The organism is Aidingimonas halophila (genome assembly GCF_900106955.1).
In the GTDB taxonomy this organism is placed as follows: Bacteria; Pseudomonadota; Gammaproteobacteria; order Pseudomonadales; family Halomonadaceae; genus Aidingimonas; species Aidingimonas halophila.
Window position 1 is genome coordinate 56,176 of sequence record NZ_FNNI01000004.1, and the last position, 230,686, is coordinate 286,861.

210 protein-coding genes, 1 tRNA gene and 2 pseudogenes (2 of these 213 running past the window's edge) are annotated in these 230,686 nt (G+C 58.9%); 115 read left to right on the forward strand and 98 right to left on the reverse strand.

Annotated elements, in window-relative coordinates; genetic code table 11:
* The 7 genes from BLW01_RS08490 to pqqA all read right to left on the reverse strand — a co-directional run.
* On the reverse strand, positions 1-461 hold the beginning of the coding sequence (locus BLW01_RS08490; protein WP_092569087.1) for an insulinase family protein. It extends 1,975 nt beyond the left edge of the window; only the first 461 of its 2,436 coding nucleotides appear in the window; it begins with the start codon at positions 459-461; its stop codon lies off the left edge, out of view.
* A complete protein-coding gene (locus tag BLW01_RS08495; protein ID WP_092569088.1) occupies positions 461-2,299 on the reverse strand; it encodes a S9 family peptidase in 1,839 nt (612 codons plus the stop codon). Before BLW01_RS08495 ends, BLW01_RS08490 begins: the two co-directional genes overlap by 1 nt.
* Positions 2,296-3,447, reverse strand: a complete 1,152-nt coding sequence (gene pqqE / locus BLW01_RS08500) for a pyrroloquinoline quinone biosynthesis protein PqqE (RefSeq protein ID WP_092569089.1) — start codon at positions 3,445-3,447, stop codon at positions 2,296-2,298. Before pqqE ends, BLW01_RS08495 begins: the two co-directional genes overlap by 4 nt.
* Positions 3,440-3,715 carry a pyrroloquinoline quinone biosynthesis peptide chaperone PqqD gene (pqqD, locus tag BLW01_RS08505; RefSeq protein WP_092569090.1) on the reverse strand — a complete coding sequence of 92 codons (276 nt, stop codon included), beginning with the start codon at positions 3,713-3,715 and terminating at the stop codon, positions 3,440-3,442. Before pqqD ends, pqqE begins: the two co-directional genes overlap by 8 nt.
* Complete coding sequence (gene pqqC / locus BLW01_RS08510) at positions 3,712-4,491, reverse strand: pyrroloquinoline-quinone synthase PqqC (RefSeq protein ID WP_092569091.1); 780 nt, start codon at positions 4,489-4,491, stop codon at positions 3,712-3,714. Before pqqC ends, pqqD begins: the two co-directional genes overlap by 4 nt.
* 55 nt (positions 4,492-4,546) lie before the next feature.
* Positions 4,547-5,476 (reverse strand): pyrroloquinoline quinone biosynthesis protein PqqB, encoded by a 930-nt coding sequence (gene pqqB, locus BLW01_RS08515; protein WP_092569092.1) that lies wholly within the window; start codon positions 5,474-5,476, stop codon positions 4,547-4,549.
* 85 nt (positions 5,477-5,561) lie between these two features.
* Positions 5,562-5,633, reverse strand: a complete 72-nt coding sequence (gene pqqA / locus BLW01_RS08520) for a pyrroloquinoline quinone precursor peptide PqqA (protein WP_092569372.1) — start codon at positions 5,631-5,633, stop codon at positions 5,562-5,564.
* A gap of 389 nt (positions 5,634-6,022) precedes the next feature.
* Here pqqA and BLW01_RS08525 point away from each other — a divergent pair, with 389 nt between their 5' ends.
* The 8 genes from BLW01_RS08525 to BLW01_RS08560 all read left to right on the forward strand — a co-directional run bounded on the left by BLW01_RS08525 (position 6,023) and on the right by BLW01_RS08560 (position 13,876).
* Positions 6,023-7,852 carry a methanol/ethanol family PQQ-dependent dehydrogenase gene (locus BLW01_RS08525; protein WP_092569093.1) on the forward strand — a complete coding sequence of 610 codons (1,830 nt, stop codon included), beginning with the start codon at positions 6,023-6,025 and terminating at the stop codon, positions 7,850-7,852.
* Between the two features lie 174 nt (positions 7,853-8,026).
* Positions 8,027-8,551 carry a c-type cytochrome gene (locus BLW01_RS08530; protein ID WP_217635501.1) on the forward strand — a complete coding sequence of 175 codons (525 nt, stop codon included), beginning with the start codon at positions 8,027-8,029 and terminating at the stop codon, positions 8,549-8,551.
* 5 nt (positions 8,552-8,556) lie between these two features.
* A complete protein-coding gene (locus tag BLW01_RS08535; RefSeq protein WP_092569094.1) occupies positions 8,557-9,426 on the forward strand; it encodes a quinoprotein dehydrogenase-associated putative ABC transporter substrate-binding protein in 870 nt (289 codons plus the stop codon).
* Positions 9,426-10,061: a hypothetical protein gene (locus BLW01_RS08540; RefSeq protein ID WP_092569095.1), complete on the forward strand. Its 636-nt coding sequence runs from the start codon at positions 9,426-9,428 to the stop codon at positions 10,059-10,061. The genes BLW01_RS08535 and BLW01_RS08540 overlap by 1 nt, the downstream gene beginning before the upstream one ends.
* A 23-nt stretch (positions 10,062-10,084) precedes the next feature.
* On the forward strand, positions 10,085-11,350 hold the full coding sequence (locus BLW01_RS08545; protein ID WP_229806312.1) for an ABC transporter substrate-binding protein: 1,266 nt from the start codon (positions 10,085-10,087) through the stop codon (positions 11,348-11,350).
* Positions 11,338-12,315 carry a PQQ-dependent catabolism-associated beta-propeller protein gene (locus BLW01_RS08550; RefSeq protein WP_092569096.1) on the forward strand — a complete coding sequence of 326 codons (978 nt, stop codon included), beginning with the start codon at positions 11,338-11,340 and terminating at the stop codon, positions 12,313-12,315. The genes BLW01_RS08545 and BLW01_RS08550 overlap by 13 nt, the downstream gene beginning before the upstream one ends.
* Positions 12,315-13,076, forward strand: coding sequence for an ATP-binding cassette domain-containing protein (locus BLW01_RS08555; RefSeq protein WP_092569097.1), 762 nt, complete (start codon positions 12,315-12,317; stop codon positions 13,074-13,076). The genes BLW01_RS08550 and BLW01_RS08555 overlap by 1 nt, the downstream gene beginning before the upstream one ends.
* Positions 13,073-13,876: an ABC transporter permease gene (locus BLW01_RS08560; RefSeq protein ID WP_092569098.1), complete on the forward strand. Its 804-nt coding sequence runs from the start codon at positions 13,073-13,075 to the stop codon at positions 13,874-13,876. Before BLW01_RS08555 ends, BLW01_RS08560 begins: the two co-directional genes overlap by 4 nt.
* 10 nt (positions 13,877-13,886) lie before the next feature.
* Here BLW01_RS08560 and BLW01_RS08565 read toward each other — a convergent pair whose 3' ends face one another.
* From BLW01_RS08565 to BLW01_RS08590, 6 genes are all read right to left on the reverse strand, one after another.
* A complete protein-coding gene (locus tag BLW01_RS08565) occupies positions 13,887-14,273 on the reverse strand; it encodes a c-type cytochrome (RefSeq protein WP_092569099.1) in 387 nt (128 codons plus the stop codon).
* Complete coding sequence (locus BLW01_RS08570; protein WP_092569100.1) at positions 14,264-14,644, reverse strand: hypothetical protein; 381 nt, start codon at positions 14,642-14,644, stop codon at positions 14,264-14,266. The genes BLW01_RS08565 and BLW01_RS08570 overlap by 10 nt, the downstream gene beginning before the upstream one ends.
* 83 nt (positions 14,645-14,727) lie before the next feature.
* Positions 14,728-15,477, reverse strand: a complete 750-nt coding sequence (locus tag BLW01_RS08575) for an ABC transporter ATP-binding protein (RefSeq protein WP_092569101.1) — start codon at positions 15,475-15,477, stop codon at positions 14,728-14,730.
* Positions 15,474-16,220, reverse strand: coding sequence for an ABC transporter permease (locus tag BLW01_RS08580; RefSeq protein WP_092569102.1), 747 nt, complete (start codon positions 16,218-16,220; stop codon positions 15,474-15,476). The genes BLW01_RS08575 and BLW01_RS08580 overlap by 4 nt, the downstream gene beginning before the upstream one ends.
* Entirely contained in the window at positions 16,217-17,233 is a 1,017-nt protein-coding gene (locus BLW01_RS08585; RefSeq protein WP_139243924.1) for an ABC transporter substrate-binding protein, read from the reverse strand. Before BLW01_RS08585 ends, BLW01_RS08580 begins: the two co-directional genes overlap by 4 nt.
* A gap of 128 nt (positions 17,234-17,361) precedes the next feature.
* On the reverse strand, positions 17,362-17,727 hold the full coding sequence (locus tag BLW01_RS08590) for a hypothetical protein (RefSeq protein ID WP_092569376.1): 366 nt from the start codon (positions 17,725-17,727) through the stop codon (positions 17,362-17,364).
* Positions 17,728-17,872: 145 nt separating this feature from the next.
* Here BLW01_RS08590 and BLW01_RS08595 point away from each other — a divergent pair, with 145 nt between their 5' ends.
* From BLW01_RS08595 to tal, 14 genes are all read left to right on the forward strand, one after another.
* Complete coding sequence (locus tag BLW01_RS08595) at positions 17,873-18,835, forward strand: sugar-binding transcriptional regulator (protein WP_092569377.1); 963 nt, start codon at positions 17,873-17,875, stop codon at positions 18,833-18,835.
* 191 nt (positions 18,836-19,026) lie between these two features.
* The gene (locus BLW01_RS08600) at positions 19,027-20,337 is read left to right on the forward strand and encodes an ABC transporter substrate-binding protein (RefSeq protein ID WP_092569103.1); all 1,311 of its coding nucleotides are present in this window, start codon (positions 19,027-19,029) and stop codon (positions 20,335-20,337) included.
* A gap of 74 nt (positions 20,338-20,411) precedes the next feature.
* Positions 20,412-21,299 (forward strand): carbohydrate ABC transporter permease, encoded by an 888-nt coding sequence (locus tag BLW01_RS08605; RefSeq protein WP_092569104.1) that lies wholly within the window; start codon positions 20,412-20,414, stop codon positions 21,297-21,299.
* Between the two features lie 15 nt (positions 21,300-21,314).
* Complete coding sequence (locus BLW01_RS08610; RefSeq protein WP_092569105.1) at positions 21,315-22,133, forward strand: carbohydrate ABC transporter permease; 819 nt, start codon at positions 21,315-21,317, stop codon at positions 22,131-22,133.
* Between the two features lie 10 nt (positions 22,134-22,143).
* Positions 22,144-23,295 carry an ABC transporter ATP-binding protein gene (locus tag BLW01_RS08615; RefSeq protein ID WP_092569106.1) on the forward strand — a complete coding sequence of 384 codons (1,152 nt, stop codon included), beginning with the start codon at positions 22,144-22,146 and terminating at the stop codon, positions 23,293-23,295.
* Positions 23,296-23,309: 14 nt separating this feature from the next.
* On the forward strand, positions 23,310-24,011 hold the full coding sequence (locus BLW01_RS08620) for an HAD family hydrolase (RefSeq protein ID WP_092569378.1): 702 nt from the start codon (positions 23,310-23,312) through the stop codon (positions 24,009-24,011).
* Positions 24,008-24,796 (forward strand): L-iditol 2-dehydrogenase, encoded by a 789-nt coding sequence (locus BLW01_RS08625; RefSeq protein WP_092569107.1) that lies wholly within the window; start codon positions 24,008-24,010, stop codon positions 24,794-24,796. Before BLW01_RS08620 ends, BLW01_RS08625 begins: the two co-directional genes overlap by 4 nt.
* A 2-nt stretch (positions 24,797-24,798) precedes the next feature.
* On the forward strand, positions 24,799-25,752 hold the full coding sequence (locus BLW01_RS08630) for a sugar kinase (RefSeq protein WP_092569108.1): 954 nt from the start codon (positions 24,799-24,801) through the stop codon (positions 25,750-25,752).
* Positions 25,749-27,056 carry a D-tagatose-bisphosphate aldolase, class II, non-catalytic subunit gene (locus BLW01_RS08635; RefSeq protein WP_092569109.1) on the forward strand — a complete coding sequence of 436 codons (1,308 nt, stop codon included), beginning with the start codon at positions 25,749-25,751 and terminating at the stop codon, positions 27,054-27,056. Before BLW01_RS08630 ends, BLW01_RS08635 begins: the two co-directional genes overlap by 4 nt.
* A complete protein-coding gene (locus BLW01_RS08640) occupies positions 27,053-27,802 on the forward strand; it encodes a GolD/DthD family dehydrogenase (RefSeq protein WP_092569110.1) in 750 nt (249 codons plus the stop codon). Before BLW01_RS08635 ends, BLW01_RS08640 begins: the two co-directional genes overlap by 4 nt.
* A 28-nt stretch (positions 27,803-27,830) precedes the next feature.
* Positions 27,831-28,454 (forward strand): nucleoside triphosphate hydrolase, encoded by a 624-nt coding sequence (locus BLW01_RS08645; RefSeq protein ID WP_092569111.1) that lies wholly within the window; start codon positions 27,831-27,833, stop codon positions 28,452-28,454.
* A gap of 19 nt (positions 28,455-28,473) precedes the next feature.
* On the forward strand, positions 28,474-29,949 hold the full coding sequence (locus tag BLW01_RS08650) for a mannitol dehydrogenase family protein (protein ID WP_092569112.1): 1,476 nt from the start codon (positions 28,474-28,476) through the stop codon (positions 29,947-29,949).
* Positions 29,950-29,963: 14 nt separating this feature from the next.
* Complete coding sequence (gene xylB, locus BLW01_RS08655) at positions 29,964-31,454, forward strand: xylulokinase (RefSeq protein WP_092569113.1); 1,491 nt, start codon at positions 29,964-29,966, stop codon at positions 31,452-31,454.
* A 45-nt stretch (positions 31,455-31,499) separates the two neighbouring features.
* Complete coding sequence (tal, locus tag BLW01_RS08660) at positions 31,500-32,453, forward strand: transaldolase (RefSeq protein ID WP_092569114.1); 954 nt, start codon at positions 31,500-31,502, stop codon at positions 32,451-32,453.
* A 59-nt stretch (positions 32,454-32,512) separates the two neighbouring features.
* Here tal and BLW01_RS08665 read toward each other — a convergent pair whose 3' ends face one another.
* A complete protein-coding gene (locus tag BLW01_RS08665; RefSeq protein WP_092569115.1) occupies positions 32,513-33,508 on the reverse strand; it encodes an LLM class flavin-dependent oxidoreductase in 996 nt (331 codons plus the stop codon).
* A 199-nt stretch (positions 33,509-33,707) separates the two neighbouring features.
* Here BLW01_RS08665 and BLW01_RS08670 point away from each other — a divergent pair, with 199 nt between their 5' ends.
* The 3 genes from BLW01_RS08670 (at position 33,708) to BLW01_RS08675 (ending at position 36,526) form a co-directional block, all read left to right on the forward strand.
* Positions 33,708-35,330, forward strand: a complete 1,623-nt coding sequence (locus BLW01_RS08670) for a BCCT family transporter (protein WP_092569116.1) — start codon at positions 33,708-33,710, stop codon at positions 35,328-35,330.
* Positions 35,331-35,397: 67 nt separating this feature from the next.
* Positions 35,398-35,565: a hypothetical protein gene (locus tag BLW01_RS18470; RefSeq protein WP_175529800.1), complete on the forward strand. Its 168-nt coding sequence runs from the start codon at positions 35,398-35,400 to the stop codon at positions 35,563-35,565.
* Between the two features lie 13 nt (positions 35,566-35,578).
* Positions 35,579-36,526, forward strand: a complete 948-nt coding sequence (locus BLW01_RS08675) for a D-2-hydroxyacid dehydrogenase family protein (RefSeq protein ID WP_092569117.1) — start codon at positions 35,579-35,581, stop codon at positions 36,524-36,526.
* A gap of 7 nt (positions 36,527-36,533) precedes the next feature.
* On the opposite strand, the gene BLW01_RS08680 is transcribed toward BLW01_RS08675, so the two are convergent.
* Positions 36,534-37,406: a PhzF family phenazine biosynthesis protein gene (locus BLW01_RS08680; protein ID WP_092569118.1), complete on the reverse strand. Its 873-nt coding sequence runs from the start codon at positions 37,404-37,406 to the stop codon at positions 36,534-36,536.
* Between the two features lie 120 nt (positions 37,407-37,526).
* Here BLW01_RS08680 and BLW01_RS08685 point away from each other — a divergent pair, with 120 nt between their 5' ends.
* Complete coding sequence (locus BLW01_RS08685) at positions 37,527-38,222, forward strand: extensin-like domain-containing protein (RefSeq protein ID WP_092569119.1); 696 nt, start codon at positions 37,527-37,529, stop codon at positions 38,220-38,222.
* 40 nt (positions 38,223-38,262) lie between these two features.
* Here the strand turns inward: BLW01_RS08685 and BLW01_RS08690 are convergent, their stop codons facing one another.
* On the reverse strand, positions 38,263-38,514 hold the full coding sequence (locus BLW01_RS08690) for a YjiS-like domain-containing protein (protein WP_092569120.1): 252 nt from the start codon (positions 38,512-38,514) through the stop codon (positions 38,263-38,265).
* Positions 38,515-39,059: 545 nt separating this feature from the next.
* Between BLW01_RS08690 and BLW01_RS08695 the strand changes: the two genes are divergently transcribed.
* Both BLW01_RS08695 and nspC read left to right on the forward strand, forming a co-directional pair.
* On the forward strand, positions 39,060-40,259 hold the full coding sequence (locus BLW01_RS08695) for a saccharopine dehydrogenase family protein (protein ID WP_092569121.1): 1,200 nt from the start codon (positions 39,060-39,062) through the stop codon (positions 40,257-40,259).
* Positions 40,256-41,407: a carboxynorspermidine decarboxylase gene (gene nspC / locus BLW01_RS08700; RefSeq protein WP_092569122.1), complete on the forward strand. Its 1,152-nt coding sequence runs from the start codon at positions 40,256-40,258 to the stop codon at positions 41,405-41,407. Before BLW01_RS08695 ends, nspC begins: the two co-directional genes overlap by 4 nt.
* Before the next feature lie 79 nt (positions 41,408-41,486).
* Here nspC and BLW01_RS08705 read toward each other — a convergent pair whose 3' ends face one another.
* From BLW01_RS08705 to BLW01_RS08720, 4 genes are read right to left on the reverse strand one after another with little or no spacing between them, the layout of a single operon-like run.
* Positions 41,487-42,572: a fatty acid desaturase family protein gene (locus tag BLW01_RS08705; protein WP_092569123.1), complete on the reverse strand. Its 1,086-nt coding sequence runs from the start codon at positions 42,570-42,572 to the stop codon at positions 41,487-41,489.
* 20 nt (positions 42,573-42,592) lie between these two features.
* A complete protein-coding gene (locus BLW01_RS08710; RefSeq protein WP_092569124.1) occupies positions 42,593-43,837 on the reverse strand; it encodes an NAD(P)/FAD-dependent oxidoreductase in 1,245 nt (414 codons plus the stop codon).
* A 19-nt stretch (positions 43,838-43,856) separates the two neighbouring features.
* Positions 43,857-44,174, reverse strand: a complete 318-nt coding sequence (locus BLW01_RS08715; RefSeq protein ID WP_092569125.1) for a MocE family 2Fe-2S type ferredoxin — start codon at positions 44,172-44,174, stop codon at positions 43,857-43,859.
* Positions 44,175-44,217: 43 nt separating this feature from the next.
* On the reverse strand, positions 44,218-45,294 hold the full coding sequence (locus BLW01_RS08720) for a fatty acid desaturase (RefSeq protein ID WP_092569126.1): 1,077 nt from the start codon (positions 45,292-45,294) through the stop codon (positions 44,218-44,220).
* A 141-nt stretch (positions 45,295-45,435) separates the two neighbouring features.
* Between BLW01_RS08720 and BLW01_RS18870 the strand changes: the two are divergent.
* Together BLW01_RS18870 and BLW01_RS08725 are read left to right on the forward strand one after the other, a co-directional pair.
* Positions 45,436-45,552 (forward strand): annotated as a pseudogene (locus BLW01_RS18870) (LacI family DNA-binding transcriptional regulator); the annotation flags it as partial.
* A 153-nt stretch (positions 45,553-45,705) separates the two neighbouring features.
* A complete protein-coding gene (locus tag BLW01_RS08725; protein ID WP_229806360.1) occupies positions 45,706-46,440 on the forward strand; it encodes a substrate-binding domain-containing protein in 735 nt (244 codons plus the stop codon).
* Between the two features lie 71 nt (positions 46,441-46,511).
* Here BLW01_RS08725 and BLW01_RS08730 read toward each other — a convergent pair whose 3' ends face one another.
* From BLW01_RS08730 to BLW01_RS08785, 12 genes are all read right to left on the reverse strand, one after another.
* Entirely contained in the window at positions 46,512-47,468 is a 957-nt protein-coding gene (locus tag BLW01_RS08730; protein WP_092569128.1) for a sugar ABC transporter substrate-binding protein, read from the reverse strand.
* A 40-nt stretch (positions 47,469-47,508) separates the two neighbouring features.
* Positions 47,509-48,498 carry an inositol 2-dehydrogenase gene (gene iolG / locus BLW01_RS08735; RefSeq protein ID WP_092569129.1) on the reverse strand — a complete coding sequence of 330 codons (990 nt, stop codon included), beginning with the start codon at positions 48,496-48,498 and terminating at the stop codon, positions 47,509-47,511.
* A gap of 42 nt (positions 48,499-48,540) precedes the next feature.
* On the reverse strand, positions 48,541-50,043 hold the full coding sequence (locus BLW01_RS08740) for a CoA-acylating methylmalonate-semialdehyde dehydrogenase (protein WP_092569130.1): 1,503 nt from the start codon (positions 50,041-50,043) through the stop codon (positions 48,541-48,543).
* Positions 50,044-50,098: 55 nt separating this feature from the next.
* Positions 50,099-50,998 carry a myo-inosose-2 dehydratase gene (iolE, locus tag BLW01_RS08745; RefSeq protein WP_092569131.1) on the reverse strand — a complete coding sequence of 300 codons (900 nt, stop codon included), beginning with the start codon at positions 50,996-50,998 and terminating at the stop codon, positions 50,099-50,101.
* 66 nt (positions 50,999-51,064) lie between these two features.
* The gene (iolD, locus tag BLW01_RS08750) at positions 51,065-52,912 is read right to left on the reverse strand and encodes a 3D-(3,5/4)-trihydroxycyclohexane-1,2-dione acylhydrolase (decyclizing) (protein WP_092569132.1); all 1,848 of its coding nucleotides are present in this window, start codon (positions 52,910-52,912) and stop codon (positions 51,065-51,067) included.
* A complete protein-coding gene (locus tag BLW01_RS08755; RefSeq protein ID WP_092569133.1) occupies positions 52,909-54,861 on the reverse strand; it encodes a bifunctional 5-dehydro-2-deoxygluconokinase/5-dehydro-2-deoxyphosphogluconate aldolase in 1,953 nt (650 codons plus the stop codon). The genes iolD and BLW01_RS08755 overlap by 4 nt, the downstream gene beginning before the upstream one ends.
* Positions 54,862-54,934: 73 nt before the next feature.
* On the reverse strand, positions 54,935-56,110 hold the full coding sequence (locus BLW01_RS08760) for a phytanoyl-CoA dioxygenase family protein (protein ID WP_092569134.1): 1,176 nt from the start codon (positions 56,108-56,110) through the stop codon (positions 54,935-54,937).
* 41 nt (positions 56,111-56,151) lie between these two features.
* Positions 56,152-56,985 (reverse strand): SDR family oxidoreductase, encoded by an 834-nt coding sequence (locus BLW01_RS08765; RefSeq protein ID WP_092569135.1) that lies wholly within the window; start codon positions 56,983-56,985, stop codon positions 56,152-56,154.
* A 36-nt stretch (positions 56,986-57,021) separates the two neighbouring features.
* Positions 57,022-58,146, reverse strand: coding sequence for a Gfo/Idh/MocA family protein (locus tag BLW01_RS08770; RefSeq protein ID WP_092569136.1), 1,125 nt, complete (start codon positions 58,144-58,146; stop codon positions 57,022-57,024).
* 9 nt (positions 58,147-58,155) lie between these two features.
* Positions 58,156-59,040: an ATP-binding cassette domain-containing protein gene (locus BLW01_RS08775; RefSeq protein ID WP_092569137.1), complete on the reverse strand. Its 885-nt coding sequence runs from the start codon at positions 59,038-59,040 to the stop codon at positions 58,156-58,158.
* A complete protein-coding gene (locus BLW01_RS08780; protein WP_092569138.1) occupies positions 59,040-60,152 on the reverse strand; it encodes an ABC transporter permease in 1,113 nt (370 codons plus the stop codon). Before BLW01_RS08780 ends, BLW01_RS08775 begins: the two co-directional genes overlap by 1 nt.
* 50 nt (positions 60,153-60,202) lie before the next feature.
* Positions 60,203-61,144 carry a sugar ABC transporter substrate-binding protein gene (locus BLW01_RS08785; protein ID WP_092569139.1) on the reverse strand — a complete coding sequence of 314 codons (942 nt, stop codon included), beginning with the start codon at positions 61,142-61,144 and terminating at the stop codon, positions 60,203-60,205.
* Between the two features lie 207 nt (positions 61,145-61,351).
* Here BLW01_RS08785 and BLW01_RS08790 point away from each other — a divergent pair, with 207 nt between their 5' ends.
* Genes BLW01_RS08790 through iolB form a run of 3 tightly spaced genes read left to right on the forward strand, consistent with a single transcriptional unit; the run spans position 61,352 to position 64,082 of the window.
* Positions 61,352-62,212, forward strand: coding sequence for a MurR/RpiR family transcriptional regulator (locus BLW01_RS08790; protein ID WP_092569140.1), 861 nt, complete (start codon positions 61,352-61,354; stop codon positions 62,210-62,212).
* A 41-nt stretch (positions 62,213-62,253) separates the two neighbouring features.
* Positions 62,254-63,249 carry an inositol 2-dehydrogenase gene (iolG, locus tag BLW01_RS08795; protein ID WP_092569141.1) on the forward strand — a complete coding sequence of 332 codons (996 nt, stop codon included), beginning with the start codon at positions 62,254-62,256 and terminating at the stop codon, positions 63,247-63,249.
* 29 nt (positions 63,250-63,278) lie between these two features.
* On the forward strand, positions 63,279-64,082 hold the full coding sequence (gene iolB, locus BLW01_RS08800; RefSeq protein ID WP_092569142.1) for a 5-deoxy-glucuronate isomerase: 804 nt from the start codon (positions 63,279-63,281) through the stop codon (positions 64,080-64,082).
* Between the two features lie 114 nt (positions 64,083-64,196).
* On the opposite strand, the gene BLW01_RS08805 is transcribed toward iolB, so the two are convergent.
* From BLW01_RS08805 to BLW01_RS08820, 4 genes are all read right to left on the reverse strand, one after another.
* Positions 64,197-65,264, reverse strand: coding sequence for a CobW family GTP-binding protein (locus tag BLW01_RS08805; RefSeq protein ID WP_092569143.1), 1,068 nt, complete (start codon positions 65,262-65,264; stop codon positions 64,197-64,199).
* 78 nt (positions 65,265-65,342) lie between these two features.
* Entirely contained in the window at positions 65,343-66,464 is a 1,122-nt protein-coding gene (gene aguA / locus BLW01_RS08810) for an agmatine deiminase (RefSeq protein ID WP_092569144.1), read from the reverse strand.
* An 8-nt stretch (positions 66,465-66,472) separates the two neighbouring features.
* Complete coding sequence (locus BLW01_RS08815; protein WP_092569145.1) at positions 66,473-67,819, reverse strand: Na+/H+ antiporter NhaC family protein; 1,347 nt, start codon at positions 67,817-67,819, stop codon at positions 66,473-66,475.
* Positions 67,820-67,872: 53 nt separating this feature from the next.
* Entirely contained in the window at positions 67,873-69,288 is a 1,416-nt protein-coding gene (locus BLW01_RS08820) for an aminotransferase (protein WP_092569146.1), read from the reverse strand.
* A gap of 152 nt (positions 69,289-69,440) precedes the next feature.
* Here BLW01_RS08820 and BLW01_RS08825 point away from each other — a divergent pair, with 152 nt between their 5' ends.
* Positions 69,441-70,673, forward strand: coding sequence for a Zn-dependent hydrolase (locus BLW01_RS08825; RefSeq protein ID WP_092569147.1), 1,233 nt, complete (start codon positions 69,441-69,443; stop codon positions 70,671-70,673).
* Between the two features lie 160 nt (positions 70,674-70,833).
* Here BLW01_RS08825 and BLW01_RS08830 read toward each other — a convergent pair whose 3' ends face one another.
* A complete protein-coding gene (locus tag BLW01_RS08830; protein ID WP_092569148.1) occupies positions 70,834-71,664 on the reverse strand; it encodes a helix-turn-helix transcriptional regulator in 831 nt (276 codons plus the stop codon).
* Positions 71,665-71,903: 239 nt separating this feature from the next.
* On the opposite strand from BLW01_RS08830, the gene BLW01_RS08835 reads away from it, so the two are divergent.
* The 5 genes from BLW01_RS08835 to BLW01_RS08855 all read left to right on the forward strand — a co-directional run bounded on the left by BLW01_RS08835 (position 71,904) and on the right by BLW01_RS08855 (position 78,974).
* A complete protein-coding gene (locus BLW01_RS08835; protein ID WP_092569149.1) occupies positions 71,904-73,208 on the forward strand; it encodes an ATP-grasp domain-containing protein in 1,305 nt (434 codons plus the stop codon).
* 16 nt (positions 73,209-73,224) lie between these two features.
* Positions 73,225-75,258 carry a CocE/NonD family hydrolase gene (locus BLW01_RS08840; protein WP_092569150.1) on the forward strand — a complete coding sequence of 678 codons (2,034 nt, stop codon included), beginning with the start codon at positions 73,225-73,227 and terminating at the stop codon, positions 75,256-75,258.
* 113 nt (positions 75,259-75,371) lie between these two features.
* The gene (locus BLW01_RS08845) at positions 75,372-76,319 is read left to right on the forward strand and encodes a cobyrinic acid a,c-diamide synthase (RefSeq protein ID WP_092569151.1); all 948 of its coding nucleotides are present in this window, start codon (positions 75,372-75,374) and stop codon (positions 76,317-76,319) included.
* A 94-nt stretch (positions 76,320-76,413) separates the two neighbouring features.
* Entirely contained in the window at positions 76,414-77,598 is a 1,185-nt protein-coding gene (locus BLW01_RS08850) for a toxic anion resistance protein (RefSeq protein WP_092569152.1), read from the forward strand.
* Positions 77,595-78,974 carry an MFS transporter gene (locus tag BLW01_RS08855; RefSeq protein WP_229806313.1) on the forward strand — a complete coding sequence of 460 codons (1,380 nt, stop codon included), beginning with the start codon at positions 77,595-77,597 and terminating at the stop codon, positions 78,972-78,974. Before BLW01_RS08850 ends, BLW01_RS08855 begins: the two co-directional genes overlap by 4 nt.
* Here the strand turns inward: BLW01_RS08855 and BLW01_RS08860 are convergent.
* On the reverse strand, positions 78,944-80,059 hold the full coding sequence (locus BLW01_RS08860; protein ID WP_092569154.1) for an alkene reductase: 1,116 nt from the start codon (positions 80,057-80,059) through the stop codon (positions 78,944-78,946). The genes BLW01_RS08855 and BLW01_RS08860 overlap by 31 nt on opposite strands.
* A gap of 110 nt (positions 80,060-80,169) precedes the next feature.
* Between BLW01_RS08860 and BLW01_RS08865 the strand changes: the two genes are divergently transcribed.
* The 3 genes from BLW01_RS08865 to BLW01_RS08875 all read left to right on the forward strand — a co-directional run bounded on the left by BLW01_RS08865 (position 80,170) and on the right by BLW01_RS08875 (position 85,333).
* Positions 80,170-81,186 carry a YihY/virulence factor BrkB family protein gene (locus BLW01_RS08865; protein ID WP_229806314.1) on the forward strand — a complete coding sequence of 339 codons (1,017 nt, stop codon included), beginning with the start codon at positions 80,170-80,172 and terminating at the stop codon, positions 81,184-81,186.
* A gap of 63 nt (positions 81,187-81,249) precedes the next feature.
* The gene (locus BLW01_RS08870; protein WP_092569155.1) at positions 81,250-82,941 is read left to right on the forward strand and encodes a VRR-NUC domain-containing protein; all 1,692 of its coding nucleotides are present in this window, start codon (positions 81,250-81,252) and stop codon (positions 82,939-82,941) included.
* Positions 82,934-85,333 (forward strand): ATP-dependent DNA helicase, encoded by a 2,400-nt coding sequence (locus tag BLW01_RS08875; RefSeq protein WP_092569156.1) that lies wholly within the window; start codon positions 82,934-82,936, stop codon positions 85,331-85,333. Before BLW01_RS08870 ends, BLW01_RS08875 begins: the two co-directional genes overlap by 8 nt.
* Here BLW01_RS08875 and BLW01_RS08880 read toward each other — a convergent pair.
* Entirely contained in the window at positions 85,321-87,153 is a 1,833-nt protein-coding gene (locus BLW01_RS08880; RefSeq protein WP_092569157.1) for a monovalent cation:proton antiporter-2 (CPA2) family protein, read from the reverse strand. The two genes, BLW01_RS08875 and BLW01_RS08880, sit on opposite strands and share 13 nt — an antisense overlap.
* Positions 87,154-87,330: 177 nt before the next feature.
* On the opposite strand from BLW01_RS08880, the gene BLW01_RS08885 reads away from it, so the two are divergent.
* The 3 genes from BLW01_RS08885 (at position 87,331) to BLW01_RS08895 (ending at position 90,509) form a co-directional block, all read left to right on the forward strand.
* Positions 87,331-87,510, forward strand: coding sequence for a PLDc N-terminal domain-containing protein (locus BLW01_RS08885; RefSeq protein WP_092569158.1), 180 nt, complete (start codon positions 87,331-87,333; stop codon positions 87,508-87,510).
* A gap of 645 nt (positions 87,511-88,155) precedes the next feature.
* Positions 88,156-88,869 carry a winged helix-turn-helix domain-containing protein gene (locus BLW01_RS08890; RefSeq protein ID WP_092569159.1) on the forward strand — a complete coding sequence of 238 codons (714 nt, stop codon included), beginning with the start codon at positions 88,156-88,158 and terminating at the stop codon, positions 88,867-88,869.
* Positions 88,869-90,509, forward strand: coding sequence for an ATP-binding protein (locus tag BLW01_RS08895; RefSeq protein ID WP_092569160.1), 1,641 nt, complete (start codon positions 88,869-88,871; stop codon positions 90,507-90,509). Before BLW01_RS08890 ends, BLW01_RS08895 begins: the two co-directional genes overlap by 1 nt.
* 7 nt (positions 90,510-90,516) lie before the next feature.
* Here the strand turns inward: BLW01_RS08895 and BLW01_RS08900 are convergent, their stop codons facing one another.
* Positions 90,517-91,431 carry a LysR family transcriptional regulator gene (locus BLW01_RS08900; RefSeq protein ID WP_092569161.1) on the reverse strand — a complete coding sequence of 305 codons (915 nt, stop codon included), beginning with the start codon at positions 91,429-91,431 and terminating at the stop codon, positions 90,517-90,519.
* A 134-nt stretch (positions 91,432-91,565) separates the two neighbouring features.
* Between BLW01_RS08900 and metE the strand changes: the two genes are divergently transcribed.
* Together metE and BLW01_RS08910 are read left to right on the forward strand one after the other, a co-directional pair.
* A complete protein-coding gene (gene metE, locus BLW01_RS08905; RefSeq protein WP_092569162.1) occupies positions 91,566-93,851 on the forward strand; it encodes a 5-methyltetrahydropteroyltriglutamate--homocysteine S-methyltransferase in 2,286 nt (761 codons plus the stop codon).
* A gap of 114 nt (positions 93,852-93,965) precedes the next feature.
* The gene (locus BLW01_RS08910) at positions 93,966-94,739 is read left to right on the forward strand and encodes an MliC family protein (RefSeq protein WP_092569163.1); all 774 of its coding nucleotides are present in this window, start codon (positions 93,966-93,968) and stop codon (positions 94,737-94,739) included.
* A 5-nt stretch (positions 94,740-94,744) separates the two neighbouring features.
* Here BLW01_RS08910 and BLW01_RS08915 read toward each other — a convergent pair whose 3' ends face one another.
* Both BLW01_RS08915 and BLW01_RS08920 read right to left on the reverse strand, forming a co-directional pair.
* Positions 94,745-95,809 (reverse strand): metal-dependent hydrolase, encoded by a 1,065-nt coding sequence (locus BLW01_RS08915; RefSeq protein WP_092569164.1) that lies wholly within the window; start codon positions 95,807-95,809, stop codon positions 94,745-94,747.
* Positions 95,810-95,892: 83 nt separating this feature from the next.
* On the reverse strand, positions 95,893-96,426 hold the full coding sequence (locus BLW01_RS08920) for a DNA-3-methyladenine glycosylase I (protein WP_092569165.1): 534 nt from the start codon (positions 96,424-96,426) through the stop codon (positions 95,893-95,895).
* Between the two features lie 111 nt (positions 96,427-96,537).
* Between BLW01_RS08920 and BLW01_RS08925 the strand changes: the two genes are divergently transcribed.
* Positions 96,538-96,978, forward strand: a complete 441-nt coding sequence (locus tag BLW01_RS08925; RefSeq protein ID WP_092569166.1) for a VOC family protein — start codon at positions 96,538-96,540, stop codon at positions 96,976-96,978.
* Here the strand turns inward: BLW01_RS08925 and BLW01_RS08930 are convergent, their stop codons facing one another.
* On the reverse strand, positions 96,979-97,383 hold the full coding sequence (locus BLW01_RS08930) for a DoxX family protein (RefSeq protein WP_092569167.1): 405 nt from the start codon (positions 97,381-97,383) through the stop codon (positions 96,979-96,981).
* 141 nt (positions 97,384-97,524) lie between these two features.
* Between BLW01_RS08930 and BLW01_RS08935 the strand changes: the two genes are divergently transcribed.
* Positions 97,525-97,980, forward strand: coding sequence for an META domain-containing protein (locus BLW01_RS08935; protein ID WP_092569168.1), 456 nt, complete (start codon positions 97,525-97,527; stop codon positions 97,978-97,980).
* Between the two features lie 63 nt (positions 97,981-98,043).
* Here BLW01_RS08935 and BLW01_RS08940 read toward each other — a convergent pair whose 3' ends face one another.
* From BLW01_RS08940 to BLW01_RS08955, 4 genes are all read right to left on the reverse strand, one after another.
* Complete coding sequence (locus BLW01_RS08940) at positions 98,044-100,893, reverse strand: valine--tRNA ligase (protein WP_092569380.1); 2,850 nt, start codon at positions 100,891-100,893, stop codon at positions 98,044-98,046.
* A gap of 116 nt (positions 100,894-101,009) precedes the next feature.
* Positions 101,010-101,447, reverse strand: a complete 438-nt coding sequence (locus tag BLW01_RS08945; RefSeq protein WP_092569169.1) for a DNA polymerase III subunit chi — start codon at positions 101,445-101,447, stop codon at positions 101,010-101,012.
* A gap of 17 nt (positions 101,448-101,464) precedes the next feature.
* Positions 101,465-102,562: a branched-chain amino acid aminotransferase gene (locus BLW01_RS08950; RefSeq protein ID WP_092569170.1), complete on the reverse strand. Its 1,098-nt coding sequence runs from the start codon at positions 102,560-102,562 to the stop codon at positions 101,465-101,467.
* A 138-nt stretch (positions 102,563-102,700) separates the two neighbouring features.
* Positions 102,701-104,218 (reverse strand): leucyl aminopeptidase, encoded by a 1,518-nt coding sequence (locus tag BLW01_RS08955; RefSeq protein WP_092569171.1) that lies wholly within the window; start codon positions 104,216-104,218, stop codon positions 102,701-102,703.
* A 149-nt stretch (positions 104,219-104,367) separates the two neighbouring features.
* Here BLW01_RS08955 and lptF point away from each other — a divergent pair, with 149 nt between their 5' ends.
* The 5 genes from lptF (at position 104,368) to bfr (ending at position 107,966) form a co-directional block, all read left to right on the forward strand.
* On the forward strand, positions 104,368-105,450 hold the full coding sequence (gene lptF, locus BLW01_RS08960; RefSeq protein WP_175529815.1) for an LPS export ABC transporter permease LptF: 1,083 nt from the start codon (positions 104,368-104,370) through the stop codon (positions 105,448-105,450).
* Positions 105,447-106,511: an LPS export ABC transporter permease LptG gene (gene lptG / locus BLW01_RS08965; protein ID WP_092569173.1), complete on the forward strand. Its 1,065-nt coding sequence runs from the start codon at positions 105,447-105,449 to the stop codon at positions 106,509-106,511. Before lptF ends, lptG begins: the two co-directional genes overlap by 4 nt.
* Before the next feature lie 25 nt (positions 106,512-106,536).
* Positions 106,537-107,013 carry an RDD family protein gene (locus BLW01_RS08970; RefSeq protein WP_092569174.1) on the forward strand — a complete coding sequence of 159 codons (477 nt, stop codon included), beginning with the start codon at positions 106,537-106,539 and terminating at the stop codon, positions 107,011-107,013.
* Positions 107,014-107,075: 62 nt separating this feature from the next.
* Positions 107,076-107,279 carry a (2Fe-2S)-binding protein gene (locus BLW01_RS08975; RefSeq protein ID WP_092569175.1) on the forward strand — a complete coding sequence of 68 codons (204 nt, stop codon included), beginning with the start codon at positions 107,076-107,078 and terminating at the stop codon, positions 107,277-107,279.
* A gap of 204 nt (positions 107,280-107,483) precedes the next feature.
* Positions 107,484-107,966, forward strand: a complete 483-nt coding sequence (bfr, locus tag BLW01_RS08980; RefSeq protein WP_092569176.1) for a bacterioferritin — start codon at positions 107,484-107,486, stop codon at positions 107,964-107,966.
* A 10-nt stretch (positions 107,967-107,976) separates the two neighbouring features.
* On the opposite strand, the gene BLW01_RS08985 is transcribed toward bfr, so the two are convergent.
* Positions 107,977-108,210: a DUF1653 domain-containing protein gene (locus BLW01_RS08985; protein WP_092569177.1), complete on the reverse strand. Its 234-nt coding sequence runs from the start codon at positions 108,208-108,210 to the stop codon at positions 107,977-107,979.
* Positions 108,203-109,078 (reverse strand): tRNA cyclic N6-threonylcarbamoyladenosine(37) synthase TcdA, encoded by an 876-nt coding sequence (gene tcdA, locus BLW01_RS08990; RefSeq protein WP_229806315.1) that lies wholly within the window; start codon positions 109,076-109,078, stop codon positions 108,203-108,205. Before tcdA ends, BLW01_RS08985 begins: the two co-directional genes overlap by 8 nt.
* 168 nt (positions 109,079-109,246) lie before the next feature.
* On the opposite strand from tcdA, the gene BLW01_RS08995 reads away from it, so the two are divergent.
* From BLW01_RS08995 to BLW01_RS09075, 17 genes are all read left to right on the forward strand, one after another.
* Positions 109,247-110,194, forward strand: coding sequence for a bile acid:sodium symporter family protein (locus BLW01_RS08995; protein WP_092569179.1), 948 nt, complete (start codon positions 109,247-109,249; stop codon positions 110,192-110,194).
* 6 nt (positions 110,195-110,200) lie between these two features.
* Positions 110,201-110,947, forward strand: coding sequence for a tRNA-uridine aminocarboxypropyltransferase (locus BLW01_RS09000; protein WP_092569180.1), 747 nt, complete (start codon positions 110,201-110,203; stop codon positions 110,945-110,947).
* A gap of 340 nt (positions 110,948-111,287) precedes the next feature.
* Positions 111,288-111,797 carry a type VI secretion system contractile sheath small subunit gene (tssB, locus tag BLW01_RS09005; RefSeq protein WP_092569181.1) on the forward strand — a complete coding sequence of 170 codons (510 nt, stop codon included), beginning with the start codon at positions 111,288-111,290 and terminating at the stop codon, positions 111,795-111,797.
* 33 nt (positions 111,798-111,830) lie between these two features.
* Positions 111,831-113,312 (forward strand): type VI secretion system contractile sheath large subunit, encoded by a 1,482-nt coding sequence (gene tssC / locus BLW01_RS09010; protein WP_092569182.1) that lies wholly within the window; start codon positions 111,831-111,833, stop codon positions 113,310-113,312.
* A 3-nt stretch (positions 113,313-113,315) separates the two neighbouring features.
* Complete coding sequence (tssE, locus tag BLW01_RS09015; protein ID WP_092569183.1) at positions 113,316-113,747, forward strand: type VI secretion system baseplate subunit TssE; 432 nt, start codon at positions 113,316-113,318, stop codon at positions 113,745-113,747.
* A gap of 7 nt (positions 113,748-113,754) precedes the next feature.
* Positions 113,755-115,515: a type VI secretion system baseplate subunit TssF gene (gene tssF / locus BLW01_RS09020; protein ID WP_092569184.1), complete on the forward strand. Its 1,761-nt coding sequence runs from the start codon at positions 113,755-113,757 to the stop codon at positions 115,513-115,515.
* Positions 115,479-116,498, forward strand: a complete 1,020-nt coding sequence (tssG, locus tag BLW01_RS09025; RefSeq protein ID WP_092569381.1) for a type VI secretion system baseplate subunit TssG — start codon at positions 115,479-115,481, stop codon at positions 116,496-116,498. Before tssF ends, tssG begins: the two co-directional genes overlap by 37 nt.
* Before the next feature lie 4 nt (positions 116,499-116,502).
* A complete protein-coding gene (gene tagH, locus BLW01_RS09030; RefSeq protein ID WP_092569185.1) occupies positions 116,503-117,861 on the forward strand; it encodes a type VI secretion system-associated FHA domain protein TagH in 1,359 nt (452 codons plus the stop codon).
* The gene (gene tssJ, locus BLW01_RS09035) at positions 117,858-118,394 is read left to right on the forward strand and encodes a type VI secretion system lipoprotein TssJ (RefSeq protein ID WP_092569186.1); all 537 of its coding nucleotides are present in this window, start codon (positions 117,858-117,860) and stop codon (positions 118,392-118,394) included. Before tagH ends, tssJ begins: the two co-directional genes overlap by 4 nt.
* Positions 118,394-119,728: a type VI secretion system baseplate subunit TssK gene (gene tssK / locus BLW01_RS09040; RefSeq protein WP_092569187.1), complete on the forward strand. Its 1,335-nt coding sequence runs from the start codon at positions 118,394-118,396 to the stop codon at positions 119,726-119,728. The genes tssJ and tssK overlap by 1 nt, the downstream gene beginning before the upstream one ends.
* Positions 119,729-119,731: 3 nt before the next feature.
* Positions 119,732-120,547, forward strand: a complete 816-nt coding sequence (gene icmH, locus BLW01_RS09045) for a type IVB secretion system protein IcmH/DotU (RefSeq protein ID WP_092569188.1) — start codon at positions 119,732-119,734, stop codon at positions 120,545-120,547.
* An 8-nt stretch (positions 120,548-120,555) separates the two neighbouring features.
* Positions 120,556-123,159, forward strand: a complete 2,604-nt coding sequence (tssH, locus tag BLW01_RS09050) for a type VI secretion system ATPase TssH (RefSeq protein ID WP_092569189.1) — start codon at positions 120,556-120,558, stop codon at positions 123,157-123,159.
* A gap of 19 nt (positions 123,160-123,178) precedes the next feature.
* Positions 123,179-124,753 (forward strand): sigma-54 interaction domain-containing protein, encoded by a 1,575-nt coding sequence (locus BLW01_RS09055; protein WP_092569190.1) that lies wholly within the window; start codon positions 123,179-123,181, stop codon positions 124,751-124,753.
* Complete coding sequence (gene vasI, locus BLW01_RS09060) at positions 124,750-125,385, forward strand: type VI secretion system-associated protein VasI (RefSeq protein WP_175529801.1); 636 nt, start codon at positions 124,750-124,752, stop codon at positions 125,383-125,385. Before BLW01_RS09055 ends, vasI begins: the two co-directional genes overlap by 4 nt.
* A 9-nt stretch (positions 125,386-125,394) precedes the next feature.
* Entirely contained in the window at positions 125,395-126,846 is a 1,452-nt protein-coding gene (tssA, locus tag BLW01_RS09065; protein WP_092569192.1) for a type VI secretion system protein TssA, read from the forward strand.
* A 110-nt stretch (positions 126,847-126,956) separates the two neighbouring features.
* A complete protein-coding gene (tssM, locus tag BLW01_RS09070) occupies positions 126,957-130,532 on the forward strand; it encodes a type VI secretion system membrane subunit TssM (protein ID WP_229806316.1) in 3,576 nt (1,191 codons plus the stop codon).
* Positions 130,516-131,103: a GNAT family N-acetyltransferase gene (locus tag BLW01_RS09075; protein WP_092569194.1), complete on the forward strand. Its 588-nt coding sequence runs from the start codon at positions 130,516-130,518 to the stop codon at positions 131,101-131,103. Before tssM ends, BLW01_RS09075 begins: the two co-directional genes overlap by 17 nt.
* Positions 131,104-131,153: 50 nt before the next feature.
* Here the strand turns inward: BLW01_RS09075 and BLW01_RS09080 are convergent, their stop codons facing one another.
* Positions 131,154-132,395: a TraB/GumN family protein gene (locus BLW01_RS09080; protein ID WP_092569195.1), complete on the reverse strand. Its 1,242-nt coding sequence runs from the start codon at positions 132,393-132,395 to the stop codon at positions 131,154-131,156.
* A gap of 175 nt (positions 132,396-132,570) precedes the next feature.
* Between BLW01_RS09080 and BLW01_RS09085 the strand changes: the two genes are divergently transcribed.
* Positions 132,571-132,933, forward strand: a complete 363-nt coding sequence (locus BLW01_RS09085; protein ID WP_092569196.1) for a DUF2784 domain-containing protein — start codon at positions 132,571-132,573, stop codon at positions 132,931-132,933.
* Here the strand turns inward: BLW01_RS09085 and BLW01_RS09090 are convergent.
* From BLW01_RS09090 to def, 5 genes are all read right to left on the reverse strand, one after another.
* Positions 132,930-134,378 (reverse strand): TrkH family potassium uptake protein, encoded by a 1,449-nt coding sequence (locus BLW01_RS09090; protein ID WP_092569197.1) that lies wholly within the window; start codon positions 134,376-134,378, stop codon positions 132,930-132,932. The genes BLW01_RS09085 and BLW01_RS09090 overlap by 4 nt on opposite strands.
* A gap of 28 nt (positions 134,379-134,406) precedes the next feature.
* On the reverse strand, positions 134,407-135,801 hold the full coding sequence (trkA, locus tag BLW01_RS09095) for a Trk system potassium transporter TrkA (protein WP_268244651.1): 1,395 nt from the start codon (positions 135,799-135,801) through the stop codon (positions 134,407-134,409).
* Positions 135,802-135,949: 148 nt separating this feature from the next.
* Entirely contained in the window at positions 135,950-137,281 is a 1,332-nt protein-coding gene (gene rsmB, locus BLW01_RS09100) for a 16S rRNA (cytosine(967)-C(5))-methyltransferase RsmB (RefSeq protein ID WP_092569199.1), read from the reverse strand.
* Positions 137,278-138,264, reverse strand: coding sequence for a methionyl-tRNA formyltransferase (gene fmt / locus BLW01_RS09105; RefSeq protein ID WP_092569200.1), 987 nt, complete (start codon positions 138,262-138,264; stop codon positions 137,278-137,280). The genes rsmB and fmt overlap by 4 nt, the downstream gene beginning before the upstream one ends.
* A gap of 98 nt (positions 138,265-138,362) precedes the next feature.
* Positions 138,363-138,875: a peptide deformylase gene (gene def / locus BLW01_RS09110; RefSeq protein WP_092569201.1), complete on the reverse strand. Its 513-nt coding sequence runs from the start codon at positions 138,873-138,875 to the stop codon at positions 138,363-138,365.
* Positions 138,876-139,008: 133 nt separating this feature from the next.
* On the opposite strand from def, the gene dprA reads away from it, so the two are divergent.
* From dprA to aroE, 4 genes are read left to right on the forward strand one after another with little or no spacing between them, the layout of a single operon-like run.
* Positions 139,009-140,109: a DNA-processing protein DprA gene (gene dprA / locus BLW01_RS09115; protein ID WP_092569202.1), complete on the forward strand. Its 1,101-nt coding sequence runs from the start codon at positions 139,009-139,011 to the stop codon at positions 140,107-140,109.
* Between the two features lie 56 nt (positions 140,110-140,165).
* A complete protein-coding gene (gene tsaC, locus BLW01_RS09120; RefSeq protein ID WP_092569203.1) occupies positions 140,166-140,723 on the forward strand; it encodes an L-threonylcarbamoyladenylate synthase type 1 TsaC in 558 nt (185 codons plus the stop codon).
* Positions 140,724-140,759: 36 nt separating this feature from the next.
* Positions 140,760-141,680 (forward strand): oxygen-dependent coproporphyrinogen oxidase, encoded by a 921-nt coding sequence (gene hemF / locus BLW01_RS09125; protein ID WP_092569204.1) that lies wholly within the window; start codon positions 140,760-140,762, stop codon positions 141,678-141,680.
* A gap of 9 nt (positions 141,681-141,689) precedes the next feature.
* Positions 141,690-142,514 carry a shikimate dehydrogenase gene (gene aroE, locus BLW01_RS09130; protein WP_092569205.1) on the forward strand — a complete coding sequence of 275 codons (825 nt, stop codon included), beginning with the start codon at positions 141,690-141,692 and terminating at the stop codon, positions 142,512-142,514.
* 35 nt (positions 142,515-142,549) lie between these two features.
* Here the strand turns inward: aroE and BLW01_RS09135 are convergent, their stop codons facing one another.
* A complete protein-coding gene (locus BLW01_RS09135) occupies positions 142,550-142,807 on the reverse strand; it encodes a hypothetical protein (RefSeq protein ID WP_092569206.1) in 258 nt (85 codons plus the stop codon).
* A gap of 7 nt (positions 142,808-142,814) precedes the next feature.
* Positions 142,815-143,615 carry a M48 family metallopeptidase gene (locus BLW01_RS09140; RefSeq protein WP_092569207.1) on the reverse strand — a complete coding sequence of 267 codons (801 nt, stop codon included), beginning with the start codon at positions 143,613-143,615 and terminating at the stop codon, positions 142,815-142,817.
* A gap of 114 nt (positions 143,616-143,729) precedes the next feature.
* Here BLW01_RS09140 and BLW01_RS09145 point away from each other — a divergent pair, with 114 nt between their 5' ends.
* A complete protein-coding gene (locus BLW01_RS09145; RefSeq protein WP_092569208.1) occupies positions 143,730-144,596 on the forward strand; it encodes an ATP-binding protein in 867 nt (288 codons plus the stop codon).
* Positions 144,597-144,645: 49 nt separating this feature from the next.
* Here the strand turns inward: BLW01_RS09145 and der are convergent, their stop codons facing one another.
* From der to BLW01_RS09215, 14 genes are all read right to left on the reverse strand, one after another.
* Positions 144,646-146,049: a ribosome biogenesis GTPase Der gene (gene der / locus BLW01_RS09150; RefSeq protein WP_092569209.1), complete on the reverse strand. Its 1,404-nt coding sequence runs from the start codon at positions 146,047-146,049 to the stop codon at positions 144,646-144,648.
* Positions 146,050-146,051: 2 nt separating this feature from the next.
* Positions 146,052-147,197, reverse strand: a complete 1,146-nt coding sequence (gene bamB, locus BLW01_RS09155) for an outer membrane protein assembly factor BamB (protein ID WP_092569210.1) — start codon at positions 147,195-147,197, stop codon at positions 146,052-146,054.
* The gene (locus BLW01_RS09160) at positions 147,194-147,853 is read right to left on the reverse strand and encodes a YfgM family protein (protein WP_092569211.1); all 660 of its coding nucleotides are present in this window, start codon (positions 147,851-147,853) and stop codon (positions 147,194-147,196) included. The genes bamB and BLW01_RS09160 overlap by 4 nt, the downstream gene beginning before the upstream one ends.
* A gap of 68 nt (positions 147,854-147,921) precedes the next feature.
* Entirely contained in the window at positions 147,922-149,211 is a 1,290-nt protein-coding gene (gene hisS / locus BLW01_RS09165; protein WP_092569212.1) for a histidine--tRNA ligase, read from the reverse strand.
* Between the two features lie 31 nt (positions 149,212-149,242).
* Entirely contained in the window at positions 149,243-150,358 is a 1,116-nt protein-coding gene (gene ispG / locus BLW01_RS09170; RefSeq protein WP_092569213.1) for a flavodoxin-dependent (E)-4-hydroxy-3-methylbut-2-enyl-diphosphate synthase, read from the reverse strand.
* Positions 150,359-150,383: 25 nt separating this feature from the next.
* Positions 150,384-151,523, reverse strand: coding sequence for a RodZ domain-containing protein (locus BLW01_RS09175; RefSeq protein WP_092569214.1), 1,140 nt, complete (start codon positions 151,521-151,523; stop codon positions 150,384-150,386).
* Between the two features lie 29 nt (positions 151,524-151,552).
* Positions 151,553-152,344 carry a tetratricopeptide repeat protein gene (locus BLW01_RS09180; RefSeq protein WP_229806317.1) on the reverse strand — a complete coding sequence of 264 codons (792 nt, stop codon included), beginning with the start codon at positions 152,342-152,344 and terminating at the stop codon, positions 151,553-151,555.
* A 130-nt stretch (positions 152,345-152,474) separates the two neighbouring features.
* Positions 152,475-153,602 carry a dual-specificity RNA methyltransferase RlmN gene (gene rlmN / locus BLW01_RS09185; protein WP_175529802.1) on the reverse strand — a complete coding sequence of 376 codons (1,128 nt, stop codon included), beginning with the start codon at positions 153,600-153,602 and terminating at the stop codon, positions 152,475-152,477.
* Between the two features lie 55 nt (positions 153,603-153,657).
* Positions 153,658-154,086 (reverse strand): nucleoside-diphosphate kinase, encoded by a 429-nt coding sequence (ndk, locus tag BLW01_RS09190; RefSeq protein WP_092569217.1) that lies wholly within the window; start codon positions 154,084-154,086, stop codon positions 153,658-153,660.
* 207 nt (positions 154,087-154,293) lie between these two features.
* On the reverse strand, positions 154,294-154,620 hold the full coding sequence (locus tag BLW01_RS09195; protein ID WP_092569218.1) for a HesB/IscA family protein: 327 nt from the start codon (positions 154,618-154,620) through the stop codon (positions 154,294-154,296).
* Positions 154,621-154,659: 39 nt separating this feature from the next.
* Complete coding sequence (locus BLW01_RS09200; protein ID WP_092569219.1) at positions 154,660-155,808, reverse strand: aminotransferase class V-fold PLP-dependent enzyme; 1,149 nt, start codon at positions 155,806-155,808, stop codon at positions 154,660-154,662.
* Positions 155,809-155,867: 59 nt separating this feature from the next.
* Positions 155,868-156,338 carry a Fe-S cluster assembly transcriptional regulator IscR gene (gene iscR, locus BLW01_RS09205; RefSeq protein ID WP_092569220.1) on the reverse strand — a complete coding sequence of 157 codons (471 nt, stop codon included), beginning with the start codon at positions 156,336-156,338 and terminating at the stop codon, positions 155,868-155,870.
* A 116-nt stretch (positions 156,339-156,454) separates the two neighbouring features.
* A complete protein-coding gene (gene cysE, locus BLW01_RS09210; protein WP_092569221.1) occupies positions 156,455-157,330 on the reverse strand; it encodes a serine O-acetyltransferase in 876 nt (291 codons plus the stop codon).
* A gap of 131 nt (positions 157,331-157,461) precedes the next feature.
* Positions 157,462-158,256 (reverse strand): RNA methyltransferase, encoded by a 795-nt coding sequence (locus BLW01_RS09215; RefSeq protein ID WP_092569222.1) that lies wholly within the window; start codon positions 158,254-158,256, stop codon positions 157,462-157,464.
* 146 nt (positions 158,257-158,402) lie between these two features.
* Between BLW01_RS09215 and BLW01_RS09220 the strand changes: the two genes are divergently transcribed.
* The gene (locus tag BLW01_RS09220; protein ID WP_092569223.1) at positions 158,403-159,200 is read left to right on the forward strand and encodes an inositol monophosphatase family protein; all 798 of its coding nucleotides are present in this window, start codon (positions 158,403-158,405) and stop codon (positions 159,198-159,200) included.
* A 79-nt stretch (positions 159,201-159,279) separates the two neighbouring features.
* On the opposite strand, the gene BLW01_RS09225 is transcribed toward BLW01_RS09220, so the two are convergent.
* The 6 genes from BLW01_RS09225 to queA all read right to left on the reverse strand — a co-directional run bounded on the left by BLW01_RS09225 (position 159,280) and on the right by queA (position 166,030).
* Positions 159,280-160,299 (reverse strand): CNNM domain-containing protein, encoded by a 1,020-nt coding sequence (locus tag BLW01_RS09225; protein ID WP_092569224.1) that lies wholly within the window; start codon positions 160,297-160,299, stop codon positions 159,280-159,282.
* 216 nt (positions 160,300-160,515) lie between these two features.
* Positions 160,516-161,427: a protein translocase subunit SecF gene (secF, locus tag BLW01_RS09230; protein WP_373293996.1), complete on the reverse strand. Its 912-nt coding sequence runs from the start codon at positions 161,425-161,427 to the stop codon at positions 160,516-160,518.
* A gap of 11 nt (positions 161,428-161,438) precedes the next feature.
* Positions 161,439-163,289 carry a protein translocase subunit SecD gene (secD, locus tag BLW01_RS09235; RefSeq protein ID WP_092569226.1) on the reverse strand — a complete coding sequence of 617 codons (1,851 nt, stop codon included), beginning with the start codon at positions 163,287-163,289 and terminating at the stop codon, positions 161,439-161,441.
* Positions 163,290-163,417: 128 nt separating this feature from the next.
* Positions 163,418-163,753, reverse strand: a complete 336-nt coding sequence (gene yajC, locus BLW01_RS09240; RefSeq protein WP_092569227.1) for a preprotein translocase subunit YajC — start codon at positions 163,751-163,753, stop codon at positions 163,418-163,420.
* Positions 163,754-163,807: 54 nt separating this feature from the next.
* Positions 163,808-164,929 carry a tRNA guanosine(34) transglycosylase Tgt gene (gene tgt / locus BLW01_RS09245; protein WP_189462067.1) on the reverse strand — a complete coding sequence of 374 codons (1,122 nt, stop codon included), beginning with the start codon at positions 164,927-164,929 and terminating at the stop codon, positions 163,808-163,810.
* A 60-nt stretch (positions 164,930-164,989) separates the two neighbouring features.
* Positions 164,990-166,030: a tRNA preQ1(34) S-adenosylmethionine ribosyltransferase-isomerase QueA gene (gene queA / locus BLW01_RS09250; protein ID WP_092569229.1), complete on the reverse strand. Its 1,041-nt coding sequence runs from the start codon at positions 166,028-166,030 to the stop codon at positions 164,990-164,992.
* Positions 166,031-166,201: 171 nt separating this feature from the next.
* On the opposite strand from queA, the gene BLW01_RS09255 reads away from it, so the two are divergent.
* Positions 166,202-166,288 (forward strand) — tRNA-Leu (locus BLW01_RS09255).
* 283 nt (positions 166,289-166,571) lie between these two features.
* Here the strand turns inward: BLW01_RS09255 and BLW01_RS09260 are convergent.
* Positions 166,572-167,058: pseudogene (locus tag BLW01_RS09260) on the reverse strand (IS3 family transposase); the annotation flags it as partial.
* A gap of 810 nt (positions 167,059-167,868) precedes the next feature.
* Here BLW01_RS09260 and ltrA point away from each other — a divergent pair.
* On the forward strand, positions 167,869-169,140 hold the full coding sequence (ltrA, locus tag BLW01_RS09265; protein ID WP_217635502.1) for a group II intron reverse transcriptase/maturase: 1,272 nt from the start codon (positions 167,869-167,871) through the stop codon (positions 169,138-169,140).
* Positions 169,141-169,349: 209 nt separating this feature from the next.
* Complete coding sequence (locus BLW01_RS09270; RefSeq protein ID WP_092569231.1) at positions 169,350-171,662, forward strand: DUF262 domain-containing protein; 2,313 nt, start codon at positions 169,350-169,352, stop codon at positions 171,660-171,662.
* Positions 171,663-171,689: 27 nt separating this feature from the next.
* Here the strand turns inward: BLW01_RS09270 and BLW01_RS09275 are convergent, their stop codons facing one another.
* The 3 genes from BLW01_RS09275 to BLW01_RS09285 are packed head-to-tail and all read right to left on the reverse strand — an operon-like array spanning position 171,690 to position 176,867.
* On the reverse strand, positions 171,690-172,526 hold the full coding sequence (locus BLW01_RS09275; protein ID WP_092569232.1) for a phosphoadenosine phosphosulfate reductase family protein: 837 nt from the start codon (positions 172,524-172,526) through the stop codon (positions 171,690-171,692).
* A complete protein-coding gene (locus BLW01_RS09280; RefSeq protein ID WP_175529803.1) occupies positions 172,513-175,911 on the reverse strand; it encodes a DUF6079 family protein in 3,399 nt (1,132 codons plus the stop codon). The genes BLW01_RS09275 and BLW01_RS09280 overlap by 14 nt, the downstream gene beginning before the upstream one ends.
* Positions 175,911-176,867, reverse strand: coding sequence for a DUF4007 family protein (locus tag BLW01_RS09285; protein WP_092569233.1), 957 nt, complete (start codon positions 176,865-176,867; stop codon positions 175,911-175,913). The genes BLW01_RS09280 and BLW01_RS09285 overlap by 1 nt, the downstream gene beginning before the upstream one ends.
* Before the next feature lie 70 nt (positions 176,868-176,937).
* On the opposite strand from BLW01_RS09285, the gene BLW01_RS09290 reads away from it, so the two are divergent.
* A complete protein-coding gene (locus BLW01_RS09290) occupies positions 176,938-178,179 on the forward strand; it encodes a cysteine desulfurase family protein (protein ID WP_217635503.1) in 1,242 nt (413 codons plus the stop codon).
* A 212-nt stretch (positions 178,180-178,391) separates the two neighbouring features.
* Here the strand turns inward: BLW01_RS09290 and BLW01_RS18550 are convergent, their stop codons facing one another.
* The 3 genes from BLW01_RS18550 to BLW01_RS09300 all read right to left on the reverse strand — a co-directional run bounded on the left by BLW01_RS18550 (position 178,392) and on the right by BLW01_RS09300 (position 180,090).
* On the reverse strand, positions 178,392-179,030 hold the full coding sequence (locus tag BLW01_RS18550; protein WP_217635504.1) for a transposase: 639 nt from the start codon (positions 179,028-179,030) through the stop codon (positions 178,392-178,394).
* Between the two features lie 186 nt (positions 179,031-179,216).
* A complete protein-coding gene (locus BLW01_RS18555) occupies positions 179,217-179,399 on the reverse strand; it encodes a hypothetical protein (protein ID WP_217635505.1) in 183 nt (60 codons plus the stop codon).
* Positions 179,400-179,895: 496 nt separating this feature from the next.
* Positions 179,896-180,090, reverse strand: a complete 195-nt coding sequence (locus tag BLW01_RS09300) for a hypothetical protein (RefSeq protein WP_092569234.1) — start codon at positions 180,088-180,090, stop codon at positions 179,896-179,898.
* Between the two features lie 70 nt (positions 180,091-180,160).
* On the opposite strand from BLW01_RS09300, the gene BLW01_RS09305 reads away from it, so the two are divergent.
* Complete coding sequence (locus BLW01_RS09305) at positions 180,161-180,769, forward strand: LysE family translocator (RefSeq protein ID WP_092569235.1); 609 nt, start codon at positions 180,161-180,163, stop codon at positions 180,767-180,769.
* Between the two features lie 68 nt (positions 180,770-180,837).
* On the opposite strand, the gene BLW01_RS09310 is transcribed toward BLW01_RS09305, so the two are convergent.
* The gene (locus BLW01_RS09310; protein WP_092569236.1) at positions 180,838-182,487 is read right to left on the reverse strand and encodes an acyl-CoA dehydrogenase family protein; all 1,650 of its coding nucleotides are present in this window, start codon (positions 182,485-182,487) and stop codon (positions 180,838-180,840) included.
* 161 nt (positions 182,488-182,648) lie between these two features.
* Here BLW01_RS09310 and BLW01_RS09315 point away from each other — a divergent pair, with 161 nt between their 5' ends.
* Positions 182,649-183,143 carry a glutathione peroxidase gene (locus tag BLW01_RS09315; RefSeq protein ID WP_092569237.1) on the forward strand — a complete coding sequence of 165 codons (495 nt, stop codon included), beginning with the start codon at positions 182,649-182,651 and terminating at the stop codon, positions 183,141-183,143.
* Between the two features lie 14 nt (positions 183,144-183,157).
* Here BLW01_RS09315 and BLW01_RS09320 read toward each other — a convergent pair whose 3' ends face one another.
* Positions 183,158-183,547, reverse strand: a complete 390-nt coding sequence (locus BLW01_RS09320; protein WP_092569238.1) for a DUF7079 family protein — start codon at positions 183,545-183,547, stop codon at positions 183,158-183,160.
* Between the two features lie 141 nt (positions 183,548-183,688).
* On the opposite strand from BLW01_RS09320, the gene fabV reads away from it, so the two are divergent.
* Together fabV and BLW01_RS09330 are read left to right on the forward strand one after the other, a co-directional pair.
* Complete coding sequence (gene fabV, locus BLW01_RS09325; protein WP_092569239.1) at positions 183,689-184,885, forward strand: enoyl-ACP reductase FabV; 1,197 nt, start codon at positions 183,689-183,691, stop codon at positions 184,883-184,885.
* A 131-nt stretch (positions 184,886-185,016) separates the two neighbouring features.
* Positions 185,017-186,009: a GlxA family transcriptional regulator gene (locus BLW01_RS09330; RefSeq protein ID WP_175529804.1), complete on the forward strand. Its 993-nt coding sequence runs from the start codon at positions 185,017-185,019 to the stop codon at positions 186,007-186,009.
* Between the two features lie 18 nt (positions 186,010-186,027).
* On the opposite strand, the gene BLW01_RS09335 is transcribed toward BLW01_RS09330, so the two are convergent.
* Entirely contained in the window at positions 186,028-186,657 is a 630-nt protein-coding gene (locus BLW01_RS09335; RefSeq protein WP_092569240.1) for a class I SAM-dependent methyltransferase, read from the reverse strand.
* A 139-nt stretch (positions 186,658-186,796) separates the two neighbouring features.
* On the opposite strand from BLW01_RS09335, the gene BLW01_RS09340 reads away from it, so the two are divergent.
* The 6 genes from BLW01_RS09340 to BLW01_RS09365 all read left to right on the forward strand — a co-directional run bounded on the left by BLW01_RS09340 (position 186,797) and on the right by BLW01_RS09365 (position 195,073).
* A complete protein-coding gene (locus BLW01_RS09340; RefSeq protein WP_092569241.1) occupies positions 186,797-188,011 on the forward strand; it encodes an aspartate aminotransferase family protein in 1,215 nt (404 codons plus the stop codon).
* 50 nt (positions 188,012-188,061) lie between these two features.
* Positions 188,062-189,126 (forward strand): arginine N-succinyltransferase, encoded by a 1,065-nt coding sequence (locus tag BLW01_RS09345; RefSeq protein ID WP_092569242.1) that lies wholly within the window; start codon positions 188,062-188,064, stop codon positions 189,124-189,126.
* Positions 189,126-190,142, forward strand: a complete 1,017-nt coding sequence (astA, locus tag BLW01_RS09350) for an arginine N-succinyltransferase (RefSeq protein WP_092569243.1) — start codon at positions 189,126-189,128, stop codon at positions 190,140-190,142. Before BLW01_RS09345 ends, astA begins: the two co-directional genes overlap by 1 nt.
* A gap of 9 nt (positions 190,143-190,151) precedes the next feature.
* Positions 190,152-191,621 carry a succinylglutamate-semialdehyde dehydrogenase gene (gene astD / locus BLW01_RS09355; protein ID WP_092569244.1) on the forward strand — a complete coding sequence of 490 codons (1,470 nt, stop codon included), beginning with the start codon at positions 190,152-190,154 and terminating at the stop codon, positions 191,619-191,621.
* Positions 191,618-192,967 carry an N-succinylarginine dihydrolase gene (astB, locus tag BLW01_RS09360; protein WP_092569245.1) on the forward strand — a complete coding sequence of 450 codons (1,350 nt, stop codon included), beginning with the start codon at positions 191,618-191,620 and terminating at the stop codon, positions 192,965-192,967. The genes astD and astB overlap by 4 nt, the downstream gene beginning before the upstream one ends.
* A 135-nt stretch (positions 192,968-193,102) precedes the next feature.
* Positions 193,103-195,073 carry a PhoX family protein gene (locus tag BLW01_RS09365; protein ID WP_092569246.1) on the forward strand — a complete coding sequence of 657 codons (1,971 nt, stop codon included), beginning with the start codon at positions 193,103-193,105 and terminating at the stop codon, positions 195,071-195,073.
* 15 nt (positions 195,074-195,088) lie between these two features.
* Here BLW01_RS09365 and BLW01_RS09370 read toward each other — a convergent pair whose 3' ends face one another.
* Entirely contained in the window at positions 195,089-196,126 is a 1,038-nt protein-coding gene (locus BLW01_RS09370; RefSeq protein ID WP_092569247.1) for a LacI family DNA-binding transcriptional regulator, read from the reverse strand.
* Between the two features lie 166 nt (positions 196,127-196,292).
* On the opposite strand from BLW01_RS09370, the gene ltnD reads away from it, so the two are divergent.
* The 10 genes from ltnD (at position 196,293) to BLW01_RS09420 (ending at position 206,751) form a co-directional block, all read left to right on the forward strand.
* Entirely contained in the window at positions 196,293-197,291 is a 999-nt protein-coding gene (gene ltnD, locus BLW01_RS09375) for an L-threonate dehydrogenase (protein ID WP_092569248.1), read from the forward strand.
* Positions 197,288-198,580: a 3-oxo-tetronate kinase gene (otnK, locus tag BLW01_RS09380; protein ID WP_092569249.1), complete on the forward strand. Its 1,293-nt coding sequence runs from the start codon at positions 197,288-197,290 to the stop codon at positions 198,578-198,580. The genes ltnD and otnK overlap by 4 nt, the downstream gene beginning before the upstream one ends.
* Complete coding sequence (gene otnC, locus BLW01_RS09385; RefSeq protein WP_092569250.1) at positions 198,577-199,224, forward strand: 3-oxo-tetronate 4-phosphate decarboxylase; 648 nt, start codon at positions 198,577-198,579, stop codon at positions 199,222-199,224. The genes otnK and otnC overlap by 4 nt, the downstream gene beginning before the upstream one ends.
* 48 nt (positions 199,225-199,272) lie before the next feature.
* Positions 199,273-200,241 carry a D-erythronate dehydrogenase gene (gene denD / locus BLW01_RS09390; RefSeq protein ID WP_092569251.1) on the forward strand — a complete coding sequence of 323 codons (969 nt, stop codon included), beginning with the start codon at positions 199,273-199,275 and terminating at the stop codon, positions 200,239-200,241.
* A gap of 110 nt (positions 200,242-200,351) precedes the next feature.
* Entirely contained in the window at positions 200,352-201,356 is a 1,005-nt protein-coding gene (locus BLW01_RS09395) for a TRAP transporter substrate-binding protein (protein ID WP_092569252.1), read from the forward strand.
* A gap of 61 nt (positions 201,357-201,417) precedes the next feature.
* Positions 201,418-201,984: a TRAP transporter small permease gene (locus BLW01_RS09400; RefSeq protein ID WP_092569253.1), complete on the forward strand. Its 567-nt coding sequence runs from the start codon at positions 201,418-201,420 to the stop codon at positions 201,982-201,984.
* Positions 201,981-203,255, forward strand: a complete 1,275-nt coding sequence (locus BLW01_RS09405; RefSeq protein WP_092569254.1) for a TRAP transporter large permease — start codon at positions 201,981-201,983, stop codon at positions 203,253-203,255. Before BLW01_RS09400 ends, BLW01_RS09405 begins: the two co-directional genes overlap by 4 nt.
* Positions 203,256-203,289: 34 nt before the next feature.
* On the forward strand, positions 203,290-204,750 hold the full coding sequence (locus tag BLW01_RS09410) for an aldehyde dehydrogenase family protein (protein ID WP_092569255.1): 1,461 nt from the start codon (positions 203,290-203,292) through the stop codon (positions 204,748-204,750).
* A gap of 9 nt (positions 204,751-204,759) precedes the next feature.
* On the forward strand, positions 204,760-205,836 hold the full coding sequence (locus BLW01_RS09415) for a tartrate dehydrogenase (RefSeq protein WP_092569256.1): 1,077 nt from the start codon (positions 204,760-204,762) through the stop codon (positions 205,834-205,836).
* Positions 205,837-205,869: 33 nt separating this feature from the next.
* The gene (locus BLW01_RS09420; protein ID WP_092569384.1) at positions 205,870-206,751 is read left to right on the forward strand and encodes an NAD(P)-dependent oxidoreductase; all 882 of its coding nucleotides are present in this window, start codon (positions 205,870-205,872) and stop codon (positions 206,749-206,751) included.
* 8 nt (positions 206,752-206,759) lie between these two features.
* Here the strand turns inward: BLW01_RS09420 and BLW01_RS09425 are convergent, their stop codons facing one another.
* From BLW01_RS09425 to BLW01_RS09435, 3 genes are read right to left on the reverse strand one after another with little or no spacing between them, the layout of a single operon-like run.
* Positions 206,760-208,097 carry a four-carbon acid sugar kinase family protein gene (locus tag BLW01_RS09425; RefSeq protein ID WP_092569257.1) on the reverse strand — a complete coding sequence of 446 codons (1,338 nt, stop codon included), beginning with the start codon at positions 208,095-208,097 and terminating at the stop codon, positions 206,760-206,762.
* Positions 208,097-209,362, reverse strand: coding sequence for a ribulose-bisphosphate carboxylase large subunit family protein (locus tag BLW01_RS09430; protein WP_092569258.1), 1,266 nt, complete (start codon positions 209,360-209,362; stop codon positions 208,097-208,099). The genes BLW01_RS09425 and BLW01_RS09430 overlap by 1 nt, the downstream gene beginning before the upstream one ends.
* 12 nt (positions 209,363-209,374) lie before the next feature.
* Positions 209,375-210,202, reverse strand: a complete 828-nt coding sequence (locus BLW01_RS09435; RefSeq protein WP_092569259.1) for a phosphogluconate dehydrogenase C-terminal domain-containing protein — start codon at positions 210,200-210,202, stop codon at positions 209,375-209,377.
* Positions 210,203-210,361: 159 nt separating this feature from the next.
* Here BLW01_RS09435 and nanR point away from each other — a divergent pair, with 159 nt between their 5' ends.
* Together nanR and BLW01_RS09445 are read left to right on the forward strand one after the other, a co-directional pair.
* Positions 210,362-211,069, forward strand: a complete 708-nt coding sequence (gene nanR / locus BLW01_RS09440) for a transcriptional regulator NanR (RefSeq protein WP_092569260.1) — start codon at positions 210,362-210,364, stop codon at positions 211,067-211,069.
* A gap of 63 nt (positions 211,070-211,132) precedes the next feature.
* The gene (locus BLW01_RS09445) at positions 211,133-212,254 is read left to right on the forward strand and encodes a DUF3541 domain-containing protein (RefSeq protein WP_092569261.1); all 1,122 of its coding nucleotides are present in this window, start codon (positions 211,133-211,135) and stop codon (positions 212,252-212,254) included.
* On the opposite strand, the gene nhaD is transcribed toward BLW01_RS09445, so the two are convergent.
* Positions 212,247-213,689, reverse strand: coding sequence for a sodium:proton antiporter NhaD (gene nhaD / locus BLW01_RS09450; protein WP_092569262.1), 1,443 nt, complete (start codon positions 213,687-213,689; stop codon positions 212,247-212,249). The genes BLW01_RS09445 and nhaD overlap by 8 nt on opposite strands.
* A gap of 137 nt (positions 213,690-213,826) precedes the next feature.
* Between nhaD and BLW01_RS09455 the strand changes: the two genes are divergently transcribed.
* On the forward strand, positions 213,827-214,540 hold the full coding sequence (locus tag BLW01_RS09455) for a DUF3581 domain-containing protein (RefSeq protein ID WP_092569263.1): 714 nt from the start codon (positions 213,827-213,829) through the stop codon (positions 214,538-214,540).
* On the opposite strand, the gene BLW01_RS09460 is transcribed toward BLW01_RS09455, so the two are convergent.
* A complete protein-coding gene (locus BLW01_RS09460) occupies positions 214,522-215,571 on the reverse strand; it encodes an acyltransferase family protein (RefSeq protein WP_175529805.1) in 1,050 nt (349 codons plus the stop codon). The genes BLW01_RS09455 and BLW01_RS09460 overlap by 19 nt on opposite strands.
* 207 nt (positions 215,572-215,778) lie before the next feature.
* On the opposite strand from BLW01_RS09460, the gene BLW01_RS09465 reads away from it, so the two are divergent.
* Complete coding sequence (locus tag BLW01_RS09465; RefSeq protein WP_092569265.1) at positions 215,779-216,753, forward strand: alpha/beta hydrolase; 975 nt, start codon at positions 215,779-215,781, stop codon at positions 216,751-216,753.
* On the opposite strand, the gene BLW01_RS09470 is transcribed toward BLW01_RS09465, so the two are convergent.
* The gene (locus BLW01_RS09470) at positions 216,645-217,571 is read right to left on the reverse strand and encodes a LysR substrate-binding domain-containing protein (protein ID WP_092569266.1); all 927 of its coding nucleotides are present in this window, start codon (positions 217,569-217,571) and stop codon (positions 216,645-216,647) included. The two genes, BLW01_RS09465 and BLW01_RS09470, sit on opposite strands and share 109 nt — an antisense overlap.
* A 100-nt stretch (positions 217,572-217,671) precedes the next feature.
* Here BLW01_RS09470 and BLW01_RS09475 point away from each other — a divergent pair, with 100 nt between their 5' ends.
* Entirely contained in the window at positions 217,672-218,907 is a 1,236-nt protein-coding gene (locus BLW01_RS09475; RefSeq protein WP_217635506.1) for an alpha-hydroxy acid oxidase, read from the forward strand.
* A gap of 9 nt (positions 218,908-218,916) precedes the next feature.
* Here BLW01_RS09475 and BLW01_RS09480 read toward each other — a convergent pair whose 3' ends face one another.
* Both BLW01_RS09480 and BLW01_RS09485 read right to left on the reverse strand, forming a co-directional pair.
* Positions 218,917-220,161 carry an RNA polymerase sigma factor gene (locus BLW01_RS09480; protein ID WP_092569268.1) on the reverse strand — a complete coding sequence of 415 codons (1,245 nt, stop codon included), beginning with the start codon at positions 220,159-220,161 and terminating at the stop codon, positions 218,917-218,919.
* A gap of 14 nt (positions 220,162-220,175) precedes the next feature.
* Positions 220,176-220,556, reverse strand: coding sequence for a YciI family protein (locus tag BLW01_RS09485; RefSeq protein WP_092569269.1), 381 nt, complete (start codon positions 220,554-220,556; stop codon positions 220,176-220,178).
* A gap of 196 nt (positions 220,557-220,752) precedes the next feature.
* Between BLW01_RS09485 and dkgB the strand changes: the two genes are divergently transcribed.
* The 6 genes from dkgB (at position 220,753) to BLW01_RS09510 (ending at position 228,115) form a co-directional block, all read left to right on the forward strand.
* Positions 220,753-221,565: a 2,5-didehydrogluconate reductase DkgB gene (gene dkgB, locus BLW01_RS09490; protein ID WP_092569270.1), complete on the forward strand. Its 813-nt coding sequence runs from the start codon at positions 220,753-220,755 to the stop codon at positions 221,563-221,565.
* 168 nt (positions 221,566-221,733) lie between these two features.
* Positions 221,734-221,880 (forward strand): hypothetical protein, encoded by a 147-nt coding sequence (locus tag BLW01_RS18475; RefSeq protein WP_175529806.1) that lies wholly within the window; start codon positions 221,734-221,736, stop codon positions 221,878-221,880.
* 154 nt (positions 221,881-222,034) lie between these two features.
* A complete protein-coding gene (locus tag BLW01_RS09495) occupies positions 222,035-223,189 on the forward strand; it encodes an ABC transporter substrate-binding protein (protein ID WP_217635507.1) in 1,155 nt (384 codons plus the stop codon).
* Between the two features lie 23 nt (positions 223,190-223,212).
* Positions 223,213-225,336, forward strand: coding sequence for a methyl-accepting chemotaxis protein (locus BLW01_RS09500; protein ID WP_092569271.1), 2,124 nt, complete (start codon positions 223,213-223,215; stop codon positions 225,334-225,336).
* A 93-nt stretch (positions 225,337-225,429) separates the two neighbouring features.
* Complete coding sequence (locus BLW01_RS09505) at positions 225,430-226,398, forward strand: magnesium transporter CorA family protein (RefSeq protein ID WP_092569272.1); 969 nt, start codon at positions 225,430-225,432, stop codon at positions 226,396-226,398.
* Positions 226,399-226,657: 259 nt separating this feature from the next.
* Complete coding sequence (locus BLW01_RS09510) at positions 226,658-228,115, forward strand: catalase (protein WP_229806319.1); 1,458 nt, start codon at positions 226,658-226,660, stop codon at positions 228,113-228,115.
* A gap of 47 nt (positions 228,116-228,162) precedes the next feature.
* Here BLW01_RS09510 and BLW01_RS09515 read toward each other — a convergent pair whose 3' ends face one another.
* Positions 228,163-228,915, reverse strand: a complete 753-nt coding sequence (locus tag BLW01_RS09515; protein WP_092569274.1) for a DUF1499 domain-containing protein — start codon at positions 228,913-228,915, stop codon at positions 228,163-228,165.
* A 135-nt stretch (positions 228,916-229,050) separates the two neighbouring features.
* Here BLW01_RS09515 and BLW01_RS09520 point away from each other — a divergent pair, with 135 nt between their 5' ends.
* Together BLW01_RS09520 and BLW01_RS09525 are read left to right on the forward strand one after the other, a co-directional pair.
* Entirely contained in the window at positions 229,051-229,488 is a 438-nt protein-coding gene (locus BLW01_RS09520; protein WP_092569275.1) for a nucleoside deaminase, read from the forward strand.
* Positions 229,489-229,507: 19 nt separating this feature from the next.
* A complete protein-coding gene (locus BLW01_RS09525) occupies positions 229,508-229,873 on the forward strand; it encodes a DUF427 domain-containing protein (RefSeq protein WP_092569276.1) in 366 nt (121 codons plus the stop codon).
* A 198-nt stretch (positions 229,874-230,071) separates the two neighbouring features.
* On the opposite strand, the gene BLW01_RS09530 is transcribed toward BLW01_RS09525, so the two are convergent.
* A protein-coding gene (locus BLW01_RS09530) for an MFS transporter (RefSeq protein WP_268244644.1) crosses the window boundary here: on the reverse strand, positions 230,072-230,686 show its 3' portion. The gene runs 432 nt beyond the window's last position; 615 of the gene's 1,047 nt are visible here — the last part of the coding sequence; the start codon falls outside the window, past its right edge — the gene reads right to left on this strand; it ends in the stop codon at positions 230,072-230,074.

A 230,686-nucleotide genomic window follows, 5' to 3' on the forward strand; every position in this document is an offset into this window, starting at 1 on the left:
AATGCAGCTTGTCGATGCAGGAGAGGATCGGCGAGCCGGGCTCGGAACTCGGCATCGAGAATACCGACTTCATGAAGAATGGACTCCTTATCCAGCGCAGGGTGAAGCAGCCTGTCAGCCAGCCACTCTGCCCCCGTTTCGGCGGCCGCTGAGGGCAGACGCAGATGAATGTCTGTAACGGTTTCGTCGGTATGAGCGTTGTAGCGACCGCCTTGAGTCGTGACCCAGGCCGTGTCGTAACGCTCCGGGGCACTTTCCAGGAACAGCAGGTGTTCCAATAGATGGGCCAGGCCGGGCCAGGTGTCAGGTTCATCGAGATAGCCGGCGCCGACGGTACCGACCAGCCGGGCCCAGCGAGCCTCGGGGACCTGGATTGCCAGCAGGCGCAATCCATTATCGAGCCGTTGTTCCTGATGACGCATTCCGGGCGGGAGACCGAAGGTAACGTCAGCCTGTTGCATCAGCGATTCCCATGCCTGTCGAAGAATGCCAGTTCCCGAGCGATCATGCGACGCCGGTTGGCGGGATGTCGGATGCCGTGACCCTCTCCGGCGAACAACACCACCTCGGCCTGGTGGCCGGCCTGCCGCAGTGAGGATGCCATGCGTAGTGTCTGGTCGGGAACCACGACACGATCCTGGGTGCCCTGAAAGAAGAGGGCGGGAGCCTGGAAGGCGTCGAGACGATTGACCGGGCTGCGTTGGAACTTGACGCTATCTTCCCCCAATAACCAGTCGAGATAGCCGGATTCGAAACGGTGAGTCTGGCCGGCCAGCCGCAACGCATCCGTCACTCCGTACAGGCTGGCGCCGGCACAATAGCGTGTCCCCGAGGCCAAGGTGTTGAGCACGGTGAAGCCGCCGGCACTTTGACCACGGATGAATAGACGCCGGGGATCGACACGCCCACTTTCGATCAATGCCTCGGCCAGGGCGTTGGCATCCTCGACATCCAATTGTCCCCAGCCTCCGGCCAGGCGTTCGCGATAGTCGCGTCCGAAATTGCCACTGCCCCGCGGATTGAGGTCGGCGACCGCATAGCCATGCTGTATCCAGTAATGGATCAGTGGATCGAAAACCGGGTAGCAGGCAGCCGTCGGTCCTCCATGAATGCGCACGATGAGCGGAGGAGGGCAGGCCGATGTCGTCTTTGTCGGTGTGTAGAGGAAAGCGTTGACTGTTTCCCGGTCGTTGATGCAGATGGACAGCGTTTCGGGGAGTGTCGGTGAATGGGTGGCCGGACTCGCCTGAAGGATCTGATGTCGCTGTTCGGTCAGATGCCAGCGCTCCAGTCTCGCGCTATGCGTCATGCCTTGGGTCAGTGCATAGAGCCAAGGTCCATGCAACCCCAGGCCGATGATCCGGGTGACGTCGGGAAGCAGAGTCTTGAGGCGGCGGCCGCGGGTATCCACTTGAGACAGTCGTGTGCGGCCCTGTTCAAAATGCATCACGATGCCACCATGTTGATGCCAGACATGATGACAGTCGCCCAGCGTCCAGGGGGTGGGGACATGGTCCGCAGCGACATCGCCCAACGGCTGCAGGTTGTCACCGAGCCAGCGATAGGGTTGCCACCAGCCATGATGGTCGCTGATGACGATCAGCTCCCCCTCGTCACTGAAGCGGGGTTGCGTCACCGCCGCACCGCCATCCCATGACAGGCGTCGTTCGATGTGGCCATCTGAACTTAACGTGGCGATGCGCAACCAGGAGCGTTGCCAGGGCATATCGGGCAGCGACCACTCCACCCAGGCGAGCGTGCGTCCATCCGGGGAGAGTGCCGGAGCCCCATAAAAATCGGCTCCCTCGGCAAGTATCTCGCGTCGATGGTGCGTCAATGCGACCAGCCTTTGGCTGGCGTCTCGATGGCTGTCGGTCTCTTCGACAACGATCAGGCGCTGGCGTCGATCATCGGCCAGTAGTCCTCCATAACGTGTCTGTGAGCGGGACCACCAGAATGCCGGCGTTCCGCCTTCAACGGGATGACTCCAGAGCGCTTGGGTAGCGGCATCCACCGTGATGATGCGATCGCCAAGCAAGGCATGGGCACCACCGCCATAGCCATTGACCCGGCTCCCGATGTCGTGACCGGCATGGCTGATGGCATGACAATGCTCGTCATGCCAGCGCCATAGGCGACGGTGTCCACTGTCAGAATCGGTAGCCAGCCAGAAGATACCCGCTGTGGTGACACGCAGGTCGCTGAGTCCATCGGCGGGTAGCGAGGCGGCTGCCAGGTCGGCTTCTTGTGTGCTGTTTGGTCGGATCCTGGCAAATTCGGGGTGGGCCGGCAGTGTCATGCGCGACAGAACACCCGGGATTCATGGACATTGCGTGGCGTCAACTGTGCCGCCTTCCGCTTATCCTCACTGGCTTCGCGGCGCGCCGATTCGATCAGGTGGTGGTGCGGAGAGAATTCGCATACAGGATCCGTCGCCGTCGGGTCGCCGGTCAGCAGATAGGCCTGGCAACGGCAGCCACCGAAATCCTGGTGGCGTTCATCGCAGTCGCGGCAGGGGGACGGCATCCAGTCCTCGCCGCGGTAACGATTGAACGCGTCACTGTCGTACCAGATCCATTCCAGTGAATCATCTCGGGCGTTGGGGAAGGACATCGGCAGCATGCGTGCACTATGGCAGGGGAGTACCGCTCCATCGGGTGCCACGCTCATGAAGATCGACCCCCAGCCGCCCATGCAGGCCTTGGGTCTGTCGGCGTAGTAGTCCGGTACGACGAACAGCAACTGCATGTCACGACCCTCGCGGGAAAGACGCTCACGCCAGCGGACGGTCGTGGCTTCGGCAGTCTCGAGTTGCTCTCGGCTGGGGAGCAGGCCGTTACGATTGAGATGTGCCCAGCCGTAGAGCTGGCAGTTGGCCAGTTCGACGGCATCGGCGTCGAGTTCGGCACAGAGCGCAATGATGGCGTCGAGTTGATCGATGTTGTGCCGATGAAGGACGACGTTGAGCACCATCGGATAGCCGGCTGCCTTGACGGCACGGGCCATCGCCAGCTTCTTGTCATAAGCCTTGCGGGAGCCGGCAACCGCCTCGGCGACATCCGGGTCCGATGCCTGCAGGCTGATTTGGATATGATCGAGCCCCGCCGCATGCAAGGTGTCGATTCTGGCCTCATCGAGACCTAACCCGGAGGTGATCAGGTTGGAGTAGAATCCCAACTGCCTGGCTTCGCCAACGAGGGTTTCCAGGTCGCGTCGCACCAAGGGCTCGCCGCCGGAAAAGCCCAGTTGGACAGCCCCCATTGCCCGTGCCTGACGCAATACATCAACCCACTCTTCCGTCGTCAACTCGTTATTGGTAGTGGCGGCGAAATCCAAAGGATTGGAACAGTAGCTGCATTGCAGCGGGCAACGGTACGTCAGTTCGGCAAGCAGCCATAAAGGCGCTTCCGGTGTCGGCTTCTGTGTGGATGTGGCATGTTCATTCATGATGAATCCACCCCTGCTGAACGGCCTCGTCGAGAAACTCGTGCACGTCCGTTTGCAGTTCATCGGCGGGGGCTTGTGGATAGCGGCTTCGCAATTCGGTGATGACATCGCCGACATTGCGCTCGCCATCAATCAGAGACAATATCGCTCCGGCACTGTCATTCAGCTTTACCATTCCCTCTGGATAGAGCAGTACATGGCGTCCCTGGGCTTCTTCCCACTGTAGACGCCAGCCAGGACGTAAGCGATAGATACGATCATCCTTCATGATAGTCCCCGGTGATAGACACGTTGCTCGGTTACAGTGTGATAGGGTGGCCGCCCGAGCTGATAGGCCATCGTCATGGCATCGAGCATGCTCCAGAGAACGTCGAGCTTGAACTGGAGGATCTCGAGGGCACGCGCCTGGGCCTGGGCCGTCGTACAGAGTGACAGCGCCAATTCCAGACCGTGCTCCACATCGCGTCGGGCTTCACCGAGCCGTTTGCGGAAATAGTCGTAGCCATGGCTATCGATCCAGGGGTAGTGCGTCGGCCAGGTATCGAGGCGGCTTTTGTGGGCCTGGGGGGCGAACAGTTCAGTGAGCGATGAAATGGCGGCCTCGCGCCAGTCCGCACGGCGCACGAAGTTCACATAGGCATCCACCGCGAACCGTACTCCCGGTAGAACGTGTTCCTGAGACCACAATTCGTCACGACTCAGGCCGACCGCTTCCCCCAGCCGTAGCCAGGCCTCGATGCCTCCCGTGTCGTCATCGTGACCATCGTGATCGAGCAGTCGCTGAACCCAGCGTCGCCGCGTGGCGGCATCGGGGCAATTGGCCAGCAGCGCGGCATCCTTCTGCGGGATCATGACCTGATAATAGAAACGGTTGGCCACCCAACCACGTATCTGCTCGGCCGTGGCTCGACCCTCGGCCATGTCGAACTGATAGGGGTGATGAATATGATAGTAGTCTCCCTTTGCCATCAGGGCGGCACGAAAACTGTCGCGGTCGAGTGGCTGACCGTCCGCAGCGGCAAAAGGGGACGCAATCGTTGCCATGCTGGCCTCCCGTGTTCACGATGGTCCTGCTCTCATTATGACGGTAACGACGGGATTATAGTTTCCAGTACATACCATCGTAGGCAACTTCCACCCCTCGCGTGTCTAGCATGGCACGCTCTTCGGAGTGCTCGTCGAGGATCGGATTGGTGTTGTTGATATGAATCAGAATGCGCCGTGTCGACTCTGGCAGGGCATCCAGTTCCGTCAGCAGGCCTGATTCCCCCGACAGGGCCAGGTGTCCCATGTCGGCCCCGGTGGACTGTCCGGCACCAAGACGCTGCATCTCATCATCCCGCCAGAGCGTGCCGTCGACCAGCACGCAGTCGGCGCGTCGCATCCATTCCCGCAGCTCCGCATCGGGTCGCCCCAGGCCCGGGGCATAGAATAGCGAGCCGCCACTGTCGGAATCCTCGATGAACAGACCAATATTGTCACCAGGTGAAGGAGCGCCTCGGCGGGGAGAGTAAGGGGGCGCATTGCTATGGATTGCCACAGCGGTGAAGGTCAGCTCGGGGCAACAGTCGATGTCGAAAGATACATGACGCTTTTCGTCATTGATATCGATGGGGCGCCAATGCAGCCCTCCCTGCCAATGGTCGAGCATCGGGAACAGGGGAAAACCGGTACTCAAGTCCTGATGCACATTGGGGGTACACCAGACATCCAGTGGACACCCCTCGCGCAGCGACAACAACCCTGTGACATGATCGATCTGGGCATCGACCAGCAGCACGGCCACAATACCCGTATCGCGGATGCCGCGGCGTGGATGGAGGGGCGGATTGGCGTTGATCTGGGCACGCACATCGGGAGAGGCATTGCATAGCAACCAGCGGCTGCCGTCAGTGCTCACGGCAATGGAGGATTGTGTCCTTTCGCAGGCGGTGACGCTGCCGGTTCTAACGCCCTGGCAATATTGGCAATGGCAGTTCCATTGTGGGAAACCGCCGCCAGCTGCCGACCCCAGTACCAGTACATGCATATCGACTCTCTCGCTATATCGGCCGGGATAGCGGCCAAAAAACGGGGCGCCCCTGAAATGGAGCGCCCCTATGGGTATATCTCGATCAACGGTTGGCGATATAGAGAGTCACTTCGAAGCCCAAACGCAGATCGGTATAAGCCGGCTTGGTCCACATATACGATCTCCTGTCATGACGTGGTTGCTTTGATACCCGTTTCAGTAAAGCAGTCCTCTGCAGATCTACCTTACTACCTAAGTCTTAGTATAAGTTCGGCGGCGTTGCAATAGGTTGTTTGCCGTCCAGTGGGTCATGATTCAAGTTCAATAAAATCAGTGAATTGAGATTTTTTGTTGAGTCATGTGTGGTAGCTGATGGTGATTATGTACCACACAGCAAAAGTCTTTTGACCTTGTTACTTCGGCAGAATTGGCCGGTTCCCCCCTGTCAATGTTTCAACTTGTGCTAGACCTTCTAATGTGCAGTCAAAACGACACAAAAACTGATTGCTGGAAAGGTCGCCTCCAGCGGCCAACACCAGCACAAGTGCATTGGAGATAAACGCCATGCTTCGGGAATTCAGCTATGCCATAGCGGCTATCGGGTTGGCCGTATCCGCTCAGGCTCATGCCAATGAAAATTTGCTCGAGCTACAAGAAAACCCGGAATACTGGTCGACTCAGCTGGGTAACTATCAGGGCAATCGTTTCAGCAAGCTCGACCAGATCAACCGTGACAACGTCGATGAATTGAGTGCGCAGTGGCAATTTTCCACTGGGGTGCTGCGCGGTCATGAGGGCGGTCCGCTGTATGTCGGTGACGGTAAGCTCTATATCCACACCCCGTTCCCCAACAAGGTGTTTGCCTTGGACCTTGAGGACAATGGGCGCGTGGTCTGGAGCTATGAACCGGACCAGGATTCACGCGTGATCCCGGTCATGTGCTGTGACACCGTCAACCGGGGGCTGGCCTACGCCGATGGACGGCTGTTCATCGGTCAGGCTGACAACACGCTGGTGGCGCTCGACTCCGAGGATGGGGAGGTCCTCTGGGAAGCCGAGAACGGTGATCACACCAAGGGGGAATCCAACACCATGTCGCCGCTGGTCGTGGGTGACAAGGTCATCATGGGCATCAGTGGCGGCGAATTCGGTGTTCGAGGGCACCTGACGGCCTATAACGTCGAAACCGGTGAACGGGAGTGGCGTGCCTACTCCAACGGACCGGATGAAGACGTGAAGCTCGATCCGGAAGAAACTCTGATGATGGGGGAACCTGTCGGCGAGGAGGATCTGGGCGAAACCACTTGGCCCGATGAGGAATGGGAACGCGGTGGTGGTGCACCCTGGGGTTGGGTGACTTACGATCCGGAACTCGACCTGATCTACTACGGCACGGGTAACCCCGGTACCTGGAATCCGGATCAGCGCACAGTCGACGGCGAGCCCGCCGATAACAAGTGGGCGATCACCGTCTTCGCCCGGGATCCGGATACGGGGGAAGCCAAGTGGGTCTATCAGAAAGTACCCTTTGATGAGTGGGACTATGACGGTGTCAACGAGAACCAGTTGATCGATGTCGAGATCGATGGCGAGCAGCGCAAAGGGCTGGCCATCATCGATCGTACCGGCTTCGGTTTCCTGCTCGACCGCGAGAATGGGGAGCTGCTGGTGGCAGAGAAGTTCGCCGAGGAGACCAACTGGGCGGATAGCTACGACATGGAGACCGGTCGTCCCAACGTCAATGAAGAGTACAGCACCTGGCGGCAGGGTGTGGATGTCAACACGACCGACATCTGCCCGACAGCCATGGGCGCGAAGAACATGCAGCCCAGTGCCTATTCACCTGAAACTGGCCTGATCTATGCCGGGATCAACCGGATCTGCATGGACTATGAGCCCTATGAGGTCGATTATACCGCCGGTCAGCCTTATGTCGGTGCCACACTGAACATGAAGCCGGCCCCGCTGCAGGATGAGAACGGCATGGAAGGCCGCATGGGCAGCTTCATCGCCTGGGACCCCGTCAAGGGTGAAAAGGTCTGGGAGGTCGACGAGCGCTTCGCGGTCTGGAGCGGCGCACTGGCCACGGCCGGAGATCTCGCCTTCTATGGCACGCTCGAGGGACACCTGAAGGCCGTCGACATCGAGACCGGTGAAGAGCTGTGGAGCTTCAAGACACCGTCCGGGATCATCGGCAACGTCAATACCTTCCAGCATGAAGGCAAGCAGTATATCGCTGTCCTCTCCGGGGTCGGTGGCTGGGCCGGTATCGGTCTCGCTGCGGGTCTGGAAGATCCCGAGGAAGGCCTGGGGGCTGTCGGTGCCTTCTCGGCGCTCGAGGATTACACGGAGTTGGGTGGTGTGCTGACAGTATTCACACTCCCCGATGCCTGATCACTCGACATATCGATGGATCGCTATCATGTCGCGACAGTAACGTCGGTTTTCGCCAGGGATGGCGTCATGAGTGGCATCCACTGCTTGTTCCGATTTCCAATCAATGGGCTCGCCGGCATCCGCTGTCGGCGAGTCGCGTGAATCCCACGAGTCAATATAAGGGCACGCCGCATGTTCTCGACCAAGGCAAGTTTGACCAAGATGAGGGGCGCCGGGTATTCAGGTGTTCGGTGGCTGGTATGGAGCTTCGTGTTCACCGGGCTGATGTTCGCTGCGTCATCGGTTGTGGCGGGGGAGGACGACGACGACATAACCGACTATACCGTAGAGGACGGCAAGGTCGATCAAGCCACCTTCGATGGTTATGAAGCGTATACGCGAGTCTGCCAGTCCTGTCATGGCCCGGATGGGCTTGGTTCGTCCTTTGCGCCCAGTCTGATGGATATATCCCAAAGCCGTACCTTGGGCGAGTTTGCCGCGACCGTCGCCAATGGCCAGGAAATCCAGCCAGGCCAGGTCATGCCCTCTTTTGCCGATGACGAATATGTCATGAATAACGTCAACAACATTTATCGTTATCTGACGGCACGGGCGGAAGGCGACCTGGGGCGCGGACGGCCCGATGTCATTGGTGAAGAACAAGGCGACGACAAGAACAAGGAGGAGGAAGAGAGCGACAACGGGTCAGAGGAGTAATCCCCATGAGGCAGGTAATCGATACGGATAGCCGCCTTCGTTGGGCCATGGGGGTGGGGGTGGCACTGGTGTTGTCACTGTCCTCCGCCACGGCGCCAGCGCAGACCCCCGAACTGCAGAACCGCCAGCACTTGCGGGTCTGTGCCGATGGTAACAACCTTCCGTTCTCCAACGAGGATGGAGAGGGATTCGAGAATCGCATCGCCAAGATGATCGCCGATGAGATGGATGTACCACTCAGTTATGTGTATGCCCCTCAGGTCATGGGCTTCGTGCGCAATACGCTGGATGCCAGGATCTGCGATGTCATGATCGGTGCGCCGGCCGGTTATGAATTCGTCCAGAACACGATCGACTACTACCGTTCCGTCTATTCGCTGGTCGTTCCCGAGGATTCCGACATTGATGTGTCCAGTCTGGATGACCCGGCGTTGGAAGGCCGTCGTATTGGCGTGATTTCGGAAACGCCGCCGATGACTGTATTGCGACGCGTCGACGCGGATATCGAGGACTATCCATTGCAGGTCGATACGCGCGTGCGGACCCCGGTCCAGGATGCCATCAATGATGTCGCCGACGGAGTGACCGAGGGAGCCGTCATCTGGGGCCCGTTGGCTGGTTATTACGCTGCGCGTCAGGATCCGCCGCTCAAGGTGATCCCGCTTGTCGATGACGACTCGGGGACACAACTGGACTATCGCATCACCATGGGCGTACGACGTGGCGAACCGCAATGGCGAGACTGGCTGAACGACTTCATTGAAGAACACCAGGCAGACATCAATGCCATCCTGTTCGAGTACGATGTACCGTTGGTTGACGGGAATGGCCGTCTCATCCAGCCGCGGGAAACCTCGAGCGAGGAGGAGTCGTGATGAACTGGCGCGATAGCGGCCTGGTCCTGGTGCTCGCGGGTGCTCTGTCACTTACCGGTATTTCCCAGGCCCAGGCACAAAGTGCAGCCAAAGGGCCGCCGGATTGGCCATGTGTCCAGCGCCTGGTGCCCGAACTCTCCTGGGGCTCTCTCTGGACCGGTCCCTCGCTGGATGACCTGGAGCAGGATTGGTGGGACGACGACGACGTCGGCCAGGTTGTCCGTTTTGCCACGGATCGTAAAACGGATAGCGACGAGGCACTGGCTCGCGTGCAGGAGTTCGTCGACTCCGTGGCTGATGATGAGGATCGCGATGAGCGACTGACGCTGCTGTTTGCAGGGCTGTTCGATCGCATCGACAGTGAACGCAGTCGCGTCATCGAGCGGATTCGCGGTGCCGCCCGGGGGCAGGTGGAGCGACTGGAACGGGTTTCGGACGTCGTCGATCGTCTGGAAGAGGCCCGGTCGTCGGAGGAGAGCAATCAGGCGGAAATCCAGCGCCTGGAAAAGGAGTTGCAAATGGAGCAACGGATATTCCAGAAGCGCCAGCAGGCGTTGCCCTCCATGTGCGAAAAGCCGTATCTGTTGGAGGAGGATCTCGGACGCATGGTCCGAATCATTCGCAACGCCATGTAAGCCAGGTGACGCAGGAGTCAAACATGACAAGAACGATGCTGACGCTTTGCAATGCACGGCAGTGCCGGTGGATATCGACCATGACCCGGTGGCTGAGTGCCACGATCGCGGCCGGGGTGTTCGTTACCGGGCCGGTATTCGCGCAGGACGACGCCACTGATGATGATACCGAAACCATCACGATCGGGTACCTGGGCCTGGAGCGTGATCCGGACCGAGAGCCGGTGTCGGTCATCGAGCCGATTCCCGAGAATGAAGGCCTGGAAGGCGCCAGGCTGGCCATTGAGGACAACAATGCGTCAGGCCAGTTCATCGGGCAGGAGTTCCAGCTTGTCGAGTCGATCGTGGCCCGTGACGGGGATGTCGAAGCAGGACTCGAAGATCTCGCCGAAGCCGGCGCGGAGTGGGTCGTGAGTGGCTTGCCTCGGGAGCAACTGGAAACCGTCATGGAGAGTGAGGCGCTGGGCGAGCGCATCGTCTTCAACGCTGCCGCCCCGGATGATGCACTGCGTGGAGACGCCTGCCGGCCCAACCTGTTTCACACCACCCCCAGCCGCCGCATGCTTGCCGATGCGCTGGCGCAATACCTGGGATACAAGGAGTGGACCGACTGGGCGTTGGTCTACGGCAATACTGAAGAGGATGAGCATCTCTTGCAGGCATTCCGGGAGTCCGCGGAGCGTTTCGGTCATGATGTCGTGGATGAAAAGATGTGGCCCCATGAGCCCATGGCGCGTCGCGCCGAAGGCGGTTTCCATGCCATCCAGCGTGAGGTGCCCGACTTCCTGCAGGACCTGGAGACGCATGATGTGCTGGTGGTGGCCGACGAGACGGATTACTTCGGTGAATATTTCCCGTATCAGACTGCGCTCCCCCGCCCTGTGGCCGGAACCCAGGGACTGACCGTTACGGCCTGGCATCGCGCGCATGAATCCTGGGGTGCGGTTCAACTGCAGCGGCGTTTCGAAGATCAGGCCGGGCGCTGGATGACGCCGCGTGACTTCGGCGCCTGGTTGGCGGTGCGCTCACTCGGTGAATCAACGGCACGCATTGGCTCCGTCGAACGCGATGAGGTGCTGGAGTACATGCTCGGTGAGGAGTTCGAGTTGGCAGGGTATCTGGGCTATCCGGTGAGTTACCGTACCTGGAATCAGCAGTTGCGCCAGCCGATTCTGGTGACCGGGCCGCGCGCGGTGGCATCAGTGTCGCCGCAGGAAGGATATCTGCATCCGCGCACGATGCTTGATTCGCTGGGTGCTGACGAGGGGGAAAGCCAATGCGATTTCTGACAACTGGCCTGATGGCAGTGCTGGGAGCCTTGCTGCTCCTGCCGATGACGGCGCATGCCGAACGCATCTTCGTATCCAATGAAAAGGACAATACCGTCTCGGTCATCGACGGGGAATCGCTGGAGGTCGTGGAAACCATCGATGTCGGGCGGCGTCCCCGAGCCATGGTCTTCAACAACGACGGCACGGAACTGTTCGTGGCCGTCGGGGATGACGAGGCCATCGACATGGTCGACCTGGAGACGCTGGAGGTGGTGCGAACCCAATCGTCCGGGGAGGATCCGGAAGTGATTCGTGTCGATCCCAAGCGTCCTTATATCTATGTCTCGAACGAGGACGACAATATCGTGTCGATTCTCGATTACGAGGAGCGGCGCCGCGTCGGGGAGATTCCCGTCGGTATCGAACCCGAGGGTATCGGGGTGAGTTCGGATGGCAAATGGCTGGTGGCGACGACCGAAACGTCCAACATGGCGCATATCGTCGATCTGGACGAGCAGGAAGCCGTCTATCACCGACTGGTCGGGGCCCGTCCGCGTCATGCCGAGTTCAATCACGATGACAGCGAAGTCTGGGTGTCCGGGGAAATCGCCGGGACGGTGTCAGTGCTCGACAGGGACGACAACTTCAATATCAAGCACACTATCCGCTTCGATGTTCAAGGCGTTCCCCGGGAAACGGTACAGGCCGTGGGTGTCGAGATGACCTCCGACGGTCGCTATGCGTTCGTTGCCTTGGGCCCTTCCAACCGGGTTGCCGTGGTCGATCAGGAAACGTATGAAGTACTCGACTATATCCTGGTCGGGCAGCGTGTCTGGCATCTGGCGCTCAACGGAGACGAGAGCCGGTTGTTTACCACCAATGGCGTCAGCGGCGATGTCACCGTGATCGAGGTCGACGGTTTCGAGGCGATCAAGTCGATCCCGGTGGGGCGTTTCCCCTGGGGGGTCGTGGTCGAGCCGTGATGGCGGTGAGTGATGAGACACCACGAACGCCGGCACTCGACGTTCGTGATCTGAGTTTTTCCTATGGCGGCGCTCCTGCCTTGCAGGAGGTCGATCTGCGTATTGCTGTCGGTGAGTTCGTTGTCTTGCTTGGCCTCAATGGCGCCGGCAAGACGACACTTTTCTCACTGGTCACCCGGCTCTATGATACCCGCCACGGCCATATTGCCGTGGAAGGTCATGATCTGCATCGCCAAGCCACACACGCCCATGCCTGCATGGGCGTGGTATTCCAACAGCCCACTCTTGATCTTGATCTGACGGTCAAGCAGAACCTGTTGTATCACGGGGCGCTGCATGGCATGACGCGACGCATGGCGTACGAGCGTGCCATGGAACAGCTAGGGCGGATGGGCATGCAGGATAGCCTGCAACGTCGGGTCAGGCAGCTATCCGGTGGTCAGCGACGTCGTGTGGAAATTGCACGCGGGCTGTTGCATCACCCAAGGTTGTTATTGCTGGACGAACCTACGGTGGGCCTGGATATGGCATCGCGCCGTGCGCTGGTATCCCACGTTCACGAGTTATGCGCCTCCCAGGGGGTGGCCGTGCTCTGGGCCACTCATCTGATCGATGAAGTCTATGCGGATGATCGTGTCGTGGTGCTGGATCAAGGCAGAGTGAAGGCGGATGGTCATGTCGCCGATATCGTCGCCGCCCAAGGGAGCGAAACCATCGGTGCCGCATTCGATCGGCTGGTCGGCAAGGAGACGACACCATGAGAGGAGGTGCCTACTGGCACTGTCTGCGCGGGGTGGTCACTCGTGAGTTGTTGCGGTTCGTGCATCAACGCAGCCGGTTCATTGCCGCACTGGTCAGGCCGTTGGTGTGGCTGTTCGTCTTTGCGGCGGGCTTTCGCATGGCGCTCGGTGTCGCCATGATCGAGCCCTACGAGACCTACATTCGCTACGAAGTGTATATCGTGCCCGGTCTGGTGGGCATGATTCAGCTCTTCAATGGGATGCAGAGTTCGCTGTCGATGGTCTACGATCGGGAAATGGGCAGCATGCGCGTGTTGCTGGTGAGTCCTTTTCCGCGCTGGTACTTGCTGATCTGCAAACTGCTGGCCAGCACACTGGTATCCATGGTCCAGGTCTATGTCTTTTTGCTGATCGCCTACGTTTATGGTGTCCAGGCGCCACTGACGGGGTATGTATATATCCTGCCGGCCTTGCTGGTGACCGGCTTCATGGTGGGAGCTCTGGGATTGCTCTTGTCGACCTTCGTGCGACAGCTGGAGAATTTCGCCGGCATCATGAATTTCGTGATCTTCCCGATGTTCTTCCTGTCGTCGGCACTCTATCCATTGTGGCGCATTCGGGAGGGAAGCTATCTGGTGTATCAGATCGCTTCGTTCAATCCGTTCACTTATGCGGTGGAAACGATCCGTTTCGCCCTTTATGAGCAATTCAACATGACTGCCTCGACGATCGCCATCGTCACGACCCTTGTCCTGCTGACCATGGCGATCTGGGGGTATGATCCATCGCGTGGGATGCTGGCGCGCAAAGGCGGCGAATGACGACACGACATTACTCTGCGGTTGCGGATTCCAGGTAGTGAATCACCTGGTCACGCTGCGTCTCGTCGAGTCCCCAGAACACCATGGCAGTCCCGGGAACGAAAGTGTCCGGATCGGCCAGGAAAGCGTCCAGCGTCTCGGTTGTCCAGGTATGTTCCGCATCTTGCATGGCCTGGGAGTAATCGAAGTCGTCCAGGTCGCCAGCCGGCCGGCCGATCAAGCCATCGAGACTGGGACCGGCCCGATGCACACCTGGATCCAGGGAGTGGCAGCCGCTGCACTGGTCACGAAACAGGCGCTCTCCCTGACGATGATCCCTCGAGTCGGCCATGGACGGTGTGGATACCGTAACCCATAACAGTCCAGTCATGATCCAGGTGAAAGACCTCAGAAGCATTGCAGGTCGGCTTCCGTCTGGGCGTTGCGGAATTCGTCCAGCTGTTCTTCCATTCCGTGCTCGCTGCGAAACAGTACGCCGAGTTCGCCGCGTTTGTCGTGCATGCTCATGATCGTTTCGACTTCTTCGTACTCGCTATAGGGGACCATCTCGGCAATCGTGTCGATGCTGCACGAGCATTTCTGCATGGTCAGGTAGTCTTCGCCATTGGCTGCCATGCAACCGATCACATAGTCGACTCTCGCCTCGGTGGGATAGTCATGCGCATCTTCATGTGCCTGTACCGGAGACGTGACGATACCCAAAAGGCCGATGCAAAGTAGCGCTTTGATCAGGGTCTGGCGTGTTGTCGTTGTTGGTTTCGGGTCCATGTTTCCCCCTTGTTATGAGTGGCGTTTCATGACTTCAACGTATGGCACTTCCCCTGGTTTTGCCATCCCCTTCTGGTATGACATCACTCGTGCTGGAGGCGACCGGAAAGCAGCGATGGGTAGCGCTTGTCCAATTGCTCCTGCAAGGCAGTGACAGCGGGATCCTCACGCCGACGTGGTCGTGCCAGTGACACCTTGAAATCGAGGATGATATGGCCGGGCGAGGCCGACAGGAACAGGATGCGGTCAGCCAGTGAAAGGGCTTCGCGCAGGTCATGGGTCACGAACAGCACCAGCGGCTTGTGGCGTTGCCAGAGTGACTGCAACGAGTCACGCAGGCGATCGCCCGTCGGCATGTCCAGTGAGACAAAAGGCTCATCCATGAGCAACAGCTGGGGAGCGACCACGAAGGCTCTGGCCAACGCCAGGCGACGCTGCATGCCGCCGGAAAGTTGATTGGGCCAGGCATTGAGGAAGTCGCCGAGCCCGACGTCCCGCAGCAGGGTAACGGCCTTGTCGGTGTCCCGGTTCGGCTGAACCAGACGAATGTTGTCCAGACAGCTCAGCCACGGCATCAGGCGCGGCTCCTGGAACATCATGCCTAGACGTTCCACTCCTTGGTTGCCCTGATAGAGTGGCTGCCCATTCCAGTGAATGCTACCGGTGAATTGGTTGTCCAGGCCGGCAATCAAGTGAAGCAAGGTGCTCTTGCCGGCGCCGGACGGGCCGACCAGGGCTATGAATTCACCCGGGGCCGCGCTGAAACGTAGCTCGCGGAGCACGGTATGATCACCGAACCGCTTCGCGTGGATATCGACGTCCAGCTGCTTCATTCCCGCCACCTCGTCAGCCGACGTTCCATGGGCCGCATGAGCAGCGATTCGATCAATAGAATGACGCCGGCAAAGGCGAGCGTGTAGGCCAGGATGCTGGTGATGTCGAAAAACTGGTAATACGAATGCAGCTGAAAGCCGATACCGTTGCTGCGACCCAGCAGCTCCACCACCAGTACGATCTTCCAGATCAGAGCCAGCCCACCGCGGGCGGCTGCCATCAAATAGGGATAGAGCTGAGGCAGATAAACCTTGAGCAGTGTCGTCATGGGAGATAACCGATAGGCGTGCGCGACGGCCAGCAGCTTGGTGTCGACGGCCCGTGCGCCCTCGCGCACCGTAACCACGACCGTGGGTATCTTATTGATCGCGACCGCGGTGATAGCCGCAACATCCGTGAGACCGAACCAGATGTAGCACAGAATGATCGTGACCAGGGCCGGAATGTTGAGCCCCAGGATCAAGGCACCATCCAGTGCGATATCGAGGCGCCGATAGCGGCCCATGGCGATGCCGATGGCCGTCCCCAATGCCATGGCCACCAGAAAGCTGATCAGGACGCGTCCCAATGTGATCGACAGATGGTAGGGCAATTCGCCACTGATGCTGTGCTGCCAGGCACTGGCCAGAACCAGTTGTGGCGGTGGCAGGCGTGTGGAATCGACCCACATCGCGATCAAGGCCCAAAGACATATGAGCCCCAGCAATGAGAGGGTACGTACCAACCAGGATGGCATCGTCATGGCAGGCGAAAGCCATCCCAGAAGAGGCTTGTATCGAGGCGGTCCGCCTCACCGGTGACGTCGCTTCCCCCCTCCCGCGCCAGAATCTCGAACAACTGCGCCGCCGCTTCGATCTCGTCTTCACCATAGCGTCGGGGGATGCCGGCGCGATAACCCGCCTTGATGGCGTCGAACATGGCATCGTCGTCGGGCTTGACCCGTGGACGCAGCGGCTCCCAGGCGTCATCCGATTCCGCTAGCAACTGTTTGGCCTCATAGGTAGCTGCCAGGAAGGTTTGGAGGGTCTCTCGATTCTGCTCGGCCCACTCGCCGTCGAACACCCAGCCCAGCAACGGGGGAATGGTGTCGATGCCCAGTTCGTCCAGCATGGCGCCGAGTGTCAGCAGTGGCTGCATACCCTGCGCCTGGAGACGGGCATTGTAGTGCCAGAAATTGATCGCTGCCGGGAGGTCGCCATCCAGCATCAAGGCATTGATCATGGGCGGTGCGGCGTAGGTCGGTTCGACCTCTTCCTCGAGAATCATGCCAGCGGCTTCCCGGGCGTAAGCGCGCAGTACCAGCCAGGTCTTGTCATTGGCACCGCCGGCAATGCCGAGGGAATGGCCGCGCAGGTCTGCCAGCGAGTCGATATCAGTGTCGGGGTCGACCATGACGGCACCGACCGATAGCGAGAAGGGCGCAAACTGATAGGGATGACCGGATTGACGCTGACGAGCCACCCATAGCCAGTCAGAGACGATCAGGTCGACACGATCACCTTGCAGAGCGACGGCTAGTGCGTTCTCGGACGCGAGAGGGACGATCTCGAGATTGACCGTTTCATCGAGTAGCCCATGGTGTTCGACCGCCTCCAATTCCCAACTCACTGTGCCGAATTGCAGAACGCCAACGCGCAGAGTTTCGGCATGCGCCAAGGGAGAGGACAAGCCGATCACAGTCCAGAACCAAACCACAATGGATAAGCGACGGCACGGCCGACGTGCGTGACGTCTCCGTGCAAGCGGATAGGACATGAACTGGCCTCCCTTTGCCCTTTCGAACAGGAGATTCTTATGATTCTCCCTGGAGTATAGGAGGGCATGCAGGGGGTGCCATTGGACCGTCACACCCCTCGTCAACGCCTGGCGGTCGTCGGCAACAGTCAGCGCTTCTCGCTATCCTTCACTTCATATTGTCCATCCAGCACATCATGCTGGGTCGAGGACGCGTCATGTGACTCAGGGCCTGAGGCGTTACCATCGATATTGCTTGCCTGATCGGCGCGCATCCGTTCCATGCGCTTTTTCATTCGATAGCGGAGGAACGGCAGCATGGCCCAGCCGATCAGCAGAAAAACCAGGCCCAGCAGCGTGCCGATGATCATCACGACACCGAACAGAAGCCAAGTGAGGATCAGGCGCACACCGCTGATTTCGCCTTGCGGACGTGATTGCCTGGCCCGTTCCCGCCACCGTTGGGCAGCCTGCCAGGCTGGATTGTTACGAGAATCGCGTTGGTGATCGTTCATGACAGCTCGCATAGTGATATGTGTTTGGCCTTGGATGGCAGAAGTCGTCCTGCGTTCAGTATCGGGATCGAAACGGGCCGTTGTCGATCGCTGCCTGTCTTGCGATGATCAGTCGTATGTCCGTTCCAACAGCAAGGTAGCCGACATGGACAAGTTCGACCTTAAACTCGATCAAGCGGCTCGTGCGGCCTGGCTTTCCTATGTGGGAGGGCGCACGCAGGACGAGATTGCCAGTCAGCTCGGGGTGTCGCGCCCCGGTGTCCAGCGTTTGCTGGCGCTGGCGCGTCAGGAGGGACTGGTCAAGGTGCATATCGACCACCCACTGTCGAATTGCATGGTGATGTCGGATGCCATCACCAAAGCATTCGGTCTGGAATTCTGCGATGTCGTGCCGGCCGATGCCCAGGCGGCGGACAGTGCGTCTCATTATCTGGCGGTCGCGGGAGCCGAGCGTCTGTCGCGTTATATCGACCGAAACGATCCCTTGACGATGTCACTGGGCACCGGGCGATCGGTCCGTGCCACTGTCGAAGCATTAAGCCGCGTTGAACGACCTCAACATCGCTTCGTGTCGCTGGTTGGCAATATGGCACGTGATGGCTCATCCAACCGTTTCGATGGGGTGATGGTACTCGCCGACAAGACCGGGGGCGATCGTTTTCTGCTGCCGGCGCCGGTGGTCGCGGGGTCCGTGGATGAAAAACATGCACTGCTCAGTCAACGGCTGATTCAGGCTGTCGCCGACGTGGCCAAACAGGCGGAAGCAGGATTCATCGGGATCGGCCGGGTCGATCGTCATGCCACCCTTTTCCAGGATCACTTCATCAGCGAAGCGGAACTCGAGGAACTGCTGGAACTCGAGGCCGTCGGGGAACTGCTGGGGTGGCCGATGAATCAGGCCGGCGAACTGATCGACTGCTCGACCTCCCGGCGGGTCACGAGCCTGCCGCTGGACATGCTCAAGGGCCAGACGCTGATCGGGCTGGCCGGCGGTCGTGACAAAGGCCCGGCGATCCTGGCCTCGTTGCGAGGAGGCTGGCTCAAAGGGTTGGTGACCGATGAGCATGCTGCGCGCTATATCGTCGAAACGGGGATCGATGGTCCCTGAACCGATGGCAATCGGCGAACCACCTGATCCACCTAAAGTATAAGTCAGCAGGCTTTGCTTTTTTTGTGGGTCTGTCCGATCATTTGATCGATCGATGAGTAAATTGATCAGGTTTGAGTGACGAATTCACGACAACAATTCACACGATTATGGCGACAACAACACGGCTAAACGCCCGAAAGGAGCACGTCATGAAGCTAGCCTACGCTATTCCCGCCGCGGGGATCGCCGCCTTGACCTCCGCTTATGCCAGTGCCGAGACAATCACCATTGCGACCGTCAACAATAACGACATGGTGATCATGCAGGAATTGTCCGATCGCTTCGAAGAAGAGCACCCGGATATCGAATTGGACTGGGTCGTGCTGGAAGAGAATGTGCTTCGCCAGCGCGTCACCAATGACATCGCCACCGAGGGCGGTCAGTTCGACGTCATGACCATCGGTACCTATGAAGCGCCGATGTGGGGGGAACGGGGATGGCTCGAACCCCTGGACGATCTACCTGAAGACTATCAGGTCGATGATCTGATCAAGCCGGTACGCGATGGGTTGAGTCATGACGGTGTGCTACAGGCACTGCCCTTCTATGCCGAAAGTTCGATGATGTATTACCGAACCGACCTGTTCGAGGAGCACGGCATCGAGATGCCCGATCAGCCGACCTGGAGCGAGGTTCGCGATTGGGCGGAACAACTGCATGATCCGGACAACGACCTGGCTGGTATCTGCCTGCGCGGTAAACCGGGCTGGGGCGAGAACATGGCGTTCGTCTCCACGCTGGTCAATACGTTCGGTGGACGCTGGTTCGATGAAGACTGGAATCCCGAGCTGAATTCCGAAGAGTGGCAGACCGCCATCGAGTTCTATGTCGAACTACTGGGTGAGTACGGTCCGCCGGGAGCCAGTTCCAATGGCTTCAATGAGAACCAGGCATTGTTCTCCAGCGGCAAGTGCGCCATGTGGGTGGATGCCACCTCGGCGGCAGGTCGCATCTACAACCCCGACGAATCCAGTGTCGCTGATGACCTTGGTTTCGCGCCGGCGCCGGTTGCCGAGACGCCGAAAGGCTCGCATTGGCTCTGGTCCTGGGCATTGGCCATCCCGGCAACCTCCGAATCCAAGGAAGCCGCCAAGACCTTCATTACTTGGGCCACGTCTCAGGAGTACGTCGAACTGGTCGGCGAAGAGGAGGGCTGGACCAGCGTGCCGCCGGGGACGCGCGAATCAACCTACGCGAACGAGAAGTATCAGGAAGCCGCGCCGTTCGCCGACTTCGTGCTGAATGCCATCCGGGAAGCGGATCCCACCGACTCCACGCTCGAGCCCAATCCCTATCTGGGTGTGCAGTTCGTGGGGATTCCCGAGTTCCAGTCCATCGGCACGCAGGTGGGGCAGCAGATCGCCGCCGCGTTGACCGGTGACCGTTCGGTCGAGGATGCCCTGAACGCTGTTCAGCGGTCGGTCGAGCGTGACATGGAACGTGCCGGCTATCTGGATTGAGTTGACGTCCCGTCAGAGGTCGGGCCAGTCCGGCCTCTGACCCTTCCCGATTCCGACACTCCAATAGGTGACCTATGCCTAAACGAGCTTCCGGGCGAACGGTCGGAGGGCTGCGTAGCTTATCGCTTCAAGCACCTGCCGTAACGCTACTATTGCTGTGGATGCTGATCCCCCTGGGTATGACCCTGTGGTTCTCGTTTCAGCATTACAACTTGTTGATGCCGGGCGAGCCGAGTTTCGTCGGGTTGGAAAACTACGAGTACTTGTTCACCGATCCCTCACTGTGGCGTGCGATGGGCAATACGCTGTTGATGGTCGGTTGGATCCTCGTGATCTCCGTGGGGGGCGGGACTCTGTTGGCGGTTCTCTTCCAGCAGGAGTTCAAGGGGCGAGGTATCGCCCGGGTGCTGGCGATTTCGCCCTTCTTCGTCATGCCGACCGTCAGTGCCTTGATCTGGAAGAACCTGATGATGCATCCCGATAATGGCGTTCTGGCCTGGTTGACGGAATCCGTCGGGTTACCCGCCATTGACTGGTTCTCCTGGGTGCCGATGACCTCGGTCGTGATCATCGTGTCCTGGCAGTGGTTGCCATTCGCCCTGTTGATTCTGTTGACGGCGATCCAGTCGCTGGATGAAGACCAGGTGGAAGCCGCCCGCATGGATGGTGCCGGACCGGTGGACATCTTCCGTTTCATCACCCTGCCGCACCTGAAACGAGCGATCAGTGTCGTGATCATGATCGAGATGATCTTCCTGTTGACGCTGTTTGCCGAGATCTACGTGACGACCTCCGGCGGTCCGGGGCTGGCGACCACCAACCTGGCGTTCTTGATCTACATTCAGGCCTTGCTGGATTTCGATGTCGGCATGGCGTCGGCGGGTGGCGTCGTTGCCATCATCCTCGCCAATATCGTGGCCATCTTCCTGGTGCGCCTTGTCGCCCGAAATCTGGAAGAGTAACCGGGGAGAATCATCATGAGTGCCGTTCAAACCAAACGACCCTGGGTGGGAGTGCTGGCTTGGGTGATTGCGCTGATCATCTTCTTCCCGATCCTGTGGATGGTGTTGACAGGCTTCAAGACCGAGGCCGATGCCATTGCTTCGCCAAGCCTGTTCTTTACCCCGACCCTGGAGAGCTATGTCGAGGTACAAGGGCGCGCCGATTATCCCAAGCACGCCTTCAATAGCATCACCATCTCCCTGGCGTCGACACTGCTGGCATTGCTGATCGCCATCCCTTCCGCCTATGCCATGGCATTCCTGCCGACCAAGCGGACCAAGGCAACGCTGTTGTGGATGCTTTCGACCAAGATGCTGCCGCCGGTTGGCGTGTTGATGCCCATCTACCTGCTGTCGCGTGACCTGGGGCTGCTGGATACCCGCACCGGGCTGACCATCGTCTATACCATGATGAACCTGCCGATCGTGGTGTGGATGCTCTATACCTTTTTCAAGGACCTGCCGCGCGACATTCTCGAAGCGGGACGCATGGATGGTGCCAACACCTTCCAGGAAGTGACGCTATTACTGTTGCCACTGAGCATGCCAGGCATTGCCTCGACAGGACTGCTCTCGATCATCTTGAGCTGGAACGAAGCTTTCTGGAGTCTCAACCTCACCGCCTCCAAGGCCGCTCCATTGACTGCCTACATCGCCTCGTTCTCGAGCCCCGAAGGGCTGTTCTGGGCCAAGCTGTCGGCCGCCTCGACCATGGCCATCGCGCCGATCCTGATCTTCGGTTGGATGACCCAGAAACAGATGGTTCGTGGTCTCACCTTCGGTGCCGTCAAATAAGGATTCCCCCATGGCAACACTAGAACTCAAGAATGTCATCAAGGAGTTCGACGATACCCGCGTGATCCAGGGCGTCGATCTCGAAGTGAACGACCGTGAATTCGTCGTTTTCGTCGGTCCCTCCGGCTGCGGCAAGTCGACGCTGCTGCGCATGATTGCCGGGCTGGAAAGTGCGTCGTCCGGCGATATCCTGATCGATGGCAAGCGGGTCAACGACGTCGGGCCGGCCGATCGCGATCTGGCCATGGTCTTCCAGAGCTACGCGCTGTATCCGCACATGACCGTCGAGGACAACATGGGCTTCAGCTTGCGCTTGGCCAAGGTGCCCAAGGAGGAACGGCGCAAGAAGGTCGAGGAAGCTGCACGCATCCTGCAGTTGGAACCCTTGCTGGATCGCAAGCCCAAGGCATTATCGGGTGGACAACGTCAACGCGTGGCAATCGGACGTGCGATCGTGCGCAATCCCGGTATCTTCCTGTTCGACGAGCCGCTGTCCAATCTGGATGCCGCCCTGCGCGTCAAGATGCGCGTCGAGTTGGCGCGTCTGCACGACGAACTCGATGCCACCATGATCTATGTGACCCACGATCAGATCGAGGCCATGACGATGGCCGACAAGATCGTCGTGCTGCAGGACGGCATCGTCGAGCAGATCGGCTCGCCCATGGAGCTCTATCACCATCCCCGGAACCGCTTCGTGGCCGGCTTCATCGGATCACCGAAGATGAATTTCCTGTCTGTCGAGGCTGTCGCCAGTGATGCGTCGGGGGTCAGGGTTCGGCTGCCTGCCGGCGGCGAATGCAGCGTGCCGGTGGATGGAGCGACTCAACAACCGGGCCATACCCTGACCCTGGGGGTGCGTCCCGAGCACCTGGTGCTCGACGACAACGGCGTTCTCGAAGGCGAGATACAGGTCATCGAACGCTTGGGAGGAATGACGTCACTACATATCCAGACGCAAGACGACTTGCTGACGCTGGTGGCTGACGGTGAAGTGACTCACCGGGTACATGAAAGGGTGCGTTTCGGCTTCGAATCGCACCGGGCCCATCTCTTCGGTCAGGAGGGGACGGCGCTGACCAGTCTGCATCGCCATCCGCTGACCGAGATACAGCGACTGGACAACAAGGCATCTTCCAATGGCGAGTCGCGTCACTCATGATCTCGGAGCCTGCCATGGAAACCTTGATTTTCGACTGTGACGGTGTCCTGGTCGACAGCGAGTGCCTCGCCGAGGGGGTGCTCATGGAACGCCTGGGGCAGTGGCTCCCGGACCTTCATCCAGAGCAGGAATTGCGACAGGCGCTGGGCATGACGACGTCGGCGATCCTGGCACACCTCGAGCAACGCAGTCGCTACACACTACCGAGTGACGCCCTGGACCGGATCGATGCGGCCATCGAGGTTCGGCTGGCGCGTGAACTCTGCGCCATTCCCGGTGTGGCCGATCATCTGGCGCGTCTTTCTCTGCCGGTGGCGATCGTCTCGAACAGTAGCCGACGCCGGGTTCGAGCCTCATTGGAGACCACCGGGCTCGCCGAGTGGCTTGATGATGTCCCGCTGTTCACCGCTGAGGAGGTCGAATTCCCGAAGCCCGATCCAGGCGTCTATATGTTGGCGGCACAGCGTCTGACGTGCGAGCCGTCGGATTGCCTGGTGATCGAGGATAGCGTCTCGGGAGTGACCGCTGCCCGTGCGGCCGGCATGACGGTGATCGGTTTCCTTGGGGCGAGTCATATCGAACCGGGCCATGATCGGTCTCTGCTCGATGCCGGCGCCTGGCGGCTAATGACTCGCATGAATGAACTGGATGACCTGCTGGCTCTGTGGCGACAGAGCGCCGTATCCGACAATGCCAATACGAGGACGACAGAATGAGATTACAGGACAAGGTGGCCGTTATCACCGGTGGTGCCAGAGGTATCGGGTTGGCAATCGCCCAACGCTATCTACATGAAGGGGCGTGTGTGGTCGTTGCCGATATCGATACGTCATCCATCGATTCGGCAGTCGCGCAACTCAATAGTGAAGCGAATGCGAGTGGCCGCGTGCTGGGTGTCACACTCGATGTCTGTGACCGGGATTCCGTCGCTACCATGATCAGGACGGTCACGGATCAGTGCGGCGGTATCGATATCCTGGTCAACAATGCCGCCGTCTTCGATATGGCGCCAGTGCTGGAAGTTACCGAGGCGAGCTACGACAAGCAGTTCAATGTCAACGTCAAAGGGTTGTTCTTTACCTTGCAGGCGGTGGCTCAGTCCATGGTCGACCGTGGCAAGGGCGGCAAGATCATCAATATGGCATCACAGGCGGGTCGACGCGGTGAGCCGCTGGTCAGCATGTATTGCGCGACCAAAGCGGCAGTCATCAGCCTGACGCAATCCTGCGGTCTGGCACTCATCAAGCACGGTATCAACGTCAATGGTATTTCGCCTGGCGTGGTCGATACACCGATGTGGGAAGACGTCGATGCGCTGTTCGCACGTTACGAGGGACGTCCCCTCGGCGAGAAGAAACGTCTGGTGGGTGAAGCCGTCCCTTACGGTCGTATGGGATTGCCGGAAGATCACGCCGGTGCAGCGGTATTCCTGGCATCCAGTGACAGCGACTATGTCGTCGCGCAAACGCTGAATGTCGATGGTGGCAACTGGATGAATTGATCATGTTCGATATTGCAACGAGTGGCGAGTTGCTCGCTGAATTCATTGCTGTGAAGCGCAACCAGCGTTTCGACGAGACCGGCGATTTTCGCGGTCCTTTCCCGAGTGGTGCGCCGGCGATTTTTGCGTCGCAAGCGGCACGCATGGGAGCGAATGTGGCCTATGCCGGTTGCGTCGGCCATGACGGATTCGGTGACATGATCCTCGATCGGCTACGCGGCGACGGTATCGATGTCGAGGCCGTGCAGCGTGATGCGCAGCGTCCGACGGGCACGGCCTTCGTGACCTATCATGATGATGGCAGTCGCCATTTCATTTACAACATTGCGCATAGTGCCGTGGGCCAGCAGGCCTTGTCGCCGGAGCGGCTGAAGCATCTGGCCGCTAGCCGCTTCTTCCATGTCATGGGGTCGTCCCTCTCCTCGCCGGAAGCCATCGATATCGTCCGACGCCTGGTGGGTGCCGTGAAGGCCAATGGCGGGCGGATCAGTTTCGATCCCAATATCCGTCCGGAGCTCGTCGCCAGCGAACCTGTAAAAGCGGCGATTCTGAATATGCTCGCTGAATGCGACATTTTCCTGCCCAGCGATGCGGATATCGATTGGCTGCGTGAGCAGGGCGAAACCATGGAGATGACGATCCAGCGCCTGATGGCTGCCCATCCCATGTCGCTGGTCGTGCTCAAGCAGGCGGCACAGGGGTGTCGCGCTTTCAGTGACAACCAGACATTGACGGTAGCGGGGTTGACCGTCGAAGAGGTCGACCCGACCGGTGCCGGGGACTGTTTCGGCGGGGCGCTCGTCGCTTCGCTGGCGCAGGGCAAGTCGCTGGAACGGTCACTCGCATTGGCCAATGCCGCTGGTGCCCATGCCGTGACGTGCGTCGGACCGATGGAAGGCTGCAGCGACTTGTCGCAGCTTGAACCTCGGTTGGCTTCTGCAGGAGGCGGCCAATGAGCGATTCCATTCTCGATACCATTGTCGACGCCAATCGGCAGGGCGCTCTGCGCGGTATTTACTCGGTGTGTTCGGCGCACCCGCTGGTGCTGGAAGCGGCCTTCGATCGGGCCGTGAGGGATGACTCGCCACTGCTGGTCGAGGCGACCTGTAACCAGGTGAACCAGGACGGGGGGTACACCGGCCAGACACCGGAAGACTTTCGTCAGGCGGTCCTGGCGATAGCCCAGCAGCGCGGGTTCGAGATAGCCCGGCTCGTTTTGGGAGGCGATCATCTGGGGCCTTCTCCCTGGCAGCATCTGCCCGCCGATCAGGCGATGGCCAACGCGGAAGCCATGGTGGCCGCCTATGCGCAAGCCGGCTTCGAGAAACTCCACCTGGATGCCAGCATGGCCTGCGCCGATGACCCGGTGGCGCTGGATGACCGCGTCGTTGCCGAGCGGGCCGCCCTGCTCTGTCAGGCGGCGGAAACGGCGGCCGGTGATCGGCGGTCACGATTGCGTTACGTGATCGGTACGGAAGTGCCGACGCCGGGAGGGGCCCAGGAGCATCTCGACACAGTGGAAGTGACATCGACCGCGGATCTGCGCACCACGCTGGAGACGCACCATCGGATCTTCGCCGCTAGCGGCCTCTCGGCGGCCTGGTCGCGGGTTCGTGCCGTGGTGGTGCAGCCGGGCGTGGAGTTCGGACACACCGAGGTGGTCGATTTCGTGCCGGAGGCAGCGGCCGAACTGAGTGACGCCATCACGGGCTGGCCGAACCTGGTATTCGAGGCCCATTCGACCGATTATCAGACCCCAGCCGCCTATCGTGCGCTGGTCGCAGGCCACTTCGCTATCCTCAAGGTCGGCCCGGCCTTGACCTTCGCCATGCGCGAGGCGTTGTACGCACTCGACGCCATTGCCCGAGAAGCGCCCGGCATCGAGACGGTCGATCTGCGTACGACGCTGGAGCGGACCATGACCGCCGATCCGCGATACTGGCAGGCCTATTATCATGGCAGTGACGCCGAGCAGCAGTTTGCCCGTCATTTCAGCCTGAGTGATCGAATCCGTTACTACTGGACCCGCTCCGAGATAGCCGAGGAATTGGAACGGCTGTTCCAGGGGCTGGAAACGCGACCGATTCCCCCGACGCTGATCAGTCAGTATCTGCCCAATCAGTATGCGGCCATCCGCGCCGGCGAACTGGCCGACGCCCCCCGGTCGCTGGTACGCCATCGTATCGGCGAAACGCTGGCCACCTACGCCCAGGCCTGTTTTCCCCAGTCAGCCTCGGATACCAGGAGAGTCGAGTCATGAGCAATATCCGTTTCGATTTCAGCCATCGGGTAGTGTTGATCACCGGGGCGGCGAACGGTATCGGCAAAGCGATGGCAACGCGCTTTGCCGAGTGCGGCGCCTCCCTGGTGCTGGTCGACCGCAGTGATGCCGTCGTCGAGCTGGCGAGGTCGCTGGGTCAAGCACACATGGGGGCTGTGGCGGATGTCACCGATGAGGCCGCCTGCGAGTCGTTGTTCGAGGAGATCGACCAGCGCTTCGGACGCCTCGACATCCTGGTCAATAATGCCGGGATCGGGCCACTGGAAGCCGCCGAGTCGATGTCCAGCGATCTCTGGGATGCGACTCAGGCGGTCAATCTGCGCGGGGTGTTTCTCTACAGTCGCGCAGCCGGCCGGCGCATGCTGGATCAAGGCAGCGGCCGGATCATCAACCTTGCCTCCCAGGCGGCCAGTGTCGGTCTCGAGGGACATCTGGCTTACTGCACCAGCAAGTCCGGTGTGCTGGGCCTGACGCGAACCCTGGCCCTGGAGTGGGGGCCGCGAGGTATTACCGTCAATGCCGTGTCACCGACCGTCGTCGACACCGAACTGGGACGCTATGGCTGGGCAGGCGAGAAGGGCGAGCGCATGCGCGGCCTGATTCCCACCCGCCGCTTCGCCGATCCCGATGAGATCGTGGCCGCCATTCAGTACCTGGCCGCCGATGAGGCGGCCATGATCAATGGCGCCGATCTTCGCATCGACGGCGGTTATACCGCCTGGTGACGACAACTTATCACGGGGAGGTACCACTGTGACGCCGGATATTTCCACCATGGCGACCCGCCTGCGGCAAGCGGCCGGTGAACGACAACGATTCATCGTCGCACTGGCCGGTCCGCCGGGAGCTGGCAAGTCGTTCCTGTCGACAGCGCTGTGCCAGGCGTTGAACGAGCAGGTGCCCGGCATTGCCGAGATCGTGCCGATGGATGGCTACCACTTCGACAATGCCGTCATCGAGCCGGCGGGGCTGTTGCCTGTCAAAGGGGCGCCGGAAACCTTCGATGTCGATGGTCTGGTTCGCGATCTGGAGCGTATACGTGCGTCGGACCGGGACGTCGCCGTGCCTGTATTCGATCGACCACTCGATCTGGCGCGAGCCGGTGGTCGCATCATCCAGACCCGCCATCGCATCGTGCTGGTCGAAGGTAATTATCTGCTGCTCGACAAGCCCCCCTGGACGGCACTGGCACCACTGTTCGACAGGACAATCTTCATCGACGTGCCGGAAGACGTCATCGAAGAGCGACTGATCCAGCGCTGGCTGGACATGGGACAGGACAGAGAGGGCGCGGAAGAGCGCGCCCGCTTCAAGGACATGATCAACATGCAACTGGTCAACGCCCATTCGGTAACACCGGATGTGATCTGGCGTTGATGGCCAACAGGAGCCGAACATGATCTCACTGAACAACAACAACGTGTCGCGTCTCGATGCGGCGGTCGAGGCGCCCGTCTATGACCGTGGTGCAGTGACGCCCGGCATCGTGCATATTGGCGTGGGTGGTTTTCACCGGGCTCACCAGGCGATGTATCTCGATACGCTGATGAACCGGGGGCAAGCGCTGGACTGGGGTATTGTCGGCGTGGGTGTGATGCCGGGTGACAAGCGCATGCAGGAGGCGCTGTCGAGTCAGGATCACCTCTATACCCTGGTGGTCAAGCATCCCGACGGCCACTACGCTCCCCGGGTGATAGGCTCGATGATCGACTACCTGTTTGCGCCTGATGATCCCGAGGCCGTGATCGAAACCATGGCCGATCCCGCGATCCGTATCGTCTCCCTCACCGTGACCGAAGGCGGTTACAACTTTCACCATGTCACCGGCGAGTTCGATGTCGATAATCCGGATGTACAGCACGATCTGGCCCACCCCGAGACGCCACGGACCACTTTCGGGCTGGTGATCGAAGCACTGAAACGCCGTCGAGAGCGTGGTATCGCCCCATTCACGGTGATGTCGTGCGACAACATCCAGGGCAACGGCCATGTCGCCGGTCGGATGTTCACGGCCTTTGCTCGTCATCGTGACCCCGAGCTCGGTGACTGGGTGGCGGCAGAAGTGCCATTTCCCAATTCGATGGTCGATCGAATCACGCCGGTGACCTCCGCACAGGATATCGAGGAGGTCGCCAACCGGTTCTCGATTCAGGATGCTTGGCCGGTGGTCTGTGAACCGTTCACCCAATGGGTGCTCGAGGATCGTTTCATTGCGGGACGGCCGGGATTCGATGAAGTCGGCGTGCAGGTGGTAGATGACGTCGAACCCTACGAATTGATGAAGCTTCGTTTGCTCAATGCCAGCCATCAGGCGCTATGCTATTTCGGTTATCTCGCCGGTTACCGCTATGCACATCAAGTCTGTCAGGATGAGTTGTTCGTCACCTTCCTGCTGGACTACATGCGCCACGAGGGCTCGCCGACACTGGCGCCGGTTCCGGGCGTGGATCTGGAAACCTATCGCCGGACCCTGATCGAGCGGTTCGCCAATCCGGAAATCAAGGATACGCTGGCCAGGCTGTGTGCCGAGAGTTCCGATCGTATTCCCAAGTGGTTGGTGCCGGTGATTCGTGAACAACTGGACAGCGGTGGCGAAATGCATCGGGCAGCGGCGGTGGTTGCCAGCTGGGCACGCTATGCTGAAGGGAAGGACGAACAGGGCGAGCCGATCGAGGTGGTCGACCGCCTCAAGGAGTCATTGATGGCACTGGCTGCCGACAATCGTAGCCGACCGACTGCGTTCATCGAGAACCGGGAACTGTTCGGCGATCTGGCCAATCAACCGAGATTTCGCGACGCGTATCTCGCTGCGCTGGACAGCCTGTACCAGCAGGGTGCCAGGGCGACCGTGGCATCGCTGGTCAATCCGTGAAGGAGCCGAGGCGAATGTATCTGGGAGTGGATTGTGGTACGCAGAGTACCAAAGTCGTGGTGGTCGATGTCGATCATGGGGTGATTCGTGGCGAAGCCAGCCAGGGACATTCACTGATCGAAGGCGACAATGGACGTCGTGAACAGCATGTCGAGGACTGGATCGCCGCACTTCGCGGCGCCTTTCATGCGGCCCTTGAGGCTGCCGGGGTTTCGGCCAGGGCCATTCGCGGCATTGGCGTATCCGGCCAGCAGCATGGGATGGTGGCGCTGGATCGGGAGGGGCAGCCACTCTATCCGGCCAAGTTATGGTGCGATACCGAAACGGCTGAGCAAAATGCCGACCTGGTCGAGCGGTTAGGGGGGGAGAGAGGTTGTATCGAGAAGCTGGGCTTGGTACTGCAAACCGGCTACACCGCCTCCAAGCTGGCCTGGTTGCGTGAAAAGCACCCCGAGACCTATCAGCGTATCGATACGCTGCTGTTGCCTCATGACTATCTCAATTTCTGGTTGACCGGCGAGATAGTGGCCGAAGCCGGGGATGCCTCCGGTACCGGCTATTTCGATACCTGTCAACGTCGTTGGCGCGAGGATGTCTTTGCCGTTATCGCGCCCGAGCTCGATCCGCAGCGGGTGCTGCCCCGGTTGATCGATTCCCATGAGCCAGCGGGGTACGTTCGCCCCGCCATCGCCCGTGAACTGGGATTGTCCGAGGACGTGGTGGTCGCCAGTGGCGGCGGCGACAACATGATGGGGGCGATCGGGACCGGTAATATCACGCCGGGGCTGGTGACGCTCAGCCTGGGAACATCGGGCACGGTGTGTGCCTATTCGCCGGAGCCGGTCCGTGCCGAGAACGCCATGGTGGCGGATTTCTGTTCCAGTAGCGGGGGCTGGCTGCCGCTGATCTGTACCATGAACGTGACGTCGGCAACCACCCGGGTCAGGGAGATGTTCGGTTTCGATCTGACGGCCTTCGGCGAGCACGTAGCCAGTGCGCCGATCGGGGCCGAGGGTGTGACGGTACTGCCGTTCTTCAATGGCGAGCGGGTACCGGCGTTGCCTCAGGCGTCCGCCAGCTTCCTGGGGCTGACCAGTCGCAACACCACACCGAGCAACCTATGCCGCGCCGTGGTCGAAAGCACGACCTTTGGTATGCGTTACGGTCTCGAGATGCTGGGTGGACTCGCCGATGGCGTCAGTCAGATCCGACTGATTGGCGGTGGTGCCAATAGTGCCATCTGGCGGCAGATGGTGGCCGATATCACCGGTACGGAAGTGGTGTGTCCGCAGATCACCGATGCCGCGGCACTGGGCGCAGCACTTCAGGCCGCCTGGTGCGAGCGTTATCATGACGGAGTGACGTTGAACGATCTGTGTGAACGGTTGGTTCACCTGGACCAGAGTTCGCTGGCAAGTCCCGACCCGACACACGTCGAGGCCTACCAGGAGGTCTATGCCCGTTACCGTAGCGTGCTCGCAACCCATTATGGCATCGCCTGGTGACAAGGCGCGTGCCGTCATCCCATTTTTCCCATGACAGGAGGGGCCATGTCATCCCAACTCGATGCCTTGAAAACACTATCCCTGGTGGTCGCCGATACGGGTGACCCCGATGCCATTCGTCGCTATCAACCGGCAGATGCGACCACTAACCCGTCGTTGCTGCTCAAGGCGTTCGAATTGCCTGGTTACCAGGCGCTGATCGATGACGAGTTGGCGACCGTGCGATCAGAACGATCGGATCGGCAGGCGCAGGTGGATCATGCCGTTGATCGGCTGGCCGTCGCAATGGGAACCGAAATCACGAAGCTCGTGCCTGGACGCGTTTCCACAGAAGTGGCCGCCAAGCTTTCGTTCGATACCCAGGCGAGCATCGACAAGGCGCGAGAACTGGTAGCGCTGTACGATGAGAACGGCGTGTCGCGCGAACGTATCCTGATCAAGCTGGCCTCGACCTGGGAAGGGATTCGGGCGGCCGAAGTGTTGGAAAAGGAGGGAATCAACTGCAACCTGACACTGCTGTTCAGTGAAGCCCAGGCCCAGGCGTGCTTCGATGCCGGTGTGTTCCTGGTTTCTCCCTTCGTTGGCCGGGTCACCGATTGGTACAAGAAAGAGACCGGCAAGGACTATGCCCCGGGAGACGATCCGGGAGTGAATTTCGTGCGCAATGTGTGTTCACTGGCCGGCCGCGGTGGCTATGACACCGTGGTGATGGGGGCGAGCTTCCGTAATACCGGGCAGGTGCTGGCCCTGGCCGGTTGTCACCGACTGACGATTTCCCCTGCACTGCTCGAGGAGTTGGCCGGTCGTGAAGGCGAGGTGGAGTGCAAGGTATCCTTCCCGCCGGTCGATGAGCGACCCGCGCCGCTGGATGAGCCGACGTTCCGCTGGGGCCACAATCAGGATGCCATGGCCAATGACAAACTGGCGGAAGGCATCCGTCGTTTCGCCGACGATCAGCGCAAGCTGGAGACACTGATCGACCAGCGATTGTCAGGGTAATTCCCTCCCGCTAGCTGCTGGCAACGCATGCCAGCGGCTAGGCCGGTGCCGTATCGTCTTCATGACTGCCAGACGTCGGCAACGATGTCGTAGCTGCGTAGCCGGTCCGTCTGGGCATAGACATCGGTATTGAGCATCAACTCGTCGGCACCGGTTTGTGCCAGGAAGTCTTCAAGCCCCTGGCGGACCGTATTCGGCCCACCGATGACGGCTGCGCCCAGGAATTGCTCCACCGATGCTTTCTCCCGGGCATTCCAATCGAGGGATTCCGTCGGGGGCAGTGCCCGTGTGCTGCGCCCACGAATCAAGTTGAGGAACTTCTGCTGCGCGGTGGTGGCCAGGTAGTGGGCGTGTTCGTCACTATCGGCGGCGATCACCGGTAGGCCGACCATGGCGTAGGGCGTGTCGAGTACCTCGGAAGGGCGGAACTGGTCGCGGTACAAGCGCAGGGCGTCGAGCATGTAGCCGGGAGCGAATTGGGCCGCAAACGCGAACGGTAGGCCCATACGTGCGGCCAACTGCGCACTGTAGCCGCTTGAACCCAATAGCCAGAGTGGGACATGCGTGCCCTGGCCCGGTACCGCTTTGACTTGCTGGCCGGGTGTCGCGTCATCCAGATAGTGAGCGAGCTCGTCCACCATCTCGGGAAAATCATTGACCCCTGCATGCGGGTGGCGACGCATGGCAGCCATGGTGGTGCCATCGGAGCCCGGTGCCCGGCCCAATCCCAAGTCGATCCGATCCGGATAGAGCGTTGCCAGCGTACCAAACTGCTCGGCAACGACCAGCGGGGGATGATTGGGCAACATGATGCCGCCGCTGCCGATCCGGATGCGGGAGGTCTGTCCTGCGACATGGCCAATCAGTACGGCGGTGGCGGCGCTGGCGATGCCATCGATGTTGTGATGCTCGGCGAGCCAATAACGGTGGAAACCCAGCGTTTCGGTATGCTGGGCGAGCGAGACGGTATCGGAGAAGGTCTCGGCGATACTGCCGTTCTGGCGAATGGGAGCCAGGTCCAGAACGGATAGCGGTGTGGTGGCGAGTCGGCTCATAGTGTCCCCGAGGATAAACAGGAATGTCGTGAGTATTGCTTAGCTTGCTTGCTATTTGTCTGTTATGGGGATGACGAGGTCAAATTGCAATTTTCCCGTGCGACATGCCGATCGTGATTGGTAGTCCGTGGGATGGTGCATTACCCTGCCTGGCATCGGAGTCAGCGTATCACGCAGATCCCTTATCAAGGAGCGAGACATGGCCAATTCTGGAGGGCAGCGGGTCTTTGCCGTTTCGGCAGTGATCATTCTGGCGCTGGTCGCTGTCGGAGCGGCATTTCCCGAGCGTTTCGGTAACGGTGCGTCTGCTGCCTTGACGGTAGTGACCGAGTGGTTCAGCTGGTTCTATCTCTTTTCCGTGTTCGGGTTCGTCGTTTTCCTGCTGGGGCTGGCACTCAGCAAATACGGCAAGATCCGTCTCGGCCCCCAGGATAGCTCGCCAAGCTATAGCTTCTTTTCCTGGGTCAGCATGCTGCTGGCAGCCGGTTTCGGCGTCGGCCTGGTGTTCTACGGCATGGCCGAACCGATGTCCCACTTCATGGAGCCGCCGTACGGCGATCGCGAGGCAGAGACTGCGGCAGCGGCACGTTATGCCATTCAATACAGCTTCTTCAACTGGGGCGTGCATCAGTGGGCGGCGTTCTCTCTGGTCGGCTTGATCATTGCCTATTTCCAGTTCCGCAAGGGGCAGGCGGGGCTGGTATCGTCGGTGCTTTCCTCGGTCACCGCCAAGCACCCCAGAGCGCATCGCTATGGCTCGGCGCTGGATGTCTTTGCTGTCGTGGCGACCGTCATGGGCGTGGCGACATCGTTGGGGCTGGGCGTGTTGCAGATGAATGGCGGGCTCAATGCGGTGTTCGGCCTGCCCGAGAATGTACTGTGGCAGTTCATCATTCTCATGGTCATGTTCCTGGCCTATATGGCGTCGACATGGTCGGGGCTGGACAAGGGCATCAAGCGGCTCTCCAATCTCAACATGGTGATGTGCATTGCCCTGATGCTTTACGTGCTGGTGACGGGGCCGACCCTGGCGATTCTCGAGACCATCACCCGTGGCCTGGGCGATTACCTGCAAAATTTCGTGGGGATGAGTTTGCGCACGGCGCCCTACAGTGATGATAACTGGGCCAGTACCTGGACGATCTTCTACTGGGCCTGGGTGATCGCCTGGTCACCGTTCGTAGGGACATTCATTGCGCGGGTCTCACGCGGGCGTACCATCAGGGAATACGTGTTCGGTGTGCTGATCGTGCCGCCACTGCTGGCCTGTCTCTGGATCGGTGTCTTCGGTGGCATCGCGCTGGAGATGGAGCTTTCCAATGACGTGGGGCTGGCTGCCGCGACTCAGGACAACATCACCGTGGCACTGTTCGAACTATTCGAATTGATGCCTTTTACGCCCGTGCTGTCCATGGTCGCCATCATGCTGATCTTCATCTTTCTGGTGACGTCAGCCGACTCGGCTTCCTATATCGTGGCGCAGATGACCGATCAAGGTTCGATCAATCCGCCGCTCTACAAGCGTATCGCCTGGGGTGTGCTCATTGCATCAATCTGTCTGACACTGATCGCCTCAGGCGGACTGACAGGACTGCAATCGGCATCGGTACTGTCGGCGTTACCGTTTGCTTTCATTCTGTATGGCATGGTGTTCGTGCTGATCAAGGAGCTGCGGGCGGATCGCAAGTCGATGTTGACCCAACTCTATCGGCGCCATGGCGACACGCCCGTCGGTGCCGATCTCTTCGAGGCCGATATCATGGATGAGGCGGATCGCTATCGTCGTGCCCCCGACGTAATCAACCGAAGAATCAACCGCTGACGGCAAGACTGGCGATTTTCCGGGGAGACGCTTAAGGTATTGGGATTCGAGTCCGGAATGTGAGGCCATGGCCCGATACGACAAGTCCTCGCGCCGTTTACATGGTGCCACCCCCAGACATCGAATGTCTCCTTTTGATCGGTGGCTGGACCGCTTGGTGAGTATGGCGGTCCTGGTTGCCATCGTTGTTGGTGCCGCGGCTCTGGTCATCACTATCTGGCCGGGACTGCATTGATGTGAGCCCCTACATGAAAATCGTGATTCCCGATGATTACCAGGATGCGGTTCGTCACTTGTCATGCTTCGACACATTGGCAGGCCATGAGGTCGTCATTCTCAATGACACCGCCAGTGATCTGAATGCCCAGGCCGAACGCTTCGCCGACGCCGAAGCTCTGGTCCTGATACGTGAGCGTACCCGGATTACCGCCGAACTGCTGGAGCTCCTGCCACAATTACGGGTGATCAGCCAGACAGGCCGTGGTACGTCGCATATCGATCTAGACGCTTGTCGTCAGCATGGCGTAGAGGTGCTTGCCGGCAAGGGCTCCCCCCATGCACCGGCGGAACTGACCTGGGCGCTGATGATGGCCGCCATGCGCAACCTGCCGCAGGAAGTGGAAAACCTCAAGGCCGGGCGATGGCAATGTACTCTGGGACAAGGGGTGCGAGGCCGGACATTAGGGATCTTCGGTTACGGCAAGATCGGTACCCTGATGGCGCGTTATGCCCAGGCATTCGAGATGCCGGTACTGGTCTGGGGCCGAGAAGGCAGTCGGACACGCGCACGAGACGCGGGGCTCGAGGTGGCTGCCAGCCGGGAGGATCTGTTCGAACGGGCCGATGTGGTCAGCCTGCATCTCCGACTCAACGATGAGACCCGTGGCATCATTGGCCGCGAAGACCTGGCGCGAATGAAGTCATCGGCGTTGCTGGTCAATACCAGCCGAGCCGAGTTGATCGTCGAGGGCGCGCTTGAAGAAGCATTACGCTTGGGACGTCCCGGCAAGGCTGCCGTCGATGTCTTCGAGCAGGAACCCCTGACGACACATCCCCTGCTGCACGACCCCAGAGTTGTCGCCACGCCACATCTGGGCTATGTCGAGAAGGACAGCTACGAGCTGTATTTCAGCACGGCATTCAGCAACCTGATGGCGTTCGCCAACGGAGAGCCCGTGACCACGGTCGAATCCTGAACCAGACTCAGAGATAGACCATGCCTTCACCAACGATGACTGCCTGCCCCCCGATGTGGATGGTCATGGCATCGTTGGTGTCGCGCTCGACACTGGCATGAATCCGGCTCGGCCGCCCCATTTCCACGCCTTGGTCGAACCACCAATGCCACTGGCCCACGCCTGATTGCCGGGTGGCCAGGAAACCGACCAGGGCGGATGCGGCGCTTCCCGTGGCCGGGTCTTCACGCAGGTTGCCGATTTCCGTGGAAAACATGCGGGAGCGACGTGTTGCATCGCCGGTACGGACATGCAGATAGATCTGCTCGATGCCGCTCGGTGATACTGTCCGGTGCCATGAAGCCGCCGAGGGTAGCGCCTTGCCCAGGGCCTCCAGACTGTCCAGCTCGATCAGGTGGAATGCCAGGCCGCAGGAGGCGATCACGGGCTCATCCACGATCTGGGAGAGTGACAGTCCGAGCAGGTCGGCAGCCGTGACACGATCCAACGAACTTGGCTGCAGGTCGACCGGCCGGGCAGTGGTGAAACGGGCCATGTCACCGTCGAATCGTACGTCCAGATCGCCGACACCGGCTTGCAACACCAGCGGAGATTGGCGATCGGCCAGTGCGAGTGACGCCAGCAGGTGAGCCGTACCGATGGTCGGATGACCGGCGAAGGGCAGTTCCGTGCCCGGGGTGAAGATGCGTATCGGGAAGCGGTTCCTGGCTTCCGGCGTGCCGACGAAAACCGTCTCCGAGAGATTCAGTTCGGTCGCGATGGCCTGCATCCGCTCGGTGGACATTCCCGCCGCCTCCGTGAAGACTGCTAGCGGATTGCCCGCAAACGGCGTATCCGTGAAGACATCAAGTAGATAGTAACGGTCACCGGTTCTGTTCATCGGCTCATCTCCCTTGATCGACGAGTGGCATTCAGTACGACGTCCAGACAGATCTTAACCGGCCGCTGATCGTGAAGCGAATCGGTGCAGGGCGCACAAGCAGACATAGGTAGACATTTCATGCGAGTTACCCTCATCGCCATGGCCCTGATCATCATTGCCTTGGGGTTCGACAAAGGCTGGTGGGTCATCCCTGATCATTGGGCTCCCTGGACACCGCTAGCGGTGGATGATCCCTTGACGCCGGTGACCCGATGGAAGTTGTCGCAACTCGAAGGGGATCGAGAAGGATGCCGCCAGGTATTGGCCGGGGTGACCGATAAGACGCCTTCCTATACGGTGCTGGAGGATCACACCCCCGTTGATGAGTGTCCTCTGCGTAACGTGGTTCGCCTGAGAAGTACGGGGGTCGACTTCAACGAGGCGTTCGTGGCGTCCTGCCCGATGGCGCTGGCTTGGATGATTTACGAACGCCAGCGTCTGCAGCCGGCCGCCGAGACGATACTGGGCAGCCGTGTCACCGCGGTCGAGCACTATGGCAGCTTCGCCTGTCGCAACGTTTATGGCCGGGACCAAGGGCGCCGCAGTGAGCATGCCACGGCCGAGGCGCTGGATGTCGCGGCGTTTCGATTAGCGGATGGGCGCCGCATCGATCTGGCCGGTGACTGGGATGATGAAAACGAGGAAGGACAATTCTTACGCGCAGCCGAACGTGGTGCCTGCGACGTATTCGGCACGGTACTGGGGCCGGATGACAATGCCGCTCACGCGGATCACTTCCACTTCGGGATGCGGGGTGCGTCGTTCGGTTGTTAGGTAAGTAGGCCCCGGCCACTCCCTGTGGCCGGGGCCTTCGCTAAGTCAGTCTGGTGCCACAGCGGGGACAGACATCGGGTGTTTCAGCCGATTCCTCTGTCTTGCGATAGGCGATATCCGGACGCTGACTTTCCGGGTTGAGTGGGACCAGCTTGCCACGCTCCCAGCGCAGGCCGATGTCCTTGAGGGTATGCGGGTCGCATGATTCCAGTTCGGCGTACATCCGACGCTTGGCGGCATGGTTGCCGAGGGCGGTTCGCAGCCGGCGTAGCGTGTTGCGCAGAATAGGCATGGTTTCGGTCTCCTTGTGGTCGGAGGCCGGGCCTTGTGCGCGAACAGGTCATCGATGGTGCGAGGATAGCTTGGCCGCGACAAGTGCCGCGGCCAGCGTCTTCAAGATGATGTCATTCTTCTGGCAAACGGCAACGGGCAGGTGCGCATTGCATCATTAGCGATGGAATGCACATGGGCTGCAGTGTTGGTTCGTAGTTGCCAGAACATCAGAGACGCATCTTCGGTTGGTATGGGTACATGCCGTCATCTTGGTGACGACACTCTATTTATAAACAATCGCTGTTTAAGCGTCAAACGATCGAGTCCCGTCACGGCATCGTTTTATGCAATGGGACCGCCCGGTCAGTGGCGCCTTGCGGATACTTGACGTAAAAACCCCTTGCGGCCAGCCTCATGGAGAGCCATTATCTGCGCCTTCTCGCCGGCCCACTGGGCTTGGGGCGAGGCCAAGACCGGGGTGGCATCGGGTCCGGGTTCGCGTTGGCGACCCATTACCGATAAGACCCTACCACTGTTGAACGTTCCCGATCTGGATTCGTACCTATGAGCAAAGTCCTGATTATCGGCGCCGGTGGCGTCGGTGGCGTCGTCACCCACAAGTGCGCCCAGCATCCTGAGGTCTTCGCCGAGATCATGCTGGCCAGTCGTAACGAGGCGAAGTGCAATGCCATCGCGGCGCAACTGGATCGTCCGATCCAGACCGCTCAGGTGGATGCGGATGATGTGGAGGCCCTGGTCGCATTGATCGACTCTTTCAGGCCCGATGTGTTGATCCACGTGGCCCTGCCGTATCAGGACCTGACCATCATGGAGGCGTGCCTGCGCACCGGCGTACCTTACCTGGACACCGCCAACTATGAGCATCCCGATGAGGCCAAGTTCGAGTACAAGGAGCAGTGGGCCTTCCAGGAGCGTTATGCCAAAGCGGGCAACATGGCGACCCTGGGCTGCGGGTTCGACCCGGGCATGACCAATATCTATTGCGCCTATGCCCAGAAGAACCTGTTCGACGAGATCCATTGCATCGACATCCTGGATGCCAACGGCGGCGACCACGGCTATCCCTTTGCCACCAACTTCAATCCCGAGATCAATATCCGTGAGATCTCCGCGAATGGCCGCTACTGGGAAAAGGGGGAATGGAAGGAGACGGCGCCGCTGGCCGAGACGCGCAAGTTCGACTTCGACGGCATCGGCGAGAAGGATATCTATCTTCTCTATCACGAGGAACTCGAGTCTCTGTCGCAGAACATCAAGGGGCTGGAGCGTATCCGCTTCTGGATGACCTTCTCCGAGCAGTACCTCACCCATCTCAAGGTGCTGGAGAATGTCGGCATGACGCGTATCGAGCCAATCGAGGTCGAGGGATGCAAGATATCCCCGCTTCAATTCCTCAAGTCGGTGCTGCCCGATCCGGCCACACTGGGTCCACGCACCACGGGCAAGACCAACATTGGCGTGATCATTGACGGCATCAAGGATGGCAAGCGGCGCAAGGTACGGCTATACAACATCTGCGACCACCAAAAGTGCTATGAAGAGGTCCAGTCTCAGGCGGTGTCCTTCACTACCGGTGTACCGGCGGTGACCGGTGCCATGCTTATGCTCCAGGGCATCTGGAAGGGCAAGGGTGTGTTCAACGTCGAGCAGCTCGATCCGGATCCCTTCATGGAGCGCGTCGGTGACATGGGCCTGCCCTGGCAGATGGTCGAACTGGACCCTGACCACGACCCGCTGGCATGACGGAACTCGACTTCGACATCCACGCCTGCCCGTCGCCGGCCTACGTGGTGGACGACGCCCTGCTGCGCCGCAACCTGGAATGCCTCGGCGAGGTTCAGGAACGTAGCGGGGCGCGGATCCTGCTGGCGCTCAAGGGCTTCGCCATGTGGGACTGCTTTCCCATGATCCGCGAGTATCTGGTGGGGACCACCGCCAGCGGTCAGGACGAGGCACGCCTCGGCGCCGAGGTCTTCGGTGGCGAGACACACGTCTACTCGCCTGCCTTCGGAGATGCGGAAATGGACGTCGTGCTGCGCTACGCCGACCATCTCAGCTTCAATTCGCCGGGGCAATGGCGACGTTTCCGCGAGCGCGTCGCGGCGGCGCCGCGTCGGATTTCCTGCGGGCTGCGGGTCAACCCGGAGCACTCCACTGGCGAGGTGGCTCTCTATGATCCCTGCGCCCCGGGCTCGCGGCTCGGCACCCGGGCCGCAGACCTCAGGCCGGAGGATCTGGTAGGGCTCGAGGGCTTGCATTTCCACACCCTGTGCGAGCAGAACAGCGACGCCTTCGAGGAAACCCTGGTGGCCTTCGAGGAGCGATTCGGCCACTACCTGGCAAACATGACGTGGATGAACTTCGGCGGCGGCCACCACATCACACGCGACGACTACGACGTCGAGCGGTTGGTGCGGGTGGTCCACGACTTCAAGGCTCGCCACCCGCGCCTCACCGTCTACCTGGAACCGGGCGAGGCGATCGCACTCGACACCGGCTACCTGGTCTGCTCGGTACTGGACATCGTCGATAACGATGGCCCCATCGCCATCCTCGATACCTCCGCCACGGCACACATGCCGGACGTACTGGAGATGCCCTATCGGCCCGAGATCATCGGCGCCGGTCATCCCCGCGAGAAGGCCCACACCTACCGCTTGGGTGGCCTGACGTGTCTCGCCGGCGACGTGATCGGCGAGTACAGCTTCGACCAACCACTCGCAATTGGCGACCGCCTGGTATTCACCGACATGGCCCACTACACCATGGTCAAGACCACCACCTTCAACGGCATTCGCCTGCCATCGATCTGTCGGGTCGATGAGACAAGCCGGCACGTGCGTACGGTGAAGACCTTCGGCTATGAGGACTATATGCAGCGGCTGAGTTGAGGCACCTCGCTGCTGCGGTGGTCCGAGATCCCGCATCAAGCTGGCATGTCGTTCAGTTAGTGTTGAAGGGTCGCCGCATTCAGCGTGAATTCGGGCGCAGTGTCGATGTCGCTGCAGCAGTTTCATTCGTAGAGACGTCGCCCACTGGTCGCTTGGCGCAGTAATCCGGATCCTTGCATTGATGTAGAAGCGTCGGAATGATCTCCCTGTATGCTGCCCATGTGCTCGGATAGGCGGGCGGTGTATAGGGTTTCAATTCTTCATGCAAGGTCGGCAGGGCATGAAAAGGCACCATCGGATACATGTGATGCTCCAGGTGGTAATTCATGTTCGAGTAGATGAAACGTAATACCGGATTCATGTAGATGGTTCGGCTGTTGGCGCGGTGGTCGAGTGTATCTTCCTCCAGACCGACATGTTGGGTGATACCAAGAAGATACGAAAGCCATCCCCCATACATCGTGGGAAGTATTCCGACATACAGTAGCGGTACGATCGAGGAAAGATGAATGGCGTAGCCAACCATACAAGCATGGATCAAGAGCCAGATACGAGCCGTTAGGAAGATTCTGCCTCTTTCCATCTCGGGGATGAAGGTGGCCTCTTCCGCTGTCAGTCGGCCGCAGGCGTGATAAAGAAGCCCGTGAATCGCCTTCAGTGTTTGTGGAACCGTCAGCAGTCCCAGCAGCATTTCCCCGAGTTTGGGAGGGCGCTCGGCGAGTATCTCCGGATCGTGGCCGACGATGATGGTGTCGGTATGGTGTCGGGCATGGCTCCAGCGCCATACTTGCGGTTCTCGCATCATCATGAAGCTGGCTAACTGATAGACAACATCGTTTAGCCAGCGGGTCTTGAACATGGTGCCGTGACCGCATTCATGCCATCGCGAGTCCGCTGCCGAGCCATACATCACACCATATAGAACAAAGAAGAGCACACTCCAGGCGGTACCCAATGCCAGATAGGCGGCAAGCCCGAGTCCTGCGAGACATGCCAGCCAAAGCAGGTTGAGACGTATGCCAGGTCCGTCCTTGCGTCGTATGAGTTGTTTCAGGCGTTTGCGAGGAATGGGGGCTTGATACCATTCTGCGGATATCAATCCTTTTTGAGCTGCTTTCTCGGCTTCCGGGCCGGTCAAACGATAGTCTCGTGATTGAGGTGACATGATTTGACCTCCAGGATACGTCAGGCTTTTAGCATCGGTTTGAGTTTGACAGTCGGGTCGGCTAGGCCAGCAGGGTCCAGTGGACCGCCATTATTGATGAGTTGCGCACTGATCTTGATGTCTTTGCTGATTCGGTTTCCGGGGCCGAAGCCACTGACGCCAACCAGGCGTGCAGAGGCATCGAGATGGAACAGGAGTATGTGATCATCATCATGTGGACGAACGATGGTGTGTGCTGCCGCCGATGGATTGCCGATGAGTTGCAGGCTGGCATCGTACTGGTCCGACCAGAAGGCAGGAAGTGACTGAAAGGGCGTAGGGTCGCCGAGGAGATGATGGGCAACATGACGTGCTTGATCCTCGGCGTTGCGCCAGGTTTCTTGACGGCACCAGCTAGCCGTCATGGGGCTGCGATGTTCACATACATCGCCGATGGCGTAGATAGCCGGGTCGTTGGTCTGTAAATGCGCATTGACCCGAATGCCATTGCCGGTGTCGAGTCCCGATGTCTCGGCCAAGGCGGTATTGGGTATGATACCAATGCCCACGACTACTCGATCGCAGGACAGGATTTCCCCACTTTCCAGTACCACTGCTTCTACCTTGTCTGTCCCCTCGAGTCGCTGGATACGACATTCCAGGCGGATATCGACACCGTTATGGCGATGAAGGTCATGCAGGTAGTGCGAGATCGGAGTCGGCAGAACCCGGGCGGCCAGTCGATCTGTCGCCTCGAGAACGCTGACCTCACATCCCATCTGGCGGGCGCTCGAAGCGACTTCCAGACCGATGAAACCACCGCCGATCACAACACAGTGCCGAGCATCGAGCAGTGACGCACGAAGTGCAGTGGCATCTTTCAGCGTGCGCAGATAATGAACCCCTTCGAGGTCGTTACCGGGAATTGTCAGTTGCCGTACCTGACCGCCGGTTGCAAGGATCAATGCCTGATAGTCGACGATACTGCCGTCGGAAAGCTTCAATGTTCGTTTGTCGCGGTCTAGACGGACGGCACTGCACTCCAAGTGCAAGTCAATATCCAGTCCGGTGTAATCGGCGCGCTTGTCCAGATAGCAATCCGGCGCCTCGGCAGCGCCGAGCAAGAGCTGTTTGGAGAGCGGTGGTCGCTCGTAGGGAACATAAGACTCTTCGCCGATCAGCACCAGGGGACCTCGATAGCCCTGCTCTCGTAGTGCCAGCGCGGTCCGCCCACCGCTATGGCCCGCCCCAACGATCGCGACGGGTCCAGTGATCTGTCCACTCATGACTGTTATCTCCCGGCGGTTAGCCCAGCTTGAGATAGACCTTGTCGTCCTCAAGCTTGATCGGATAGGTATTGAGGTTGACGCATACCGGTGCCCCTTTGGCATCACCGGTTCGGTAGTCGAATCGACCGTTGTGCTTGGGGCACTCGATGATGTTGTCCATTACCAGGCCGTCCGCCAGGTGGACTTGCTCATGGGTACAGAGACCATCGGTGGCGAAGTACTCGTCATCGGCAGAACGATAGATCGCGAAGGTGCGGTCGCCATGATCGAAGCGAATGACATCTTCCTCCTCGATATCATCGGCATCACAGACTTCTACCCATTGTTCACTCATGATTTATGCTCCATTGGCGTTTGTTGTGGTTGACTGGGAATGCTCATGCCGTTGCTGTCGACCGAGAGCCGTTTGGATACCGTGGCGTGTCTTTCGCCTTCTCGGGCAAGTGTCGTTCGACGAAATAACCGGGATCCTTGCGTTGTCGCAGAACGCCGGGAATGATTTCCCGATAAGCTGCCCACAGGCTAGGGTAAGGCGATGGACACTGATTCTTGATATGGTCATGCAGACGCGGTAAGTGGTAGAAGGGAACCATCGGAAACATGTGATGTTCGACGTGATAGTTCATGTTCATGTACAGGAAGTTGAAGATCGGGTTCATCTTCACCGTGCGGGTATTGAGGCGGTGATCCAGTACGTTCTCGGCGAGCGCCGTATGCTGGGTCAGATTGAAAAGCTGGCTGAGTGGGCCGCCATAAAAACGTGGTAGAACAATGAACAGCGCTGGCAGGATGCTGCCGATCGCAAGGCACCAGCCAACGGTCCCCAGAATGATGGTGACATAGATTCGACAAGTCCAAATTACCTTGGGCCGCTCCGATTCGGGAACGAACGTCATGTCCTCCTTGGTTAGATGACCGGCGGCGTGACGGAAGATGCGCTTGAGCTCAACCCAGCCGGAGGCGATGTAGCAAAGATCCAGGAGCATCTTCGCCAGGTTGGGGGGACGTGGCACGGCGATTTCCCTGTCGCTTCCCAGAATCAACGTGTCGGTGTGGTGCCGTGCGTGGCTCCATCGCCAGAAATTGGCTTCATGCAGGGTCATGAATGCAGTGAGATGGTACAACGCGGTATTGAGCCAACCCGTACGGAAAGGTGTGCCATGCGACAGTTCGTGAGCACGGTGGTCCGAGGCAGCATAAAGCATGCCATAGATGGTGAAAGCGGGAATGCACCATAGCGTGCCCCAGGCCAGGAATGCGACGCTGCCGGATATAATGAGCAGCAGTAACCACAGACCGAAATGGGCAAGTGGTGCTTGATTTTCGCGCTTCATTAATCGCTTCAGGGTCTTACGGTCGATTTTGCAGGCATGCCAATCGGCTGAGGCCAGACCGACTTGCTGTGCCTGTTGCAGGGTCGATGCATCAATGCGGTAATCGCGTTGTTGGGCCATAACTGACGACTCCCGTTGCCTGAGTTGTTATGTTGGGATATTAAGAAGATGATGTTTTGATAGATTTATGATAAGATTTTATCTTGTAGCTATCATTGTAGGCGAGGTTCTATGATGCCGACAGCGCTGTCATCTCCAACTATGGTCGATGTTGCCAAGGCAGCAGGGGTCGGTGTGGCAACGGTGGATCGTGTCTTTAGTGGTCGGGCAAAAGTGCGCCCACAAACGTCGGAAAGAGTGCTAAAAGCGGCGAGAGAACTTGGTTATGAGCGTTTTGAGGCTCATCCTGAAAAGCGATATACAGGACAGGCGAAACGTTTGGGTTTTGTGTTGTTGAAGCGATCAACACCGTTTTACCGCTTTCTCGCCGAAGTCTTGATAGATTCATCAAGAAATTATCATGAAAAAGTTGTGCCGGTTGTCGAATATCTCGATCATCTGGAACCCGACCATGTGGCATCGACACTACGTCGCCTGGGAGAGACCGTTGATGCTGTCGGCGTCGTCTCCACGGACCATCCGATTGTCGCTCAAGTCATCGAAAAACTTCATGGCAAGGGGGTTCCTACTTTTGCCTTGGTGTCTGACCTTTCGGCCAGCGGCTATTGTGCCGGGTATGTCGGGGTCGATTGTCGCAAGGCGGGACGAACGGCGGCTTGGGCGATTGCTCGAATGGCCAGGCCGGGTCCCGTGGGGATCGTGACCGGCAGCCACCGTTACGTGTGCCAGGAGCTCTTCGAGATCAGTTTTCGCTCCTATTTCCGTGAAAAGGCGTCCGATTTTCAGGTCGTTGAGCCTCTGTTCAGTCAGGAGGAACCGAGCATTGCGGCACAAGCGGTCAGACGGTTACTGGAAGACCAACCCAATCTAGCAGGGCTGTATGTTGCCGGTGGTGGCATCGAGGGGATCCTGGAGGTACTGCGAGAGCATCGACCCTCTGGGATGGTCACGGTCTGTCATGACCTGACCTCCACGACCCGTGCTGCCTTGATCGATGGCACGGTGGATCTGGTGCTGTCGCTTCCCCGGCAGGAGTTTGCTCAGCATGTCGTACATGCCATGATGCAGCGGCTGGCGCATGGCGATGCCAGTGGGCCCTTTCAGGTCCACTTGCCTAGTGAGATTCACACGCCAGAGAGTGTCTGATGAAGTCGTTCGTCGCTAACCAGCCCGGTCGAGGTTGGAAACCGGGGCGACCGGGCTCGGATGGTCAGGCGTTAACGGTAGCCCTTTTCCGTCAGTTCGATGACTCTCTCAGCGTTTTTTTCCGTGACGAAGTTAGGACCGGTCTGAATATCCGTGGTCGGCATCAGGCCGTAACGGTCATAAAGCGATAGCATGACGATTGGCAGGAAGCCTTGTAGGTACTGTTGCTGGTCGATCGCAAACAGCATTTCACCGTCGCGAACGGCCTCAAGGGTTTCTGGTGCCAGGTCGAAGGTCGCGAAAGTGATCTGATCCAGCGCGCCCTCTTCACGAAATGCCTTGAGAAGAGGAACGGTCGACAGTGACCCCAGACTCAGCACGCCATCGGTATCCGAATTGCTGTTCAGGTAAGCGAATACGGCGTTGCGGATCTCGATGGGATCTTGAGTGGTGGAAAGTTGCTCGCTTTCGCCATCAAACGCATCGTCGAAGCCGCTACAGCGTTGGTCAAGTTGGATCTGCCCCGGCGCGAAGTTGACGCAGACCGGGTTCTCGACACCTGCTTCGCGCATCCGTTCACCTGCCTGGTAACCGGATTCATATTCGCTCTGGCCGACATAGGCTTCTGTACCGAGTTCGCCGCTGACTTCTCCGCCGGAGTTCAGCGCAACCACTGGAATGCCCGAGTCGATGGCATCCTGTATGGGCTCTTCGAAGGCACTCGGGTCGGGAATTGTCAGAGCAATGCCGTCTGGTTTGGAGGCCACTGCCTGCTCGATCATCTGCTGCATCTTGGCGGTGTCGTATTGTGCCGGTGAACGATAGCGGACATCGACATCCATTGCCTCGCCGGCATTCTCGAAACCACGCTTGAGGACATTACCGAAGGGGTCGGCGGCAACGATATGCGTGATAGCGATGATCTCCATCTGATTGTCTTCGTCGTCCTGAGCGAAAGTGGTGTTGTTGATTGCCAGGGCGAGAGAGCCGACCAGCAGACCGGTCGTGAGCTTGAGCGTCTTGTTCATGATGAATCCTCTACTTGTTGTTGGTGTCGGGGTCTGAAAATCAACTGACGTTGATCATCTTGCCGGTAGCCAGGGACTCATAGGCGGCTTCCGCCAGTGCCAGTGCGCGTTCTCCATCCCAGCCATGCACTGCCGGTGGTTCCTGGCCTTCACATGCGTTCAGGAATCGGTCCCATTCGATCCGGTACGATTCGGGATAGCGGTCCATGTAGAAGTCTTTGGGTTTTTGCTTGATCACCCCCTCTTGAGTTGATTTCACCAGTGTCGACTTGGGCACGTTCTCCACGGCCAGCATGCCGTCACTGCCGTGAGCTTCGACGCGTTGATCGTAGCCATAAACGGCACGCCGGCTGTTGGTGATGACGGCGAGACGGCCACTGGCGCATCGCAATGTCACGACCGCTGTGTCGATATCGCCGATATCACGGATGGCATCACTGGTCAGTGCGCTGGCCACACCATGGACGGTCACGGGCTCCTCACCGAGTATCCAGCGCGCTAGATCGAAGTCGTGGATAGTCATGTCGCGCCACATACCGCCCGAAATCTTGAGATATTCGATAGGCAGGGCACCCGGATCCCGGGAGCAGATGGTGAGTAACTCCAGATTGCCGATCTCACCGGAATCCAGGCTCGATTTTAGATGCGCCATGTTGGGATCGAAGCGTCGATTGAAACCGATGAACAACAGGGCCTCGTACCGCTTCACGGTTTCCAGGCAGGACAGCACGCGTTCATAGGCTAGATCGATCGGTTTCTCGCAAAAGATTCGCTTGCCGGCGTGGGCAGCCCGTTCAATCAAGTCGGCGTGCGTGCTGGTGGCTGAAGTGATGACCACAGCATCGATATCCGGATCGCCAAGTGCTGATTCCAGAGAGCTGGACCGGGCGCCATATGCGGCTGCGAGCGACTCACCATTGGCCGGGTCGATGTCGACTACGTTGACCAGCCTGCTTCGCGGGTGTGCGGCAATATTGGCGGCATGCAGCTTGCCGATGTTGCCGGCACCTATCAGAGTGATGTTTTGCATATCAATTTTTCCCTGCTCAATAGGCCGAAGTGACCCGTTCGCTCAGTGAGTCGGCATCGTGAAGTGATTGGTCTCTTCACGGATGCCACTCGGCCAGCGTTGGGTGATGGTCTTCATGCGGGTGTAGAAGCGCACGCCATCGGGACCGTGCATGTGCAACGGGCCGAACAGCGAGCGCTTCCAGCCACCAAAGCTGTGGAAGGCCATGGGTACCGGAATCGGTACGTTGACGCCGACCATGCCCACCTGGATCTGCTCGCAGAACTGGCGTGCGGCGTCGCCGTCGCGAGTAAAAATGGCTGTGCCGTTGCCGAACTCATGGTCGTTGATCATCTTGACCGCGTCGTCGTAGCTGTCGGCTCGGGCGATGACCAGCACCGGGCCGAAGATCTCCTCGCTGTGAATGCGCATGCCCGGCTTGACGTGGTCGAACAGTGAGCCGCCGAGGAAGAAACCGCTAGCGACGTCCTCTATCACGGTCTCGCGACCGTCCACCACCAGTTCGGCCCCCTCGTCCACGCCGGTCTGGATATAGCTTCTGACTTTTTCCAGGTGCTCCCTGGTGACCAGCGGGCCCATATCGTTGTCGGGACCGTCGACGATCCCCGGGCCGACGCGCAGCTTGGCAAGCTCGGCGACGAGCTTCTCGCGCAGGCGCTCGGCGGTTTCCTGGCCAACCGGCACCGCCACCGAGATGGCCATGCAGCGTTCGCCGGCCGAACCGTAAGCGGCCCCCATCAGGGCATCCACCGCCTGGTCGAGGTCGGCGTCGGGCATGATCACCATGTGATTCTTGGCGCCGCCCAGGGCCTGAACCCGTTTGCCGTGAGCGGATGCGGTGGCATAGATGGTCTCGGCGATCGGCGTCGAGCCGACGAAGCTCACCGCCTGGACGCGCTCGTCGGTAAGCAGCACATCCACCGCTTCCTTGTCGCCGTTGACCACATTGAACACACCGTCGGGCAGACCAGCTTCGGTGAGCAGTTCGGCCAGGCGAAGTGGCGTGGACGGGTCCTTCTCGGAGGGCTTCATGACGAAAGTGTTGCCACAGGCCAGCGCGATGGGGAACATCCACATCGGCACCATGGCTGGGAAGTTGAATGGCGAGATACCGGCACACACACCGAGTGGCTGCATCATGGAGTAGCTGTCGACGCCTGTACCGACGTTCATGGAGTGCTCGCCCTTCTGCAGGTGCGGGATACCGCAAGCGAATTCGACGACTTCCAGACCGCGGGTGACTTCGCCCTTGGCGTCGGAGAACACCTTGCCGTGCTCGCGGGAGATCAGTTGCGCCAGCTCGTCGGCGCGCTCCTCGACCAGCGCTTTGAACTTGAACAGGATGCGCGAGCGCTTGAGCGGCGTGACTTTGGACCACGAGGCGAAAGTCTCATCGGCGATGCGCACGGCTTCACGGGTTTCGTCGGCGGTGGCCAGGGCGACCTGGGCGCTCTGTTCGCCGGTAGCGGGGTTGTAGACCGGAGCGAAGCGTTCGCTACGGCCCTCGATGCTGTTGCCGTTGAGATAATGATGGATCTGGTTCATGGGATAACCTTCGATGCTTCCGGTTGAAGATTGGGGACTCGGTTCCCAGGGCGCGTCATTCGTCGACGCTGAACCCAGCCTGTTCGGCCAGCGACTTGAGGTTGCGATACCCCAGGCGGGCATAGGTCAACGGATGTGCGACTTTCGGGTCCTGCTCGGCTTCCACCACCAGCCAGCCCTGGTAGCCCTGTTCGCACAGGTGTTTCAGGCCGGGCAGGAAGTCGATATTGCCGTCGCCGGGCACGGTGAATACCCCATCGAGCACGCCATTGAGGAAGCTCTTGTCGCGATTGCGGAGCTCGTCCAGCACCGGGAAACGAATGTCCTTGCAGTGCACGTGCTTGATGCGTGAGGAATAGCGCTTAGCGATCACCAGCGGGTCGCCACCGGCGCCCACCAGGTGGCCGAAGTCGAGTAGCAGGCCCACCGAGTCGCGGGTGTTATCCATCAGCCGCTCGACGTCGGCCTGGCTCTCCACCACAGTACCCAGGTGGTGGTGGTAAGCCATGTGCACGCCCCGCTCCTTGAGGTAGTCGCCGACAGTGTTGAGGCCCTCGGTGAGGTGCTGCCACTCGGCATCGCTCAGGTGGGGGCGCTGGGACAGCGGGTGCGACTGGTCGCCGTGTACGCAGTGGGTGACCTCGCAGAACACCATGGCCTTGGCACCACACTGCTTGAGCAGATGCAGGTGATCCTTGACCGCCTCGATCTCCTCCTCGGGGCTACGTTCCAGCAGATTGCTGGAATACCAGCCGGAAACCAGCGACAGGTCGTGATGACCAAGAACATCCGACAGGACATCAGCTGTTCTGGGAAATTTGTTACCTAACTCGAAGCCCGAGAACCCCGCCTCGCGTCCTTCCGCGAGGCAGACTTCCAGTGGTGTGTCAGCCCCCAGGCTAGGCATGTCGTCGTTTGTCCAGGTCAGGGGATTGATGCCCAAGCGAACGGTCATGGTGATACTCCTGTGCGATGCAGGCCTGTCGGCCTGCGTCTAGATATCCGTTGTCGTTGACTGATGTCAGTGGTATTGGCGTGTCTTGGCGTCGCGATAGCGCGTGTAGGCTTTTTGCACCTGGTCTCGTGTCGATACTTCAGGCACCGCGACATCCCACCAGGCACCACCCTCGTCGGTTGCCGGCAATGGATCGGTATCGATTGCGATCACATAGGTCGTTTCGGCAGAGCGTGCCCGTTGCAGTGCTTGTTCGAGTTCGGCGATGCCGGTGACCGACTCCGCCTGGCAACCGAGAGCTCGGGCATGACCGGCAAAGTCAATCTTGGGGGCTCCTTCGGGGACGGAGCGGCAATCCGCGAGTAGGTTGTTGAAGCCGGCACCACCGGTGGCCTGTTGCAAGCGGTTGATGCAGCCGAAGCCACGGTTGTCGAGAACGACGACCACCAGCTTGTGGCCGAGCATCACCGAGGTGGCGAGTTCGGAGTTGTGCATCAGGTAGGAGCCGTCGCCGACCATCACGAACACCTCGCGCTCGGGACGGGCCATCTTGACCCCCAGGCCACCGGCTATCTCATAGCCCATGCAGGAGTAGCCATACTCCACGTGATAGCTGCCTGGACCGGCGCATTGCCACAGCTTGTGAAGCTCGCCGGGCAAGCCTCCTGCAGCACAAACGACGGTGCCATCGTCACCGGCTTGCCGGTTGACGGCACCAATCACCTGAGCATCGGTGGGCAGGTCGCTGCCATCATTGTGGGTGGCGTGTTGCACGATGGCCGTCCATTCCCGCTTCATAGCGCTTGCCCGTTCACGCCATTCCTCCGTGGCATGCCACTCCCCCAACCGTTCGGCGAATAGTTGCAATCCGACGCCGGCATCGCAGGTCAAGGGCACGGCGCGGTGTTTGAGGCTGTCGATGCGTCCGACATTGAGAGACACCAGCGCCAGGTCGTCCCGTTCGAACAGGGCACGAGAGCCGGTGGTGAAATCCTGTAACCGGGTGCCGATCGCGAGGATGACATCGGCCTGTTCTGCAAGCTGATTGGCAGCAGCGCTTCCGGTCACTCCAATCGCCCCGACGTTGCTAGGATGATGATCCGGTAGTGCTCCCTTGCCGGCCTGGGTTTCAGCAACCGGAATGCCGCGTTCGCGAGCGAACTCACCGAGACGTTCACAGGTATTGGCGTAATGCGCGCCTCCTCCTGCGATGATCAACGGTTGCTTGGCCTTGGTCAGCGTTGCTATGGCATCGTCCAGCTCTCGATCGTCCGGACGAGGTTGGCGGATGCAATGCACCTGCGGGGCAAAGAAACGCTCGGGATAATCATGGGCGAATGTCTGCACATCCTGTGGCAGGGCTAGAGTGACAGGGCCACAATGTTCAGGATCGAGCAGCGTGGCGATCGCCTGCGGCAGGCTTGTCAACAATTGTTCGGGACGGGTGATGCGATCGAAATAGCGTGACACCGGCCGGAAGCAGTCATTGACCGTTATCGTCGGGTCACCGAAATGCTCCACCTGTTGCAGCACCGGGTCGGGTTCACGAGTGGCGAAGGTATCACCGGGAAGCAGCAGTACCGGCAGCCGGTTTGCATGTGCCAGAGCCGCTGCCGTTACCATGTTGGTCGCGCCGGGGCCAATGGAACTGGTCGTTGCCATCAAGCGGCGCCGGCCATTGGCCTTGGCGAAGGCGATCGCGGCATGCGCCATGCTCTGCTCGTTATGGGCGCGCAATGTCGGCAGGTCTGTTCGTGCGTGATACAGCGCCTCGCCCATACCGGCGACATTGCCGTGGCCGAAAATGGCAAAGACACCTTCGAATAAGGGATAAGTTTGTCCATCGATAACAATGCGCTGGGCCGCCAGGTACTTGACCAGCGCCTGGGCCATGGTCAGTCGAATCGTGCTCATGATAAAGCCTCCTCGGCTTGCAGATGCATCGTGCGCAAGCGTTGCCATTCCAGGATCAACTCGGCGTAATTGGATGCCACCTGATCGATGAGGGTGTCGTCATCGGTATAGCCCGATAGCCAGTCCCGACTCGGGCCGGCGAACAGGGTGCGGCCCACGGTGAATCCTTTGCATTGTGAGTGACGAGTTGCGGCGACGAATCCTTTCTTCATGTCTTCCATTGGAGCATCCAGGCCGAGCAGGACCACTCCGCGGCAGTGACTGTCCTGTTCGTTGATTACCTGACTGACGGCCTGCCAGGCCCCGTCCGACATCGTCGGCAGCTTCCACCAGTCAGGCCGTAATCCGAGGTTGTAGAAGCGTTGTAGAGCCCGAGCGAGTGTCTTGTCGTCGATTGTCAGATGATGAGGGGGGATCACCTCGATCAGCAGTTCGAGCCCCAGGTCGCAGGCTGTCCGGTAGAGCTGTCGAAGTCGGGTTTCCTGATCCAGGCGCAGCGCCACTGGATCGTCGGGATGATAGAACACCAGGCACTTGATGATGTGTTCGCGTGGCCAGTGCTTCAATTGGCTACCCAGGTCGTCACCATGCTGGAATCGCAGCGGCCGGGAGCCGGGTAGTTCCACTGGACGACCGATCCACCACCCCTTGCCGGTGGCATCGTTGAGTGCGTCCTGACCGAATACGTCATCGACGAGAATCGCGGGAGCAGTCAGCCCACTGCGCCGTGCTCCCTCCTCGGAGGCCTTGGCTAACAGTCGCTTGAGCATCGGAATGCGAGCGGGGTCAGCCTTGACTTCTCTCGCCATGTCGGTGAGCTGACGCCGGTGATCGAATGCCAGACCGCAGACTTCGGGCCATTGCGCCGGGTGGCGGGTGGTGACCCGGTGCAGGTGGTTGAGCTGGATATCCTTGTCGGGGCGCTTCACCGACTCGCGGCGGCCCAGATAGTCGAACAGCTCTTCTTCGGTGGGCATGGCCGGGGCACAACCGTGACGCGATACGACCAATGCGCCACAGGCATTGGCATAAGAGCCACTGGTCTGCCAATCTTCGTCCCGCAGCCAGCCACGCAATAACCCGCTCATGAAAGCATCGCCCGCGCCCAGCACGTTGAGGACGTCGACCGTGACGCCCTCGACCAGAATGCCGTCGTCAATACGTGCGGGAATCTCACCTTCGAAGATGACACAGCCCTGTGGTCCGAGCTTACACACCAAGGTCGCGTCACTGATCTGTCGGACTGCTCGGAGTGCCTCCAGCGTATCGGTGTTGCCGCCGGCGATGTGGAACTCCTCCTCGGTACCGACGATGAGATCGAATTCCGGCAGCCATCGCTGCAGATGCTGGCTTACCGACTCGTTGGCGATGAAGCGAGTTTCGCCGTCGCCGGTGGAAGTCAGGCCCCATAGTACCGGCCGGTAGTCGATGTCCAGGACGCGTTTTACATCGTGTCTGGCGGCGGCGTCCAGAGCACGCCGGCAGGCACGCTGCGTCATGTCGGTGGAGAGGTGTGTACCGGTTATCGCCAGAGCGCGGGCTCGACCGATGAAGTCGGGATCGATGGCATCGGCCTCGATGGCCATGTCGGCACAGTCGCGGCGATAGAACAGCAGCGGAAAGCTGTCACGATCCTTCAGTGCCAGCAGTACCAGGCCGGTATGCCGCTCGGGGTCGGTCTGCAGAGCGGTGGTGTCAACGCCGGCACGTTCGAGCTCTTCGCGGACGAAATGTCCCATCTGTTCATTGCCGACCCGTGACAGCATGGCTGACCGCAGTCCCAGGCGCGCGGTGCCATAGGCCATGTTGCCGGAGCTGCCGCCCAGATATTTGGCGAAGCTGGTCACATCTTCGAGGCGACTACCGAGCTGCTCCGAGTAGAGGTCCACCGCGACGCGGCCGAGGCAGATCAGATCGAGCGATCTGTTGTCCTTGTTCGGTTTATGCATAGTGTATCTCCACGTCGCTTCCTTTGTTTTGAAAGCATTCCGGGTTCCCTTGAAATCGGTGATCGGTATTCTGTCAGGCACGCCTGGCGGCTTCCTTGTATTGCAGGGCATCCTGCAACCGCATCAATGACCAGTCTTCCTGCAGGGCGCGTCTCAGCAGTTGTTGTTGGGACTCGGGGGCCATGCCACCTTCCGGCGGCGTCTTGTCGAGATTGGCGGGAAAGGAATAACCTTCGGCAACAGCGGCGATGAACGCCTGGATCGCCGGGCTGTTCCCTTCCCGAGCGACTCGCCGTTTGAGGCTGTCGTAACTGACTTCCACCAAATGGCGTGTGTCGACTGTCTCCATGGTTCTGCCGAATGCCGACGATACCTGCAGGAGATTGGCCATACGGCGCTGGTCCCGACTATCGTTTTCTCCAGCGGCATGAAACAGGGCTGGACTGAAAAACAGGCCATCACCTTTGCCCAGCGGCAGCTGGACATGGTATTCGGCGAAATGATCCTGAAACGATGGATCCCGGTAACTCATGTAGCCTTGGGGATACTGCTGTGAATAAGGCAGTAACTGTGTAGGGCCGGTCTCGATCGGCATGTCGCCATGCGCGATGGCCCCCTGCAGGGTCAGCAATTGCGAGGCATGCTGCATTGATATCGGAAAGCGTCGTACCGTCTCGTCGGTCTGGAATCCCAGGTGATAGTCACGGTGCGGTTGCTGCGCTCGGCCGCCTGGATTGACCACATTGACTTGTGAGGTGATCTGATAGAACGGACCCAGCCAGGCCTCACAAATCCAGTCGAGCAAGGGATTCGAGTAGTAGTCCAGGAATCCTTCGGGGTCGGTTTCAGCATGTTTCTGGAAGGCGTTCCATATTCGGTCGTTGCTGCCTGACGGTGCAAAGTGATCGCCTCTTCCACCTTCGGTTTTTTCGGTTTCGATGATGGAGAGGAAGCACTGTGTCGCGGCGTCGATGACGGACGTATCGGCATACAGGTTCTCGATGACCATGACGCCAGGGCCCTCCAGCAGGCACCGATGCCATTCGGTCAGCAGTCCTTGCCGGAGAGTGATATCACCCTCCCGTTGACGCAATTGGTCGCCGGCATAGATTGGGATGCGTGCCTCGATACGATCAGCCGTCGGGTAATCGTGCTGCGATGGCCATTGTTCACAGAGTGTGGCAAATGCAGCGATATCTCCCTTCGGTGGTGTGCTGGCAGCTACGAGTTTTGGCTGAAGCTGAGTCATCAGACATTCTCCATAAGCGCTGGGGACCGGGGTGGCCTGAGTCAAGACGGGTCGGGCAATGTCATGGCCGAGGCCGGTTGAGGCGGCGCTTCATAGCAGCCCAGTACACTCTGGTCGAAGTCAATGATCGACCCAGTCATCATTCCCGAGGTCTCGGTTGCCAGAAAGGCAACGCCGCGCGCGACTTCGCCGGGTTCCAGAAGTCTGCCCATGGGTTGAGAAGCCACGGCCTCGTCGAGCCATCCTTCGCTGGCGCCATGGAAGTCTTTCTGGATCCTGTCCTCGCCAGGAGTATTCATCCAGCCGATGTTGAGACCATTGACACGAATACGGTTGCGCATCAGCGAGAAGGCCGCATTGCGGGTCAGAGTGGCGAGTGCTCCTTTACTTCCGCTATAAGGGGAGATGAAAGGTTGGCCGCCATGACCGGACATGCTCAGTACATTGACGATGCGGCCTTCGATACCTTCACGGATCATGATCTTGGCGGCGTCCTGCATCAGGAAGAACGGTCCCTTGGTATTGACATTGAAGAGTCGGTCGTAGGTGGCCTCATCGGTATCCAGCAGGGTTCCACGCTCGGTATTGCCTGCACAGTTGACCAGAATATCTACTCGGCCGAAGGTGTCGTCGGCGGTTCGCATGATTCGGCGGCAGTCATCGATATTCCCGAGATCGGCTGTGACGAATACGGCCCTGCAACCACCGCCGGTAAGCGAGTCGGCCAACGCTTCCCCCTTGTCTTGGCTGCGTCCGCACAACACGAGCCCAGACAGGCCGAGATCGGCCAAGTGACGAGCGACGGCTTCTCCCAGACCTTGGGTCGAACCGGTAACAACAGCCACTTGGCCGGTTAGAGTATTCGTATGAGTCATCGCTATGGCTCCCTTGAGATAATGTAAATAAGCTGATCAATCGAGACCGATCCAACGGGCTTCGGCATGGGATCGTTCGATTGCGTCGATTAGGCGATTGATGCGCCAGGCGTCACGAAAATCGGGGTAGAGAGGGCGGCTAGCTGCAATACCTTCGATCAGGTCTCGAACCTCGACGATTTTCTGGTCGTTGTAGCCCAGGCCGTGGCCGGGAGCGGGACTGAAGGCGGCATAATCGGGATGGTCGGGCCCTGAGAGCAGGGTCGTGAATCCGCGTCTTCCCTTGGGGCCTTCGTGTTTGTAAAGCTGCAACTCGCTCATGCGCTCCTGATCGAAAACGATGGCGCCTTTGGTACCGGTCAGGGTGTAGGCGAGTCCCATCTTGCGGCCGGCAGCGATACGCGAGGCTTCGATGTTGCCGATCAGGCCGTTGTCGAAACGCAGTAATGCCTGGGTCTGGTCATCGTTCTCCACTGGGACCATCCTCGAGCCATCGGCAAGTGGACGCTGGCAGGTCACGGTCTGCAATTGGCCGAATACCTCGGAGATGTATCGACCGGTCAGATACTCGGCCATGTTGAGGATATGTGAACCCAGATCCCCCAACGCACCGGCTCCGGCGGTGTCGCGGCGTGTGTGCCAGTCGTGGGGCACTTCGGGGTCGGCCATGTAGTCCTCGTTGTGGCGACCACGAAAATGCACCAGTTCACCGATCTCTCCGCTGGAAACGATGTCGCGGGCGAGCTGAGTTGCCGAGTTACGAATGTAGTTGAAGCCGACCAGGGTTTTGATACCGGCGTTCTCAGCCGCATCAGCCATGATCTCGGCATCGGCTGCATTCAGTGCCAGTGGTTTTTCTGAGTACACATGCTTGCCGTGGGCAACGGCGGCCAGAGCCATTTCCTTGTGAAGAAAGTTGGGGGCGCAAATATCCACCACGTCCACGTCGGGATCGGCCACCAGGGTCTGCCAGTCGCCGGTAGAACGGGCAAACCCCAGCTCTCTGGCTTTGCGAGCGGCCAATATCTCGTCCACTTCTGCCAGATAGTCGCAGACGGGGAGCGCGGAAAGAGGGAACACAGAGGGTGCCGCTCGCAGCGCGATGGCGTGCGCCTTGCCCATGTAGCCGGTACCGATCAGGCCGATGCGCAATGTTTTCATGACGGCTCCTCAATAACCGGTTGCCAGCCTGGCGCCGGATGATTGGGGGCCATGAGCAGCAGATGCAGGCAAGGAACCTTCCGTTATCTCATCGTCATGTTGTTCATTACGCTGAAATTCCGACAGTTCCGCGTCGAGGCTTTCAAGCTCCGCGCCGCCGGCCATCATGTTGAGGACTTCTTCACGGCTGACTTCATCCTTGCGGAAAGTGCCCAGACTTGAGCCCCGCTTGAGCAGAGTGAAAGCGTCAGCGACTGGATAGGCGTGATGCACATTATGCGTGATGAAAATCACGGCCAGGCCATCGGCTCTGGCCTTGGCAATATAGCGCAGGACAACGGAGGCTTGCTTGACACCAAGTGCTGACGTCGGCTCATCGAGGATCAGCACCTTGGCGCCGAAATACACGGCACGAGCAATGGCGACACACTGGCGTTCTCCGCCTGACAACGTGCCAACGGGTTGACTAGGATCCCGAACATCAATGCCGATTTTGCCCATCTCTTCCATGGCAACACGGTCGGCATACTTCCAATCGACCCGTTTGAACGGCCCCCAGCCGACTGTCGGTTCGCGTCCCATGAAGAAATTCCGCGTAATCGACATTAGTGGGATCATGGCAAGATCCTGGAATACTGTCGCAATGCCTGCATCCAGGGCATCGCTGGGCGATTGATAGTCAGCGGGCTTGCCATCGACCAGCAACTCCCCGTTAGAGGGTTTATGGACGCCCGAGAGCGTCTTGATCAGGGTCGATTTGCCTGCACCGTTGTCACCCAACAGGCACATGACTTCGCCGCGGTGAACTTTCATGGAAATATCACTGATGGCGATCACGCTGCCGAAGCGCTTGTCGACATTGCGCATCTCGATCATGGGAGCTTGTGAACTCATCACTTGGCCTCCAGCGCCTTCTTGCGCACATAGTTGTTGAACAGCACGGCGATCAGCAGCATGGCGCCCAGGAAAACCTGGAACCAATCCGTATTGATGCCGGTATAGAAAATGCCCATCTGGACAACACCAAAGATCAATGCACCGAAAGACGCGCCGATAGCGGAGCCATAGCCGCCAGTGAGCAGGGCGCCTCCAATGACCACGGCGATGATGGCCTCGAGTTCCTTGAGCATGCCGCGCATGCTATCGGCCGAGCCGGTATCCATGACCTGAAGAGCGGCATAGATCGCGGCACTGAAGGCGGTGAACATGAACAAGGAAACCTTGACGGTATTGACCGGTACGCCCACGTTACGAGCGGCGTTCTTGTCACCGCCGCAGGCGAATATCCAGTTACCGAAACGGGTCCCGAGCAGTACCCAGGTAGCCATGGCGGTCAAGGCCACCCACCAGGCTACTGACGCGGGGATCCCCTCTACAGCGGGATTGCCGGCAAAGTTGGTGGCAAGCAAACCGATGTCGGCTAACCATTGGAACAACCCGGTACCGACATATCCGGAGAAGAGCGGTGCCAGCCAATCACCCGCCATGGTGTCGTGGACCCCACCGATCTGAGTGCGGTTGGCGAATAGCCGCGGTAGACCTATGGCCAGCCCACGCAGGATGAAAAGAAAGCCCAGCGTGACGATAAAGGAAGGGAGACCGGTCTTGACGACCAGCATGCCGTTCACGAATCCAACGGCCATGGCAAAACTGAAAGCAAACAGTAATGCGGCCCATAATGGCCAGCCGAACTGGACGGCAGGGATGGCTATCAGGATGCCGGCAAAGCCGATCATCGAGCCGATCGACAGATCAAACTCGCCCCCGATCATCAGCAGAGCGGCCGCGACGGCAATGATCCCGAGTTGTGCGGACACCTCCAGGAAGTTGACAATACCTGAGCCCGAGAACATGCCGGTGCCTGAGGCTGCCACCGCAAAGAAAGCCAGAACCAGTATGGCACCGGAAACTGCACCGAATTCGGGACGGCTGAGTGTCTTCTTTACGGGGCTGACGCGCTGCAGGCGCTCATCACCAGTATCCTTGTTGAGAGTTGCTTCACTCATGATCGTGTCTCCCGGCCGCCTTGAAGACGACCTCTGATGTCTCGGTGTGCTTATCGAACGCCTTTTTCGGTAAGCTCCTGAACCTCTTCCGCCGTCTCGGGGGTAACGAAAGCCGGTCCCGTGAGAAGGTCTGTGGCTGGCATCAGAAGATGCTTGGCACTCTGGTTGGCCGTGACCACGCCTTGGTATCCCTGTAGGTAGGGTTGCTGGTCGATGGCGAAATCAATTTCCTCGGCAACCAAGGCCTCGAGGATGGTTGGCGAAAGGTCGAACGTCCCAAAGTGAAACTGTTCAAGAGCTCCTTGTTCCCGCATTTCATCAATGATCGGATCGGTGGCCAGTGGTCCCAGCGACAGTAGTGCATCGACGTCGGAATTCTGATTCAGGTAAGCCACCAGTGAGTTACGGATTTCGGTGGGGTCGGAGCCGGTTGCCAATTGCTCTGCATTGCCGTCGAAGCCTTCCTCGAAACCTTCGCAACGCAGGTCGAGTGCAACATTGCCCTGTTCCTGATTGATGCAGAGACCTTTCTCGGCGCCATCTTCGATCATGCGTTCAGCGGCTCTTTTCCCTGCCAGCTTTGGATCGGAACCGATGAAGATATCCGCGCCGTATTCGTCGGCGACGTGCCCGCCCGTATTGATGACGATGACGGGAAGCCCGCTGTCTGCAGCCTCCTGGGCCAAGTCCCCAAGAGCATCAGGGTCCACCAGGGAGAGAATCAGGGCGTCGGGTTCGGAAGCGATGGCGGCTTCCACCAGCTGTTGCATGCGGGCGACATCAAAGTTGGTCGGCGCTCGGTACTCGAGATCGGCACCGACTTCATCAGCAGCGTCTTCTGCGCCCTTCTTGACGACTGACCAGAAAGGGTCGGCCGCCTGACCATGCGTCACCATGACAATACGTCTTTCATCATCGTCTTGAGCCTGTGCGGCTCCCACTAAGGATGTGGCGGCAACGGCGTAAGCCAGAACGCGAGGTAATAGAGCCATGGGTCAATCCTCTTGTCGTTGTCGTGCTCATGGATGGAGTGGCGTTGCAAAATGAAATGTAGGTTCCATTTATGCCTTTTTGCAAATCAATTGTTCTATACTTTGGTATATTTGGAATTTCCATTCCATAGACCTAGACTGGCGTCCAATGCATCAATATTCATGCTCCTCCAGAAGAGGGACACCGATCAGGTAGGAAATCGATCCATGACTCAGACGCCCGAGGATTTCACCGCGCTTGAACAACGCATCACCGAGGAATACGCCTCCTTGAGCCGTCGTCTGCAGCAAACGGCACGGTTTCTGCTCGATCATCCTCAAGAAGTGGCCTTTGCGACGGTGGCGAGATTGGCCGAGCAGGCCGGCGTGACGCCTTCGACCCTGATCCGATTTGCCAATAATTTCGGTTTCAAGGGGTTCTCCGACATGCAGCAACTGTTTCGTTCACGTCTGGTGGACGAGTTGCCCAACTATGCCGAGCGTATTCGTGCGGTACGCAGTGCGACCGGCGAAACGCCCGATAGTACACAGCTGTTATGGGAATTCGCCGATGCCAATCGGCAAGTACTGGAGGCGCTGCCGAGTCGAATCGATCCTCATGCCCTCGAAGCGGCACTGGACATTCTGGAAAACGCTGATGCCGTGCATGTGATGGGGGCGCGTCGGAGTTTCGTGGTGGCGAGTTACTTCACCTATGCCTTGCACCACATTGATAAACGGGCTTTTTTGGTCAATGGGTTGGGCGCCATGCAGGCGGAGCAGGTCAAGGCGGTTGCCGACCGTGACGCCATGCTGGTGGTGAGCTTCTCCCCTTATGCCGAGGAAGCCCGTGAAGCTGCTGCCGAGGCACAGTCGCGCGGGATCCCGTTGGTAGTCATCACGGATTCGAATCTCAGCCCACTGGCACGCTTGGCGGATGTTGCGTTGGTGGTGCATGAGGCCGAAGTGAAAAGTTTCAGGGGACTGACGGCATCGCTGTGTCTTTCGCAGACGTTGGCTATTGCATTGGGGGTGCGTCAGGACAAGGCCCACGAACGTAGTGACGATAGTGACCTGAGCTCGGCCTGACACATGGCGCATTTTCGCTGACAACCACTTGAGGAGCCTTCATGAAACTTGCACTGATAGGGGCGGGGCGCATCGGCAAGGTACATGCTGCCACCATTGCCGACCATCCAGAGGTGGCGCTTGCCGCCATCGCCGACTTCCACCATCCTGCAGCGGAAGCGTTGGCTGCGCAGTATGGAAGCCGGGCCATGGATGTCGAAGCGATCATGGACGATGAAACAATCGATGCGGTATTGATCGCTTCCAGCACTCCCACTCATGCTGATTACCTTGAACAAGCGGCCAGGGCCGGCAAAGCCATTCTGTGTGAAAAACCGATTGCCCTGGATTTGACCCGCACACGTGAAGCATTGCAGGTACTGGAAGCCAATCCCGTGATCTGTGCGCTGGGCTTCAACCGTCGGCATGATCCTCAATTCAGCGCCTTGAAAGCATCGCTCGATGCCGGCCGTATCGGAGCATTGGAAACCCTTACCATTATCAGTCGTGATCCCGCCCCGCCGCCTTCCGACTATGTCGCGGCGTCCGGGGGGCTGTTTCGTGACATGACGATTCATGACTTCGATACGGCTCGCTGGCTGCTGGATGAAGCCGTCACTCATGTATATGCCTCGGGGAGCTGCCTGATCGACCCAGGCATAGGTGATGCCGGTGATATCGATACAGCGATGATCACTCTGACGACAGCTAGTGGCCGGCTCTGCCATATCAACAACTCGCGCCGGGCTTGCTATGGCTACGATCAGCGCATTGAAGCTTTTGGCAGTGCAGGCATGCTGCAGGCCCAGAACGAAAGCGAGACGCGGCTGCGTTTCACGGGGGAGCCCGGTCAGGTCGAAGAGACGCCCAAATGGTTCTTCCTGGAGCGCTATGCCACGGCCTTTCGCCATGAAATCGATGATTTCTTCCGTGCCTGGCGAGATGACGATACACCGCTGGCAGGCGCTCAGGATGGCCTGGCGGCACTCATGCTGGCCGAAGCGGCAGAACGCTCGCTGCGAGAGGGGCGCTGTGTGGCGCTGACCGAGATCCATTAATTGACATGACGATATAGATGGAGGGAAAAATGTCATCACTTCTCGTCCGCCCCCATGCCCCGGATGATCAGGGAATCGTACTCGACATCACGCCGGAGTCCGCAGGCTGGGAACATGTCGGTTTTCGACTCCATAAGTTGTCTCCCGGTCAGACGATCGAGGCACATACCGGTGGTCGTGAACACTGTTTGGTGCTGGTATCCGGTCGAGCGACAGTGTCATGCGGTGATCACCAGTGGGAGAACATCGGTGAACGCATGGACGTGTTCGAGAAAGTACCGCCCTATGCTGTCTATCTGCCCGATGGTGTCAGCTACCACGTCGAGGCGACTACGGAGCTGGAGTTGGCGGTCTGCAGCGCACCAGGGCAGGGAAATCATGAACCCCGTCTGATCTCGCCCGAGCAGATCAAGCGCAGTACGCGAGGAGTCGGCAGCAATACCCGGCATATCCAGGATGTGCTGCCGGAAACCGAACCTGCTGACAGTCTGCTGGTGGTGGAGGTGTATACACCGGCCGGCAACTGGTCGAGCTATCCGCCGCACAAGCACGATCAGGACAATCTGCCACACGAATCCCGGCTCGAGGAGACCTATTATCACCGAGTGAGCCCCTCACAAGGGTTTGCCTTCCAGCGTGTCTATACCGATGACCGCAGCCTCGACGAGAGCATGGCTGTGGATGATGGCAATGTCGTATTGGTGCCGTATGGCTATCACCCGGCCGGGGTACCGCATGGCTACGAGTTGTATTACCTGAACGTCATGGCAGGACCCAAGCGCGTCTGGAAATTCAACAACGATCCGGATCACCAGTGGCTGCTGGAAACCTAGTTCGTAGGCGTGTGCTCTCCGCACCGGCGTCATTTGGGCGCTACTTTACCCCGTCGTCAGTCAGGCGGGGTTTTCTTGGCTTATAGCGTCGGCGACTTGTGTGGGCATCGTTAATCATGGCCCATCGCGCCTATCCGGCATCGGATGATGGAGGGAACGTAGAGTCTCTTCAACGACCTCCCGATCGATGTCCCGGGTGATGAACACCAGTCGCGAGCGATGATCGTCGCTCGGCCAGGCCGGCAGTGGTGTCGGGGGATGGAAGACGTGTTGTACGCCGTGGATGGCGAGTGGGTGTTCGCGGCCTTCGACATTCAGGAGTCCCTTGACGCGCAGGATGTTGCTGCCGATGAACGCCGTCAGTTCGTCGATCCAGGCCGTCAGCCGGTCCTCCGGGATCGGCGTATCGATGGCAAAGCAGAAAGCCTTGATGTGGTCGTCATGACGATTGATATCGTGGTCGTGATGATGTTCCTCATGGTGGTGTGTCTCGTGCTCGGCATAGGCTTCTTCATTCAGCCACTGTTCCACATCCGGTACTTTGCCTGAGGTCGAAAACGGGCCCAGATCCAATAGTTTGGCTGCGTCGATATGGCTATGGTCGATTTCCCAGCGGGGCGCGGCGGGGTTGATCCCATCGAGACGTCGGTATAGGTCGGTACGCTGTTCGGCGGTGGTCAGGTCGGGTTTAGCCAACAAAAGGCAGTCGGCCATCGCCGCCTGTTTAACGGCTTCGCTGTGGTGATCGAGGCTGTGTTGTCCCGTTGCCATGTCGAGAACCGTCACGATGCCATCCAGTCGGTAACGATCGGCGACCTGGGAATGTGTCATCAGCGTGTGCACGATCGATGCGGGATCGGCGAGCCCCGTGGTTTCGATCAGGACCCGGCGGAACTGGCGTTGCCCCTGGCGGGAAAAACGCCAGGTGATGTCGCGCAAGGTCTTGACCAGATCGCCCCGGATGTTGCAACACAAGCAGCCGCTGCTCATCTCCATGACCATGTTCTCGGTGCTATGGGCAACCAGCATATGATCGAGCGGTATCTCGCCGAATTCGTTGATGATCACCAGGGCATCGGCCAGGTCGGGCTGGCTGACGAGTTGGTTGAGCAGAGTCGTCTTGCCGGCACCGAGAAACCCGGAAAGGATGGTCACCGGGATCGGTGGGTGAGTCGGGCGCATCGGTTCGCTCCTCGTACCTGACAGCGGATCTCCCTCGTAGTGTACGGCATCGAGCAAGCGCCTTGTTCCACGACGACATCACACGCTCGGCTGCTGTTGGGTGATGCAGTGAATGTTGCCGCCTCCAAGCAAAATCTCGCGGGCCGGCACGCCAATGACGCGGCGATCGGGAAACAGGGCTTGAAGACGTTTGCGGGCGTCATCGTCGTGGGCCGGGTCGAGCAGCGGCATGACAACCACCGAGTTGCCGATATAGAAATTGACGTAGGAGGCCGCCATGCGATCACCGGGCTGACGTGGGTAGGAGCTGTTGAGCCGGTCGATGCCACTGGCTTCTTCCTCGGCGATATGCAACGGGCCGGGCTGGGTGAACTTATGCACCTTGAGTGAACGACCGCGGGCATCAGTGCTGTTTTCCAGTAACTCCAACGCTTGGCGGGAAATGGCGTGTTGCGGGTCGTTTTCGTCGTCACACCACGTCAGGGCGACTTCGCCGGGTGCCACGAAACAGCACAGGTTATCGACGTGACCATCGGTCTCGTCACGATAACATCCACGCGGCAGCCAGATGACTTTCGTGACGCCGAGGTACTCCCGTAACACCTGTTCCATTCCGGCTTGGTCGAGTCCCGGATTGCGATTGGGGTTGAGCAAACATTCCCGAGTGGTGATCAAGGTCCCTTCGCCATCGACATGAATGGCGCCGCCTTCCAGCACCACCGGTACCTCGAAACGGGGAATGCCCAGTATCTCGGCGATCTTGCTCCGGATGCGCCGGTCCTTGTCCCAGGGGAAATAGAGCCCGCCCTCGAGGCCACCCCAGGCATTGAACTGCCAGTCGACCATGGCCAGATGCCCATCGGGGGAGGTCAGAAAGGTCGGCCCGACATCGCGCATCCAGGCATCGTTATTGGAAAGTTCCACCACACGGACCGATTCGGGAAGTTGGTTACGGGCATTTTCGTACTGCTCGTCGTTGACACCCACGAAGACGGTTTCGCTGTCTGCGATGGCACTGGCCACGTCGACGAACGCCTGCTGAGCCGGTTTGGCACCATAACGCCAGGTGTCCGGTCGTTGCGGCCACAGCATCCAGCAGGCCTTGTGCGGGGCGAACTCTGCCGGCATGGAAAAGCCTTGTGATGCCGGCGTTTCAGCCGGCAACGAGAAAGCAGTGGAGGATAGAGAGTTGGTTGTCATGGTGTGTCTCACATGTGGCCCGCAATCAGGAATACAACAATGGCCAGGACGGCCGCAATCAAGGCATAGGGTAATTGCGTCAGCGCGTGGGCCATGGGGGTACATCCACTACCTTGGGCAGATAGTACCGTGGAATCGCCATAGAAGCAGGTATGGCTGCCGAAGGCGCTGGCGGAAATCAGCGAACCGATCACCAGAGGCATGTTGGCGTCCACGCTCGCGGCCAGAGGCAACACGATCGGCATCGCCACGGCGAACAGGCCCCAGAAAGAGCCGGTGGCGAAGGCCAGAAAGGCCATGGTGACGAAAACCACGGCAGGCAGCATGCCGGCCGTCATCATCGGCTTCATGGTGGCGATCACGTATTCGGTGAGGCCCAGCAGGTCGTTGACTTCCTTGAGGGTAAAACCGGCCACGAGCGTGCCCAGTGGCATGATCATCGACTTGAAACCTTCCAGCGCGGTATCGAAGGTGTCGTGGAAGCTCAACAGGCGCTGGCTGAAAATAAGCACCAGCATGACTGCGAGGGCCACGATCACGCCACGCAGGATATCGATCTCGAAATACCAGGTGAAGCCGATGAGTGCAGCGATCGGCAGCAGGAAATTGAGCAGGTGAGGGCGACGCTTGCCGTCGTCCTCGGCTTCCAGCGCGGCATCGTCGACGCCGTCCGGCATGATCTGCCCACCGGCGGCACGTTGTTCTGCGGCTCGCATGGGGCCCAGGGCCGGAATGGCACCGACGGCAACCAGCGGGACCAGAATCGCGGCAATCCAGGCGTAGAACATGTAGGGAATCGCTTGCAGATATACTCCCATGCCGTTGTCGGCAACGCCGTTCTCTTCCAGCAGGCCGGCGAAGAACACCGCCCAGGTGGAAATCGGCACCAGGATGCAGATGGGGGCTGCCGTGGAATCCACGACATACGCCAGCATTTCACGCGAGACCCGGAAGCGGTCGGTGATCTTCTTCATCGAGGCGCTGATCGCGAGGGCGTTGAGGTAGTCGTCGATGAAGATCACCAGACCAAGTAACCAGGTGGTCAGCAGACTGCGACTGCGAGTATGGATACGGCGGGTGATGACGTCGCCGAAGGCCAGTACGCCGCCGGTCTTGACCAGTAGCGCGATCAGGCTACCGAACAAGCCGCAGACCAGGATGATCCAGGTGACGGTGTCATCGCCAAGCACGGCCAGCAGGATATCGGATCCCTGGGAAACGACGGCAGTCGGGTCGACCATCAACAGGCCGACCAGGGCACCGGTGAACAGCGATTCGATGGTGCGGCGCGTGACGATCGCCATGCCCAGCACCACCAGCGTGGGAAACAGGCTCCATAGCCCATAGTTGTCCATGGTTGTCTCTCTTGTCGTTGTGTCGGGAGCGAGGGTCGGATTGTGTCAGGTGGCTATAGGTAACCGTCGTCCTTGAGCGTTTGCGATGTGGCGGCCAGGGACTCGTCGAGGATGTCGACCACGCGATCGACGACGTCACGGTCCCAGATCAGCGGTGGCGAGACGATGTTGAGATGGCCGACCGGGCGGATGATCAGCCCACGCTGCTGCGCTTCAAAGGCCACCCGATCGCCGACGCGTGCCTCCACCGGGAGAAGCGCCTTGCTGGTCTTGTCGGCGACGTTCTCGATACACAGCATGAAATGGCTGCCGCGGATATCGCCGACCGTTTCATGATGAGCGAGAGTCTTCAGCCGTCGTTCCAGGTAGGGACCGGTCTCGCGCACGTTGTCGCAGATGCCTTCGCGCTCGATGATCTCGATGTTCTTCAGCGCGGCGGCGCAACTGACGGGATGACCGGAATAGGTGAAGCCGGTACTGAGCACGCCGCCGGGCCCCTGGGGCGTGGAAAGCACCTCGTAGAGCTCATCGGAGATCAGCGTGGCGCCTAGCGGTGCATAGCCAGAGGAGAGCCCCTTGGCGACGTTGATGATGTCGGGTTGGGTGTCGAAGACCGCTTCCGAGGCAAAGAAATGACCCAGGCGGCCGAAGCCGGTGACCACTTCGTCGGCGATGTAGAGGATATCGTTGGCTCGGCACACCGCCTGCATGCGCGCATGGTAGCCATCGGGGGCGACCAGCACGCCGCCGGCACCCATGATCGGTTCGGCAATGAAAGCGGCAATATTGTCGGCGCCGATTCGCTCGATCGTTTCTTCGAGTTCGCTGACCAGCGAATCGCAGTAGTCGGCCTCGCTCATATCCTCTGGACGGCGATACAGGTTGGCTTCGCTGAGGTGGGTCACCAGATGGTCGAGGGTGTCGAAGTCCCAGTTATTGCTCTTGATACCGGTCAGGCTGGCAGCCAGGTAGGTCGTGCCATGGTAGGCATTGTTACGCGAAAGAATGCGTTTCTTGTGCGGCTTGCCGACTCGGTTGAAATAGTAATGCACCAGCCGGATGGTGGCGTCGTTGGCGGCTGAACCGCCACAGCTATAGAACACATGGTTGAGATGCGCAGGAGCCAGTTCGGCGAGCTTGGCGGCAAGCTCCGCTGCCGGGGCGTTGGACAGGTTGTTGAACGTCGAGAAATAGGCCATGCGAGTGGCCTGATCTGCCATTGCCTGACCTATCTCGCCCCGCCCGTGGCCGACATTGACGCACCATAGACCGGCAATACCATCGATATAGCGATGGCCATACGCGTCTTCGACATAGATACCATCGCTATCGGTAATCAGGTCACACCCCTGTTCGTGGAACAGGCTGAAATCGGTGAACGGGTGGATGAAGTGGTCACGATCTTTTTGCCAGAGTGACTGGACATCCTCTGATTGCGACGGATGCGATCTTGATATGGGAGCATTCATGGTCTCGGCCCTCGTGTTGTCGGAATGGAGTCAGGGTCGAGTGCACCCTAGCGGGTATTCCATGAGCGGCCATATATCCCGATTGGGGTATATCGCCATTGCTGGGTGTCTATCTAGAGTCGTTGTCGAGCTGACAATGGGAGACCATGACAATGACGATCACGATTGATCCCCAGCGACTTTGGGAGAGTTTGATGGCCATGGCGGAGATCGGCCCCACCGAAAATGGTGGCAGTTGTCGCCTGGCCTTGACCGATGAGGATGCTGCCGGGCGTCGCCTGTTCATGGAGTGGTGTGAAGCGCTGGGATGCACGGTGCGCATCGACCGAATCGGCAATATGTTCGTTCGTCGGCTCGGACGTCAGAACGATCTGGACCCGGTGGGTATCGGAAGTCATCTTGATACCCAGCCCAAGGGCGGGCGCTTCGACGGTGTATTGGGCGTGCTGGCCGGACTGGAAATCTTTCGCACCCTGCAGGACCAGCGCATCGTCACTGAGCGACCCCTTGAGTTGGTGGTCTGGACCAATGAGGAGGGCAGCCGCTTTGCACCGGCGATGGTTGCTTCCGGTACCTATGCGGGGCGTTTCAGTGTCGAGTCGACCCTGGCGCGACGCGATCGCGACGGCGTGACCCTGGGGGACGCGCTGGACAATATCGGGTTTGCAGGCGAGCTGCCGGTCGGGGAGCCCCGCTTTGCCAGTTTCTTTGAGCTGCACATCGAACAGGGACCGGTGCTCGAAGCGGCTGGTGAGTCGATCGGTGTGGTCACCGGCGTGCAGGGCATGCGCTGGTTCGATGTCACCTTGAGCGGGCAAGCGGCTCATGCCGGACCGACACCGATGCACTCACGCCGGGATGCGTTGGTAGCCGCAGCACGGCTGATCGATCGGCTTCAGGCGCATGCGTGCCATGATCCCGATGGCGACAGCCGGGTCACGGTGGGTTGCCTGGAGATCGACGCACCGTCACGCAACGTGATCCCGGGCAAGGTCTCACTGACCGTGGATCTGCGTCATACCGTGGAGAGCGAGCTTAATGCCCTTGAGACGACCTTCGAAAAAGAGCTGGCAGCCGTTGGAGAGACCTTCGACGTGGCAGTTCATAGCGACAGGATCTGGCAGTCGCCGGTGGTCCATTTCCACTCTGGCTGTATTGATGCCATTGAGCAGGCAGCGAAGCGTCACAGCATTCCGTACCAGCGCATGATGAGTGGTGCCGGGCATGATGCCGTCAATGTATCGCGAGTTGCCCCCACCGCGATGATCTTTGTGCCCTGTCGCGACGGCATCAGCCACAATGAAGCCGAGTATACCTCGCCTGAGCACTGTGCAGCCGGGACGCAAGTATTATTGGAGGCTATGCTCGAGCGGGCCGGCACATGAGAAGCGTGTATGCCCACGAGAGCCGATAGGCTTCGCTATCGCTTGAAACACTGAGGAAAATCATGCTGTGAAAGAGGCTGGCTTTCGACACTGTCGATCGCTTGCCGATGTCATGCTGACGCATTGCCGTGAGGAGTGCCTCCCTGTGGGCGGCACTTGCCTAACGTTGCTGTCGCGATACCAGTGCCACATGGTCGAGGAACAGGCGGAACAGTTGCGACTGGCTGGTGACCGCTAGCCGCTGATAGATGTGTTTGCGATGGACTTTCACTGTGCCGTCACTGATGTCGAGCTCCCGAGCTGCCGATTTGGTGGAATGGCCGGCCAATAGCAATCTGACGATATCCCTCTCCCGATCCGTGAGCGCTTCACGGCCGAAACTCTCGAAGGCGGTTTCTACCGGCGCCTGAGCATTCAGCTGGGCCTGAAAAGTACTGCGCTGCCACTTCCAGAATTCTCCCAGCAAGCTTTCGATTACCGGTGCGATGTGACGCAGCGCCTGAAGGTCGCGATGCTTCAACGAGGGAGCATCCTGTCGAAACCCGAGCGAGACCACGATGATGGTGTCGTCGGCGACGCGGGCGAAGATACCGACCTCATCCGCCAATCCCAGTGCCCGGTAGTAACGATGATAATAGTCACTGGCTTCGAAGCGATCCGGAGCCAGTTCTCTCAGGCGATGCGCGCCTTTCTCCAGCCCTTCACGTACCGCACTGAAAAAGGGATCGAGCAAATAGGCTTCGCTGAGATAGCGCTCGATACCCTGTTCTCGGCGGTGCGCCGGGTAATCGTCGTGAATCAGTAGCGGACGCTGACGCCCCTGATACGTGTTGATGAGTATGGAATCAAACCCGACCAGATCACGAAGGACCCGCTCCAGCATGGCGGGAAAACTGAGCGACCCGGCCGCCTGGATCAGTCGAGCCAGAGACTGATGCCAGGTCAGGCTGGCAGGACTGGCGAGGAGGTCGGTTGGTGCGGCGATCGGCATGAGGGGCAGGGCATGTTGTTGAACACTATGGGAACCGTTTCAGTCTATCACGGCCGATGATGGGAACTGTCCATTCGTATTTGGACTTTACACAAACGCAGTTCTCATCTCGACACGCCGTATTGTCAGGGTGGTTCGTATGACTGGACTATGCTAAGTCAGTAACGGGCCGGTGCTCGGTGGCAGGGGTATCAGCCCATGTCATATCCCTGATGACATATTCCAGCGAGGAGACGGTCATGAGCGTGAAAAAGCATATCTTCGTCGTCGGCCTGAACGAGTTCAATCTCCATCGGTTGAAGCAACTGCGTGGTGTCGAGACATGTGAATTTCATGGCGTCATCGACCCCGCGGCCGTCTATGAGACCGAGGTGTTCGATATCGACAGTATGCTCAAAGAGGCAACGGCTCATCTCGAGGCCCATGAAGGGAATATCGATGCCATCGTCGGATACATGGATTTCCCGGTCTCGACCATGCTGCCGATTCTTTGCGAGCGTTTCGGTACGCGAACGACATCGCTGGAAAGTCTGCTCAAGTGTGAACACAAATACTGGAGCCGAACCGTTCAGCGTGAGGTGATACCCGATTTCATCCCCGCATTCACCGCTTTCGATCCATTTGACGATGATGCCCTGGTGAAAATCAGTGATGCCGGGCTGTATTTTCCCTTCTTCATCAAGCCGATCAAGTCCTCGGGCTCACGTCTGGGGTTTCGCATCGACAGTCCCGAGGATTTCTATCAGGCGATCGAGCGGCTGCGAGCCGAGATAGGGCTGATTGCCGACCCTTTCAATACCGTACTCGAACAAGCCAGGTTGCCGCCGGATATCGCCGCCGTCGACGGGCATTTCTGCATGGCTGAAGAAATCATCGGTGGCTGGCAATGCACCGTCGAGGGCTATGTGTTCGACGGTGAGGTCGTCAGCTACGGGATCGTCGATTCGTTGCGCTATCCCCATGTACTGAGTTTCTTCCACTACCGCTATCCGTCGGGGCTACCCGATCCCATTCAACGCAAGATGACCGAATTGACGGCGACGGTCATGCAACACATCGGCTACGACAACGCCGCTTTTAATGTCGAGTACTTCTGGGACGAAGTCCAGGATCGTATCTGGCTGCTGGAAATCAACACTCGCATTTCGCAGTCCCATTGTGACCTGTTTGCCAAGGTGGACGGCGCCAGCCACCAGCAGGTCACCGTCGATCTGGCCCTGGGCAAGCGGCCGGATATGCCACATCGCCAGGGACGGTATCCGATGGCGGCCAAGTTCTTCTATCGGGTATTCTTTACCGATGCCGTAGTGGCACGTGTACCGGACGCCGATGAGATCGCCGCACTGGAAAATGAATTTCCCGGCACGGTGATTGATCTGCAGGTCACCGAGGGACAACGGCTGTCGGAACTGCCCGAGCAGGACAGTTACAGCTATGCCTTGGCGTATATCTGGATGGGCGCGCAGGATGAAACGGCCCTGTTGGCGAATTACGAACGGTTGGCCGAGCAACTCTCCTTCGCGTTCGATGACATTATCAGTTAGCCGTGGAGAGCCGTGAATGCATATTGTGGATACCTTCCCCCGACAAGTGGTCGAGGAGGAAACCTGGATTCCGCTCCGGGATGGCACGCAACTGGCAGCGCGTATCTGGCGGCCGTCCGACGCGGAAGCCGACCCTGTACCGGCGATCCTCGAGTACTTGCCGTACCGCAAACGCGATTTGACCGCCGAACGTGATTCGCTGACTCATCCGTACTGGGCAGGGTATGGCTATGCCGGTGTGCGCGTCGACATTCGCGGAACCGGTGAGTCCGATGGCGTATTGACCGACGAGTATCTGCAGCAGGAACTCGATGACGGTGTGGCCGTTCTGGAATGGCTTGAAAAGCAACCCTGGTGTACCGGTGACGTCGGGATGGTGGGTATTTCCTGGGGGGGATTCAATGGACTACAGATTGCTGCCATGGCTCCTCCTCAACTCAAGGCGGTGATCACACTGTGTTCCACCGATGATCGTTATGCGGACGATATTCACCATATGGGAGGGTGTCTGCTGGCCGATAATCTCTCCTGGGCGTCGACGATGTTCGATGGCAATGCGTGCCCCCCGGATCCCGCGTTGGTCGGTGAGCGCTGGCGTGATATGTGGCTGGAGCGGCTTGAAGGTAGTGGCCTGTGGCTCGCCAAGTGGCTTGAACATCAGCGACGCGATGCCTACTGGAAGCATGGTTCGGTATGCGAGGACTTCTCGCGTATCCGCTGTCCCGTCTATGCCATCAGTGGTTGGGCCGATGGTTACTGCAATGCCGTGTTCCGTCTACTCGAAGGATTGGAGGTACCGCGAAAAGGTCTGGTGGGGCCGTGGGCGCACAAGTATCCCCATCTTGGTGTCCCCGGTCCGGCCATCGGGTTTCTACAGGAGTCATTGCGCTGGTGGGATCATTGGCTCAAGGGAAAAGAGACCGGGATCATGGACGAACCGATGCTGCGTGTATGGATGCAGGAGTCGGTTCCTCCCTCGGCGCGCTACGAACAAAGACCGGGGCGTTGGGTCGCCGAGCCGGTTTGGCCGTCGCCGAATAGTCAGCCCGTGACCTATCGGCTGACCGTCGGACACGATCTGGTCGATGAGTCCACGCAGCCGGTTGTCGATGACGAATCGACCCTGACGATTCGCTCTCCACTTTCGGTCGGCCTCTATGCGGGGAAATGGTGCTCTTACAATGCACCGCCGGATCTGCCGCATGACCAGCGTGATGAAGACGGTGGTGCTCTGATCTTTCAGACTCATCGTCTGGAGGAACCGCTCGAGATCTGCGGCCAGCCGGAAGTGGAACTGGAGTTGGCCGCAGATCAACCGGTCGCGATGGTGGCCGTGCGCTTGATCGATGTCGCCGAAGACGACAAGGCCACGCGAGTCTCGTATGGTCTGCTCAACCTCACTCATCGCGTCAGTGACGAGCATCCTGCGCCGCTGCAAGTCGGGAAGCGCTATCGTGTTCGGGTGGCGCTCAAGCATATCGCTCAGCAGTTCCCTGCCGGGCATGCCATTCGCCTGTCGATTTCCACCAGTTATTGGCCGTTGGCATGGCCGTCGCCGCGACCTGTGACGTTGACCGTAACGCCTGGACAAAGCCGGCTAATTCTACCGGGTCGCGCTCCCAGGCCCGAGGAGGATGACTCGCTTCGCCCCTTCGAGGCACCGGAAGGTGCGCCGCCCCTGGCGAAGACGCTGATCCAGCCGACCCAGGAAACCTGGCGGGTGGTTCGTGACCTGGCCAATGACCAGACCATGCTGGAGGTCATCAATGACGAGGGGGCTTATCGGCTGGACGACATTGGCATGGAGATCGCCGTGCGTGTCACCGAGCGGTACAGCTATGTGCACGGCCATTACGACAGCGTCACCGGATGGACGGAATGGAAACGCAGCTTCCGTCGCGGTGATTGGTGTGTCAAAACCTTGACACGGACCCGTATGACCAGTGATGCCGAATCGTTTCGTTTACGTGCGACGCTGGATGCTTACGAAGGGGAAACCCGGGTCTTCTCCAAAACCTGGGATGAAACGCTGCCGCGCGATCTGGTATGAAGGCCTGCCGATCATTTTCATCGTGGTAGTGACGATGACGGTAGTCTTCGGCGCTCATTTCGTGTAGTTCTACACACAGGATGTCACTTTCAGGGGCGCGAATCGCACTGATTATGCTGGAGTTTCTGCAAGGATTTGCCTACGGGCTGTTTCTGACCTGCATTCCCTGGTTTCTGGTGGGCATGGTGAGTCCCTCGCTGGCCTTGCCCACCGAGCGTCCGAACCGGGTGCAGGTCGGGGTGCGTTATTGGCTGTTGTTGCCCTTCATCGCTTTCTTGTTGTGGCTGACCTCGTTGTGGGGCGGTTTCGGCCCCAGTCTCTGGGGTTGGTTATGTGGCTTGATTGCCGTGGCCGTGGAGATTCCGCTGGAACGACGTTGGCGTCGTGGGTGGAAGCGATTCCGACATTGGCGTCGGGAAATACGCCAGAGAGACGAGCGTGCCCGTGAGCAAGCCCAGCGCGACAGTGAAGCCCGGGAGACCGGTTCGGCGGTGCTCGATCCTGATCATCCGCCGACGGATGCCGATGACGTCGTCATGGCGCTATGCCACGCCAAACAGGCACTGCTCGAAGCGGGCCGTCAGGATCTGGCGGCTCAAGCGGATCGTCTGTTCAGCCGATACCGACATGTACTGACGTTGATCGAGAGCCGTTTCGATGTCAGTGAACTGGCTTATGAGCGCTCATGTCATCTCATTACCGAAGTGTGTCTGGGAGCGGTGGATACACTGCATGACATGGCGTCGCAGGCCAGTAGTGTGTCAGGGGTGGACAGTGAGTTCGTGCAGCGTCGCCTCGACCAGGAAAGCCACCGCTTGACGGTCGCTGAACGCGTTGCCCTCAAGCGCAGGTTGCAATTGGTGGAAGAGACCGAGCGCCACCTGCGTGACCTGTCGGCGCGCAATGAATCGGCCTTGACCGCCCTCGATGATACGGCGGTGGCGATGGCCAGGCTCGATACCGGCCGTACCAAGGCCAAAGTCGGCGCGGACCAGGCGCTTGCCGAACTGCGTCGCTTCATTGATCGGGCGCCACGATACGGACGTCGTCATAGAGGGTAACACCGTTGCACGGCGACAGATGCATGACCGCCCTGCCATGCGCTAATGTTCACGATAGGTAACAGGTAACTACCGAGTGCCGGGAAACGATGCCATGCGAGACGAGGCCGGGGTGCCCCCCGACAAGCAGTTGGCGCTACCGCCTGTAGAGCGGATCGCCGAGGATCTGGAGCAGCATGAGGCGCACGATCAACCGCCCGATGAAGAGGCACGACTGGAGGCCGAGGCCGATGCGTACGTGGAACGGCTGATCGGCGAGGAACAGTCTTCGAGTGCCGAACACCGCCGCCGGACGGTCGATGAAATGGGGTTGGAAACCCAGCGCCGTGCCGCCCACCAGAGTGCCATGTTGCAGACACCGCTGCGCAAACTGGCCCAGCAGAGCGACGACGGTGGACCAGTGGCCAAGGCACTGGTCGACCTGCGGGGGCGGATGCATAATCTGGATCCCAACCGTCATGATCTTACCCAGCGGGGTCTGGACAAGGTCATTGCCTGGATGCCCGGTGTCGGGAACCGTTTGCAGCGCTATTTCCGCAAGTTCGAAAATGCCCAGGATGCCCTGGATGCGATCATCGCCGATCTGGAAGGTGGGCGCGATATGCTCGATCGCGACAACCTGACTTTGGCCGATGACCAGGAGGCATTGCAGGAGGTCATCCAGGAGCTGCGACATCAGATTGCGCTCGGCCAACGCATCGATGAGCGCCTGACGAAGGCCGCTGAATCCCTGGAGGCCGAGGATGGCCGGCGCACCTTCATCGAGGAGGAACTGCTGTTTCCCCTGCGTCAGCGCATCGTCGATCTTCAGCAGCAACTGGCGGTCAGCCAGCAAGGCGTTCTGGCCCTGGAAGTGGTGATTCGCAACAATCGTGAACTGATGCGTGGCGTGGACCGAGCCATCAATGTGACTGTCTCGGCGCTGAGCGTCGCCGTCACGGTTGCCTTGGGCCTGGCCAACCAGCGCCTGGTGCTGGAACGTGTCGAGTCGATCAATCGCACGACCTCCGACATGATTACCGGTACGGCCAAGGCACTGCGCAATCAGGGGGTGGATATTCAGACGCGAGCGTCTTCGTCGATGCTCGACATGCAGTCTCTGGAGCAGGCCTTTTCGGATGTCATGGCTGCGCTGGACGATCTGGCCACCTATCGCCGTGATGCCTTGCCCAAGCTCAAGGCGCAGATCGATCGTCTCGATACGCTGGCCGGGCAGGGAGAGGAGGCCATCGACAAATTACGCCAGGGCAACCGGGCCGATCCGGGGGATGACGTGTGACGGCACCGAGCGCTTCACCGGTAACGCGCGCGTCACGCAAGGAGATCCTGGGATGGGCAATGTTCGACTTTGCCAACCAGGCTTACACCCTGCTGATCATAACGGTCGTCTTCGGTGAACTCTTCACCACGGTGATCGTTGGCGATCGTGGTGGCAACTATCGTCTGGCCAATTTCCTCTGGAGCCTGGCACTGGCCGTCAGCTATCTGATGGTCGTGCTCACGGCACCCGTGTGCGGGGCAGCCATGGACGCCCATGCTGCCAAAAAGCACTATCTCTTCATCAGTTATCTGATCACGGTAGCGACGACGGCCATGCTGTATTTCGTCGCCCCCGGTTATGTGGTGCTGGGTTTCCTGTTGATCGTCGTATCGAATTATGCCTACTCCATGGGGGAGTCCTTCATCGCCGCATTCCTCCCTGAGCTGGGACCGCCGAGTGACCTGGGCAAGATCTCCGGCTTCGGGTGGTCGCTGGGATATATCGGTGGGTTGTTTGCCGCCGGCTTCACGCTGATGGTCCTTGGTGAAGCAACCGCGGAGAATTTCGATCGGATCCGTTGGGTCGGGCCGTTTGCTGCCGCGTTTTTCCTGGTGGCCGCCCTTCCCACGTTCCTGTGGCTGAAGGAGCGGGGAGTCCCGCGGCCTCATCTTGCAAATGCCAGTTACTTGACGGTAGCCCGTCGGCGTATCGCGTCTACGCTCAGGGAGCTACGTGAATTCCGTGATCTGGCCGTATTCCTGGTGTCGTTGCTGTTCTCCATGGCGGGGATTTACATCATCATCGCCTTCGCCTTCATCTATGGTGCCCAGGTGATCGGTTGGGACGAGTCGGTCCGCAATATCATGTTCATCATCGTGCAGATCACGGCCGCGGCGGGGGCACTGGGGTTCGGATTCATTCAGGACCGTATCGGGGCGAAACCGACCTATATCGGCACCTTGCTGCTTTGGATAGCGGCGATCATCGCTATCTGGGGGACACCGACCGTGACGGCATTCCTCAATGCGGCACTGGGGATGGATATGGAGGCCCAGCACTTGTTCCTGGCGGTGGGGACCCTGGCGGGACTGAGTCTGGGATCGAGTCAATCCGCTAGCCGTGTGCTGGTCGGGTTGTTTTCCCCGAACGGCAAGTCAGCGGAGTTTTTTGGCTTCTGGGGGTTGGCCAACAAGCTTGCCGGCGTGTTCGGCATTATCGGGTTGGGGGTCTTGCAGTCCCTGGTGGGCTTGCAGACGTCGATTCTCCTTTGTGCCGCCCTGTTCATCGTGGCGGTATTGATCTGTCTGGTCGTGGATCAGCGGCGGGGTGAGAACGCCGCCCGCACATGGCGGGCGGCAACCGATCAAACGGCATCGTCTTCCAGGAACGGGTAATCCGTGTATCCCTTGGCATCGCCGCCGTAGAAGGTGCTCTCATCCCACTCGTTGAGGGGGGCACCGCGCCGGAAGCGCTCCGGCAGATCGGGGTTGGCAATGAATGGACGTCCGAATGACACCAGGTCAGCCAGGCCTCTGCCGATACGCTCGCGGGCTTCTTCCGCGCTGTAGCGACCATTGCCGATGTAGGCGCGACGGAAGGACGAACGCAGGGCATCGATGATCTCTTCGTGTCGCCCATTGGCGTGGTTGCCCTGGAAGGAGTCTTCGATCACTTCCAGAAACGCGATACCGCGTTCGTTCAAGGCCTTGGCGAAGGCGGAGAAGGTCTCCTTGGGATTGGCATCATCCATGTCGTTGAAACTACCGGTCGGGCCGATGCGCACGCCGACACGTTCGGTACCCCAGACGTTGATCACGGCGTCGATCACTTCCAGCGGCAAGCGCATGCGATTCTCCACCGAACCGCCGTACTCGTCGGTGCGCCGGTTGCTGTGGGTACGCAGGAATTGGTCGAGGAGATAGCCATTGGCACAGTGCACCTCGACACCATCGAAGCCGGCACGCTTGGCATTTTCGGCTCCATGGCGGTACTGGGCGACGATATCGGGCATCTCGTCGATTTCAAGTGCGCGCGGCTGCAGCACGTCGACCATGCCGGATTCTGCGCTGATGAACGTCTTGGCCCCTTCCGGCTTGATGGCCGAGGGTGCAACGGGAATCTCGCCATTGGGTTGCAACTCCGGGCGCGAGATCCGCCCGACATGCCAGAGTTGAAGATAGATACGTCCTCCGGCGGCGTGTACGGCCTCGGTGACTTGTTTCCAGCCTTCGACTTGTGCCTCGGAATGAATGCCGGGAGTGAACGCGTACCCCTTACCCTGAGGCGAGACCTGGGTGGCCTCGGCAATGATCAGGCCGGCACCGGCGCGCTGGCGATAATATTCGGCATTCATGGCATTGGGGACATCACCCGGCTGACTGGCGCGGGAGCGGGTCAGTGGTGACATGATCACCCGGTTGGGAAGCGTCAGATCACCCAGGTCGAAGGGAGTGAACAGAATATCGTCGGATTGTGTCATGAGGGAAACCTCCTGGAGACATCAGTCGAAATGAAATATTCGCTGACTAACGGTTAATGGCGGAAATATTAGACCGGTCGTCTAGTCCTGTCAAAATCGAAGGATGGGCAGTGCTGCTGATTCGGTGTCATGATACGGGCAAGAAACGGATACAGGGCGCCTACATGAAGGACAACGAACGGCGACAACACGGCCGTGAGGCAGCCCAGCCGACCAAGATTCCACGGGCCGGTTGGAGAGATATTCTGTGGCGTATGCGTCGGGAACTGGCCAGCGACGATATCACCATGTTGGCGGCCGGTGTCGCCTTTTATGCGCTGTTGGCACTCTTTCCCGCCATCGCGGCGCTCATCGCGCTGTGGGCACTGGCGTTCGATCCTGAACAGATGGCCGGGCATATCGGTGATCTGGTGCGTTTCACCCCGCCGGGTGCGGCTTCGATCATTCGCCAGCAGGCCAATGACGTCGGTAGCAATACCGATGCCGGCCTGAGTGTCACCGCCATACTGAGCCTGTTGATCGCCATTTTTATCGCCTCCAAGGGGATTCGGGGGCTCATCAAGGGATTGAATGTCGTTTACGGTGAAGCCGAGAGGCGCGGCTTTCTGCGGCGCTCCATTACGGTGGCGACCCTGACGGTAGGCTTGCTGATCATGACACTGGTCACCATCGCTTTCATCACGCTGTTTCCTCTGGTGATCCAGCATCTGGGGCTTGCCCGGCCCTGGGTCACTGTGATCGGGCTCATCCGTTGGCCGGTATTATTGCTGGTCATGATCTGTACGACTGCCGTTTTATATCGGTTCGGGCCTTATCGTCGGTCACCACGCTGGGAATGGGTCAGTCCCGGTACGCTCCTGGCGACGGTCCTTTGGGTACTGGGCTCACTGGGCCTGTCGGCCTATATGCGGCACTTCCCGGTCTTCAACCAGGTGTATGGTTCATTGGGGGCGGTCGTCGGCCTGTTGCTATGGTTCTGGTTGTCCGCGTTTTTTGTGCTGCTGGGTGGTAAGCTCAACGCGACGGTGGAACACCAGACGCGCCATGACACGACTGTCGGGTCCTCTCGACCGATGGGCAAACGCGGCGCGTATGTGGCAGATACGCTGGGTGAAGAACACCCGTGAGAATACGATGCTGGGGCACGCCGGACATTGTCGAGAGTGCCGTCGTGTTGCTATCATGGATAAATGAACAGTACATTGCGTAGCATTCCGGTCACGGCGTCGCTGGACGACCCCTTCTACTACCTGCGCAATTTCCATTTCGTGCTCGATTGGGTCGCCGAGCGCTACGATGACTTGCTGACCGACAGCGAGCACGAATTCATCGGGATATTCACGTCCCTGCCGCGTACGTCTCAGGCCTTGATGGCTCGCATGGTCATGCGCAAGGGCGTGCATTTCCGCACTTCCCGGCTACGCTACGCGGAAATCGGTGACCCGGCGCCCTGTGTCACGTCGTTGGCTGAGGCCGGTCTGGTAACCCTGGATCCCGAGCTGGATACGGCAACGCTGCTGCCTCTGGTAACGGTGGGCGAATTGCGTCAAGCGCTGGGCGACACTCTGGCGGCTGCGGGTGTGCCGGGGACAGCCTCGAAAAAAGCGATGTCGGAGACGTTGCTGGCCTCAGATCTCGAGGCACGATGCTGGTCCGCCTGGTGGCCACAGGCACCCGATGGCCTCGTGAAACTGGAGCATGAGGCATGGTTCGAGCGTTTGCGCCTGATGTTCTTCGGCAATTTTCGTCAGGACTGGTCGGAATTCGTCCTGGCCGAGCTGGGGATCCAGCGCTTCGAATCGGTTCCGTTGTCACGAGAGTCGCGAGCCTTCGCTTATCGCGAGGAAGTGGAGCGTTACTGTCAACTGCAGCATTTGCGCGAACGTCTCGATGCTGGAGAAGCACCCGAGCGACTTCACGAGAGTCTGCCTGCCGAGCCATATGCCAATACCTGGCTGGATTCGCGCCGTGAACGAGTGGCTTTCCGCCTTGCCCGCGAAGCCGAGCGCCAGGGCGATACGGGAACGGCGATGGCCATCTACCCTGATTGTCGGCACCCCGAAGCACGTGTCCGTCAATTGCGCGTGATGGAGCGTCAAGGCAATTACGAGCTCGCCTATCAGCTAGCGAGTGATGCACTGGTTTCTCCACGCAACGAGGCAGAGGTGCAACATCTCGAGCGACTGATGCCTCGATTGTGTCGACGTCTTGGCAGGCCCCTTCCTGCCCGCATGAACGCTGGCCGGTCCGACGCGGTGGATCGGTTGGCATTGACGCTTCCGGTGACACCCAGCGTGGAGTGGGGCGTGGCCACCGCACTGCATCATGACGAGGCGCCAGTCTACTATGTCGAGAATACCCTCTTTGGCGCATTGTTCGGTTTGCTTTGCTGGGACGCCATCTTCGCTCCCCTGCCGGGCGCGTTTTTCCACCCTTTTCATACCGGGCCGTCGGATCTTTATCGCGGCGATTTCGTCGCCCGCCGTGAGTCGCTCTTTGCCGAGTGCCTCGGCACTCTCGACGTTGGGACCTATCGCCAACGCATCCTCGATACCTATCAGGCCAAGAAGGGCATCGCATCGCCATTCGTGCACTGGGATGCGATTGATGAAACGCTACTGGAGCATGCCTTGCATTGTATGCCCGCCGACCATCTCAGGCGCTGTTTCGAACGTATGCTCGTCGACCTCAAGGCCAATCGTGCCGGATTCCCGGATCTCATCCAGTTCTGGCCCTGCCAGCAGCGGTATCGTCTGATCGAGGTCAAGGGGCCGGGGGATCGGCTGCAGGACAATCAACGCCGTTGGCTGGCATTCTTCCAGCAGCATGACATGCCGGCAGTGGTCTGCCATGTCACATGGCAGGAAAGCGACCATGCGTGACGGTGCTCGTGACGATGTCGGCTCGGTGGAGCCGGATGACGCGCCCCTTGTGTATCGGGTGGCTGTGCGGTCGTTGTGTGAGTTCACGGCCAAGACCGGTGATCTGGATCATCGTTTCACACCGACGCCTTCTGCCCAGGAGGGTGTCGCCGGCCACGCTCGGGTAGTGGCCCGTCGTGACCATGATTACATGGCGGAACTGCCTCTCTCGGGGGATTACGTGCCTGCCGGTGAAGCGGATAGTGAACTGCATCGCCTGATCGTGACCGGGCGCGCGGATGGCTACGATCCGGATTCCAATCGTCTTGAGGAGATCAAGACCTACCGTGGCCGTCTGGATCGTCTGCCCGATAACCAGCGAGCCCTGCATTGGGCCCAGGTTCGCACCTATGGAGCGTTATTGTGCCGACGCCATGGCCTGTCATCGGTCACGCTGGCGTTGGTCTACCTGGATCTGGGGACCGATCGTGAGACGGTATTGACCGATACCGTCGACGCCGTATCGCTCGAGGGTGAATTTCAGCAGCGGTGCGATACTTTCCTGGCATGGGCATGCCAGGAAGCGAGGCATCGGCAACAGCGTGACCAGGCACTGACAAGACTGACGTTTCCCCACACGTCGTTTCGTACCGGTCAACGCTCACTGGCGGAGTCGACCTTCAAAGCGGCGGGTACCGGTCGGTGTCTACTGGCGCAAGCGCCGACCGGCATCGGCAAGACATTGGGAACACTCTTTCCCATGCTTATGGCCATGCCGCGCCAAGCAGTCGACCGCCTCTTTTTCCTGAGCATGAAGACATCCGGGCGCGCATTGGCGCTGGATGCGCTGGCGCAACTGGCGGGTGGGAGTGACTCCAGCGTATCGACACCATGGCGCACGCTGGAGCTGATCGCCCGCGACAAAGCCTGCGAACATCCTGACAAGGCCTGCCACGGTGAGGCCTGCCCGCTGGCGGCCGGCTTCTATGACCGTTTGCCCCAGGCACGTCAGGCCGCCCTGGATGGGGCTGGCATCCTGGACCGCAATGCGGTGCGCGAGGTAGCGCTGGCCCACGATATTTGCCCCTACTATCTCGGTCAGGAACTGGCTCGCTGGTGTGATGTGATCGTGGGGGACGTCAACTACTACTTCGACACCAGTGCCATGCTGTATGCACTGACACTGGCGAACGATTGGCGGGTTACCGTGCTGGTGGATGAGGCGCACAACTTGGTGTCCCGAGGCCAGGGGATGTACAGCGCCACGCTCGATCAGAAGCGTCTCAATAGGTTGCGCCGCACCACGCCTGCCGGTGTGTCCCGGCCATTGGCGCGAGTGGCACGACAGTGGGCGGCCTTGGTCAAGCAAGTGAAAGCGGAGGCAGGGACATCGGCCACGGCGGAGGCGACCTACCGGGTACTATCAGCGTCGCCTGATACCTTGTTACGAGGACTGTCACATGTCGTTGCGGCTATCAGCGACTACCTGGGGGAACATCCTGAGGCGGCCGATCCCGAGCTCCAGACCTTCCTGTTCGATACCATGCATTTCACGCGTCTGGCCGAATCGTACGATGAAAGACACTCCTTGTTCGATCTGACCTGGCAGGGACGGGGAAGCTCACAATTGTGTCTACGCAACCTGGTGCCGGCCGATTTCCTGGCGCCGCGATTGGCCAGGAGCCATAGTACGGTGCTGTTTTCGGCAACGTTGAGTCCGCAGCGATACTATCGCGATCTGTTGGGACTGCCGACGAACACGGTCTGGGTGGAGGTGGAGTCACCTTTCGAGGCTTCCCAGCTTGATGTGAGAATCCGGCGGGATATTTCGACTCGTTATGCTCATCGAGAGGCGTCGGTCGATCCTATCGTAGCGACCCTAGCCGAGCAGTATCATCGCATGCCGGGCAATTATCTGGCGTTCTTCAGTAGCTTCGCGTACCTGGAGAGTGTCGCATCGCGTTTCACTGCCCTGCATGCCGACATTCCGCAATGGCGACAGTCGCCGTGCATGGATGAGAGGGCGCGGGAAGCGTTCCTCGCACGTTTCACTCCCGGCGGCAAGGGCGTCGGTTTTGCCGTATTGGGCGGTGCGTTTGCTGAGGGCGTGGACCTCACCGGTGACCGTCTCTCCGGTGCCTTCATTGCGACGCTGGGGCTGCCTCCCTGTGATCCCATCAACGAGCGGTTGAAGCATTGCCTGCAGGCGCGTTTCGGCCAAGGGGCTGATTATGCCTATCAGGTGCCGGGGCTCACCAAGGTCGTGCAGGCCGCAGGACGCGTGATACGTGGCCCCGAGGAACAGGGTGTAGTGATTCTAATGGACGATCGTTTTGCCCGAACCGATGTCATGGCCATGATGCCGCAGTGGTGGCGATTGAGTGAGCGCCTGTCCTCGCGTCACGTTTCATGACGTGCCCCCGAAGACATTGAATGATCGGGTGCTCTGGTGGTGACCTCTTCATCGGCTTCGTATAGCGTTTCCAATTCCCGAGCTGCTTCCTGAACGGTCTGGATCTGTTTCTTCTCGTTGCCGAACACTTCTAGCTGACGCAACAGGGCCTGTTCATCGTGGGGGCGGAAGGTATCGATGGTGTGTTGCGCCTTGTCGGGTGCAATTCCCAGCTCGATCAACACATCCCGAGTCAGTTCCAGGCTGGCCGGCAACAGCTCCCGGATCAGGTGGGATACACCCGCCCGCATGAGCAACTGGGCATGGTAGCGATTGCGTGCCCGGGCATAGATCTTCAAGTGTGGAAACTGCCGCTGAACGCGTTCGACGATGCGCATGGAAGGTTCGATATCGCCCACGGCGATGACCAGCACTCGCGCCTTGTCGGCGCCGGCGGCACGCAACAGGTCGATACGCGAGGCATCACCGAAATAGACCTTGTTGCCGTATCGACGGACGAATTCGACGTGGTCGGCATTGATATCGAGTACGGTATAGGGAATCTTCAGGCCCTGTAGTGCACGGCCCATGATCTGGCCGAAGCGACCGAATCCGGCGATGATGATTTGCGGCGACTCATCCTCGGGCCGGTCATAGTTTGGTTGAGAATGCGGCTTGCGGAACAGCGGGCGAATCCAGCGAGCGTGGATCATGAACAGTACCGGCGTTGTCGCCATGGAGAGCGATACGACCAACACCAGCAAGTTGACCAGGTCGTCAGCCAACAAGGCCGCTGCACCGGCTGCCGTGAGTAGTACGAAGGCGAACTCGCCGCCTTGTGACAGCAACATGCCGAGATTCAGTGCATCACGCCAGCTGCTGCCGAATAGACGTGCTGCCAGCACCATGCTGAGGCCTTTGGTGAGCAGCAGGACAAGCGTCAGGCCGCCAATCATGAGCGGTGCACTGCCGAGAAGATCGATTTGCGCCGTCATCCCTACCGCCATGAAGAACAGTCCGAGCAGCAAACCGCGAAACGGTTCGATATCAGCTTCGATGTTATGACGGTATTCGGAGTCCGCCAGCAGCACCCCGGCAATGAAGGCACCAAGCGCCATGGAGAGTCCGGCGAGCTCCATCAGGAGTGCCGCACCGATAACCACCAGCAGTGCTGTGCCGGCGAAGACTTCGCGACTCTGGGTGCCGGCTGCCAGCCGGAACAACGGGCGCAACAGGTAACGTCCGCCGATGATCAGGCCGGCAAACGCGCCAGTGGAGATGACCATCTCATGGATCAATGGCATGAGGCCGTTGGCCATCAGCGAATCGGTAGCCAGAATCGGAATGGCGGCCAGTACCGGAATCGCCGCCAGGTCCTGGAACAGCAACAGGGCGAACGCGTTGCGGCCATGACGGGTCTGTAATTCCTTACGCTCCCCCAGGAGGTGCAGTACCAGAGGGGTCGAGCACAACCCCAGACTGAAGCCGACCACAAGTGATGCGACGGGTGGCAAGCCTAGCGACCAGGCGCCGAGGGACAGCAACAGGGTGGTGATGGCGACCTGGAGGGTGCCAAAACCGAAGACGGTTTTGCGCATGACCTTCAGCCGCGCAGGTTTGAGCTCCAGACCGATCACGAACAACAGGAAGACGATACCGACCTGGGAAAATTGCAGGACGCCTTCAGCATCGGGTACCAGACCCAGGAGGGATGGGCCGATGACGACACCCGCCACCAGATAGCCGAGCACCTCACCCAGGCCGAGCCATTTGAATATCGGGACGATAAGTATCGCCGCTGCCAGGAAAATCAGGATATTGAGTAGCAGATCGATAGCCACTGAGACTCTCCTTCAGTCAACGGGATCCCCTGAGGCGATTAGTGAGGACGGGGGAGAATTCTACCTCAGGTTGTCGCCTCCGTACCTAGCAAAAGATGGGCCAGGTATCGTCGGCAGAGTTAACTGCTATGCTGAACAAGCGCGGGATAACCTCTCTACGGCATAAGGAGTATGCTCATGGGAATCGAAGTGAGTGGTCTGCTGGGCCTGGTCTGGTTGATCATCATCATCTGGGCGATAGTCAAGACCGCCAAGAGTGCAGCGGGTACGCTCGCCAAAGTGATCTGGATCGTGGTGCTGCTGGTCTTCCCCCTGGTCGGTCTGATCATCTGGCTGCTTTTTGGACCCAAAGGCTAGCGTCGCTCGAAATAGCGACACGACGACAAGAGCGAGGCACCGACCTCGCCCTTGTCATGGGTCGGGATGTCGTAGATCAGGGAAGTGCGGTAATTATCGCGAGGGATCCCTGTAGTGCCCGGGGATCTTGAGCTTTTCTCCGTTAGGCAGATCACGAACCTGCGTCGGTACATAAATGCGTTTGATGACGCTCTTCGGTTTGTTCATGTCCTGCTCTTCTCTTGAGTCTCCTTGATGGCTCATGGCATTTCATCCTGATCCTGTGCGACACACCGGTGTCCCGGTCGGTGGCGCTGGTGGTGACAGCGTCGAGCATCGCAGAAGGGGGCTCGACACGTTTACGTACCGATGGCAGAAATTCTGCGCTCATGATGTGGGGACATGCAAGTACCCGCCTGGTCTTGATCCATGGCGAGTATCAATAGATGAGAGTGCTGGTGCTTATACGGTCTGATCCGGGATCTCTCCTCGGTGAGGTTCTGTGATTTTCGGTATCTTCGGTTATCATTCGCTAACATGGTGAAAGGTTTGGACGTGTCGTGACAAACATGGTCCATTAAGATGACGCCAGGCACTGGCCGGATACATTGTCACTTTCTGTGTCGGTGTCAACCACTGATGTGCAATAGGGATGGACACAAAAGGATGGATGATAGCTTGGGTAGCAATGACCGGGATCATGTGCTCATCATCGAAGATGACGAGCGTTTGGCGAGCCTGACCAAGGATTACCTGGAATCGAACGATTTTCAGGTGACGGTGGAAGCGGATGGGGCGCGTGGTGTCGAGCGTATCATTGAACTGCAGCCCAGTCTGGTGATCCTCGACTTGATGCTGCCTGGTGAGGATGGTTTGTCGATATGTCGCCGTGCCCGCCACGAATACGCCGGGCCGATTCTGATGCTGACAGCGCGAACCGATGACATGGACCAGGTTCTCGGTCTCGAGATGGGGGCCGATGATTATGTGCCGAAGCCGGTGCAGCCACGTGTGCTTCTGGCGCGTATGCGGGCACTGATGCGGCGCAGCGAGCCCGGTGATGGCAGCGGGGATGTCCGGTTGACGTTTGGTAACCTGGTGATCGACAGCGCGACCCGCGAGGCGTGGCTGGAAAACGAACGTATCGATCTTACCAGCGCGGAATTCGACCTGTTGTGGCTCCTCGCCAGTCATGCCGGCCATGTCTTGACGCGGGAAGACATCTTCTCGCAATTGCGCGGTATCAAATATGATGGCCAGGATCGTTCCATCGACGTGCGCGTTTCCCGTATTCGTCCCAAGATCGGTGACGATCCCAATCAGCCACATCGTATCAAGACGGTGCGTAGCAAGGGCTATCTGTTCGTCAAGGATGCTTGATGGACGCCATCAGCGGCCTGTTTCGTCGTCTCTTTGCCGAGAGCACCTTCCTGCGTGTTTATGTGCTGATGGCGCTGGCTCTGGTCGTGACGTTACTGCTGATGCTGGCGGGGTTCACACTGGTCGATCAGGTGCGGCGCGAGCACTATCGCCAGCAACTGGCGACGGCTCCCATGATGATGCTGGCACAACGACTGTCGGCGTTGCCCGCTGAAGAGCGACGGTCGTGGCTGACCGAACAGGCGGAGCAATTGGACATTCATTTGGCATTGGTGTCCGCTGAAACATTGTCACTTGGCTATTTCGGGCGTGAACGGTTGCGCGAGGGCCAGGTGCTGGTCGACACCAGCCCGTCGGATGGCTGGCAACTCCGCAAACGACTGCCTGATGACGATACGGTCCTGGTTGCCGAATTGGGTGGATTGAATGAACGCCATCTCCGGGGGCTGACAGCCATTTTCGTCGAATGGTTGAGCGGCGCCGATGAAAAGAAGCGTCTGCAACGCGTGGAATCCCTGTCACAATACGACCTCGAGATACAACTCGATGACAGTCCGCCCGAGGATATCGACGAACGGCAGCTATCTCGTCTTGATGACGGTGACATCATCATCCGTCTGCTTCCGGAACGTCGTGGTATGTCGCTGTATTCCCGGTTACCCGGTGAATCCGCAGAACATCAATGGTTGCAGATCGGGCCGGTTGATGCTTTTGAACCCATGCCGCTCTCGCTACTGCTGGTGCTGTTGCTGGTTATGCTGGTGGTGTTGACCGGGACGATCTATTTGATCATCCGCAGTGTCGAGGATCGTATGGCCCGTCTGGAGCAGGCGGCGTCACGTATCGCCGGGGGGCATTTGGATACCCGTGTCAAAGTGGAGAGCGGCGATTTCCTCGGGCGGCTGGGCATGGCTTTCAACGGCATGGCATCGCAAGTCCAGTCGCTATTGCGCGCTCAGCAGGAAATGATTCGCGCGGTTTCGCATGAGTTGCGCACCCCGGTAGCGCGCATCCGTTTTGCCGTGCAGATGGTCGAAGACATGAGCGATGATTCTGCCGTGCAACGCCAACTCAAAGGCATCGATAATGATATCGATGAACTCGATAATCTCATCGATGAAATTCTGACCTATGCGCGTCTGGGCAGTGATCAAGCGCATGGTATCGTACTGCATACCGAATTGCTGGACTGCCGGGCCATGGCCGAGCGGGTCGTCGAGGCGCTGGCAGGGTTGCATGGTCATCTCACCCTCAGTATTGCCGGTGATCAAGAAGCAGAAGCCGTGGCCGAGCCACGCTATCTGCAACGGGCGTTACAGAATCTGGTGGCCAATGCCTGTCGCCATGCCAGCTCACGTGTCGTGATCCGTCTTCAGGTCGATCAGCGTGCGGTACGCATTGATGTGGAGGATGACGGCCCCGGTGTGCCGGAAGCCGATCGTGCAGAGGTGTTCAAACCTTTCGCCCGTCTCGATGACAGCCGGACCCGACGCTCCGGTGGCTATGGCCTGGGCCTGTCGATCGTACAGAAAATCATGGCCTGGCATGGTGGTAGCGTGCTGGTCGACGACAGTCCGGAACTGGGAGGAGCACGTTTCAGTCTTCTGCTACCGGTTCAGGGGCAGGTGTCGCGTGGCTGAACAGCGGTCATGCGGGCTTGATCCCCTCGAGCACGGCGAAAGAGGTTTCCCTGGCTGTACGCAGGAAATCATCCATCCAGGGCAGTTCCCGGCTTTCCTCCCTGACGGCGGCGAATAATGTGCTCCACATGCCGTCTTCGCCCAGTGCCACGGCGCGAACGTAATCCCGCTCCAGATATTCCGTCAGTGCCCAGTTGGGCAGGGCGCAGACTCCACGGCCGCTGGCCACCAGTTGCATCATCATTAGCGTGAGTTCCGCCGTGCGGACCTCCTTGGGTCGAATGCCTGCCGGGTCGAGAAACTGGCTGAATACATCCAGTCGGGAATGTTCGACCGGATAGGTGATCAAGGTTTCATTGGTCAACTCGTCGGGAGTGACATACGAGGCGCCGGCTAGTCGGTGCCGTTTGGCCACGGCCAGCAGCCCCTCATAACGGAACAATGGCTCATAGTGAATGCCGGCAATGGGTTGGGGGTCGGCAGTGATCACCAGGTCGAGTTGCTCCCGACTCAAGGCGGGCAACGGATCGAAGTTATGGCCGCTGGGAATATCGACCTCGACTTCCGGCCAATGGTTGCGGAAGTCGTCGATGGTCGGCATTAACCACTGGAAGCAGCTATGACATTCGATGGCCATGTGCAGCCGACCTTGTTCGTTGCCGGCGAGTCTTGCCAGGTCGCGTTCGGCCAGGCGTACCTGGGGCAGGATCTGCTCCGCCAGTGCCAGTAACCGTTGCCCGGCGCGAGTGAACTCAACCGGCCTCGTTTTACGCAGGAACAAGGGGTTGCCGAGACGATCCTCCAGATCCTTGAGCTGGTGAGACAGCGCCGACTGAGTCAAATGGACTCGTTCGGCGGCCTCGACCAGGGAGCCGGCGTCCCGGAGAGCGACCAGGGTGCGTAGATGGCGTAACTCGAGCATATTTTATGAGTGGTTCTCAAGTTGATGATTAGTTAATTTAGTTTGATTCACTTGGTCAGGCCAGCGAGACTCTGCCCATGATTCGACGCGAACTGTCGCCTCATTGTATCTGTTCCTCACGCAAAGGAATAATCATGACGTTGTCCCATACTCTCGGCTATCCGCGCATTGGCGCGAATCGCGAACTCAAGAAGGCGACCGAAGCCTATTGGAAAGGCGAGATCGATCGTGACGCGCTGGAAAAAGCGGGGGCGGATTTGCGTGCCCGACACTGGAAAGCGCAACGTGACGCGGGTCTTGACTGGGTAACGGTCGGTGATTTCGCATTCTACGATCAAGTATTGAATATGTCCGTACTGCTGGGTGCGGTACCTGCCAGATTCGGCCACCATGACGGAGAGGTCGATCTCGACACCGCTTTCCGCATGGCTCGTGGCCGTGCGCCCACCGGGACACCGGCTGCGGCCTGTGAAATGACCAAGTATTTCGATACCAATTATCACTACCTGGTGCCTGAGCTACATGCGGATCAATCGTTTGGATTGTCATCCGAGCGTCTATTCGATGAGGTCGATGAAGCGATGGCTGCCGGTCACCCAGTCAAGGTCTCCCTGTTAGGGCCGCTGACCTGGCTCTGGTTGGGCAAGGCCAAGAACGAAGGGCTCGATCGCTTGTCCTTGCTCGATGCCATACTGCCCGTCTATGGCGAAATTCTGACCCGGCTCTCGGAACAAGGCGTAGAGTGGGTCCAGCTCGATGAACCGGCGCTGGTCCAGGATCTGCCGCAGGACTGGAAGCAAGCGTTCGAAGCGGCTTATAACCAGTTACAGTCAGCGCCGGTCAAACGTCTGGTGGCCACCTATTTCGGGGGGCTGGGCGATAACCTGCAATTGGCTGTGGGATTGCCGGTCGATGGGCTGCACATCGATGCCGCGCGCGACCCGGAACAGTTGCCGAAGGTGATCGATAACTTGCCGGCCTACAAGGTGCTGTCGGTAGGCGCCATCGATGGTCGCAATATCTGGCGTGCGGATCTGGCGACGCTACGGGACATCCTCGCCGATGCCCGGTCTCGGCTGGGCGAGCGCCTTTGGCTGGCACCAAGTTGTTCGTTGCTGCATGTGCCCGTCGACCTCGACGCCGAGGCCAGGCTTGACGGGGAGCTCAAGAGTTGGCTGGCGTTCGCTCGCCAGAAGCTGGACGAGGTCGTCACACTGTCGCATCTGCTCGATGAGGCGCCCACCAGTGAGGACGAGGCACGCCTGGAAGCGGCCAACCAGGCATGGGAATCGCGTCGTTCGTCAACTCGTATCCACAAGGTGGCGGTTGCCGAGCGGCTCAAGGCGGTCAGGGAAGCCGATGCTCAGCGTCCGGCGCCCTATGCCGAGCGCGCCAAGGCACAACACCGTGTTCTGGATCTCCCGCTGTTTCCGACCACCACCATCGGATCCTTCCCGCAGACCAACGAGATTCGTACCGCCAGACGCGATTTCAAGGTCGGCAAGCTCGGTCGTGAGGATTATGAAGCCCGCATGCGCGAGGAGATCGCTGATGCTGTGGCCCGTCAGGAGGCGCTCGGGTTGGATCTGCTGGTTCATGGCGAAGCCGAGCGCAATGACATGGTCGAGTATTTCGGTGAACTGCTCGAAGGATTCGCCTTCACACAGTATGGCTGGGTGCAGAGTTACGGCTCACGCTGTGTCAAACCGCCGATCATTTTTGGTGATGTGAGCCGTCCGGCATCGATGACGGTGCGTTGGAGTGAGTTCGCCCAGGCCCAGACCGACAAGCCGATGAAAGGGATGCTGACGGGGCCGGTCACCATTCTGCAATGGTCATTCGTGCGTGACGATCAACCGCGTGAAACCACCTGCCGGCAAATCGCTCTGGCATTGCGGGATGAAGTCGCCGACCTGGAGGCGGCCGGCATTCCGGCGGTTCAGATCGATGAACCCGCGTTGCGTGAAGGCCTGCCACTTCGTCAGGCACAGTGGCAGTCGTATCTGGACTGGGCAGTGACCTGTTTCCGGTTATCGGCTTCGGTAGCCCGCAGCGAGACACAGGTCCACACCCATATGTGTTACTCCGAATTCAACGACATCATCGATTCGATTGCCGCGCTGGATGCTGATGTCATTACCATCGAGACGTCACGTTCCGACATGGAGCTGCTCGATGCATTCCAGGACTTCCAGTATCCGAATGAAATCGGTCCGGGGGTCTATGACATCCATTCACCGAATATTCCCGAGGTGTCATGGATGGTGCAACTCATGGAAAAGGCGGCAGAACGGATTCCCGCCGAACGCTTATGGGTCAATCCTGACTGTGGCTTGAAAACTCGTGCTTGGGACGAAGTCGAGCCGGCCTTGGCCAACATGGTTGAAGCCGCCAGAGAGCTGCGTCGGCGACATGGTTGATTGGGCATGGCCGAAAAACCACCTGCTGCGTCCGTAGGTGCCGGGCATGTCACTCGGTACCTGTTATTATAGGGGCTCAAGGAGAGCCCTTTTTTTTGGTCGCAAGGAGCCCGTATGCCGTCAACAACTGTTGTCAATGTCGTTCCATGGTTTCTGGTAGCCAGTCTGGTGCTGGGTGGATGCGCTACCTCGAGTGATGAAAGGTCATCGACGCCGGAGGTCGGTGTCCGGGATCTTACCCCCCAGAATCCGGAAGCGCGGGAGGAGCCCACTGTCACCGAGCAAGCCCCCTTGCTGCCGTCTGCTTTCTTCCCTGGTGATGCGGAGGAGTTCGTGGCCTGGAACTGTTCCCCGGCCCAGGACCTGGTGTCGGCATTCCCGACGGACGAGATGCGGCTCTGGTCGGGGCAAGGATTCCAGCGTCTCGAGCCCGCCGTGGTTGCCAGCGGGGCGCGTTATGCCAAGGATGATCTCAGTTTCTGGAACAAGGGAGATGAGGCGGTCGTGGAAAGTGACAATGGTCGGCTCGACTGCGAAGCGGCCATGTCTCGTGATGTCCTGACTCGCGCTGAACGTCCCGGGGTGATGTTTCATGGCCGAGGCAATGAGCCGGGCTGGACGGTGCGGCTGGCACATGATGTACCCGAACTCACGTTGGTGCTCGACTATGGTGAACGCGAGTTGACCCTGCCTTATCGTATCGAATCCCTGGATAACGAAGCGGGTCGTGTCGAGCTGTCCAGTGGCCGGAGTGATGAGCCATTCGAGTTATCGCTTCAGGCACGTGCCTGTCGGGACGACATGAGTGGTCAGCCTTTTCCGGTGCGGGTGATCCTGGAGATGGATGATCGGACCTACCGGGGCTGCGGGCAGGGCATCGCACCTTGACGAAGTCAGCACCGTTCGGGGCGCTCGACAAGCCACTGGGAATCGACCAGATCACTGGTGCATAACGGGGGCTCCGGACTGAGGATACGTTGCCACAAGCGTGTCAGTGCCTGGCGGTCACGGCGTGAAGGGGTGTCCAGCTGCCGGGTATCGATGGCCTGCCAGTTACCATCATGGTTTTCTGCCAGTGCGAAACTGAACGGGTGATAACCTGGAAAGCCCAGTCTCAGGTCGGTCGCGATGAGGGTCTCGTGGCCATCGATTTCACGCTGTTCGTAGCGCAGAAAGGGGCCGGCGAACCACACCAGTCGCGCGCCGGCGTCGAGGGACAGTGCATCATCTTCGAGCTCGGCGCCGCGGGAGTAGGTTTCCAGTAAAGGCGAGGTATCGCCATCGAGCAACCCGATCAAGACCTCGTGGTGCTGATCATCGTCGATGATCGTGGCTCGCCACAGCAACGTATTGAAAGGGGTTGGCTGTACCAGGCGTGGAGACTGATCGAGCTCATGCTCGGTCAGTATGGGGGCGAGTCGTGACTCGACCACGCCCTTGGCAATCAGTGTAAAGGCGAGGTAGCCACAGGACAGCGCGACGCCCCAGGTCATGATGCGCTGGGGGTGGCCACGGAGCAGGGCGATGATGATCGTTGCCAGCAGCGGTAAGCTGAACATGGGATCGATGATGAAGATCGTTGCCCAACTCGTGGGGGGTGTATCGAGTGGCCACCAGATCTGAGTGCCATAGGTCGTGAATGCGTCGAGCAGCGGATGGGTCAGTAGGCAGAGGCCGAAAAACAGCCACCACTGACGGAAACTGATGTCACGTATCGGGGCATAACGGGCCGATATCGCGGCCAGCAGGGTGGCCAGTCCTCCCAGCACGAACAGCGAATGGCTGAAGCCACGGTGATAGGTGTAATCGGCAATTGCGTCGCCGTAGTCGATGATGACATCGAGATCAGGCAGGGTGCCGAGCACGGCGCCGATCAACACTGATGAACGTCCCAATCGACGACCGAGTACCATACCGCCGAATCCAGCACCTAATGCGGCCTGGGTAAGCGAGTCCACGTGGAGACCTCCTTGTTATCTATCGATTCCCACTCGTTGTCGGCGCTTTCCCGGAGAGACGGCAAAACGGCAGGCGCCTCGACTTAACGAGCCCAAGGGGGATTGTGTGCCAGTATACGCGCCTGTACCGGACAGTCATCGCGGTGGGCGCCGGGTAGATAGCCGGTGCTCATCAGAAACTCATTGACGATTTCCGGACCGGTGAAGCGAAATGTGCGTTTGAATACCTTGGTCCAGTCGGCCAGCGGCAATGGGTGGTAATGCTCCAGCCACTGCTGGAAACTGCCATGCTCCTGCTGCAGGGCCAGTACGACATTGGCATTATGGATAACCGCCTCCACCTTGCGTCGGTTGCGGATGATACTCGCGTCGGCTAACAGTCGCTGTTTTTCGTCATCGCCATAGTTGGCGATTCGGGCCACATCGAAGTCTTCAAAGGCTTGCTGGAAGGCAATACGTTTTTTCAAGACGGTCAACCAGGACAGCCCGGCTTGATTGATTTCCAGAACAAGGCGCTCGAAAAGCGTATCGTCGTCCTCGACCGGAAATCCGTACTCCTGATCGTGATAGGGTCCATGAAAGGGGTGCCCGGGCGCCAAATCGCAGTAATCGGCCATTGTTGTCTCTCCTGGGGTGGCGACAGTCAGCAGGAACATTCGAAACACGCCACGATGACAGGCATCATGCCGTAGGAGTCGGTAGACGGAAACCTTGTTTAGGAGGGAATCATGCAATATCTGCACACGATGGTTCGAGTGAGTGATCTGGATGCTTCGTTGCATTTCTACTGTGATTTGTTGGGGCTCGAGGAGGTCCGGCGCAAGGAGAGCGAGAAGGGACGCTTTACACTGGTGTTCCTCGCCGCTCCCGATGACCTCGAGCGTTCGCAAGCGCATAAATCACCGGAACTCGAGCTTACCTGGAACTGGGATCCCGAGGAGTACAACGGTGGGCGTAACTTCGGCCACTTGGCCTATCGTGTCGAAGACATTTATGCCCTCTGCGAGCATCTTCAAGCGAACGGCGTCACCATCAATCGTCCGCCCCGCGATGGTCATATGGCATTCGTGAGAAGCCCCGACGGGATTTCCGTCGAACTGCTCCAGGCCGGTGAACCCCAGCCCCCGAAAGAGCCGTGGGCGTCCATGGAAAACACCGGCACCTGGTGATCAGTCCGGACGATAGGCCATGCGGCCGCTGCCAAGGAACATGATGGCAATGGCACCGAACAGGAACAGGCCCTGGAGTTCCAGGGCCCAGCCGCCAGTGGCTGAGCGCAGGAACAGTTCATCGCTGTGCGCCAGGAACAGAGCCACGACCATATTGCCGGCCATCAGCAGGCCGGCAATCCGGGTCTGCCAACCGATGATGGCCATCAGCGGGGCCAATACCTCGCCGATCAGCACACCGTAGGCCAGTACCGTCGGCAGGCCATGGGCAGCGAGCATCTGACTGATGCCGTTGAGACTGTCGGGGTTCATCAGTTTGGCGATGCCATGTAGTAGCATCAGACCGCCAACTGACAGACGCAGTATCAGTTTGCCGAGAGCTTCGTTGTGGAGAGCCTTGAGCATGCCTCGCTCCTTGAGTCATTGATGAAACGCCCGCTGGTGAGCAAGGCACGTTATATTACCATGCACGGGCGGGCAAGGCGTCTGGTCAAATGAGAACGGGTCGCTTACGCTAGGCCGCATCATAGGATGGGAGGTAATGGAATGAGTCCGCGTGGGATGATCCTTGCTATTGTGCTGGCAACACTGGTGACGGGGTGTGCCAGCGCACCCGCTCCCGAGCGTGAACCATCGCCGTCGACAAGCGAGTCACGGGATGACCCTGTCGTGGGGCCACGTTGGCAATTGATATTGCTGGGTACCGATGAGCACTGGAGCAGTGACGAGACGGCCTATATCGAGATCGTCGACGAAGGGGGGCAAACTCGGCTGACGGGCAGCAACGGATGCAATCGCTTGCGGGGCGAGGTCGAGCTGGATGACGGCAATCGCTTTCGCGTCGAGGATCTCACATCGACACGCCGGGCCTGCCCCAATACCGATCAGGCCGAACGAGTCGACGAGTTGCTGGACAACGCTTATCGTTATCTGATCGATGGGGATCGCTTGGTATTGTTCGGCCGTGATAGCCGCGTGTTAGGTGGGTTCGAGCGACGTTGACCTCACGACATGAGACGACCGGGAGCGGATGCACCCGGTCGTCTTGTCAGCGTCCCGTGACGCTTATAGCACGGCGATCTTGTCGCGTTGCTCGGCGAGCACCTGACGGGATGCCTGAATGTCGGCGAGTTTGTCCCTCTCCTTCTGTACGACGGCCTCGGGCGCCTTGGCCACAAAGTTATCGTTGGCCAATTTTTTCTCGATGCCCTGAATCACTTTGTCCTGCTTTTCGATTTCCTTGCCAAGGCGCGCCAGTTCACTGTCCTTGTCGATGAGCCCAGCCATCGGTACCAACACCTCCAGGTCTCCGACAACCTGCGTTGCTGACAGCGGTGCCTGCTCAGGGGAATCGAGCCAGTCGATGCGCTCGAGTTTCGCGAGCTTGGCAAGGAATAATCGATTGTCTTCCAGGCGTTGGCGATCTTCCCCATCACCTTTGCTGAGCAGGACATCCAGAGGTTTGCCCGGTGCCAGGTTCATTTCGGCCCGGATGTTGCGTATGGCGACAATAACGCCTTGCAGCCATTCGATATCCCGTTCTGCCGTTTCATCGATCCGGTCATTGTCGGCAACCGGCCATGGCTGGGTCATGATCGAATCACTCTCATCGCCACGGCTTCTTCCGGCCAGGGGGGCGACCCGTTGCCAGATTTCTTCGCTGATGAACGGCATCATGGGATGCGCGAGCCGCAGGGTGGTCTCGAGCACTCGAACCAGTGTCCGTCGGGTGCCTCGTTTGGCGGCGTCACTGGCGTTGTCATCCCAGAGTACCGGCTTGGACAGCTCCAGATACCAGTCGCAATACTCGTTCCAGACGAAGTCGTACAGTGACTGGGAGGCATGGTCGAAACGATACTCCTCCAGTGCCTTGGTGACCTGATTCTCGGTCCGCTGCAGGCGTGAGATGATCCAGCGGTCGGCAAGCGACAGCTCGACATCGCCCCCTTCGGTACCGCAGTCTTGCCCTTCGGCGTTCATCAGCACGTAGCGCGAGGCATTCCACAGCTTGTTGCAGAAGTTGCGGTAACCATCGAGGCGGCCCATATCGAATTTTATGTCGCGGCCGGTGGTTGCCAGGGACAGGAAGGTATATCGCAAGGCGTCGGTGCCGTGGGGCTCGATGCCCTCGGGAAACTCGTCCCGGGTGGCCTTCTCGATCTGTCTGGCCTTTTGCGGCTGCATCATGTTGCCCGTGCGCTTGGCGACGAGGCTGTCGATGTCGATGCCATCGATCAAGTCGATGGGGTCGAGAACATTACCCTTCGACTTGGACATCTTCTGGCCCTGGGCATCACGTACCAGGCCATGCACATAGACCTTTTTGAATGGCACCTCGCCCATGAACTTGCCGGTCAGCATGATCATTCGCGCGACCCAGAAGAAGATGATGTCGAAACCGGTGACCAGCACGCTGGTCGGATGGAAGGTATCCAACTCCGACGTGCGTTCCGGCCAGCCGAGCGTAGCGAAGGTCCACAGCCCGGAACTGAACCAGGTATCGAGGACGTCATCGTCCTGGGTGAGGGCCACGTCGGTGGCGAGACCGTACTTGTCGCGGGCTTCCTCGGCGCTGCTAGCAACATAGACATTGCCTTCTGCGTCGTACCAGGCGGGAATACGGTGCCCCCACCACAACTGACGAGAGATACACCAGTCCTGCAGGTCGCGCATCCAGGCGAAGTACATGTTTTCGTAGTTCTTGGGCACGAACTGGATGTCGCCCTTCTCGACGGCTTCGATCGATGGTTTTGCCAGTGTTTCAACGGCGACGAACCATTGATCGGTCAACAGGGGTTCGATGACGTCGCCACTGCGATCGCCGTAAGGCAGGGTGTTGCTGATCGTCTCTACCTGATCCAGCAGGCCCGCTGCTTCCATGTCGGCAACCAGTGTCTCGCGCGCTGCAAAACGGTCGAGACCGGCATATTTCCGGGGCAGGTCGCGGTCGATGTCGGTCAGCGGGCGTCCCTGGTAGTCGAACGCTTCGGCTTGCGACAGGATACTGGCATCCTGGGAGAACACATTGAGTAGCGGCAGATTGCAGCGCTTGCCGACCTCATAGTCGTTGAAGTCATGCGCCGGTGTGACCTTCACACAGCCCGACCCCTTTTCCATATCGGCGTGTTCATCGGCAACGATGGGAATACGGCGACCGACTAACGGCAGTTCGACGAATTTTCCGACCAGGGACGCATAACGTGGGTCCTCGGGATTGACGGCGACGCCGGTATCACCGAGGAGTGTTTCGGGACGCGTCGTGGCAACGACCAGGTAAGACTTGCCATCGTCCGTGGTCACGCCGTCGGCCAGTGGGTAACGGAAGTGCCAGAATTGACCCTGCTGGTCGCGATTTTCGACCTCCAGGTCGGAAATCGCGGTGTGCAGTGTCGGGTCCCAGTTGACCAGTCGCTTGCCGCGATAGATGAGTCCTTCGTCATGGAGGCGAATGAAGACTTCCTGAACCGCTTTGTAGAAGCCGTCATCCATTGTGAAGCGTTCACGCGTCCAGTCGACGCTGGCGCCCATACGACGTAGTTGTCGGGTGATATGGTCGCCCGATTCGTTTTTCCACTCCCAGACCTTGTCGATGAAGGCTTCGCGACCGAGATCATGGCGCGTCATTCCCTCTTCGGCCGCCACCTTGCGCTCGACCAGCATCTGGGTGGCGATACCGGCATGATCGGTCCCGACCTGCCAGAGGGTGTTGTAACCTTGCATGCGTTTCCAGCGGATCAAGGTGTCCATGATGGTGTCCTGGAACGCATGGCCCATGTGCAGGCTACCGGTGACATTGGGTGGTGGAATCATGATCGAGAAAGGCGCGCCCTCACCGGAGGGCGCAAACCGATTGTCGGCTTCCCAGCGCTCATACCAGCGCGTTTCGATATGTTCGGGTTGATACGTTTTTTCCATGGACATGGCGGCTCTGCAAGCAGGATGACTACATTCGGCCCGAGGTTCGGGTCACGAAAAATGGAGTCGATTATAGCGCGGATTCGCCCGGGGCGTCATGGTGGTGCGAACAGGCCCTAGGATTGGGCGTCGAGGTGATGCGGCGTCACCGGGTAGCCACGCTTCTTGTAGGTCTGCCAGCATTCACGTTTGGCCGTCAGGACTGACTGGTGTTGGTTGATGATTTCGGCGACCCGCTCGAAACGCGAGAACCATTCGGGAATCGAGGGGTGCAGGTTGAGCATGGCATCGATGCCCGGCTCCGGTGGAGAGTGCCAACCGATCGTGACGGGGACATCGCTGCCCAGTTCGTCATCCACCAGTGCATGTGGCAGGAAGCTGTCCGGCCGGTAGGTCCACAAGCGCTCGTCCAACTCGCGGGCCATGGCCTCGTCTTCGGCATGCAGGTGCAGACGGTAACCTTTGCGATGGATGGTTTCCGTCAAACGACAGGCGAAGGCGAGCCGTGCATCGAGTGTGGTGTCGGGCAGAATATAGAAGTCGATTCTTGTCATGGACGCGATTTAGCACCTTAAACGAGTCGAGTCAGCCAGCCGTGCTTGTCTTCACTACGCCCATACTGCAAATCGAGCAGTTTACTGCGCAGTTGCCTGGCGACAGGGTTATCCCCTTCGGTGCAGCGGATGCGTTCATCTTCACCAACCAACTCGCCCACCGGCGTGATGACAGCGGCGGTACCACAGGCAAAGACTTCGGTGATATCGCCAGAGGCGGCCCCTTCCCGCCACTCATCGATGCTGATGTGGCGCTCTTCGGGCTGCAGGCCCTCATCGCGTGCCAGTTCCAGCACCGAGTCACGTGTCACGCCTTCGAGAATGGTGCCGGTGAGCTTGGGGGTCACCAGGCGCCCGTCGTGGTAAACGAAGAACAGGTTCATGCCGCCGAGTTCTTCGATCCACTTGTTTTCGGCCGCATCGAGGAAGGCAACCTGACCGCATCCTTGAGCCTCGGCTTCCTTCTGGGCTGCAAGCGACGCGGCATAATTGCCGCCACACTTGGCGTAGCCGGTACCGCCTGGCGCTGCGCGCTTGTAGTTCGATGACAGCCAGATCGAAACGGGAGCGACACCGCCCTTGAAATAGGCGGCAGCGGGAGAGGCGATGACATAGTAGTCGACCTCATGGGACGGGCGAACGCCGAGGAACGCTTCGCTTGCGACCATGAATGGGCGCAGATAAAGGCTGCATTCGTCGGCCTCGCCGGACGGCGTTGGCACCCAGTCGTGATCCTGGGCGAGAAGGGCGCGCAGTGACTCGACAAAGGTCTCGTCATCGAGTTCAGGCAGCGCCAGTCGCCGGGCGCTGCGGCGGAAGCGCTCGGCATTCTTCTCGGGCCGGAAGGTCCAGACGGAGCCGTCGGCGTGACGGTATGCCTTGATCCCCTCGAATATCTCCTGACCGTAGTGCAGCACGGCGGAGGCCGGATCCAGCGTCAAGGGGCCGTAGGGACGTACCTCATGGCCGTGCCACCCTGCGTCTACGGTCCATCGCACGTGGACCATATGATCGCTGAAGTAGCGACCAAAGCCGGGATTGCTGAGGATGTCGTTACGGATGGCATCTGCCGTGGGATTGGCAGAGGGCAACAAATCGAACTTGGCAGTGGGCACGGCAATCAGTCTCCGCTAGAACCTGGAACACGGCTTGTCTATGTCGCTACGCAAACGCCGGGCCACTGAATGGCCCGGCCCGGCTAGCTGACAGCTTGTCTGTCATGATGCCGAGTGTAACGATAACAGCGTTTGGGGTCAGCCCTCATTCTCGGCTCTGACATCGGTTTCACGATCCAGCAGGTATTGGGTCAGCAGGCCGACAGGGCGGCCGGTAGCGCCTTTCTGCTTGCCGGAATGCCAGGCGGTACCGGCAATATCCAGATGCGCCCAGGGGAACTTGTCGGCGAAGCGTGACAGGAAACAGCCCGCCGTGATGGTGCCGGCCGGACGGCCGCCGATATTGGCCAGGTCGGCGAAGTTCGAGTCGAGCTGCTCCTGGTATTCCTCCCAGAGCGGCAGATGCCAGGCGCGATCCCAGGCCGTCTCGCCGGCATCGAGAATGTCGAGTGCCAGGTCGTCATCATTGGACAGCAGTCCCGTGGCGTGATGCCCCAACGCGATGATCGCGGCACCGGTCAGTGTAGCGATGTCGATCACGCTGGCGGGTTCGAAGCGTTCGGCATAGGTGAGCGCGTCACTGAGTACCAGCCGTCCTTCGGCATCGGTATTGAGAACCTCGACCGAGAGCCCCTTGAGTGTCTTGATGATATCGCCCGGTTTGGTGGCGCGGCCGTCCGGCATGTTTTCCGCAGCGGCAACGATCGCTACCAGGTTGATCCTGGGCTTGATCTCGAGCACGGCCTTGACGGTACCGAAGACGCTGGCGGCACCGCACATGTCGAATTTCATTTCGTCCATGGCGTCACCGGGCTTGAGGGAAATGCCGCCGGTATCGAAAGTGATGCCTTTGCCAACCAGAATATGTGGTGCTTCATCGGGATCGTCTGCTCCCTGATATTGCATGACGATCAGCCGCGAGGGCTCCTCGCTGCCCCGCCCCACCGAGAGTAGTGTGTTGGCGCCGAGCGCTTCCAGGGCTTCCTCATCCAGAACCTCGACCGACAGGGAGCCCTTTGACGATTTGCCGAGCTGCTCTGCCTGCTCGGCCAGATAACGAGGCGTGCAGACATTGCCGGGCAAATTGCCGAGCGTGCGGGTGAAGTTGATGCCGTTGCCGATAGCTTCGCCGATACGAACCCCCTCCTTGGCAGCGTTGGCATCCTCGTTTTCGCTGACCAGCAGTGTCACGCGCTCGAGTTTGGGCAGGGGGGCAGGCGTAGATTTGAATTCATTGAAGCGATAGATGCCACGTTGGGTGGCTTCTGCGATCATGCGGGCTTTCCATAGGCTGTCTCGCTCGGGAACAGGGACATCGGTCAAGGTCACTGCCGCATCATCGACGGAAAGCTCGGCCAGTTTACCTAAGGCGGCATCCAGCGCCTTGCGATAACCGCCCTCGTTGCACTTGTCCCGATCACCGAGGCCGACCAGCAACAAACGATCAGCATTCAGTCCGGGAGCGAAGGGAATCAACTGGACGTTGGCGAGTGTCGCAGTGAAGTCCTCGCGTTCGAGCAACTGGCCGATCAGGCGTTCGCTGGCGTCATCGAGCTTGGAGGCGGCAGGCAGCAAGTCGCCATCCTTGAACACGGGGATCACCAAACAGGCCGTCTCGACCTTGGCCGGATTGGCCGTCTGCACAGAGAATTCCATGACGTCTCCACAAGACAAGCGTTAGGGGATTCTGGATAATGCCGACAGCTGACTGTCGCTGTCGAATGGCTCCAGTGTACGACAAAGCCGGATGCCATTGCATGGTCATCGGCGATAACGACATTGGAATCGTCAACCGGGAGACTGCCTTGATCATATTTCGCTACCTGACCCGCGAGATACTGTTGACCATGGCTGCCGTGGCCGGAGTATTGCTGCTGGTCATCATGGGTAGTCGTTTCATCCGTTATTTCAGCAATGCCGCCGAGGGCGAAATCCCCGCCAGCATTCTCGGTACCCTGATGCTCTATCACCTCCCGGGGTTCCTCGAGCTCATCCTGCCTCTGGCATTTTTCCTGGGCATCCTGTTGGCATACGGGCAACTCTATCTCAATAGCGAGATCACCGTATTGGTGGCGTGCGGCACCAGTCCCAATCGACTGTTGCAGGTCAGCCTGCTGCCGGCGGTACTGGTAGCGATCCTGGTCGGTATTTGCAGTCTCTGGCTGACACCTGCCGGCGCACTGCATAACGAGAACCTGATACAGGAACAGCAGAGTCGGCTGGATTTCACGGCCCTGACACCAGGACGGTTCCAGGATTTCGGAGATGGGCGAACCGCGTATACCGAGGATTTCAATGACGATCAGACGCGCATGCAGCAAGTGTTCATCAGCGAGCGTCAATCGCGAGATGATGGGACGCCGGAGAGTGTCGTGACCCGTGCCACGGAAGGGTATCAGACGGTGGACGATGACACGGGCAGTCGCTTTCTGGTGCTGACCGATGGTGAACGCTACAGCGTCGACCCTGGCCGCTTTGAAGCAGAACGCATGGAATTCGATACTTATGCAGTGCGATTGTCGCGCGCCGACGCGGATACCGACCTGGACTCTCCAGAGTATGTCTCCACGCCGATGCTGTGGCGTATCGGGACCAATGAGGCGCATGCGCAACTGCAATGGCGTCTGTCGATGCCGCTGATGGTGTTGATCCTGACTTTGATCGCGCAGCCGCTTTCCAGGGTCAATCCACGTCAGGGACGCTTCGCCAAATTGTTGCCGGCGATCTTTCTGCATGTCAGCTATTTGAGCCTGTTGTTGACGATGATGGATGCCATCGCTCGCGGAGCGATGCCGAGCGCGATAGGCATGTGGCCGATTCATGTCGTCTTCCTGCTGATCGGTATCGTGCTGGTACGTCGTTCCCAGGCCAGGGGGATCAGCGGATGATCATCGACCGCATAGACCGGTATATTGCACGCAATGTTCTGGGGGCCATCATCGTCGTGCAGGTGGTATTGCTCGGCCTCGACCTGGTGATCACCTACATCAATGATCTCAGTGACGTGGAGGGGGGGTACAGTGCGTTCGACGTCCTTCTCTACCTGCTGATGCGCCTGCCTTGGCGACTGTATCAGTATGCGCCGGTTGGCGTGTTGATCGGCTCGCTGATCGGACTTGGCAGCATGGCATCCAGTAATGAGTTGACGGTCATTCGTGCTGCCGGCCGTTCCTTGTTGCGTATCTTGTGGGGTGTCATGAAGCCGGTGATACTGGTGGTGATTGTTTTACTGCTGATCGCCGAGTACGTGAGTCCTCGCACCGAACAGTTCGCGACCGCCTGGCGTGTGGAGCAAATGCAGGGCGAGGGGGCCGTCGTTACCGAGCGTGGCGGCTGGCAGCGCGAGGGGAATAGCTTTTATCGCTTTGGCGCCATCCGCGCCGATGATACGGTTCTGGATCTGACTCGGTATCGCTTCGATGGCCAGCAGCTGAAAGAGGCCACTTCGGCGGCACGTGCCGTTTGGCGGGAAGACCATTGGCAACTCGAGAATGTCGCCGTCACTCGCTTCGAGGAGGGACGTACCGAAGCCGACCGGTATGATACTCGAGCGTGGGATACCGAACTGACACCCGAGCAACTGTCCCGTCTGCTTCAGGATATCGAAAGCCAGGCCCCCAGCGAATTGTGGGCCTATGCTCATTATCTCGAAGCCCAGGATCAGCAGGCGACACAACCGCTGCTCTATTTCTGGCAACGCATGTTGTTGCCGTTGACCATGGCATCGCTGGTCTTGGTCGCCGCATCGTTCGTGTTCGGTCCGTTGCGCACCGTGGCGGCTGGTACACGGGTCTTCTACGGCGTGGTTACCGGCTTGTGCTTCAAGTATCTACAGGACTTGCTGGCACCAGCGTCGACTGTCTTCGGCTTTTCTCCGGCCTGGGCCGTTCTCGGTCCGACGCTGCTGTGTTTCATGCTGGGGATCTATCTGCTGAGACGTTCCGGCTAGCTCGTCGAACCAACGGGAATTCACCATGTCTCGACGCTTTACTGATCTTGATAATACCTGGCCCGCAGGGTTGGGACGCCGCCTGGGAGCAATGATCTACGATGCGCTGCTGTTATTGGCCATCTGGATGCTGGTGGGCTTCATCGGAGTGGCGCTCAATGGAGGGGAAGCCAACGAAAGCTCGTGGTTCCGCGGCGGGCTGTTCCTGGTGACGTTCGGTTTTTTCGCTTATTTCTGGATGCATGGCGGCATGACACTGGGCATGCAGGCCTGGCGGCTTCGGGTACAGACCGTGGATGGGCAGCCCATCGGGATCGGGCAAAGCGTAGCGCGGTTTCTCGTGGCGGGCCTCTCCTTTATGGCTTGCGGCTTGGGCTACTGGTGGATTCTTTTCGATGGAGAGAAGCGAAGCTGGCCGGACCTGGCATCAGGCACTCGGGTGGTCGTATTGCCCAAGCGACGTAAGCGAAGAGCAGCGACAGGCAAAAATGTATGCGATTAGGGGTTGCAACAGTCTCTGCGAATCATTTACATTTGTCCTTGCGATGCTAAGCGAGGTCACTCATGTTCATATGTCTGTGCAAAGGGGTTACTGATCGGGAAATTCGTGAGGCCGTCAGCGATGGTGCGCGGAGCTGGCGTGAAGTTCGCGAAGTGACCGGCTGTTCCAGTCAATGCGGCAAGTGTGCCTGCGTAGGCAAGGCGATTGCCCGAGATGCCATTGCACGTGAAGTCGTTCCGGAGGCTGATCTCGCCTATGCGGTGTGAGCGGAGTGCGATCAACCGCTGATAGCGTTGCTCTTCGTTAGCATTTATCAATCCTTTTCAATTGCGACCATTGCCATGTAAGATGCTGTCGCAATTAGACTTTTCTTATTTCTTGGGCAATACTGGCCGGACAGACTCACGAGATAACACCGTGTTAGCTCGTGATTTCCTGTTGGTTCCTCTCTTTAGCCCAGGAGACGTTTCATGAAAGGTGACGCCAAAGTCATTGAACACCTCAATATCGCGCTCGGTAACGAACTGGTGGCCATCAATCAATATTTTCTGCATGCCAAGATGTACAAGGATTGGGGCCTCAAGGCGCTAGCCAAGTGGGAGTACGATGAATCCATCGAGGAAATGCAGCACGCCGACAAGTTGATCGATCGGATCCTGTTCCTGGAAGGTATGCCCAACCTGCAGGACCTCGGCAAGTTGCATATTGGCGAGAATGTGCGTGAAATGCTCGAATGCGATCTCCAGATCGAGCATGATGGCCGTAAAGATTACATTGAGGCAATCGCCTATTGCGAGCAGGTTCAGGACTATGTCAGCCGCGATCTGTTACGCGATCTCTTAGCCGATGAAGAGGAGCACATCGATCACATCGAGACCGAACTCGGCTTGATCGACAAGGTGGGAATCGAAAACTATCTGCAGCGTCAGATGCAGGAAGCCGGCAACGAGTAATGTCGCGGCATTACTTGCGTGACTCTTCCGGGGCGAAGCGGGCGACCGGTTCGCCCTGCACCTCTACGGTTTCGCAGAACATGGCCAGGGGCCGTACCCATAGACCGTATTCGCCGTAAAGTGCTCGGTAGACCACTAATGGGTCTTCGGTTTCACTGTGCGTGGCGACACCAATGACCTCATAACGTCCTCCCTTGTAGTGCCGGTAGATACCTGGTGCAGGATGGGGAGTGTCGTTATCCATGTGACCTTTCCTCTGTATGGCTGGTCTCGGCCGGTGCACTGCGGCGTACGCCATGGCGTGCCAATCGTTCCATGGCCCGGGCGGCCGCGGTGAACCCGAAACTGCCGGTGACGAATGTGGCGGCTCCGACTCCCGAAGCGCAGTCGAGTCTCGTGGGTTCGCCATCACCGGGCTTCTGGCGGCAGACGTCCCCGCTGCTGTCCGGATAGATCAACTGTTCCTCGGAATAGACGCAGGCGACATCAAAGCGACGCTTGGGATTGCGTGAAAACCCATGGTCTCGACGCAGTCGGGCACGCACCTTGGCCAGTAAAGGATCTTGTTGCGTGCGGGCCAGGTCGGCAACCTTGATGCGTGTCGGATCGGTCTGACCACCGGCGGCGCCGGTGACCGTGATCGGTAATTTGCGTCGCCGGCACCAGGCGATCAATGCGGCCTTTGCAGCGACATTGTCGATAGCGTCGATGACATGATCGGCATCGATGGGGAGCCGTTCGGCGAGGTTGCCCGGGGTCAAGAATGCCAGGTCGGTCACCACCTGCATGTGTGGTGCAATGGCCCGACAGCGTTCGGCCAGGACGGCCACTTTGGGGCGACCGATAGTCCCGTCCAGGGCGTGGAGCTGGCGGTTGACATTGGATACGCACACGTCATCCAGGTCGATGAGCGTCAATTTGCCGATGCCGCTACGGGCCAGCGCTTCTGCCGCCCAGCTTCCCACGCCACCGACACCCGCCACGACCACATGGGCATGACGAAAGGTGTCCGCGGCTCGCTGACCGTACAGGCGTCGGATACCACCGAAACGATAATCGTAGTCGTCGTGATCGAGAGAGTCGTCCATAAGCGTTGCATTGTCGCCGCTCATGGCGGGAATGTCACCTATATATCGTCGTGTCCATCACCTTCGAGAATCGTATCGTCGTGGTCATGGGTGCCCGAAATGGGGGCGGTTCAGGCATAATATGCCTTCGCCGATAATGTATGCCTCCGCAGGGCATCACCGATCATAGTTGAATTCCAGCAAGGACACGCCATGCTACTCTTCGAGCGTCTCAACCGACTGTTTCCCCTGTGGGCGATTCTGTTCGCCATCATTGCCGTCATGCAGCCTGCCTGGTTTACCGGTCTGGCCGGAGAGATTCAGACGCTACTGGCTCTGATCATGTTTGCCATGGGGCTGACGTTGTCGAAGGACGATTTTCTGGGAGTCTTGCGAGCGCCGCTACCAGTAGGCGTGGGCGTGCTTCTACAGTTCGTCGTGATGCCCTTGGCGGCGTTGGGGGTCTCGGTCGCCATGGGACTGTCCACGGAGTTGACGACAGGCATGGTGCTGGTCGGTGCCACGGCTGGCGGCACGGCCTCCAATGTCATGACCTGGTTGGCCGGTGGGAGAGTGGCGCTGTCGGTCTCCATGACACTGGTATCCACACTGGCCTCGGTGGCCGCCACGCCGTTGATTGCCTGGTTACTGGTAGGACAGGTCGTCAATGTGCCTGTCTGGGGGATGCTGTTGAGTATCGCCAAACTCGTGATTGCCCCCATTGCCATCGGCGTCGTCGTCCATCATTTTCTGGCCAGTCGGATTCGTCGTGTCGAGCCGGCGTTAGCGACCCTGGCCATGGCGGCTATCGTTCTGATCATTGCCATCGTGGTCGGTCTCAATGTCGATAATCTGGCAAGCCTGGGGCCGGTGGTCGCGCTGGCCGTCATTGCCCACAATCTCATCGGGCTAGGGGGCGGTTATGGTATTTCCCGTTTATGCGGTTTTGATCGGCGTACCGCACGCACCGTGGCCATTGAAGTCGGCATGCAGAATTCCGGTCTGGCGGTCGCTCTGGCAAATCAGTTCTTTACGGCAACCGCTGCGCTTCCCGGTGCGTTGTTCTCTGTATGGCACAATGTGTCAGGCTCGTTGCTGGCCGGGTACTGGAAGCGACGTCCCGTCGATGAATCCGATGTGGAGGCTGTCGCGGCCCGTTGAATCGTCATGTCCGATGAGATGCAGCCCGGAGCGGAGAAGGGGGCGTCGATATCCCAGCCGCCACGCCGGGAATTCAAGGCGCGGGGCAGTTTCGTCGAACGCTGTACTGACTGTCGGCTTCCGCAGCTCAATTGCCTATGTTCCTATCGAACGAGTGCCGACAGCCAGGCTCGCATCTGGCTGTTGACGCATCCGCTCGAGCATTACAAGCCGACCAATACCGGTCGGCTTATCGGTGACGTGCTGGCCGAAACACGCGTTTTTACCTGGTATCGAACGTTTCCGGATGAGCAACTGCTTGCACTGCTGGATCAGCCCGGTTTTGCGCCGTTCATCATCTTTCCGGATGACCATTCGGATTACGCCGATCGTATCGTTGGCCAAGACGCTGTCGAGGATGCCAAGTCGGCGGGCTTGATTCCCGTTTTCATCATTCTGGATGGAACGTGGCGACAGGCACGGCGCATCTTCCGGCGAAGCTCCTATCTCGACCGGTTGCCGATATTGCCGCTGGAGACGCAGAAACAGACACGGTATCGCCTGCGAAAGCCGGCATCGCCATCACATCTCTGTACGGCGGAAGTCGCGGCGGAGTTACTGCGCCAGAATGGAGATGTGGATGCGGCCGATACCCTGGATGACTATTTCGATACATTCAATGCCAGTTATGCCGCCAGCCGAGCCCACCACAAGCTGGAACAGCCGACGGCAGCAATGGCACGTTTGCTGGCCAGAAAAGCAGGCCGTCGCTAGTCGTGGCGAAAGAAATCTCTTCGATGTGGGTGAGATATCTTATTTTGTTAATGTAGGAAATTGCCTACAAATAATGTAATCCTGCGTTTCCCTCGCGTAGTCATTGGTTTTGATATTCGACATAGAACCTGGGTAATTATCGCTTTTTCGGCGAAATTACTGCTCTTTTGCGGCAATGTTCCTGTTCCGGACAGTGGCTGCCATCCCGCCAAACGTGCTTGACCCCCCCCCTTTTGCTGATAACAGAAATTGCTATTCTCCCGCCGCGCTGACGTAAGTAGAGCGCTTCGTTGGCTCATACGACTCAATTCGCGTTCGCTATTCTGCAGGGGATTTAGGCATGGCAAAGGACGGCACCGTAGCGCCCAGAGAGCGCATCAATATCAAGTATGTTCCGGCGACAGGGGATCAACAGGCCGAAACGGAGCTCCCACTCAAGTTGCTGGTCGTCGGGGATTTCAAGGGAGGTGAAGAAGAAACGCCTCTTGAGGATCGCCAGGCGGTGTCTGTAGACAAGAACAATTTCCAGTCCGTGATTCGAGAGGCCGGCCTGGAGTTGCAGGCTTCTGTTCCCAACAGGCTCGATGAGGCCGACGAGGCAACGGATCTCGCCGTCGATCTGAAATTCTCTTCCCTGGACGATTTCTCACCGGACAGTGTCGCCAGGCAGGTTCCCGAATTGCGCAAACTGGTCGAGTTACGGGAGGCTTTGGTCGCGCTCAAGGGGCCGTTGGGCAATGTGCCGGCCTTTCGTGACCGCTTGCAGAAGTTGCTCGAAAACAGTGAGGAGCGTCAGCAGTTGCTGGCCGAGCTGGAAATGCTCGACAGCCGCGATGGAAACGATGCTTGATCAATTGCCTAGAACGGAATTCGAGGCCCCCTCATGACCGATACATCTCAACAGCAGCAACAGTCAGCGAACACTGAAGTCGAAGACTCCCTCCTTGATCAGGTAATGGCGCAGACGCGCATGGCGCCCGCCGATGATGGCTATGATGTGGCCAAGCATGGCGTCGCGGCGTTCATTGCGGAACTGCTGAATGACGACCAGGCCGCTCCCAGGGTGGATAAAGGGTTGGTAGATCAGATGATCGTCGAACTCGATCGGAAGATTGGCACGCAGGTCGATGAGATACTTCATGATGAATCATTTCAGCAACTGGAGTCTGCTTGGCGCGGCTTGAAGCTCTTGGTGGATCGCACCGATTTCCGGGAAAACATCAAGCTTGATGTGCTGCACGCCACGAAAACCGAGTTGCTCGAAGACTTCGAGTTTGCGCCGGAACTTGGGCAGAGCGGTCTTTTCCAGCATGTCTATGCGTCGGGGTATGGGCAGTTCGGAGGGGAGCCGGTTGCCGGCATCATCGGCCATTACGACTTCTCGCCGTCTACACCGGATATCAAGCTGCTGCAGTATACGGCATCCATCGGCGCCATGGCGCATGCGCCTTTCATCTCGTCGGTGGCGCCCAGCTTCTTTGGCATCGACAGTTTCGAGGAATTGCCCAACATCAAGGACTTCAAGGCGATTTTCGAAGGGCCCAAGTACGCCCGTTGGCGTAGTCTCCGCGAATCCGAGGATGCCCGCTATCTGGGGCTGACGGCGCCGCGGTTTTTGCTCCGGACGCCTTATGACCCCGTCGAGAATCCGGTCAAGAGCTTCAATTATCGTGAAAGCGTCAATGAGAGCCACGAAGACTATTTGTGGGGGAATACCGCCTACCTCTTGGCTGAACGTCTGACCGACAGCTTCGCCAAGTATCGCTGGTGTCCCAATATCATCGGGCCACAAAGCGGCGGAGCCGTCGAAAACCTGCCCGTGCACACCTATGAAGCCCTGGGCCAGTTACAGGCAAAGATTCCCACCGAAGTCCTGATTACGGATCGCCGCGAATACGAGATGGCGGATGAAGGGTTTATTGCCCTGACGATGCGGAAGGGGAGCGACAACGCTGCATTTTTCTCTGCCAATTCGGTGCAGAAGCCGAAGGTTTTTCCAAACACGCCGGAAGGCAAGGAAGCCGAAACCAACTTCAAACTCGGCACGCAATTGCCTTACATGTTCATCATTAATCGCCTGGCTCACTACATCAAGGTGTTGCAGCGAGAGCAGATCGGCTCCTGGAAGGAGCGTCAGGACCTGGAGCGGGAGCTCAATAACTGGATACGTCAGTACGTAGCCGACCAGGAGAATCCGCCTGCCGACGTGCGCAGCCGTCGACCCCTGCGTGCGGCTTCGATCCAGGTAGCTGACGTTGAAGGGGATCCGGGCTGGTATCAGGTATCGATGGCGGTGCGTCCGCATTTCAAGTACATGGGCGCCAATTTCGAATTATCACTGGTAGGTCGTCTCGACAAGGAATAAGAGATGCGCCATCACCGTGATGGAGTGCCTGGTGGCCGTTTGTTCGAGCGTCTGGCGACCCCGACAGCATTCAGAAACGATGGAAACCGACACGATCTGGCAGTGATGGTGGATTCCATCAAGCGGCATCTCGTCGAACTGCTCAATAGTCGTCCCGGCCATAGTGAGAGCGCACCGTCTCTGGGGCTCGTGGATTTCAACGATGCCACGATTGGCGTGCTCGATCTCGAGCGTCGTATCCAGAGGGATATCCGTGAATGTATCGAGCGCTTCGAGCCGCGTGTCGAGTACGTTCGGGTCGAAACGATGCCGCATGGGGGCGAACCCCTGGAATTGCATTTCCAGGTTCACGCCGTTCTGGACCTTGGGCAGGGACAGGCGCGTACCACTATCGACCTGTTGCTCAACAACAAGCGCTATCACTGCTTGAACTGAGGCGTGCATGTATAACCGCTATTACCGCGACGAGCTCAATTACCTGACTCGACAGGGCCGGGAATTCGCCGAGAGCAATCCAGGGCTGAGCCGGTTCCTGTCAGAGCGCAGTAATGATCCGGATGTGGAGCGGTTACTGGAGGGGTTCGCCTTCCTGACCGGTCGCATGCGTGAAAAGGTCGAGGATGAATTCCCGGAATTGACCCATTCGCTGGTTGCCATGTTGTGGCCCAACTATCTGCGTCCCGTGCCCAGCATGACTATCGTTCAGTTCAGTCCGAAGTGGCATGCACTCAGTAGTGCGCAACGGGTCATTCGAGGCACATCGTTGGCCAGTGAACCCGTTGACGGGTGTGTTTGCCATTTTCGTACCTGCCATGACGTCACGCTTTATCCGCTGGCGCATGCCGGGATAGCCACCGAGCACTCCCGTGACAATTCCGTGGTGGAACTCGGGCTCGATGTGGCCAGTGAGCAACCCCTCGATACGCTCGGGATCGATAACCTGCGATTATATCTCGGCGGCGATACTTATACGTCACGGACGCTCTATCTGTGGCTGAGCCACTATCTGGACCGCATTGAACTCGATGTCGATGACCAGACGCGACCACTACCCCTGGATTGTCTCCGGCCGGTAGGTTTCGAGCGCCACCATGCCTTGCTGCCCTATCCACGCAATGCCTATCAGGGATACCGGATCCTGCAGGAATACCTTTGCTTTCCGGCCGCGTTCCACTTTTTCGATCTCACGGCATTGGGTGAGCATCTGCCAGCGATATCGGCCGAGCGGATGACGATTCGTTTCGTGTTTTCCCGTACCCTGCCGACCGATGCCCGGGTGCACAATGAGCACTTGGCGCTATATTGCACACCAGCCATCAATCTGTTCGAACATGATGCCGACCCGATCGACGTGAATGGGGAACGTAGTGAGTACCGTATCCACCCCAGTAGCCGACATCCGGAACATTTCGAAGTGTTCAGCGTGGATAGCGTTCAGGGTTGGCTCGAGAACGATGGCGGTACATCCAGAACGTCCCGATCCTATGTCCCCTTCGAGAGTTTTCAGCATCAGATCGAGCGCGACAGAAACCAGCGTTCGCTGTATTACCGGGTACGAGCGCGTGAGAGCCTGCGCGGTGACGGCTTCGATCATGATATCGCTTTCGTCAGGAGCGATGAGCGTGACTGTCTGGGGGTTAACGAGACCGTATCGCTGCATTTGACCTGCAGCAACCGTGAAATGCCGGAACGTCTCAGTGTCGGTGACATCCACGTGGCTACCGAAGCGAGTCCCGCTTATGCCGACTTCCGCAACATCACCCGTCCGACCTCGACCTTGCGGCCAACCCTGGATGGCAGCCTGTTGTGGACGTTGATATCCAATCTGTCACTTAACTACCTGTCATTGCTAGAAAAGGACGCATTGCGTTCTGTGCTTCGTGCCTATGACTTCCGTGCCCAGGTGGATCGACAGGCCGAACGGGTGTCGCAACGACGCCTGGATGGCATTACAGCCATTGAGACCCAGCCCATTGATCGACTGAAGCAAGGAATGCCGGTCAGAGGGTTGCGATCTGTCCTGACGCTGGATCAGGAGGCGTTTGGGGATGAAGGAAGTCTTTACCTCTTTGGTGCGGTGCTGGCGAGGTTTTTCTCACTCTATGCCAGCATCAATTCGTTTCACGAGCTACATGTCATTAACCGCCAGAATCTTGAGCGCTACTCATGGACCTTGCAGTCGGGCCAGCAGCCCCTGATGTAGCGCTCGCTCCCCTGCTGCAAGGGGCAAAGCGCTACGATTTTCATCAGTTGGTGGAGTTGCTTCACCGTCATCACGATGACGATCTCGAACATCATGCCGGAAGCCATGGCATCGATGGACGAGTCCGATTCCGGGCATCGGCATCGCTGGGCTTCCCCGGCAGTGATGTGGTGTCACTGAAACCTCATCCTGCCGGACGTTATGCGCTGGAGGTCAGTTTCCTGGGGCTGCATGGCTCACAGTCTCCGTTACCTGGCCATTACCTGGAGCATCTGGCACACGAGGCAGCGCACCAGGAAGGTGTCAGTGAGGAGTTTCTCAATTTCTTCAACCATCGCTTGTTGGCGTTGGTGCATCAGTCATGGCGCAAGTATCGCCACTATGTGCGTTATCGCGATGGCGCCAGCGATGGCTTCTCCGCGGCGGTCTTTGCCCTGGTCGGATTGGCCGATCAGGAGCTGCGGGGGGAGACCCCTATCAACTGGAGCAAGATGCTGGCTTATGCCGGTTTACTGGCCGGCCGGTCACGGTCACCGGAAATCGTCGCAGGCATCGTTGGTCATTGCTTCGATCTCGCAGAAGTTCATGTCGAGCAGTGGGTTGCGCGCTGGGTGGAGGTTCCCGAGGACCAGAGAAGCCGCTGCGGACAGACGGCCATGCAGCTAGGCAACGATGTCGTCGTGGGTGACCGAGTGGCCGATATCAGCGGCAAGTTTGCATTGTGTCTGCAGGGCTTGAGTCTGTCCCGTTTCCGGGACTTCCTGCCCGACGGCTGTGATCACGCGCCGCTCAGGACACTGATCGAATTCGTGTTACGTGAGCCTCTCGCCTATGACCTGGAACTGGAGTTGTTGCCGAGTGAGGTGCGTCCACTGTGCCTTGGTGAACATGCCAGCAGCCAACTCGGTTGGACGACATTCATTGACCCCCGCTCTGGTGACGCATCGCAACGTCGCCGGGTTCGCATTCAAATGACGGAATAAAGACATGACACAGCAGGAAGTGCCGTCAGCAGTCACGCTGGTAGTGATCAATGGAGAGTGTCTTGAAGGGCGCTCCACGAGTAGTCATGTCTTCTCCGAAGACGGTGGCCGCTTAGGGAGCGGACAGGCGGATGACTGGCTGTTGCAGGATCCGGAAGGAAAAGTGCAGACGAGGCACGCGGAAATCCTGCTTATCGATGGTCGGTTCTGCCTCATCGACCGGAGTGGTCGGACATTCATCAACCATGCCACCTTACCGATCGGTCGTGACCGCCGTGTCGCGCTCCGGGAAGGAGACGAACTGGCCGTGGGCGACTATCGACTGCGTGTGCATCTCGGTGATCGCCATTCGTGGGAAACAGGGACGCGACCATTGAATTCTCTGGTCAGTGGGGAGACGGAGTTGCTCGAGGCCGATAGTCGCTTGTTGGCCCATGCGCCCAAGTGGACAGAACAGGACCCTATGACGGCATTACATGAGACCTCTCCAGGGGGCGGTGAATACGATCCGTTGAAGGCGTTGTCAGCTGTCGATGAAGAGGACAGGACGGCTTCGCCATCTCTGCTCGATGATGTCGAGCGGCCCCGAAAAACGACATTTGGCACCGATGCGACCGGTCGTGGTGCCACAGCCATGCATATGCCTGCGATTCAACGATACGAGGGAGACAAGGCCATGGATGAACAGCAGCTGGATGATCTGGAACGATCGGTAGGTGAGCAACTGGAGGATCGCTGGCAGGAGCCGACAATGACGTCTTCCCCGGGTCATGTGGGAGCCGAATCATTGCAGCGTGCCATGGGTGCCGAACTCGCATTTCGGGACAGCGCTGAACAGGAGGCGTTCATTGGTGAAGCGGGTCGCACTCTGCGAGCGGCCATTGAGGGATTGCAGGCGCTCCATCGTTTTCAGGACGAGAGTCGTTATCCGCTGCGTGACCGTAGACTGCAACCGATCGAGGACAACCCCCTGCGTCTGGACCAGACATACCAGGACACTGTCGAGACCCTGTTTTCGTCTCGGCGTAGCCCGGTTCACCTGTCCGGACCCGCAGCAGTCACCGAGTGTCTCGAACAACAGCGCCAGCATCAGGATGCTGTCGAAGCGGCGATCAGTGAAGGACTTCGTGCCATTCTGGCAGCGTTCTCTCCCGATGCGCTGCTCAAGCGTTTCCATGCCTATCGTGGGTCGCGAGAAGGAGAAGGCATGCATGACGCACAGGGGTGGGCCTGGGATATGTACCGTCACTATTACCAGGAGTTGAGTTCGGGCCGTCAGCAAGGGTTCGAGAAACTGTTCTGGGAAGTCTTCGAACAAGCCTACGATCAGTCAGTGAGGCAGCAACAACAGGAGGGCGCATGATGCGGGCCGTCATACGCATCATCAGTTTACTGATGGTGATCGTGACACTCTCCGGTTGTGCCTCGACGTTCGAGGCGGCCAACAAGACGGCGAAGATCATCAACGATCCCTCGATACCGGTAGGCCCTCCGGAAGATCGGCCTTCGCGTGTCGACCTGAGCATGCTGGCCGAGCCCGACGTCAATCCCAATCAGGATGGGGAGGGAGCACCGTTGATGTTCCAGGTCCTGCAACTCAAGGACGACTCCATGCTGATGGCAGCCGATCAGGCGCAATTGCGCGACGATCTGGAAGAGGCTCTGGGCACTAACTACCTGTCGCATGACGATTTCACGCTACTGCCTGGACAGTTCAAGTTCTACGAGGCGTTCGAGGTCGAGAAGGACACCCGCTATATCGGTTTGATCGCTTTTTATGGAACGCCGGATGACGCCGAGTGGAAGAAGGTCGTCAAGGTCGATGATCGGGGGCGCGATTATCATTTGCTGACCCACTTTCGCGCACATGAAGCCGAGTTGAGGAAGGAAAACTGATGGCCAGTCGCAATCGAGTGGTCTGGAGCGAAGGACTGTTCATCAAGCCCCAGCATTTCCAACAGCAGGTCCGGTATGTCGAGGGATTGCTCGATACCCGGCTACGCGGTATCGGCCAGTATCTTTATGGTTTTCTCTCGCTGGAACTGAACCAGGAGTTCTTGAGCTTTGGACGCGTAGCACTCACACGGGCTAGCGGTGTCATGCCGGATGGCACGCCATTCAATCTGCCGGAAGATGATATCGATCCGACACCTCTGGAAATCGAGGATGCCGGTATCACCAATCAGGTGGTGTATTTGGGGATACCGTTGTCGACGGACGCCGTGAGCGAGGTCAGCAATCCGGACGAGGCATTGCCGGGACGTTATCGACGCACCTCACGAAGCGTTCGTGATTTGCACTCCCGCAACGGCGACATCGTGGATCTGGAACTCGCACCGGTGACACCCCGGCTGATGCTGGAACAGCAGGACCGTAGCTCCTATGCCTGCCTGGCCGTGACACGTATTGTCGAACGGCGGCCCGATGGCAGTCTGGTTCTCGATGAGGGGTTCATACCGACCCTGCTCAATGTCCAGGCAGCGCCGGTGCTTTTACGTTTCGTCGGCGAAATGGCCGGTCTGATGCGTGAACGTGCGAAAAATATCGCGCAACGCTTGTCGACACCGCAGCAAACCGGTGTCGCCGATGTCTCCGATTTCATGCTCCTGCAGATGTTGAATCGCACCCAGCCCCGTTTTCAGCATCTGGCCCGGTTGGGACAGCTGCATCCCGAACGTCTCTACGACGCCATGCTGGAAGCGGCCAGCGAACTCGTGACGTTCACTGATGAGTCGCGCATGCCACCAGAATATCCGATATACGATCACGATCATCCGGAGGGGGCCTTCCGTCCCTTGATGCAGAGTCTCCGTCAAGCGTTGTCGACGGTGCTAGAGCCCCGAGCAATGGCAATTCAACTCCAATCACGCCGGTATGGTCTGCTGGTCGCGCCGTTGTCGGATCCCGAGTTGCTGGATAGTGCCGAGTTCATTCTTGCCGTGCGTGCCGATATGCCACACGAGCGACTACGCAAGCAGTTCCTGCAACAGACCAAGATAGCCAGTGTCGAGCGCATTCGCGATCTCATCAGCCTGCAACTCCCCGGTGTCCCCCTGGAACCCTTACCGGTGGCACCGCGTGAACTGCCTTATCACGCCGGGTACAGCTATTTCCAGCTGGATCGGCAGAGTCAGGCATGGCGAATGCTTGAAGGAGCCAGCGGTTTCGCCTTCCACGTGGCAGGCGAATTTCCCGGATTGGAAATGCAGTTCTGGGCAATCAGGAGTTGATCCATGGATGACCTTTCCATCACATCATCCGGCGCCATGCGCCATGAAGACCGTATCGACGATCAAGGGGTCAACCAACTGATCCATAGTCATGCCGATCAACTGGATGCCGATGAACACTACTGGTTCCGGTTGCGGGGACATAACCTCAACCCACTCGTGGATGCTGCCAGTTCGTTGCTCGGCATGGTGGTACGGATCCGTCAACTCGACAGTCTCGATGATATCGATCGGCTGTATCGTCAAGTGGTCGATGAAATTTCTTCCATCGACATCGAGTTGACCGAGCAAGGCTATGATCGTCCGACCCTGTTGGCTTACCGCTATGTGTTGTGCTCCTTCATCGACGAAGCAGTGATGGGCACCCCATGGGGGCAGCAAAGCCGATGGTCGGAGCATTCCTTGCTGACACGGTTCCATAGCGAGACCTGGGGAGGGGAAAAGGTCTTCTCGATTCTCGCTCGTTTACAGCAGGAACCACGACGTTACCGTGACATGCTGGCGTTTATTTATTTGTGTCTTTGTCTGGGCTTTGAAGGTCGCTATCGGGTCATGCCGCAAGGACGTGAAGAGTATGAACAGGTGGTACGAACACTCGGCGATCAGTTAGCGGCCATGGAAGAGCCGGTGGATGAGGCGTTGACGCGTCCGTTGGACAACGTGATGCGACGCCAGCGGCGCCAAGGACGAGGCATGCCGATATGGGGTGTGTTTCTGGTCTTCGGTGTCGCCCTGGTCGGTATCTATGCCGGATTCGCATGGTCATTGGAACAACAAGCGAGTGAGGTGAGTGCCTTGCTCGATCAGCTGTTCGATTAGGAGAGAACATGCTCAGGGTAGAGCTGTCGGCCCTTGTCGGTCGACTCAATCATGTAGCCCGGGAGGGCTTGGAGCAGGCAGCGGTGCTCTGTGCCGAACGGCAGGGCCCCGAAGTGACGTGCAGCCATCTGATGCTGGCATTGCTGGATCAGCCATTATGCGATCTGCGTTGTCTGCTCGGTACGCTGGCGATCGATGATCATGATTGGCGGGCCATCCTTACTGAGGAGTGCCGACCCGCCAGGGAGCCAGCGGTTACGACTCCCAGCTTTTCTCCCTTGCTGGTCGAACTCCTGCAGGATGCCTGGCTGCTCGCCAGTGCCGAGTACGGTCATCGGGAATTGCGCACGGGGGTGATCTTTACCGCACTGCTCCACAATGCGTCGCGTTATCTGAGTGACCGAAGCGCCACTCTATTGGCCGAGGTCAACCGCGAGAATCTGCGTCGCCATCTCGATGCCATGACCGCCGATTCCGCAGAGACGCCATCCCTCAAGGAAACGGACAATACCACCGTTGCGCTTCCTGATGATGACAGTGCCTTGGGCCGCTTCACGGTATCGCTGACCGAACAGGCCAGACAAGGAACGCTCGATCCGGTCTTGTGCCGTGATGCCGAGATCGACCAGATGCTCGATATCCTGGGGCGCCGGCGCAAGAACAACCCCATTGTCGTCGGTGATGCCGGGGTCGGGAAAAGCGCTGTCGTCGAGGGATTGGCAGCGAGGATCGTGGCCGGCGAGGTGCCGGAGTCACTGGCTGATGTCGAGCTGTTGTCTCTGGACTTGGGGGGGCTGCAGGCCGGGGCCGCTGTCAAGGGAGAATTCGAGAAGCGTCTTAAAGGGGTGGTCGATGAAGTCAAGGCGTCGCCCCGTCCCATCATGCTTTTCATCGATGAAGCCCATACCTTGATCGGGGCCGGAAATCAGGAAGGAGGCAGCGACGCCGCGAACCTTCTCAAACCGGCGCTGGCCAGGGGGGAACTACGAACCGTGGCGGCGACGACATGGCGAGAATACAAGCGATATATCGAGAAGGATCCGGCCTTGTCGCGTCGTTTTCAACCGGTGGCGCTGGATGAACCGAATATCGAACAGGCACTGGTGATCCTGCGCGGGCTGCGTGATACCTACGAGCATGATCATGGTGTCTTGATCGGCGATAGCGGGCTTCGGGCCGCAGCGGAATTGTCAGCGCGCTATCTGTCAGGGCGGCAGTTGCCCGACAAGGCGATCGATGTGCTGGATACGGCTTGTGCTCGCCTGTCCCAGACGCTTCAGGTGCCGCCGCGACAGCTCAGCCATCTATACAGTGAGCGACAGGCTCTGCGTCGTGAACGCGAGCAGCTGGAACGTGAAATGCTGCTGGGACGGAATCGTGATACCGATCGGGAGGATGCGGTGGCACGGCGCCTGACGGCGCTGGATGCCGAGGCGACGACACTCGAAGAGGCCTGGCAGGCACAGCATGATTGCGTCAGTGCCATTCTCAGCCTGCATGCGCAATTGCTCGAGAGTGACGACGACGCGTCCCGGTCCTCGATTTATGCCGCCTTGGCCGATCATGAGGCGCGACTCGACGAGTGGCAACAAACGCATGCGCTGGTCAATGCCAGTGTCGAAGAGGCGCAGATCGCTCAGGTAATCGGTGACTGGACCGGTATTCCCGTTGAACGCATGACAGGAGACCAGCTGGCCAGACTGACGGAATTACCCGCACACCTGCGTCAAGAGGTCAAAGGGCAGGATGGGGCGATCGAACGTCTCCATCGCCATCTCCTGACAGCTCGAGCCGACCTTCGGCGCAGTGGTCGCCCCTTGGGGGCCTTCCTGCTGGTCGGTCCGAGTGGCGTCGGTAAAACCGAGACGGTATTGCAGATCGCCGATCAACTCTACGGCAGTCGCCAACTGCTCACCACAATCAACATGTCCGAATATCAGGAGAAACATACGGTGTCTCGCCTGATCGGTTCCCCGCCGGGCTATGTCGGTTTCGGTGAAGGAGGATTGCTGACCGAGGCAATCCGACAACGGCCTTACTCGGTCGTGCTGCTTGACGAGGTTGAGAAAGCACATCCCGATGTACTCAACCTCTTCTATCAGGCCTTCGACAAGGGGGAGTTGGCTGATGGTGAAGGCCGTACGGTGGATTGCCGGAACGTCGTTTTCTTTCTGACCTCGAATCTCGGTTACGAGACAGTGGTTGCCCATGCCGACGACCGTCAGGCACTGGATGAGGCGCTTCATCCGGTATTGGCCGACTTCTTCAAACCCGCGTTGCTGGCCCGCATGGAAGTCATGCCCTATCTGCCGCTCGATGAGCGGACGCTGCATGACATTGTCGAGGCCAAATTGCAGTCATTGGTCAAGCGTATTCAGTCTCGCCATCCCTCAGCAGAGGTGACATTGGGAGAGGGGCTGACCGAGGCGATCTGTACACGGGCTACGCGTAACGAAAACGGTGCGCGCATGCTCGAATCGATCATCGATGGCGAGCTTCTGCCGCCTCTGTCCAGACGGCTGCTGGAGCAGATGGTACAACGCGAACCGGTCCAGCGTGTCGTGCTGCAAGTCAGAGCCGAGGACGGTGAATTCATGGCGGAGGTCGACTGACGTCATGGAAGTCGGGGGAATGGATTCTCGGCAGGCAAACAGGCATGAGTCCCAGCAGTGGCGCCTGAACGGGATGCATCAGGCGCTTTCGCTGGTGGAGTGTGAAACGCCTCGCGAGCTGCGACTATGCTGTTGCGATATCCTGCGTCGGGACTGGGGGTTCGAGTGGGTCCAGTGCCTCTATATCGATGGTGATGGGCGCTGGCTGGCGATCGATGACGCCGATGCGCGTCTGGATTGTGACGATTTTCGTCATCCCTTTGCACACGCCATCCGTCAGGAAACCGGGATGACGCTGGCATTGGGCGAGGCGCGGTCGCGTCTCGATCATCCTGATTTTCAACGTGACGTGGCCGAACTGCCGGTACATTGGCGATTGAGAATCTTGCCTTTGCGTGCCAGGGATGAGCACCGCGAGTGGTTGGGGGTGCTGGCGATCGCCGGCAATGCGGTATTCTTGGACGAAAGACTCGACAGCCCTGATTTTCATGCGTTCGAAACGCTCGTCTGCCGGTTATGGGCAGCCCTGTCTCGCCGATGCGGTGAGCGCTCGCAGCGTGTTCATCTTCAGAACTCCCTGGCGCAGCTGAATACGCGTGATCGGCGCCGGTCGATGTGCGAGCAGATGGCCGTCGATATCCTCGGACAGTCCGATGCGATCCAGCGGCTTCGCCATCAAGTCGTGCGTGCCGCGGAAACCAATCTGGCGGTATTGTTACAGGGAGAGACCGGGACAGGGAAGGATCGTGTGGCGCGTGCCATTCACCGTTTTTCAGCGCGTGGAAACGGGCCTTTCATGGCGATCAACTGTGCGGCGATCCCCGAGACATTGCTCGAATCCGAGTTGTTCGGCCACATCCGTGGCGCCTTTTCCGGTGCCGACGAATCTCGTGAAGGACTGATCGCCCAGGCGGATGGTGGCACGTTGTTTCTCGATGAGATCGGGGATATGCCCCTGGCTCTGCAAGCCAAGTTGCTCCGCGTGTTGGAGAGTGGGCGCTATCGACCGTTGGGTGCCGGTGAGGAACGTCGTGCCGATATGCGATTGATTGCTGCGACGCATCAGCCCTTACGGGAGCGCATACAGGACAAGCGTTTCCGAGCGGACCTTTTCTATCGACTCGGGCAATTTCCGGTGACTCTGCCGCCTCTGCGTGAGCGACGCGGAGATATTCCCGAACTGGCCAATGCATTTGTGCGGGATTTTTGCCACCGCGAGGGGCGAGAGGAACTGACCATAACATCGGCGGCTTTGCGTCAACTCCGTGATCGTGACTATCCGGGTAATGTCCGTGAACTCAAGAACCTGATCGATTATGCCTGCGCCATGTCACCCCCGGGTGAGGATATCGGACCCATGGCGCTACCGGGAGAGGGCGTATCGTCAGAGTCCCCCCTCGACGCAGTGACGGCGGAAACGGATACAGCATCCGTCCGGGATTTACGGCGAGCCGTTCGTGAATATGAAGCCAGCGTGATCCGACAACGCCTGTTGTACTACGACGGTAATCGCACCCTGGCTGCTGCGAGTCTTGGTGTGCCCAAGCGGACGCTGGCACATAAATGCCAACAGATGGAACTGGATGCCAAATGACTGCCATTTTTCTGAGGTGGATACTCCCTTTGCTGATCCTGGTGGCAGTGAGTCATATCGCATTGGCGAATGACACCGATCGACTGGAACAGGCCAATGCCTGTGCAGAGATGGACTCTCGACTGGATCGACTCAAATGTTACGACGGAATATTCAAGACCTCGACGCCACAAGCCGCAGCATCGCGCTCCTCGCTATGGCATGCCGTCGAGCCCCTGGAGGAGGCGCGGTCCTCCGATGACTTCGGCTTCCTCGTTCGTGAAAACGACGACGAGGTGTTCATGAGCGTGCCCGCGAAAGGCACCTCTCCGCCCAGGCCGTTACTGGTGCTGAGTTGTCAGGACACGATCACCCGCTTCCAGCTATTGATGCGTGAGCCCATCGACGGAGCGCGAAAGTCGCTGGGACTGGATACTGGACAGCAGCAGATCGAGCAGACCTGGCAGGTGCGTGACGATGGGCATGTCCTCAGTGGCGGTCGCGGCTTGCCGGCGATCGATACATTGCGGGGACTGCTCGATATCGATCGCCTGACACTCAATAGCCAAATGCCGTTGTTGGATGGATTGCGCTTCGATTTCTCGGGGTTGCGTGAAGCCATCAAACCATTGCGTGAAGCGTGCCACTGGTGAGGGAAAAGCATGCGGATAACCACGGAGACACAGCTTTCTCCGATACTGGAATCATTATCCTTCGGCAGCGATGGCATCGGCCATGCTCTGGACGACCATGAGGAGTATGCCTGGCTGGATCAGGAAATGCTCAAGGTCGGGTCGCTCCAGCATGGCACGATTGACTGGCAGGGGGCCGAAAACTGTGCCGCGACCCTGCTTGCAGAGCAGGGCAAACATCTCAAGGTCCTGGGGCACTTGCTGCATTGCTTGCAACGGGAGGGCGATGGTATGCGCTTTGCCCTCTCTCTACGCTTGTTAAGCGGTGTGCTCGAACGCTGGTGGCATCTGGCGTATCCCTTTGCCGGGCCACGCGGTGCGAAAGGCCGAGCCCGTTTGTTTCAGCAGCTCACCCAGCGTGCCTCGGTCCTGGCTCAACATATCGATTTCACCGCTGCCGGTGATGAGTACAAGGCGTGTTGTGATGCTGTCGATGCGTTGGTCGATCAGGCGGATGGCAATGGCCTGCCGGTATCATCACTGCATGAATTGCGACGTTTATTGGCAACGGCCGAACCTCGCGACATGGAGGTCACGCAAGACACGTCCCCATCGTCTCCGCCCCGGCAGGGGGCGGCGTCATCCACCCATACACCTGCCGCGGCTGCCGCCGACATGTCGAAGCTGGCGCTCGAATCGGGTAACGACCGAGCCAATCGACAGACCCTATTGAAGCTTGCGGATCATCTCAATGAGCAGGCTCAGGGCGAGCCCCTGGGGTATCGGCTCCGCCGCTATGCGATCTGGCATGGTATCCACGCCCCGCCGCCGTCTCGTGATGGCGGGGCGACCGAATTGATGCCCCCTTCCGCTGATCGTGTTGCCGACTACCGTGATGCTGTCGCCAGTGGCATTACACCCGAGGGAGGTGGCTACCAATGGTGGCAGCGTATCGAGCACAGTCTGGCTGTAAGTCCTTACTGGTTGGAGGGGCATCGGCTCAGTGCCGAGGTCGCCATTATGTTGGGTCACGAACGTTGTGCCGAGAGCATACGAGATGAACTGCACCGTTTTGTGCGTCGCCTTGAAGGTATCGATGCCTTGATGTTCAACGATGGCACTCCCTTCATGGACGAGGCGACGCGTCAGTGGCTGGCGTCGTCCCCTGATGAACGCATGCAGAGTGTCAGCCATGCGGGTGGCGATCCATGGCAGGAGGCTTTCGAGGAAGCTCGTCGACGCATGAATAACGACGGATTGGCGATGGGGCTGGCCGTGCTCGAGGAGGGGCTGGATGGGGCGCGATCGCCCCGCGACGATGCCTATTGGCGGCTGGCCAGTGCCGACTTGCTACATGAGGCGGGTCTTCACGCATTGGCAAAACGGCACTATCAAGCGCTTTACCAGACGTTGAGCGACATCGACCTTTCCCGGTGGGAGCCGGGCCTGCTGTCACGACTCGAGATGTCGCTCAAGGGATGAAGGAATTTTTGCATAACGACCCATAGGGACAAGGGAACAGGCGCATGTGGAGACAGTTGAAGTCAGGACTTGGACGTTGGATCCCCGGAGCATCCAGCGCGCAACGCGATATGAATCAGGCCAAAGGAATGACCAATCGCGCCAAGGGGTGGCGACGTTGGGGGATGTTGCTGGGTGGTCTGCTCGTCATCGTCGCTGTCGTGGCCGTCTGGTGGTGGGGACCGACATGGGAAGTGGCGGGCGTTCGGCCGTTGGCACCATGGTCTCACCGGCTGCTGGTCACCCTGACGCTGGTGGCTGTAGTCGCGGTGACTTGGGGAATGAGGCTGGCGCGCCATCTGCGCGACCTAAAGGCTGAGCAACAGCACGCTGAGCAACTGCAACAGGATCCTTCCCAGGCCGAGGTCGAGCAACAGGAAGCCAATCTCGATGCCATGCTGAATGAGCTGGAGGCCAATCTGGGCGGAGGGCCCAGAGCGCGTTATCGGCTTCCCTGGTATCTGGTCATGGGGGTCGAGAATGCCGGGAAAACCAGTCTGATCAACCGGTCAGGACAGAATTTCGCGCTGACCCGCGTCATGAAAGCGTCGGGCCGTGGGCAGCGTGGCCGACTGGGATTCGACTGGTGGATCGGCGACAAGGCGGTCTTGATCGATCCGGATGGGGAGTTATTGACCCAGGGGGCCCTGGAAAACGGCTCGGTCGTCGAAACACAACGACGGTTATGGGAAAACTTCGTGGACTGGCTGGGGCGTCACCGTCCACGCCGACCGCTGGATGGCGTCGTGCTGGTATTGGATCTGGCGCGTTTGAGCGATGCCCAGGTCGCCGTGCGCAAAGCGTATGCTTCCCTGTTACGGGCAAGACTGCGTGAGTTGATGGAGCAACACGGGGCCCGGCTGCCGGTTTACATTACGTTCAGCAAGATGGACCTGCTGCACGGATTCGATGAATTCTTCCGCCACTATTCGCGCACTGCCCGGCGTACCCCGATGGGCTTCACATTCAGTCCGGCCTCGATCGACGAGCCCGCCGCCTGGGAACAGGAGTTCTTGGCCGGCTATGATGCCATGCTGGAACGTTTGAACCGCAGTTTGCCGGCCCTGCTTGCCGAATGCCGCGACCATCATGAACGTGAAGCGGTGTTCCGGTTCACACGACAGTTGGCCGGGCTGCGTGAGGTCATGGCCGAGTTCCTGAGTGAAGCGCTTTCCAGTGATCGCTTTTCGACAGCGGCCATGGTGCGGGGGGCCTATTTCACTTCGGTCTATCAGCAAGGTGTGCCTGAAGATCCTTTCGTCGATGCCGCATCCCGGCGCTATGGCATGTCCGGCAGCGTCCACGCAGCGCATCGCGCAGCCCGCAGTGCGCTCTATTTCACCGAAGAGCTGTTCGACAAGGTCATCTATCCCGAGGCGGGACTGGCTGAAAACAATGCGCGAGTGCTTCAACGTCGACGCCGTCTTCGACGCGCCAGTGTCCTGGCATGCCTATTCGTCGGCGCGGCGGTCGTAGGAGGCTGGAGTCACTACTATCAAAAGAATTCACAGGCCTTGGCCGCGGTTCGCGAAGACGCCGAGTCACTGGATGTGCTGGCTGTCGATGAGCTGTCGCGTGATGATCCCACCGGTGCCGGTTTACTGGAACCGTTGGATCGCCTGCGTCAGGCGATGCAGACATTCGGAGATTCGCATGATCATGTGTCCTGGCTGAAGGACATGGGGCTGTATCAAGGCGCTGGTGTCGGTCGTCAGATCGACGATGCCTATATGGCCATGCTGGAGCACCAGTTCTTGCCGGCAGTGATGATCGGCATCATGGATGATATGAATCGTGCCGAGTCGGGGAGTAACGAAAAGCTCGCATTGTTACGCCTGCTACGCATGATCTCGGATGCCAGCGGGCGGCAATCGGAACGTGTTCACGACGTCATGGCCAATCGTTGGCAGCAAGCGTTTCCCCAGCGCGGTGACACACAGCGCCGGCTTTTGAAACACCTCGATTACGCCATGGCGCATACGAATCTGGTGGGCCATGCGGCTGCCGGAGACCAGCGTGCCGAGCTGGCCATGGCCCCCTTCCAGGGCAGTATCACGTCCGCCCAGGAGGAGTTGGGGCGTCAGCCCATGGCGGAACGTGTCTATACCACGCTCAAGGAGAGAAGCGATCGCCGTAGTGGAGCCATTCTCGACTTGAGTTATGAAGTTGGACCCGTATTCACCGCGGTTTTCCAGTCCGACGAGAAATCGGCACTTCGTATTCCGAGTCTACTGACCCAGGCCGGTTTCGAGAGAGTGTTTCTCCAGCAGCTCGATCAGGCCGTCGACTTGGCATTGATCGACCTTTGGGTATTGGGCAACCGGGAAGATATCGATTTCAGTGAAACCGATAAGGATCGTCTGACCTCTGCGCTGAGAGAGCGTTATGCCAGTGACTATCATGCCACTTGGCGCCAGGCGCTGGCGTCGATCGAGCTTGATGACATGAATAGTCTGTCCCGAACGGTTGAGCTGATGGACACCTTGCTGGGAGCGAGCCGGCCGATGGACCGACTGGTCGATGAAGTCGCGCAACAGACAAGACTTTATCCGGACTTGCCAGAGGACGATGAAGCGGCTCGTCGGGCCTTGGAACGTTCGCCTCGCTACCAATTGGCTCGAGAGGTGGAGAAACCCTTCCGCGCCCTGAATGCGCTACCGGAAGACGATGACGACAGGTCGTCCCTGGAGGACATCAAGTCCGCCATGGCGGACTTGCGCGATTATCTCGAGGCGATACAGGAAGACAATGACACCGGCAGGGCGGCTTTTGTCGCGGCACGCGACAGGTTGGCATTGCAGGGCGGAGCACCGATCGATGATCTGGAACGCCTCGCTGACGACATGCCGGCCCCGGTTGACCGTTTACTGGGTCAGCTTGCCGATCGTAGCTGGCAACTGTTGATGAAGCGGGCCATCAGCCATCTCGAAACTCAGTGGATCGACGATGTCGTGGTGCCTTATGAGGAGACTCTGGCGGGCCGATATCCGCTGGTCGCGTCCTCGGATCGGGATGTCGCGCTGGAGGACTTCGAGACATTCTTTGCACAGGACGGAGTGCTCGATGGGTTTTACCAGGACCAATTGCAGCCTTTTGTTGAGGCCGCACCGGAAGAACTCCGGGACGACGATGGTGAGTCGTTGCTCGACGATGACGTTTTCGTCGCGATTGAGCAGGCGGAACGCATTCGAGAGGCCTATTTCGATCGTGATGGTGCGTTGGATGTCGAATTCCGGCTTGAACCTGTCAATCTGAGTTCCGACAAGCGTCGCAGCGTGATCAGCGTCGACGGCCAGTTGATCGAGTACACTCATGGCACCCGACGCAGTGTTTCCATGGTATGGCCCAATGGGGTGCGGGGAGCCAACGAGAGTCGACTCACGTTGGTTCCCAGTGAAGTCAACCGTTCGCCGCGCAGTGTACGTCGCGATGGTGCCTGGGCTTGGTTCCGGTTGATGGATGAGGCGGAGATCGTCGGTGCCAGCGAGCGCGAGCTCGACCTGCGCTTCAATGTGGATGGTGGCAGCATGCGCTACCGATTACGGGCTGATGGCTCCAGAAACCCCTTCACTCGGCAACTCGTCGGCGATTTTCATCTGCCCACCGCATTGTATGCTGAAGGAGACAGCGATGCTGACGACGCTTAAACAGTGGTTCTCATCGGTATCAGGAGACCGGCCGGAAGCGAGTATGGAAGGGCAGGAGGCCATATCCCCTTCGCTGGTCTCTCCCGACCCGGAAGATATCGAGCGCTTTCTGGAGGCGGCGGAACGTGCCGAAAGGCACGGCCACTCACCGTGGGTCATGAATGACAGTCACCGGATCGATACCTTACGGCGGGCCCTGGAGTTCACCCTGCATCGAGGCGTGTGGCTACAGCCTGATGGTGAACGCGTGGCGTATTGGCAGGGACAACTGCTGCGGTTGCGGCACGGTCAAGGACCCACACTGGGGATGGCGTTGGTCTGTCGGCCCGATGAGGAATCTGCATGGCAGTTGCGGTTTTTCTTCATCGAGCCGGAGTGGCAGGGGCATGGTCACGGTGCGCGGCTATTGCAGGCCCTGCGAGGCACTCTGGAAGGCGCCCCGTTACAGGTTCGCCTGCCGCTATCCTGTCATGCCGCCGTTCGTAGTCTCGAGCAAGCGGGATTCGACCGCATGCACGTCGATGCCGGCGAGGTGGTGCGCTTCGAGGCATCGGCGATATGGCGACGGTGAATCATCGGCAACCGCCGCCGCATACCTCTATCACGATATCGCTCGTTGCATCAGCCGCCAAATAGTGCACCGGCAATACGGAATCCAGCGACCCAGGTACCGGCAGCGGAACCCAGGGTCGCCATCAGGAACACTAACAACGTGCGCGATACACGATTGCGCCACCACCCCTTCGGAGACGTCACATCGTGCCGCAATACGGCAAAGTCGTGCACTTTGGGTTTGCGCATGAAGAGTTCCACGCCGGCAGCGACGAAGCCGGCACCAATGGTCGGGTTCAACGAGGTGAGTGGTGCGGCGAAAAAGGTGGCAATGATCGTGACCGGGTGAGCTAACGCGATGGCCGTCCCCAGTGCCGATAACACACCATTGATCAAGAACCAGTCACCGACGAGTTGCCACCCCAATTCCGTGTTGCGCGAGAAGCCTATGCCGAAGCCGGCCAGTACCAGGCCGGTGATCAGCCAGGGTGCCAGTTTCCACAAGCGTGAGCGAGGTGGGGTACGCTCCAGAGCTTCCCGTTCGCTGGAAGGATCGCCGGGACGTTGACCGGACAGGTATTCACCCAGCCCCTTCATATGGCCGGCACCTATGACCACAAGAACCTCTCGATAACGTGCGGGAGGGTTCTCCTCGGCAATGCGCAGGGACATGTAGTGGTCCCGCTCGCGGATCAGTGGCGTGTAGAGCGACTCGGATTGCTCGGCGAACTCATTGAAGGTGGATTCCAGAACATCCCCTTCCTTGAGTTTTTCGATATCCTCGGAAGAGATTTTCTGACGCGACATGACACTGCCGAGCAGCCCGGATATCAGGGAAAAGCGTTGCCACCAGGGAACATTACTGTACACGCGCTTGAGCGTGGTACCGACATCGCGGTCGATCAGCAGCAAGGGAAGGTCTGCTGCCTTCGATTCCTCGACAGCAGTACGCATTTCGGCGCCAGGTTGAATGCCGGACTGCTCGGCCACCCGCTGTTGGAACGCCCCCAGTGCCAGGCTGGCGGCGACCATGCCAGCCTTCCCGCGCCGCAGGATCTCGAAGAGGTCCATGTTGGCCATGGCATCCGGATCAATGAGGCTCTGGTAGCGTGATGGGCATAATTCGATAGCGACAGCATCGTAGCGTCCGCTACGGATCTGTTGGCGCACGTCATCAGCGCTTTCTGCCGACACGTGGGCCGTACCCAGTAAGGTGTATCGGGTTCCATCCTGTTCGACCACCCGGCACGGGCCTGAGGTCGTGGCCCGGTCGTCGGTTTCCGGCGTGGTGATATCCTGAGGATCGCTCATTGCAGGCTCGCTGATCACTGGTGAACGCATGATTATCCACGATGGTGCCAAACAGTCCAAACCTCAATGGTCATTCCCCTTCTGGGGCCCCAGGGCTCGATAGGGTCGGGCTAACGATGTCCCGAACTAACAGACTATCCTGAAAGGGCGCTCGCCGATCATGGAGTCGGGTTGGATGCTCTATCGTATTGCTGCTGACGCTCTGCTGATCATTCACATGGCTTTCATCGTGTTTGTCGTCATCGGGGGCGTCATCACGCTGTTTCGGCCCAGGGTGGCGTGGGTGCATGTACCGGCAGCCGTCTGGGGCGCGACGGTCGAACTTGGCAGGTTCTATTGCCCATTGACACCCTGGGAGATTCGGCTGCGTCAGTTGGGGGGCGAGGCCGGTTACAGCGGTAGCTTTATCGAGCACTACTTGCTCCCGATTCTCTATCCACCGGGGCTCACTCCGACGATCCAGATATGGCTGGGGATCGCTGTGCTGGCGATCAATCTGCCGGTCTATGCCTGGCTACTATGGCGATACTGGCATTAGCGGCGCCAGAAGGCTGGTGTAAACAGTACCAGGACCGTGAAAATCTCCAGGCGGCCGAGCAGCATCGCCAACACCAGGATCCATTTGGCCATGTCGGGTATGTCACCATAGTTGGCAGTCACGTCGCCAAGCCCGGGGCCTAGATTGTTCAGAGCGGAGGCAACGGCCGACCAGGCCGTGACTTGATCGAGACCAGTCGCCATGACGCCGACCAGCATCAGGAAGAACAGAAGGACATAGGCAGAGAAAAACCCCCAGACGGCCTGGGCAATGCCGTCGGGCACGCTGACCTTGCCGATCTTGACCGAAATCACGGCGTTGGGGTGAATCAGTCGCAGGACCTCACGCAAGCCTTGTTTGAGGATCAAGATGATGCGTATCACCTTGATGCCACCGCCCGTCGATCCCGAACAGCCACCGACGAATGCTGCCACGAAGAGCAGGAAAGGCAGTGCACCGGGCCAGACCGAGAAGTCGTCGACACCAAAGCCTGCTGTCGTGGCGACCGAGACCGCCTGAAACAAGCCGTGACGCAGTGCCCGTGCCCCGTCATAAACGTCGGTCAACCATAGGGTCACGATGGCGATCAACGCCAACCCCAGGAGAAAAAGCAGCAAGAAACGCGATTCCGGATCAATGAAGTAATGACGCAACTGCTTTTCACGCCATGCAGCGAAATGCAGGCTGAAGCTCATTGCCGAGGCAATCATGAAACCGACACAGATCAGTTCGATGGTGGCACTATCGAAATGGCCTATGCTGTCGTCATACGTCGAGAAGCCACCGATCGCCACCGTGGAGAAGCTGTGTCCCACAGCATCGAACCAGTCCATGCCGGCCGCCCAGTAGGCCAGGAAACAGACAAGGGTCAATGAGGCATAGATGTACCATAATGCCTTGGCCGTTTCGGTGATCCGAGGGGTGAGCTTGGAGTCCTTGAGGGGACCGGGGATTTCTGTACGGTACAGTGCCATGCCACCGACACCCAATGTCGGCAAGATCGCAACAGCGAGGACGACGATCCCCATTCCGCCCAGCCACTGCAATTGCTGCCGATAGTAACGTACCGCTTCAGGTAGGAAATCGATACCGGTGATGACCGTAGCGCCAGTGGTGGTCAGTCCGGAGAATGACTCGAATATTGCGTCGGTCGGTGACAGTGCATAGGAGCCATCGAGCATCAAGGGGAGCGAGCCGAACAGCCCCAGTACCGTCCAGAACAACGCAGCAATCAAAAAACCATCACGGGTGCGCAATTCCTTGCGGGCATGCCGGTTCGGCCAAAAGAGTATTGCGCCGGTGGCGAGGGTGATGGCCAGGGCAAAGGCGAAGGCCCCCCATACGCCGTCGCGGAAAAGCAACGAGATCAGAATCGGCGGTACCTGGGTCAGGCTGAAGAGCATCAACAACAGCCCCAGGATACGCAGGATCATGCGCAGACTCATGGTGCGAAGTGTCCTGAAATACCCGGCATCAGAAAAATGTCAGCCCAACCTGGAAGAGACGTTCGACATCGCGGATCCTGCGTTTGTCGACGACGAAAAGGATGACATGGTCGCCGGACTCGACGACGACGTCGTCATGGGCGATGAGCACTTCCTTGCCTCTGACAATGGCCCCTATGGTCGTGCCGCTGGGCAGGTCGATTTCGTCGATGGCACGCCCCACCACCTTCGATGAACGTGAATCCCCATGAGCAATGGCTTCGATCGCCTCGGCGGCTCCTCGACGCAGCGAGTGGACGTTGACGATATCGCCACGACGTACGTGAGTCAGCAGGCTGCCGATCGTGGCCTGTTGGGGGGAAATGGCGATATCGATCTCGCCTCCCTGCACCAGATCGACATAGGCGGCGTTGTTGATCAGCGTCAGCACTTTCTTGGCACCCAGCCGTTTGGCCAGCATCGACGACATGATGTTCACTTCATCATCGTTGGTCAGGGCACAGAAAATGTCGCAGTCCTCGATGTTCTCTTCCAGCAGCAGGCGCTTGCTGGTCGCGCTGCCATGTAGCACGACGGTGCGGTCCAGACGCTCGGACAAGGCGGTACACCGCTCGATGTTGTGCTCGATTATCTTGACCTGATGACTGTGCTCGAGGTTCTCGGCCAGCCGTTCGCCGATGTTGCCGCCGCCGGCGATCAGAATGCGTCGGAAATCGCGATCGAGTCGACGCAGCTCGCTCATCACGGCGCGGATATCACGCCGGGCGGCAATGAAAAAGACCTCGTCATCCGCCTCGATGATGGTGTCGCCGCGCGGAATGATCGGACGATTGCGTCGATAAATAGCCGCAACGCGCGTATCGACATTGGGCATGTGGCGACGCAGGAACCCGAGTTCCTGGCCGACCAGGGGACCGCCATAATAAGCCTTGACAGCGACCAACTGGGCCTGCCCGCTGGCGAACTCCAGGACCTGCAGAGCGCCGGGGTACTCGATCAAGCGGCGTATATGGTCGGTCACGACCTGTTCGGGGCTGATGAGGACGTCAATGGGAACGGCATCATGGGCGAACAGGCCTTTACGAGTCAGATAGGCCGTGGCGCGTACACGAGCAATCTTGGTCGGTGTACGGAACAGTGTATGGGCGACCTGGCAGCCAATCATGTTGACTTCGTCGGAATTGGTGACGGCAATCAACATGTCCGCATCTTCGCCACCTGCCTGTCGCAACACCATGGGGTAAGAGGCCGGACCTGTCACGGTACGAATGTCGAGCCGATTGTGCAGTTCGCGCAAACGTTCGCTGTTGGTATCAACAACCGTTATGTCGTTCTCTTCATGTGCCAGGTGCTCGGCCAAGGTCCCGCCGACCTGGCCGGCACCGAGAATGATGATCTTCATTGAGGCTGTATCCGCAAACAGGTGTTCCTCGGCCTCCAGAGCAGGGCCGGTAAGCGCTCGCTAGCATAAACCACTGACGACCACGATGACAGGGGGACCCGGGCTCGTGCGTTAACCGAACGTGAGGGCATACCGATTGGCGCCAGGTGCATAAGATGAACCTGCCTGGTCAAGCAGGCTGTTGCTTGACGAGTCGGGCATAAAAGAAACCGTCATGTCCGCTTTCTTTGGGCAGCAATTGACGCCCCGGGCCTGTCGGCTTGCCCCAACCCACATCATCGGGGGGGGAGGCTCTGGCATCCGGGGTCCGTTCGAGAAATGCCTGGATCTGCTCGCTGTTCTCTTCGGGGAGCACTGAACAGGTGGCGTAAAGGAGTGTGCCCCCCGGATTCAGGGTCTGCCACAGCGTGTCCAGCAATCGAGACTGTAGCGATACCAGTTGACGGATATCGTCCGGTCGTCGGGCGCGCTTGATATCCGGATGGCGACGGATGACGCCGCTGCCGGAGCAGGGCGCGTCAAGCAAGACGGTATCGAACGGGGTCTGATCCCACCACGTAAGTTCGGTCGCATCGGCTGTCACGAGTTGCGCACTCAGCGAGAGTCTCTCCAGCGTTGATTCGACGCGGGCCAAACGTGCGGGAGCATTGTCCAGTGCCGTCATGTCGATATCGAACGCTTCCAGCAAGTGAGCCGTCTTGCCGCCTGGCGCGGCACAGGCATCAAGTACGCGAGCGCCGGGTCGTGGTGCCAGCGCAGGCCCAAGCAATACGGCCGCCAACTGGGCCGATTCATCCTGTACGCTGACATGCCCCTCGGCAAAACCGGGGAGCTCATGTACGTTGCAAGGCGTGTCCAGGGTGACGCCGTCAGGGGCATGCTCGCATAACCGGGATTCCAGTCCGGCATCGAGTAGACGCGCGCGATATTCCTCGCGATCACCGTGACGTCGATTGACACGAAGCGTCATGGGGCCGGGATGATTGTTGGCCATGGCGATGTCACGCCAGTCATCGGGCCAGGCCTGTCGTAGCGTTTTCAGCCACCAGACAGGATGTAGCAGGGCCACGGCCGGGTCACGGTCGACACGGGCCTGGAGTTGAACGGATTCCCGTTGCAGACGACGTAGGCAGCCATTGATGACCCGGGTCGCCCAGGGTTTGTCGAGTATACGCGCGGCGCCTGCGGTTTCCCCCACGGCGGCATGGGCAGGCACCCGCATGTAGAGTAATTGATAGATGCCGAGTAATAGCAGCGCCTGAATATCGTTGTCACGTGACTTGAAGGGACTGCGTAGCAGCTCGTTGGCCAGGGCCTCGAGACGAGGCAGGGTGCGGCAGACGCCAAAACAGAGCTCACGCAGCAGTCCGCGATCTCGTGAAGGGATTTCAGCGTCATCGAGCGAGGCGAGGGAACCTTGTCCGGAGATCACGGGAGCCAGCGTTCTGGCCGCAGTGGCACGAACGGTCTGTCCGTTGCCATTCGGTGCGTCGCGTGTCATTCACTGCCCTCCTGATGGTTGCCCAGACGCATGCCGGGGATGAAGCGATCACCAAAGGCATTGCGCAGATCGCGGATGGCCAGTGGTTTCCCACCGGGAAGTTGGGCTCGCATGATATGTAAGGTATCACTGCCGTCCGCCCCGCAACTGACGCACAGACTATCGGTTGGAGATGTCAACAGCGTCCCCGGTGGTCCGCTGGTGTCGGGGGAACGTTGTTCTCCCGGCGTGGCGAACCAGATACGTAGCCGCTCCTCGCCCAACTGGGTCCAGGCAACGGGCCAGGGATTGAAGGCTCGTATCCTCGCAGACAGGCGGCGCGCTGGCAGCGTGAAGTCGAGCTCCCCCTCGGCCTTGGAGAGTTTGGTTGCATAGGTCGCCTCTTCCTCCTGCTGGGAGGTGGCCTCCAGTCCTGGCTCGATCAGGGCATCCAGGGCATCGACGATGGCATTGCCGCCCAGCGTGGCGAGGCGGTCATGGAGGTCGCCGCCGGTGGTCGTATCCGTGATGGGAGTCTGGCGCTTGAGCAGCATGTCGCCGGTATCGAGTCCCGCACTCATCTGCATGATGGTCACGCCCGATATCGTATCGCCCGCTTCGATCGCCCGTTGAATCGGCGCTGCGCCACGCCAGCGTGGCAGCAATGAGGCATGCACATTGAGACAGCCATGGCGAGGAATCGACAACACCGCCGACGGTAGAATCAATCCATAGGCGGCGACCACCATGACATCGGCATGCAGGGCGGTTATCTGGGACTGTGCATCCGCGGTTTTGAGTGATTCGGGCTGGTGAACCGGCAGGTCATGTTGTAGCGCCAGTTTCTTGACCGGACTGGGGGTCAGCCTGCGACCCCGGCCGGCCGGTCGGTCGGGCTGGGTATAGACGGCCACGATGTGATGCTGACTGCCCAATAGTGCGGAAAGGCTTGCGGCAGCGAAATCGGGCGTACCGGCGAAAATCACGCGCAATGGATGTGACATGAAAAGGTTCCGTGGTGGCTCGACTCGGGATGCATGCGGGTCATGCGATGGTGCGTCCATCACGGGACCGGGCTAACCGGTCCCGAGCGAGCGGAAGGTCAGGCGTCCTGCATCTGTCTGTGACGTTTCTGCATTTTTTTCTTGATGCGTTCGCGCTTGAGCGGAGACAGGTAATCGACGAACAGAATGCCTTCGAGATGGTCGTATTCGTGCTGTATGCAGTGTGCCAACAGCCCCTCGGCTTCCAGTTCGTAGGGTTGACCGTCCCGGTCGAGGGCCTTGAGATGGACTCGCAGGGCCCGGGGGATCTCGGCGTAGTAGTCCGGAATGGACAGACAGCCTTCCTGTAGCGGCTCGCGCTCCTCCCCGATCGGTGTGTATTCGGGGTTGATCAATACCAGCGGTTGGGCGCGAGTCTCGCTGACATCCATGACCACGACTCGACGGTGCACGTCGATCTGGGTCGCGGCCAGCCCGATGCCTTGCGCGTCATACATGGTCTCAAGCATATCGTCGACCAGTTGGCGGACATCATCGTCGACGGTTTCGACCGGCGCCGCTTTCTTGCGCAGACGTTCATCCGGGTATTCGAGGATGGGTAACTTGGCCATGACGTTGCTATCACCGTTGTTCAGATGTGATGGATTCTGATGACTAGTGTAGTGGCAGCCAAGGAACAACGGAACCGGCGACACAATATTGATAGACTTGTCGCTTCTTCCATCATGCCAAAAGGAGAAGGCAATGACGGCCAAGGAGTGGCTGATTGTGGCCATGCTGCCCGGTCTCGGGGCACGCGGCCTTTCTGACCTGATGATGCACCGGCCCGACTGGCCGGCGGGGTGGCTGGCCTGTCTCAAAGAGCCGGCACGATCGGCGTTGCGGCTATGGCTCGACCATCCCGAGAAAAGCTCGTTGCAGTCTCGTGTTGACGCGCTGGAGACGTGGCTGGCAGGGGATGTCCGGCGTCACTTGCTGCATCCTGAGCATCCTGACTGGCCGACACTGCTGAACCAGATCCCGGACCCGCCGGCCGTGCTCTGGGCGTATGGGGATCTGGCGGCACTGGCGCCTCCCTGTCTGGCCATGGTAGGAACGCGTCGCCCCACGCGGGAAGGTTTGGGCAATGCGGCGGGTTTCTCGCGGGAACTGGCTGATCGGGGTTGGTGTATCGTGAGTGGCATGGCGTTGGGTATCGATGGTCAGGCCCAGCGCGCGGCCCTGGACAGTGGTGGGCGTACGGTGGCCGTGCTGGGGTGTGGTGTCGATGTCGTCTATCCGCCCCGTCATGCCGATCTGCATCAACGGTTGATCGATGAAGGCGGGTTGCTGCTATCGGAGCACCCCCCAGGCACTCGCTCACGTCCAGCCTATTTCCCGCGTCGCAACCGGATCGTGACAGGACTGTCACTGGGCGTTCTGGTAGTGGAAGCAGCGGACAGGAGCGGTTCGCTAGTCAGTGCAAGGTTGGCCACCGAACAGAATCGCGACGTGTTCGCGATTCCGGGATCCATCCACAACCCCCAGGCCTCCGGCTGTCTGACACTGATCCGCGATGGTGCCGTGCTGGTGACCCGGGTCGACGATATCCTGGCAGAATTGGGACACTGGGCCCAGTCGTGGATGCCAGGGCAGCAGGAGCAGGCGGCGACTGACACCGTCGAGGACACCGATCCGTTGCTGGCCTGGCTCAGTGACACCCCGACACCGCTTGATGCCCTGGTCAACCTGACCGGCAACGATGTATCGAGTTGTCAGTTGCGCTTGCTGGAGTTGGAACTTGAGGGGCGGGTCTGTCAGGCGTCAGGTGGCTGGATTCGCCTGCCGCGTTCGGCCGGCAAATGATAATATGGTGTCTTGTCACATGAAGATACTGGATACGTACCGGGGAAGTTCATCGCATGAGTACTGCTGTCACCATCGACGCCGCTGTCTCCGCCCTGCATTCCGGCCAGCTGATTGCTTACCCGACCGAGGCAGTGTGGGGACTCGGTTGCGACCCCGACAACGATCGTGCACTGACTGCGTTATTGCGTCTCAAGCAGCGCGATCCGGCCAAGGGCTTGATTCTCGTCGCGGCTGATATTGCGCAATTGGCTCCCTGGTTGGAGGGCTTGCCGGCCGAGTATCATGCTCCCCTGGTGTCGAGTTGGCCGGGGCCGAATACCTGGCTCGTACCGGATAACGGCCGTTCACACGCCCTGGTCAGGGGGTGTCATCGTAGCGTTGCCTTACGGGTCAGCGATCATCCGCTGGTGGCACGACTGTGCATGGCTTATGGCGGACCGATTGTCTCGACATCGGCCAACCATGCCGGAGACGCGCCGGCACTGACGGCCGGGCAAGTGCGTGAGCGGTTTGGTGCTGAGGTGGCGGCCGTTGTCGAGGGTCCGCTGGGTGGCTATGACCATCCCAGCACCATTCGCGATCTGGTCAGCGGACATATCGTCCGGGCATGAGTCGTTTCGGTTGATCATTGTATTCTGGAGGTCCGTTTGTCCCGCGCCTTTCTCGATGTCGTCAAGGAATATCTGCTCTCGCTTCAGGAGCGCCTCTGCCAGTCTCTGGGAGAGGCGGATGGCACTGCATTCCGTGAAGATAGCTGGACGCGGCCCGAGGGCGGTGGAGGGCGTTCGCGAATACTCGAGAACGGGGCGCTGTTCGAGAAAGGGGGGGTCAACTTCTCGCATGTCCATGGTGCCACTCTGCCGGAGTCCGCGAGTGCCAGACGTCCCGAACTGGCGGGGCGGAGCTTTCACGCCCTGGGCGTTTCCTGGGTTCTGCATCCATACAATCCGCATGTACCCACCAGTCATGGCAATGTGCGCTTCTTCATTGCCGAAAAAGACGGGGAGACGCCGGTGTGGTGGTTCGGGGGGGGCTATGATTTGACTCCCTTCTATCCAGTTCACGAGGACGTGATCCACTGGCATCAGGTGGCACGCGATGCATGCGCCCCTTTCGGGGAGGATGTCTATCCACGCTTCAAGGCGTGGTGTGATGACTATTTTTATCTCAAGCATCGCGATGAAACGCGGGGTGTCGGCGGCTTGTTCTTCGATGATCTCAACGAGTGGGGCTTCGAGCGTTGCTTTGCCTTTCAGCGGGCGGTGGGCGACAGTTTTCTGGAGGCGTATCTGCCCATTGTTAAGCGCCGGCGCGACCTGCCGTATGGGGAACGTGAACGCGCCTTTCAATGCTATCGTCGTGGCCGTTACGTCGAATTCAACCTGGTATGGGACCGCGGCACACTGTTTGGGCTGCAAAGTGGCGGGCGTACCGAATCGATCCTGATGTCGATGCCGCCGGAGGCTCACTGGCACTATGACTGGCACCCCGAACCCGGTAGTCCGGAGGAGATGCTATATCGAGAGTATCTGCACCCACGTGACTGGTTGGGTGAACAGCAAGAGTAAGGAGGTGTGATGACGGAACGTTATTGTGTCTTTGGCCATCCCGTCGGCCATTCCCGTTCGCCCTCGATCCATTCAGCGTTTGCAGCCCAGCACGGCGCGACGATCGATTACACGGCCATCGAAGCACCGCTGGATGATTTCGCCGGCGCGTGGCAGGCCTTTACGAATACGGGAGGCGTGGGTGCCAATGTCACCGTCCCGTTCAAGGAGGAGGCCTTCCGGTTGGCGGATACGCTCAGTGAACGAGCGAAGCGGGCCGGGGCGGTGAATACGTTGTCGTTGACGTCGGCCGGCACCACGCAGGGGGATACCACCGATGGCGTCGGTTTGGTTCGTGATCTCGAGCACCATGGTGTCGCGCTGAAGGACAGCCATGTATTGATCCTGGGAGCGGGCGGCGCGGTACGTGGCGTATTGGAACCCATCCTCGCAACGGGGCCTGCGAGTGTGTTGATTGCCAATCGAACGGCCATGAAAGCCAGGGCATTGGCGGCTGATTTCCAGGATATGGGGAGCGTGGAAGGGGGCGGTTTCGACACGGTGAGCGGCGCATACGACCTGGTGATCAATGGTACCAGCGCCAGTTTGGCGGGAGACTTGCCCCCGCTGCCTGATAGCTTGTTCGCCTCCAATGGGACGGCTTACGACATGATGTACGGCGCCGAGCCGACGGTATTTCTCCAATGGGCGCGCGAGCGCAGTGCCCGGACTCTCGACGGCCTGGGAATGCTGGTCGAGCAGGCGGCGGAGTCCTACTACCTGTGGCGCGGGAAACACCCTGACACACGCGCCGTGCTCGAGGCTCTGAGAGCCGATGTCGTGGCTGGACAGTGACGTGACCGTGACATGTCATCGGGCGCTCTGACAGCTCAGCGTCGCCGTCGGTTAAGCCCTGCCATGCACATGACCAGGCCCACGACCGAAAGCAGCATCCCCCCATTGACGAGCCATGGCGAGCGTTCCAGCCAGGAAATGTAAGGCTGTGGCTCCTCCCGACATTCGCCGTCGATATAGTTCCAGTAGCCGCCTTCCAGAGTACAGGCCCGGACATCATTGAGCTCCCAGAAATAGAGCCCCATCAACACCAGTACCGGAACGATCAGCAGCAACACGCCCAAACGCAGCATGCTGGCCTCAACCCGGGCGCTGGCAGTCGGGAGACCGGCCAGCCTGTCGTGCCTGTTCATAACGCTGCATGGCATCGTCCATGTGGCTTTCAAGGCCACTGATGCGCTGGCCATGGCTCGGGTGGGTGGACATCCAGGCCGGCGGCTGGCCACCTCCGGCGTCGCTCATGTTGTTCCAGAGATCGATGCTGGCGCGAGGATCGAAGCCGGCATCAGCGGTCAACTCCAAGCCAAGCGTATCGGCTTCACTCTCGTGGCGGCGCGAGAAGGGAAGCAGGATGCCATATTGCGCGCCTACCCCCAGCAGGGCAGCCATCTGCTCGCCACTCGCCCCTTCCAGGCCGGCGGCTGATTGAATCACGGACAGTCCAACTTGGGTTGCCGATTGCGTGGAGGCCCGTTCATTGGCGTGCTGGGCGCGCACGTGAGCGATTTCGTGGCCGATCACGGCGGCGAGCTGGTCCTGGTTATCGGTGATATCCAGCAGTCCGGTATGCACACCGATGTAGCCTCCCGGCAAGGCGAACGCGTTGGCGGATTCATCCTCGAAAACACGCACCTGCCAGTCGTTGCTCTGGCCGTTGGGCAGTTCGGCAACCAGGGCGTCGGCGATACACTGGACATAGCGAGCCTGCTCGCCTTCAACCACGGTCTTTTCTTCCTGGTACTGGGCAAATGTCTTTGCCCCCATCTCGCTGAGCTGCTCTTCCGAGTAAAGGGTGAACTGCTGTCGACCGCCTGGCGAGGCTGCACAAGCGGTCAGAGCGAGACACAGAGCGCCAACGGTGAAGCGGGATATCCAACGCATTCCATTATCCTCATTGTGGCAGCCTTTGCCGCCGCTGGACTAAAGGGACCGATTCGCCACAAGATACCCCGATGCCATCTGAGGTCAACCGTCACGATAACGAAGGAGATATTGATGAATGCAGAGCTGGAAGCGCGCCTGACTCGATTGCTCGACCGTGTCGATAGTTATTTACCACCTGCCGTCACGCGTCCTGACTGGGAACGTGATATCGCCGCCCTCTGGCAGAGTCATCCCCTCGGGGGCCAATTGGTGCCTGTGGAGGTTCGTGACAGCGTCACGCTCGATGATCTGATTGGCGTCGAACGTCAGAAAGAATCCCTGGTCGCCAATACCCGTGCATTCCTCCATGGTCTGCCGTCGAATCACGCGTTACTGTGGGGATCACGTGGCAGTGGTAAATCGTCCATGGTGCGCGCCCTGTTGAACTCCCTGGCCAGTGAGAGTCTCAGGCTGATCCAGGTGGACCGTCATGATCTGTCGGGGTTGCCGGTACTGGTACAACGGCTGCGCGACGCGCCTTATCGATTCATCGTTTATTGTGACGACTTGTCGTTCGAAGGCAGTGATGATGCCTACAAGGCATTGAAGAGCGTGCTCGATGGGACCCTGACCGGTCCGCCGGACAATGTCTTGCTGTATGCCACGTCCAACCGGCGTCATCTGTTGCCGGAATCGTTGAGCGACAACGAGGCGACACAACTGGTCGGTGACGAACTGCATCATGGTGACGCCGTGGAAGAAAAAATCTCGCTGTCCGATCGCTTTGGACTGTGGTTGGCGTTTCATCCCTTCAACCAGGATACATACCTCGATACTTGCCGGCACTGGATCAAGGAGCTGGGCGGTGGCACGGAATGGAGCGATGGGGCCAAGGAAGAAGCCATTCGCTTCGCGACATTGCGTGGAGGTCGCAGCGGACGTGCCGCCTGGCAGTTTGCCTGCCAATGGGTCGGGCAGCGACGGTTGGCAATGCAGTAATCGCAGGATGGCGCCGTCGCTGGGGCAGGGCAAAGCGCTATATCGGCGTTCAGCGGCGCTGTTTGCGTGACTCTCGGGTTCGGCGAAGTTCCCGTTGCTTGGCCTTGTCCCGGTCGCTGGCTCCGGCCTGGGTGTCATAGGGATTCTGACCGGTACGAAACTCGAAGCGCATCGGGGTTCCGCGCACCTTGAGTACCTTGCGGAAGGTGTTCGTCAGAAAACGCTTATAGGCTTCCGGCAGCGCATCCGTCTGGTTGCCATGGACGACGATGATAGGTGGGTTGCTCCCTCCCTGATGCGCCATGCGCAGCTTGATCCGCCGGCCCCTGACCATGGGGGGCTGGTGCTCGCTGACGGCATCCTGCAGGATCGTCGTCAGCCGATTCGTCGACCAGTGGTGATGTGCCGAGGCAAAGGCGCGCTCGATCGATGGGTAAAGATCGCCCACCCCCGTACCATGCAAGGCCGAGATGAAATGAAGGTCGGCATAATCGGCGAATCCGAGCCGTCGCTTGATCTCGGTGCGCATCCGTTCACGGGCTTCCTGCTCCAGCCCATCCCATTTGTTCACTGCCAGGACAAGGGCACGACCGGAGTTCAGGACATAATCGAGCAAGTGAAGATCCTGCTCCACCAAACCGCTCCGGGCATCGAGCACCACGATGGCGACATGGCACTCCTTGATGGCTTCCAGGGTCTTGATGATCGAATATTTCTCGGCCACTTCGCGAACATTCTTGCGACGCCGTACGCCGGCCGTGTCGACCAGGACATAAGGTTTGCCGCGGCGCTCGAACGGAATTTCGATGGCATCGCGAGTGGTCCCGGCCTCGTCGAAGACCACCACCCGCTCCTCGCCGAGCATGCGGTTGACCAAGGTGGATTTACCGACGTTAGGTCGCCCGATGACACCGATATGGATGCCATTCGAGCGTTCGGCTGGCTCGTTCGTCTCTTCGGGTTCGGGAAACGGCTCGAGCACCTTCTCGATCAACGACGTGACATTGCGGCCATGAGAGGCGGCAATCGAGTGGGGGTCGCCCAGCCCCAACGACCAGAAATCGGCCATCGCCGAATGTTCCTCCAGACCATCGGTCTTGTTGACCACCAGCCAGGTCTTCTTCTGATTGACACGCAGATGATTGGCGATCGCCTCATCGGCTGGATGCAGTCCTGTCCGGGCATCCACCATGAAAAACACGATATCGGCTTCATCGATGGCCAGTAACGACTGTTCAGCCATGGCAGCATTGATGCCTTCCTCGTCACCGCTGATACCTCCGGTGTCGATCACGATATAGCGTTTGCCGCCCAATCGGCCGTTACCGTATTTGCGGTCTCGGGTGAGGCCGGGATGATCGGCCACCAGGGCATCGCGAGACCGAGTCAGGCGGTTGAACAGTGTCGACTTGCCGACATTGGGTCGGCCAACCAGTGCGATGACGGGAGTCATTATCAGTCCTGTAGCTCGAAGGTTTCGAGTCGACCGTCATTGGCCAACGCATGAATGCGCGTGCCGTCGGTAAGTGGGCGCTGGCTGATTCCGGAGCCGTTGACGCGTGTCCGGCCGGCCAACTCCCCATTATCGACATCCAGCAAGTGAAGGTAGCCATCGAAATCGCCGACCACCACATAACCGTTGGCTTGGGCCGGTGCCGTCAGACGGCGACCTTCGAGCTGCTCGCTTTGCCACAGGACGCGGCCGGAGAGCGCATCCAGTGCCGTGATATGGCTGTCTTCATCGACGGTGATCAGTGTATCGCCGACCAGCAGCGGAGTCAGATAGCTTGATTGCTCACGCTCCCAGAGCGTCTCCCCGCTCGTGGCTTCCAGTGCGACCAGGCGGCCATTGTAGCTGGTGACATAGAGTCGGCCATCTTGCGTAAGCAACGGCTGGGCATCGACATCGACCAGCCGTTCCACTTCGCTGCGACCCTGGGGAGTGGCAATGCGCATATCCCAGAGTGTTTCTCCGTTACGGTTGTCGAGCGTTGCGAGCCGCCCATCGGAAAGGCCGACAAAGGATACCTGGTCAATCACCTGTGGTGTCGCCGTGCCTCGCAGTGTCAACGCTGGCTCCGAGCTGTCGAAGACCCAGGCTTCACTACCATTGCGTCGGTCCAGGGCCGTGATGTTGCCGTCGGCACTTTGTACGATGACCAGGTTGCTGTTGGGTTGGGGGGCCGCCAAGACTTCGCTGGAAACACGCGATGACCAGACTTCATCACCGTCTTCCTGATCCAGTGCCAGGACGTCACCGTCCTGGGTGCCGACGTAAAGTTGGCCTGCAATCGCACTGAGACCACTGGAGATTCCCGTATCCAGATCGCGGGTCCAGCGCTGCTCGCCGTCGTCGGCATCGATCGCAACGAGCTGGCCGTCAGCAGAGGCAGCGAATAAGGTACCGCCGTCGCGGGCCGGGGTGATCGGATAGCGTGCTCGCCCGAGACCATCACCAATACTCAAGCTCCAGGACGAGTCCAGGCTAACGCTGGCATCGAAGTCAATGAGTTCCTTGGGAGGCGTGTCAGGTTGGGAGTTGCTGGCGCAACCGGCCAGAAGGGTCAACGCAGTGGCGATGATCAAGAACGTCGGTTTCATAACCCAGAATCCTCTGCACCGAGATTGTCGAGCTTTAGTTGAACGCCGTAGAGAGGCTGATCATGTGTATCGGATAGCTCCAGCGCTTCACGCCAGGACTCACGGGCGTCGTCGACCTGGTCGAGAGCCATGTAGGCATCGCCACGAATATCCGCTCTTTGTGGTGAAAGACTGTCGGCGATGTCGCCTTCGAGCTGTGCCAGGGCCGAATCAGGTTCGTCTTCGGCAATCAGCAGACGCGCCAACCGCAAGCGTGCAAGGTCGCGGATATAGTCCTGGTCGCTGGTATCGACGACATCGGCCAGGGCAATCCGGGCGCCGGCCAGATCGTCGTGGCGAACCGATAGCTTGGCCTCGAGCAGGAGAGCGAGATCGGCGTACAGGGTATCGCCATGCTCTTCGTTGATTTCATCGACCAGACCGAGTGCACGCGTCAGGTTGGCTTCATCCAGCGCATCACGTCCTGCCAGATCAAGCAGCTGCTGATAGCGCATCGAGGCGGCTTCCGCCTGACCGGCTTGGTAATCCTGCCACGCATTCCAGCCAAGCACACCAGCAATGGCGATGACCACACCCGCTGCCAGCGACAGACCATTCTGTTTGAACCAGCGTTTGATGGCTTCCAGCTGTTCTTCTTCAGTTCTCAGCTCCGCCACGAGCGATCTCCTTTGATACGGCGCTCTCCCAATCACTCGGGTGGGGAGAGTTGGCTATGGAATCAGGGTTAGAATGACCGGCCAAGCAGCTCGGGTAACTGCACAGCGAGATTATCCTGTGCCAGCTGCATCTGATCGCGGTCATCACGCAGGAACTTTACGGTGACGGTACCATTGGCAATCTCGTCTTCACCGAGCAACAAGGCAAGCTCGGCGCCGCTTCTATCGGCCTTTTTGATCTGGCTCTTGAAGCCGCCACCACCGCAGTGTACCTGCAGCTGGATTCCGGGCAGGGCATCGCGCAGCGCTTCGCCCAGCATGAGTGTGGCTTCGGTCGATCGGTCACCCTGGCCTGCCACATAGACGTCCAATCCGGGACGAGCGTCATCGGGAATCAGGTCCAGCGTTTCGAGCAGCAGGATCAAGCGCTCCATGCCCATGGCAAATCCGACGGCCGGCGTCGGCTTACCGCCCAGCTGTTCCACCAGGCCATCATAACGGCCACCGGCGCAAACGGTTCCCTGGCTACCGAGGGCCTCGGTCGTCCATTCGAAGACGGTGCGGGAGTAGTAGTCCAGCCCGCGAACCAATCTGGGATTGATGCGATAGCTGATACCGGCATGTTCCAGTAATGCGGTCAACGTGTCGAAATGTTCACGAGACGCTGTGTCGAGATGGTCCAGCAGACGTGGAGCATCGGCGAGCATCGGCTCCATGTCAGGATTCTTGGAGTCGAGAATGCGCATGGGATTGGTATACAGCCGACGCTGCGAATCCTCGTCGAGTACCTCCTGCTGTTGCTCGAAATAGGCCACTAATCTGTCAAGGTAAGCGGCCCGTGCGTCACTCGACCCCAGGGAATTGAGCTCCAGCGTCACATGATCGTCCAGACCGAGGCGCCGCCACAACCGGGCGGTCAACAGGATGACTTCGGCGTCGATGTCCGGTCCTTCGAGTCCGTAAGTTTCTACACCCACTTGGTGGAATTGCCGGTAGCGTCCCTTCTGTGGACGTTCATGGCGAAACATGGGGCCCTGGTACCACAAGCGCTGTGTCTGGTTGTGAAGCAGGCCATTCTCCATGGCGGCCCGCACGCAACTGGCCGTACCCTCCGGACGCAGGGTCAAGCTGTCGCCATTACGATCGTCGAAGGTATACATCTCCTTCTCGACGATATCGGTAACCTCGCCGATGGAGCGGGCAAACAAGGCGGTCTGTTCCAGAATCGGGGTGCGAATCTCGGCATACCCGTACGTCTGCATCAATTCCCGCACACACCCCTCGACGTACTGCCATAGCGGTGACTGTTCGGGCAGTAGGTCGTTCATGCCACGAATGGCCTGAATTTTCTTGCTCAAGTCGTACTCCTTGCATCATCACCGCGGATGGTTATTCTCCGCGGGCGATGACATCCTGTTCGGCTTGCTGTTTTTCGCGTGCCTTTTGGCGTATCAGGGCCTCGAGGTCATCGACCAGGTGGTCGTTACGCAATTTGGAAGCCGGCTTGCCATCGATATACACGAGATTGTTGGGGTCGCCGCCAGTCAGCCCCATGTCCGCTTCCTTGGCTTCCCCCGGCCCATTGACCACACAGCCGATGACGGCGACATTGAGCGGGGTCATGATATCTTCAAGACGCTCTTCCAGGGCGTTCATGGTACCGATGACATCAAAGTTCTGTCGCGAGCAACTCGGACAGGCGATGAAATTGATGCCTTTGGAGCGCAGGCCCAGACTCTTGAGCATGTCGTAGCCGACCTTGATCTCCTCGATCGGGTCTGCAGCCAGGGAAACGCGAATGGTATCGCCGATACCTTCCATCAGCAGAATCCCCAAGCCGATCGAGGATTTGACAGTGCCTGAGCGCAGGCCCCCGGCCTCGGTAATGCCCAGATGCAAGGGTTGCTCGATTTGCTGCGCCAGTTGCCGATAGGCCGACACCGCCATGAAGACATCGCTGGCCTTGACACTGACCTTGAAGTCCGGGAAATCCAGCCGATCCAGATGATCGATATGGCGCATGGCGGATTCGACCAGGGCTTCCGGTGTCGGTTCGCCGTATTTTTTCTGCAGGTCCTTTTCCAGCGAACCGGCATTGACGCCGATACGGATCGGGATACCGTTGTCACGAGCGGCCGATACGACAGCCTGGACACGATCTTCACGCCCGATGTTACCGGGGTTGATTCGCAAGCAGTCGACACCCAATTCAGCGACTCGCAGGGCAATGCGATAGTCGAAATGGATATCGGCCACCAGGGGAACGGAGACCTCGCGCTTGATGCGGCCAAAGGCTTCGGCTGCCTCCATGGTCGGCACCGATACGCGAACGATATCGGCACCCACCTCCTGTAGCTGGCGAACCTGCGAGACGGTTGCGGCGACATCCAGCGTGTCGGTGTTGGTCATGCTCTGTACGGCGATGGGCGCTCCACCGCCGACAGGCACCGAGCCTACATGTATCTGACGCGATTGCCGCCGCGTTATGGGAGATGAAGCGTGCATAATGCCTCTGACTCGAACTCCTGGTTCATTCGTCGTCGAGAGTGAATCGAGCAACGTTATTGCTGCCCGTGCGCTCCTCGAGATCGATCGTTTCGCCTAGATAGCGTAACTCAACGCCACTGGCATTGCCGATGGTCATGCGAAAGGGTGGTTCGCCTTCGGCGGTCGCTTGACTGCCTGCTTCCTGAAGGCCGAAGAAAATGCGCTCATCGTTCGCGTCGAAGATTTCCGTCCATGATTCTTCCTCGAAAGAGAGCTCAATGCGACCCGCATTCCTTTCCTGAGTATCATCGCCACTCGTCTCATCATCAGTGTCAGACCGGCTGGCGGTTTCCTGGCTTTCGTCATCGTCAGCGGACGACTCACTGTCGTCATCATCGGCGGTGTCTTCACTCCCCGAGGCCAGGTTGACATCGCTGCCACTGGTGACAAGCTCCGACTCGTCGGTGGCGTCATCCTCTCGGTCGGATGCATCGGCCGGGGAGTCACTCGAGGAGTCTTCGTCAGACGTCGTTTCATCGAGTTCACCGGTATCCGTGAGGCCACCCGTATCGTCCTCGACCAGCCCCATTTCGCCGTCTTCTTCCGGAAGCGGGGGAAGATCGTCACTGCCGGCACCTTCCTCATCGCTCGCCGCCGCTGACTCGCTGTCATCCGCGGATGCGTCATCTCCACCGGAATCGCCCTCCATGGTATCCACGGCGACGGGCTCGCTGTCACTCAGCCCCAGAAGATCATTGCCGCTACGACTTTGCCACCATAGCAGAGTCAGGCCGATCAAACCGACGATGACAAGTACCGTCACCAGTTTGAACAACCACGGCCCCAGACGAGAGGGCGGTTTGGTGACGTGCACCGGTGTGACCTTCTGCTCGGTATCCAGCGTTCCGAACTGGGCATTGTAGGCGGCGATGATGGGTTGTTCGCTGATACCCAGCAAATGGGCATAGGCACGCAGATAGCCTCGTCGATACGTGGCTACCGGGACTTCATTGTAGTCATCGTTTTCCAACCCTCTAACGACCGCCGGGCGCAGGTTCAGGGACGTGGCCACTTCCTCCTGGGAAAGGCCCTGAGCATCGCGTTCGCGCTTGAGTTGCTCCCCTGGTGACAGTTGGGGAGCCAGGTCGGCATCGGGGTCGTCGTAGTAATGTGTTTCGCCCATGACTGAGCATCCTTAATTCTGGAATTCGATTATTCAGAATCGCCCTGGATCGTCTGTCTTGACCTGTTTTCATGGCTGGACAGTGCGGCGTGTTCCTTGTTTCCTGTATCGATATCGGCAGTACCGTCGCTATGCTCCACCCCAATATCGGGGTCGCGCCCTGTCAACTGAATGTACCGTTGTCGTTGCATCGCGGCTTGTTCGTGATTGCCTTGTGCCTGTTCGAGCCTTGCCAGGAGCCTGTAACTCGTCGCCAGGCCGGGATCGATGGATTGCGCGCGCGCTAGACTGCGACGTGCCTCATCGATCTCGCCAAGCTCATGTTGGCATTTCCCCAGGTTGGCAAACAGCCGGGCCCGGCCGGCATAGTCCGTATCGGTCGAGGCGCGTTCCAATTGCCGGCAGGCTTCTGCAATGCGGCCTTGTTCATACAGGAAGGCGGCCAAGTTATTGCGTGCACGGGTATAGTGTGAGTCGACTTCCAGGGCCCGCTGAAAGTGCTGCTCCGCCAGCTGATTCTCACCCTGGCGCTGGTAGCCAATGGCAATGGCCTGGAGCGCCTCGGGATCATTCGGCGCCAGGTCTAGCGCATGATCGAGGGCCTGCATTGCACGTCGATTACTGTGTTGTGCAAGATAGGCGACCCCCAATCGGGTATAAGCTTCTGCAGGTTGCAAGCCGGCATCATAGGGAGAGCCTGAAGACGAATGGCTGGCACAGCCACTGAGCCAAGCCATGCTCAGAAGAGCAACCAGGCTCGCAGGAAAGGCAGAATAGCCAGGTAGGCCTTGGCGACCGATCATGAAGTCCTCTTGACGCATGATAATGTCCCACCAGGCTCGATCAACGTGGTGTCGAGCGATGTACAGTGCCCCGATACTTGCAGCAACGGTTTGAAAAGCCTACCCATCAAAGCGCTGTGTCCACGTGAAGTCAAGGTTGTACACGAGGTTAATCGGCATCGATCTGGATCGACTGAATATAACGTTCATGACGCCGCGTACGATCCTTGACGCGTCCCACCAGCTGACCGCAGGCCGCATCAATATCATCGCCACGGGTCATGCGGACCGGAGCCGTGTAACCGAGTTCATAGAGCCATTGCTGGAAACGCATGACCTGATTGCGTGACGGTTTTTCATATCCCGAGTGAGGGAAAGGGTTGAATGGTATCAGGTTGATCTTGCAGGGCAGGCCTTCCAGTATGGAAGCCAGCTGTGCGGCATGTTCGTGCTGATCGTTCACCCCCTTGATCAGTGTGTACTCGATGGTGATCATGCGGGTATCGCTGCACTTGCCGAGATACCCGCGGCACGCTTCGAGCAGTCGGTCGATGTTGTACTTGCGGTTGAGCGGCACCAGTTCGTTACGCAACTCATCATTGGCTGCATGCAGCGATATGGCCAGGCTGACATCGAGTTCGTCACCCAGACGTTCGATCATGGGGACGACACCGGAGGTCGATAGCGTCACCCGTCGCTTGGACAGGCCGTAGCCGTCATCATCGAGCATCAGCTTCATCGCCGGGACAACATTGTCGTAGTTCATCAGCGGCTCGCCCATACCCATCATGACGACATTGGTCACGGCACGATTGCTGGTGTCGCGCTGGGGCCCGGCGCTGCGAGTGGCGACCCATACCTGGCCGATGATTTCGGCAGCAGTCAGGTTGCGCTGGAATCCTTGCTTGCCGGTGGAGCAGAAACTGCAGTCCAGTGAACATCCCACTTGCGATGAAACGCAGAGCGTGCGTCGCTTGCCGCCCTCGGCGGGAATCAACACGGTTTCCACGTAGCTGCCGTCTTCGACTTCGAGAACCCACTTGCGCGTGCCATCACTGGAACTTCCCTCATAGACGACACCCGGACCCCGGATCTCGGCAACGTCGGTCAGCTTGGTACGAAGTGCCTTGGAGAGATTGGTCATGGCGTGAAAATCATCACAGCCTTCATGATGGATCCACTTCATGACCTGGGCAGCGCGAAACTTCTTCTCGCCTATGGAAAGGAAAAAGGATTCCATCCGGTCGCGTGACAGACCGAGCAGATTGGTGCGGGTGTTCTCAGTAGTCGCAGTCATGGCAGGCATCGCGCGTCGGTTGTCGAGACGCGGGGGGCACCCGCGTCAAGGTGGATCAAGTGCGCGGGCATATCTCGTCAGCAGAGAAGAAATAGGCCACTTCACGCTCGGCTGAGGCACTGGAATCACTGCCATGAACCGCATTGGCATCAATGGATTCCGCATAGTCGGCCCGTAGTGTACCAGCCGCGGCTTCTTTGGGATTGGTCGCCCCCATGAGCTCCCGGTTACGGGCGATGGCATTCTCTCCTTCGAGTACCTGTACGACCACTGGCCCGGAGGTCATGAACTTCACCAGGTCAGCGAAAAAAGGACGCTCCTTGTGCTCGGCATAAAAGCCTTCGGCTTGTTCACGGGAGAGGTGAAGCATCTTTGAGGCTACGACCTGGAGCCCGGTTTTCTCGATTCGGGCAACGATCTCGCCGATGACATTCTTGGTAACGGCATCGGGTTTGATGATGGACAAGGTGCGCTCATTGGCCATGGGGCGTGTCTCCATGAAGGGTTGATCAAAAGGTATAGGCAGCCTTATGACGTCGCGCCGCTCGGGAGCGATACATCAGTCGCTGCCCCGTAGCGGCGCGTCGAAAAAGCAGGGCCTGGCCGTTGCATTACATTGGTTTGACGGCCACACCGGTTAGCCGGTGAGTATAACGCCTCCAATGGTGGCGGGACAAACGCACTGTTGGCATCAAACGCTGAAGCTTTCCCCGCAGCCACACTCGTCTTTGACATTGGGGTTGTTGAAACGGAAGAAACGGTTGAGCCCTTCCGACACGTAGTCGACTTCGCTGCCGTCCAGCATCTCCAGTGCTTCGGGAGCGACGAAGACTCTGACGCCGTGCTCTTCGAACGAGACGTCGTTGGCCGCGGCCTCATCGGCAAAGTCCAGCACATAGCTATAGCCGGAACAGCCACTGGGTTTGACAGAGACACGCAGGCCCAGCCCAGAACCACGCTCGTCGAGTACATGGCGTATCTGGCTGGCGGCAGCGGGGGTAATGGATAGGTGCGCCATGGAGCTAGCCTCCTGCGTTGGGTTGAACATCTGGTGCCGTCATTGTCGCAGTGCAACCACTGCATGACGGAGTTCTTCAATTGCCGTATCGATATCCGTCAGTGTCGTGAAACGACCGAAGCTGAAACGCAACGATGACAGGGCACGACGGCGCGGCACGCCGATTTCCTTCAATACATAGGATGGCTCAACACTGGCTGAGTTGCAGGCCGATCCCGTGGAAATGGCCAACTGTCGCAAGGCCATCAGCAAGGATTCGCCATCCACGCCATCGAAGGCAAGATTGACGATATTGGGAATGGCAACATGGATATCGGTATTGTGGTGTACGGCTTCGAGATCGTCGAGGCCATCCAGAAACCGCGCGCGCAGTGTTTCGGCGTGAGCGCGGTCCTCCTCGAGTTGCGATTGGGCCAGAGCAAAGGCTTCGCCCATGCCGGCGATCTGGTGGGTCGCAAGCGTGCCCGAACGCATGCCGCGCTCATGACCGCCGCCGTGAATCAATGCTTCCACGCGGACGTCGGGATGTCGGCGTACATACAATGCGCCGATCCCTTTCGGACCATACACCTTATGTGCCGACAAAGACATCAGGTCGATACCCATGGTGGCGACATCGAGTGCCATCTTGCCGGCTGCCTGAGCCGCATCGACATGTAGCATGGCGCCATGGGCATGGGCCACCTCGGCCAGTGCCGGCAGGTCGTGGATGCTTCCCAGCTCGTTGTTGACAGCCATCAGAGAGACCAGCGCGGTATCATCTCGCAGTGCGTCGGCAAGCTGGGAGGGCGTGATACGACCATCAGCCCCCGGTGTCAGCCAGGTCACTTCGAAGCCGTCGGCTTCCAGCGCAGTGGCCGTATCCACAACGGCCTTGTGCTCGATGGTGGAAGTGACGAGATGGCGACCTCTATCACGGTTGGCCCGCATGAAGCCCGTCAGTGCCAGATTGTCAGCCTCGGTGGCTCCGCTGGTCCAGACGATCTCACGGGGATCGGCACCGATCAGATCGGCGACCTGACGACGCGCTCCCTCCACGGCTTGCTCAGCGAGCCAGCCGGGCATGTGGCTACGCGATGCCGGATTGGCAAAGGTGCCATCCATCGTCAAGTGCCGACTCATGACCTCGGCGACCCGCGGGTCGACCGGGGCAGTGGCGGCGTAATCCAGGTAGATCGGCGCGTTCATCGGTCCTTTTCAGTCTGCTATTCGATAGGGTTCTGGTTGTCCTTCGCCCAGGAAGAGGTTCAGGGCGAAGAAATGGCGATGGTATCGCCATCAGTGTGCAATCGCTGACGCTCGGCGATACGTTGTACCTCGTGGCGCTCGATCAATGCAGCCAGCGTGATGCCGTCCAGATAGCCGTGAATCTCGCGCGACAGGTCGCACCATAAATGATGCGTCAGGCAGGTGTTGCCTGTCTGGCAGTCGGACATGCCCTGACAGCGTGTGGCATCCACTGACTCATTGACGGCATCAATGATCTTGGCGACGGAGATGTCGTCCGTCGGACAGGCGAGCAGATATCCGCCACCCGGGCCACGTACACTATCCACCAGTCGTGCACGACGCAGCCGTGAGAACAGTTGCTCCAGATAGGACAGTGAAATGTCCTGACGCTGCGAGATATCAGCCAGACTGATAGGCCCTTGAGCTGCATGAAGAGCCAGGTCGAGCATGGCGGTGACGGCGTAACGTCCTTTGGTCGTCAAACGCATAAGCGAGTCTTCGACGGCTACGTAATTCAGAATCTTTGGCGGCGTGTGCGACGACACCCGTGATCGGAATATTATGAGAAGCCTGAGTGTTTTGGTCAACAATAGGATATCGTCACTTATCGTGAATCGTCATCCCCGTTCTGGTTCTTGCGTTGCGAATCACCGGCATCGGACGTAACGTCGTCCTCTTCAGGGGGCGGGCAGCAGCTATCGACGTCAGCCAGGATTTCGGCGAAGTCTTCGTCACGGAGCTCGGGAAGTTGGCCGTCGCGGTAGCTGGCATCAAGGCGGCGCAGTGTCGAGCACATCTGCTCGATGCGTTCGTCCACTGCGTGCATGTGGTCGAGCATGGCCTGGAATGACCGGGCGACCGGGTCCGGCATGTCCTGACTGATCCCGTATGCATCGAAACCGAATTTCTGGCGTATGGCCTCGCGTCGTTCAGGGTCGAAGGAGGGACCCTCTTCGGTATCGGGTTCCTCGCGTTTGACGACCTTGCCGGGAATGCCGACGACCGTGGCGCCTTCCGGTACCGACTTGGTGATGACGGCATTGGACCCGATTTTCGCGCCGGTACCGACAGTGAACGGGCCGAGAATCTTGGCGCCGGCACCGACAATCACGCCGTCCTGTAGCGTTGGATGGCGTTTCCCTTTGCTCCAGCTGGTGCCACCGAGCGTGACTCCCTGGTAGAGCGTGACATCGTCACCAATCTCGGTGGTCTCGCCAATGACGACTCCCATGCCATGGTCTATGAAAAAGCGGCGACCGATCTGGGCACCGGGATGAATTTCAATGCCGGTCAACCAGCGGAACAGCGACGATAGCGTTCTGGCCAGCCATTTGAAGTTGTGCTGCCATAGCCAATGGCTCAACCGGTGGGCCAGCAAGGCGTGCAGTCCCGGGTAATTGGTCAGCACTTCCAGGAAGTTGCGGGCCGCCGGGTCACGGGCAAATACGCTGTTGATATCTTCTCGCAGGCGGCGAAACATGCGGCTGTCCTTACTTCGTGAGAATGGCGTCGTGCGCAGGGACTGCGCATTTTGAACATACCATTATTAGGGCGTGACGTCGCACCTGCAAGGCGCTGTCATTCGACGCCGCATCCCGCTTCTCGCGACACTCAATTGGGTCGGTGCTTGCCGTGGTTTGTGCATTTCTGAGTTGCCGTCAGGATACCCCGCAGTATGTTGAGTTCCATACGGTTCAGCCGGGTGCGTTGATACAGTCGTCTGAGTCGTGCCATCAATTGGCGAGGTTTGGCCGGGTCATGAAAACCGATGTCGGTCAACGTCCGTTCCAGATGATCGAAGTAGTGTTCCAGCTCCTCGTGGGTGGCGAGTGGCTCATCCGAATCGATGGCCAGCGGTGCCTGGGGGGCTGGGGACTGTGCGACAGTGTCAGTGGTGGCGCCTGTGGTTGACGCCATCCACGCCAGTCGACACTCATAGGTCAGTACTTGAACGGCAGCCGCCAGGTTCAGTGATGCAAAATCCGGGTTGGTGGGAATATGCACATGGGCATGGCAGCGTTGCAGTTCGACGTTGGTGAGTCCGGTGTCCTCACGTCCGAATACCAGGGCGATACGTGAATCGGAAGAGGCTAGCTCGTGCGGCAAGCGTTCGCCCAATTGACGCGGCGTTACCATCGGCCAGGGCAGGGTGCGTGCACGTGCACTGGCGCCGACGACCAGGGTGCAGTCACTGACGGCCTCTCCGAGGTCATCGTGGACTCGTGATGTTTCGATGAGAATATCGGCACCGGAGGCGCGGGAATGCGCTTCCGGATCCCGTGGATCACAGCGTGGGTCAACCAGCGCCAGATCCGACAGCCCCATGTTATGAATGGCGCGTGCTGCAGCGCCGATATTGCCGGGGTGGCTGGTGCCGATCAGTACGATGCGAATCTGCCCTAGCATGTTGCGGGATCCTCGTGTGCCGAAAACGCTGCAGTTTATCACGCTCTATGGGCGTTATGACGATAGCCGTCATGGGGTGCTATCTGCTAGCATACGCGCCGTCAAATCCCGTTCTTTAACAGTGACCGACCATCCAGGGCCAGATCATGCATCCGATGATCCAACTCGGCCTGCGCGCAGCGCGTAGTGCCGCCGAACAATTCGTTCGTATTCGTGAGCGACTCGAGAATGCTCACGAGGAATTCAATATCGACCGTCTGCTAGAAGACACCGCTTACAATGCAGAAACGCTGATCGTGCACCAATTGACACGTAGCTATCCACAGCATGGTATTTCCGGCCGTTTCACGCCGCACCGGGAAGGCAGTGGTGAGGGACGCGACTATCATTGGCATATCCAGCCCGTGCACGGCTACGAGAACCTGAGCGTCGCCAGCCGCGACTTCGCGCTTTCCCTGGTCTGCGAGTTCAAGGGGCGCCCCGAACACGCTATCGTCATCCGGCCGTTCGACGATGATGAATACTTGGCCAGTCGTGGGCGGGGAGCGCAGTGGAATGGTAAACGACTGCGTGTCACCAAACGGACCGATATCCTGGGTTCACGAATCGCCATGGGCCTTCCCGGTGCCGAGGTGCGTTCACGCTATCTCCCCGCCTATCTGACGGTACTTCAGCAGTTGGGGCCACAGATCACCACGCAATATGCCAGTGGCAGTGCACTGCTGGATCTGATCGAACTGGCCGCGGGACGCGTCGATGCCGGTTTCGTGCTGGGTATCGAGGCTCAGGATCATCGGGTCGGTTCACTGTTGTTGAAAGAGACGGGGGCCTTGATGGGCAGCCTGGATGGGCGTCCCAGCGTCGAGTTCGATGGTACGTTGATGGCAGCGGGGCCGCGCTTGTACAAGACATTGGTCCAGCAACTCAAACCGCACGTCTCCTGACGGATCGCCTCTACCGGGTACTTGTGACTTGTGTTGTCGCCGGTCATGGACGAGAGTCTGCATGGACGGCGACCCTTCCTCATTCTCCCAGCTTGCGTAGCCTTTTGGTCCAGCGCTGTTTGGCGTACTTGCGCAGATTGGAGACATTGTCGGTCTCATCGACAATGTCCTGCCCCAGGATCGTCTCGATCACGTCTTCCATGGTCACGAGTCCCAGCCAGGTGCCGAGGTCGTCGTAGACGACACAAAGGTGCTGACGCGTGTTCAGCATCATGGTAAAGATTTTCTCGACACTGTCTTCGCCGTTGACCGAGTCGATGGGATGCATCAACGTCTTCAGTTTCGTGTCGTCATCGGCATGGTAGGTGTCGGCCTTGTGCACATACCCTTGGGCTTGCTCGCCACCGTCCATGACGGGAAACCGAGTAAAGGGGGTGTGGCCATGTTCCTTATCGAATTCGGCGACGGTCATTTGTGGGTTGAGCGTGACACAGACCGTCCGGGGGGTCATGACATTTCGAACCTGGATATCATGTAAGTTCAGGATGTTGGTGATAACACGCGTCTCGTCGCCATCCAGTGCCTTCTCTTCATGACCGATTTGTGCCAATGCCTTGATCTCGCCCCGCATGTCAACATTGTAGGCATCTCCGCCGATACGGTTGGTGATCCGTTCGGATAGCCAGATGAACGGCCTCAGGGTGATCACCATGACATTGAGCGTGGGGGCGAGCATGGGGGCCAGCTGACGCCAGTAGGTTGCGCCGATGGTCTTGGGGATGATTTCTGACAGCACCAGTATCATCAACGTCATCAGTGCCGATGCAATTCCCAGGTAGGCTTCCCCGAAAACGACCGTCACCTGGGCGCCGACGCCGGTCGCGCCGACGGTGTGGGCAATGGTGTTGAGCGTCAGAATGGCCGCAAGCGGCTGGTCGATGTTGCGCTTCAGCCCGGAGAGCTTGTCGTGCAACTTGGGGCGTGTATCACGCTGATGAGCGATGAAACTGGGAGTGAGAGAGAGTAGTGCTGCCTCGAGGAGTGAGCAGATGAATGAGGCGCCGATCGAGAGTGTCGCGAAAGTGACCAGTAATAGCATGATGCCTCGAATAGTCGCTGAACGAATAACAGCCGGGTAGCGCTTGCCACGTTACGCCTGTATCAGGTGGCGACAGGTGCGCAAAACGCATTGTTACTGATCGGCTGGTGATGGGCAATGTAGTGATACTGCGAACCAGGGGGTTGATGCTGAGTCCCCGGAAACGATACAGCCCCCGGCAGTAACCGGGGGCTGTGATCGGGGAAGGTCTGCCACTCAGGGAAGTTCTTCCTCCTCGTCGTCGTTCTCTTTCTTGGCGGGAATGAGATCCTGACGCTGAAGCCTCAACGGGATCAACAGCGCCGAGGCCACGTAGATGGAAGAGAACGTCCCGACTCCGATGCCGATGATCAGGGCAATCGAGAAGTTACGAATCAAGTCCCCCCCCAGCAACAGCAAGGCTAGCAGGACCAATAGCGTGGTGCCTGATGTGGCAAGCGTGCGTGACAGGGTGGCGTTGATCGCTTCATTGAAAATGGTCGGCATGTGCTCGATGCGCGATTTTCGAATATTCTCGCGTATCCGATCGTAGACCACGATGGTGTCGTTGAGCGAATAGCCGATGACGGCCAGAATCGCGGCAAGCACCGTCAGATCGAACTCGAGTCCGAATAGGGAAAATACCCCAATGACGATGATGACATCGTGCAACAGCGCCAGTAGCGCTCCAAGTGCGAACTTGTACTGAAAGCGAAAGGCGACATAAAGCATGACCAGTCCCAGGGCGAGCAGCATGCCCATGCCGCTCTGGTCACGCAATTGGTCGCCCACCTGGGCGCCGACGAACTCGGCTCTTATCAGGTCGACGTCGGTTCCTTCGTCCCGAAGCAGGCTGACCACCTCTTCACCGACATCGGGGTCATAGGCCTGTTGCAGGCGTATCAGTACTTCCGTCGATGCCCCGAAGTTCTGTACCGATACATCTCGGAAATCGGCATCCTCCAGCGTACCCCTGATGTCGTCCAGGGAGGGGGCCTCCTCGTACTTCACCTCAACGAGCGTGCCGCCGGTGAAATCAAGCCCCAGATTGAGTTGCTGTGTGGCCAGTGCGCCGATGGCAATGATCAACAGAATCGCCGAGGTGATGAAAGCCAAGCGGCGCTTGCCCATGAAATCGAACTGTCGCATCGCGAGGCTCCTCATATCCACAGTTTCTTGAGCGGCTTGCCGCCGTGAGACAGGTTGACCATGGCTCGGCTGACCAGCAGGGCGGTGAACATCGAGGTCAGGATGCCCAGCGACAGGGTGACCGCGAAGCCCTTCACCGGACCGGTACCGATCGAGAACAGGATGACCGCGACCAGCAGCGTGGTCAGGTTGGCATCGACGATCGAGCTGACAGCCCGCTCGTATCCGGCATGGATGGCTTGTTGGGCCGACATGCCGTTACGTAATTCTTCACGTATTCGCTCGAAGATCAGCACGTTGGCGTCGACCGCCATCCCCAGCGTCAGCACGATGCCGGCAATGCCCGGCAGAGTCAGGGTGGCGCCAAGGATCGACATGGCTGCGACCAGCAGGGCCAGGTTGATGCCAAGGGCGAGGTTGGCAATGATGCCAAAGACCTTGTAACGCACCAGCATGAACAGCACGACCAGCAGCAGACCGATCTGCACCGACATGATGCCTCGCTCGATGTTCTCCGCACCCAGGCTGGGCCCGATCGTGCGCTCCTGAGCGAAATAGATCGGTGCCGCCAGTGAGCCGGAACGTAGCAGCAGGGCCAGTTCCTCGGCCTCGGTAGACGATTCCAGGCCGGTGATGCGGAAACTGTTACCCAGGGCGCTCTGGATCGTCGCCAGGCTGATGATGCCGCGCTCGGTGGTGTTGACGCGCTCTTCGACCTCTTCGCCGTCTTCCATCACCGTTCGCATTTCGGAGTTGTGCTCGATGAACAACACCGCCATGTTACTGCCGATATTGGAGCGCGTGGCCCGGTTCATCAGGGTGCCGCCTGTGCCATCGAGATCGATATTGACCTGCGGGCGACCGTTTTCGTCGAAGCTGCGGTTGGCGTTGGATACGTTATCGCCAGTGATGATGACGTCCCGCGACAACTCGGCCGAACGTCCCTCCTCGTTACGGAATTCGAAGGTTTCCGTATCGCTGTCCGAGGCATCCGGACTGGCTTCCAGTCTGAATTCCAGTTCGGCGGTTGCGCCGACGATCCGTTTTGCCGCCGCAGTATCCTGTACGCCGGGTAGTTCGACAACGATCCGGTTGGGACCTTGGCGCTGAACCAGTGGTTCTGCAACCCCGAGTTCGTTGACGCGATTGCGCAAGGTCGTCAGGTTCTGCTCGATGGCATAATCCTGAATTTCGTCAACCGATTCATCGGTCAATGTCATGACCAGGCGTGCCGCCCGACCTTCGTCTTCCGTGCTGTAATCGAACTCGTCGAACTCTTGGCGGATCAATTGACGTGCCTGGTCCCGGTCGCCTTCGTCGGCGAAAACCAGACTGATGCGGCGATCCTCGATTTCCGTATCGCGATAGCGAATGCGTTCATCGCGCAGGAGTTCGCGCATGGCACTGCCATGGACTTCCAGGCGCTGGGTCAGCGCCTCATCCATATCGACTTCCAGCAGGAAGTGAACGCCGCCGCGAAGGTCCAGCCCCAGATTCATGGGGGCGGCGCCGAGACTTGCCAGCCAGTCGGGTGTCGATTCCGCCTGGTTAACGGCGACGACATAGTCGTCGTTCAATATCTCGCTGGCGATGTCTCGAGCGTTGAGCTGATCGCCGGCGCTGGCCAGTCGAATCAGAACGCTGCCACCGTCGGATTCGATGGCCGTAATGTCGATGCCGTCATCGCGAAGGGCGTTTTCTATCTCGTCGAGCTGGCCTTCGTCGAGTCCGGAGTCAGATTGTGCACTGCTGATCTGTATCGCCGGATCTTCAGGGAAGAGGTTGGGGAGGGCGTAGATCAGACCGACGACGATGACGATCAGTATCAGTAGATACTTCCACAAGGGGTAACGATTGAGCATGCAAGGCCTGCCTTGTTGCTAGCGTGACGCGGCCGCCGCGAAGGGTCTCGCGGACAGGGAACGAAAGGAAATACCCTGTATCCCCGCCGGGAAGCACGTCTGCTGCCCGACGGCGATGTCGGCACGGGTCAAATGGACTTGAGCGTGCCTTTGGGCAGTACGGCGGCCACAGCATTCTTCTGAACGCTGACTTCAGTGCCCTCGGAGATCTCCATGGTGATGAACTCACTGTCGTCGCTGACGCTGGTGACGCGGCCCAGCAAACCGCCGCCAATGACGATTTCGTCACCCTTGCTGAGGCCGTTGATCAGCTGCTTGTGTTGCTTGGCACGCTTGGCCTGCGGGCGCCACAGCAGAAAGTAGAAGATCAGCACGAAGCCGACCAGCATGACGATCTGCGCGATACCGCCACCTGCGCCTACTCCGCCTTCGGCATGTGCCGGGGAAATGAAGAAATCCAGCATCGGTTAGGGTCTCCTGCGAGAGTTGCGTATAAAACGAGTCATTTTGGGTCTTGCCTACGCCGCCGGTGCAGTCGGCACTGGTAACCCGCGGTGTTCGTAGAATGCATTGACGAAGTTCGCCAATGTACCCGCTTCGATGGCACCGCGCAAACCGGCCATCAGCCTTTGATAGTGACGCAGATTGTGGATGGTATTGAGCATTGAGCCAAGCATTTCACCACAACGGTCCAGATGGTGGAGGTAGCTGCGTGAAAAGTGTTGGCAGGTATAGCAGTCACAGCCCGCCTCCAGCGGATTGATGTCGTGGCGATGGCGTGCGTTGCGGATCTTGACCGTACCCTCGTCCGTGAACAGGTGGCCGTTACGGGCATTGCGGGTGGGCATCACGCAGTCAAACATGTCGATGCCCCGGCGAACTCCCTCCACCAGGTCTTCCGGTTTGCCGACGCCCATTAGATAGCGGGGCTTGTCCTCCGGCATCCAGGTCGGCAGATAATCGAGCACCGCCAGCATATCCGACTTGGGTTCACCAACGGACAATCCGCCGATAGCGAGACCGTCGAACCCGATCTCCGATAGGCCGGCGAGCGAGCGTTCCCGAAGGTGTGGGTACATTCCGCCCTGGATGATGCCGAACAGGGCGGAGGGGGAGTCATCATGGGCCTCACGCGAACGCTTCGCCCACCGCAACGACAGTTCCATCGAGGCCTCAGCCTCCGCTTCGGTTGCGGGGTAGGGCGTACATTCATCGAATATCATCACGATGTCCGAGCCCAGCGAGCGCTGGACGGCCATCGACTCTTCCGGACCCATGAATATCTTGGCGCCGTCCACCGGTGAACGAAAGTGAACCCCCTGCTCGGTGATCTTGCGCATTTCGCCCAAGGAAAAGACCTGGAAGCCGCCGGAGTCGGTCAGAATCGGCCGTTGCCACTGGGCGAAGTCATGCAGATCGCCGTGCGCTTCCACGACCTCGACGCCGGGCCGCAACCACAGATGGAAGGTATTGCCCAGAATGATGTCGGCGCCAATCGCTTCAACATCGGCAGGTGTCATGCCTTTGACGGTCCCGTAGGTGCCGACGGGCATGAAAGCAGGTGTTTCCACCGTACCGCGGGGGAACGTCAGGCGGCCACGCCGGGCGCGGCCATCACTGGCAAGGTGGTCGAAGGTCATGAAACAGTCGTTGCGCATGCCGTCTCTCTCTGCGTTGACGGAATCGAGTCCGGGAAGTGATCAGGGGGACCGGCGGGTCAGAAACATGGCGTCGCCATAGCTGAAGAAGGCATAGTGCCGATCGACCGCTTCACGATACGCTTCCATCACGGTGGCATGCCCGGAAAACGACGACACCAGCATCAGCAGCGTCGATTCCGGGAGATGGAAATTGGTGATCAGCGCATCGACACAGCGCCATTCATAGCCCGGATAGATAAAGATATCGGTATCGCCCTGGAACGGCGCGATATCCCCGTCAGGCGCATTCATGGCTGCCGTTTCAAGACACCGGACACTGGTCGTCCCCACGGCGATGACGCGACGCCCGGCGGCTTTCGTCCGTTGAACCTTGGCGCAGGTGGCCTCATCGACCTCCAGCCATTCGCTGTGCATGTCGTGCTCGCGTATGTCATCGACACGAACCGGCTGAAAGGTTCCGGCCCCGACATGCAGGGTCACGAATGCGCTTTCCACCCCCTTGGCCGCGAGTCGTTCCAGCATCGGTTCATCGAAATGGAGGCCGGCGGTCGGTGCGGCCACGGCGCCGTCACGACGCGCATAGACGGTTTGATAACGATCGCGATCACTGGTCTCATCGGCCCTGTCGATGTAAGGCGGGAGCGGCATATGTCCATGACGCTCGAGCAGTTCGATCATGGGGGTGTCGCCCAGGAAGCGCAACTCGAAGAACGCCTCGCGGCGAGCCTCGACCACCGCATGGATATCGCCCTCGAACATCAGTTGCGTACCGGGTCTGGGGGCCTTGCTGGCGCGTAGATGCGCCAGTCCACGGTGCGTGTCGAGGGGACGCTCGAGGAGCATTTCCACCTTGCCGCCACTGACCTTGTGGCCATGCAGGCGCGCCGGGATGACGCGAGTATCGTTGAACACCAGCAGGTCGCCAGGTGCCAGCAGGTCAACCAGATCCGGAAAACGGCGATGTGCCAGCTCTCCGCTGGGGCCATCGACGCACAGTAGACGGCAGTCGCTGCGTTGCTCCGATGGATAACGGGCAATCAGCTCTTCGGGAAGGTCGTAATGAAAATCGGCACGCTGCATCGATATCGGCTCGGGTTAACGTGGCTGGACCTTGGCATGAGCAGTCCATTTTACAGGCGCCATAGGATACGCGTTCCTGACCGTAAAGTCAGGCCGCGTGCCGTGTCTTTTTCCATGATCGAAAGACGATTATTGACCTGTGGCCTCGCCTACGTATAATTCACATCCGCCGCCCGGGTGGCGAAATCGGTAGACGCAGCAGATTCAAAATCTGCCGCTGGCAACAGCGTGTCGGTTCGAGTCCGACCCCGGGCACCAAGTAACCTACGAACCCAATAACCATGGGATTCATCGGGTTATGGGCCGTGATCAGACCCTGTGGTGTGACACTTCGGTGATCCACTTCTGAGGTTTGATATGCCCTACGGAACCTACCTGATACGTAATCGTCACCATTCGAATTGGTATGCTCGGATCGTCATCCCTCATGGCCCTCCGACATGCTTATGCTCAAAGACGAGAGTTCCGGAAGCCTCCATAGCTGTAGATCTTCGATCTGCGTTGTGGTGGCTCTGCCTCCACTTGAATCGTCCCGGGTATTCTAGACACCCGTCAGGCTCTGGGTATAACGCCGTTCGTACTCGACAGGTGACAAGCCATTGCTCGTGCCGTGACGGCGCCTTGGGTTGTAGAACATCTCGATATAGTCGAACACATCGCTCCTGGCGGTTTCCCGAGTCGAATAGATCCGGCGCTTGATGCGTTCTCGTTTGAGGAGCTGGAAGAAGCTTTCGGCAACGGCATTGTCATGGCAGTTACCTCGATGGCTCATGCTGCCCTCCAGGTGATTGACCTTCAGAAAGCTCTACCAGTCCGTACTGCTGAACTGGCTGCCCTGATCCGAATGCACCATGACAAGTCCTTGGGGCTTGCGCCGCCAGACGGCTGACAGCAAGGCATCCAGGGCCAGGTCGGTGGTCATTCGTGGCTTCATCGACCAGCCCACGACCGACCTGCCGAGAGAACAAGTCGATAACCACCGACAGGTAGAGCCAGCCTTCGTGGGTGTGGATGTAGGTGATGTCGCTGTATCCGATCATTCCGGCAATGGTTTGAAGACCGCACTGGTGCTGTAAGCCGGCCTCAATCTGGTATCGTTGTCGTTGGGTTAGTTGTTGGTATCCCATCTGCACTTCACTGTGGTCGGTAAAGGCGATGAGGATACCGTCGACGGCCCTCTTACCTCTACCGGCTCACGCCAAAGTGCTGCAGTTAGTGCGCCAGGCAAAGCCTGGCCATCCGGGAACTCTTCCAGTGGAGAGCAGAAAGGATGGAGTGAAACCCAGTGGGTGAGAGTCCCACCCGGCCAAGGCTAGCCACCAGCCGGTAGCGAGTGTTGCGTGGTGTCGGGCAACCGACACTGCGAAGCGTACACAGCGAGTGAGCAGGCCGTGTGATTGAGCACCGAAATGACTAATACCGTGGTCGCCGACAGTGTTAACTGACTGGAAGGCAATACCGAATCATCGTTGAGGCTGGGTGAGACGGGGCCGCCGGTGTCAAAGAGCAGGGCATGTTCATACAAGGGTTTCCCAGGAACCTGGGAGGCCCGCCTTTCTCCCCCGAAAGGCAATGATTCAGGCGCGGGGCTGCCTGCGGCGAAAGCTCCCGGTCTGGTGCTGTAGTACCTGATGGCATCGGAAGCAAACTGACGGGTACTCAGGGGGTACGGCAAGGCGATTACAAGGAGCCAGCCGGACGGAAGGACGGGAGTCGGAGTCGCTCATAGTACCGATGAAGGCGGGGAACCGGCTCGACGGGACCCGGTGGAGGGAAGGGGCGGCCAATTATCAGGCCCGCAGGAGGGACACATGGCAGGTGCTCAGGAACCTGGAACCATGTACACGAAACAAGTGCGGATAGCAGCGCTGGCAGGGCGCTTCCCGCAGCGTGCTTTCACGTCACTGGCCCATCACCTCGATGTCCAGTGGCTGAAGACGGCCTACCTGATGACGCGCCGAGACGGCGCCGTCGGGATCGATGGCCAGACGGCGGACGACTTCGCGCGCGACTTCGAGGCCAATATCCAGCGCTTGCTGGAGGCAGCCAAGAGCGGTCGTTACCAGGCGCCGCCAGTTCGGCGTGTCCATATCCCCAAGGGAGATGGTCACGCCACACGGCCGATCGGCATTCCTACCTTCGAAGACAAAGTCTTGCAGCGTGCTGTGGTGGCTCTGCTGGAACCGCTTTATGAGCATGATTTTCTGGACGGCTCGTATGGCTTCCGGCCAGGTCGCTCGGCACACCAGGCGATACAGACGGTACGGGATGGGCTGATGTCGATGGGAGGCGGCTGGGTGATCGACCTGGATATCCAAGCCTTCTTCGATACGATCGACCACCAGCACCTGCGTGCGTTTCTACAGCAACGAGTGAAGGACGGTGTGATCCTGCGTTTGATCGGCAAGTGGCTCAAGGCTGGGGTACTGGAAGCCGGGCAGTGGCAGAAAGGTGAGATAGGCAGCCCGCAAGGGGGTGTGATATCCCCGTTGCTGGCGAACGTCTACCTCCACTATGTGCTGGATGAGTGGTTTGAGAACGACGTCAAACCGCGCCTGCGAGGACAGACATTCTCGGCGAGGTTCGCCGATGATGCTGTGCTGGCATTCAGCAACGAAGCCGATGCCCGCAAGGTGCTGGAGGTGTTGCCCAAGCGCTTCGCGCGCTTCGGGCTCACCCTGCACTCAACCAAGACCCGCCTGGTGCGGTTTCGGCCACACCGTGAGAAACGCGCTGAGACCTTCGACTTTCTGGGGTTCACCCACTATTGGGGTAAATCTCGGTACGGTCGGATGGTCATTAAGCGGAAGACTGCCAAGGGGCGGCTCCAGCGAAGCCTTAGGCGAATTGCTCTGTGGTGCCGGTGGAACCGTCATCTGCCGATTCGTGAGCAGCATAGGCGGTTAAGAAGCAAGGTGCAGGGGCACTATGCCTACTATGGCATCCGGGGCAACATGCGGTCGCTGCGGTCGTTTCGCCAGCATGTGACGGAAACCTGGATTAGGTGGTTGAGGCGGCGATCCCAGAGAGCATATTTCTCATGGGATAAAGCTTCCCAACTACTTAGCTTGTTGCCACTGCCACCTGCTCGGATCATGCAGAGGTGTTGAGCCTTCAGCAAAACTGATGATTGAGGAGCCGGGTGCGTCAATCGCGCATGCCCGGATCTGTGGGGGGCCGGGACGAGCAATCGCCTGGTCTACCCGACTTATCTGAATCCATGGGAGTTTGAAAAGTTTTTGGCTTAATATAATATTGAAATGTTATGATACTATATAAGCAACATTAATTTTTGACGAACAATACATGGTGAATATTTATGCGACAAGTAGATGAGCTTTTTAAAGCTTCTGCGTCAAACCTGAGTGAGACTATGACGAGTCATAGCGGTAATGCTGGATTTAAAATCCCAGAATACCAGAGGAATTATGATTGGAGTAAAGAAAAAGTAAAGCGACTCATGGAGGATTGTTTGAATGGGTTTTATTATCTTTCAAGATCAAAAGAGGATACTCCTTTTACCTTTTTGGGAACCATAATACTAGTAACTGAAAAGTCAAAAGAGTCATCTTTTGATGGGACTTCACTTGCGGTTGTGGATGGCCAGCAGAGGTTAACTACATTGGTTCTTATTTGTTGTGCCTTAATTGAAAAAATTGTAGAGGTGTCCAATGATACACACGAGCTTAGCCCAAAGACAAAATCTTGGATAGATAATGAAGTTGAATTTCATAGAGAAGTTCTATTTCAATGTACAACCGGTCAACTTCAAGGGAGAGGGCAAAGCTTCCCCTTTCCTCGGATCGTAAGAGATGGAGATTCAAGAGCTCGATCGCATCACGACTCTGAGTATAGGTCCATGATATCGCATATATTGTGGGAGTTTGCAAAATTTTATAGAGAAGAGATACCAAAGTTTGAAATTCCGAGCCGATCAGATAAAGCAAAACATGAGCGTATAAGTTCAAATTATAATTATATTAAAGAGCAACTTTCTCTGATTCTATATAATGGGGACGAGGAAGCAGCAGATCTTGAGAGTGAAGTTTTTGGGGCAGGCAGTTTTAAGGTTAGGGCAGTTAAAGAGTTCTTTGAAAAAATAGGTGTATTTAGTGAGGACTCGGAAAGGGATAGGGCGCTTGATGAAATTTCCAAATCTGATTCCGTAGCGGGGCTTATAAGGTTAGTTCTTTTTTCTTCCTATTTGACTCAGGCGGTCGTCATTACAAGAGTCGAAACTGACGACGAAAATGCGGCGTTCGATATCTTTGATGCGTTAAATACTACAGGAGAGCCTCTTACTGCATTGGAGACCTTTAAGCCGAAAGTTATACAGTATGAAAATAGAGCTAGCGGCTATAATGGTTCGGTTAGTCAGCAGGATTTTGAGAGAATCGATGGATGTATAGATGAAGTTTTTGTTGACCCAACTAAAAAGCAAAAAGAAACAAAAGAAGTGTTGGTATCCTTTGCGTTATTTTTGGTTGGCGAAAAGCTTCCATATGATTTAAGTTTACAGCGAAATTTTCTGAGAGCTAGATTTGATAGTATTCCCGATGAAGAGAGCCCGCGTTTAAGGCGTAGATTCGTTGACTCTATAGCAGATATTTCTGAATTTCGAGCAAGATATTGGCATTCAAAGGGAATAGATTCGTTGAATTCGTTTCATGGCGAACGAAATGTAGACGTTATCAAGCTGTGTTGTTCTTTTATAGCTGATACTGGTACTAGCCTCGCAATCCCAATAATTGCTCGGTACTGGACTCAATACAATAGAGATGGCGATGAAGATCAGTTCGTCAGGGCATTAAAGGCTATTACGGCATTTCTTCTTTTGCGAAGGAGCGTTACTGGTGGTACCGGTGGGATCGATACAGAATTAAGAAACATAATGGAGAAAAAGCCTAATTTTGGTGGTGATCCTTTATGTACTGGGATAAAGCATGATCATAAGCTTTGGGGTGTGGAAAATCTTAAGAAAGAATTGCGGTTGTCACTTGGAAAAACCAAGCTTGGCATTGTAGACAAAGAAAGTTGGGTTAATAAAGCACGATACGTGCCGTTGGCAAATCATTCTCGAGCAATTTGTCGGTTTTTGTTGTTTTCTGCTGCGCATAACTCTCGGGAAAGTTCGAGTCATTCTGGTCTTCTGACAAGAGAGGAAGTTAGGCCAAGCGATGAACTTGATTTTATAAATTATGATATATGGCGATCTGAAAAGTATGCTACCGTGGAACACGTTGCGCCGGATTCAGACTCTGGCTCCGGATGGGATGATGGGATTTATAGAGAGCCTTATTTGAGGCATACAATTGGGAACCTTGTGCTTTTACCTCAAAAAGAGAATTCGAGCGTAGGAAACGCGAGCTGGCCAAAAAAGAAACTCTTCTACTCTGCATTAGTGGCAAAAACGGATCCCGAATTGAATGAAGCGCTTGCGCGGGCGAGAAAAGAAGGGTTCCAGTTTAAAAAGAAGACAGAAGATTTGTTGTCGAATGGTAGCAGGCTTCATATGTTAGATGCTGTTAATAAGGTTGATGAATGGAATGAGCAGTTTATAGAGGAGAGAAACTGTAATACGTTAAATCGGAGTTGGGAGGTAATAGGCCCATGGCTTGGTTATGACAGCTAATATTTATGGCCATGGGTAATGGTTAGATCATTTATGGCAGGCTAAACAACCTTTCGCCTGTCCATAAAGGTCATCTATGTCTATGGGCTCTTCGTCAGGCCTGAGTGGGTTTGTTTGTTTTTTGTCTCGCATGCGCTGAAGTCGTTTTTCGTGATCAGCTTTGATTTGTTGAATTCGTTCAGGTTGTGAAAGTTCTTCTAGAGATTCCCCTTGCGTCCAAGTGAAGGGGGAGCCATTTTCTACAGCGGTTTTTTCGTATTGCTTGGCCTCTTCGAATTTGTCGGGATGTTCTTCCATAAGTCGCACCCATTCGATCTTCTGTTGGTAGAAACAGAAGGTGCAGCCACTCCGCGAGCGCCAGGAGTAGTATTTCGGCAGGCCCAGTCCAGAGGCGTCAAGGATCTCCATTACGCCAGCTTTGTCGATGGCGTTATCTTTGAAAGGTAGGTGGACCTGGAGGTTTTTTTGCTTAGCGTTGTAGCCTTCACGGTATTCCTCGTCAGCACGGATGGCCACGTAGCTGTGTACCAAGGTGCCTTCGTCCAAGTAGGGCTTAATCCATTGTTCAAAGGGTCTTAGTTTGAGTTGCCTTGTGCACCATCGAGTCTGTGGCGACGGCAAGAATTGGTTGTACTGCTTCAGCCAATAGTCAAAGTCCCGGTCTGGGTTAAGACGTAAAATGGGCTTCCCCAAGAAACCTTCAAGTTGGCCTAGAAACTCATAAACCTCAGGAAGCTCTTTACCGGTGTCAGTAAAGAAATACTCGATGTCTAGATGCGGGTAGTTTTGGCGCATAAAAACTGCTAACGCGGCGCTGTCGCGACCACCGGAGAGGCCGAGTACGTGCTTTTCACTCTGTGTCATAGTTTAATACCTCCGGCATTTGACATTGTCCGGACTCGCCAACGACTTCGGTTTCCATGTACCGGCTACTCAGTTCGGCAAGGGCGGCTAGGATGATGCTACTCTTCGCTGGTTGGCTTGATTTGAGTGTTTGGTCTAGTTGGTCAATAAGGTCATTAACGGTATCTTGTTCAGAGCTTGCTAGCTCAAACTCCTCTACCATCGGGGTAGGGCGGCCTTCCTTTGAGACCATAACAGCCATTGATTGACGCCTATTTGGACGTCCCTGGACCCTTGCAAACGTCTCAGTCCTTAAGAAACGCTGGGCGAGATCGGTAATTTCGATGGCACCTCTATCAAGGTCCGCATCAACCCAATCTCTTGCAGGCTTGTTAGCCGCAAGGCTTGCAATACTTTCAACGTCACCATCAGTGCCTGTAAACCCGGCTAGTCGTGTGATAAAGGCATCCAGGCGGAAATCGCCTGATATCTGTTGGATGTTGGTCGCTCGGTCTCGCAAATCGGATAAGGCTTGGGCTGAATCATTAGGTACTTGTAGCTCTGCCAACATGTTTTCACGGAGGCGGTTAAGCATCTTTGTATAAGCATTTGTAAGCTCAGTTAGCCCTTCTTGCACCAATCCAACAATGCGGTCAACTTCTGAATCATCTGCAAGGTCGAAAGAGCCTCCAGTGAGGGCCGGTAAGTCATTGAACAAAAGTTTGTTGGGATCACTGGCGTGCTTGAAGACATGGCGAATTTGGGCAGCATTTGCCGATAAGCGAGCGGTACGCTTCGTCCACGTAGGCAAACGGTCAAATATGGAAATCAGGCACCTAGCAACATCTATAGGCGCTGCGCCAGAAACCGTTTTTTCCTGGTTGAGCGTCTGAGCGGTTTCGGCCATTCCTGATAACAAACGTTTTGAAACTTGCGTTAAATCCATCCAGCGAAGTTGAATGCTGTCTGGATCTTTAGCGAGGTAGTCTACATCCAAATCGGAGAACTGAGCAAGAAAGATCCCCTCACGGTAAAAGGCTAGTTGGTGCCGCATGGATAGGATGAACGCGACACTGAGAATCGGCATCAATCCTTGTTTAACTCCGTACGGCGATGCGACCCATCGCTCATGGATCTCCTTCACTGAAACTGAGCGGTGAGATTCCTCCTTTAAGAAGGATTCGGCCCTATCCCACAATGGTTTGATATTGGCTGGATCGTCAGTAACTCGCGGGTCTACAAAACCAAGTTTTTCATTTTGATTATTGTGTAGGCGTGTGCTTTCCAAAAGCGATTCGTAAAGTCCACCTTCTGCCGGATACCCAGTAATGCCAAGGCGTTCTTCCTTTTCATGTTGCGTCATCCGGCGCAGAAGCGCGTTTTGAGCAGCAATCGCACTGCTAGATGGTTTGGTGCGGTTGACGAGTTCGTTCAGGATTTCCGGCGACTGATCGTATTTTCTGTCGGCGATCTTAGAGGCTAGAGCCGACAACCCGCTTTGCGTTAGCGTTATTGCTCGCTTCTCGTAGCGAAACCACTCCGCACCTTCCAGTGTACAGCTTAGTTCGTGTTCAAGCTGGTTTTGCAGTGAAATGAGGCGTGCGTCTACTTCTCGGCGAGCGACTTCATCCCCTTGCAGCTCAGTTCGCTCGTCACGGACCTTTTGAAGAGCCTCGAGTTCCATCCCCATCCGCTTAATAGCCCAGGCATGACGCGAAAGGCCAACCACGATGTTGCCATTGGGAGCTTTTTTGGCAGCTTCTCTGCACGTCTTCCGCGCCTCCGACTCATCCTCGTTTGCTGTTGGAATGGCTACGAGGAAGAGTCCGACTGTTTCTTCTGTCTCTTTAAACTGCTTAGCCGTAGAAGTTAACGCGCTGATTGAGCCAAGCTTGACTTCAAACCAGCGCAACGCGCCGGTTCGATGGTAATGACGTTTAGCTATGACGGGCTGGATGCCAGCAAGCTTTTTTAGCGTCTCAAAATTGACATCGTGAACGTCTTCCAGGGCTGTATTGACGGCTTCGTCGATATCAAAATCACTGCCCGCATAAATGCCGTAAGCGCCAAGATGTTTTCGGTAGATGATTAAGGCGCCTGACTTCAATCCTTCTAATGCGTCACTTACCTCACTCTGCGGAGTGTTTACTACTGTTTGCAGAAGAGCGTAGCTTGGAAAAAGCCCTGATCGCTCCCTGAAAAGATCAAGAAGTGCGATCGTTTTTAGCAGTTTGAGTTGAAGGTAAGACCCTCCAGTTGCCTCGCACCGATCAACGGCTTCTGCAGCCATGGCCCACCGATGTCCGTCGGGTGACGCTAGAATGGAGGGCTCAAGATTCGTTCTTAGATATCCCCAGAGTAATTCAGGGCTATATAGGTCATTGGGGCCCGATGAGTTCAGGAAATCCTGAAAACCATTGGGCTCGGCTGAATTTAGGAATCCGAAAAGACTGCGTTGGTTCTGACCAAAACGTCTTCTAGAAATAGGGCCTAAAAGGCCTGCAACAACAGGGTGGAGAGGCCAACATTTCTCCAACGTGAGTGCCAGGTTTTCAGAAACGCCGGGCTTCTTATGCTTGATGCATTCGGCAACGGTTTTGGCTTGGTCCCCGGGTGCTGTTGGTGCGTGTTCTGAGCAGATAGCCCGTGCGAGTAGATCTATCTGCTCTTCCCCTGCTGTATTAACGGCAAGATCGACAAAACGCCCTTGAATTTTTGACCACTCTTCGCGGATTTCTCTGGAAAAGTGTCCAGCATATTCCTCAAAAGCTTGGTGAAGAATGCCGACAACGACCAAGCGACCTTGAGACCTTGATGAAAGCTCAGCAAGTTGTTGGAATAGGTGTATATCGGCGCCTTCCTGTGCAGCCGATTCTAAGAATTTCCCCATTTCATCAAGAAACAACACGAGGCCGTCGCGTATGTCTTTCTCCTCGGAGAGCTCACAGATAGTTTCGAGGACGTTTTTCTCATTCCACCCGGTTTCAGGAACGGGCGCGAGCAGGTTTTCTTTGAGTGCATCACCAACCACCTGGGCGGCTGTTTCGCGTCTGCCCACAACTGGGACAGATGTCCAACCTTTTCTCGAGACTTTGAAAGCTTTCCAGACAGTATGTGCCGTTTCTGACCCAACGGTTTTTCCGGCGACTTTTCGCTTATCCCTATTGGCATCGAGCAGGGCGCTTAGTGCGATTACAAGGCTTGATTTGCCGCTCCCATAAGGTCCAGTCCATGTGAAGGCGCACTGCCCGCTTTCAGCAACGTGTTGGCTCATGCTCCGCAAAACTTCAACGGAGGATGCCGGGCAAACAAAACCTGTTAGTGCATCAGGCTCATTGAGGTCGGAGTCGATACGGATTGCCCGCTGAAAACGCTGTGAGACATAAACCTGGTTAGACAAAGCCATCACGCCACCTTCCTCTTGTTATTTGGATAGTCCCGATCGATCCATTCCTCACAATCTTCCAGGTCTAGCTTTTCTGACCGGACTAGCTGCTTAAGTCCTGCTGTTTCAGACCATTTCAGCTGGCCATTGGTTTGTTCTTCTAGATTGCTCAGGCGGTCTGCTAATGCATCTTCGGTGAGGAGGAAAACCCTTCCAGGAGACCCTGGGTAATGGGCTAAAGCCTCGAACGAAAGCGTTTGCGCACTAGATACTCGGCGCCAAAAATCGAGTATCGAGTAGATGAAGACGCCATCCCCGAGCGTTGGTTTAGGGCCACGTACAAGGCGAAAGCCGCTATTTTTACCGATCGCCTTAATAAGGCCTAGCTCGGTGAGCGGGCATTCAAGGCTATCCTCTAAGGTTTGCTTCTGTGTGATTGGGCGCGCCGCATAAGTGCGAACGAAGCACTCAACATCTCTCTTAATAGTCGCTTGTGAGCTAATACCCCAGTTGCGGTCTCGCGCGAACTTTGTGAGATTTTCGACTAGCTGCTGACGTTCAAACTGATTGCCCGCAAAGTGGTTGAAGAACCAAAACCATGTGGTTTTTTCTGCCGAACTAGCGAGTTTCCAGTGAATAAGCCACGCAGTGGAGGGGAACTCCATGAATGGGTCTAACCCATTGTTGTCAAAAATTTTTTCCCCAATTTCCGTGGGCGCAATACCATTGCCTTTTCCGCCCCCCTGAACCATGCCACACTGCCTTGCCCAATGGCGCATGGCGATGACCATGTTTTTGCCTACACCAAACTTGGCAATCGCCCCTGCATCGTAAAATATGGACCGTTCGTGATCTTCGTTTAGGTCTTCAACGACTGCGTCATATGCCTTTTTCAGCCATCCGTAGCGTAACGGGAAAGTTTCGTGGCCGGAGAACTGCGGAGTGTAATCGGATTCTTCGAGTGGACTTCCTTGCATGGCTCCCCCTGGAGTATTGTTCCAGGTAGACAATAACGGCCTGAACCTTTATCGTCAACGGGAATGCTGGATGTATAAACAGCTATTCTTATCTGGCGACTTCATCCAGGAGAAAATAATGAGGGTTGGTAGCACGATTTACATGGACTATCAGGCAACGACTCCGGTCGACAAGCGCGTTGTTGAGGCTATGAGGCCGTATTTTGAAGAATCGTTTGGCAATCCTCACTCCTCCGACCACATCTTGGGTTGGCGTTCTCAGCAGGCGATAGAGTCAGCTCAGGCTCAAATTGCACACTCCATTGGCGGTGATCCAGATGAGATCTTTTTTACCTCGGGTGCCACGGAAGCAAACAACTTAGCGGTGCTTGGTCTATCTAAGGGGCAGGAGTGCAGCCGAGATCGTATCTTGGTTAGTGCTGTAGAGCATAAGTGCGTCCTATCGGCCGCACGTGCTGCGGAGACTGATTACGATATGCAAGTGGATCAAATTCCCGTTGATACTAAAGGGCATATTGATCTAGCCGCGCTGGACAGCATGCTCGATTCGGATGTGCTGCTTGTCTCAGTGATGGCCGTTAATAACGAAATTGGCACCGTACAGGATCTGGATTCGATTGCGGAAATTGTTCATAAATACGGAGCACTTTTTCATAGCGACGCAGCTCAGGCCCTGGAAGCGCTAGATATTGATGTGCGTGCGACCGGGATTGATCTGATGAGCTTGTCGGCTCATAAGGTTTATGGGCCGAAAGGTATAGGTGCACTCTATGTGGCGCGCGAAAGCATAGGAAGACTGAGGCCTATTATTCAAGGTGGCGGACAACAGTTGGGCGTACGCCCTGGAACGGTGCCAACGCCTCTTTGTGTAGGTTTTGCGAAGGCCATCGAGTTGTGCGGGGATCATGGGGAAAGAGAGCGTCAGCGCTGGTTGAATAACTGGTTTGTAGAAAGGTTGCGTGATGAAGGTGTAGTCGTAGAGGTTAACGGCTCGTCACTGAACCAGCGTCACCCCGGCAATATCAATATCTGTTTTGATGGAGTGGATGCTCATAGCTTCTTAGGTTCCTTGCAGCCATTCGTGTGCGCCTCAACAGGGTCAGCTTGCACTAGCGGCATCATTGAGTCTTCTCATGTTCTGGCGGCAATTGGAGTACCGGAAGAAAAGGCGTCTTCAGCCGTTAGGTTTAGTATCGGAAGGTACTCTGATCAATCGCAACTTGATGAGGTTGTACAACACATAAGTGCCGCCGTTTTCGAGTACGAGCCTGGGGCATGCTGTAGTCGCAGTAGGGACTCGAATGATATGTAGTAATCTAAATCCTCGCCTAGCTCGCCGGAGTGCAAGTCTTCAGTGGTGGCTCGGTATTTGCCGTCAACCTGATGTTCCTGATGGTTAAGTTGGTTCTGTTCGGGCTGCGCTCACTGTTCTTTGCCTGAGTGGCCTCTTTTCAAAACGGAAGCGTTTCGAGAGTCCCGTGTTGAGTCCAGTTGATCACCATACCTAGGATGCTTCTATGTCTGTCAAGCTGCCATTTCACGACTCTCGAGCAATTTAAACAAGCGTCTGGCCAGGTAGCGCTTCAGGCAACGGCGGATTTCTCGATCGCTTTTGCCCTCGGTGACACGCCGCGTCACGTACTGACGCGTTTCTTCATGGTAAGTGGATCGATTAAGCACGATGGTGTGCAGGGCACAATTGAGTGCTCGATCGCCATGTCGGTTGAGCCGGTATCTCACCACCTGACCGGATGAGGCGGGGATCGGCGCTACGCCGGCCAGCATGGCAAAGGCCGTCTCGGAACGAAGACGACCGGAGTGTGACCACGCGATCAGAATCTCAGCGGCGGTCAATGGGCCCACGCCTGGCTCGTCCAGCAGCTCCGGCGCCATCTCCCTGACCCATAGTTCGATCTGTGACTCCAGGTCATTGGCCTCGGTCTCCAGGGCCATGACCGTACCGCGATGCTCGATGCCCTGCTGGGCTGTCGTGCGTAGGCGTGCACAGCGGACGATCAGCGCATTGGTGTCCAGTGGATGCAATTGATGCCGCAGTGGCGTGGCAGCGGTCACTACCAGCGACTTGAGGTGACACACCGCACGGCTCTTGGCCTGTACAGCGCCGTGACGAGAGCGCACCAGCACACGGACAGCCTCGCGCATCCCTCGGCGCCGCGGCTGGGCCAGGTAGGGACGGCTGAGCGCCTCACGAGCCGCACGCGTGGCGTCGAGCTCATTGCTCTTGGCGTCGTTGCGGCGTGCCGGACGTCTCGGGCGATCGATTTCAGCGACGCATTCGGCCTTCTCCAGCAGGAAGGTGGTTAATCCGTTCCATAGATACCTGAGCGCTCAATGGCCCATAGGCGCGTGCTGGCGAGCGAACTGGAGCAAGCACTTGGCACCAAACGCATCAGTGGCCAGGGTGATGGTATGAAGTTCGGCACCATTGCGATCGACGATGGACGCGGTATGAGAATGCTTGTGCGTGTCGCCCCCGATGATGAAATCAATCGTTGCTGAATTCTTGGGCATGACGGCTCTCCCGGCATACGATGAAACCGGTGTCGGTCTGGGATGAAGCACCGCACGGCGAGACTGTAATGGGCCACACCCCTCGGGTTGGGCAGGCTTCTGATCGAGCCATGTTACGGTGGTCAGGCCGACACCCTTCCAACAGGGCAGACATATCCTGCGCAAAGGCGCTGCTGATGAATCAGGAGGCCAATGAGTTTTTGAGTCATGCCCTGTCTTCCAAAGTCAGCCTGGCAAGAGGTCCCTGATTCAGCGAGGGACAACTTGAGAATTACAATGGGTTTTCCTGCCTTAGGCTGTTCGCGCAAGCATTGAGCTGACTCCAGTGTTTTCGTACCTCTTTATCCGTGTCGGTTTTGTGGTCGATGATTCAGTAGCCGGTGTCGGTCTCTGCGAGCAGGTCAATTACGCCACTTCCGGTTTGGTCTAGTTAGTTCTGAGCCAGAATCGAGCATTCGCAGTGGGCGTGGGTTATGCTTAGCTGCTCACGCAGGGCCTACTCCAGTGCTGTCAGATGTTTGCGGCATAGGTTGTTCTTCCATTCCTCCTGGAGTTGCTTGACCACCAATGCCAATGCGCGGTCAATGATTTCAGGGGTTTCCAGGTGCGTTTGGTTGCTGAGAATAATGCCTGCGCGGTTCAGCGCACTCTCCAGACGCTCACCATAGCTGCTGCTCTTTGGAATCACCACGGCGGCGTGCCTCGGGACTGCCCTTCATGGCATGATGCGTTCTTCTGTCTGATGGTTGGGTGAGAGTCACATGCCGTTTTCTCTGTGGTTGTCGCTGGCCGCGGTCTGTGCCATGGGCGCTATCTCACCGGGGCCGAGTCTGGCCGTGGTGTTGCGTCATACCCTGGGGGGAGGACGGCTGGCGGGCGTGAGTGCGGCGCTTTCCCACGCCTTGGGTGTCGGCCTTTACGCCCTGTTGACCGTATGGGGGCTGGGTGCCCTGATTGCACGCCAACCCATGCTGTTCCAGGGGATCACCTGGGCCGGTGCATTCTACCTGGCATGGCTGGGTATCAAGGCTCTCAGGGCGGGGCGGAGCGATACGTTGACACCCCATGGCATCGCAGAAACCCGACAGTTGGCTGCACGCGAAGGCATGTTGGTGGCGCTGGGCAATCCCAAGCTCATCCTGTTCTTCGTGGCGTTGCTGAGTCAGTTCGTCAGCCCCGACATGAGTGTGGCTGCCAAGGCGCTGATCGTTGTCACTGCCATGGTGATCGATGGCGGTTGGTATACTCTGGTGGCCGTCGGATTATCACATTCGGCGGTGCTACCGTGGCTACGAGCACATTCCCACTGGATCAACCGGGCCACGGGGGTCTTGTTGGTTGGCCTGGCCGTTCGCGTATTGATCGGTTAGCCGGTTCGGTGAATTCCTGCGCAATGGCAACTCGTCGTTCCTCGGATCGCGATGAACGGGTCACGCTTTCATGGCGTGATGCGGGAGAGAATCGCGTCCAATGGCACCTCCGTCGGCAGGTTGCCGTAGACAGGACTGCTCGCCATGCCCAGCCGTGACTGGCAAAACGCATGGCCGATCGCTCGGGGGGCGTGACGCAGCAGTAGTGACGCCTGAAGCGCTTGGGCCAGTCGTTGTGTCAGCCAGCGTGCACGTTGCTCCAGGATGTCGGGTGCGGCCCCTCGGAGGCGTGACAGTTCCTCGATGGTTCGGTCGTAGTCCGGATCCATGCCGCGTGCAGTGTCCAATTCCTGCATGACAGCGTCGATACTGGCGGGATGGCGAGTCAGTACACGCAGCACATCGAGACAGATGACGTTGCCCGACCCTTCCCAGATCGAGTTGACCGGAGCCTCCCGGTACAGGCGAGCCAGCGGCGTCTCCTCCACATAACCGATACCGCCCAGACACTCCATGGCTTCGGCCATGAAACCGGCGTTGCGCTTGTTGTGCCAGAACTTGGCCAGCGTCGGCAGCAGGCGAGCCAGGGCCATTTCATGGGCATCGTCCGGGGAGTCGAAGGCACGGGCCGTACGCATGACGAGGGCCAGGCTGGCCTCGACCTCCAGTGCCAGATCCGCGATCACCATACGCATCATCGGCTGATCGGCGAGTCGTTGGCCGAATACGTGCCGCTGCTGGGCATGGTGCCATGCTTCCAGCAGGGCCTGGCGCATCATGCCTGCCGGTGCGGTGGCGGCATCCAGTCGTGTCTGCTGCACCATTTCCAGAATGGTGGCGATGCCTCGGTCCGGAGCGCCAACCGCCTGGCACCAGGCCTGACGGTACTCGATCTCGGCCGAGGCATTCGATCGGTTACCGCATTTATCCTTGAGGCGCTGGATCTCGATCGCGTTGCGATGGCCATCCGGCGTGAAGCGGGGGACCAGGAAACAACCCAGGCCATCGTCAGTCTGCGCCAGGGTCAGGAAGGCGTCGGACATTGGCGCACTGCAGAACCATTTATGGCCGGTCAGTCGGTAGCCGTTGCCCGCGTCGGGACTAGCCATTGTGGTCGCGGCACGTACATCGCTGCCGCCCTGTTTCTCGGTCATTGCCATGCCCATGGTGATCGCCGACTTATCGGCCGCGGGCAGCGGGCGATTGTCGTAACCCCAGGCCAGCAATTTCGGGGCCCACTCGGACAGCACATCAGGCTGGTGACGGAGTGCCGGCATGGCGGCATGCGTCATCGTGAAAGGGCAACAGACGCCGGGTTCCACCTGAGTGAGCAGGTACAGTGCCGCGATATGGGCTTGATGCCCGCCGTTGGCTTCTTCCTGCCAAGCGACGGCATGCCAGCCATTGTCGAAGGCCAAATGCATCAGCGAGTGGTAGGCGGGATGATAGCGAACCTCGTCAAGCCGACGGCCGTAGCGATCGAATAGCTGGAGTTCGGGCGGATAGCGATTGGCCAGCTCCCCCAGTGTCTGCATGGCCGTACTGCCGACATCGGCACCCAAAGGAGCCAGTCGCTGATCAACCCAAGTGGGGGCGTCGCGAGTCAGTGCCTCCTGAAGCGGAATATCCAGTGCCAGAAAGTCAAGGTCACCGGTCGGGGCCGGTTGGTTCGTGACGGTATGGGTGGCGAGTCGGCAACGCGCGGTATCGTGGGTCATGATGATCGCTCCGATCAGGCACTGTGTTGAGCATGGGGCGCTGGTGTCGGCGGGTCAATGTCGATCATGCAGCGACACGATGAATCCGATGTCGTTTTGGCTGGCGACTTGAGGCAAGTCATGGCATCGTGACATGTCAGGAAAGGGAATACAGCGTTGCCATGCTGAATTACGATCTCGATTGCCATACCCATAGCGGTGAACCGTTCAACCTGGGCGCGTTGCGTGGACAGGTGTTGTTGATCGTCAATGTTGCCAGTCGTTGTGGTTACACGGCGCAACTGGCGGAACTCGAAACGCTCTATCAGCGGTATCGGGATCGGGGGTTCACTGTTCTGGGGTTTCCGTGCAACCAGTTTGCCCGTCAGTCGCCGGAGTCGGCCAGTGCCTTTTGCCAGTTCGGCGAGCGGGAGTACGGTGTGTCGTTCCCGTTGATGGAAAAGGTGCGGGTCAATGGACCGCAGGCGCATCCGCTGTTCGTGCAGTTACGCGAACAGGCTCCGGGCGTTCTGGGAACGACCTTGATCAAATGGAATTTCACCAAGTTTCTGGTAGGGCGTGATGGGCAGGTCATTCGACGCTTCGGCCCCCGTGTCGCCCCGCGTGAGATTCAGCTCATTCTGGAAGACGCGTTGGATGCCCCGTTTTCTCCCTGAGGGAGCCGTGTCGGCTATTCCGACAGTGTCCTGCGATGCGCCATCACGCGATGCATCAATTCGTTCCAGCGGTGGCGGGTCATCATCGTCGTGAGACCCGAGAACAGTAGCCAGCACTTGCGTCGCCAGCCTTTGAGCCGGAGGTTGTGGGCGACGAGTTGTCGCATCAGCTTGTGATCGTCGAACGCGCGCCATTCACTGGCCACCGACATTTGATGGCGCGATAGTACCGGGGCGAGCTCCAGACGGAATATCCACTCCAGTTCGTCCAGGCTGAGATCGTGCCGCTCTATGACCTCGACCATACGCTGATAGTCGGTCTCGCGGGGTTCGCGATCAAGCCAGAGTGGGGCCAACGCGAGCCACAGTTCGCCGCGTTCGTCGACCAGGGTTTGGGCGTCCATGGCGTTCTCCTCTCATCTCGGCGGGTGATGCCGATTGACTGCCGCCATGGTCGGCCAAGGCGCTGTTTGGCTCAAGGGGCGGACACATTTCCAGTAAGCCGCTAGAATATCGGCAAATCATGGCACTAATCGAGGTTATTCGTGATCATCAAACCCAAGGTCCGCGGTTTCATCTGTACCACGACCCATCCCGCTGGTTGTGAGAAGAATGTGCTCGAGCAGATCGAAACGACCCGTGCGCGGGATTTCGATCGGGAAAACGGCCCCAAAAAGGTGCTGGTCATTGGTGCATCCAGTGGCTATGGGCTGGCTGCCCGCATTACGGCAGCCTTCGGCTATGGTGCCGACACGTTGGGCGTTTTCTTCGAAAAGCCGGGAACCGAGAAACGCCCGGGGACGGCGGGTTGGTACAATGCGGCCGCCTTCGACAGGTTCGCCAAGGCCGATGGAATCTACAGCAAGTCCATCAATGGCGATGCCTTTTCGCATGAGGCGCGGGACAAGGCGATCGAATTGATCAAGCGTGACATGGGGCAGGTGGATCTGGTGGTCTACTCGCTGGCGTCGCCGGTTCGCAAGCTGCCTGATAGCGGCGAGGTCAAGCGCTCGGCGCTCAAGCCGATCGGGGAGACCTACCGCGCGACCGCCATCGACACCAACAAGGACACCATCACCGAAGCGGAAGTCGAACCCGCCACAGACGAGGAAGTCGCCGACACGGTCACGGTGATGGGCGGAGAAGACTGGGAACTCTGGATCAATGCTCTGGATGATGCCAGGGTGCTGGCGCCGGGAGCCCGTAGTGTGGCATTCAGCTATATCGGTACCGAGATCACCTGGCCCATTTACTGGCATGGCGCGTTGGGCAAGGCCAAGGAAGATCTCGACCGGGCCGCGGGCGAGATCGACGCCAAACTCAAGCCGCATGGCGGTGGTGCCAACGTGGCGGTGCTCAAATCGGTGGTGACGCAGGCCAGTGCCGCGATTCCTGTCATGCCGCTTTATATCGCCATGGTCTACAAGGTAATGAAGGAGCAAGGCCTGCACGAGGGCACCATCGACCAGCTCAACCGTCTGTTCGCTGAACGGCTGTACGGTGGTCACTTCGAGACCGACGAGGCCGGACGCCTGCGACTCGATGACTGGGAATTGCGTGATGATGTCCAGCAGGCCTGCAAGGAACTGTGGCCTAAAGTCACGACAGACAACCTCTACAGCATCACTGACTATGCCGGTTACAAGCATGAATTCCTCAAGTTGTTCGGCTTCGATCGTGACGATGTCGACTACGACGCCGATGTCGATCCGGTAGCGACATTCGACGTCGAGGAGATTTGACCCCGATAGATGTCGGCTTGCATTGATGCGTCAGGGTTTATCATCGATGGTTCAGCGCTGCGGCACGCCGCTGTCGTGTCCGCGGCGATGACGTATGATGGAACCTCGCATCCGAATCACCACGAGCCTTCATGATCGATACGGCAACCTCGATGTCGGGACGGTATACCCCACGCCATGTGGGGTTCGTGCTGTTACCCGGGTTTTCACTGCTGGCGCAGGCATGTGCCATGGAGCCGTTGGCGGTGGCGAACCAGTTGGCGGGAGCGCGTCTTTACTCTTCCGCAAGCTTTGCCCTCGATCCCCAAGCCGTGAAAAGCATGGCCGAGGCGTCGCTGGTGCCTCAGCACAATCTGGTTGGCGATACGCCATCAGTGTCCGACACGTCGCTGGACATGGTACTGGTGTGCGGTCCCAGTCCGCTGCCGCCACTCGACCTCGAAGGCTTGAGAAGTTGGCTCCAGCGCCTGGCCGGTCGCGGTATCGTATTGGGAGGCATTGCCGGCGGTACCGAGGTACTGGCCTGTGCCGGTGTACTGGACGGCTACCGGGCGACGCTGCCCTGGCAGCGTTTCGATGCGTTCGCCTCCGACCATCCCCGGGTGACACTGTCACAGCAACTCTTCGAGATCGATCGCGACCGACTGACGTGTGGTGGCGGCACGGCCTCCATGGACATGATGATGACGTTGATCGGTCATCATCATGGACAGCCCCTGGCCGAGCGGGTGTCTGAGCACTTCGTGCTGGAACGCATCCGGATGGCCGATGAGCCGCAGCAGGTCTCGCTGCGTTCGCGTCTGGGGCATGCCCCGCAAAGTCTTCATGATGCCGTGTCGTTGATGGAGGCCAACATCGAGGAGCCGCTGACGACCCATGAACTGGCGGAACATCTGGGGATTTCACGGCGCCAGCTCGAGCGGCTGTTCAAGAAGTATCTGAAGGCCGTACCGAGCCGCTACTACCTGGATATTCGGCTTCAGCAGGCGCGCAAGCTGCTGCGTGACAGTGATCGGCCGGTTGGCGATATTGCGTTGCAAACCGGTTTTTCGTCCGGCGCCCACTTCTCGACCGCCTATCGGAATCATTATGGCATCACGCCACGTGAGGAGCGGCTCGCCTGAGGCGTTTACAAGAGTGGCCTAGTCGGGCGTGCGTCCCTTGTGGGCAACGATGGCGCGAAAGACCGATCCCATCATGACGGGCATATCCTGAGTGATGACGAACCCCGCGTTTTCTAGGAGTGGTCGTGCCTGGCGGGTGATATCCGTGGCAATGGCGGTGGTCAGGAGATTCAGCATACGTCGCCCCTGGCTTGCCGGGGTGTCGTCGTTCTGAAACTTGTCCATGACACACAACTGTCCATCGTCACAGAGTACCCGATTGGCCTCCTGTAGCCCGCGTTCCGGATGCGCCATCACGGCGAGCACCAAATGCATGATGACGACATCGAAATGACCGTCCGGATAGTCCAGGTGTTCGGCATCCATGACCCTGGCAAAGGCATCGAATCCCAACTGATCGGCTCGTGTTCGGAAACGTTTGACCATGGCGCTGCACAGATCGGTGCCATGCAACTCGATATCCCGCGGCATGTAAGGGAGATCGAGTCCTGTGCCGGCGCCGACGATCAGCACCCGTTGGCCCGCCGACCAGTCGATCCCGCGAAGTGAACGGCGTCGGGCACGCCGGAAAAGGCGGTCGGCAACCAGGTCATAGACCGGCGAGTATACTGTGTAGCGCCAACGGTTCCAGGCGGTGGTGTTGATCATCTCGCATGCCTCGCTACGTCATGACCCGAAGTGTAGTCTAACCGCTTTTCATAATTCGTCGTCCCATTACTGAAAGTCCCGCCCGACGACGGCCCCTATACTCAGTTGATCGAATCAGTCCCACAGGATGGAGTGCAACATGAGCGATTCCCCGACCCGCAGCGATTTCGACCGGTACATGGCGCCCAATTATGCGCCGCAGCAGGTGATCCCGACGCGAGGCAAGGGTAGCCGACTCTGGGATCAGGCCGGCAATGAATACATCGATTTCGCCGGCGGAATCGCGGTCAATGCCCTGGGGCACTGTCATCCGGTACTGGTCGAGGCGCTGGAAACACAAGCCAATACGCTCTGGCATCTCTCCAACGTCTACACGAACGAGCCGGCGTTGCGGCTGGCGAAGTGTCTTGTCGAGCGTACCTTCGCCGACAAGGCTTTCATGTGCTCGTCCGGTGGCGAGGCCAATGAGGCGGCTCTCAAGCTGGCGCGTCGCTATGCCCATGATCACTATGGAGCGCAGAAGGACAAGATCATCTCGTTCCATCAATCCTTCCACGGCCGGACCCTGTTTACGGTCAGCGTCGGTGGGCAGCCCAAGTACTCGCAAGGGTTCGGTCCGATACCGGGCGGTATCTTCCATGCCGAGTTCAACAATCTCGACAGCGTGCGGGAGCTGGTCGGCGACGATACCTGTGCCATCATCGTCGAGCCGATGCAAGGTGAAGGGGGAATCGTGCCCGCCGACCCCGGTTTCCTGGCGGGGTTGCGTGAATTATGCGATCAGTATCAGGCATTGTTGATCTTCGATGAGGTGCAGACCGGTGTCGGCCGCTCCGGATCGCTCTATGCCTATATGGAGTACGGCATCACGCCGGATATCCTGACCAGCGCCAAGGCGCTCGGTGGTGGTTTCCCGGTGGGGGCAATGCTGGCTACCGATGATGTCATGGCATCATTCTCCGTCGGGACGCACGGTTCCACTTATGGCGGTAATGCGCTGGCCTCTGCCGTGGCTCTGGCGGCGGTGGAATACATCGACACCCCCGAGGTACTGGCCGGCGTCAAACAGCGTCATGACCTGTTCCGGGAACATCTCGAAGCGATCAATCGCCAATACGGAGTGTTTCAGACCATTCGCGGCATGGGACTGCTGATCGGTGCCTCGATGTCGCCGGCCTATGAAGGGCGGGCCAAGGATATTCTGCCGCTGGCGATCGATGAGGGACTGATGGCGTTGATTGCCGGTCCCAATGTACTGCGTATGGCGCCGTCACTCGTGATCCCCGAAGCCGACATCCACGAGGGTATGGCGCGTCTCGAGCAGGCGATCGCCCGTTTCGTGGCGGAGACATGAGCGTGGCGAGGAGCGACGCTGACCTGCAACCGACGACAAGAGGGCTTGCCATGCTGGTCGTTCGTCCTGCCACGCCGGCGGATCTGCCACATCTGGAGCGGTTGGCCGGTAGTGCAATGCCAAGGTTGACCAATCTGCCGGTCCATCGCGATCGTCTGGAAGAGCGCATCACGCGTTCCCAGCGGGCGTTCAGTCGCGATATCGATTTCCCCGGCGATGAGCATTACACCTTCGTGATCGAGGATCGCGAACGACATGAGGTGGTGGGCACGGCCACCATTCGCGCCCAGGCCGGTGCCAGCGAGGCCTATTACACCTACCGCCAGGAAACGTTGATCCATGCGTCGCAACAGTTGAATGTGCGTCGTGAGGTGCAAACGCTGTCGCTGTCTCATGAAGTTTCCGAAGCGACCCTGCTCTGTGCCCTGTCGCTCGATTCACGTTACAAGGGGACGACGGCGGAAAGCCTGCTGCGGCGAGCACGACTGATGTTCATTGCCCAGTATCCGGAACGCTTTTCAACCATCCTTGCCGTTGCCTTCCCCGGTTATCTCGATGGCGAGGGAGAATCGCCGTTCTGGAACAGTGTGGGTCGCCACTTCTTCGTGCGGAGCTTCCAGGAGATCAATCACCTGGCAGGGGTGCGGTCCAAAAGCTTCATTGCCGAGGTGATGCCGCAGTTTCCGCTTTACCTGCCGTTGTTGACGCCGCAGGCAAGAGCCGCCATCGGTCGGGAACACCCCGATCATGAGCGTGCCCTGGAGGAAATGCTGGCGGAAGGGTTCGTGCGTAGCCGTCATGTCGACATCTTCGATGCCGGTCCAGTGGTCAAGGGAGAGCGCGATCGCCTGGAAACCTTCCAGCGTGCTGCCTGGCATCCGGTCCGTGTTCGCCCGGACGCCGTCCTGCCCGATGCCGAGCCCGCCATGATCGCCAACCAGAAACTCGGCGATTTCCGCTGCGTGGTGGCGCGTTATGCCCTGTCGCCTACCGGGCAGCTGATGCTGACGCCCGAGCACGCCGCGATCCTGGGTGTCGAGGAAGGACGTGCGGTATTGGCGGCGCCATTGGGATTGCCCGATGCCGAGGATGCGATCGACGAAGGAGAGTTGTGATGCATATTCGCCCCATTGCCCGAGGGGATCTCGATGGTTTGCAGGTCCTGGCGCAGGAAACGGGGGTCGGTTTTACCTCGCTTCCCGACAATCGCGATTTTCTGGCCAGCAAGATCGAATCGGCGGTAAGCGCATTCGAGGAGCGCACACCGGCCGATGATCGTCTCTATTTCTTTGTTCTCGAGGACGATGCGCGTGGTGAACTGGTGGGGTGCTGCGCCATCGAAGGCCAGGTAGGACGCGAGGTGCCGTTCTATAATTACCGAGTCGGTACCCTGGCCCACTCGTCGGTGCAACTCGATCTGCATCGCACGATCGATACGTTGTTCCTGAGTTCCGACCATACCGGTGACGCCGAGGTCTGTTCGCTCTATCTGCGCCCCGAATACCGCCGCGATCGCAACGGCGCACTGCTATCCAAAGCGCGCTGGTTGTTCATGGCGCAGTTCCGTGACCGCTTTCCGAACAAGGTGCTGGCCGAAATGCGGGGGGTCTTCGATGAGAACGGCGTGAGTCCCTTCTGGGAGTGCCTGGGCAGCCATTTTTTCCCGATGGCGTTTACGGAGGCCGATCGGCTGACAGGGCTGGGACAGAAGAGCTTCATCGGTGAATTGATGCCCAAGTTCCCGATCTACACCCCCTTCCTGTCCGAAGCGGCACGGGCCTGTATCGGTGAGGTGCACGAGCAGACGCGTCCCGCTCTGGAGATGCTCAAGAAAGAGGGGATGCGTTGGGAAGGGTATATCGACATTTTCGACGGCGGTCCGACGGTGGAAGCCTATCTCGATGATGTCCGTGCGATTCGCACTTCCCGACTTTGCCAGGTGGAGGTCGCCGGCGAGGCCGACAACACGGAACGTCCGAGCTGGCTGGTATCGACGACCGAAATGGTGAACTTCCGTGCCGCCTGGGTCGGCCGCGGCCCCGACGATCATGACGTGATAACACTCACCGAGGAGGAAGCGCGCCGGCTGGACGTTGGCGCGGGCGATTCCCTGCGGGTACTCGAAACATAGGAGTGGATGATGCAAGCCAAGCAGCAACTGCTGATCGGTGGTGCCTGGCTCGATGGCGAGTCGGCGCGTTTCGACAAGACCGATCCCGTATCCGGTGAACGTCTGTGGGAAGCGGCTTCCGCCAGCACCAGGCAGGTCGAGTCGGCCGTCGCCCGGGCCCGTGAGGCATTTCCCGGTTGGGCACGCACGCCATTCGCGCAACGCCAGTCGCTTGTCGAGCGCTTCCGTGAGGTGCTGGAAGCCCGTCGCGAACCGCTGGCGACCGCGATCGCCCGGGAAACCGGCAAGCCATTGTGGGAAGCGCGGACTGAAGTCGGCGCCATGATCGGCAAGGTGGCGATCTCGATCCGGGCATACGAGGAGCGCACCGGGCAGCGTGAACGGGATGTCGGAGACGCCAGGGCGGTGCTGCGCCATCGTCCGCACGGTGTCATGGCGGTTTTCGGCCCTTACAATTTCCCCGGCCATCTACCCAATGGGCATATGGTACCGGCACTGCTGGCCGGCAATACCGTGGTGTTCAAGCCCAGTGAACAAACGCCACTGACGGCTGACCTGACGTTGCAATGCTGGCTTGAGGCCGGATTGCCCGATGGCGTGATCAACCTGGTGCAGGGAGCTGCGCCGGTAGGGCAGGCACTGGCTGCTTCGCCGTCGATCGATGGTCTGCTGTTCACGGGAAGCCCTCAGGTGGGAGATATTCTGCATCGCCAGTTCGCCGGCCAGCTCGACAAGATCCTGGCACTCGAACTCGGCGGTAACAATCCGTTGGTGATCCGGGATGTGCCTGACGAGCGGGCGGCCGTGCTGACCATTCTCCAGTCGGCCTTCCTGTCCGGCGGTCAACGCTGCACGTGTGCCCGCCGCCTGATCGTCCCGCAGGGCGAGGTGGGCGATCGTCTGATCGAGGCGTTGGTCAATGCCATCGACAGACTGCACGTGGCCGACCAATTCGCCTCGCCCGAACCCTTCTATGGTGGCGTGGTCAGTCGCCACGCGGCGGATGGCCTGTTGCAGGCCCAGACGAATCTCGAGGCGCTCGGCGGCACGGTGCTGGCGCGTGCCCGGTGTCTGCAAGAGGGGACCAGCCTGCTGTCGCCGGGACTGATCGATGTCTCCGGGCTGGACGTCCCTGATGAAGAATATTTCGGTCCACTGCTCAAAGTGCATCGCTATCGTGACTGGGACGAGGCTATTGCGCTGGCTAACGATACCCGTTACGGCTTGTCCGCCGGCTTGATCGGTGGCGAGCAGGAGGACTGGGACGACTTCCTCCTGCGCATCCGCGCCGGCATCGTCAACTGGAACCGCCAAACGACCGGGGCCTCTGGTGACGCGCCCTTCGGGGGCATCGGTAACAGCGGTAACCACCGGCCGAGTGCCTATTACGCCGCGGATTATTGCGCCTATCCGGTGGCGTCGATGGAGACGGGAACCTTGGCATTGCCTGATAATCTGCCGCCGGGGGTCGAACTGTGACGCAACCGAGTGATTTCCGTGAAGTCAATTTCGATGGACTGGTCGGGCCGACACACAACTATGCCGGTCTGGCTCATGGCAATGTGGCATCGATGTCCCATGAGGGTCTGGCATCCAACCCCAGGGAAGGGGCGTTGCAGGGGCTGGCCAAGATGAAATCGCTGTACGACGCCGGATTCAGCCAGGGCGTGTTGCCTCCGCAGCAACGTCCCGATCTGGGAGCCTTGCGCGCTTTGGGGTTTGCCGGCAGCGACCGTCAGGTGCTGGAACGTGCCGCGCGAGAGGCGCCGCCGGTGCTGAGGGCAGTGTGTTCGGCATCGAGCATGTGGACGGCCAACGCCGCGACCGTTTCGCCTAGCGTCGATACGGCGGATGGCCGGGTTCACTTCACGCCGGCCAATCTGCAGTCGAGCTTTCACCGCTATCTGGAGCCGGCGACGACGGCCCGAGTGCTGGCCGCGATCTTCCGGGACGAGGCGTGTTTCGCGCATCATCCGGTGCTACCGGCGACACCGGCGTTTTCCGACGAGGGTGCCGCCAATCACACGCGGCTGTGCGAGCGCTATGGTGAGGCGGGGGTTAACCTGTTCGTCTATGGGCGACGTGCCTTTGGGGGCGATGTCGAACCCCGGCGTTATCCGGCGCGCCAGGCGCTGGAGGCCAGCCAGGCCATTGCCCGGCAGCATGGCCTGGGGGACCGTCAGGCGGTATTCGCTCAACAGCATCCCGACGCCATCGATGCCGGTGTCTTCCACAATGATGTGATCGCCGTGGGCAACGGTCCGGTACTGCTTTACCACGACATGGCCTTTCGCGATGAAGAGAACACACTCGAGGCGATACGCGACACACTTTCGACGCCCTTGATCCCCGTGCGTGTGCCGAGCGAGGCGGTCAGTCTCGAGGAGGCGGTGGCGTCGTACCTGTTCAATTCGCAACTCCTCAGCCAGCCCGATGGCAGCATGACACTGGTGGTACCGGGGGAGTGCCAGGAGAACGAGTCGGTCTGGCGCACGATTCAGGACTTGTTGCTGGCCGGCTATAACCCGATCAGCGAGGTCATGGTCAAGGATGTGAAGCAGAGCATGCGAAACGGCGGCGGCCCGGCGTGTCTGCGCTTGCGTGTCGTGTTGTCCGCCCGGGAACGTCAGGCGTTGTCCGGACGCGTGCTGTTGGACGAATCGCTTTACCATGAGCTGACCGCCTGGGTGGAGCGTCATTATCGCGACCGGCTGGTGCCGGATGACCTGGCCGATCCGCAGCTGGCCGAGGAAAGCCTGACCGCGCTGGATGAATTGACGCAACTCCTGCAGATCGGTTCGGTGTATCCGTTTCAGCGAGCGTGATGGTTCCGCAAGTCCTGTTGGCCCGGCTCGCGGGCCACCGAATCGTCATCCTTTCGTGATGCAACGTTCATGACCCTGTCACCTGCCGCCGTTACTCCTATGGGTCCACCGTGACCTTTAGGAGGAGGCAAGACCATGGTTTTCAATCGACGCGCGCATTTCGAAGAGGCGGAAAACAGGCCCAGCAATCCGAATCTTCAGCACTCCATCGGTGAGATCATCGAACGCCGTTATTCCCGCCGCGGCTTCCTCAAGGGAGCCGGCTACGGCGGGCTCGGTGTGGCGGCCATCAGTGCCATGAATCCCCTGACGGCCGCCATTGCCGCCGACAGTGGATCCCTGGACCGTTTCGCCTTCGATGAGATCACCCATGGTGTGGATACCACCCACCACGTTGCCGATGGCTACAATGCCGATATTCTCATTCGCTGGGGCGATCCGCTGTTTGCCGAAGCACCCACGTTCGATCCTCATGACCAGAGTGCCGATGCGCAGGAGCGTCAGTTCGGCTACAACAACGATTATGTCGGTTTCGTGCCGCTGGAAGGGCGCTTCGATCACGGCCTGCTGGTGGTCAATCATGAATATACCAATGAGGAACTGATGTTCCCCGGCCTCCCGGGACCGTTGGATGCGCACGATTTCAGCGGAATGACCCGCGAGATGGTGGAAATCGAGAAAGCGGCGCATGGTGTCTCGGTCGTGGAAGTCAAGCGCGAGGGTGGACGCTGGCGCTACATTCAGGGTGGGCGCTACAACCGTAGAATCACGCCTCGTTCGACCGAGATCGCGATTGCCGGCCCCGTCGCCGGTCATGATCGCGTCAAGACCGACGCCGATCCGGACGGCCGCACGGTGATCGGTACGCTCAACAATTGTGCCGGTGGCGTGACGCCATGGGGCACCATTCTCACCTGTGAAGAGAACTTTCACGGTTATTTCCTGGGGGATGCCGAGTCCCATCCGGAAAAGGACAAACTCGAGCGCTATGGTGTACCGGGCCACTCCTATGCCTGGGGGGATTTCGATCGACGCTTCGATATCAGCCGTGAGCCCAACGAACCGAATCGCTTCGGTTGGGTGGTCGAAATCGATCCCATGGATCCGCAATCCACGCCGGTCAAACGGACCGCACTGGGACGTTTCAAGCATGAAGGGGCGGCCAGCATGCTGACCGAAGATGGTCGGCTGGTGGTTTACATGGGAGACGATCAGCGTTTCGACTATGTCTACAAGTTCGTCAGCCGCGATGTCGTGAATCATGCCGATCCGGCGGCCAACCGCGACCTGCTCGATCACGGCACGCTCTACGTGGCGCGTTTCGACGAGGACGGCAATGTCGACTGGTTACCGCTGGAACATGGTGACGGACCGTTGACCGAAGAAAACGGTTTCGCCAGTCAGGCCGATGTCTTGATCGATACCCGCTTGGCTGCCGATGCCCTGGGGGCAACGCCGATGGATCGTCCCGAAGATGTCGAGGGCAACCCGGCGACCGGCGATGTCTATATCATGCTGACCAACAACACCGAGCGCACCGAATCACAGGTCGACGCCGCCAACCCCAGGGAAGACAACACCTTTGGCCATATCGTCGAGATCATCACCGACGGCCAGCATACCGCGACGCAGAACCGCTGGGAGGTGCTGGTGCAGTGCGGCAACCCCGCCGACGGCGAGGTGGGAGCCATGTGGAATCCCGCGACGAGCGACGATGGCTGGTTCGCCGCGCCGGACAACTGTGCCGTGGATGCCCGTGGCCGTTTATGGGTGACCACGGATCAGGGCGGTAGTTGGTCGAAAACCGGCACGGCCGATGGCGTCTGGGCGCTGGAAACCGAGGGCGAGCGTCGCGGCACAGGGAAGATGTTCTTCCGCGTGCCTGTCGGCGCGGAAATGTGTGGTCCCTGCTTCACGCCTGACGATACCGCCTTCTTCGTCGCCGTTCAGCATCCGGCGGCGGATGGTATCGAGGCGTTCGAGGGTCATGACGGTCGGTCCAGCTTCGAGAATCCGGCGACTCGCTGGCCGGATTTCCACGACGGCATGCCGCCACGTCCGTCACTCGTCTCCATCACCCGGAAAGGTGGGGGCACCATCGGTTGATACCTCGGGTATACGCTACGTACTATCGCCGACGAGCAGTTCGAACCCCACATCGACCCGGTCCTGTTCGACCGGGCGGCCTTCGATGCGTGCAATGAGCTGTTCGGCGGCAATGCGGCCAATGGCTTCGCGGGGAGAGGCAATGGTCGTCAACCTCGGTGTGACGGCCTGGCCGATGGGCAGACCGGTGAATCCGCACACAGCGATGTCCTCCGGCACACGAATGCCGTGACGTACGGCGTGAAGTACCGCACCGGTCGCCAGGATATCGTCGGCAAAATGGATGGCGTCAGTCGTGGGGTAGCTATCCAGCACACGCTCCAGTGCGTCTCCCCCCACGGCGAAATCGCTGGGATCGTCCCATTCGAGTAGCGGTGCGTCCTGGCCGTGTTCGGCCAGCAGGTCGCGATGCCCCTCATACCTGAGGCGGGCGCGATAGTTGCCGCCCATATGGGTGCCGGCATAGACCAGATGCCGATATCCCGTATCGAGCAGGTGGCGTGTCATGCAGCGTCCGGCCTGGTAATGCGACAGGCCCACATTGAGGTCGATGGCATCGCCCAGTTCCATGATTTCAACGATCGGCTTGGGCCATTGCCGAAGCAGATCGGCACATCCCGGCTCGTGACGCAGGCCGGTCGTGACCAGGGCGGAGGACGACCAGCCGAAGAAGGTCTTCACCAACTCCCGTTCACGCTCCATGTTGTAGTCGGTATTGCCCAGCAGGATCTGATAGCCGTGTGCTTCGAAGGTGCGTTGCAGCCCTTGAATGACTTCGATGAACACCACATTGGAGAGCGATGGCACGATGACGGCGATGAATCGTGAATTGGCCGATGCCAGACTGCCCGCCACCATATTGCGAACATAACCCACCTTGTCGATGGCCGCCTCGACCCGGCGACGTGTCGATTCCCGGACGCTGTCCGGCGAGTTGAGCACACGCGAAACAGTGATCGAGGACACCTCGGCTTCCCGGGCGACATCGCTGAGCGTGGGACTATCGGAGCCCTTCCTGCGTCGCCGTTCCGGTGATTGTCGGCCATCAGTCATGTCTTGCTCCTTGCCCAGGATGTCGTGTCGCGATTCCCGGCCCCCGATCGGTAACGCCAGGGAAACCGATAGTGACTCCCTGCGAAAATCTAGACATTAGTCGGAGTTGTCTTTGTCATCCTTGCGTCTCTCAGGCGCATCATCTAAATATGATGTTAGCGCTAACATGAATAGCCGACACCACGACTTTTGGCAAGCATTCACACGCAAAGGGAGTCCTCGAATGCCACAGCAATCCGCATCGAACACCATTGGCATCATCGGCCTGGGAGCGATGGGTGCGGGGATGGCAACTGCCATGCGCGATGCGGGACTGAACGTCATCGGGTGCGATGTATCGGCACAGGCGCGTGAGGCGCTCGAGGCCCAGGGGGGGCGATGCGTGGCGTCACCGAAGGCGCTGGCCGCCGAGTGCCGTGTCGTGGTGTTGGTGGTGGTCAATGCGGAACAGGTCGAGGCAGTGCTGTTCGGTGATGACGGCCTCGCCGGGTCGATGGCGCCGAACAGCCTGATCATGCAGTGCGCCACCGTAGCCCCGAGTTATGCCAGGTCGCTGGGAGGTCGTCTGGCCGATCGTGGGCTGTCGATGCTGGATGCGCCTATCAGTGGTGGCGCCACCAAGGCGCGACAAGGCGAGCTGTCGGTAATGGCGTCCGGCAGTGAAGCGGCGTTCCAACTGGGGGCTGTCGCGCTCGACGCCATGGCCGCCAAGGTGCACCGGCTCGGAGATGAGCCCGGCGCCGGCTCCAGCGTCAAGCTGGTCAATCAGCATCTGGCCGGGGTTCACATCGCTGCCGCCGCCGAAGCCATGGCCCTGGGCATCCGAATGGGTCTGGATCCGCACGCCTTGTACGACGTCATCACGCACTCCGCCGGTAACTCCTGGATGTTCGAGAACCGTGTCCCTCACATCCTGTCAGGCGATTACACCCCGCTGTCTGCCGTGGATATCTTCGTCAAGGATCTCAACCTGGTACACCAGACCGGGAGGGAACTGACGTTGTCGATGCCGGTGGCCGCCAGCGCCCTGCAGCAATTCACCGCTGCCAGCAGTGCCGGACTGGGGCGCGAGGACGACGCGGCGGTCATCAAGGTGTACCAACGACTGGCCGGATTGACACTACCGGCTGCCAACGATACCGATCATAGCGAGGTGACTTCATGACATTGGTGCTGGGCGCGATTGCCGACGATTTCACCGGGGCCACCGATCTGGCCAACAATCTGGTGCGTGCCGGCATGCGAACGGTACAGGTCATCGGTGTGCCGAATGACGGCGTGACGCTGGACGATGTGGATGCCGTGGTGGTGGCTCTGAAATCCCGCACCTGTCCGGTCACGGAGGCGGTGAGCGACTCGTCGGCTGCACTGACGTGGCTGCAGGCCCAAGGGGCCCGGCAGATCTTCTTCAAGTACTGTTCGACATTCGATTCGACCGACGAGGGGAATATCGGCCCCGTGGCCGATGCCCTGCTCGATCGTCTGGGAAGCGAGCAGACCGTGATGGTCCCGGCGTTTCCCATCAATGGACGTACCGTCTATCAGGGCCACCTGTTCGTGGGCAACCGTCTGCTCAACGACAGTGGTATGGAAAAACATCCGCTCAATCCCATGACCGATGCCGACCTGGTGCGGGTACTGTCACGACAGACGCCGTATCCGGTGGGGCTGCTGTCCCGTCCTGTGCTGGCGGGAGGGTTCGAGGCGACGCATCAGCGGTTGCAGTCGTTGCGCGATGAGGGCGTGCGTCATGTGATATGCGACACCCTGGATGAGCATGATCTGGAAACGCTGGCGGCGGCCGTCGTGGAGTATCCGCTGGTGACCGGTGGATCCGGATTGGGACAGGCGTTGCCGTCGGAGTATCGTCGCCTTGGCTGGTTGGCCGATGTCGATGAGCCGGGAAAATTGGTGCCATCCAGCGGGGCAGCGCTGGTCGTATCCGGTAGCTGTTCCCGCATGACACTGGCTCAGGTCGATCATTTCCTGGCCGACCACGCCGGATTCGGCCTGGACCCTCTGGCGCTGACGGAAAACGACGAGCAACTCGAAAAGGCGTTGGCCTTTGCCCGAGAGCGGTTGTTCGGCAGCGACGGCTCTGCCGAACCGGTATTGCTGTATGCCTCGGCAGCACCGGAAAAGGTCGAGAAGGCTCAGGAGCAACTCGGGGTCACAGAGGCCGGCGCCGTGGTCGAGCGTGCCTTGTCCTGGCTCTCGAAAGTGCTGGTCGAGGAGGGAGTCGGGCGACTCGTGGTGGCTGGCGGCGAAACCTCCGGCGCGGTGGTCTCGGCATTGGGCATCCGCGAATTGCGCATCGGGGAACAGATCGATCCGGGGGTGCCCTGGACCCAGGCCCCCATATCGGGCCGTGATGCGCCCCTGTCACTAGCACTGAAATCCGGCAATTTCGGCGATATCGATTTCTTTTCACGGGCGTTCGAGGTGTTGCCATGAGCGTACGAAACGAGAGCCAGTTGCGCGAGCAGATCACGGTGCTTGGCAAGTCGTTGTTCGACCGCGGCCTGACCATGGGCTCCAGTGGCAATATCAGCGTACGACTGGAAGACGGTGGCTGGTTGATGACGCCCACCAATGCCTGTCTGGGACGGCTCGACCCGGCCCGGATATCGCACCTGGATGCGCAAGGGAGAGAGATAGACGGCGACAAGCCAACCAAGGAGACGTTCCTGCACATGGCGATGTATGCCGAACGTCCTCACTCCCAGGCCATCGTTCACTTGCACTCGACACATTCGGTGGCGGTGTCCTGTCTGCCTGATATCGATCCACATGACTGCATCCCGCCATTGACGGCCTACTATGTCATGCGCGTCGGTCGATTGCCGCTGGTGCCTTACCACCTCCCCGGTGACCCGGCGCTGGGCGATGCCGTCCAGGGGTTGGCAGGCAAGCACAGTGCTGTGTTGCTGGCCAATCATGGCCCGGTAGTGGCCGGCAAATCGCTGGAGGCGGCGGTGTATGCCACCGAAGAACTGGAAGAGACCGCCAAGCTCTTCCTGTTGCTGCACGGTCGCAATCCTCGTGCCCTGACCGAGGAACAAGTGGCGGAATTGGAAGCCCGTTTTCCGCGGGATTGATGACGTCACCACAACAATGACATCGCCAAATCGGGAGTGAAGTCTGCCATGCATGTATTGATGACCGGTGCGGCCGGGTTTCTCGGCCAACGTCTGACCCGGGCCCTGATCGAACGTAACGCGCTCGATGGACGGGCGCTCTCACACCTGACGCTGGTGGATCAGATGGAGGCGCCGATTCCCTCCGATGCCGCCTGTTCGGTGGACACCCGAGCCCTGGATATTACCGCCGACGGTGCGATGGATGCGGTACTCGATACACGCCCGGATGTCATTTTCCACCTCGCGGCCGTGGTCAGTTCGGCGGCCGAGGCCGATTTCGATCTGGGCATGCGGGTCAATTTCGACGCCACGCGGGCCTTGCTGGAAGTGTGTCGGTCACGCGAACTGTCGACGACCCGGCTGATCATGGCCAGCTCCGTGGCGGTCTACGGGGGGGACATGCCCGAGGTGCTCGATGACATGACGGCGTTGCAGCCGCAGAGCTCCTACGGCACCCAAAAGGCCATGTGTGAGCTGCTGATCAATGACTACAGTCGTCGCGGTTTCGTCGACGGCCGGGTATTGCGTTTGCCCACCATCGTGATCCGGCCGGGCCGACCCAATGCCGCGGCATCGAGCTTCGCCTCAGGCATTCTGCGTGAACCGCTCAACGGTGAGGAGACCGTGTGCCCCGTACCGACCGATCTGGAACTGTTCGTGATGTCACCGGACCGTGTCATCGAGGCACTGTTGCATGGTGCTGATGTCCCGGGTGCGGATTTCGGAGCCTCGCGCAGCCTGATGTTGCCGGGGCTGACGGTACGCGTCGATGAGATGCTGGAAACGTTGCGTGAGGTGGCCGGTCAGGAGGCGCTGGATCGGGTCAGCTACGAGCGTGATCCACGCATCGAGTCGATCGTCGCAAGCTGGCCGCCGCGTTTCGAGACACATAAGGCACAGCGATTGGGATTCAAAGGCGATGATAGCTTCCGCGATATCGTCGACGCCTACCTCGAGGAATCACGCAAAGCATGAAGAGGTAGGTGGCGCGGGTAACCGGGGTACATGACAGGCCCCTGAGCAAGGTTCAGCGGTGAATCCGTTGGCCAACCATCAAAGCGCAAACTCCGTAGGAGGATATAACAATGACAGCACGCTTCGCTCGCAGCGCATTGAGTGCCGCCATCGCCGGTGCATCGACACTGGCATTGGCCACCGTCAGTCTCAATGCTCAAGCTCAGCAAACCATCACGATCGGACACACCACCTCCGACAATTCCCACTATTCGGTGGGGGTCGATGCCTTTGCCGAAAAACTGGAAGAACTCAGCGACGGCGCCTTCGTCGTCGACGAACAGCCGTCCGGTGCCCTGGGCGGGGAGCGCGACATGATCGAGGGGCTACAGATCGGCACCCTGGATGCAGTCGTTACCTCGACCGGACCATTGGGCAATTTCGTTCCCGAGACCTATGTGCTGGACCTGCCGTTCCTGTTCGAGGACTACGATCACGCCCGCTGTATCCTCGATGGCGAGATCGGTCAGGACCTCCTGGATAAGGTGGAAGAGAACGATCTTGTCTCCCTGGCCTGGACGGAGAACGGGTTCCGTCACATGACCAACAGCGATCGGGATATCAAGACGCCTGAGGATGCCGAGGGTCTGAAGATCCGCACCATGGAGAACGAGATGCACATGGCGGCCTTCGAGGAGATGGACGTTCAGCCGACGCCGATGGCATTCCCTGAACTGTTCACCGCGCTGCAGCAAGGCACGGTTGACGGGCAGGAGAACCCCATTTCCGTCATTCTGACCAGCAATATGTGGGAGGTTCAGGATCGTCTCTCGTTGACCGGTCACGTCTATTCACCGGCCATCATGCTGGCGTCGCCGGTATTGTGGGACGAGCTGAGTGAAGAAGAACGGGAGTGGTTCACCGAGGCGGCTCGCGCTGGCGCCGAAGCCACCCGTGCCGAAGTATCCCGGCTCGAGACCGAAGGGGTCGAAGAGCTCAAGGAGAAGGGTATGACAGTGGTCGAGGACATCGACAAATCCCGCTTCCAGGAAGCCGTCGAACCCTCGTACACGACATACACCGATGAATACGGCAGTGAAATGCTGGATCGCATCCGCAATAACGACGACTGCTGATTCCTCCCTGAACCCCCTCCCCGGCGGCACCGCCGGGGAGGTCTGATACAAGGTGAACACCATGGTGGAACGCTTCCTGCGTGTCGAGTCTCATCTCACACGCCTGGCATTGTTCGTCGCCGTGTTGATGCTGGTTCTCTCGGTCGTGACAGGTTTTTACCAGGTATTGACTCGGTTTGTCTTCAATGCGCCGTCGACCTGGTCGGAAGTGATGGCCCGCTCGACGATGATCTGGTGTGTCTTCCTGGCCATGGCACCCTGTTTTCGCGGTGGCTACATGATGGCCGTCGAGATCATCTACAAACTGGTACCGGCACGGGCGCTGATGCTGGTGGAGAGCTTTATCGGACTGGCCTGTCTCATCGTGCTGGTGATTCTGTTCTACTTCGGCATTGCGATGACAGTGCGCGTGGGCGGTCAGACATTGTCCGGACTGGGAATCTCGATCGCCTGGGCGTATGCAGCGATTCCGGTAGGTGCGGGATTTTCCCTGATTGCCTTGTGCGCCCGACTGCTGGCTCAGTTGACGGGCCGCGAGACCATTGGTCCACCGCGGGATGAAGCGGAAGAGAGCGTGACATCCGACACCACTGCCGATTCCCGGAAAGAGAGGAGGGCTCGCTCGTGAACGCTGCTATCGCGATCTCCCTGGTGATCCTGTTTGCACTTGGTGTCCCGATCGCCATCTCCATGGTATTGGCGTCGGTGATCGGCATCGAGTTCTTTTCACGACTGCCGCTGTTGATGGTGCCTCAACGGATGTTCGTCGGCATCGACAACTTTCCTTTGATGGCGATTCCGTTCTTCATTCTGGCGGGTAACCTGATGGCATCCGGGGGTATCTCGAAACGCCTGGTCGATCTCGCCAAATCCATCGTCGGGGGGTTGCAGGGTGGCCTGGCCATGACCTGTGTACTGACCTGCATGATGTTCGCGGCAGTCTCGGGGTCGAGCGTGGCAACGACCTTTGCCATCGGTTCGATCCTGATTCCGGCCATGGTCAGGCACGATTATCCCAAACCGTTGGCCGCTTCGATTCAGGCATCGTCCTCGGAGCTGGGCGTGCTGATACCGCCGTCGATTCCGTTGATCCTGTACGGTGTGAGTACCGATACGTCCATTGGACGGCTCTTCATCGCCGGTATCGGGCCGGGCCTGTTGGTCGGCGGGGCATTGCTGACCTTCCTGTATCTGTTCTGCAAGCTGAGAGGGTACGGCCTGCGCGACCGTGAGGATCGCACCGGTTTCGTATCGGCCTTCAAGCGCGCCTGGGTCGCCATGCTGATGCCGGTGATCGTGATCGGCGGCATCTATGGTGGCGTGTTCACGCCGACCGAGGCTTCGGCGGTGGCGGTGGTCTATGCCCTGGTCGTCGGTGGCCTGATCTATCGTGAACTGACGTTGCAGGATCTCTGGCCCATTCTGCGCCAGAGTGTGATCTCCACGGCCACCGTGATGTTGATCATTTCCGCCGCGGCCTTGTTCAGTTTCCTGATCAGCCGTTCGGGGCTGCCATCCCAGATTGCGGCCTGGGTGACCGAGGTCTTCGACAGTCCGGTGTCCTTCCTGCTTGCCGTCAACGTCATGCTGTTGATCATCGGCATGTTCGTCGAAACATCGGCGGCCATCCTGGTTCTTGCGCCGATATTCACGCCGATCGCCATGCAGTACGGCATCGATCCGGTCCATTTCGGCTTGATCGTCGTCGTCAATCTGGCGCTGGGCATGTTCACGCCGCCATTGGGGGTCAACCTGTTCGCCGCATGTGCCGTGGCGAAATTGTCGATCGATCAGTTGCTCCCCTGGCTCCTGCGGTTCGTGCTGGTCGTGCTGGCATGCCTGATGGCCATCACCTACATGCCCTGGATCTCGATGGGACTGGTTGACCTCTTGTATTGAATGTCTTTCACCATTGTCAACGGAGGTATGATTCATGAGTCGATTACCCGTCACGCCACCCTGTGCGGCGCTGATAGGTGGAGAGTGGGTCACCACACCACAGTCACTGAGTGTCGAGGCACCCTCGTCAGCCACACCACTGGCCGAGATTGCTCGTTGCCAGTCATCCCAGGTCGACGCGGCCGTCGATGCCGCGCGGCAGGCGTTCGATGGCATCCGGGGGACCTGGAGCCAATGGTCGGCGCGTCAGCGTGGCGAATGGTTGTATCGCTTTGCGGAGGCCATCGATGCCGATGCCGAGACATTGAGTACGCTGGAGTGCGCCGATACCGGCAAACCGATGCGTCAGGCCAAGGGGGATATCTCTGTCTGTGCACGTTACTTCCGTTTCTATGCCGGCGGCGCCGACAAGTTGCATGGCGAGACCATTCCCTTCGAAACCGATTATACGGTCATGACCTTGCGTGAACCCTACGGGGTCTGTGGTCAAATCATTCCCTGGAACTATCCGGCGCAGATCTTCGGTCGCTGTATTGCTGCCGCACTGGCGGCCGGCAACACGGTCGTTCTCAAACCCGCCGAAGATGCCTGTCTGAGCGTGCTGCGCCTGGCGGAGCTGGCCATGCAGTGCGGGCTTCCCGAAGGCGTGCTCAATGTCGTTCCGGGCCTCGGCAGTGAAGCCGGTGCCGCGCTGTCGGAGCATTCACGCATCGATCACCTGTCATTCACCGGGTCGCCGGCGACCGGTACGCTGGTGACACAGGCGGCGGCGGCCAACCATGTGCCGGTGACCATGGAGCTGGGCGGCAAGTCACCGCAGATCCTGTTCGCCGATGCCGATATGGATACGGCGCTGGCCACGGTCGTCAAGGCGATCATCCAGAATGCCGGCCAGACCTGCTCTGCCGGTAGCCGACTGCTGGTCGAATCCAGTTGTTACGACCAGGTAGTGGCGGCACTGAGCGAACGTTTCTCCGCGCTTCTCTGTGATGCCGGCGAGGCGGATCCGGACTGCGGACCGCTGATCAATGCCCGTCAGCGCGCCAAGCTCGAAGACCGGCTTGCCGCCGCCAAGGCCGATGGCATCCGTGTCGCTGCCGCCGGCCAACTGGCGGAGAGTGCACCTGCCGAGGGGCATTTCGTCGTTCCCCAGATGCTGGTCGATGTTCCCGAGGGGCACCATGTGAGTTGTGAGGAACTGTTCGGGCCGGTTTTGGCCGTACAGCGCTTCAACGATGAAGACGATGCCATCCGGTTGGCGCATACCAGTGACTTCGGCCTGTGCGCCGGCATATGGACGCGTGATGGCGGCCGCCAACAGCGCTTGGCCAAGCGTATCCGCAGCGGACAGGTGTTCATCAATGACTATGGGGCGGCCGGTGGTGTCGAGTTGCCGTTCGGTGGCATGGGCCGCTCCGGCCACGGTCGCGAGAAGGGCTTCGAAGGCCTGAAAAGCTATACCCAGATCAAGACCGTCGCTATCCGGCACGGCTGAGGAAAGACAATGACCTACAAGATTGCAGTACTCGCGGGTGACGGCATCGGCCAGGAAGTGATGCCGCAAGGCCTCAATGTGCTGGAGGCGGTGGCCAGGCGGTTTGACCTGCCACTGACGTTCGAGCATTTCGATTTTGCCAGCTGTCGTTACTACATGGAGCATGGTGTCATGCTTCCGGATGACTGGTACGAGACCCTTACCCGCTTCGATGCCATCTATTTCGGTGCGGTGGGGTGGCCGGAAACCGTACCCGATCATGTGTCTGCCTGGGGCTCGCTTCTCAAGTTCCGGCGGGCCTTCGATCAGTATGTCAATCTGCGCCCCTGCCGCCTGATGCCGGGCATAGAGAGTCCCCTCAAGGGGCGTGAACCGGGCGATATCGATTTCCTGGTGGTACGCGAGAACACCGAAGGTGAGTATTCGCAGTTGGGGGGCAAGGTATTCGAGGACACGGATCGTGAAGTCGTTCTACAGGAAACCTTGATGACGCGCCATGGCGTCGATCGTGTCTTGAAATATGCCTTCGAACTGGCTCGGTCACGGCCACGCAAGAAGCTGACCTCGGCGACCAAATCCAACGGGTTGTCGATTTCGATGCCTTACTGGAATGATCGCGTCAAGGCGATGAGCAGCCACTACTCGGATGTCGATGTCGATCAGTTCCATATCGATATCCTCACCGCCAATTTCGTGTTGCACCCCGACTGGTTCGACGTCGTCGTCGCCAGCAATCTGTTCGGTGACATCCTGTCCGATCTGGGACCGGCCTGTACCGGAACCATCGGCATCGCTCCCTCCGGTAATATCAACCCGACCAAGCAGTATCCCAGTCTGTTCGAACCGGTTCACGGCAGTGCGCCGGATATTGCCGGTCAGGGCATCGCCAATCCGATCGGCCAGATATGGTGCGGGGCGATGATGCTGGATCACCTGGGCGAGCCGGCGGCGGCGGAAGCCATCGTCAAGGGAATCGAGGCCGTTCTCGAGCGCAGCGACCGGTCGATCGTGACGCCGGACCTGCAGGGAACGGGGTCCACGGAGACGCTGGGGAATGCGATCGTCGATGCCGTGTCAGTCGGTTGACCGCATGAATGCGAAACGTAAGGAGGTGACATGATGAGCAGACAATACCGGGTCGGCATGATCGGCGTGGGCCTCATGGGGCATGGCATTGCCAGCAACATTCTGCGGGCAGGGAATGAATTGCGGTTCCTCGATCATCCCGGCAACCAGCCGGTGGATGACCTGTTGGCTGCGGGGGCGTCTCGCCTTGCAACGGCACGGGAGGTGGCCGAGACATCGGACGTGATCATTCTCTGCGTGACCGGTACGCCCCAGGTGGAAAGCGTGCTTTTCGATCAGGACGGTGTCCTGGAAGGCTTATCCCCGGACACGATCGTGATCGATTGTTCAACGGCCATTCCCCGCTCCACGCAGACCATTGCCGGCAAGGTCGAAGCCGCCGGCGGCCGTTTCCTGGATGCCGCCATGACGCGGACTCCCAAGGAGGCGGCCGAAGGGCGGCTGAACCTGATCGTGGGGGCCACGGGGGATCTGTTCCAGGACGTCCGCCCGCTGCTGGAGAGTTTCTCCGAGCATATTACCCATGGCGGTCCGGTCAGTTCCGGACATAAGCTCAAATTGCTGCACAATTATGTCTCATTGGGCTTCACGGCCGTCCTCGCCGAAGCGGCGGCGGCCTCGCGCCAGGCCGGTATCGACGACGATGTCTTCCTCGAGGTCCTGGGCAATGGTGGCGGTGGTGGCGTCGTGCTGGAGCGGTTACGACCGTTCATCAACGACGCTGACCCGTCGGGGTTCCGTTTCAGCCTGTCCAACAGCCTCAAGGATGTCGGCTATTACAATGCCATGGCCGGTGATGTCGGCGCCTCGCACCAGGTCGCCGAGGCGATCGAAGCGCTCTATAGCCAGGTCAATGACCAGGGGGAGGGCGACCGCCTGGTACCGGAGTTGATCAGTTTGCTGGGTGAGCGCTGAGCCGTCGCTCAAGCGATATCGGCTTTGCGGATCTTGTCGAAATAGCTGTCACCGCCGATCTGTCCGCCTTTGAAGGCAATCTCCAATCCATCGAAGGCGGGATCGTCACTGTAGGCCGTACAGAGTGGCGATCCCGGCGTTTCCGGCAGAGGAAGCCGTGTCGTCAGGGCCTGAATGTCCAGTTGCCGGATGGCATGACTCGAGGTATCCCCCCCGGCGACCACGACGCGGGTGAGTCGTTCGCGACGCACGATCTCCCGCATCAGGTAGCCGAGTTGCTGGCCCAGTTGATGGCGAGTTGTCGACGATAACGCCTCGTGATGACTGTCCGGTCCCAGCGCCGTGTAGAGTACCACGCTGCGACCGGCCTGCAGCGCAGTGAACGCCTCGGCCAGTACCGCGTCGCGCTCGGCGCTGGCGACAGTCTCGTCGGTCAGGCTCTCGACATCGAGCTTGATGCCATGGAAGCCATCCGCCTGTGCCTGCCGGATCTGCCGGGCGGTGGTTTCCGAACAGCTACCGGAGACGACGGCGATCCGTTCCACGGGCCCCGGGTTACTGAAGCGGGGAGCCTTACCGATGATGCCCTGTCGTCGCCACTCCGCGAGCAGGGCGTATTCCACGCCTGACGAGCCGACAATGAAGCTTCCCGTGCTTGGTCGGGTGCGCCATAGCTGGCGTCCCACCGATGCTTGGCCGGTTTCATCGAGCACATCGAAGAGCAAGGCGTCATGCTGTTGTCGTTGGGTGTCGACCCGGGCATCGATATCGCTCATTCCCAGCGCGATGACATCCACCAGGCCGATGTCCAGTGACGTCTGGCGGGCGAGGTGACGACGCAGGTCGGCTTCGTCCATGGGAGTGACCGGGTGGCGGGACATGACCGGGTGGCGATCGATGCGGTACACCTCACCCCTGGCGGCGGCGAACAGGTGACCGAACGCGGTGTAGCGTTTCATCTGAGGAACGCCGACGACGATCGAGGCGCAATGCCGGTCGTGAAGCTCTCGCCCGATCTCCAACGCGCAACCGATATTTCCGACTTCCGGGGCACTGTCGAAGGTCGAACAGGTCTTGTAGTGACAGAGTGAGGCACCACGTGCGCGAAGCCATGTCAGCGCAGGGGCCAGGTGTTGCCGCATCCAGGCAGGTGATTCGCTGCGGCTGGTGCCCGCCAGGCCGATGGCACGGTAGTCTGCGAAGCGGGCCAGCTGCGCATCATCGGGTATCTGGGTGAACAAGACGGCCGGTACCCCCTGACTGCTCAAGGCTTCCAGCACATCCGTGGAACCGGTCAGGTCGTCGCCGTAGTAACTGATCAGCGGCGCGTCGGGAGTGACTGACATTAGCGGAATGCCTCCAGTGCCTGGGCGAGTTCGGGATGGTCGATGGCATGGTCGTCCAGTGTGATGCCGGCAACGGCGGCGTCCCAAGCCTGGCGCAGACTGCGTACCCCGGCACCGATGCCGCCCGGGTGCGCCATGATGCCGCCCCCGGCACAGAAGATCAGATCGGTGCTGCCGATGGCCTGGTAGGTATCGACGGCCTGGTCGGCGGTCTGCCCCGACGAGAATACCGGCATGACCTCGCAGCCCGGTGTCGGGGGATCGAACATCGGCGTCAGGCAACTGCGGGCGCTGGCGATCACGCTGGCGTCGTCCTCGGTGAACTTGTTGCGCAGTCCATTGACGTGGAGATGATCGACCCCGGCCAGACGCCAGAGTTTCTGGTACGCGATGTAACTCATGCCGATATAGGGCGAACGGCTGAACAGGCCCCATCCCGCTCGGTGGCCATGCAAGGCCAACCGGCAGTGGCGGCGCAGGTGGGCTACGCCCGAGAGTCCGACGCTCTGGATAGCCACCATCACGCACGTGCCGCCGGCAGCGGCAACATAGTCGTGATTTTCAATCATCTCATCGATGTCGCCGGTGATATTGAAGGCGTACATCACTTGACGACCGGTGCGTTCGGCATGCTCGCGAATGATTGGCATCACCGCATCGACACGGGACTTCAGCGGGTTGTGTGGACCGTTGGACTGCAGCTCGTCATCCTTGATGAAATCGATTCCCCCCTCGACCAACTGCCTGACCGTTTCCGCGGTCGCTTGAGGAGATAACCCCACGCTGGGTTTGATGATGGTGCCGATCAGGGGACGATCGGGGACGCCGCTCAACTGACGGGTGCCGGCGATACCGAACTGAGGACTTGGATAACGTCGGGCGAAGTCGGTCGGCAGTGTCAGATCGAGTAACTTGAGCGCTGAAAACTCCTTGAGCTCGAACAGGTTGCCGGCCACGGTCGAAAGCAGGTTGGGCAGCGAGGGGCCGAAATTGGCCATCGGCCAGGACAGGGTGACCTTGGCACGCTGGTAAAGCGGCGTGCCGTCCCGTGCTTTCGGTGGGCGAATGGGAAGTGACGGGACATCGACACTGTCCAGCCGCTCGATATGTTCGACCACGGCACCGTGATTGGCGCGCAGGTCATCGGTTTCACTCGCCAGGCGGGTAAACGTGCCGGAAGATTGCTCGCCGGCCATGACGTCAATCGCCTGTTCGACCGGATAGGGCGTCTCGATGAAGTAACTGGCGTGGATACGCTCACTCATGGCACGTCTCGTTCAGGTGATTCGCTGGATACTGGCGGCGATTTCCTCAGGTTCGAATACGCGCTTCCAGTCATCGCGCATCAGCATCGGTTTGCCGTTTTCGATCGCCTTGTTGCAGGCATCCGAGAAGACGCCGGGCTGCTCGTCGAAGGTGACCGCGCCCAGAATGTTCATGTGGCCAAGTAGAAAATCACGGGCGCACTGCTCGGACACCCCGCGCTTCACGACTTCATCCATGGCGTCCCGCATTACCGCCAGCAGGGTGGCGCAAACCGTTTCCGACAGTCCCGGTTCGAGCAGCGCCATCTGCTCCACCGACACTCGGTGGGCCCGATCGACAGGGGCATATATGGTCCTGGCGATCGACTCGCCCAGATCGAAATGGCGTTCATCGCCTTGCATCAGGGCGCTGACGATGTGCTGGACCGCCTTATCGCCACCGAAGAAATCCCGCTTCGCCTCCAGGTCGGTTTCGTCATTGAAGATCGAGGGGTGGCAGGGGTGAGTCACGAAATAGATCAGGTCGTCACGCTCGGGCAAGTGGCCGGCAAACGGCGCAGCAGCATCCAGAGCGATCACCATGGTGCCGCTGGCGAGATTGGGCGAGAGTTGGTGGGCGATCTTGCCGATCAGAGTATCGGGCACGGCCAGGATGACGACGTCGACTCCATCGATCGCGGTCTCGGTGTCGACGCAATCGATGTCGAGCGCCTGTTTCAGGCGTTGACGGCCTTCGTTGCTCACTTCGACATGGCGCACCTGAAACGTGGAATCCTTGAGGTTGCGGGACAAGCGGAACCCCATTTTTCCGCCGGCGCCGATCAATGCAATGCTAGTCATTGTGACTCTGCCTCTTCGTATGGCGAGAAATTGTGATACAACTGGTATAATGACATAATAAGTAGACCATACCGTCAAACACACTTTGGTCGTAGACGTATCGCCTCATGGCCAATGGTGGATATGCTGCCTGCCAGTGTTACCGAGGAAGGCTCAGTCATGAATGATGTTGCCAAGATCGCTCGCCGCAAACTCTCCGATGAAGTCTTCGATCGACTCTACGCCATGCTGCTCAATGGTGATTATGCGCCCGGCGATCATCTGCCGTCCGAGCGAGAGCTGATGGAAACGTTCGGTGTCGGGCGTCCGGCGATCCGGGAGGGAATGCAGGCATTGGAGCGACATGGCATGGTAACGATCCAGCACGGCCAGCGCCCCAAGGTGACGATGCCGACGGCCGATGGCTTGCTATCGCAGATCGAGTTGACGGCCATGCATATGCTCTCCAGTTCGAGTGAATCGCTGGAGCATTTCAAGGAAGCCCGTGCCTTTTTCGAGATGGGGATGGTGGGTCGTGCGGCCCGAATGGCCGACGATGAGGCCATAGCGATACTGGAAGCCCATCTGGAAACGCAGCGGCAGGCATTGAACCGGGATGCGGGTGCCTTCATCAAGGCCGATATGAGTTTTCACACCGCGATCGCCGGGATGACCGGCAATCCCATCTTTTCGGCAGTGAGTCAGGCCATGCTCAACTGGCTGGCCAACTTCCATACCGCCATGCTGCACTGGGCGGGCAATGAACATGTCACTCTCGACGAGCATGAGCGTATCCTGGCGGCACTCCGGGAGCGTGACGAGGTCACCGCCGTCGCGGAAATGCGTGCCCATCTCGATCGGGCTCGGAGTCTTTACAGCCTGACCTGAGCATGACCGCTATACTCAAGCCAGCCAGCAACAATGCAAGGAACCTCCAGGGAGGGATAATCCATGCGGGTACGGCGAGTGTGGTGGCAATGTTGTCTGTGGTGGAGTCTCGCGTTGTGGCTGACAGCGTGTGCCTCACAACCTGCGCCGCCCGACGATTACGCGGCAATTGCTCAGGAGATTCAAGCACACTATGAGGGCGACTTCGATCGATTGTCGCCGTCCAAGCAACGGCATTATGCCCAGCGACTGTATCGAATCACCGGCGATGATGCGTACCTGCCGGTCAATCGTCGCTATGTGCACCAGTTACTGGCTGATCTGACGCGCGAACTTGACGGGTTGGCACGCCCCGGTTATACAGACGATCGCGCCCGTGAGTTGCTGGCGGACTATTCACAGCGCACGGCAAAGCAGCGTGCGCGCCAGCGGATGTTCGAGCAGTGGGGCGATCTCATCTATGCCAGGAAACTGTTGTTCTGGCTCAGTCAGGCGGACGATTACGGCCTTCTGGATTGCGTCGAGAACCGCCAACGTGCGCTGGATTATCTGGCCAGTGTCGATTTCCAGGCGTTCCTGACCGATCCGGAGGTGCTCGAGGTGTATGCCGCCCAGGTGGCGAACGCCGTCTATTACCTGCACCAACTCGGCATTGCCGATCTGCGCGCGGACGTCATCGATGCCTTTCGCACTCACTATCCGCCGCAACGTAACGACGAACTCGACCCCGCCTCCTGGCGCAACAAGCTCTACGGCATGACCCATTTCGTCATCGCCGAGAGCCAGTATTATCAGCGCCCGGTGGAAGCGGAACGGTTCGGCTGGATTTTCGACGAGTTTCGCGACGACCTGGACCGGGTACTGACGGTCAAGGAGGATATCCTGGCCGAGGTGGGGATCAGCTTCCTGTTGACCGGACAGGCGGACGACCCGGCTTTCTCCAGAGTTCGCCAAGCGGTGGCCGAGGCATACGATCCCCGGGCACGCATGATCCCGGGTGCGAGTGGCGGTCTGGATTTCGACCGGGGTGAGCATCGCAATGTATTGGCGATCATGCTGTTCGATTGGCCGGATCGGTTGTATCCCGGGCCCGATTTTTCCGCGACGACGGAAGGTGAGCGGTGTCGGTTGGCGCCGCTGCATGCTTCTAAACCGCTCGGCACGACAGCGACAGTCATCAATTGAACTGAGTGAAACTCTCCGCATTGAGCAAGAGATGGACGGCGATACTGGCGGCATAGCCCAGTAGAATGATGGGGGACCACTTCAGGTGACCCATGAACGTATAGGAACCACGGGCCTGCCCCATGAGCGCCACGCCGGCAGCGGAGCCGATCGACAGCAGGCTGCCGCCCACGCCGGCAGTCAGCGTGATCAACAGCCAATGCCCGTGAGACATGTCCGGTTCCATGGTCAGCACGGCGAACATCACGGGGATATTGTCGATGACGGCCGACATGATGCCCAGTGCGACGTTGGCCCAGGTGGCGTCCCACTGGCTATAAAGGACTTCCGAGAGCGTGGCCAGATACCCCATGAATCCCAGTCCTCCGACACACATCACGACACCGTAGAAGAACAGCAGCGTGTCCCACTCGGCACGGGCGATGCGGTTGAAAACATCGAAGGGCACGATGCTGCCCAGCCGCTCCAGCGCTTGCCGGTCACCGCGGCGTAGCGCGACGTTGCGGCGGTGATCGAGGGAGCGACGCAGGTAGTAACCAAAGAACTGCAGGTAGCCCAAACCGGTCATCATGCCCAGCACTGGCGGTAAATGCAGCAGGGTATGGCACGCCACGGCGGTGGCAATGGTCAGCAGGAACAAGACAATGATACGTCTGGCACCGCGTTTCATCGCGATATGCTCTCGTCCGGCATGGGGACGATGCGCCTTGACGAAAAAGCTCATGACGATGGCGGGGACCAGGTAATTCACCAGGGCGGGCACCAGTAATTCCAGAAATTCGGTGAAATGGATCATGCCCGCCTGCCATACCATCAGCGTAGTGATATCGCCGAAAGGGCTGAAGGCTCCCCCGGCGTTGGCTGCCACGACGATGTTGACACAGGACAGGTTGATGAATCGGTGATCGCCTTCAGCTACCTTGGTGACGACAGCACACATCAATAAGGCCGTCGTCAGGTTGTCGGCGATCGGTGAGATGATGAAAGCCAGTGTGCCGGTGATCCAGAACAGGCTGCGATAATTGAAACCGCGTTCCAGCAGCCATCCGCGCAATGCGTCGAATACCCGTCGTTCTTCCATGGCGTTGATATAAGTCATCGCCACCAGCAGAAACAGCATCAATTCCGTGAATTCCAGGAGTGTTTCACGGAACGCGTGCTCTGCCGCGTCCGGGATACCGGCGTCGACATATACCCAGCCGATCAACCCCCAAATGATGCCTGCCGCTACCAGCACGGGTTTGGATTTGCGCATCTGCAGTTTCTCTTCACTCATGACCAGCAGATACGCGAGGATGAAAATGCCCAGAGCGAGAAGTCCGACATCGGAGCGTGTCAGGTCGAGTTCACCTGTTGCCGCTGAAACAGAAGGGCTGAAGAGCAAGGAGAGAAACAGTAATACGGAGAGCGGGCAAGCGCGTGCTTTGATTATCATGGAGGATATCGAGACTGAGTATGTTAGTTTGGGTTATGCGGTGAATTCGTCCGGTAATGCTACCATGGCAACCGGCTTCATGAGCCCACGTTGATGTAATCGGATGCGGTCATTTCCTCGAGGTAAAAGAGCGGCGCATGTTTCTCGATGATTTCCACACGGTCAGGGATGGCCGGATATGCATAACGGCTGAACAGGCCAGCCATTTCGCCAAGTCTGTAGCCGGTGACTATAATCCCATCCATAACAGTGATGCACGGCGTTTTTGTGTGCCCGGCGACCTGTTGTTTGCCCTGGTGCTCGAGCACTACGGGTTGTCGCAACACATGTCGTTCTATTTTCGCAGCATGGTGGGTGATGATGTGCCTCTGGTCTTCCAGGAGTCTTCCGAGGGGGCGATCGTCGTCGCCGATGAGAGCGGTAAACGCTATCTCGAAGTCGAGCGAAGCGGTGAGACGACACATGATTCAGCCGTCGTGGAAGCCTTTACCCGTCGCTATGTCTCATTCTCCGGCAAGAACTTTCCCCATTACCTGAAGCCATTGATGGAAGCCGAAGGGGTCATGTTCAATCCCCAGCGTCCGCTGGTGATCTACGACAGCATGGGCTTTTCGCTGGAACGTCTCGATGTCACCGATCCCGGCCTTGAATTGACGAACTCGTCATTGACGGTCAATGGCAAGCGGGGTGATACCTTGTTGGAGTTCCGCATGACCGCGGCAGGTGTGCCTATCGGCCATGGCTCCAAGAAGCTGGTGGTAAGCGGATTGCGCCCCTACGATGCGGCGTCCATGGACGAGATCGTCGATGAGTTCTATCGCCTGAAGGCGGCCTACGAAGCGACAGCTTGAGAGGATCTGCCGGCGTTGGTACCGATCCGGAGCCGGCGACCCATGACCAACCCGCCCAGTGGATGCCTGTTGGCCAAGGCGCTAAGGCCGAGCGAACACAGGAACCCGGCGATACCCAGGAGCAGGGTATAGCCGATCACTCCGAAACCCAATTTCTGACTGACGACCTCGAAGATACCAAAGAACAGCGGATGCGCCAGATAGATGCCGAATGAGTATCGGTTGATCAGTCGGACGAAGGCGGGAGCTCCTCGTCCCTTGAACAGCCGCATCATCACGCCGATGAACAGCAGGAATAGAGGCATGACCCAGACTTCCTTCGAGGAGAGTTCGATATCGGTAACAAGGATTACGCCGATCATCACCAGGAAGGCAACGGTCAGCAACGCGGCTTGTCCTCGCAGGCCCAGCCCACTATCCAGCCGGTCGTAGTAGTATTGCCGGGCAATACGAATGGCGAAAAAGAAGATATATAACCAGCCAATGGGGATCACCCAGAGCAGGTACCCCGGCAATGTAATATCCAGCGCCGTGGCACTTCCCCAATACAGCATGCTTATCAGCGTGCCGATCGCCACGCCGACGGTGGCGTTGAAATAGCGCCCCAGGTCATAGCGGACATAGCACCAGTAGAACGCGTAGAACTGGATGGCGATCAGCAGGAAATAGCCGTGCCAATCACAGTAGATCAGATAATTGACGAGTAGTTGACCATAGCCTGGATCCAGAGGATGGCCTTCGGCGAGAAAGTACTGGGAGCCCGAATAGATAATCGCGTAAGTGACATAGGGAATCAGCAGGTACTTGACCCGCTGGCTGAGAAAGCCTGCAGGAATGGTTTTACCGTAGCGTATCGTGAACAGGAAAATGGAAATGAAGATGAACGTCGGCGTCCCCAGTACGGTGAATAGCCGGGACAGGTCGAGATAGACGTTATCGGCATACTGGTTGACCCGATCGAGCAGGTGGTAGAGGAATACGGCTATGCAGCCATAGAATCGCAGCCAATAGATTTCGAAGATTTGTTTCATGCCACCTGGGCGCCTTTCCATTGTTTCATTGAGGTGTGCTCCAGCGCATCGGGTTCAGGATCACGGCTTGCCTCAGCGGCCATTGGGACAAGGATACCGGCAAAAGGTTCTCGGGTGTATCGAATCCCAGTGATGTGCTGAACCTGACGAGTGACGACGTGTCACACACCAGCAATGGATAGCATTCATCGATGACAGGACAGTGATATGCATATACGCCGTTCTCTTGTCGGCTGGGCCTCGCTATGCCTGGCGCTCGTCATTCCCCATAGCTGGGCGGGTCAGGTCATGCACCATACCTTCGAATCCGAGGTGCTCGACAGGAAGTATCCCTACAACCTTTATCTGCCCGATGGCTACGCGACATCCGACCAGTCGTATCCCGTCATCTATCTGCTGCACGGTTCGTTCGGCAGCGAATATGACTGGGCCTCACGCGGTGGCTTGCGCAAGACGATGGATCGCCTGATCGCAGAGGACGCCATTCCTCCAGCCATCGTTGTCATGCCCGGCAGTCAGAGCTGGTGGGTCGACGGTTACAATGAGCAGGGCGAGACCGCGTTCATCGAGGACCTTATCCCCCATGTCGACCAGACCTGGCGGACCATCGCTCGTCGCGAAGGACGCTTGATTGGTGGACTATCGGCGGGTGGCTACGGCACCGTGAATTTCATCTTCCAGTACCCGCAGTTATTCGGTGCGGCGGCGGCGCTGAGCCCGGCGGCCTATTCACCTCAACCTCCGGCCAACTCCTCCGGACGTCGGCATCCCGCTTTCCTGGGACCGGATGGTACGTATGATGAAGCCATGTGGCGGCGTCTCAACTATGAGCAGTACCTGGAGGGGTATAAAGCACAGGACCAGGTGGTGCCACTCTATATCAGTACGGGCGACCAGGATGTCTTCGATATCGCCAGCCATGCCGCGACATTGTACCAACGTCTGCATGACTACCAGCCCGAGCAAGTGAAGTACCGGGTTGTGCCCGGGGGGCATCAATGGCGAGTCTGGCGCAGTGAACTGCCGGTGGCGCTGGAGTACATGTTCGACCATCTCGATACGACACCGGTCATTCAGGAGGGGGAGGCGTCATCATTAGGCGCTGTTATCGACGTCTTGCCTGTCAGCAACCAGTGGCGGAACGTTGCCAATGGCGGGAAATTCTCTTTCTCCGGCGGATAGAGGAGATAATAACGACGGTGGCTGTTCAGGCCGGCATCCAGAGGAATGACCAGACGCCCATCTGCCAGTTCTTCCTCGACCAGACAGCGAGCCACCAGTGCGATGCCGATGCCGGACACAGCGGCCTGGATCATATGGGTGGAGAATTCGAAATGCGGTCCGAGTCGCATATACCCCAGTGGCAGTCCTTGTGCCGTGAACCATTGATGCCAGGCTTCGGAACGCACGGCGATCTGCAGCAACAAGTGGTCGATGACATCGCCCGGTTGCCGGATAGGGTATCGTGCCAGTCTGTCGGGACTGGCGACCAGGACCATCTCTTCATCGATCAGGGGATGGGCGATCAGCCCGGGCCAGGGGTCGACACCGACGTTGATGGCGGCATCCATGCCCGACTCGGTGATGTCGTATTCACCGATGCGGGTATGCAAATGGATCATGACACCCGGATGTTGATGGTAGAAATCCTCCAGACCGGGCATCAGCCAGCGAGCACCAAAGGTTGGCAGGGTGGCCAGGTTCAAGGAACTCACCCCTTTGCGGAAGGCGCCGACACGGGCGCTGGCACCGCTGATCCGGGCCAGCGCCGGGGCAATATCCTGAGCGTACATCGCCCCCACTTCCGTCAACCGGATATGTCGGCCGTCCCGCGTAAACAGTTCGACATCGAGTAACTGCTCGAGCGCCTGGATCTGACGGCTGACGGCACTCTGCGTCAGGCTGAGTTCGTCGGCGGCTCGGGTGAAACTGCGATGACGAGCGGCCGCATCGAACGCCAACAGCATCGACGTGGAAGGCGCGAGTCGATGAATGTTCATTCATAAACCTCATGCAAAGGCCAAGTAATTGTCGGTTGTTGCCGGGCTGTTTCGCCGTCAGACTTCCTTAACATCATTCAACGAACAGAGGAAGAGGATGATGTCATCCGAGACATCCACGTTGACAAAGACAGCGACATCACCGGTTCCCCGTCCATCCTGGCTGGCCTCACGACGCCTGAAACGCGTTTTCTGTCTGGACGATTTCGAGCCGGCAGCCAAGCGTTTCTTGCCCCGGCCGATTTTTGGCTATGTGTCCGGCGCCGCCGAAACCAATGTGTCGTACCGTGACAATCGGGCCGTGTTCGATGAATACGGATTCATGCACCGGGTGCTGCGTAATGTCAGTGAGCGTGAACAGTCGATCTCTCTTCTGGGGCGTCGCTATGCGGCCCCGTTCGGTATTGCGCCGATGGGTATCTCGTCATTGACGGGCTACCGAGGCGATCTGGCTCAGGCCCAGGCGGCCGAGCGGGCCGGCATCCCCATGATTCTGAGCGCCTCGTCCCTGATCCGGCTGGAAGAGGTGGTGGAAGCGGCTCCACATACCTGGTTTCAGGCCTATCTCCCCGCTGAGTCGGAACGCATTGCCGCGCTTGTCGATCGCGTCGCCCGGGCGGGTGTCGAAACCCTGGTAGTGACGGTCGATTCGGCCGTCGTCCCCAACCGGGAAAACAATCTTCGTAACGGGTTCAAGACGCCGCTCAGTCCGGATCTCAAGTTACTCTGGGACGGCCTGACCCACCCATCCTGGAGCATGGGCACGTTCGTTCGCACCCTGGTACGTCACGGAATGCCTCATTTCGAGAATAATGCGGCCGAGCGTGGTGCGGCTATCGTGTCGCGCCACGTGGCCCGCGACTTCTCCGGCCGCGAGCACCTGGACTGGGGGGAGTTACGGCGTATTCGCCGTCAGTGGCAAGGGCGCCTGATCATCAAGGGCGTATTGCATCCCGATGATGTTGCCACGGCACGCGATCATGGGGCGGATGGTGTCATACTCTCCAACCATGGCGGTCGACAACTCGATGGCGCCATCTCGCCGATGCGGGTCCTGCCGCAAGCGGTGGACACCGCCGGTGACATGGCCGTGATGATCGACAGCGGTTTTCGGCGCGGTACCGATGTCATCAAGGCATTGGCCTTGGGGGCGCAGTGTGCGTTCGTCGGTCGCCCTTTCAATTACGCGGCGGCGATTGGAGGGGAAGCCGGCGTCGATTACGCCATTCGCATGCTGATGTCGGAAATCCGTGCCGATATGGGCATGCTGGGCATAACCCGTCTGGAGGAACTCGAGCCGTCGATGCTGGTGACGTCACGGATGCATCGCGCTTGAGCCCTTCGTTCAGCCGTTTTCCAGTTCGGCCAGACGACGCTCCAGGAAACGCCGCTCGGGGCCTTGCTGGACCAGTGACAATGCTTGCCAATACCCTTGCCTGGCCTGTTCCACGTCACCCCGGCGGCGGCACAGGTCGGCACGCGCCGCATGCGCCAGATGGTAATCACGGAGCTCCCCGCGAGCCATCAGGGCGTCGATGAGTGACAGACCGGCGGTGGGTCCATCGCGCATGGCAATGGCCACGGCACGATTGAGTGCCACGACCGGTGACGGTGTGATACGCATCAACACATCGTAAAGGCCGATGATCTGCTCCCAGTCGGTTGCCTCGGCGCTGGGCGCTTCTGCATGCACGGCGGCAATCGCCGCTTGAAGCGCGTAGGGTCCGAACCGTCGAGAGGACAGGGCCCGTTCCACCAGTGAAATCCCTTCATCGATCAATGCGCGATCCCATAGCGTACGGTCCTGCTCGTGGAGCAGGATCAATTCACCTTCAGGGGTGGTGCGCGCATCCCGACGCGATTCCTGCAACAGCATCAATGCCAGCAGTCCCGCCACTTCCGGCTCGGGAGACAGCTCGTGCAGTAGCCGGCCGAGCCGGATCGCTTCACCCGACAGATCGGCGCGTGTCAGTGTCTCGCCGAACGAGGCCGAATAGCCTTCGTTGAAGACCAGGTAAATGACGCGCAGTACGCCATCCAGACGCTCCGTCAGGGCTGACGGTTCGGGGAGTTGATAGGGAATGCCGGCATCGCGGATCTTGGCCTTGGCCCGGACGATACGTTGGGCCAACGTCGACGGCGAAATCAGGAAGGCACGTGCCACTTCCTCGGTCGTCAGGCCACAGACTTCCCGCAGCGTCATCGCGACCTGGCCGTCCAAAGGCAGGGCCGGGTGACAGCAGGTGAAGATCAGCCGCAACGAGTCGTCAGCGACGCCCGCGTCATCGATCGGCGTTGTGGTTGTGGTGTGCTCGATTTCCAGTTGGTACGCGATTTCCGCCAGGCTGGCATCGAAACGTGCGCGTCGGCGCAAGTTGTCGATGGCGCGAAAGCGTCCCGCGGAAATCAGCCAGGCGCGAGGGTTGTGGGGAATGCCGTCGCGCGGCCACTGACTCATGGCCGCGGCAAAGGCATCGTGCAGTGCCTCCTCTGCGAGTTCGAAGTCCCGCAACAGACGAATCAGGGTCGCGAGCACCTGTCGTGAATGCTCGCGATAGATCGTCTCGACAATGTCTCGGGTATCTGTCATGGCACCGAACACCTTCAAGCGCTGGTTGCCTTGGCGTGCGATGCCGGTGAGTCGGTGACCAGTTCGCGTGTCGGCCGGACTTCGACGCTGCCGACCCTGGCTGCCGGGATGCCAGCGGCGACGTTCAATGCTTCATTGAGATCGTGTGCCTCGATCAGATAGAAGCCCGCCAGTTGTTCCTTGGTTTCGGCAAAGGGGCCGTCGGTCACGGCGGCCTTGCCGTTTCGCACCCGTACGGTGGTGGCGGACTCCACGGGTTGCAAGGCCTCTGCCGCCAGCATGCGGCCACTCGCCTGCACCGATTCCGCATAGGCCAAGCACTCGCTGTCATGCGGGCTGTCGGGCAGATCATGCAAGGCAGTTTCACGGCTATAGACAAGGCATAGGTATTTCATGGTGATGTCCTGTAAAGGCAGAGAGTCTGATAGGGATCGGTCAGGAGGATCTCTCATGACATAGCGTAGTCGTCTATTGGGGCCGTGTTTCGACAACCGGTGACGAAAGGGGATTGAAAGAGCCGCCTGTCGGCATCATCTTGTTTATTTAGAGGGCTAATTAATTGCACAACCCCCACTGGTAAGGAGTTTCGGTATGGCACAAGCAATCCTTCCACGTATCGGTCTGGGTACCTTCCGTCTCAAGGAACAGGAGGTCATCGACTCGGTGAGTTCCGCACTGGAGCTCGGCTATCGTCATATCGATACCGCTCAGATGTATGACAATGAAGCCGCCGTGGGCAGAGCGATTCGTGACAGCGCCGTTCCGCGCGATGAGATCTTCCTGACCACCAAGATCTGGTACGATCGGCTCAAGGGCGATGATCTGATCCAGAGCCTGGAGGAGAGTCTGGAGAAGCTCGGTGTCGATCATGTCGACCTGGCCCTGATTCACTGGCCGTCACCGAACGATGAGGTGCCGATGACCGAGTACATCGGCAAGCTCAACGAGGCCCGCGAGAAGGGACTGACCAAGCACATCGGGATTTCGAACTTCACCATCGCTCAGGTGGATGAAGCGCTCGGCGTGCCGGGGGGCGAGTACATCGTCACCAATCAGATCGAAGTGCATCCGTACCTGGCCAATCGCAAGCTGGTGGATCACTGTCAATCGAAAGGCCTGCAGGTGACCGGTTACATGCCGTTGGCGGTCGGCAAGGTCATGAAGGAACCGGTGCTGCAGGAAATCGCCAACGAGCACGGCGTGACACCGGCGCAGGTCGCACTGGCCTGGGTCGCAGCGCGCGATATCGTGGTGATTCCCTCATCCACCAGGCCGGCTCACCAGCGTGCCAATCTCGCGGCACTGGACATCGAGCTCAGTGCCGATGAAATCGCCAGGATCGATGCCCTCGATGCCGGAGAGCGTATCGCCAATCCCGATTTTGCTCCCGCCTGGGATGAATGAGGACGTGACCGATTAGGTCGATCGTTATCGGCTGAACCGTCAGAGTCCCGGCCAACGTCTCGAGACGTTGGCCCTTGCATGCGCCGCCAGTGCTGCCATCGCGTTGTCATCGAACCGACACCATTGCCGGTTAACGTCATGGGGACACCTCCGAGGAGGATACGAACCATGACCCGTCAACCGCGTACCCCCCTGACCGATGATGAAGTCGAATATCTTTCACAGCTGGCCAATGGTAACGCCCTGGCACGACAACGAAAGCGTGACCGTGAGCGTCGCGAGCGAGAGAACCGCAGACGTATGAGCAAGTGGTAACGGCCTCGTACGTCATTGAGATACGTCATCACGCATGACGACGCTCGAGTATCAACTTTTCCCCGCTGCTGCCGATAACAGGGGTAGTGCATGGTGAATCGCCGCTGTGGCTGAGCACCATGAGTATGAGATTCCTTAACGGCAGGAGCGTGTCATGCGTTGTCGACTATGGATAGCGTGTCTGGCGTGTTTGTTTCCCAACGTCAGTAGCGCCGATATCAATCTAGGGATGGTGGCCCCCCTGAGTGGTCCGGCGTCGTCTCTCGGCCAGGGGATGCGTGAAGGCATCGAAGCGCATTTCGCCGAGATCAACGCGCAGGGTGGTGTCAACGGCGAAGAGTTGACGCTGGTGACCCGTGACGACAAATATGAACCGTTGCGGTCAGCACCGGCGACGCGCGAGCTCATCGAGGAAGAAGAGATATTGGCTTCGGTGGGGAATGTCGGCACACCCACGGCCATCGTCACCATACCGCTGCACAATCAACATGAGACGCTATTGTTCGGTGCCTTCACCGGCGCCGGCGTCTTGCGCAAGGACCCGCCGGATCGCTATGTGATCAACTATCGTGCCAGCTACGTTCAGGAAACGGCGGCGATGGTCGATGGCCTGCTCGAGGCCGGTATCGAGCCCGAGGAAATCGCGTTCTTCACCCAGAATGACGGCTTTGGCGATGCCGGTTATGCCGGCGGTGTGCAGGCACTGGAACAGGCCGGCTTCGAAGCCACCGATGAACTGGCTCATGGCCGTTACACCCGCAATACCCGCAATGTGCATCAGGCGCTGGCGACCATCCTGCAAGCGCCCACGACACCTCGTGCCGTCATCATGGTGGGTACCTACGGCCCCAATGCCGATTTCATTCGAGAAGCCCGCGAAGACCTCCCCGATGCGCTCTTCCTCAATGTCTCCTTCGTCGGCAGTCAGGCGCTGCTGGACGAACTGGGCGACGACGCAGAGGGCGTCATCATTACTCAGGTCGTGCCACCGCTGGATGCCGACCTGCCCGCCATCGATGCGTATCGGTCGGCGATGGAAGCTCAGGACAGTGATTACGATGCCGACTTCGTCTCGCTCGAGGGCTATCTGGCAGCCTCCTTGTTCGTGAAAGGGCTGGAAGCGGCCGGAGACGATCCCGATCGCGAGGCTATCGTCGACGCCCTCGAAGGACTGGGAGAGATCGACCTCGGCCTGGGCGAGACATTGACCCTGAGTGAGGACGACCATCAGGCCAGCGATGCGGTCTGGCCCACGATCATCGAAGATGGCCAGTTCGAACCCGTCGATTGGTCGACGCTACTGCGTTGATACCGGATACAGGATGCTGCCTCATGAAACGAAGTCTAAGTCTACGTGCCATGCTGATCGGACTGTTCCTGGCTGCGGTGGTCGGCGCCGTGATTCTGGCCGCCACCGGGTTGGCATCGAATCAGCGATTGACCGATTCCCAGCGTTTTCTCACCGACAAGGTCATGCCCCAACAGGATGCCAGCCGGGCGATGAGCGAGGTCCTGGGGGCATTCGACCAGCGCCATGCCAGCCTGGTCAGTGCCGATAGTGAAGAAGAACTCGAGTCCGTTACGGCCCGTGACGATCTCCTCGAGCGTTTCGAATCGGCCGAAGCGCGCCTGACCGAGACCCTGGACAGCGAGCAGGGCTCACGGCTGGATGATATCGCCGCCAACAAGGCGTCCTTGATGGAGGCGGATGAAACGCTGGAAACCCTGCGGTGGGACCATGTGGCACTGGCGACGACCATGGATGAGCGGATTGACGATATGCAGTCGATGATTCGCGATGTCATGGTCAGTGCCGAGGACATGTCGGGGCGTGCCGCCCTGGCCGAGGTACGCAATCAGCGAGAGATCATCGCTCAGATCGGGGACCTGCGCGACGAGGGCTTGACCTTGATTCCCGAATCGGTCCTGGCGGAACTGCTGGACGGCCGGGCCGACATTGCCCAGATCAGCGGGGACGTCCAGACGTCGGTGGCCCTGCTGGCCGATCTCGGACGACAGTTGATGCAGGTCGAGAGTACCGATGCCCTGGTCAACCTGCGTCACAATGAAGTATCACAACAGATCAACAGTACGCAGCAGGCACTGGGGCAGATCGCTTCGGCGCCTCATGCCAGCAGCGAGCAGGTGGAGCGAGCCGAATCGCTGTCGGCGATTCTCGATGACCTCGATGAATTGATGATCAGTGGCAACCGTTCGGTCTATGCACTGCGTCAGCAGCAACTGGAACTGCGTCATGACGAGCGCGAGGCCCTGGCGGCCGTTGAAACGGCCTCGAACGGGATGCGTGACGCCTTCGATGCGCTTCAGGACTACACCGCCGCCACTGCCGAGAAGGCGGTAGCGCAGTCGCAAAGCCTGGCCCAGGCGGGTCGCTATCTGCTGATCGGCGTGACCCTGGCCGTCATTATCGTACTGGCCGTGTTCGGCTGGCGGACGATGGTGCGGGTACTGGGGCCGCTGGCCCAGATGCGTCGCCAGATGGAGAACATCAGCGGCAAGGCCGGAGAAAACAGCGATCTGTCCATGCGTCTGGAGCTGGCGCGTGATGACGAGATCGGTCGTACCGCTCAGGCATTCAATCAGATGATGGGCACCTTCGAGCGCATCGTGGCCAAGATTCGAGAGGGGGCGGGCAATATCGCAGCCAACAGCCGCCAGATCGCGACCGGCAACGATGATCTGTCGCAACGGACCGAGGAGCAGTCGTCCTCGTTGGCGGAAACCGCGTCGAGTCTTGAGGAGATCACAGCCACCGTCAAACAGACGGCCGATTATGCACATCAGGCCAGGGATGCCAGCAGCGAAGTCGATCAGCGAGCGCATGCCGCGGGTGAGGTCGCGGCGAAAACCAACTCGGCGATGGCCGAGATTCGTGGCTCGAGCGAGAAGATCACCACGATCGTCGGTGCCATCGACGATATCGCCTTCCAGACCAACCTGCTGGCCCTCAATGCCTCGGTCGAGGCGGCCCGGGCGGGCGAGCAAGGGCGCGGTTTTGCCGTCGTGGCTGCCGAAGTGCGCAAGCTCGCCCAGCGCAGCGCCGATGAAGCCGGCAAGATCCGGGGACTTGTCGACGACAGTGTCGATAAGGTCGGTGAAGGCGCCAAGCTGGTGGAATCGACCAGTACCCAGCTTCAGGAGATCATCAACAGCCTCGAAAGTGTGTCTCGCTTCGTCGGCGAGATTGCCGACGCCACTCAGGAGCAGTCCACCGGTATCGAGGAGATCAACCGGGCGGTGGCTCAACTCGATCAGGTCACCCAGCAGAATGCGGGCCTGGTTCAGGAGGCGTCTTCCGCCAGCCACGCCCTCGATGAGCAGGCGGCGGAGATGCATGCGCTGGTCAGCCGGTTTCGGGTCAGTGAACAACACGGCCACTCGACGGACCTCATGTCACTGTTGCACCTGGAGGATGACAAGGTGGAACGGGAGTGAACCGTTCCACCAGAGCATATCAGAGGTGCATTCCCGCAGGGGGTATCTTAAGGTCGAGGGGCTGACGACGTTTCACGAAAGGACGGAGCCATCATGATACGTACCCTGTTGGTCACCTCGGAGGGGGAATCCCTTGCGGGCGGTGAAGAGCTCATTGAACGCTGGCGCGCCGATGACGGTAGTCACATATGGATCGATATGCAGGGCGAGCCGATGGAGCGTGAGCGGTTGCTGCTGGAGACGTTCGAGTGCCACCCCATGGCCATCAACGACGCCCATCGCGACCGCCATCCGCCCAAGATCGAGGAGTTCGAGACCCATACCCTGATCATCTATCGTGGAATCTCCTCCTTTGATGCGGAACTCAATTATGCGCCGCAGCAGATGTGCTTTTTCATCAGCGATCGCTACCTGATCAGTCTCCACCCCGGCGAGGCGCTCAGCATCGAACGGCTGTTCGGAAATGAAGGCAACGCGCTACTGGGACGATCCCCCGAGCATGTGGCGCTCAAGATCATGTACATCTCCGCCGGCTTCTACCTCGACAGCCTGCTGGAGTTCGAGACCGAACTCAGCGATCTGGAAGATGAACTCCAGGAGGCCGGCACCGACAAGCTGATGCGTCGTATCATCAGCTACAAGTCACGGCTTGTGAAGATGCGGCGTATCTTCAACTATCACAAGGGCATCACTCAGGAACTGACCGCGTTCGATTATCACCATCTCTCGCGAGAGGAACCGGAGACGCTGCATGCCATCACGGATGTCTTCGAGCGTTTCGAGCGTCTCTATACGCTGACCCAGATGTACTATGATATCTGCGGTGACCTGATCGACGGCTACATTTCCATCTCGTCCCACCAACTCAATATCACCATGCGCGTGCTGACCGTCATCACGGCGATTTTCGTGCCCATGACGTTTCTGGCAGGCATCTATGGCATGAACTTCGAGCACATGCCGGAACTCGCTTTCCGCTATGGCTACTTCATTCTGCTCGGGGTCATGCTGATCATGGGGATCGGGCTGCTGTATGTCTTCCGGCGCAAAGGCTGGCTTTAGGACCTGCCGGGCTGAATGTCCGTATGACGGGGAGATAACCCCGGCTTATTGGTAGCATAGGCACGACACATCATCACGTGTTGGACAGGGTCCCGCTTTTCTATCTATACCTTTAATACGTGACAGGCACGCCGCCCATGCAGGTGGCGTGCGACCATGGCGTATGTCTTCAGCCGACGAGTCAGCCCATTCAGGCGTTGCGCAGGAAGAGCAGCGTGTCATCCGTCGGCATTCGAGTAGTCAAAAAGGAGGAGCGACCGTGACGAACGATAACCGTAAGCCCACCACCAACGATGCCGGGATCCCCGTTTCCAGCGATGAACATTCGATGACGGTAGGGCGCGATGGGCCGATCGTGCTCCATGATCATTACCTCATCGAGCAAATGGCGAATTTCAACCGTGAGCGGATCCCCGAGCGTCAGCCACACGCCAAGGGGGGCGGTGCCTTCGGTCATTTCGAAGTAACCAACGATGTCAGCAAGTATACCAAGGCGGCCGTTTTCCAGCCGGGCACCAAGACGGAGACGTTGCTTCGCTTCTCCACCGTGGCCGGTGAGAGGGGCAGCCCGGATACCTGGCGCGATCCGCGCGGCTTTGCACTGAAGTTCTATACGTCGGAAGGCAATTTCGACATGGTCGGCAACAACACGCCGGTCTTCTTCCTGCGCGATCCGATGAAGTTCCAGCACTTCATCCGTTCACAGAAGCGCCGGGCGGATACCAACCTGCGCGACCACGACATGCAGTGGGACTTCTGGACGCTCTCGCCTGAGTCCGCCCACCAGGTGACCTGGCTGATGGGGGATCGAGGTATTCCCAAGAGCTGGCGCCACATGAACGGCTATTCCAGCCATACCTACATGTGGGTCAACGCCTCGGGTGAGCGTTTCTGGGTCAAGTATCACTTCAAGACAGATCAGGGCATCCAGTGCCTCACTCAGGAAGAAGCCGACCGGCTCGCCGGGGAAGACGGCGATTACCACCAGCGCGATCTGTATAACGCCATCGAACGTGGTGATTACCCGAGCTGGACGCTGTACATGCAGGTCATGCCGTTCGAGGAAGCGGAAACCTATCGCTTCAACCCCTTCGATCTTACCAAGGTGTGGCCGCATGAAGACTATCCGCTGATCGAAGTCGGCCGACTGACGCTGGACCGCAATCCGACCGATTACCACACCGAGATCGAACAGGCCGCTTTCGAGCCCAACAACATGGTACCGGGCACCGGTGTCAGTCCCGACAAGATGTTGCTGGCGCGGGTGTTCTCCTATGCCGATGCGCATCGGGCTCGCCTGGGTGTGAACTACAAGCAGATCCCAGTCAATTCACCCAAAGTACCGGTGCATAGTTACAGCAAGGACGGCGCGATGCGGGTCCAGAACGTCTCCGACCCGGTCTATGCGCCCAACTCCAAGGGCGGGCCGCATGCCGATAGCGAAAGCTTCCCGGAAGCGGCCACCTGGAGCGCCAGCGGCGAGTTCGTGCGTGATGCCTATACCCTGCGCAAGGATGACGACGACTGGGGGCAGGCGCATACGCTCGTTCGTGAGGTGATGGACGATGCCCAACGCGACCGGCTGGTCTCCAACGTGTCGGGCCACCTCTCCGATGGCGTGAGTCAGCCCGTGCTCGAGCGTGCCTTCGAGTATTGGCGCAATATCGACAAGGAGGTCGGCGATCGCATCGCCGAGGCCGTCAAGAGCGGTAAGTAAACCACCCACCGGTCCGGCCCGTCATCGATACGGTGATGGGCCGGCCATCACTCCAGGCGCGCCTCCAGCGCCGTCAGATAATCCCTGATACGAGCGGCATTAGTACCGGCATCGCCACGTCCCAGTCGCGATGCGGAGCGCATGTCGACACGCACTTGCCCATCGTTGTCGGTCAGGCGAATGACCACATCATCCTCGAATCCGAACCAGGTCGTCGTGGCAGTGGCCTCGAGCGTGTCGTCGCCGGCCTGCGCTAGTGACCAGCCCCGGTCACGCATTTCGGCTTCCGCCGCCTCGCGCACGTTGTCGAGTGACGCATTCAAGACAATGGGGCCGATGTCGGGATAGGCCTCGAGTTGTTGCTGAGCCGTCTCTTCCCCCGGGTAGTCCACGGCATTGGGGGCGGCTTCTCGGGCCTCCGCGACGGCGTCGAACGCCGGCGGGTTCTCGGTATCGGTCGTAATGTCGTGAATGGGAGGGGCATCCTGGGCGCGTTGCCAGTGCAGCCAGGGCACGGCCAGGAGACCGAGGCAGGCGATGATCACCAGTCCGCTGGCCACGGCCGGCCGGGCACGCCGACAGATCACGGCGACAAGCAGGGCGATGATCGCCACTATGCCCGCACCGATCGCGAAATAGGCGCCACGACGCAGCATCTCGAAGGCGTCGCCCAACGCGACCCACTCCATCCGATAGGCCGGACCGGCCATGCCCATCAGCAGGGCAGCCAGTACAAGAAGCACGACCGCCAGCGTTCCCATGATCAAGGGGAATCGACCACCACGTTGTCTCGTTGCCATTGCCGTGCACTCCCGTCATCCACCATTCACATGTCCATGCTGTAGCGTAAACCACAGCGGCGAGGACGCCTATTGTCTTCCGAGAATGGTAGGTTATGCTCATTGGAACAAGGCGTTGCAATCAGAGGGATAGCGATGGACCCGTTCATGCAAGCGGCAATCGACGAGGCGCGACAGGGCCAGGAGGAGGGCGGGATTCCGATCGGCTCGGTAATCGTCCATGACGGACGGATCATCGGCCGCGGACACAACCGCCGCGTTCAACGGCAGAGTGCGACCCTGCACGCCGAGATGGATGCCTTCGAGAATGCCGGCCGTCAACCTGCCGCCGTCTATCGTGATGCGGTGCTCTATACCACGCTTTCCCCCTGCGCCATGTGCACCGGCGCGATCCTGCTCTACGGCATTCCGCGTGTCGTCATTGGCGAGAACCAAACCTTCATGGGCGAAGAAGCGTTGCTGAAAACGCGTGGCGTCTCGGTGGATGTCCTGCAGGATTCACAGTGCATCGAGATGATGGAAGCCTTCATCGCTGCCAAGCCCGAGTTGTGGAACGAAGATATTGGTGTCTAGCGCACAGGAGCTTTCCGATATGATTCACGATCCCACCGATCGCATTGCTCTCGATCCTCACACCCGGCGTGTGCAGATCCGGGCCGGCGAGACGCTGGTTGCAGATACACGACAGGCCATCGAGCTTCGTGAAACTGACTATCCTCCCCGGCAATATCTCCCCCGTGACGATGTGTCCATGGAACGGCTGGTCCGCTCGGAGACAGTCACTCACTGCCCCTTCAAGGGCGATGCCAGTTATTACAGTATTCAGCTCGATAATGGAGAAATGCTCTTCGATGTCGCCTGGAGTTACGAGCAACCGTTCGCTGCCATGGCGGCAATCGAAAACCGCATCGCATTTGATGCTACGCGTATCGAGGAGGTTGTGGGTAACAGAGCGTAAGCAAGGGACTGCCCAGCTTGGCAATGACGCTTCGTGTACATTTTTCTTCTGTTGAAGAAGGTGAATGTCAAACTTCCGAGGCGGGGGAGAATAGCTTGTAATAGTAACAATTGATGGCTACCCATTCGAGAAAACACTTGAGTGCCCCTGACCCAGAATTTAGGTCGTTACGGGTCAGGGCATGGCCACGTGCAGAGGTCAAGGTGTGTCTGCTGATGCCGTAAGCCGGTCAGAGTTTGTAGGGGTCCTCTGCCAAGCCCAGACCACAATGAAGGTTGTGAGCAGTAATGCACTCCCAAAAATAATCATGGCCTGTAACACTCCGTAGCGATCGGCCAAAATACCGCTCGCAATCACAGGAATAGAAAAACCAACATATGCATAGACAAAAAGTCCTGCGGATGCTCGAGCACGGTTTTCAGGTGCTCGTATAGAGAACTCCGATAACGCCGCCAGATAGCTAAATCCATAACTGGCCGCACTCGTGACAGCAGCCCCGACAAGCACTAGCAAAATCGAGTGACTCCAACTGCCGGCAAGTAATGCCGCATATCCGGTGGGGACCAGAAAGAAGCCGAGCCCGAGTGCTGTGGGGTTGCTTAGGCGTCTTGCTAGGGGCTGGCACAGGAAGCCGACGAAAATAGCAAGGAAAATCACTAAACCAGTCCAGTTGCCCAGACCATGCAGCTGTAGTTCCAAAGGAACGACTGCAATTGTCATTCCTGTGGCGGACCACGCTACCCCCATCGCGGCGCCATATGGCCAAGTGCTGGATGGAAATACGGGTAGTCGGAGTAGGGATACCTCTTTGGG

Coding starts and splice junctions, on each gene's coding strand:
- BLW01_RS08970 (WP_092569174.1), top strand. CDS start 106,537: ATGTCTCGACGCTTTACTGATCTTGATAATACCTGGCCCGCAGGGTTG.
- tcdA (WP_229806315.1), bottom strand. CDS start 109,078: ATGAGCGGCGACAATGCAACGCTTATGGACGACTCTCTCGATCACGAC.
- bfr (WP_092569176.1), top strand. CDS start 107,484: ATGAAAGGTGACGCCAAAGTCATTGAACACCTCAATATCGCGCTCGGT.
- otnC (WP_092569250.1), top strand. CDS start 198,577: ATGAGCGTACGAAACGAGAGCCAGTTGCGCGAGCAGATCACGGTGCTT.
- BLW01_RS09310 (WP_092569236.1), bottom strand. CDS start 182,487: ATGACCCACGATACCGCGCGTTGCCGACTCGCCACCCATACCGTCACG.
- BLW01_RS08815 (WP_092569145.1), bottom strand. CDS start 67,819: ATGGACAACTATGGGCTATGGAGCCTGTTTCCCACGCTGGTGGTGCTG.
- otnK (WP_092569249.1), top strand. CDS start 197,288: ATGACATTGGTGCTGGGCGCGATTGCCGACGATTTCACCGGGGCCACC.
- BLW01_RS08935 (WP_092569168.1), top strand. CDS start 97,525: ATGAGTCCGCGTGGGATGATCCTTGCTATTGTGCTGGCAACACTGGTG.
- BLW01_RS09465 (WP_092569265.1), top strand. CDS start 215,779: ATGCATATACGCCGTTCTCTTGTCGGCTGGGCCTCGCTATGCCTGGCG.
- BLW01_RS09200 (WP_092569219.1), bottom strand. CDS start 155,808: ATGAACGCGCCGATCTACCTGGATTACGCCGCCACTGCCCCGGTCGAC.
- ltrA (WP_217635502.1), top strand. CDS start 167,869: ATGTACACGAAACAAGTGCGGATAGCAGCGCTGGCAGGGCGCTTCCCG.
- BLW01_RS08790 (WP_092569140.1), top strand. CDS start 61,352: ATGACTCAGACGCCCGAGGATTTCACCGCGCTTGAACAACGCATCACC.
- iolG (WP_092569141.1), top strand. CDS start 62,254: ATGAAACTTGCACTGATAGGGGCGGGGCGCATCGGCAAGGTACATGCT.
- BLW01_RS09460 (WP_175529805.1), bottom strand. CDS start 215,571: ATGAAACAAATCTTCGAAATCTATTGGCTGCGATTCTATGGCTGCATA.
- BLW01_RS08580 (WP_092569102.1), bottom strand. CDS start 16,220: ATGACGATGCCATCCTGGTTGGTACGTACCCTCTCATTGCTGGGGCTC.
- BLW01_RS09525 (WP_092569276.1), top strand. CDS start 229,508: ATGATTCACGATCCCACCGATCGCATTGCTCTCGATCCTCACACCCGG.
- BLW01_RS09175 (WP_092569214.1), bottom strand. CDS start 151,523: ATGGGCGAAACACATTACTACGACGACCCCGATGCCGACCTGGCTCCC.
- BLW01_RS08715 (WP_092569125.1), bottom strand. CDS start 44,174: ATGAGTGAACAATGGGTAGAAGTCTGTGATGCCGATGATATCGAGGAG.
- BLW01_RS08640 (WP_092569110.1), top strand. CDS start 27,053: ATGAGCAATATCCGTTTCGATTTCAGCCATCGGGTAGTGTTGATCACC.
- BLW01_RS08525 (WP_092569093.1), top strand. CDS start 6,023: ATGCTTCGGGAATTCAGCTATGCCATAGCGGCTATCGGGTTGGCCGTA.
- BLW01_RS08720 (WP_092569126.1), bottom strand. CDS start 45,294: ATGGCCCAACAACGCGATTACCGCATTGATGCATCGACCCTGCAACAG.
- astD (WP_092569244.1), top strand. CDS start 190,152: ATGCAAGCCAAGCAGCAACTGCTGATCGGTGGTGCCTGGCTCGATGGC.
- BLW01_RS08540 (WP_092569095.1), top strand. CDS start 9,426: ATGAACTGGCGCGATAGCGGCCTGGTCCTGGTGCTCGCGGGTGCTCTG.
- secD (WP_092569226.1), bottom strand. CDS start 163,289: ATGCTCAATCGTTACCCCTTGTGGAAGTATCTACTGATACTGATCGTC.
- aguA (WP_092569144.1), bottom strand. CDS start 66,464: ATGACAACCAACTCTCTATCCTCCACTGCTTTCTCGTTGCCGGCTGAA.
- BLW01_RS09140 (WP_092569207.1), bottom strand. CDS start 143,615: ATGCGTTGGATATCCCGCTTCACCGTTGGCGCTCTGTGTCTCGCTCTG.
- lptG (WP_092569173.1), top strand. CDS start 105,447: ATGATCATCGACCGCATAGACCGGTATATTGCACGCAATGTTCTGGGG.
- BLW01_RS09520 (WP_092569275.1), top strand. CDS start 229,051: ATGGACCCGTTCATGCAAGCGGCAATCGACGAGGCGCGACAGGGCCAG.
- BLW01_RS08740 (WP_092569130.1), bottom strand. CDS start 50,043: ATGAACCAGATCCATCATTATCTCAACGGCAACAGCATCGAGGGCCGT.
- icmH (WP_092569188.1), top strand. CDS start 119,732: ATGGATGACCTTTCCATCACATCATCCGGCGCCATGCGCCATGAAGAC.
- iolB (WP_092569142.1), top strand. CDS start 63,279: ATGTCATCACTTCTCGTCCGCCCCCATGCCCCGGATGATCAGGGAATC.
- BLW01_RS09475 (WP_217635506.1), top strand. CDS start 217,672: ATGTCATCCGAGACATCCACGTTGACAAAGACAGCGACATCACCGGTT.
- BLW01_RS08570 (WP_092569100.1), bottom strand. CDS start 14,644: ATGGACCCGAAACCAACAACGACAACACGCCAGACCCTGATCAAAGCG.
- pqqD (WP_092569090.1), bottom strand. CDS start 3,715: ATGAAGGATGATCGTATCTATCGCTTACGTCCTGGCTGGCGTCTACAG.
- BLW01_RS09495 (WP_217635507.1), top strand. CDS start 222,035: ATGCGTTGTCGACTATGGATAGCGTGTCTGGCGTGTTTGTTTCCCAAC.
- tssA (WP_092569192.1), top strand. CDS start 125,395: ATGCGGATAACCACGGAGACACAGCTTTCTCCGATACTGGAATCATTA.
- BLW01_RS09195 (WP_092569218.1), bottom strand. CDS start 154,620: ATGGCGCACCTATCCATTACCCCCGCTGCCGCCAGCCAGATACGCCAT.
- BLW01_RS08560 (WP_092569098.1), top strand. CDS start 13,073: ATGAGAGGAGGTGCCTACTGGCACTGTCTGCGCGGGGTGGTCACTCGT.
- tssG (WP_092569381.1), top strand. CDS start 115,479: ATGGACCTTGCAGTCGGGCCAGCAGCCCCTGATGTAGCGCTCGCTCCC.
- BLW01_RS08925 (WP_092569166.1), top strand. CDS start 96,538: ATGCAATATCTGCACACGATGGTTCGAGTGAGTGATCTGGATGCTTCG.
- pqqB (WP_092569092.1), bottom strand. CDS start 5,476: ATGCATGTACTGGTACTGGGGTCGGCAGCTGGCGGCGGTTTCCCACAA.
- BLW01_RS09290 (WP_217635503.1), top strand. CDS start 176,938: ATGTATAAACAGCTATTCTTATCTGGCGACTTCATCCAGGAGAAAATA.
- nhaD (WP_092569262.1), bottom strand. CDS start 213,689: ATGATAATCAAAGCACGCGCTTGCCCGCTCTCCGTATTACTGTTTCTC.
- BLW01_RS08860 (WP_092569154.1), bottom strand. CDS start 80,059: ATGACACAATCCGACGATATTCTGTTCACTCCCTTCGACCTGGGTGAT.
- BLW01_RS08765 (WP_092569135.1), bottom strand. CDS start 56,985: ATGACTCATACGAATACTCTAACCGGCCAAGTGGCTGTTGTTACCGGT.
- BLW01_RS09080 (WP_092569195.1), bottom strand. CDS start 132,395: ATGAGCGATCCTCAGGATATCACCACGCCGGAAACCGACGACCGGGCC.
- BLW01_RS08840 (WP_092569150.1), top strand. CDS start 73,225: ATGCATATTGTGGATACCTTCCCCCGACAAGTGGTCGAGGAGGAAACC.
- BLW01_RS09270 (WP_092569231.1), top strand. CDS start 169,350: ATGCGACAAGTAGATGAGCTTTTTAAAGCTTCTGCGTCAAACCTGAGT.
- BLW01_RS09500 (WP_092569271.1), top strand. CDS start 223,213: ATGAAACGAAGTCTAAGTCTACGTGCCATGCTGATCGGACTGTTCCTG.
- nanR (WP_092569260.1), top strand. CDS start 210,362: ATGAATGATGTTGCCAAGATCGCTCGCCGCAAACTCTCCGATGAAGTC.
- BLW01_RS09055 (WP_092569190.1), top strand. CDS start 123,179: ATGGATTCTCGGCAGGCAAACAGGCATGAGTCCCAGCAGTGGCGCCTG.
- BLW01_RS09090 (WP_092569197.1), bottom strand. CDS start 134,378: ATGAGTCTGCGCATGATCCTGCGTATCCTGGGGCTGTTGTTGATGCTC.
- BLW01_RS09400 (WP_092569253.1), top strand. CDS start 201,418: ATGGTGGAACGCTTCCTGCGTGTCGAGTCTCATCTCACACGCCTGGCA.
- BLW01_RS09075 (WP_092569194.1), top strand. CDS start 130,516: ATGCTGACGACGCTTAAACAGTGGTTCTCATCGGTATCAGGAGACCGG.
- BLW01_RS08695 (WP_092569121.1), top strand. CDS start 39,060: ATGAGCAAAGTCCTGATTATCGGCGCCGGTGGCGTCGGTGGCGTCGTC.
- tssE (WP_092569183.1), top strand. CDS start 113,316: ATGCGCCATCACCGTGATGGAGTGCCTGGTGGCCGTTTGTTCGAGCGT.
- ndk (WP_092569217.1), bottom strand. CDS start 154,086: ATGGCCAATGAGCGCACCTTGTCCATCATCAAACCCGATGCCGTTACC.
- tssJ (WP_092569186.1), top strand. CDS start 117,858: ATGATGCGGGCCGTCATACGCATCATCAGTTTACTGATGGTGATCGTG.
- BLW01_RS09435 (WP_092569259.1), bottom strand. CDS start 210,202: ATGACTAGCATTGCATTGATCGGCGCCGGCGGAAAAATGGGGTTCCGC.
- tgt (WP_189462067.1), bottom strand. CDS start 164,929: ATGACCTTCGACCACCTTGCCAGTGATGGCCGCGCCCGGCGTGGCCGC.
- BLW01_RS08690 (WP_092569120.1), bottom strand. CDS start 38,514: ATGCCTATTCTGCGCAACACGCTACGCCGGCTGCGAACCGCCCTCGGC.
- der (WP_092569209.1), bottom strand. CDS start 146,049: ATGACTCCCGTCATCGCACTGGTTGGCCGACCCAATGTCGGCAAGTCG.
- BLW01_RS08885 (WP_092569158.1), top strand. CDS start 87,331: ATGGGAATCGAAGTGAGTGGTCTGCTGGGCCTGGTCTGGTTGATCATC.
- BLW01_RS09395 (WP_092569252.1), top strand. CDS start 200,352: ATGACAGCACGCTTCGCTCGCAGCGCATTGAGTGCCGCCATCGCCGGT.
- BLW01_RS08755 (WP_092569133.1), bottom strand. CDS start 54,861: ATGCATAAACCGAACAAGGACAACAGATCGCTCGATCTGATCTGCCTC.
- BLW01_RS08670 (WP_092569116.1), top strand. CDS start 33,708: ATGGCCAATTCTGGAGGGCAGCGGGTCTTTGCCGTTTCGGCAGTGATC.
- BLW01_RS08535 (WP_092569094.1), top strand. CDS start 8,557: ATGAGGCAGGTAATCGATACGGATAGCCGCCTTCGTTGGGCCATGGGG.
- BLW01_RS09470 (WP_092569266.1), bottom strand. CDS start 217,571: ATGAACATTCATCGACTCGCGCCTTCCACGTCGATGCTGTTGGCGTTC.
- BLW01_RS08610 (WP_092569105.1), top strand. CDS start 21,315: ATGAGTGCCGTTCAAACCAAACGACCCTGGGTGGGAGTGCTGGCTTGG.
- BLW01_RS08620 (WP_092569378.1), top strand. CDS start 23,310: ATGGAAACCTTGATTTTCGACTGTGACGGTGTCCTGGTCGACAGCGAG.
- metE (WP_092569162.1), top strand. CDS start 91,566: ATGACGTTGTCCCATACTCTCGGCTATCCGCGCATTGGCGCGAATCGC.
- iolG (WP_092569129.1), bottom strand. CDS start 48,498: ATGCAAAACATCACTCTGATAGGTGCCGGCAACATCGGCAAGCTGCAT.
- BLW01_RS08975 (WP_092569175.1), top strand. CDS start 107,076: ATGTTCATATGTCTGTGCAAAGGGGTTACTGATCGGGAAATTCGTGAG.
- rsmB (WP_092569199.1), bottom strand. CDS start 137,281: ATGACACGCGACGCACCGAATGGCAACGGACAGACCGTTCGTGCCACT.
- def (WP_092569201.1), bottom strand. CDS start 138,875: ATGGCCAAGTTACCCATCCTCGAATACCCGGATGAACGTCTGCGCAAG.
- BLW01_RS08910 (WP_092569163.1), top strand. CDS start 93,966: ATGCCGTCAACAACTGTTGTCAATGTCGTTCCATGGTTTCTGGTAGCC.
- BLW01_RS08900 (WP_092569161.1), bottom strand. CDS start 91,431: ATGCTCGAGTTACGCCATCTACGCACCCTGGTCGCTCTCCGGGACGCC.
- BLW01_RS09320 (WP_092569238.1), bottom strand. CDS start 183,547: ATGGACGCCCAAACCCTGGTCGACGAACGCGGCGAACTGTGGCTCGCG.
- BLW01_RS09225 (WP_092569224.1), bottom strand. CDS start 160,299: ATGCTATTACTGGTCACTTTCGCGACACTCTCGATCGGCGCCTCATTC.
- BLW01_RS18470 (WP_175529800.1), top strand. CDS start 35,398: ATGGCCCGATACGACAAGTCCTCGCGCCGTTTACATGGTGCCACCCCC.
- BLW01_RS08705 (WP_092569123.1), bottom strand. CDS start 42,572: ATGTCACCTCAATCACGAGACTATCGTTTGACCGGCCCGGAAGCCGAG.
- BLW01_RS09315 (WP_092569237.1), top strand. CDS start 182,649: ATGCTGAATTACGATCTCGATTGCCATACCCATAGCGGTGAACCGTTC.
- BLW01_RS09135 (WP_092569206.1), bottom strand. CDS start 142,807: ATGCTGCGTTTGGGCGTGTTGCTGCTGATCGTTCCGGTACTGGTGTTG.
- BLW01_RS08635 (WP_092569109.1), top strand. CDS start 25,749: ATGAGCGATTCCATTCTCGATACCATTGTCGACGCCAATCGGCAGGGC.
- BLW01_RS08595 (WP_092569377.1), top strand. CDS start 17,873: ATGGACAAGTTCGACCTTAAACTCGATCAAGCGGCTCGTGCGGCCTGG.
- BLW01_RS09000 (WP_092569180.1), top strand. CDS start 110,201: ATGTCCGATGAGATGCAGCCCGGAGCGGAGAAGGGGGCGTCGATATCC.
- BLW01_RS09280 (WP_175529803.1), bottom strand. CDS start 175,911: ATGGCTTTGTCTAACCAGGTTTATGTCTCACAGCGTTTTCAGCGGGCA.
- BLW01_RS08785 (WP_092569139.1), bottom strand. CDS start 61,144: ATGGCTCTATTACCTCGCGTTCTGGCTTACGCCGTTGCCGCCACATCC.
- BLW01_RS09215 (WP_092569222.1), bottom strand. CDS start 158,256: ATGCTAGGGCAGATTCGCATCGTACTGATCGGCACCAGCCACCCCGGC.
- BLW01_RS08940 (WP_092569380.1), bottom strand. CDS start 100,893: ATGGAAAAAACGTATCAACCCGAACATATCGAAACGCGCTGGTATGAG.
- tagH (WP_092569185.1), top strand. CDS start 116,503: ATGACACAGCAGGAAGTGCCGTCAGCAGTCACGCTGGTAGTGATCAAT.
- BLW01_RS08585 (WP_139243924.1), bottom strand. CDS start 17,233: ATGTCCTATCCGCTTGCACGGAGACGTCACGCACGTCGGCCGTGCCGT.
- BLW01_RS08605 (WP_092569104.1), top strand. CDS start 20,412: ATGCCTAAACGAGCTTCCGGGCGAACGGTCGGAGGGCTGCGTAGCTTA.
- BLW01_RS09430 (WP_092569258.1), bottom strand. CDS start 209,362: ATGAGTGAGCGTATCCACGCCAGTTACTTCATCGAGACGCCCTATCCG.
- bamB (WP_092569210.1), bottom strand. CDS start 147,197: ATGAAACCGACGTTCTTGATCATCGCCACTGCGTTGACCCTTCTGGCC.
- BLW01_RS18550 (WP_217635504.1), bottom strand. CDS start 179,030: ATGCGCGAGGCTGTCCGTGTGCTGGTGCGCTCTCGTCACGGCGCTGTA.
- pqqE (WP_092569089.1), bottom strand. CDS start 3,447: ATGAATGAACATGCCACATCCACACAGAAGCCGACACCGGAAGCGCCT.
- BLW01_RS08770 (WP_092569136.1), bottom strand. CDS start 58,146: ATGAAAACATTGCGCATCGGCCTGATCGGTACCGGCTACATGGGCAAG.
- BLW01_RS09365 (WP_092569246.1), top strand. CDS start 193,103: ATGGTTTTCAATCGACGCGCGCATTTCGAAGAGGCGGAAAACAGGCCC.
- BLW01_RS08710 (WP_092569124.1), bottom strand. CDS start 43,837: ATGAGTGGACAGATCACTGGACCCGTCGCGATCGTTGGGGCGGGCCAT.
- BLW01_RS08805 (WP_092569143.1), bottom strand. CDS start 65,264: ATGCGCCCGACTCACCCACCGATCCCGGTGACCATCCTTTCCGGGTTT.
- BLW01_RS08630 (WP_092569108.1), top strand. CDS start 24,799: ATGTTCGATATTGCAACGAGTGGCGAGTTGCTCGCTGAATTCATTGCT.
- BLW01_RS08680 (WP_092569118.1), bottom strand. CDS start 37,406: ATGAACAGAACCGGTGACCGTTACTATCTACTTGATGTCTTCACGGAT.
- iolD (WP_092569132.1), bottom strand. CDS start 52,912: ATGAGCACGATTCGACTGACCATGGCCCAGGCGCTGGTCAAGTACCTG.
- BLW01_RS08820 (WP_092569146.1), bottom strand. CDS start 69,288: ATGAATGCTCCCATATCAAGATCGCATCCGTCGCAATCAGAGGATGTC.
- BLW01_RS08550 (WP_092569096.1), top strand. CDS start 11,338: ATGCGATTTCTGACAACTGGCCTGATGGCAGTGCTGGGAGCCTTGCTG.
- rlmN (WP_175529802.1), bottom strand. CDS start 153,602: ATGACTGCGACTACTGAGAACACCCGCACCAATCTGCTCGGTCTGTCA.
- fmt (WP_092569200.1), bottom strand. CDS start 138,264: ATGTCACATCCATTGCGCGTGATTTTCGCCGGTACGCCCGATTTCGCT.
- tssF (WP_092569184.1), top strand. CDS start 113,755: ATGTATAACCGCTATTACCGCGACGAGCTCAATTACCTGACTCGACAG.
- BLW01_RS09180 (WP_229806317.1), bottom strand. CDS start 152,344: ATGCGTCAAGAGGACTTCATGATCGGTCGCCAAGGCCTACCTGGCTAT.
- BLW01_RS08830 (WP_092569148.1), bottom strand. CDS start 71,664: ATGCCGATCGCCGCACCAACCGACCTCCTCGCCAGTCCTGCCAGCCTG.
- BLW01_RS09445 (WP_092569261.1), top strand. CDS start 211,133: ATGCGGGTACGGCGAGTGTGGTGGCAATGTTGTCTGTGGTGGAGTCTC.
- BLW01_RS08600 (WP_092569103.1), top strand. CDS start 19,027: ATGAAGCTAGCCTACGCTATTCCCGCCGCGGGGATCGCCGCCTTGACC.
- BLW01_RS08945 (WP_092569169.1), bottom strand. CDS start 101,447: ATGACAAGAATCGACTTCTATATTCTGCCCGACACCACACTCGATGCA.
- BLW01_RS18475 (WP_175529806.1), top strand. CDS start 221,734: ATGACCCGTCAACCGCGTACCCCCCTGACCGATGATGAAGTCGAATAT.
- BLW01_RS09340 (WP_092569241.1), top strand. CDS start 186,797: ATGAGCGATTCCCCGACCCGCAGCGATTTCGACCGGTACATGGCGCCC.
- iscR (WP_092569220.1), bottom strand. CDS start 156,338: ATGCGTTTGACGACCAAAGGACGTTACGCCGTCACCGCCATGCTCGAC.
- secF (WP_373293996.1), bottom strand. CDS start 161,427: ATGCGACAGTTCGATTTCATGGGCAAGCGCCGCTTGGCTTTCATCACC.
- iolE (WP_092569131.1), bottom strand. CDS start 50,998: ATGACCGTTCGCTTGGGCATCAATCCCCTGACCTGGACAAACGACGAC.
- BLW01_RS08555 (WP_092569097.1), top strand. CDS start 12,315: ATGGCGGTGAGTGATGAGACACCACGAACGCCGGCACTCGACGTTCGT.
- BLW01_RS09515 (WP_092569274.1), bottom strand. CDS start 228,915: ATGGCAACGAGACAACGTGGTGGTCGATTCCCCTTGATCATGGGAACG.
- BLW01_RS09455 (WP_092569263.1), top strand. CDS start 213,827: ATGTTTCTCGATGATTTCCACACGGTCAGGGATGGCCGGATATGCATA.
- tssK (WP_092569187.1), top strand. CDS start 118,394: ATGGCCAGTCGCAATCGAGTGGTCTGGAGCGAAGGACTGTTCATCAAG.
- ltnD (WP_092569248.1), top strand. CDS start 196,293: ATGAATAGCCGACACCACGACTTTTGGCAAGCATTCACACGCAAAGGG.
- BLW01_RS08895 (WP_092569160.1), top strand. CDS start 88,869: ATGGACGCCATCAGCGGCCTGTTTCGTCGTCTCTTTGCCGAGAGCACC.
- BLW01_RS08685 (WP_092569119.1), top strand. CDS start 37,527: ATGCGAGTTACCCTCATCGCCATGGCCCTGATCATCATTGCCTTGGGG.
- BLW01_RS08920 (WP_092569165.1), bottom strand. CDS start 96,426: ATGGCCGATTACTGCGATTTGGCGCCCGGGCACCCCTTTCATGGACCC.
- BLW01_RS08955 (WP_092569171.1), bottom strand. CDS start 104,218: ATGGAATTCTCTGTGCAGACGGCCAATCCGGCCAAGGTCGAGACGGCC.
- BLW01_RS09305 (WP_092569235.1), top strand. CDS start 180,161: ATGCCGTTTTCTCTGTGGTTGTCGCTGGCCGCGGTCTGTGCCATGGGC.
- BLW01_RS08850 (WP_092569152.1), top strand. CDS start 76,414: ATGCGAGACGAGGCCGGGGTGCCCCCCGACAAGCAGTTGGCGCTACCG.
- BLW01_RS08590 (WP_092569376.1), bottom strand. CDS start 17,727: ATGAACGATCACCAACGCGATTCTCGTAACAATCCAGCCTGGCAGGCT.
- tssB (WP_092569181.1), top strand. CDS start 111,288: ATGGCAAAGGACGGCACCGTAGCGCCCAGAGAGCGCATCAATATCAAG.
- pqqC (WP_092569091.1), bottom strand. CDS start 4,491: ATGGCAACGATTGCGTCCCCTTTTGCCGCTGCGGACGGTCAGCCACTC.
- BLW01_RS08995 (WP_092569179.1), top strand. CDS start 109,247: ATGCTACTCTTCGAGCGTCTCAACCGACTGTTTCCCCTGTGGGCGATT.
- BLW01_RS08665 (WP_092569115.1), bottom strand. CDS start 33,508: ATGAGCCGACTCGCCACCACACCGCTATCCGTTCTGGACCTGGCTCCC.
- BLW01_RS08835 (WP_092569149.1), top strand. CDS start 71,904: ATGAGCGTGAAAAAGCATATCTTCGTCGTCGGCCTGAACGAGTTCAAT.
- BLW01_RS08985 (WP_092569177.1), bottom strand. CDS start 108,210: ATGGATAACGACACTCCCCATCCTGCACCAGGTATCTACCGGCACTAC.
- BLW01_RS09505 (WP_092569272.1), top strand. CDS start 225,430: ATGATACGTACCCTGTTGGTCACCTCGGAGGGGGAATCCCTTGCGGGC.
- BLW01_RS09415 (WP_092569256.1), top strand. CDS start 204,760: ATGACCTACAAGATTGCAGTACTCGCGGGTGACGGCATCGGCCAGGAA.
- BLW01_RS09420 (WP_092569384.1), top strand. CDS start 205,870: ATGAGCAGACAATACCGGGTCGGCATGATCGGCGTGGGCCTCATGGGG.
- BLW01_RS08650 (WP_092569112.1), top strand. CDS start 28,474: ATGATCTCACTGAACAACAACAACGTGTCGCGTCTCGATGCGGCGGTC.
- denD (WP_092569251.1), top strand. CDS start 199,273: ATGCATGTATTGATGACCGGTGCGGCCGGGTTTCTCGGCCAACGTCTG.
- tssH (WP_092569189.1), top strand. CDS start 120,556: ATGCTCAGGGTAGAGCTGTCGGCCCTTGTCGGTCGACTCAATCATGTA.
- BLW01_RS09370 (WP_092569247.1), bottom strand. CDS start 196,126: ATGACTGATGGCCGACAATCACCGGAACGGCGACGCAGGAAGGGCTCC.
- BLW01_RS18555 (WP_217635505.1), bottom strand. CDS start 179,399: ATGCCCAAGAATTCAGCAACGATTGATTTCATCATCGGGGGCGACACG.
- tal (WP_092569114.1), top strand. CDS start 31,500: ATGTCATCCCAACTCGATGCCTTGAAAACACTATCCCTGGTGGTCGCC.
- BLW01_RS08565 (WP_092569099.1), bottom strand. CDS start 14,273: ATGCTTCTGAGGTCTTTCACCTGGATCATGACTGGACTGTTATGGGTT.
- BLW01_RS09285 (WP_092569233.1), bottom strand. CDS start 176,867: ATGCAAGGAAGTCCACTCGAAGAATCCGATTACACTCCGCAGTTCTCC.
- BLW01_RS08875 (WP_092569156.1), top strand. CDS start 82,934: ATGCGTGACGGTGCTCGTGACGATGTCGGCTCGGTGGAGCCGGATGAC.
- BLW01_RS08495 (WP_092569088.1), bottom strand. CDS start 2,299: ATGACACTGCCGGCCCACCCCGAATTTGCCAGGATCCGACCAAACAGC.
- BLW01_RS08825 (WP_092569147.1), top strand. CDS start 69,441: ATGACGATCACGATTGATCCCCAGCGACTTTGGGAGAGTTTGATGGCC.
- tssM (WP_229806316.1), top strand. CDS start 126,957: ATGAATCAGGCCAAAGGAATGACCAATCGCGCCAAGGGGTGGCGACGT.
- BLW01_RS09485 (WP_092569269.1), bottom strand. CDS start 220,556: ATGAAATACCTATGCCTTGTCTATAGCCGTGAAACTGCCTTGCATGAT.
- nspC (WP_092569122.1), top strand. CDS start 40,256: ATGACGGAACTCGACTTCGACATCCACGCCTGCCCGTCGCCGGCCTAC.
- BLW01_RS08730 (WP_092569128.1), bottom strand. CDS start 47,468: ATGAACAAGACGCTCAAGCTCACGACCGGTCTGCTGGTCGGCTCTCTC.
- BLW01_RS09085 (WP_092569196.1), top strand. CDS start 132,571: ATGCTCTATCGTATTGCTGCTGACGCTCTGCTGATCATTCACATGGCT.
- BLW01_RS08625 (WP_092569107.1), top strand. CDS start 24,008: ATGAGATTACAGGACAAGGTGGCCGTTATCACCGGTGGTGCCAGAGGT.
- BLW01_RS08930 (WP_092569167.1), bottom strand. CDS start 97,383: ATGCTCAAGGCTCTCCACAACGAAGCTCTCGGCAAACTGATACTGCGT.
- BLW01_RS08615 (WP_092569106.1), top strand. CDS start 22,144: ATGGCAACACTAGAACTCAAGAATGTCATCAAGGAGTTCGACGATACC.
- BLW01_RS09330 (WP_175529804.1), top strand. CDS start 185,017: ATGATCGATACGGCAACCTCGATGTCGGGACGGTATACCCCACGCCAT.
- ispG (WP_092569213.1), bottom strand. CDS start 150,358: ATGCACGCTTCATCTCCCATAACGCGGCGGCAATCGCGTCAGATACAT.
- tsaC (WP_092569203.1), top strand. CDS start 140,166: ATGAGTACTGCTGTCACCATCGACGCCGCTGTCTCCGCCCTGCATTCC.
- BLW01_RS08780 (WP_092569138.1), bottom strand. CDS start 60,152: ATGAGTGAAGCAACTCTCAACAAGGATACTGGTGATGAGCGCCTGCAG.
- aroE (WP_092569205.1), top strand. CDS start 141,690: ATGACGGAACGTTATTGTGTCTTTGGCCATCCCGTCGGCCATTCCCGT.
- BLW01_RS09410 (WP_092569255.1), top strand. CDS start 203,290: ATGAGTCGATTACCCGTCACGCCACCCTGTGCGGCGCTGATAGGTGGA.
- dkgB (WP_092569270.1), top strand. CDS start 220,753: ATGGCACAAGCAATCCTTCCACGTATCGGTCTGGGTACCTTCCGTCTC.
- BLW01_RS09220 (WP_092569223.1), top strand. CDS start 158,403: ATGCATCCGATGATCCAACTCGGCCTGCGCGCAGCGCGTAGTGCCGCC.
- BLW01_RS08530 (WP_217635501.1), top strand. CDS start 8,027: ATGTTCTCGACCAAGGCAAGTTTGACCAAGATGAGGGGCGCCGGGTAT.
- vasI (WP_175529801.1), top strand. CDS start 124,750: ATGACTGCCATTTTTCTGAGGTGGATACTCCCTTTGCTGATCCTGGTG.
- BLW01_RS09335 (WP_092569240.1), bottom strand. CDS start 186,657: ATGATCAACACCACCGCCTGGAACCGTTGGCGCTACACAGTATACTCG.
- queA (WP_092569229.1), bottom strand. CDS start 166,030: ATGCAGCGTGCCGATTTTCATTACGACCTTCCCGAAGAGCTGATTGCC.
- BLW01_RS08845 (WP_092569151.1), top strand. CDS start 75,372: ATGCTGGAGTTTCTGCAAGGATTTGCCTACGGGCTGTTTCTGACCTGC.
- BLW01_RS09145 (WP_092569208.1), top strand. CDS start 143,730: ATGAATGCAGAGCTGGAAGCGCGCCTGACTCGATTGCTCGACCGTGTC.
- BLW01_RS08760 (WP_092569134.1), bottom strand. CDS start 56,110: ATGACTCAGCTTCAGCCAAAACTCGTAGCTGCCAGCACACCACCGAAG.
- xylB (WP_092569113.1), top strand. CDS start 29,964: ATGTATCTGGGAGTGGATTGTGGTACGCAGAGTACCAAAGTCGTGGTG.
- yajC (WP_092569227.1), bottom strand. CDS start 163,753: ATGCTGGATTTCTTCATTTCCCCGGCACATGCCGAAGGCGGAGTAGGC.
- BLW01_RS08890 (WP_092569159.1), top strand. CDS start 88,156: ATGGATGATAGCTTGGGTAGCAATGACCGGGATCATGTGCTCATCATC.
- BLW01_RS09425 (WP_092569257.1), bottom strand. CDS start 208,097: ATGTCAGTCACTCCCGACGCGCCGCTGATCAGTTACTACGGCGACGAC.
- BLW01_RS08870 (WP_092569155.1), top strand. CDS start 81,250: ATGAACAGTACATTGCGTAGCATTCCGGTCACGGCGTCGCTGGACGAC.
- tssC (WP_092569182.1), top strand. CDS start 111,831: ATGACCGATACATCTCAACAGCAGCAACAGTCAGCGAACACTGAAGTC.
- BLW01_RS08575 (WP_092569101.1), bottom strand. CDS start 15,477: ATGAAGCAGCTGGACGTCGATATCCACGCGAAGCGGTTCGGTGATCAT.
- BLW01_RS08675 (WP_092569117.1), top strand. CDS start 35,579: ATGAAAATCGTGATTCCCGATGATTACCAGGATGCGGTTCGTCACTTG.
- BLW01_RS09345 (WP_092569242.1), top strand. CDS start 188,062: ATGCTGGTCGTTCGTCCTGCCACGCCGGCGGATCTGCCACATCTGGAG.
- dprA (WP_092569202.1), top strand. CDS start 139,009: ATGACGGCCAAGGAGTGGCTGATTGTGGCCATGCTGCCCGGTCTCGGG.
- astA (WP_092569243.1), top strand. CDS start 189,126: ATGCATATTCGCCCCATTGCCCGAGGGGATCTCGATGGTTTGCAGGTC.
- BLW01_RS08775 (WP_092569137.1), bottom strand. CDS start 59,040: ATGAGTTCACAAGCTCCCATGATCGAGATGCGCAATGTCGACAAGCGC.
- BLW01_RS09275 (WP_092569232.1), bottom strand. CDS start 172,526: ATGACACAGAGTGAAAAGCACGTACTCGGCCTCTCCGGTGGTCGCGAC.
- BLW01_RS09480 (WP_092569268.1), bottom strand. CDS start 220,161: ATGACAGATACCCGAGACATTGTCGAGACGATCTATCGCGAGCATTCA.
- cysE (WP_092569221.1), bottom strand. CDS start 157,330: ATGTTTCGCCGCCTGCGAGAAGATATCAACAGCGTATTTGCCCGTGAC.
- BLW01_RS08545 (WP_229806312.1), top strand. CDS start 10,085: ATGACAAGAACGATGCTGACGCTTTGCAATGCACGGCAGTGCCGGTGG.